The following is a 226174-nucleotide window of genomic DNA, read 5'->3' as shown; positions in this document are numbered from 1 at the left end:
GGCGGTCCTGGTGGGGGTGGCGTTGTTCTAGAAAGGTGGGGTGCGGGTTTATCCGCGCCCTGGGCTTTGCAAATTTCTTGCATTCCATTAATCGCGGGTATATACACGCACCATGCTTCCTTCTCAATGTTTGTGCATCAACCTGCGTCGCGCCGCCCGTGGCGTCAGCAGGTTCTACGACGGCGCTCTCGACGGCTTCGGGATTAACGTTGCCCAGTATTCCTTGCTGAGCAACCTGCAGCGCCTGGACCAGCCGAGCATTTCCAGCCTGGCCGAGGCCATGGGCCTGGATCGCAGCACCCTGGGCCGCAACCTGCGGGTGCTGGAAGGCGAGGGGCTGGTTCGATTGTCCGAGGGTGAGGATCAACGCAATCGCATCGTCCAGCTGACCGAGGAGGGCCAGCAGCGACTGCTGGCGGCCTTGCCGGCCTGGGAAGCGGCGCAACAGCGCTTGATCGATCGTCTGGGTGCAGAAAAACGCGAAACCTTGCTGGCCTTGCTGAACGAACTGTCGTGAGCGCTGTTCGTTCGATGATAAGCGGGTATATACCCGAAAATGGAGAATAAAATGACTTCGATGTGGCGTACCAGCGGTTGGGTTCTTCTCGGGAGTGCGCTGATCCTGGCCTTGTCCCTGGGGGTAAGGCACGGCTTCGGGTTGTTTCTGCCGCCCATGAGCGCCGAGTTCGGCTGGGGGCGCGAGGTGTTTGCCTTTGCCATTGCCTTGCAGAACCTGATCTGGGGCCTGGCCCAGCCCTTCACTGGGGCCCTGGCGGACCGCTTCGGCGCGGCCAGGGTGGTGGTGATCGGCGGCGTGCTGTACGCCGTGGGCCTGCTGTTCATGGGGTTGGCCGACTCGCCACTGTCGCTGTCGTTGAGCGCCGGGTTGCTGATCGGCATCGGCCTTTCGGGGACCTCGTTCTCGGTGATTCTCGGTGTGGTGGGGCGCGCACTGCCGGTGGAAAAACGCAGCATGGGCATGGGGATCGCCAGCGCGGCCGGTTCGTTCGGTCAGTTCGCCATGCTGCCGGGCACCCTGGGCTTGATCGGCTGGCTCGGCTGGTCGTCAGCGCTGTTGGTGCTGGGGTTGCTGGTGGCCTTGATCGTGCCGCTGGTGAGCATGCTCAAGGACAAGCCGCTGCCCAGCCTGGGCCATGAACAGAGCCTCTCCGAGGCCTTGCGTGAAGCCTGCTCACACTCCGGGTTCTGGCTGCTGGCGTTCGGCTTTTTCGTCTGTGGTTTCCAGGTGGTATTCATCGGTGTGCATTTGCCGGCTTACCTGGTGGACCAGCACTTGCCGGCCACGGTGGGCACCACGGTGCTGGCGCTGATCGGCCTGTTCAATATCTTCGGGACCTACACCGCCGGCTGGCTGGGTGGACGCATGTCCAAACCGCGCTTGTTGACTGGCCTGTACCTGTTGCGCGCGGTGGTCATCGGCCTGTTCCTCTGGCTGCCGGTGACGCAAGCCAGCGCGTATCTGTTCGGCATGGCCATGGGCTTCCTGTGGCTGTCGACGGTGCCGCTGACCAATGGCACGGTGGCGACCTTGTTCGGGGTGCGCAACCTGTCCATGCTGGGCGGCATCGTGTTTCTGTTTCACCAGTTGGGCTCGTTCCTCGGGGGCTGGCTCGGCGGGGTGGTCTACGATCGAACCGGGAGTTATGACTTGATCTGGCAGGTGGCGATTCTCCTCAGTCTGCTGGCTGCGGCCCTGAACTGGCCGGTGCGCGAGCGTCCGGTCGCCCGTTTGCAGGCAAGCGCGGCATGAGCCGGACAGGCCTGTGCTGGATTGGCCTGACGGCTGTTATCGCCTTGCTGGTATTGGCCTGGTGGGGCTGGCACCAGGGTGGGCTGGCGCTGATGCAGTTGGGCATGGGCGTCTGCTAGGAAGCGCTTGCTAGGGCATCCGCCAGGCGAGTAGCTTCACCCTCTGACGGTACTTTCAAGGAGCTGAATATGTTGGCGCGCTGGCTTGCTGTTCCAGCTGTACTCATGGCGTTTGTCGGTTCGACCTGGGCGGACGAATGTCCGTCGCTGCTGCAGGGCTCGCTGCCCAAGCTGCGGGCCAAGGAATCCATCGACCTGTGCCAACGCTTTGCCGGCAAGCCGCTGGTGGTGGTCAATACCGCGAGCTTTTGCGGTTTCGCCCCACAGTTCAAGGGGCTCGAGGCGTTGTACCAGCGTTACAAGGACCAGGGGCTGGAAGTGGTAGGCGTGCCGTCCAATGACTTCAAGCAGGAGTCCAAGGATGGCGCGGAAACGGCCAAGGTCTGCTATGTGAACTATGGCGTCACCTTCACCATGACCGAGCCGCAGCAGGTCCGGGGCCCGGACGCGGTGCACCTGTTCAAGGTGCTGGCCGAGCAGAGCAGTGCGCCGAAGTGGAACTTCTACAAGTATGTGGTCGATCGCCAGGGCAAGGTGATCGCCAATTTCTCCAGTTTGACCAAACCGGACAGTCCGGAACTGATCGAGGCAGTGGAACAGGCGCTGGCATCCAGGCCTTGAGTGTTATCCGCAACCAATAAAAAAGCCCGCGCATCCCTGGATGCGCGGGCTTTTTCGTTCGTGCCGTCAGGCTTTAGAAGCGGTAGGTTGCACCCACGCCGAAGCCGTTTGCGCTGTTTTCGTACTCGGAGCTGTAAGACTGGCCGAGCGTATTGTGATTGTTGATCTTGACTTTCTCTTCCTTGAGGTAGGAATAGGCCACGTCGATGGTCAGGTCTTCGGTTGGGCTCCAGCCGGCGCCGAGGCTGAAGATGGTCCGGTCTCCGGTAGGAATGCGCGGCGAACGGTTGGTGTTGTTGGCCGGCGACTGGTCGAAGCTCAGGCCGGTACGCAATACCCACTGCTTGTTCAACTGGTAGGAAGTACCGATGGCGTAGGCCCAGGTGTCGTGCCAGTTCTGCTCTTCCTTGACGGTGCTGAGCGCACCCGGGGCCAGCAGACCGCCAGCGCTGGCTGTTACGCCTTCGTTTTGCACGGTGATGTCTTTCAGGCGGCTCCAGCGGGTCCAGGTCGCACCGGCGTAGAGTTTCCAGGCATCGTTGAGGTCCTGGGTCACCGACAGGTCGGCCGATTCAGGGGTGGTGATGTCCAGCGAGGCATCGTAGCGAGCGCCACGCAGCAGAGCGCTTGGAGTGCCGGCGCCTGGGCTGACTTCGGTGTGGCCTTCCAGCTTGTACTTGACCTTCGAGTGGTAGGTCAGGCCCACGCGGGTGGTGTCGGTCGCCTGGACCAGCACGCCGATGTTGTAGCCGTAGCCAACGTCGTCGCCCTTGATCTGGACATTGCCATCGTTAGGCGACAGTGGCGTGGTCAGTGCCGATTCCAGGGTGCCGGAAATACGGTTGATGGTCGGGCCGAAACCGATCGACACCTTGTCATTGAAGGCGTAGCTGACGGTTGGCTGGAAGGTGATGACTTTAACTTCGCTTTTGCTGCCGAAGTTACGGCCCTGGAAGCCGCTTTCGTAGTCGGTGATCAGGCCGAACGGGGCGTAGACACCCAGGCCGAAGGCCCACTGATCGTCGATAGGCTTGACGTAGAAGCCCATTGGCACGGCGGTTAAGGGCACCATGTCGCCTTTGTTGGTGCCGCTACGGCTGCCGCTGGCGTCGTTGATGTCGGTGGATGCATCAATGGCCGCGACGCCGCCAGTGATTTGCTGGCGTTTCAGGCGCGACATACCGGCAGGGTTGCCAAAAACTGTGCTTGCATCGTCCGCAGCAGAGGATCGACCGGCAAAACCAGTACCCATGCCGCTGATGCTTTGTTCGTTCAGGGCAAAGCCACTTGCGAAAAGTTGGGTAGATGCCATGGCAACGGCAAGGCTAAGACTGGTTTTGAGTATTACTTTTTTCATTATTAGAACTCCTGGTGATCACCGGAGCGGAAATTACCAACATTTCCTCCTTAGCGCTATAGGCTGTATGGCTTGAGATAGAGCGGTTTTGTAGGACAATCAGACCAAAATCGCCGTAGTTTGCGCAATCTTGAAAAGGTCCGATCAGCAGGCGATCTGATTCAGGGGGGCAACACAGGTTTGCCAGGCATCGGCGAAATCCCGCAAACGTCCTTGTGGCTGGAAGATCTGCTTCCAGATGCGAGCCATGCCAACCAGGTCGTCGGCCTCGGGGAGCGGGGTATTCTGCTCTTCCACCAGTAGCCAGGCGATGGCGGTGGCGTAGCGCAGGTTGACGGTCAATTCCAGGTGCGGGCCGCTGAGGAAGGCGTGCTGGCTGGCCAGGCCGCGAACCAGGCTGGCACGCTCCGGGTCCAGCGCCAGGTAGTGGTCCCAGAGTGCCTGGTGGCGGGGTTCGGCGATGCGATAGAGGCCGTGGCCCCTGCGGTCGTGCAGGGCGGAGCCAAGGGCGGATTGACTGGCGGCGATGCCTAGCAGCAGTGATTCTGCGGTGCGACTGTGGTTGCCCAGATAGATCAGGGTCGGGCGAATCACGTAGCGGCACAGTTCGCTGGCGGCAATACCCATAGAGCCCTCGAAGCGTGAAAGTGGCCGGCGAGGCCTGATGGGGGAGCTTGGCAGCGGTGGATCGGTCAGACTCGCCGGAAGCGGATCATGCCGCTTGAGTTGAAGTGTAGTGTCATATCGTTGCCGTAAAGGACTGTTTTTAAAATATTTCCAGCTTCGAGTTATAACCGTTATATCGGATGGTGCTTTAGCCGAAGGCGGAAAAACCGAAATAACAGGCAATAAAAAGCCCCGCTATTCAGGCGGGGCTTTGGGTTTTCAGCGCTCTGGCGTCTTAGGCAGTCAGGGCCTGACGAGTGCGCTCGATCACCGCTTGCAGCGGCTCGGCGCTGGAATACTGGTCGGGGTACAGGCGTTCGCTGTGACGAGCGATACCGTGTTCGTTGACCAGGGTGAAGCTGAAGCAGCCTTTGCGAGCGGCCATGATCAGGCAGTTCATTGGAGCAAAAGCATTGGTGAGGGTGCGAATGGCATCCTGAGTCTGGATTTGAGTAGACATCGTTATTGGGTGTTCCTACAAATGACACGGTTAAGAACCGTGCAACGTTAAAACGTTCCAGTAACGCCGACCACCATTGGTCGAACGAAGAACCCGACTGGAACAAAGCAGCCAGTTGGAAGCGCTTTATCAAGTGCGCGCTAGGGCTGGCAGGTAGGTACTTAGGAGGGCAGGCAATCACAGCGGGGGTTAAGGTTCTGGGCCCCAGGTGAAGATCCTGATCAATTTGCAGGTTGGTTCGGTCAGAGTAAAAGGGCTTCGTGACATCCTTTGCAATGTGTTCAAAGGCGGTGTCGGCGAAAGCTTTACCTGGAAACCAGCGAGGTGGTCGATCCCGTGTAGTCGGTAGAAGCTTCTCTTCAGGGAAGCTGAACCGGGGGACTTGTTCGACCAGAATTGACTTTCAGCTTGGTACTAACGCTGTTGATGATAACGGATTGATGTGGCCGGTGCAAGTGTGTTAGGCAAAATGGTTATGAGCGTTACAGGGGTGAGGCCATGAACGAGGCAGGCTGGGCTTTCCACCGCCGTTGGGCAGAAGCTGTTACTGAAATCTTTCGTCTTCGATGCTGTTCTTCCATGAACGAGCGAAAAAGGTGCATCGATATAACTGGATCGAGGGTACTTGTGCACAATAGTTGCGCGGGCTGTCACCGCTCTGTCACCTCACCTGCCGGGCCCTCCAATGCCTGCGATGAAAATTTAAGTCAATGAAAAACATCGGTTTTTTTTGCTGGTGAAAAAATCGTCAGTTTGACTGCGGGCCCCGTCCCATGCGGCTTTCGGAGACTTGTAGGGCGGTTGTCCACTGAGTTATCCACAGCTTCTGTGGATTGTCCCAAGCGCTTGCTCTAGCACGGGCGTGCCGAGTTTTTTCGACTTTACGCGTGCGAAAAAAGGAGTAGAGTGGCGCGCCTTCAGATCTGCCCTACAGTGCTTTATGAAGTTTCGCTCAGTGTCACCTTCTGTTACCTCTGCCTCTTCCAGTGTTACCGAACCCAAGCGTTTTTCGTTGCGCGTGGCCATGTGGCTGCTCGACAGCCCGCGGCTGGGAGAACACCGGAACGTCAAGCACTTTGCCGGTCATTTGCTCAAGCAGCCTGCCCGGGAAGGGGTCGTGGTGGCGCAGAGTCGTCTTGGCCAGCTGATGTGCCGCGAGTGCGGCAACGCCCGTGATCGGCGGATTGGCCATGACCTGCTGCGCCAGGCGGCGCGGGCTGGCGATCGTCGTGCCCAACTGGAGCTTGGTCAGATCGAAGACTGAGCTGTCCAACCCTCGGTCCCTTGGTTAACCTTCAAGCTTTATTTCACTGTCTGGAGTGGCTATGGCTATGGCTATGGACTTGACCAGCGTACTGTTCGGTCTGGCAGGCGCGGCATTGCCCTTGGTGGCGCTCGCCTGGCAACTGCAACGCCGTCTGAGCTCCCGCCAAACCGAACTGTCCCTGCTGGAGGAGCGCCTGGCCACTGCGTTGCTGGCGCAGGATGGCTTGAATGCCCAACTGGATGCCTGCCGCGACGAGATCAGCGACCTGGGCCAGGCCAATGCCGTGAAGCAGGCCGACCTGGCGGCGGTGCGCCGGGAAGTCGAGTTATTGCAGATCGAACGCGACAATGCCCGTGACGCGGCCCACGCCTGGAACCTTGAACGGGCCAACAAGGAAGCCGAGCTGCGGCGCCTGGACGCCCAGGCCGCGTCATTGAATGCCGAGCTGCGCGAGCAGCAGGAAAGCCACCAGCAACGCCTGAGCGACCTGCAAGGCTCGCGAGATGAGCTGCGGGTGCAGTTCGCCGAGCTGGCGGGCAAGATCTTCGACGAGCGTGAACAGCGGTTTGCCGAGAACAGCCAGCAGCGCCTCGGACAATTGCTCGACCCGCTCAAGGAGCGCATCCAATCCTTCGAGAAGCGGGTCGAAGAGAGTTATCAGGCCGAAGCGCGCGAGCGTTTTTCCCTCGGCAAGGAACTCGAGCGTCTGCAGCAGTTGAACCTGCGCTTGAGCGACGAGGCGACCAACCTGACACGTGCGCTCAAGGGCCAGAAGACCCAGGGCAATTGGGGCGAACTGATTTTGGAACGGGTGCTTGAGCATGCCGGCCTGGAGAAGGGCCGCGAGTACCAGACCCAGGTCAGCCTCAAGGGGCCCGACGGCGAGCGCTTCCAGCCCGACGTGCTGATCATGCTGCCCGGCGACAAGCAGGTGGTCGTGGACTCCAAGGTCAGCCTGACCGCCTACCAACAGTTTGTCGCGGCGGACGATGACGTGATCGGCCAGGCGGCACTGAAACAGCACGTGCTGTCCTTGCGCAATCACGTCAAAGGCCTGGCCGGCAAGGACTACAAACGCCTGGAAGGCTTGCACAGCCTGGATTTCGTCTTGCTCTTCGTACCTATCGAGGCGGCCTTTTCCGCCGCCTTGCAGGCCGAGCCCAATCTGTTCCAGGAAGCCTTCGACCGCAACATCGTGATCGTCAGCCCGACCACCCTGCTGGCCACACTGCGAGTGATCGACAGCCTGTGGAAGCAGGAGCGACAGAGTCAGAACGCCCGGGAAATCGCTGAACGCGCCGGTTGGCTGTACGACAAGTTCGTGTTGTTCATTCAGGATCTGGATGAGGTCGGCAATCGTCTGCAGCAATTGGACAAGGCCTACAGCGCCGCGCGCAACAAGCTGACCGAGGGGCGTGGCAACCTGGTCAGCCGCAGCGAGCAACTGCGCTTGCTCGGCGCGCGTGCCAGCAAGAGCCTGCCGGCGGACCTGCTGGAGCGAGCGATGACCGATGCCGACGGCGCGTTGCTCGAATTGCCGGATTGAGCTGTAGCCGCTGCCGCAGGCTGCGATCGGCCCCGGAGGGGGCGCGGCGTGTTCAATATCGCTGAAGGCCTGCGGCCTTATCGCAGCCTGCGGCATCGGCTACAGGACTCTCAGAGCGGCAGATGCCGACTCAGCAGCGCCCGCAGTGCCGCTGGCTTCACCGGCTTGGCCAGGTAGTCCAGCCCCGCGGCGTGTACCTCGGCGACCATCTCGGGGCGCCCGTCGGCGCTGATTACCACGCCAGGTACCGGATCACCCAGCTGGGTGCGCAGCCAGGCCATGACCTCGGTGCCGGTTTCGCCATCGTCCAGGTGATAGTCCACCAGCGCCAGTTGCGGGCGCACGCCATCACTGAGCAGCGCGGCGCATTCTTCCCGGTTGCGCGCGGTCCAGACCTGGCAGCCCCAGCGACTGAGCAGGCTGTTCATGCCGATCAGGATGCTGTCTTCATTGTCGACACAGAGTACCTGGGCGCCAGACAGCAGATGGCCGTTGAGTTCGGCCACTTGTCCCGGTGCGCTGGCGGCCGCCTTGGCCAAAGGCACGCTGACGCTGAATACACTGCCCTTGCCCGGCCAGGAGCGTACCTGCAGGCCATGGCCAAGGACGCGGCACAAGCCATCGGCGATCGCCAGCCCGAGGCCCAGGCCTTTCTCGGCGCGGGTCTGGTGGCTGTCGAGGCGCTTGAACTCTTCGAAGATCACCTGCTGTTTGTCCAGCGGAATCCCCGGCCCGCGGTCCCAGACCTCCAGGCACAGTTGATTGCCACGGCGGCGCGCGCCCAAGAGCACAGGTCCCTTGGCGTAACGGAAGGCATTGGTCAGGAAGTTCTGCAGGACCCGGCGCAGAAGCTTGATGTCGCTGTCGACCCTGAGGTGGCTGCCGCGCAGGCGGAACTTCAAGCCTTGCTCCTGGGCCAGGACCTTGAATTCGGCCCCCAGGGTATCGAACAGCTCGTTGAGCACGAACGGCTTGCGCTCCGGATTGATCTTGCCGTTTTCCAGGCGGGAGATATCCAGCAAGTCGCTGATCAGGTCTTCGGCAGAGCGCAGGGAGCTGTCCAGGTGCTGGACCAATTGCTGGGCTTCGGCGGACAAACCGTCGTCCTGATGGGAGAGGGCGGCGGAGAACAGCCGTGCGGCGTTCAGCGGTTGCATCAGGTCGTGACTGACCGCCGCCAGGAAGCGTGTCTTGGACTGGTTGGCGGCCTCGGCGGTGCCCTTGGCCTCGGTCAGTGCGGCGTTCAACTGCGACAGTTCTTGGGTCCGTTCGGCAACCCGTTGTTCCAGGCCTTCATTGGCTTCGGTGAGGGCCTGTTCGGCTTCGCGGAACGGGGTGATGTCGGTGAAGCTCATGACAAAGCCGCCGCCGGGCATCGGGTTGCCGATCAACTCGATCACCCGGCCATTGGGGAACAGCCGCTCGGAAGTGTGGGCGCGGCCCTGGCGCATCCAGTGCAGGCGGCGGGCGACATGCACTTCGGCCTCGCCCGGCCCGCACAGGCCGCGCTCGGCATTGTGGCGGATGATGTCGGCGATCGGCCGGCCGACGCTGATCAGTCCGTCCGGGTAGTTGAACAGTTCCAGGTAGCGACGGTTCCAGGCCACCAGCCTGAGGGACTGGTCGACCACGCTGATGCCCTGGCTGATGTTCTCGATCGCCCCTTGCAGCAGGGCGCGGTTGAACTGCAGCACCTCGGAGGCTTCGTCGGCGATGCGCACCACATCTTCGAGCTGCATCTCCCGCCCTTCGATGGCGGCCTTGACCACCGCGCGGGTGGACGACGCGCCGAGTACGCCGGCCAGCAGGCGTTCGGTGTGGGCGATCCATTCGCCGTCGGCGTTCTGGTTGGGGTTGAAACCTTTGCCCTGGCGGTAGGCAAAGCGGATGAAGCTCTGGCGGGCCCGTTCTTCCCCGACAAAACGCGCGGCGAGCTTGAGCAGGTCGTCGATCTGCACCGATAGCATCGAGCGGGAGCTGGGGCGGCCGCTGATTTCCTGGCCGATGAAGCGTCCGGCCTGCCAGTGCTCCGAAACCCGGGTCCTCGACAGCACCGAGACCCAGGCGAACAGGATGAAGTTACCGGCCAGCGACAGCACCACCCCCTGGGTCAAGGGCGTGATCGGCAGGTTCAGTGGGTTGCCGTGCAGCCAGGCCAGGCCTGGAAAGCTGCTCAGCGACCAGCCCAGGCTGTGGGCGGCGATGGGCAGGACCAGGGTGTAGAACCACAGGAAGGTGCCGGCCGCCAGACCGGCGAACACGCCGCGGCGGTTGGCCTGTTTCCAGTACAGCGCCCCGAGCATGGCCGGGGCCAGCTGGGTCACGGCGGCGAAGGCGATCTGGCCGATGGTCGCCAGGCTCGCGGTGGAGCCCAGCAGGCGGTAGCTGACATAGGCCAGCAGCAGGATGACCACGATGCTGACCCGGCGCACCGAGAGCATCCAGTGGCGGAACACTTCGAAGGGCCGCTCGGCACTCTGCCGGCGTAGCAGCCAGGGCAGCAGCATGTCGTTGGAGACCATGGTCGACAGCGCCACGCTGGCGACGATCACCATGCCGGTGGCGGCCGACGCACCGCCGATGAAGGCCAGCACGGCCAGGGCCGGATGGGCCTGGGCCAGGGGCAGGCTGATGACGAACGAATCCGGTAGCACCGAGCTGGGCAGCAGCATCTGCCCGGCCAGGGCGATCGGCACCACGAACAGCGCGGCCAGGGCCAGGTAGGCGGGAAACACCCACTTGGCCAAGCGCAGGTCCTGGGGCTCGATGTTCTCCACCACTGTGACGTGGAACTGCCGCGGCAGGCAGATGATCGCCATCATGGCGACGCCGGTCTGCACCACCATCGACGGCCAGTTGATGGTCTCTTCCCAGTACTGTTCCAGGCGCGGGGCGAGCATGGCCTGGCTGAACAGGTCGTCGAAACCATCGTACAGGCCATAGGTGACAAAGGCGCCGACCGCGAGAAAGGCCAGCAGCTTGACCAGGGATTCGAAGGCAATCGCTAGCACCATGCCGCGGTGGTGCTCGGTGGCGTCGAGGTTGCGGGTACCGAAGACGATGGTGAACAGCGCCAGGATCAGCGACACGATCAGCGCCGTGTCCTGGGCGCGGGTGCCCATGGTGTCGGCGCCGGCGCCGATCAGCAGGTCCACGCCGAGCACGATGCCCTTGAGCTGCAGGGCGATATAGGGAAGCACGCCGACCAGGCAGATCAGCGCCACCACCACCGCCAGCGACTGGGACTTGCCGTAGCGCGCGGCGATGAAGTCGGCGATGGAGGTGATGTTTTCCTGCTTGCTGATCATCACCATCTTTTGCAGGACCCAGGGCGCCAGCACCAGCAGCAGGATCGGCCCCAGGTAGATCGGCAAGAACGACCAGAGTTGCTCGGCGGCCTGGCCGACGGCGCCGAAGAAGGTCCAGCTGGTGCAATACACCGCCAGCGACAGGCTGTACACCCAGGCTCGCACCCGCGGCGGCAAGGGGGCGCTGCGACGGTCACCGTAAAAGGCGATGGCAAACATGATGGCCATATAGGCCAGGGCGACGATGGCGATCAGCCCGCTGGACAGCGACATGGAAACTCCGAACATAAAGGCACACCGGGCGCTTCAGCCCGGTCAGACAGTCTCGCACGATGTTCGGGGTTCGTCAGTGTCGACCAAGGTATTGGCGCGGCCAGGCGTCGCAGGGGGAAGAGGGCTGCCTGTCAGGTTTTATCGCGAGTCGGCACGAGCCTATGCAAGGCAGCACGGAGCAAGTGGGCGCGAGAGCGGCCTCAAGGCCGCAGCGCAATGTCGATCAGTTCATGCAGTTCCTGCACCTCAAGCGGTTCCGCGGCGAACAGGATGCGGAACACCGTTGGCGCCACCAGCATGTTCAACAGCCGATCGACGCTCGGCAGGGCTGCTTCACTGTGCCGGTGGCGGTCGAGGATGATCTGCAATTGCCCGCTGAGAATGCTCACGCAATAGCCGGGCGTGCTGCTGCATTGCACGTCGCGCATCATGGTGCGCCCGGGTTCGGAACTCATTTCGTCGAGGTACTGCTCGGCCCAGGCCCGCAGGTCGCCGCGCAGGCTGCCGGTGGCGGCCGGTTCGCCGTCCGGACGCAGGCGTTCCAGGGCGACATCCGCCAGCAGCGCCGACAGGTCGCCCCAGCGCCGATAGATGGTCGAAGGCGTGACGCCGGCGCGGACGGCGATTTGCGGCACGGTCAGGGTCGAGCGCTCCTGCTCTTCGAGGAGTTCACGGACTGCCGAGTGGATGGATTCCTGTACCCGGGCGCTGCGTCCGCCTGGGCGTAAACCTTCTTTAATAGCCATGGGTCGAACCTTAACACAAAGAATTTGCTTTAAGAGCGAGGCGGTAGCACACTCCGCAAAAGCAAAAAATTAGCTTTAATGGAGCGTGCCCATGTCCAGTATTGTCGACTCTTCACTGTCAAACCGTTCCAGACTGCTGTTTCTGGCGATCACCTTACTCAGTTTTCTCGCCGCTTCCAGTGTGCCGACACCGATGTATCACCTGTATCAGGAGGCGCTGCAATTCTCCCCAGCGACCTTGACCCTGATCTTCGGCGTCTACGCCTTGAGCCTGTTGGCGGCGCTGCTGACCGTGGGTTCGCTTTCGGATTATCTGGGGCGCAAGCCGGTGATCTTCGTGGCGCTGCTGCTGGACATACTGGCGATGCTGCTATTCATCCAGGCCGACAGCGTGGCCTGGTTGATTGCTGCCCGGGTGATGCAGGGCTTCGCTACCGGCATGGCCACCAGCGTGTTGGGTGCGGCGCTGCTGGATACCGACCGGCAGCAGGGGCCGCTGGTCAACAGCGTGGCGCCCTTGCTGGGCATGGCGTGCGGGGCGATGGGCAGCGGCCTGCTGGTGGAATATGCGCCGTTGCCGTTGCAACTGGCCTACTGGTTGCTGCTGGTGCTGTTTGTCGCCCAGGCGCTGTACGTCTGGCGCCTGCCGGAGACCGTCAGTGTCCAGCCCGGTGTCTGGGCCTCCCTGCGGCCCACCCTGCATGTACCGCCCCAGGCGCGGCGAGCGCTGTGGCTGGCGTTGCCGGTGGATGTGGCGGTGTGGGCCGTGGGCGGGTTTTTTCTGTCGTTGGCGCCATCGCTGGTGCGCACCGCGACGGGCTCGACCTCGAACCTGATCGGTGGTGGCCTGGTGGCGGTGCTGACCCTGAGCGGCGCCCTGATGATTGTTTCCCTGCGCCATCGTCCGGCGGACAAGGTGCTACGGCTGGGCGCGAGCCTGCTGGCGGTCGGCATCGGCCTGGTCCTCATTGCCGTGCACACCGCCAGCCTGCCGCTGTTCTTTCTCGGCACCCTGGTCACGGGCGGTGGTTTTGGCTCCGGGTTCCTCGGCGCCCTGCGCAGTGTGGTGCCCCTGGCTTTGCCCCATGAGCGAGCGGGGTTGATGTCGGCGTTTTATGTCCTGAGTTATCTGGCGTTCTGCCTGCCGTCCCTGCTGGCGGGAAACCTGACGCGCAGCCTTGGCCTGGTCGCGACCACCGATGGTTATGGCGCGGTATTGATCCTGCTGTCCCTGGCCGCCTTGCTGGGGCTGCTGCGTCAGCGAAGCGCCAAGGCTTGCGTCGCACAGGAAGGTTGAGCGCGTTGGTGGCTGATCCAGGCGCCGGCTTGGGTTAGCCTGCTCACTGGCTGCGCGCAGGGTGCGTGCACCAACCCTGGGAGAGGCAGGCATCGATGAAGATCATTCGCAGTAAAACCTTCACCGGGGAGCGGGCCTGGGCGGCGCTGGACATCGCCAGCATGAATGGCATCACCACGCGCCTGCATTGGACCGATCAGCCTTATAAGTGGCACACCAACGACGGGCAGGAAGTGTTTGTCGTGCTCGATGGCCAAGTGCGCATGCACTATCGGGAAAACGGCCTGGAGCAGTCGGTGCTGCTGGAGGTGGGCGATATCTTCTACGCCGATGTCGGCACCGAGCATGTGGCCCACCCGCAAGGCACGGCGCGGGTGCTGGTGGTGGAAACCGCAGGCAGTGTCTGACTCGTATATTTATGAAATAGATAATAGATAGAGAAATTACCCGTTATATAGATATTCGATCCGGTTCTACCATGGGCTCCACCTCATCGGAGGACAGGAGATCGCACCATGACATGCCCCAACACCCTCAGAACCGGACGGCCCTTGAGCCAGCTGCAGCATCCTCGCGAAGCCATCCGCCAATTCACTCCCAACTGGTTCGCCGCGACCATGGGCACCGGCGTACTGGCCCTGGCGCTGGCCCAGTTGCCGCTGCGGATCCCGGGCTTGCACCTGCTGGCCGAGGGGCTGTGGCTGTTCACCATCGTGCTGTTCGTGGTGTTCAGTGCGGTCTATGCGGCACGCTGGGTAATGTTCTTCGACGAAGCCCGGCGGATTTTCGGGCATTCCACGGTCTCTATGTTCTTCGGCACCATCCCCATGGGCCTGGCCACCATCATCAACGGTTTCCTGCTGTTCGGCGTACCGCGCTGGGGCGAGGGCGTGGTGCAGTTGGCCGAGCTGCTGTGGTGGCTGGACGTGGCGCTGTCGCTGGCTTGCGGGGTGCTGATTCCCTACATGATGTTCACCCGCCAGGAGCACCGTATCGACCAGATGACCGCGGTCTGGCTGCTGCCAGTGGTCGCAGCCGAAGTCGCCGCCGCCAGTGGCGGACTGCTGGCGCCGCACCTGGTGGACGCGCATTCGCAACTGGTGATGCTGGTGACCAGCTACGTGCTCTGGGCGTTCTCGCTGCCGGTGGCTTTCAGCATCCTGACCATTCTCCTGCTGCGCATGGCCCTGCATAAGTTGCCTCATGAAAGCATGGCTGCCTCGAGCTGGCTGGCCCTGGGGCCGATCGGCACGGGGGCCTTGGGCATGTTGCTGCTGGGCGCGGACGCTCCGGCGATCTTTGCCGCCAACGGCATGGCTGGAGTGGGCGAAATCGCCGAGGGCCTGGGGCTGGTGGCCGGTATCACCCTGTGGGGTTTCGGCCTGTGGTGGATGCTGATGGCGCTGCTGATCACCCTGCGTTACCTGCGCGACGGCATTCCGTTCAACCTCGGCTGGTGGGGGTTCACCTTCCCGCTGGGGGTCTATGCCCTGGCCACCTTGAAACTGGCCAGCACCCTGAACCTGACGTTTTTCGCGGTGTTCGGCAGCCTGTTGGTCCTGGCGCTGGCACTGATGTGGCTGCTGGTCGGCAAGCGCACGCTACAGGGCGCCTATCGGGGTGAGTTGTTCGTTTCGCCTTGCATCGCAGGATTAGCGAAATAATCCGCGAACTTTAGGTAAGGTTGTGGCCTGGAGCGAAAATCGATAATCCAATAACAGCATCCAAGCCACTCAGGGACATGGAAGATGAGTCACCCCTCACAGTTCACCTTGCTTCGTACGCGGCGCTTCCTGCCGTTCTTCATCACTCAGTCCCTCGGTGCGTTCAACGACAACATCTTCAAGCAGTCGCTGATCCTCGCCATTCTCTACAAGCTGGTCATCGAGGGTGACCGCTCGATCTGGGTCAACCTCTGTGCCTTGCTGTTTATCCTGCCGTTCTTCCTGTTCTCGGCGCTGGCCGGGCAATTCGGCGAGAAGTTCGCCAAGGACGCGCTGATCCGCCTGATCAAGCTCGGCGAGATCGTGATCATGGCGGTGGGGGCGGTGGGTTTTGTCTTCGATCACCTGTCGCTGATGCTGCTGGCGCTGTTCGCCATGGGCACTCACTCGGCGCTGTTCGGCCCGGTGAAATATTCGATCCTGCCCCAGGCGTTGCGGGAGGAAGAACTGGTCGGCGGCAACGGCCTGGTGGAAATGGGCACCTTCCTGGCGATTCTTGCCGGGACCATTGGCGCCGGGATCATGATGTCCTCGGTCCATTACGCATCCATCGTCTCGACGGCGATCATTGCCGTCGCCGTACTCGGTTACCTCGCCAGTCGGGGCATTCCCCGGGCCGCGGCGGCCACCCCGGAGCTGCGCCTGAACTGGAATATCTTCAGCCAGTCCTGGGCCACCCTGCGCCTGGGCCTGGGGCAGACGCCGGCGGTGTCGCGCTCGATCGTCGGCAACTCGTGGTTCTGGTTCGTCGGGGCGATCTACCTGACGCAGATTCCGGCCTACGCCAAGGAGTGGATGCACGGGGACGAGACGGTGGTCACGCTGATCCTCACCGTGTTCTCGGTGGGGATCGCTGTCGGTTCCATGCTGTGCGAGAAGCTCTCGGGACGTAAGGTCGAGATCGGCCTGGTGCCCTTTGGCTCGTTCGGCCTGACGGTGTTCGGCCTGCTGTTGTGGTGGCATTCCGGCGGGATTGCGCCAAGCGAGGCGGGTTACGGCTGGATCGAGGTGCTCGGTTATGGCCATGCCTGGTGGGTGCTGATCGATATTCTCGGCCTGGGCATCTTCGGCGGTTTCTACATCGTGCCGCTGTACGCCCTGATTCAGTCGCGGACCCCGGAGCACGAGCGGGCGCGGGTGATTGCCGCGAACAACATTCTCAACGCGCTGTTCATGGTGGTGTCGGCGATCGTCTCGATCGTGTTGCTGAGCCTGGCCAAGTTGTCGATCCCGCAGCTGTTCCTGGTGGTGTCGCTGCTGAATGTCGCGGTCAACGCCTATATCTTCAAGATCGTTCCCGAGTTCAGCATGCGTTTCATGATCTGGCTGCTCAGCCATTCCATGTACCGGGTCGAGCATCGCAACCTGGAGGCGATCCCGGACGAAGGCGCGGCGTTGCTGGTGTGCAATCACGTGTCCTTCGTCGATGCCTTGCTGATTGGCGGCGCGGTACGGCGGCCGATTCGTTTCGTGATGTATTACAAGATCTACAACCTGCCGGTGCTCAACTTCATCTTCCGTACCGCCGGGACTATTCCGATTGCCGGGCGCAACGAGGACATCCAGATTTACGAAAGGGCATTCAACCAAATTGCCCGCTACCTCAAGGACGGCGAGCTGGTGTGCATCTTCCCGGAAGGCAAGCTGACCGCCGATGGCGAGATCGATGAGTTCAAGGGTGGGCTGACGCGGATTCTCGAAGAGACGCCGGTACCGGTGATTCCGCTGGCGTTGCAGGGGCTGTGGGGCAGCTTTTTCAGCCGCGATCCAAGCAAGGGGTTGTTCCGCCGCCTGTGGTCGCGAGTGACCCTGGTGGCTGGCTCGGCCGTGGCAGCCGACAGTGCCGAACCGGCCCGTTTGCAAACCCTGGTCGGTGAGCTGCGCGGCTCCGTGCGCTGATACCTGTAGCCGCTGCCGAGCCTGCGAGGCTGCGATAAGGCCCGCAGGGTCTTGGTTCCCGATCTGCCGCCAGACCTCTGGTGATCTTCAGAGCGCTGCGACCGTGCCGGTCGGTCGCAGCCTGCGGCAGCGGCTACAGAGGGATCAGGCCGCGCTGACCTTCAAGCCGACCAGCCCGGTAATGATCAGTGCCACGCTGGCCAGGCGGAACAACGCCATGGACTCACCGAACAGAACGATCCCGGCGATCACCGTGCCGACTGCGCCGACCCCGGTCCAGATGGCATAGGCAGTGCCCAGCGGCAGATCCTTCATGGCCAGCCCCAGCAGGCCGAGGCTGATCGCCATGGCGGCGATGGTCAGGGCAGTGGGGAGAGGGCGGCTGAAGCCGTCGGTGTACTTGAGGCCGACGGCCCAGCCCACTTCGAACAGGCCGGCGAAAAACAGAATGATCCAGGACATGATGACCTCCATCGATTGACGGGGTCGTCCCCAGATTGATGACTCGATCGAGCCGCGGGGTCGTCCCCGCGTTGCGCAGTATAGTGCCCATCATTAATCCGGGGATCAAGGTTTCGCCTCAATCGCTCGCCTGCTGGGCAGCCAGTGCGCGGTCGTCCTTTTCGCTCATGCGGCGGAACCCGGTGGAAAGCAGTGCCCCGGAAATGTTGTGCCAGACGCTGAACAGTGCGCTCGGCACCGCCGCCAGCGGCGAGAAGTGGGCGCTGGCCAGGGCGGCGCCGAGGCCGGAGTTCTGCATGCCGACTTCCAGGGCCAGGGATTTGCGTTGCGCCAACGGCAGCTTGAACAGGCGGCCGGTGAAATAACCCAGCAGGTAGCCGAAGCTGTTATGCAGCATCACCACGGCCATGATCAGCAGCCCGGACTCGGCGATTTTCGCCTGGCTGGCGGCTACCACCGCAGTGACGATGATCACGATGCTGACCACCGACACCAGCGGCAATACCTCCACCGCATGCCGCACCCGGTCGCCGAGCACGCGCTGGGCAATCACCCCGAGCACGATCGGCAGCAGCACCACTTGCAGGATCGACCAGAACAGCTCCATGAACGAAACCGGCAGCCAGGCCGAGGCCAGCAGCCAGATCAGGGCTGGGGTCAGCAACGGCGCCAGCAGGGTGGTGACGGCGGCGATCGCCACCGACAGCGCCAGGTCGCCGCGGGCCAGCCAGGTCATGACGTTGGACGACGTGCCGCTCGGGCAGCAGCCGACCAGGATCACACCGACGGCGATCTCCGGCGGCAGGTGGAAGACCTGGCACAGCAACCAGGCCACGCCCGGCATGATCACGAAATGCGCGACTACACCCAGGGCCACGCGCCATGGATGGCGGGCAACTTCGGCGAAGTCTTCGAGCTTCAGGGTCAGGCCCATGCCGAACATCACCAGGCCCAGCAGCGGCACGATGGCACCCTTGAGGCCGATGAACCAGTCCGGCTGCAAGAACGCCACTACCGCGAAAATCAGTACCCAGTACGCAAAGGTATTACCGACAAAACGACTTAATGCTGCCAGTGCACGCATGGCCTGTTCCTTCTTATATGAAAACGCCACCGAAAGCGGTGGCGTCTGTGATGCTCCCGCAGGAGCGAGCGGGCTGGCAATAAGGCCGGAGGCGGCCGGTCGCCAGCCTGCTGGCTGCTACAAGGTCAGATGCCTTGTGGAATCTCTTCGCCACCCAGGGCTTCGAACAGCGCCGGGAGGAAATCGCCGAAGGTCAGCATCATCAGGGTGAAGCTGGCGTCCAATTGGCCGAGGGCTTCGTCGCCGCCGTCCTGTTCCGCCTGATCCTGCAGCAGGTCTTCGAACTTCAGGCGCTTGACCGTCATCTTGTCGTCGAGCATGAAGGACAGTTTGTCCTGCCAGGCCAGGGACAATTGGGTGACCACCTTGCCGGTGCTCAGGTGCAGCTGGATTTCTTCGCTGGTCAGGTCCTGGCGCTTGCAACGGACGATGCCGCCGTCTTCGTGGGTGTCGCGCAGTTCGCACTCGTCGAGGACGAAGAAGTCGTCGGCGGCTTGTTGGGTTTTTACCCAGTCGGTCATGATCGCGGTCGGCGCGGTCTTCACGGTCAACGGACGCACTGGCAAGGTACCGAGCACTTCGCGCAGGGTGGAGAGCAGGTCTTCGGCGCGTTTCGGGCTGGCCGAGTTGACCAGGATCAGGCCCTGTTTCGGCGCGATGGCGGCGAAAGTCGAGGAACGACGGATAAAGGCGCGGGGCAGGAAGGCCTGGATGATTTCATCCTTGATCTGGTCGCGTTCCTTTTTATAGACCTTGCGCATTTGCTCGGCTTCGATCTCTTCGACCTTTTCCTTGACCGCGTCGCGCACCACGCTGCCAGGCAGAATACGTTCTTCCTTGCGCGCGGCGACCAGCAGGAAGTCCTGGCTGACGTGTACCAGCGGCGCATCTTCGCCTTTGCCGAATGGCGCGACGAAACCGTAAGTGGTCAACTCCTGGCTTGCACATGGACGCGCCAGTTTGGTGGCCAGTGCGGTTTCCAGCGCCTCAGCATCAAAGGGCAGATCTTGGGTCAGGCGATAGATAAGCAGGTTCTTGAACCACATGGGGTGAATCTCTCCTTTATACAAAGGGGGGCATTATTCTCCGCGCAGCTCCATAGGCCAACCCTCCGCTAAGCCTTTGGAAGGCCTGAAAAAATTATTTTAAAAAGTGCTTGCCAGAGCTGGGGACGCTCCGTAGAATGCGCGCCACACCGAACGTGAAGGGTGATTAGCTCAGCCGGGAGAGCATCTGCCTTACAAGCAGAGGGTCGGCGGTTCGATCCCGTCATCACCCACCATTCGCTTTCAGTGTTACGCGCAGCGGTAGTTCAGTCGGTTAGAATACCGGCCTGTCACGCCGGGGGTCGCGGGTTCGAGTCCCGTCCGCTGCGCCATATTCGATGATCTGGAACACTGAACGCCAGGTCATCACAGAAAGCCCGCTAACGCGGGCTTTTTTGTGCCTGTGTTTCATGTGCGGCGCCCGATACATCGAAATTCAGCTTTTTTTGATAATTTTGTTATTTAAATCAGCACGTTATGAATTTCTGTGTAATAATGCGCCCCGCAACGAAGGTAAAGGGTGATTAGCTCAGCTGGGAGAGCATCTGCCTTACAAGCAGAGGGTCGGCGGTTCGATCCCGTCATCACCCACCACTTGCTTTCAACGCTACGCGCAGCGGTAGTTCAGTCGGTTAGAATACCGGCCTGTCACGCCGGGGGTCGCGGGTTCGAGTCCCGTCCGCTGCGCCATATTCGATGAGCTGGAATACTGAACGCCAGCTCATTACAGAAAGCCCGCTAACGCGGGCTTTTTGCTGTCTGGGGTATTAAATACCCTCAACAAAGCGGCCTGCGGGCCAATGCCGATCAGTTAAGCGATTGGCTCGACTGTAGGAGCGAGCTTGCTCGCGAAAAACGTCAACGATAACGCGTACTGCCTGGTTTGACGCGCTGTGCTGGAGTTCTTCGCGAGCAATCGAGCGTCGACCGGCCGCTCCTACAAAAAGCCTTAACTGATCGGCATTAGCCTGCGGGCCGCTTTTTTCGTTTGTGGCTCACTGCTCGGCATTGCGACTGTGCCGATAGTCGCTGACCGCTTCGTACACCGCCTTGCGCAGACGGTTGATACCGCCGATGGGGCGGTGCGCCTCCAGGCCGAACCAGGGGTTGAAGGACAGGTTGTCGCATTGCAGGTTCTGCTGCGGGGTATCGAAGTCCTGGGCGGGAATCCTGATTCGCGCCACGGTTTCGAAGGGCGCATCGCTTTCTCGCCATTCGATGCTGGTGTCTTCGATGGGCATGTAGTGGCTTGGGTCCTGGCGCTGCACCTGCAATACCAAGCAGGCCGGCACGCGATCGGTCGATAGCTGCTGGTTCAGGGCGTTGCGCAGAAAGTTGGGCTGGGCCTGGTTCTGTGGGGGCAGGTCGTACGCCGGGCAGCTGTCCGGATCCGGTGCGACGCGGAACTTGGCGTTGGCACTGCCGAACTTGTAGGGCGAGACCGAAAAATAGCGGGTTTGCGTCGGGCTGGCCGGGGGCGGCGACAGGGTGGCCAGGGCGATGAACAGATGCCGAACCTGCCAGGTACGTGGATCCCAGCCGGGGAAAAAGGCCCCGACCTTTTTTCCGTCTGCCTGCGCGGCGACATTCTGCTTGTACTCGGCGACATCGCTGACGAAGAAACTCGGATGGTTGAACATCACGAAATCCTGCTCGCCACGGCCCTGCTGCTCCTTCAATAACTGGGGGCCGGGCACATTCAGCAACTTGATCGCCATCCCGCGTGCGTCACGAATGCTGTCGAACTGCGGATAAGCATTGCCGTTGGACAGCCGCACCATGGCTTGCCAGGTCTTGCCGGGTTCGGCGAACACGCCCTGGCGCAACGACGGCGCCAGTTGCTCGAGCACCTGGACCTCGGCTTTTACGCAGCCATGGGCCTTGGCGTGGGCGTCGCGCAGGTAACGGGTGTTATCCCGGTGCTGATCGACGATGCGCACGGCGGTCTGGATGATGTCCCGGGTCATGGCGGCTTCGCCGGGCGGGACCTGCTCTTCGGTCGAGACCGGTCCCTGGTAGCGCCAGATGGACCAGGCGCTGCTCAGCGCCCAGCCGAGCAACGCGATCAGCACCAGCAGCACAAGCGTCTTGAGCAGCAGCGCACCCATGCGCAGCCATAAGGTGATCAGCATGAGCCCGTCCTTTGAATGAGGGTGTGGGTCATGGCAGTTGCGCCTCCAGCGGCCCGCCCAGCACTTTCAGGTATTCCAGCAGCGCCCAGCGTTCCTCGGGTTGCAGCAGGCGACCGATTACCCCGTCGCCACGCTTGCCCGAGCGGAACTCATGCCCACCGTTGTGATTGCCGCTGATCCGCGTATCGAACAGGAAGCCGTTCTTGAACGACTCGGTGCGGTAGCCCAGGTGCTTTGGATCGTATTCGAAGGTGCCTTTATAGAAGGTGCTGGCGCGTTCGGCCTGAGGCGAGAGCAACTGGTACAGGCTGGGCACCGAACCGTTATGCAGGAAGGGCGGGGTAGCCCATACCCCAGCCAGCGGCCGGGCCTTGTAGGCACGCAGTTCGCGAACGCCGATCGGCAGGCCGTAGCCGTCGAGCCGTGGCCGCTCGGCCGGGGTCACCTGGGTGTCCCGGTAAGCACGCTCCTCGACGAAGGCCGTGACATAGGCCAGGCCCTTGGCCACGGACAGCTGGTGCATGTCCAGCGGCTCGCCAGGTGTTGGGTGCAGCTCGACATTCGATTGTGCCAGTTCGGCGGCATCCCATTGCAGCGCGCTCAGGTCATAACGCTGGTCGGCAATATTGTTGGCAGTATTGGGGTCGGTGCCGATTACCGCGACCGGCAGCATCTTCAGTTGCTGCACCGGACGTCCGTTGACCTCGGTGACCGGCGGGACATGGCAGCCCGCACAGTTTTCCGCGAACAGCGCTCGGCCCTTGGCGGCCAGTGGCTTGTCGATGCTGCCGAACAGGCCTTCCGGCCAGGTCGGAGGTTTCAGTCGTTGCAGGGTTTCTTCGATGCGATTGAGATCGCGCACCCGAACGCTCGACGGGTACCGGGCATCGCCTTTGAGCGGCTGGCCCTGGGGATCGAAGAAGTTCAGGGTGGCGCCGACACCCAGCGCCTCGCCGATATTGCGGGCCATGGGTTGCTGGGCCGAGCCGTTCCACTGCACCCAGTCGAAGGTCCAGATGTCCCACAGTTGGGGATAATCCACCGGCGCGTTGGCCACCCGGTAGTTGTCGGGGGAGATGGCGTCGCCGAAGCTGGCGTTGGCGATCCGGCCAAAGGCATCGGTGCGCCCGGGGCCCTCTTCGGTAGGGTAGAGGCCACGGTGGGTGTCGTTCCAGGCGACGCGCAGGAAGGTGTCCAGCGACGCCTTGAAGTCCTTGCGCAGCTGTTCATGCTCGGCGTCGTAGTCCTGGCCCAGCACGTTGCGGGCGAACCGCTCGAATTTCCACGGGTTGTAATAGGTCGACGCCAGGCTGGCGACCAGTGCCTGGCCGAAGCTGCCGCCGCGCAGGGTGGGCACGCTGGAGGGCAGTACATGCTGTGCCGAGCCACCGTCGATCCGCAGGGCCTGCTGGTTGTAGCGCAGCTCACCGGTATGGCAGGCGGCGCAGGTGATGTCCAGGTACTGCTGTGGACTGCCAGGGTTCCGGTGGCGGGTGAAACCGACCGGCAGGTTCGCCGGGTTATCGGCGCTGGCCTGCTGCGCCGGGTCCACCAGGAAGCCGAAGCGGGCCAGGTACTGCGGCGCGGCGAAGCGCTGCGTGGAGAAGGGCAGTTCCAGGGCGGCGAACCACTCATAGCGCAGGCCCTTCACCTGGGTACCCTGGGGCGTGAAGTAATAGGTCTGGCGGTCGGCGGCGCTCCACTGATCCTGATAGTGCACCTGCCGGGCGGGCACATAGTCGGGCAATTTCGGATTGGCCACGTAATACAGGACCGCGGCCAGGGCGACGCCGATCAGGGCGAGGATCAGGAGCAGAGCACGGGATAAGAGGCGCAAGATAAACATCCTTGTCGAGTTGTGGCTCTCTTATGCCTCAGGGCAAACTGCCGGGCAAGTGGCCATTACGTCCGGTTGTCATTACTTTGCGTTCGAAGTGTTCTTTTCCATGTTCGTTGTAATGGCTGGCGAAATGCTTTTAAACACGTGAACTTATCGGACTAATCCGGCTCTCATGCCGGTAGCCATTGGTCGTGGCCGCCTGATAAGCTCGCGGCTTTACTCGAATGCCCTTTAGGCGCATGAACAAGGAAATAGCATGAAACAGCATCGGTTAGCGGCGGCGGTAGCCCTGGTTAGCCTGGTACTCGCGGGTTGTGACTCGCAGACCAGCGTGGAGCTGAAAACCCCGGCGCAGAAAGCTTCCTATGGTATCGGCCTGAACATGGGCAAAAGCCTTGCCCAGGAAGGTATGGATGACCTGGATTCCAAAGCGGTAGCCCAGGGCATCGAAGATGCCATCGGCAAGAAAGAACAGAAGCTGAAAGACGACGAACTGGTCGAAGCCTTCGCCGCGCTGCAAAAGCGTGCTGAAGAGCGCATGGCCAAGATCAGCGAAGAGTCGGCAGCAGCCGGCAAGAAATTCCTCGAAGAAAACGGCAAGAAGGCTGGCGTGACCACTACCGCCTCGGGCCTGCAGTACGAAGTGCTGAAGAAGGCCGATGGCGCCCAGCCTAAGCCGACCGACGTGGTGACCGTTCACTACACCGGCACCCTGACTAACGGTACTGTGTTCGACAGCTCGGTCGAGCGCGGCAGCCCGATCGATCTGCCGGTCAGCGGCGTGATTCCGGGCTGGGTCGAAGGCTTGCAACTGATGCACGTCGGCGAGAAGTACAAACTGTACATCCCGAGCGATCTGGCCTACGGCGCACAGAGCCCGAGCCCGGCCATTCCGGCCAACTCGGTGCTGGTGTTCGAGCTGGAACTGCTGGGTATCAAGGATCCAGCGAAACAAGACGACGCCAAGTAATCTTCGTCTGGTTCAATGACAACGCCCCGTCCTTACGGGGCGTTGTCGTATCTGGTCGTTGGTCCGGGAAAAAATGCGAACCCACGACATAAGGCATAGTCTTAACAGGACGTGCTGCGGCTAGCCGCATGAGGCTGCCAAGTCAATGAAATTATGGGTTTTTTTATGTGAGTAAAAAACGCCCGATCTGAGCCGAGCCCTTGTAAAACGGGGCTTTCAGCTGTGAAAAGCGGCTCTGTTCACAAGGTTATCCACAATTTGTGTGGATAACATTTCAGTGGGAGTGACGATGAAAGCACCCTGGAATTTTGCCCGCTTCCTGCCCCTGGCCGGCCGTTTGCTCAGCCGTGGCCGGCTGCCGACCCTGTTGTTCGCCGTGGCCAGCAAAGGCGCCTTGCAAGGCGGTCGTCTCGGCAAGCTCAAGGACGATCTGCGCCTGCTGCAGGCCCTGTGCCTGGCTTACTGGCGTGGCGAGTACCGCGCCATCAGCCCCAAGGCGCTGCTATCGGTGGTCGCGGGCCTGATGTACTTTCTCAGTCCGCTGGACGCCATTCCGGACTTCCTGCCCATGTTCGGCATGCTCGACGACATCGCCGTGCTGGCCTGGATCATGAAAACCCTGGATGGCGAACTCAGCGCCTTTCGCGCCTGGCGCAATCGCCAGCAACCGGAGAAGCTGGCGGTGGTGGAGCGTTTGCCCGACACCCCGGAACAGCTGCAATTGGAAGGTCCGAAGAAAAACTGAGGTGAATTCGGATCCATACAACGATGCCCCCGCGACCTTAGTGACTGTTAGGATTACACTTCATAAGGAAAAGTCCGACTCGTTATGTGTCGTCCTACGGGGTAGTAATGGATATTCAGATAATTGCACGCGATGGCGAGCCCGAGTATGCGGTTTTGCCATGGGCTCAGTATCAGGCTTTGCTAAAGGCCACAGGTATCACCGATCAATCTCCGCGAGAGGCCAGGGGACCTGTCGCGACCGCAGCCGACCAGGCGCTTCCGGGTCTGGATCAACTCCGCAGTTTGCGTGAAACCAAGGGCATCGCCATCGAGGCGCTTGCCCGTACGGTAGGTATCAGTCCGTCATATCTGGCCATGATTGAAAGCGGTGAGCGTCAACCGGACGCCGCTATACGCCGTAGCCTGGCCTGGGAATTGACGGTTCCGGGTTGGAGGGATGAATCGTGAGCGTAAGGATCAGTCGTCAACATTGGGATGGCCTGTTGGGGGAACTCGACCAGGCCCGTCGGCAACGCCATCTTTTGACCTATCGCGCTCTGCTTGAGCGCTTGCAGCTACCCAGCCCCGCCATGCAGACCCTGACAGCGGCCCTTGAGCATCTGGCCGCGCTGGATGCGCGTGCGGAGCAGCCGCTGCGCAGTTCGCTGGTGATCAGCCAGGGGGCGAGCCGTTTGCCCCGCACCGGTTTTTTCGAGTGTGTGGAGCGCCTCGGGCGTTTTTCCGGGCCTTCCGACGGGGTCGCGGCCGCTTCATGGCATGCCTCGGAAGTGGTGCGTGTATTCGAGTACGAATACCCTGAGTCGGCGGAAGCCTGAGTGTACTGGCGCCTCAAGGCGCGGGCTGGCTACTGGCTGGCCCGCCGATTGTTTCATTGGTCCTGGTTTGTACGTCAGCCCCGGGGCTGGCGCTGGCTTGAGGGGCAACTGGCGCGCATGGCGAACCTGGGGGACGTCGGGGCGCAGAGCTTTTATGGCCATATCCTGACCTTTCGTGGCCAGGGCCTGGGGGCTCGCGAAGAAGGCATACGCCTGTTGCGTCTTGCCGGGTTGGCCGGGGACGCCAAGGCGGCCTATCAGATGGGCGTCATCAGCCTGGCCGGTTCGCCCAGCAAGGCCGCGGATGCGGCGCAAGCCGCCCGTTGGTGGACGCTGGCGGCGGAAGCCGGGCACCCCTTGGCCGAGGTCAAGCTGGCGCAGTTGAATCAGTCGAGTACAGCGGATCCGCAGGCCGGTCCGCGTCAGCCGTAAAGCCGCCGGCCACCTGGCGGCTGTCGATCACATGAATGCTGTAGCCCGGCACATTCTTGGCATGGTGCTTGGCTTGTGAGGCCAGCTCGGCCAGTTGGCTGGCATCGAGTTGTCCACAGGCCTGTGGATACAGATGCACCACGCCAATGGACAGTGACAGCAAGGCAAACTCTTGGCGAATGCCCTGGCGGTTGGGGGCGATGAAGCAGCCGGCTTCCAGGTGTTCGCTACGATAAAAGCGCCGACACTGGCTGTGGAAGTCGTCCAGCACCTGGTTCAGGCGCCTTTGCCAGTCCTCGGGGCCCAATACCAGGAGAAAATCGTCGCCGCCGATATGGCCGACGAAATCGCGGCTGGGGTCCACCCGGTCATTCAGGCACTGCGCCAGACACAGCAGCACTTCATCGCCACGGCCGTAGCCATAGATATCGTTGAAGGGCTTGAAGCTGTCGATATCCACGTAACAGATCAGCGATTCCCGCCCTTGTTGCAGCAGGTGGGTCAAGCACTGCTGGATCGGCACGTTGCCAGGCAGCAGGGTCAACGGGTTGGCATAGCGCGCCTGTTGGATTTTCAGCTCGGTAATCAGCTTGAGCACATCGATCACCCGCCCCAGGCCCAGGTAGCTGCCGTTGAGGGTGATGATGAAGTCCTCTTCGATTCGTTGCCGGGCGCGGCTGGTGATCAGGCGGCTGACCTGTTGCAGCGACTGGCTGAGCTCCACCGCCAGGAAGTCGTCGTTCATCAGGCGGCTGATGGGCTTGCGGGCAAACAGGTCGGTGGCAAAGGGCTTGAGCAGGGCGTCGGACAGCGAATGGCGGTGCACGATGCCGCAGGGCTGGCCCTGTTCATCGAGCACTGCCAGCGAGTTGAGGTTGGCCTGGCGACGGAAGGCTTCCAGCACCGTGGCCGTCGGTAGGTTGCGCGCTACCGCCGGTTGTTCGTTGAGCAGGGCATTGAGGTCGCTGCCTTCGTCGTTGAGCGTCGCGGGGGGGCTTTCGCGCTTGGGCAGCAGATTGCGGCCATCGCGGGGCGGATGCTCCTGGGGGCGGCAGAGCAGGTAACCCTGCAGCAGGTCCACGCCCATTTCCGTGAGCACCTCCAGCTCTTGCGCCACTTCGATGCCTTCGGCGATCACCTGGGCGCGGGAGGCCTTGGCAATTTGCAGGATCGAACCGACAAACTCGCGCTTGAGGGCATCCTGATGAATGCCGTCGATAAAGTGCCGGTCGATCTTCACGTAGTCCGGGCGCAGTTCGGACCACAGGCGCAGGCTCGAATAACCGGCGCCGAGGTCGTCCAGGGCAATCGAGAACCCCATGTCCCGATAGTGATGCAGCGCATCGTGCAGCAGCTGGAAGTCATCGATCGGCGTCTGTTCGGTGAGTTCGATCACCACCTGGCCTGGCGGGATACCGAAGTCCTGCAGTAATTGCAGGGTGCGGCCGGGCTGGTGGGCAGCCTCCAGCAGCGATTCCGGAGAAACGTTGAGAAACAGCTTGCCGGGCAACCGCTGCTCGCTGAAGCCCTTGCAGGCGCTCTGGCGGCAGGCGATTTCCAGCTCGCTGAGGCGCCCGACCTGGCGGGCCACGGCAAACAGGGCGACAGGGGAGTGCAGCGGGTTGTTGGACGGGCCGCGGGTCAAGGCTTCATAGCCGAGAATGCGCCGTTCGGAGAGACAGATGATTGGCTGGAACAGACTGTGCAAACCGCTTTGAGCCAGGATTGAGCTCAAGGCACTCAGCTGTTCGGTCGTGGTCATGGCGATCTCTGTCGATAAAAAAAGGACCGGGCGTGCCCTTGATTCAAGAGCAGCGCCCAGTCCTTTATTTCACGACAGAATGATGACTGTTTGATGACGCTCCGAGGGGCGCCAGTATTAAATTGCCATCATCTCAGTGCTTGGCTACCGCAGTGTTGAGCTTCAGGTAATCGAGGAGAATTCGCCCGGTTTCGCTCAGGTAAGCGTCGTCTTCCGGCTTGGTCTTGTCCGGATCGGCGGCTGCGATGGTGTCTTCGTCTTCTTTCTTCAGCTCCTTGAGCGGCTCTTCACCCTTGGCCTTGCGGCGGATGTTTTCCAGCGTCAGTTGCTTGGCTTCGATGTCGGCGTGTTGTGCCCGACGTTCGGCTTCGTTGAGGCTGACGGTTTTCTCCGCCATCAGCTTCTTGGCCAGGGCCAGTTTGTCGCGGATGAAGACGAACTCGGCGTCCTTGGCCGAGCGCACGTCATGCTCGGATTTCAGTTGCGTGAGGAATGGCTTAAACGGATCCACCGCTGGCTTGATGGCCGGACGAATGGTGTCCCACGGCATGGCCTCGGGCAGGGCGCTTTCGCCGATTTCCTTGGTGTCGATGATCGACGGGTAATCGATGTCCGGCAGCACGCCCTGATGCTGGGTGCTCTGCCCGGAAACCCGGTAGAACTTGGCCAGGGTCAGTTTCAACTCGCCGTGGTTGAGCGGCTGGATGGTCTGCACGGTGCCTTTGCCGAAGGTCTGGCCACCGATGATCAACGCGCGGTGATAATCCTGCATCGCACCGGCGAAAATCTCCGAGGCCGAGGCCGAGAGACGGTTGACCAGCAACGCCATCGGCCCTTTGTAGAAGGCGCCAGGGTTTTCATCTTCGAGCACGTCGACCCGGCCGTCGGCGTTACGCACCAGCACGGTAGGGCCCTTGTCGATGAACAGGCTGGTCAGCTCGGTGGCCTCCTGCAGGGAGCCACCACCGTTGTTGCGCAGGTCGATGACCACGCCGTCGACCTTGTCTTTCTGCAACTCGGTCAGCAGCTTCTTCACATCACGGGTGGTGCTCTTGTAGTCCGGATCGCCGGCACGGAAGGCCTTGAAGTCCAGGTAGAAGGCCGGGATCTCGATCACCCCGAGTTTGTAGTCCTTGCCGTCCTGCTTGAGGTTGAGGATCGACTTCTTCGCCGCCTGCTCCTCCAGCTTCACCGCTTCGCGGGTGATGGAGACGATCTTGCTGGTCTGGTCGTTCGGCGCGTTGCTCGCCGGGATGATTTCCAGGCGCACCACCGAACCTTTCGGACCGCGGATCAGCTTGACCACTTCGTCCAGGCGCCAGCCGACCACGTCGACCATTTCCTTGTCGCCCTGGGCCACGCCGATGATCTTGTCCGCCGGGGCCACCTGCTTGGTCTTGTCCGCCGGGCCGGCCGGCACCAGGCGTACGACCTTGACCTGGTCGTTGTCGCTCTGCAGCACGGCGCCGATGCCTTCCAGCGACAGGCTCATGTTGATGTCGAAGTTCTCCGCGTTATCCGGCGACAGATAGTTGGTATGCGGGTCGTAGGACATGGCGAAGGTGTTGATGTACGCCTGGAAGATATCTTCGGCGCGGGTCTGGTCCAGGCGAGCGAGCTGATTCTTGTAGCGCTTGGTCAGCGTTTCCTGAATCTGCTTGGGTTCCTTGCCAGCGATCTTCATGCGCAGGACTTCGTCCTTGACGCGCTTGCGCCACAGGTCGTCGAGTTCCGCGGTGGTCTTGAGCCAAGGCGCATCCTTGCGATCGATCAGCAAGGATTCCTTGGTGGTGAAGTCGAATTTGTCGACGCCTTTGCCCAGCTCGGCCAGGGCAAAGTCCAGGCGCGCCTTGACGCGGTCCAGGTAGCGCTTGTAGATGATGAAGCCGGCGTTCAGGTCACCGCTTTTCAGGAAGTCGTCGAACTGGGTTTTCCATTTGTCGAATTCCGCGATGTCGCTGGCCATGAAGTAGCTGCGCGACGGGTCCAGCAGCTTCAGGTAGCTGTCATAGATGATCGCCGAGCGTGCGTCGTCCAGCGGTGGCTTGCTGTAGTGATGACGCTTGAGCAGCTCGACGACATTGAGGCTGGCAATTACCTCGTCGCGATCCGGCTGAAGTTTGTCCCAGCTATTGGCTGCGAACGTATTGGTCGACATCGGCAGCAGACCGAGACCAATGAAAAGAGCGAGGGCGGTGCTGGGGAACAAATGCTTCATGCTGATTCGACGCGGGGGCAATTGATAACGCATATTAGGCCGTCTTTGAAGTCGCCGGTTCCACAAGGGCCGGTCGCATAATGCAAAAAGCCCGGTGCTACAGCTCCGGGCTCAGTCCAGACTCACTATGGAGGCACTGTGAAAGCATTGCAAGGCGTTGAAGGTCATGTGGAGTGGGTTGAAGAGCCAAGTCCGACGTGCGACGTAGGACAAGTGCGAATCCGCGTGGCGGCCGCGGGGCTGAACCGGGCCGACCTGTTGCAACGGGCCGGACTCTATCCGCCGCCAGCGGGCGCCAGCAAGGTGTTGGGCCTGGAATGCTCGGGCGTGATCAGCGAGGTCGGCCCGGGCTCTGCGTGGCAGGTCGGCGATCGGGTCTGCGCGCTGCTGGCTGGGGGCGGCATGGCCGAGGAAGTGGTGGTCGATGCCCGTCATGTCCTGCCGGTGCCGGAAGGGCTGTCCCTGGCGGAAGCGGCGGCGCTGCCCGAGGTATACAGCACCGCCTGGCTGAACCTGTTCCAGCTGGCGGCCCTCAAGCCAGGGGAAAAGGTCTTGCTGCACGCTGGCGCCAGTGGTGTCGGTTCGGCCGCGATCCAGTTGTGCAAGGCGTTTGGCAACCCGTGCTGGGTCAGCGTCGGTTCCGCCGATCGCCTGGCCTACTGTGAAGCGCTGGGTGCCCAGGGCGGCGTGGTGCGCACCGATGGCCTGGAAGGGCTGCGGGATTTCGGGCCGTACGATGTGATCCTGGATCCGGTCGGCGCCAACTATGCGGCGCACAACGTCAAGCTGCTGGCCCTGGACGGGCGCTGGGTGCTGATTGGGCTGATGGGCGGGCGCGAAGCCCAGCTGGACCTGGCGCAGATCCTCGGCAAGCGCATCCAGTTGCTGGGTTCGACCCTGCGCAGCCGCGACGAGCAGTTCAAGGCCGATCTGTTCAGCGACCTCAGCCAGCATGTCTGGCCGCTGTTCGCCGAAGGGCGCTTGAGCCCGCAACTGGCCATGACCTTCCCGATCAAGGACGCCGAGGCGGCCTTTGCCGAGCTGGCGACCAACCAGGTGTCGGGCAAGCTGGTGCTGGTGATCGACGAGACGTTGGTGTGATGTTTTAGATCGCTATCGCGAGCAAGCTCGCTTGTATGTCCTAAGGTAGGCCTGTCGGGGTGGAGGGACTTAACTCGCTTCTGCAAGCCAGACGGTAGGAGATTTCCCCCACTCTCGCGTTCACCACAAGCGCCGATAAGGAATCCATCGGCTTGAGCACCACCTCAAGACCGACCATATCTACAAGCCTGCGCCAAACGTGAGTCCCCGACAGGTCGTTTTATCTTGTCTGCAGGAGCGTCTCATGACAATACAAACCCCCATCATCGGCATCGATGTCGCCAAGGAAAACCTGAGCCTGTATCGCCTCGATACGCAGCAAAGCGCTACGTTGGCCAACGATCGACGCGCGATCGTGACCTGGTTGAAAACATTGCCCGCAGACTGTGCCGTGGCCATCGAGGCCACCAGCACTTACCACGTCCTGCTGGCGGATCTGGCTTACCAATGTGGGCACAGGATCTATGTCATCGATGGCTACCGCCTGAGCAACTACCGCAAGGGGATCGGTGGCCGCGCCAAAACCGACCAGAGCGATGCCCGCTTGCTGGCGCGTTACCTGGCCCATGAGCAGAACCAGTTGCATCCCTGGAACCCCGCCTGCAAGGCTTATCGGCGCCTGCAACTGCTGCTGCGCCGGCGCGCCACGCTGGTCCGCAGCGCCACCGCCTTGCGCCTGAGTTTTGCTCAAGACCGGCAGATGGCCCGGGAGCTGAAACCGGTACTGGAGCGCATCAAACGCCTGGAACGGCGGCTTAACGAGCAAGTGCACAAGGCGTTGCAGGAGGCGGGCCTGGCTGAGCAGGCCAAGCGTTGCCAGGCGATCGAAGGCATCGGCCCGCTCACCGCTGCGGCCCTCAACCTGGCGTTCCTGCGAGGATCTTTCCGCAACAGCGATGCGTTCATCGCCTTCCTGGGCCTGGATGTGCGGGTCAAGGAATCCGGGCGCTACAGCGGTCGGCGCAAACTGAGCAAGCAAGGCGACTCGGAGATCCGTCGCCTGCTCCACAACGCCGCCATGGCGGCAAGCAGGACCGCCGCCTGGCAACAGCGTTACCAGCAATACCTGCAACGCGGCCTGAAACGAACAGAAGCGCTGGTCATCCTCGCCCGCAAGTTGGCCCGTATCGCTTTCGCCCTGATGAAGACCCAACAACCGTATCGACCGGCGGTTGATACGGTTGGGTAGACATAGAATCTCCTACAGGGAGCGAGCCTGCTTACGATCAGATCCTCCAGCCAGTGTTTACTTCCACTGGTGAATCGGCCAGCCGGCCTTTTCCGCGTGTTCGCGCAGTACCGGGTCGGGGTTGACCGCGTGCGGGTAGTCGACCTTCAGCAGCAACGGCAAATCGTTACGCGAATCGGAATAAAAGCTCGCGCCTTCGAGGTTTTCCTCTTCGGCATCCAACCATTCCAGCAGGCGGGTGACCTTGCCTTCGCGGTAGGTCAGGGTGCCCAGGGTATTGCCGCTGTAGACGCCGTGCAGCACCTCCAGCTCGATCCCCAGGACTTCATCGATGCCCAGGCGTTCGGCAATGGGCTGGACCAGATGGGTGCCCGAGGCCGAGATCACCAGGATCCGGTCGCCGGCCTTGCGGTGTGCGGCGATGGCCTTGCAGGCGTCGCTGAAAATGATCGGCTCGATCACGTCCTCGACCCAGGGGCCGACCAGGTGCCTGACTTCTTCCGGGGTACGGCCGGCCATCGGCTCCAGGCTGAAGGCCATGAACTCTTCCATGGCCAGCTTGCCATGGCTGTAGGCGTCCATCAGTTCATTGTTGCGGCGCATGAAAGACTCACTGTCGACCCAGCCCAGGCGCCCCATCTGTTCGCTCCAGAGGGTGGCGCAGTCGCCGTGGATCAGGGTCTCGTCCAGATCAAAAATTGCCAGGGCCATTAGTACCGCTCTCTCTTAATCGTCTGCGTCAAAGTCATCAGGCTACCTCACAGAGGGCCGTGGGATCGATGGAAAGTGCCAGGCGTTGCCCGTCGGGGTGCAGGTCCTCCGGCGAGCGGTTCAATACATCCACCACCAGCTCCACGCCACGGGCCTCGACCCGGTAGCGGATCACGTTGCCCAGCAGGCTGTGGCTGCGGATCTGCGCGTCGGGTTCGCCGTCCTTGCGCAGTTCGATGGCTTCGGGGCGTATCGCGATACGTCCGTTGATCGGCCGCTGCAGCAGCTTGCTGGCGCTTTCGGCGTCCAGCAGGTTGTAGTTGCCGATGAAGCCTGCGGCGAACACATCCACTGGTGCGGTGTAGAGCGTCTCGGCGTCACCGCTCTGGACGATCCTGCCCTGGTTCATCAGGAAGATGCGGTCGGACATGGTCAGGGCTTCTTCCTGGTCGTGAGTGACGAAAATCGTGGTCAGCCCCAGTTCACGCTGGATCTGCCGGATCTGCTCGCGCAGGTGCTTGCGGATCCGTGCGTCCAGCGCCGACAGCGGCTCGTCCAGCAACAGCAGGCGCGGACGGGGCACCAACGAGCGGGCCAGGGCCACACGCTGGCATTGGCCTCCGGACAGTTGGTGGGGATAACGGCTGGCGAAGTCGTGCAACTCCACCAGGCGCAGGACTTCGAGCACGCGCCTGTGGCTCTCGTCGGCGTTGACCTTCTGCATGCGCAGGCCGAAGGCCACGTTCTGTTCCACGGTCATGTTGGGGAACAGCGCATAGCTCTGGAACACCATGCCGATCCCGCGTTTCTGTGGGCTCAGGGGCACGATGTCGCGGCCGTCGAGGAGGATCTTGCCGGCGTCCACCGGGGTCAGGCCGGCGATACAGCGCAGCAGGGTGGACTTGCCGCAGCCGGAGGGGCCGAGCAGGGTGACGAATTCGCCCTTGTGGATTTCGCAGTTGATGTCGCTGAACACCGGGGTGCCACTGTAATTTTTCTGCAGGTGTTGGACGCTGACGAAGCTCATTGGCTGTTGTCCTTGTTCAAGATGTTGGCGGCCCAGGTCAGAACCAGCACAAAGAAGAAGTAGGAAATCACCAGCGCGCTGGTGAAGTGGCCGCTGCTGTTGCGCATGTTGTTCAGGTAGACCTGCAGGGTTTCATAGCGGGTACCCACCAGGATGTTGGCGAACACGAACTCGCCGAACAGGAACGAGAACGACAGCAACAGGGCTACCATCAGGCCCTTGCGCAGGTTCGGCAGCACCACCAGGAAGGCCGCCTGCCAGGTGCTGGCGCCCAGCAACTGGGCGGCGTCCATCAGGTCGCGCAGGTTGATCGCCTGCAGGTTGTTGGTGATCGCCCGGTACATGAAGGGCAGGGCCACGGTGAAGTAGCAGCCGACGAGAATCCACGGCGTGCCGACCATGGCGAACGGCCCTGAACCGTAGAGTTGCAGCAGGCCCACCGAGGACACCACCGGCGGCACCGCAAATGGCAGCAGGATCAGGATGTTCATCAGCGCATCGAGCCGTGGGAAGTGGTAGTGCACCACGAACAGCAGCGGCAGGATCAGCACCACCGACAGGATCAGGGCCCCGACGCAGACCAGCAGCGACTGGCCGAAGGCGTGCAGGAAGCGTGGGTCGCTCCACAGCTGGATGTACCACTTGAAGGTAAAGCCGCTGGGCAGGATGGTCGCCGACCAGCTGCTGGCGATGGAGTAGATCAGGGTCCCGGCCAGCGGCAGCAGGAGGATGGCGAACAGCAGGTACACCACGACCCGGTGATAGAGGGCGGCGGAGCCGGGTTCAGCGCGAGACATGGTAGCTCCTCTTCAACAGCAGCTGATGGACGATGGTCACCAGGGTCATCAGCGTCACCAGGACCACGGCCAGGGCGCTGGCCATGTTCGGGTCCAGGGAGATGTCGCCGGAAACCATGGCGGCGATGCGGATCGGTAGCACGTTGAAGTTGCCGGTGGTCAGCGCATAGACCGTGGCATAGGCGCCCAGGGCGTTGGCCAGCAGGATGACGAAGGTCCCCAGCAGCGCCGGGGTCAGCACCGGCAGGCCGATATGGCGCCAGAACTGCCAGCCACTGGCACCGAGCAATGCCGCGGACTCGCGCCAGTCTTCGCGCAGGGCGTCGAAGGCCGGGTAGAGCAGCAGCACGCCCAGGGGGATCTGGAAGTAGGTGTAGAGGATGATCAGGCCGGTCTTGGAGTACAGGTTGAAGTCCTGAATGATCCCCGCCTGCTTGAGCATGATGGTGATGCTGCCGTTGAAGCCGAGCAGGATGATGAAGGCGAACGCCAGGGGCACGCCGGCGAAGTTGCTGGTCATGTTGGCGAAGGCGTTGACGAAGTTGCGCAGCTTCGAGTCGACCCGGCGCAGCGAGTAGCTGCCGAGGATCGCGATGACGATGCCGAATACGCTCGACCAGAAGCTGATCTCCAGGCTGTACTGGATGGCCTGCAGATAGAACTTCGAGCTGAAGATCTTGTTGAAGTTGGCCAGGCCCCAGCCGAATTCTTCCGATTGCAGGCTGTTGACCAGCACCCAGAGCAACGGGGCGATCTGGAACACGATGAAGAACAGGGCAAAAGGCAGCAGGCACAGGATCGCCAGCCATTGGCCACGGGTGAATGCATTCACTTCAGCAACTCCCGGCATACAGGTTTGTCGTGGGGCGCGCCGAGCAATTCGCAGATGGTGCCGCACAGCTCGGTCTGATCCGGCGTGGCGACGGGACTGAAGCTGAACGCATCGCCGAGGACGAACAGCGGCACTTCCCGCTCCTCGGGCAACAGGCCGTTGTGGGAGCGGTCGTTGTTCATGCCGTGGTCGGCCGTCACCAGCACCTGGTAGCCGGCGTCGAGCCAGCCCTGCAGGTAGTCGGCGAGGAGGATGTCGGCCGCGCGTGCGCTGTTGCGGTATTGCGGGCTGTCGAGGCCGTGCTTGTGCCCGGAGTCGTCGATGTTCATCGGGTGCACCAGCAGAAAGTTCGGCGCATGGCGCAGCCGCAGGTGCTCGGCATCGGCGAACAGGTGGGAATCGGGGTAGTGGTCGTTCCAGTAGAAATGCCCGTGCTGGATCGGCAGCTTCTTGTTGTCGGTATGCCGGTCCCGGGCCGGGTTGAACGGTGAGCGGTTGTACAGCTCGCTGATCCAGTGATAGGCCGCGGCGGCGGTGCTGAGCCCGGCGGCGCTGGCATAGTGGAAAATGCTGCGCTGGTTGGACAGGCGCGAGACGTTGTTGTGCACGATGCCGCTGTCCAGCGGTGGCACCCCGGTCAGGATGCATTCGTAGAGCGGTCGGGACAGGGCCGGCAGTTCACATTCCAGCTTGTACAGCGCGGCGCGTCCTGCGCCGACGTAGGCCTGAAGGTGTCCCATGGCATGGCGGGCGACCTCGTGGTTGAGGCCGTCGAGCACGACAAGGATGACGTTGTGTGACATGGGGGAGGACTCCGCAAGGCAACCAGGTGCCTGTAGGAGCGAGCTTGCTCGCGAGTGCCCCTGCGTTCCGGGACAGACCGCGGCGCCTGGATCGCGAGCAAGCTTGCTCCTACAGATGCAGCATTACTGCATGTTGATGATCACTTCTTCCTGCCATTTCTGTGGCAGGCCCTTGGAGGTCTTCTCCCAGGCATCGGCGTCCTTGATCGGCGTGACTTTCTTGTACTGCTCGTTGGGCAGCAGGTTGGCCTGGACTTCGGCGGGCAGGGTCAGGTGCTCGGCGCGGATCGGGCGGGCATTGCCACGCGCCAGGTTGATCTGTCCGGCATCGCTGAAGATGTATTCACGGGTCAGCTTGGCCGCGTTCGGGTGCTTGGCGTACTTGTTGATGATGGTGGTGTAGCCGGAGATCACCGAGCCGTCCGACGGGATCAGCACGATGTAGTCGTCCTTGTTGACCATCTTGTTGCGGTAGCTCAGGCCGTTGAAGTCCCAGACCACACCGACTTCCACTTCACCCTTTTCCATGGTGGCGATGGTCGGGTTGGCCAGCGACAGGCGTCCTTGCTTGGCGATCTCGGCGAACATCAGCAGCGCCGGCTGGATGTTCTTTTCATCGCCGCCCTTGGCGATGGCCGCGGCCAGCACGCCGTTGGCGGCCTGGGCGGCGGTGCTCACGTCACCGATGGAGACCTTGTATTTGCCTTTCTCCAGGTCGGCCCAGCTTTTCGGCGCTTCGGAACCGTGCAGCAGCTTCTTGTTGATGATGAAGGCGATGGTGCCGGTATAGGCCAGCGCCCAGTTGCCGTCCTTGTCCTTGGCCCAGTCCGGGACCTGGTCCCAGGTGCTTGGCTTGTAAGGCTGGACCACGCCCTGCTTGACCGCGATCGGGCCGAAGGCCGCGCCCACGTCGCCGATGTCGGCGCTGGCGTTGTCTTTCTCGGCGGCGAATTTGGCGATTTCCTGGGCCGAACTCATGTCGGTGTCGATGTGCTTGAGGCCGTAGTGCTTGGCCAGGTCTTCCCAGGTCCCTTTCCAGTTGGCCCAGTCGTCGGGCATGCCGACGCTATTGACGGCGCCTTCGGCTTTCGCCGCGGCTTCCAGGGTCTTCAAGTCGGTATCAGCGGCCATGGCGGTGGTGCACAGGGCGATGGTCGAGCCTAACAGTGATGCCAGGAAAAGCTGTTTCATCCGAAGCTCCTTTGGGCGTGTTCAACGCTGGGTTTGTCTAACGTTGTTGGTCTAGGTCAGCAATACCTGAGCCAATTTAAGCCGGCTGGATGACACTTTAATGTCGGCATCAGTCCTGCAAGGCATTCGCGGGCGGCAGGTGCGGGGCTGCGAGATAAGCGTAGACCAAGGCTAAACGGCTGATATGAAAGGACTTGGCCAGCCAATTGCAGGCGTCTGGCACAGCCATTGGGCGGCTTTGTCATCTGTCAGTCATATGCATTGCCTAGGCTCTCGGTGAAGGCTGAGTGCCTTTTTTCCAGGCACGTTTTGCCCTGAAACAGTGCTGGTCTAGTCCAGATAGGTAACGTTGATGCGCGAAGAGGCAGTCAAGGCGGTGACAGCCATTGGGCAGGTCCTGCAGGAACAGATCGATCACGGGTTGTTGGCGCCCGGTAGCAAGCTGCCGGCCGAGCGCAAGCTCAGCGAGTTGTTCGGTACGACCCGGATTACCGTGCGCGAAGCCTTGTTGCAGCTGGAGGCCCAGGGCCAGATCTATCGCGAGGAGCGACGCGGCTGGTTCGTCTCGCCACCGCGGCTGGCCTACAACTTGATGCAGCGCAGCCACTTTCACGCGATGGTCAGCGCCCAGGGGCGGGTGCCGTCGACCGAGATGATCTCGGCGCGCCTGCAACCGGCTTCAGCGGCGGTCTGTGCCTGGTTGCAACTGCCGGCGCTGTCCAGCGTGATCCAGATCCGTCGGGTACGGCGTATCGACGAGCGCCTGGTGCTGTATGTGGAGCACTACCTCAATCCACAGTACTTTCCGGGCATCCTTGACTTCGACCTGAACCAGTCGATCACCGAGCTGTACGCGCGGCACTACGACCTGCATTACGGCCGGGTGCGCTTCGAGATCGTGCCGACTTCCTTGCCGGTGGACGCCGCGGCGGCGCTGAAGGTGTCGGCGGGCAGTCCGGGGCTGCGGATCGCCCGGGTCAATTACGACCAGCACCAGCGCCTGATCGACTGCGACCTGGAGTTCTGGCGCCACGATGCGATCCATGTCGGCGTCGACGTCGTTTGAGTGCCTGCGCCCCTTGTAGGAGATTCTATGTCTACCCAACCGTATCAACCGCCGGTCGATACGGTTGTTGGGTCTTCATCAGGGCGAAAGCGATACGGGCCAACTTGCGGGCGAGGATGACCAGCGCTTCTGTTCGTTTCAGGCCGCGTTGCAGGTATTGCTGGTAACGCTGTTGCCAGGCGGCGGTCCTGCTTGCCGCCATGGCGGCGTTGTGGAGCAGGCGACGGATCTCCGAGTCGCCTTGCTTGCTCAGTTTGCGCCGACCGCTGTAGCGCCCGGATTCCTTGACCCGCACATCCAGGCCCAGGAAGGCGATGAACGCATCGCTGTTGCGGAAAGATCCTCGCAGGAACGCCAGGTTGAGGGCCGCAGCGGTGAGCGGGCCGATGCCTTCGATCGCCTGGCAACGCTTGGCCTGCTCAGCCAGGCCCGCCTCCTGCAACGCCTTGTGCACTTGCTCGTTAAGCCGCCGTTCCAGGCGTTTGATGCGCTCCAGTACCGGTTTCAGCTCCCGGGCCATCTGCCGGTCTTGAGCAAAACTCAGGCGCAAGGCGGTGGCGCTGCGGACCAGCGTGGCGCGCCGGCGCAGCAGCAGTTGCAGGCGCCGATAAGCCTTGCAGGCGGGGTTCCAGGGATGCAACTGGTTCTGCTCATGGGCCAGGTAACGCGCCAGCAAGCGGGCATCGCTCTGGTCGGTTTTGGCGCGGCCACCGATCCCCTTGCGGTAGTTGCTCAGGCGGTAGCCATCGATGACATAGATCCTGTGCCCACATTGGTAAGCCAGATCCGCCAGCAGGACGTGGTAAGTGCTGGTGGCCTCGATGGCCACGGCACAGTCTGCGGGCAATGTTTTCAACCAGGTCACGATCGCGCGTCGATCGTTGGCCAACGTAGCGCTTTGCTGCGTATCGAGGCGATACAGGCTCAGGTTTTCCTTGGCGACATCGATGCCGATGATGGGGGTTTGTATTGTCATGAGACGCTCCTGCAGACAAGATAAAACGACCTGTCGGGGACTCACGTTTGGCGCAGGCTTGTAGATATGGTCGGTCTTGAGGTGGTGCTCAAGCCGATGGATTCCTTATCGGCGCTTGTGGTGAACGCGAGAGTGGGGGAAATCTCCTACCGTCTGGCTTGCAGAAGCGAGTTAAGTCCCTCCACCCCGACAGGCCTACCTTAGGACATACAAGCGAGCTTGCTCGCGATAGCGTCTGAAAGGGCGCCTCAATCCTGCCGATCGGCCCCGGCAAACAGATAATCGGTGGTCAATGACGCCAGGGTGCGCACGCCCACCAGCAGCGCCGACTCATCGACAAAGAACCCCGGGTTGTGGTTCGGCGCGGCCTTGGCCATGTCCTGGTCCCGCGGCGTCACGCCGAGAAACACGAACAACCCCGGCACCTCCTTGGCATAGAAGGAGAAGTCTTCCGCGCCCCCCACCAACGGGCCCTGCACCACATCGTCCTTGGCCGCCCAGCGCAGGCTCGGTAGCATTTTCTCGGTCAGGGCCGGGTCGTTGATGGTCGGGTCGTATTTCTCGATGATGCTCACCTCGGCCTTGGCGCCACCGCTTTCGGCGATCTTTTCCACGGTCTGGCGCACATCGCTGTGCAGCTTCTGGCGGATGCCATAGTCGTAGGAGCGGATGGTGCCGGTCATGTCCAGCGACTCGGGGATGATGTTGTAGCGCGTGCCACCGTTGATGGTGCCGATGCTGACCACCGAGGGGAACGACGAGATATCGGTGCGGCGGCTGACCACGGTTTGCAGCCCGACGACAGTCTGGGCGCCGATCGTGATCGGGTCGATGCCGTCCCAGGGGCGGCCGGCGTGGGTCTGCTTGCCGAGGATCCTGATGCGCAGGTCGTCGGAGCTGGCCAGGGTCGGGCCGGGACGATAGGCGATGCGCCCGGCCGCAATCCCGGCCCAGACATGCAGGCCGAACACCGCGTCCGGCTTGGGCGATTGCATCACACCTTCCTGCACCATCATCTTCGCGCCCCAGGTGTTCTTGCCGTCGGGGACGAAATCGCTCGGGCCTTCTTCGGCGGGCTGGAAATAGAACACCACGGTGCCGGGCAGGCGCTCACGCATGTCGCTGAGGATTTTCGCCGTGCTCAGCAGGATGGCAGTGTGGGCGTCATGGCCGCAGGCGTGCATGACGTCCACTTCCTTGTCCAGGTAGCGACCCTTGGCCTTGGAGGCGAACGGCAGGTCCGCGATTTCCTTGACCGGCAGCGCGTCCATGTCGGCGCGCAGGGCCACGGTCGGACCGGGCAGGGCGCCCTTGAGCACCGCCACCACGCCGGTGCGGGCGACGCCGGTCTTGACCTCCAGGCCCAGGGCGCGCAGTTGCGTGGCCACCAGTTCGGCGGTGCGGTGTTCGGTGTTGCCGAGTTCCGGGTGGGCGTGGATATCGCGCCGGGTTTCCAGCAGCGCCGGCTCCAGGGCCTTGGCCTGTTCGGCAATGTGCTGGCGGGCCTGTTCCATGGCGCTGGCGTCGACAGCGTTGGCGGCCTGGCTGGACAAGGCCAGGACGCCGATCAGGCAGGCTTGGGCGATCGCGGATAGCTGCATAGGGACTCTCTCCATGATTATTGTCGTGCTGCTCAGGTGGCCAAACCGGTGATCGCCCCAGCCGTGGAGAGTGCGGCCGCGCCCTTGCCGATACGCGGCCGGATGCCTTACTCCTCTTGCTGGGGCCCGCCGCCGGCGGTGATCACTTGCACGCTCATGCGTGGCGTGGCCAGGTCCATTCCGGCTTCGTCGAGGTGACGCTTGAGGGACAGGTTGAAGGCTCGCGACACCTCCCATTGCTTGATCGGCGCGGTCTTGAAACGGGCGCGCAGAATCGCGTTGCCGGACTCGAAGCTTTCCACCCCCTGGAACTCCAGCGGCGACCAGATGTTGCGCCGTTGCAGCGGGTCGGTGCGCATCTTCTGGCCGACATCGCGCATCAGCTTGATGGCCTCGTCTATGTCCATGTTGTACGGAATGGCCACCCGGAAGATCGCGTAGCCGAACTCCCGGGAGTAGTTCTTGATGCTCTTGATTTCGCTGAACGGGATGGTGTGCACGATGCCGTCGATGTCCCGCAGGCGCACGGTGCGGATAGTCAGGCCTTCGACGGTACCCAGGTGGCCGCCGACGTCGACGTAGTCGTCGATGGCCAGGGAGTCTTCGATGATGATGAACAGGCCGGTGATCAGGTCGGCCACCAGCGACTGGGCGCCAAAACCGATGGCCAGGCCGATCACGCCGGCACCGGCCAGCAGCGGCGTGACGTTCATGCCCATGTTCGCCAGGGCGACGATCAGGGCGATGATGAAGATGGCCACGAACAGCACGTTGCGGATCAGCGGCATCATGGTCTGCGCCCGGGCATTGGCCAGGCCTTTGCGCGAACGGGTCAGGGCGTGATGCACCGCGGTGTCGCTGAGGATCCAGATCAGCCAGGCGAACAGCAGGGTGCCGCCGAGGCTGAACAGCTTGACGCTGATTTCATGGCCGTCGCCTTCGGTGAAGCGGATCAGCGACATGCCCCAGACCCGCAGGCCGAGTTCGATGAACACCAGCCATACCATCAGGTGGGCAAGGGTGTAGAAGAAGCCTTTCAGGCGTTCGGAGTACAGGGCGTGGCGCTTGTGCCCACGCTGGGGCTTGAGGGAATGGCGGCGCACCAGGCCGTTGATCACCATGCACAGCACCAGCAGCACGGTGCAGATCAGCGACTGGCGCAGGGCGGTGCTGGTGTCGCCGGCGGAAATGAAGGTGGCGAACAGGGAAATGGCTACCAGTACCAGCGCTGGCAGGTACCAGAAGGTGCCGATGATCTCGATGGTGTCGCTCAGGGCGCGGCGGGTCAGGCGCCGGGACAGCGGCTGGTTGCGGATCAGGTGCGCGATCGGCCGGCGAAAGCGCAGGATGAACACGCCGGTGGACAGGGCCGCCATGACATTGGCGAAGGTGGCCGCGGTGTGCGCCAGGTGGCTGCCCAGGCTGGCGATCAACCGTGGGTCGCTCAAGGCCTCGCCGAAGGCGGCGAAACTGCCGATCAGCCACAACGGCCGGAACGCCTGGCGCCGCAGAATGTACAGCGCGCGGTGACGGTTCGGACCGTCCAGCACGGAAAAGGCGATCACGCAGATCGCCGAGAAGCAGGTGCCGACCACCAGCGCGTAAGCCAGGACCATGGCCAGGTCCTTGCCCAGGGACGACGGCAGTTTGTAGGTCATGTACACGGTCATGATCAGCGCGATCAGCCAGGGCCCCAGTTTGCGCAGGGCGAAGCGCAGCAGGTCCCAGGTCTTGGGGTGTTGCGGCAGTTCTTCGGTGAGGCCGAAACGCTCCCGCAGGCGGTGACTGAGCCAGATCAGCGCCGCCGCCAGCAGGCTCCAGACCATCAGGATCAGGGCGAAGGCGAAGATGATCGGCAGCCATTCGCTGGCCGGCAGCATCAGGGCCGCCAGTTCATCCTGGGCCTGATCGAACTCGTTCGACCAGCGGGTAATCGGGCTGTCGGCGCCGGAGAACTGTTTTTCGAAGCTGGACAGGGTGCCGCCGATCAGGCCGAGCACGCCTTCTTCGGCGGGTGTCTGGGCCTTTTTCGTGGCGTCGCGGAGCTTTTTCAGGTCGGTCAGCAACTGGCTGCGTTGCTGGTCGTTTTCCAGGGATTTGATCACCTCATCCAGCGACTGCCCCAGGGGCTGCTCGGCTTGTGGCTGGGTTTTGCCACTGTTGAGCAGGCCCGGCAAACCCACTGCCTGGGCCGATGACAGCGGCAATAGCGTCAGGAGGCAGAGAAGCAGGCAGTAGGGCAGAACGGAAAGACGAGCAAACACTGGGCGGTCAACCTCAGAAAAAGCGGATCGACCGAGTGTACGAGGCAGCTAATACCAATGCGAGCCTGGACAGCGCATTTTATTCGGTGAGTTTGGCGAGGATCTTGTAGATCACGGTGCCGAGGATCAGCAGCATACCGGCCCACATGCTGAAGATGCCGGCATTCTTGTCGCGGAAGTTGTAGCCGATGGCCAGCAGGATCATCCCCGAGAGAATGGGAATGAGCATAGCGTGGAACGAAGACATCGAGATCATGGCGACAGCCTTGTCGGAAAAGATACCCATCAGTCTAGGTGGCTTTGGCCGAATTCGGGTTGATGTGCATCAGAAATGCCTCGACGCCTGGATTTTCGCGTCTTGTAGGAGCGAAGCTTGCTCGCGATGGCGGCGATGCGGAGGTACTGGACAACCGCGTCATCGTTCATCGCGAGCAAGCTTCGCTCCTGCAGAAGAGGGCTTACGGCAGGTCGCGGCTGGCGTAGAACGCGCTCAGTACCTTCACCAGATGCGCCAGGTCGTGGCTGCCGCACAGTTCGCGGATCGAGTGCATGGCGAAGGTCGGCAGGCCGATATCCACGGTGCGCACGCCCAGGTGGCTGGCGGTGATCGGGCCGATGGTCGAGCCGCAGCCCATGTCGCTGCGCACCACGAAGCTTTGCACCGGCACTTCCTCGGCCATGCACAGGTGGCGGAAGAAACCGGCGGTTTCGCTGTTGGTGGCGTAGCGCTGGTTGCTGTTGACCTTGATCACCGGGCCTGCGTTGAGTTTCGGACCGTGGTTGGCATCGTGCTTGTCGGCGTAGTTGGGGTGCACGCCGTGGGCGTTGTCGGCCGAGACCAGCAGCGACTTCTGGATGGTGCGTACGAATTCGTCGCCTTCGGGCAGCAGGCGGCGCAGGGTCTGCTCGAGCATCGGGCCGTCGGCGCCGCAGGCCGAGCAGGAGCCGACTTCTTCGTGGTCGTTGCAGACCAGCACGCAGGTTTCCTCGGTGTCGGCGTTGAGCAAGGCTTGCAGGCCGGCGTAGCAGGACAGCAGGTTGTCCAGGCGCGCGCCGGCGATGAAGTCGCCGTGCAGGCCGATCACCGCGGCGCTTTGGGTGTCGTAGAAGCTCAGCTCGTAATCGAGCACCACATCGGCGTTCAGGCCATGTTCGCGGGCCAGTTGGTCGGTCAGTACCGCGCGGAAGTCGACCCGCTCGTCGCCGGCGAATTGCGCGAGGATTGGCGGCAACTCGGTCTGGGCGTTGATGGCCCAGCCCTGGTTGGCTTCTCGATTGAGGTGAATGGCCAGGTTGGGGATGGTCGCGATGGGCACCTTGAAGTCGATCAGTTGGCTTTCGACCTTGCCGTCGCGACGGAAGGTGACGCGGCCAGCCAGCGACAAGTCGCGGTCGAACCAGGGCGCCAGCAAGGCGCCGCCGTAGACTTCCACGCCCAGTTGCCAGAAGCCCTGGCGTTGCAGCTCCGGTTGCGGCTTGACCCGCAGGCACGGGCTGTCGGTGTGCGCGCCGACCATGCGGACCCCGCCTTGCAGGGGCGAATGCCGGCCCAGCTTGACGGCCACGATGGAGGAGTCATTGCGGGTGATGTAGTAGCGACCGTTGGCTTCGGTGGTCCACGCCTCGCGCTCGTCGAGACGCTGGTAGCCTGCGGCCTCCAGGCGTTGAACGAGGCTGGCGGTTGCATGGAAAGGGGTAGGAGAGGCCTTGAGGAAGTCGATCAGGCCCTGGTTCAACTCTTTGCGCATAAGTAACTCCAGACAGCAGTGGCGCGAGTTTACCGTATCGGCTCGCGGCATTGCAGGCGCAATGCCGTTGAGGGCGACAACATTCATCGCGGCAGGGAAAACGACTCAACCGGTGATCAGGTTGCCTTTGAGGAACACTTCGCGGCGTTGCTTGCGGCCCACATATTCATGCTTGCTGGCCTGGTAAACCTGGTCGAATTTCTCTGCGCAAATACCTGGCAGTTGATCGAGGTATTCCTCCACCAGCGCGTCGTACCGTACTTCGGTGATCAGTTTGTAGACTTCGCGACGGTAGAAGAACCCCAACTGAAAACCCAGGGTTTCACTGGGATGGGGCGTGATGGTCGCGAAGCAGTTCTCGAAGTCGATGGCCTTGAGCGGAGCCTGGGGGCTGATCATGATGTTGCCGGCCCAGAAGTCCATGTGGGTGATGTTCTTTTGCGCGAGGGAGTGCAGCAGTCCGAATGCATCGCGGATAAAGGGTTCGATCTTGTCCGGGTTGTTGCGTAACCACTGTACGCCGTCGACGTAGTCGTCCAGCAGGCGGGTAATGATGAAGTATTCCTGTACCAGCCCCAGGCGATCCCGGGTATAGCCGAATCCTTCAAGGTCGGACATCTGTACGCCGCGGCGCTGGGCTTCGACGGTGTTGATCAGCTCTTCCAGCGGCCAGTCGAAGCGGCCGTTGCGCTGGGGCTTGCCCAGGGTGACGCGAACTTTCGCCTTGAGTGTATCCAGAGGCTGCACCTTGGCGAACAGCGGTGTCTCGCCGGTCGCCAAAGGGGCGCTGGCGCGGGTCTGTTTGTGTGCGTGACGTTGGCGGATAAGTTGTTCGAGGGCTGTGCAGGCGTTTACCGAAGGTTTTTCGCGAAGGTGCAGGGTGGTATTCAGAAAGCAGAAGGTGAAAGGGTAATCGCGTTGAAATGGCTGACTGCTGAGCACGAGGGGCTTCCTGCCTTAATGTCGAATAGCCACTATTTTAATATTTTTTTCACAAATCCATAACAAGTTATTCAGATTAATCTTTATTTTGGGTCGGATTTTTCTGTAGATGTATGCCCCTCAATCGAGGGGCGTCCCGCTACGGTGGCCGTTCTCGATCAGAACGGTGCCGGGCACTCGAAGCGCAGGCGTTCGCCACTCTGCGGATGGGTGAAGCTGAGCATGCTGGCGTGCAGGCACAGGCGCGGCCAGGCGGCCAGCGCTTGCGGATGTGCGTACAGGCCGTCGCCCAGCAGTGGGTGGCCGATGGACAGCATGTGTACCCGCAGTTGGTGCGAGCGCCCGGTGATCGGGGTCAACTCGACGCGGCACCAGTCGCCGCAGCGTTCCAGCACTCGCCAGAAAGTCAGGGCGTTCTTGCCGAACTCGTGGTCCACCACGTGCCGCGGTTTGGTTGGCGGGTCGTAGCGCAGTGGCAGGTCGATGCTGCCGCTGTCCAGTTCCGGCTGGCCCCAGCACAGCGCGGTGTAGGCTTTCTCGGTCTCGCGGTCGTGAAATTGCCGGGACAGTTCGCGATGGGTATCGGGGTCGCGGGCCAGCAGGATGATGCCGGAGGTTTCCCAGTCCAGCCGGTGGACGATGCGGGCTTCCGGGTAGCCGTTTTCCTGCAGGCGGGTGATCAGGCAATCCTTGTTGTCATCGGCCCGGCCAGGCACGGAGAGCAGCAGGGTGGGTTTGTCCACCACCAGGACGGCAGCGTCCTGGTGAATGATGCGGATATTCGACAGCGGCATTAAAACAGCCTCGTAACAAACGCCAACGGCGGCTCGATCAACCCGGTCTCTACAGGAACAAGCTTGCTCCTGTAGAAAAACCGAGGGATCGAGCCGCCGTGGCTCCAGCCGAATCGATCAGCGATCAGGCAGGGTGATATTGAGTTCCAGGATCGAGCAGCTGCCCTGGTTTTCCAGGGCGACATGCACGTCATCGGACCCGATATTGACGTACTTGCGGATTACTTCCACCAGTTCCTTCTGCAAGGCAGGCAAGTAATCAGGGGCAGTGCGTTGGCCGCGTTCATGCGCCACGATGATCTGTAGACGCTCTTTCGCTACCGACGCGGTGTTTACTTTTTTGCTGGCACGAAAGAAGTCAAAAAGGTTCATTACCTACCTCCAAACAGGCGCTCGAAGAATCCCTTCTTCTCGACATTGAGGAACCGGTGTTCCTTTTCCTTGCCCAGCAAGCGATCAACGGTATCGCTGTAGGCCTGACCGGCATCGCTCTGGTCGTCGAGAATCACCGGCACGCCCTGGTTGGAGGCCTTGAGCACTGCCTGGGATTCCGGGATCACGCCGAGAAGGCGCACAGCGAGGATTTCCTTGACGTCTTCGACACCGAGCATTTCCCCTTTTTCGACGCGCTCCGGGTGGTAGCGGGTGATCAGCAGGTGTTCCTGGATCGGCTCTTCGCCTCTTTCGGCACGACGGGACTTGCTGGCCAGAAGGCCGAGCATGCGGTCGGAGTCGCGCACCGAGGAAACTTCAGGGTTGGTCACGACAATCGCTTCGTCGGCGAAGTACATGGCCAGGTGGGCACCTTTCTCGATACCGGCCGGGGAGTCGCAGACCACGAAATCGAAGGTCTCCTTGAGCTCCATCAGCACTTTTTCCACGCCTTCCTGGGTCAGCGCGTCTTTGTCGCGGGTCTGACTGGCGGCCAGTACGTAGAGGTTTTCCAGGCGCTTGTCTTTGATCAGGGCTTGCTGCAGGTTGGCTTCGCCGTTGACCACGTTGACGAAGTCATACACCACGCGACGTTCGCAACCCATGATCAGGTCGAGGTTACGCAAGCCGACGTCGAAGTCGACGATGACAGTTTTGTGGCCGCGCAGAGCGAGGCCGGTACCGATAGCGGCGCTGGTGGTGGTCTTACCCACACCACCCTTGCCGGATGTAACCACGAGAATCTTGGCCAAGGTGTTTCACCCCTAAGGAAAAAGGACTTTTAGCCCCTGAAAAACATCTCTTGAAAACTACTGCAGTCGGACAGCCTTGGCTGGAGGTCGGTTAACACCTGCTCCTACTTCGTTTGAGCCGTTTTCGCTACGTTTTAGAGATGCTTGGAAAATGCGGCAGTATCCGTTAAAGACGTGTGATGTTCAACACGTCACCCGACAGGCTGACCTGGACCCCGGCCCCCCACAACGGATCGCGCCGCAGGTCCTCGGAAACCTTGTACTGGCCAGCGATGGACACCAGTTCAGCGCTCAATTGCTGACAGAAAATCCGTGCCTTGGTGTCGCCCTTGACCCCGGCCAGCGCTCGACCGCGCATCGGGCCGTATACATGGATGTTGCCATCGGCCAGAAGTTCCGCACCCGGACTGACCGAAGAGGTCACTACCAGATCGCCACCCTGGGCATAGATCTGCTGTCCGCCGCGTACTGGCGAAGTGATGATGCGGGTGGGCTTGATGGTCGGTTCAGGCGGCTTTTCAGGCTTTTTCCGGGCTTCGTTTTCCTGCGGTTCCAGCGGTCGTTCCCGGGCGCCGGAGGGCGGCAGGACCGGCAGATCGACGGCGATCGCCGCGGCGATGTCTTCGATGCGGCTGGCGCGGATCGCCAGGGTGCGCAGACCATGGTGACGGCAGACGCGCATCAGGCCGGGCAGATCGACGGCGCCTTCGCTGGCTGGCAGTTTGTCCAGCGCCAGCACCAGCGGGGCGTTACTGAAGAAATTCGGGGCTTGCGCGACCTTCGCCGCCAGTTGGCGATCGAGGCCTTCGAGGTCGTTGCGGGCCAGTTCCAGCACGGTGATGGCCAGCATGCTGCCCTTCAACTGGAACACAGGATCCAGGTCTTGCGATTCGGTTTGGCTCATGGTCGGCATAAAGCGGCTTGTCACTAAAAGTGCCGAGACTTATAACGAGAACGCCCGCGGGCCGCAAGCCGGGTCGAACCGATGTAGAATGCGCGACCTTGTTGTCTGTCCGGAATCTGTAATGGATCGCCCGCGTTTTCGAGCTGCATTTCTTTATCCCCGTTTTTGGCCGCTGTGGCTGGGCCTGGGCCTGCTATGGCTGGTGGTCCAGTTGCCTTATCCGCTGCTGCTGTGGATCGGCCGTGCCCTGGGCGCGCTGATGTACCGGGTGGCCGGCGAGCGTCGGCGGATCGCCAAGCGCAACCTGGAACTGTGTTTCCCCGAGAAGTCCGCGGCCGAGCGCAAGCGCCTGCTCAAGGACAACTTCGCCTCCACCGGCATCGCCTTTTTCGAAATGGCCATGAGCTGGTGGTGGTCCAAGCCGCGCCTGGCGCGCCTGGCCCATGTCGAAGGGCTGGAGCACCTCAAGCAGGCGCAGCTGGAAGGCAAGGGCGTGATCCTCATGGCCCTGCATTTCACCACCCTGGAAGTCGGCGCGGCGTTGCTGGGCCAGCAGCACACCATCGACGGCATGTACCGCGAGCACAAGAACCCGCTGTTCGATTTCATCCAGCGCCGTGGTCGCGAGCGGCACAACCTGGATTCCCTGGCGGTGGAGCGTGAAGACGTGCGCGGCATGCTCAAGCTGCTGCGCGCCGGGCGCGCCATCTGGTACGCACCGGACCAGGATTACGGCGCCAAGCAGAGCGTGTTCGTGCCACTGTTCGGTATCCAGGCAGCGACGGTTACCGCCACCAGCAAGTTCGCCCGGCTGGGCAAGGCCCTGGTGGTGCCTTTCACTCAGCAGCGGCTGGCCGATGGCAGTGGTTATCGGCTGGTGATTCACCCGCCGTTGCAGGATTTCCCGGGAGAGACCGAAGAGGCCGATTGCCTGCGCATCAACCAATGGATCGAAGGCGTGCTGCGCGAGTGCCCGGAGCAGTACCTGTGGGCGCACCGCCGCTTCAAGAGCCGCCCGCCGGGCGAGCCGAAGCTGTATAAGAAGCGCGGTTGAAATTATCGCGTTAGATTGAAAGCCCTTTATCAGCGCCATGGAGTGTTGCGATGAGCCCAGCGGAACCGGTCACAGGATTGATTCTTTCCGGCGGCGGGGCTCGTGCGGCATATCAGGTGGGGGTATTGGCGGCGATTGCCGAGTTGCTGCCAGCAGGGGCGAGCAATCCGTTTCCGGTGATTGTCGGGACCTCGGCTGGGGCGATCAACGCGGTCAGCGTGGCCAGTGGCGCGCTGGATTTCACCGCGGCCATCGAGCGTCTCACGGCGTTCTGGCAGGGCTTTCGCAGCCATCAGGTGATCCGCAGCGACTGGCCCGGGGTGATCCGCCAGGCCGCCCGGTTCGTCGGCCACAGCTTGCTCGGCCTGGGCGCGCAGGTGCCGGTGGCGCTGGTCAACAGCTCGCCGCTGCGGCAGTTGTTGAACGATCAACTGCAGTTGTCCGGTATTCGTCAGGCTATCGCGCAAAAGCACTTGCAGGCAGTGGCGGTCACGGCCTTCGGTTATGAATCGGGCCAAGCGGTGACCTTCTACCAGGGCGCAGGCACCATCGATGCCTGGCTGCGCCATCGGCGTATCGGCCTGCCCACCGAACTCACGGTCGAACACTTGCTGGCCAGTTCGGCGATTCCGTTGCTGTTCGCGCCGGTGAAAATCGACCAGGAGTTTTTCGGCGACGGCGCGGTGCGGCAATCGGCGCCCATCAGTCCGGCCTTGCACTTGGGGGCCAGCCGAGTGCTGGTGGTCGGGGTCAGCGGCAACCCCCGTGGCATCGATCCGCAGGCGCCCCAGCAGCGCAGCTACACCGGGCAGCAGCCGACGCTGGCGCAGATCGGCGGCCACATGCTCAACAGTACTTTCATTGACAGCCTGGAGAGCGACATCGAGCTCCTGCAGCGGCTCAACCAGTTCAGTCATCTGCTGCCGTCGGGCACGCCCGTGCGCACTTTGGGTGTGGCGCCGATCGAGGTGCTGGTGATTGCGCCCAGCCAGCCGATCGATGAAATCGCTGCCCGTCATCGGCATGAGCTGCCAGCGGCATTGCGCCTGTTTCTGCGCGGGCCGGGGGCAACCAAGACCAGCGGTGCCGGGGTCCTGAGTTACCTGCTGTTCGAGGCGGGGTATTGCAGCGAGCTGATCGAGCTGGGGCGCAGCGATGCCCTGGCCAAGCGCGACGAGCTGCGGCGGTTCCTGGGGTTGGCGGCAGAGGTCGCGACCGCCTGAAAAAGTATCGCGAGCAAGCTCGCTCCTACAGGGTGTTCATCGTTTCTGTAGGAGCGAGCTTGCTCGCGATAGCGTTTCTAAGGGCAATGCTCAGGCCGTCAGTTTGTCGTCGCGAAAATCCCGCAACGCCTGTTCGATTTCTTCCCGGGTGTTCATCACGAACGGGCCGTACTGCACGATCGGCTCGCCCAGGGGCTTGCCGGCAATCAGCAGCACACGGGCCCCGGCGGCACTGCTCAGCTGGATTTCACCCTGGTCGGACAGGCGCACCAGCTTGCTGCTGGCGACCGGTTGCGGATGCCCGGCCAGCTCGATCTGGCCTTCATAGACATACAGCAGGGCCCGGTGCCCCTCGGGCAGGCGCGGGCTGATGCTGGCGCCAGCAGGCAGGCGCAGGTCGAAGTAGTGGGGCTCGGTGTCTGGTCGTTCCACGGCGCCAGTCTGTTGCACCTGGCCGTCATCGAAGCGGCCGGCGATCACCACCACGTCCACGTCATTGGCGGTGGTCAGGCGCGGAATCTCCTGGGGTTGAATGTCCCGGTAGCCGGCCTTGTCCAGCTTGTGCTTGGCCGGCAGGTTCAGCCATAGCTGGAAGCCGCGCATCACGCCTTCTTCCTGTTCCGGCATCTCGCTGTGGATGATGCCCTTGGCGGCGGTCATCCACTGCACGCCACCGCCTTCCAGCAGGCCGACGTTGCCCAGGTGATCTTCGTGGCGCATGCGGCCTTCGAGCATGTAGGTGACGGTTTCGAAACCGCGATGGGGATGGGGCGGGAAGCCGGCGATGTAATCGTCGGGGTTTTCCGAGCCGAACTCGTCGAGCATCAGGAACGGGTCGAAACGCTCGACACCCTGGCCACCAAAGACCCGGGTCAGCCTGACGCCGGCGCCGTCCGAGGCGGGCTGGCCGGTATGGACGCTGAGTACTTTGCGAAATTGAGTCATCGATAGCAACTCCTGATCAGGTTGGAATGAGCGACATGCTATGCCAACTCAATTGATCAATGGTTGCGAATATCGAAGTATTACTATCGATTTATTCGATTAAATCCGTTCCCGCGACCAGCACGGGAACGGCATTCACTGCATCAGAAGTGGTACTTGAGCAGCAGGCTGGCGGTGTTCTGGTCGGTGTCGAAGTAGGGGGTGTCCTTGACCCCGTACTTGTTCTTCCAATAGTCGTATTCGATACCGACATACAACTGTTTGTCGCCCAGTTTCAGCGCCTTGCCCAGGTCGTACTTGATCTGCGGGTTGATGTGCAGGTTGGCGTGGTACTCGCCTTTGGCGTTCTTGTCGTTGTCCACCACCCAGTCGATGAAGCCGTCGATCAGGATGTCCGAACGGCCCACGGGAATGGTGTAGGACCAGACCGGGGTGATCTGCCAGACATTGTCGCCGGCACGGCTGCCTTCGGTCTGACGGTTGTAGAAGTTCAACTGGAAGTAATCGAACCCGGGGATCGCCAGGTCAAAACCCGGACCGATCAGGTAGGACTCGTTATCGCCTTCGCCGAACTCGTAAGTCATGGCCAGCAATACATCCTTGATCGGGCCGAACTCCAACTTCTGGTCAAAGATCTTGCCGAATGAAAGACGCGGGCTGAACTCGCCGTAATAAGTGTTCGGGCCGACGTTGCCGTCCTTTTTACCGTTGTAGAAGATCTTGTCGATAAACAGGAAGTTGTCGCCGTACTTCCAGGCATCGGCATGTTCGAAAGTAACGGTTTGCTGGATCTGCGGATTGATCGTGAAGTCTTTGCCGTAGAGGTAGGTCAGGCTGTTGTTCTGCCATTGCAGCAGATCGCCGGCGGTGGCCTGGGCCCCAGCCAGCAAGGATCCGGCAAGCATCAGGCCTTTACAGATGCGGTTCATTCGGTTGCTCCCAAAAAGTAAGTGGTTCCACGTTTTTTCTTTAAAAGCCGGTGCTCTGGTGCGGCACCTTTCATGGGCTGAAAAATCATCCGATCGGTCAGCTTTGTTGCTGATAGCAAGAGCTGAGCCAAGGCGAAAAAAAAGCGCAAAAACTCCCGCACGGCTGTACGAATACAGTCGATCGAGAGTGAATTCGGTTTTAAATCGGTACGCCTTGGTACTTTCCAGAGGCCAGGATAAGTTGGCTTTCTGGTCAGGTTTTAAATCCGGGCTTTTTTTTTCACCGGATTCAGGTGGCCGCGGAGAATACTGACTCCCACGGCCTTGCTCAAGTGCTCTGCAATAGCGCACTCGAAACAACTTTGGGGCATGTTTACCGGCCATCCTAGAAATGCACCTTTACCAGCAGGCTGGCGGTGTTCTGGTTGGTGTCCAGGTTCGGGCTGTCCTGGATGCCGTACTTATCCTTCCAGTAGCTGTATTCGAGGCCGACATACAACTGCTTCTCGCCCAGGCGCAGGGCCTTGCCCAGGTCGTATTTGATCTGCGGGTTGATATGCAGGTTGGCGTGGTAGGTGCCGCGCTCGTTCTGGTCGTTGTCCACCACCCAGTCCAGGTAGCCGTCGATCAACAGGTTCGAGCGACCCAGCGCAATGCTGTAGGACCAGGAGGGGGTGATCTGCCAGACACCGTCGCCGGGGCGCGGGCCTTCGGTCTGGCGGCGGTAGACGTTCAGGGTGAAGTAGTTGAAGCCCGGGACGGCGAGGTCGAAACCGGGGCCGATCAGATAGGCCTCGCTGTCGCCTTCGCCATACTCGTAGGTCATGGCCAGCAACACGTCCTTGACCGGACCGAAGGCCAATGAGCGGTCGAGGATCTTGCCGAACGACAACCTGGGGCTGAACTCGCCGTAAAAGGTGTGGCGGCCTTTGTTACGGTCTTCCTGGCCGTTGTAGAAAATCTTGTCGACGAACAGGAAGGTGTCGCCGTATTTCCATCGGTCGGCGTGTTCGAAGGTCACCGTCTGCTGGATCGACGGATTGATCGCGAAGTTCTTGCCGTACAGGTACGTCAGGCTGTTGGTCTGCCACAGCAGCAGATCACCGGCCATGGCCTGGGTTGTCGCCAGCAGCGTGCCGCTGAGCAGCAGGCGTACGTGTGCATGTCTCATCGTGTTGCTCCCTGTTTGTTTTTATTGTCAAGGCGCAGGCAGCCGCCGACTGCGACCAGGCGCGGTGCCGGGTCTGGCTGTCGTGCGTGTATTTCGGGTATCGACGGTCAAGCAGGGGCGACTGCCAGGCCGCCCCGTTCAGGCTTCAATGCTGGTGGGCGTGTCGAGCGTTGCTGGCGGCCCGTTCGGTGCCGCCCAGGATGTTGAACAGCAGGTTCAGGGTTAGGGCACTGAGGGTCGCCATGGCGATTCCGCTGTGGGTGATCGGGCTCATCCACAGGGGCAGGTGGGCGAAGAACTCCGGCCGGACCACCGGAATCAGGCCCATGCCGATGCTCACCGCCACCAGCAGTTGATTGCGGCGGTCGGCGATGTCGGCTTCCTGGAGGATCTTGATCCCGGTCGCCGCCACCATGCCGAACATGGCGATGGCCGCGCCGCCCAGTACCGCCGGTGGAATCGAGGCCACCAGGAAGGCTGCCTTGGGCAGCAGGCTCAACACTATCAGCAGGCCGCCGGCGACTAGGGTTACCGAGCGGCAACGCACGCCGGTCATCTGCACCAGGCCGATGTTCTGGGCGAACGAAGAGTGGGTGAAGGTGTTGAGGAAACCGGCGAAAAACGAGGCGCCGGCATCACACAGCAGGCCGCGACGCAGCATGCGCGGGCTGACTTCCTGGCCGGTGATTTTCCCCAGCGCCAGGAACATCCCGGTGGACTCGACAAAGATGATCACCACCACCAGGCACATCGAAAGGATCGGCGCCAGATGGAACTGCGGCATGCCGAAATGCAGCGGGGTGACTACCTGCACCCAGGGCGCCTGGGCCATGCCGCTGAGGTCGACCATGCCAATCAGGCCACAGAGTACATAGCCCAGGCCCATGCCGATCAGCACTGAAATGTTCACCCAGAAACCGCGCATGAAACGGTGCACCAGCAGGATGGTGCCCAGTACCAGCGCGGCGATGCTCAGGTAGATCGGGGAGCCGAATTCGGCATTGTGGCTGCCGCCGCCCGCCCAGTTCACCGCGACTGGGAATAGCGACAAACCGATGGAGGTGATGACGGTGCCGGTGACCAGGGGCGGGAAGAAGCGCACCACCTTGGACATGAAGGGCGCGATGAGCATGCCGAAGAAACCGGCGGCGATGGTTGCACCAAAAATCCCCGGCAGGCCGATGCCGGGCATGCCGGCCATGGCCACCATGCTGCCCACCGCGGCAAAGCTGGCGCCCATCATCACCGGCATGCGGATGCCCATGGGGCCGATGCCGAGGGATTGCACGATGGTGGCGATGCCGGCGACCAGCAGGTCGGCATTGATCAGGAAGGCGATTTCTTCACGATTCAGACCCGCGGCCTGCCCGATGATCAGCGGCACCGCGATGGCGCCTCCGTACATCAGCAGGACATGCTGCAACCCGACCAGGATCAGTTGCAAAAGGGGCAGTCGCGCAATGGCGGGTGCGTCGGGGATGCGCGGTTCGTTTAACGCGGACATGCAACACCTCGGATCTTTTTATTCTTGTGATTAGAAAGCTGTGTGGTTGCGAACAGCTTTTTTGCAGCAGGCCAACCGCGTGGCGGTTGATCGCGAGCGCCGCCCGCTCCTGTAGGAACGAGCTTGCTCGCGATAACGGCCGTCAAGGCACCGCGGTACTAGTTGGTGCGCGCCCCCTGGTTGATCCAGGCGCCGATCAGGTCACGTTCCTGTTGGGTCATCTGGGTGATGTTGCCCAGCGGCATGATCTGGCTGGCGACGGCCTGGGCCTGGATTCGTGGGGCCTGGAGCTTGATCTGCTCCGGGGTGTCGAACATCACGCCGGCTGGCGCGGCACTGAACAGCGGGCTGGTGGGCTTGGCCGAGTGGCAGACGGTGCAACGTTCCTGGATCACGTTGTGCACCTTGTCGAAGGTCGGGCCCTGGGATGGGGTGGACGCTTGCGTCGGAGCAACTTCGGGAGCTGCCGGGGCTGCCGGAGTCGCGGCGGTTTCAGGTTTGGCGCCGCCGCCGATGGCGGTTTCCGGCAGTGGCTGGTACTCGATCTTCGCCGGCGCCTTGGCTACTTCCGGGCCCTTGGCCATTTGCGCGGGGCCGGTGACGTAGGCCAGGCAGATCATGCCCAGGGCCGCGACCGGCAGGGTCCAGGCGAACTTGTGGCTGTCGTGGCGGGTGTTGAAGTAGTGACGCACCAGCACCGCCAGCACGGCGATCCCGGCCAGGATCAACCAGTTGTACTGGCTGCCGTAGGTGCTCGGGAAGTGGTTGCTGATCATGATGAACAGCACGGGCAGGGTGAAGTAGTTGTTGTGGCGCGAGCGCAGCAGGCCCTTGGCCGGCAGGGTCGGGTCCGGCGTGCGGTTTTCGGCGATGGCGGCCACCAGCGCACGCTGGGCCGGCATGATGATGCGGAACACGTTGCCGACCATGATGGTGCCGATGATGGCGCCGACATGCAGGTAGGCGCCGCGACCGCTGAACACCTTGCTGAAGCCATAGGCCGCGGCGATCAACAGCGCGAACAGGATGAAGCCGAGCAGGGCGGGTTTCTTGCCCAGGGGCGAGTCGCAGAGGAAGTCGTAGACGAACCAGCCGGCGATCAGCGAACCGATGCCGATGGCCACGCCTTCAGGGCCGGTCAGGCCGCTGCCCGGCGCTACCAGGTAGAGCATCGGGTTGTAGTAGAACACCAGGCACAGCAGGGCGATCCCCGACATCCAGGTGAAGTAGGCTTCCCACTTGAACCAGTGCAGGTTCTCCGGCATGGACGGTGGGGCCAGCTTGTATTTTTCCAGGTGATAGATGCCGCCACCGTGGATCGCCCAGAGGTCGCCCGACAGGCCGTCCTTGGGGTTGACGCGATTGAGGTTGTTTTCCAGCCAGACGAAGTAGAACGACGCGCCGATCCAGGCCACGCCAGTGATCATGTGAACCCAACGCACGCTCAGGTTGAGCCATTCCAACAGATGTGCTTCCACAGTCTTTACCTCTCGCCTGTCACCCTTGTTGTCGAGTGATCAGACCTTCTCTTATTGGTGGGGGGCGAGGATCAAACACTCATCCTCTTCAAAGAAATGCTCATCGCAGTTATTGCCTGTGCCACTGCGATCAACCACCAGGAAGTCATCCCGCTTTTCGATCGTCAGCACCGGGTGGTGCCAGACGCCGCGATGGTAATTAATGCCCTGCCTGCCATTGCTGACGAAGGCGCGGACCAAGCCCGATACAGGTGCATCGCCAAGTGGCGCGACCACGATCAGAAAGGGGTTGCCGAGCAGCGGAATGAACGCCTGGCTGCCCAGCGGATGGCGCTCCAGCATGCGTACGGTCAAGGGCATGTCCAGCGCGTCGGCGCGGAAGATGCTGATGATCGCCTTGTCGTCCGGCGTGGCGGTTTCCACGGTGGCCAGACGATGGAAGCGCATGGTCGAACCGTTGTTGATCATGAAGTGATCGCTGCCGTCGGTTTCGATCACGTCACCGAAGGGGGCGAAGGCTTCTTTGGTCAGCGGTTCGATCATCAATGTGCGCATGCTGTTCTTCTTATCCGAATTCTGTGTTGTTCGTGCTGAAGCCATCGCGAGCAAGCTCGCTCCTACAGTGGACTGTGGCGTTCACAAAACCTGTGGGAGCTGGCTTGCCAGCGATCGGTTTCCTACTTATTTAGCGACCTTGCCCAGGATCCGCAGGCGGCTGACGCCACCGTCCGGGAACACGTTCAGGCGGATATGGGTGATCGGGCCCAGGGCCTTGATCTGCTCGGCGAAGGTGTGTTCGGCGTGCATTTCCAGCTTCTGGCTCGGCAGCAATTCGCGCCAGAACAGCGATTGGGTTTCGATCTGGCTGTCGGTACCGCCCTTGACGAAGGCGCCCTGGATCGAGCAGCTGTCCGGGTAGTTGCCCTTGAAGTGCAGGGTGTCGACGATGATCTTCTCGATCTCGCCCGGATGGCCCAGGGCGACGATCACCCAGTCATTGCCCGGCGTGCGGCGGCGTGCGGTTTCCCAGCCGTCGCCCATGTTGATGCCGCGGCCCGGGTTGAGGATGTTGCCCATGCGGCCGAAGTGTTCGTCGGAGCAGGCGAGGGCGCGGCCACCGTTGAGCGCGGCTGCCAGGTCGACCTGCTCGTTGTCGCCGACCGCCGACCAGTCGCGGTACGGGATGCCATGCACGCGCAGACGGGCCACGCCGCCATCCGGGTAGATATTGAAGCGCAGGTGGCTGAACGCCTGGTCGTTGCTGATCTCGTGGTAGTGGTGGCTGTTGCCTTGCAGCTCGACGGCCGGCAACACTTCCACCCACTGGGTGTTTTCGTTCGGCTCGCCTTCGGCCAGGAAGCAGGCTTCCAGGGAGGCCGATGGCGGGAAGTTGCCGGTGAAGAATGAGGTGTCGATGTCCACGCCCTTGATCTGGCCGGGCACGCCCAGGCGGATCACCGCGCTGTCGTAGCCTTCAAAGCGCTTGCGGCGCGACTCCCAGCCGTCCATCCACTTGCCGTTGTCATCGAAAACGCCCTCCTTCCATACGGCCGGGGTCGGCTGGAACAGACGGTTGGCGTCAGCGAACCAGTCATCGGTCACCGAGATGATCTTGGTGCCCAGGCGGGCGTCGGCCAGGTTGACGAACTTCTCGAAAGGTACGGCGTAAGCTTTCATTCTTCTTGTCTGCCTTTAATAAAGTGGCTTGGGATGCTTGCAGGGCCCTGGGTACGTTGGGCGTTCACTCGTGCTCGGGGCTTCTCACAAGGGCTGCTTGCTAGAGAGTCAGTAATCGGAACAGGGCGATCTTGTTGATCTGCGCCAGCGCGCACCTGAATTCGGTGTCCACCGAGTTGTGGATGCGTGCTTCGAACGCCGCGAGGATCTGATGCCGGTTGCTGCCTTTTACCGCCATGATGAAGGGAAACTTGAACTTGGCCTTGTAGGCGTCGTTCAGCTCGGTGAAGCGCTGGAACTCTTCGGCCGTGCATTGGTGAATCCCCGCGCCAGACTGTTCTTCAGTACTGGCCGCGGTAAGCTGCCCCTGGACGGCGGCTTTGCCGGCCAGGTCCGGGTGAGCGTTGATCAGGGCCAATTGGCTCTGGTGATCGGCGCTCAACAGGATGTCGCTCATGCGCTGGTGCAGGACGTCGATCCGGTCGATCGACGGATCCTGGCCCAGGTCGAAGGCCTTTTCGGCGACCCATGGCGAATGTTCATAGATATCGGCGAAGGCTTTGACGAAGGCGTCGCGGCTCAGGGTCGAGGGTTTCAGGGTTTGGAAGGTGCTCATTTCGCAGCCCCCGGGAACGGGTGGGTTTGCTGCCAGTGACGGGCAATGTCCACGCGGCGGGTGAACCAGACCTGATCGTGACCCTTGACGTACTCGATAAAACGCTTCAGAGCGGCCAGACGCGCCGGGCGGCCGATCAGGCGGCAGTGCAATCCGATGGACAGCATCTTCGGTGCCTCGGCGCCTTCGGCGTACAACACGTCGAACGCATCCTTGAGGTACTGGTAGAAGTCGTCGCCCTGGTTGAAGCCCTGGACCTGGGTGAAGCGCATGTCGTTGGTGTCCAGGGTGTAGGGGATCACCAGGTGCGCCTTGCCGGTCGGGTTGTTGGTTTCCCAGTAGGGCAGGTCGTCGTCGTAGGTGTCGCAGTCGTAGAGGAAACCGCCTTCCTCCATCACCAGGCGCCGGGTGTTCGGGCCGGTGCGGCCGGTATACCAGCCCAGCGGGCGTTCACCGGTGATTTCGGTGAGGATACGGATCGCTTCGAGCATGTGCTCGCGTTCCTGGGCTTCGTCCATGTACTGGTAGTCGATCCAGCGGTAGCCGTGGCTGCAGATCTCGTGGCCGGCTTCGACCATGGCGCGGATCACGTCCGGATGGCGCTGGGCGGCCATGGCGACGGCGAAGATGGTCAGCGGAATGTCGAATTCCTTGAACAGCTTGAGGATCCGCCAGACGCCGGCGCGGCTGCCATACTCGTACAGCGATTCCATGCTCATGTTGCGTTCGCCCTGCAGGGGCTGGGCGGCGACCATTTCCGAAAGGAAGGCTTCCGACTCCTTGTCGCCGTGCAGGATATTGCGCTCGCCGCCTTCTTCGTAATTGAGCACGAACGACAGGGCGATGCGGGCATTGCCCGGCCAGTGAGGGTGAGGAGGGTTGGAGCCATAACCGATCAGGTCGCGTGGGTAGTCAGCGCTCACTGCAGTCTTCCTTCTTATCGTGATAACGGTGGCGTGGCGGGGCCTGAGGGGGAAGGCAGGCTGGCGTCACAGCGATGGACTGATTGTATACAACTTTTCAATCGGTTTGTAAGCCCGATTTTTTGCATTTTTCATCGATTGTGCTCATGCCCGGGTACTGCAAGAAACCTGCCTGGTTGGTCAGCTAATGGGTGAAAAGTCTTCTGCTCTCATGGTCTAGCCGCTGATCAAGGGAATACGGGAGCTTGCTCGAAGTGCTCGGAAATGGATGATTTTTATTGTGTACAATTTTTTTTAAAAGTGTCTTAATAAATTCCTTGCCGTACCCTTTCGTGCTCCGAAACGGTGCGGTCTCCTTATCAACTGACTTCAGGAGGCGCGAGGTCTGGACGTGTGAGCGCGCACAGACACGCAGAATCAATGGGACGTTTGACTACACACGTGTTGGATGCCGCGCATGGCTGCCCAGGCAGCGCCATCAAGGTCGAGTTGTACCGGGTCGAAGGTACGCAACTGGAACTGGTCGCCAGTGCCCTGACCAACAGCGATGGCCGTTGCGATGCGCCGTTGCTGCAAGGCGATGACTACCGCACCGGGGTTTACCAACTGCAATTCCATGCCGGCGATTACTACCGTGCTCGCGGCGTACAACTGCCTGAGCCTGCGTTTCTCGATGTGGTGGTGCTGCGTTTCGGTATCTCGGCCGAGCAGGAGCATTACCATGTGCCGCTGTTGATCTCGCCTTACAGCTATTCGACCTACAGAGGAAGCTAGGACATTCCCCCATTGCTGTTTCCTTGGAGGCAGCTGCGCAAAGCTTCTTTGATCTTTCGCCCGCTCACACTGCGGGCTTTTTTTCGTCCGCCGAAAAATGGGGATGCCATCGCGAGCAAGCTCGCTCCTTATCTGTAGGGGCGAGCTTGCCCGCGATGCTTTCAGCGGCTCAACAGCGACGCAGCACCCGCACCACTGAACAACCCGGCGCTGACCCGGTTGAACCAACTCTGGCCCTTGCCGCTGCGCAGGTAACGCGCCGCGCCATGGGCGCCCAGGCCGTAGGCCAGCTTGCACAGCAGATCGAGCAGGGTCCAGGTGACGATCATGATCAGCAACTGCGGCAGGAAAGGTTGTTCGGCGCTGAGAAACTGCGGCAGAAACGCGGCGAAGAACAGAATGTCTTTCGGGTTGCTGGCGCCCAGCACAAAAGCGCGCCCGAACAGTGCGCGAAAGCGCGGTTTCGGTGCGGCCTCGGGCACGTCGGCACCGAGGGAGGGCTGCCGCGATTGCTGCCAGCTTTGCCAGGCGAGATAGAACAGGTACAGCGCGCCGACGATTTTCAGGGCGCTGAACAGCTGTTCCGAAGCCAGCAGCAGGGCGCCCAGGCCCAGGGCCGAGGCGCTCAGCAGGCAGATCGAGGCAAACACGCCGCCGAGAAATGCCGGGTAGGACCGACGCAAACCGTAATTCAGGCTGTTGCTGATCATCAGCAGGGACAGTGGGCCCGGGATCAGGATCACCACCAGTGCCGCGCCGCTGAACAGCAGCCAGGTTTCCACGCTCATTGCCTTTCTCCTTATGTGCAAAAGCCTCACCCGACGGGGTGAGGCCGTTTGAAACCGATGTGCCTACAAGAAAATGAACTTGGCGATAAAGATCGCGCACAGCACCCACAGGCTGATGGAGATTTCCTTGTACTTGCCCGTCCCGGCCTTCAAGGCCACGTAGGTGATGAAGCCCAGGGCGATACCGTCGGCGACCGAGAAGGTCAGCGGCATCATGATTGCGGTGACGATCGCCGGGATGCTGTCGGTGGCCTCTTCCCAATCGATGTGGGCCATGCCGCCCATCATCAGCATCGCCACATAAATCAGCGCACCGGCGGTGGCATAAGCGGGGATCATGCCAGCCAGCGGTGCGAAAAACATGGCTGCGATAAATAGCACACCTACGGTCACTGCGGTAAGACCAGTCCGACCGCCCGCGGCGACCCCCGCGGCACTTTCCACGTAGCTGGTCACGGGCGGAACGCCGACCACTGCGCCGAAGACGCTGGAGGCGCTGTCCGCCTTCAGGGCACGGGAGAGGTTCTCGATCTTGCCGTCGGGGTTGACCAGGCCGGCGCGCTGGGCCACGCCCATCAGGGTGCCAGCGGTATCGAACATGTGCACGAAGAGGAAGGCCAGCACCACGCTGATCATGCTGACGTTGAATACCCCGGCGACGTCCATGGCCATCCAGGTCGGTGCCAGGCTCGGTGGGGCCGACATGATGCCCTCGTAGTGCACCAGGCCCAGGCCCCAGCCGGCCAGGGTCACGGTGATGATGCTGATGAGGATCGCGCCGAACACCCGGTGATAGCTGAGCACGGCAATCATCAGGAAGCAGATCGCCGCCAGCAGCGGGCCGGGTTCGCGCAGGGAGCCGAGCTTGATCAGGGTGGCCGGGCTATCGACCACGATGCCCGCGGTCTTCAAGCCGATCAGCCCGAGGAACAGGCCCACGCCGGCGCCCATGGCGAAGCGCAGGCTGGCCGGAATGCTGTTGAGCAGCCATTCGCGGATCCGCGAGAAGGTCAGGAACATGAACAACACGCCGGACACGAACACCGCACCGAGGGCGGTTTCCCAGTTATAGCCCATGGTTCCGACCACGGTGTAGGTAAAAAAGGCGTTCAACCCCATGCCGGGCGCCAGGCCTACCGGCCAGTTGGCGTACAACCCCATCAACAGGCAACCCAGGGCGGCGGCGATGCAGGTGGCGACGAAGGCCGCGCCATGGTCGATGCCGGCGTCGGCCATGATGTTGGGGTTGACGAAGATGATGTAGGCCATGGTGATGAAGGTTGTCAGACCGGCGATCAGCTCGGTCTTCACCGTGGTGCCATGCAACCTGAGTTTGAAGAGGCGCTCCAGCCAGCCACTGTTCAGCGGCGGCGAGAGTTCCAGCGTAGGGGCTTCGGATTTGCGGCTTTCCACAGCGAGTACTCCTCAAGAGTTTTATTATTTTTTCCAGAGCCGGACACGCGAGGGTGGACAGCGGCTCTTTGAGGCATGTAAGGCTTGCGGGCTTTTATTGACCTATAGGTCAGGAACTCGCACGTGGCAAATTATGCTTTTGTATACAAAGAAAGCAAATAATGTTTTTTGGGTTGTGTGCGAAAAGTTCGCCAGAAAGGCTATATGCCTGTAGCCGCTGGCGCAGCCTGCGATCGAGCGCGCAGCGGTCGCACGGGGCTCAAGTGCTCTTGCAGGCAGGTTGAAGGGCACTGCGCCGCAGGCTGTGGTGTCAGCGGTTTTCGCCCAGGGCCTTGTTCACCGCCAGCCAGCCATCCACCGCCGCCTCGCCGGCCTCGGCGAACACCCGTTGCAGCAGCTTCACCTGCTCGCGCCGCAGCGCTTGCTCAAAGCGCGCGCCGTCCTCGGTCAGCTCCAGCAGGCGTTTGCGCTTGTCGCTCTCTGGGGCAACGCTGTTGACCAGGTGCATCTCCATCAATTGGCGCAGCGGAATGTTCAGCGCCTGCTTGCTCACGCCCAGTGCCGTGAGCAGTTCCTTCACGCTCAGCCCCGGGTAGCGGGCGATGAAAAACACGATGCGCTGGTGCACGCGACTCAGGCCGCGGCGCTCGAGCATTTCGTCGGCCTTGGCGGTGAACGCCTGGTAACCAAAGAAGAAGGCTTCCATGGCGGCTTGTTGCGTGGTCTGGTTTTTAAGGTCAAGCATATTGACGTATCTGCGAAAGTCGGCGTAATTTCGGTCAAGCAGTTTGACGTATTTTCCTCCACCTCCGCTACGGGTGACCCTCATGGCCTTCTCCGAACGAGTTTCGCGTCTTAAAAGCTCACTGATCCGTGAAATCCTTGCCGCCGCGCAGCGTCCGGAGGTGATGTCGTTCGCCGGAGGCCTGCCCGCCGAAGCGATGCTGCCGAAGATCGATTGGCAGGCGATGCCGGTGTCCATGGGCCAATACGGCATGAGCGAAGGCGAGCCACAGCTACGCGAGGCTCTGGCGGCGCAGGCCCGGATGCTGGGCGTACCGTGCGAGGCGAGCCAGGTGCTGGTGGTCAGCGGTTCCCAGCAGACCCTCGATCTGGCGGCCAAGCTGTACATCGACAAGGGCGCCGAGATCATGCTGGAAGCGCCGACCTACCTGGCGGCGCTGCAGATCTTCCAGCTGTTCGGCGCCGATTGCCTGACCGTACCACTGGAGGCCGATGGGCCGGACCTGGCGCAATTGCGCGCCCGCCTGGAGCAGCATCGCCCCGCGTTCATCTACTTGATCCCGACCTTCCAGAATCCTTCGGCGGTGCGCTACAGCGAGGCCAAGCGCGATGCCGTGGCGGCGTTGCTCGACGAGTTCGGGGTGACCCTGATCGAGGACGAGCCTTACCGCGAGCTGACTTTCGATGGCGGCAACGCCACGCCCATTGTCGGGCGCCTGCGCAAGGCCAGCTGGATCTACACCGGTACTGTGTCGAAGACGCTGCTGCCAGGGCTGCGGGTCGGTTACCTGATCGCCAGCCCGGACCTGTTTCCCCACCTGCTGCGGTTGAAGCAGTCGGCGGACCTGCACACCAACCGAGTCGGCCAATGGCAGGCGCTGCAATGGATAGGTACCGGGCAGTATCAGCAACATCTGAGCGAGTTGCGCGATTTCTACCGGGTGCGCCGCGACGGTTTTCAGGCTGCCCTGCAACGTCATTTCGGCGATCTGGCCGATTGGCAAGTGCCCCAGGGCGGGCTGTTTTTCTGGTTGACCTTGAAACAGCCGCTGGACACCCGCACTTTGCTGAAGGCGGCGCTGGAGCGGGATGTGGCATTCATGCCGGGCGAACCCTTCTTCTCCGAGCCGGACCGCAATCCAGGTCACCTGCGGTTGAATTTCAGTCATATCGATCCGGCGCGTCTGGACGAAGGTCTCAAGCGGCTGGCCACCGTGGTACGTCAAGCACAGGCTGCACAGGCAGCCTAAGAGGAGAGGGCCATGTACAAGGTTTATGGGGATTACCGGTCCGGCAACTGCTACAAGGTCAAGTTGATGCTCAACCTGCTGGGCCAGCCTTACGAGTGGCACGCCGTGGACATCTTGAACGGGGATACGCAGACCGAGGCGTTTCTGGCGAAGAACCCCAACGGCAAGATCCCGGTGCTGGAACTGGAAGACGGCACCTGCCTGTGGGAATCGAACGCGATTCTCAACTTCCTTGCCGACGGCAGCGAATTCCTGCCGAGCGAGCCGCGTTTACGTACGCAAGTGCTGCAATGGCAGTTTTTCGAGCAATACAGCCATGAGCCGTACATTGCCGTGGCGCGTTTCATCCAGCTTTACCTGGGCCTGCCGCAAGAGCGCCTTCACGAATACGAGAAGCTGCAAAAGCGCGGCTACAAGGCCCTGGACGTGATGGAGCACCAGTTGGCGCGTACGCCGTATCTGGTGGGCGAGCAGTATTCGATTGCCGATATCGCGCTCTATGCCTACACCCATGTCGCCCATGAAGGTGGCTTCGACCTGGCGCGTTACCCGGGGATCCAGGCTTGGATGCAACGGATGGAAAGCCATCCGTGGCATGTCGGGATGCTCGATTGAATGTCTGCGGAAAATAAAAAAGCCGACCTTGGGTCGGCTTTTTTGTGCCTTGGGCTTGTGGTGCCTGCTCTGGCCCTATCGCGAGCAAGCTCGCCCCTACAGGTTTACAGCAGTCCCTTTGTAGGAGCGAGCTTGCTCGCGATGAGGTCCTTCAGAGCGCCACCAGTCATTCAGGCTGTCGCAAAACGTTTGTCCAGATAATCGATGATCACCTTGGACTCGTACATCCAGGTGGTCTGGCCGTTTTCTTCGATGCGCAGGCACGGCACCTTGATCTTGCCGCCTTGCTCCAGCAGGGTCTGGCGGTCCTGCTGGTTGTTTTTCGCGTCACGCAGGGCCACCGGAACGTTCAGGCGGTGCAGGGTGCGGCGGGTTTTCACGCAGAAGGGGCAGGCGTGGAACTGGTACAGGGTCAGGCCCTTGGCGGCCTGTTCGACCTGGGCTTGAGCCGCGGCGGGGCGCTGCTGCTTGCGTGGGCGGGTGATGAAGTCGATGAAGATGATGAGCTGGCCCAGGCCGACTCGAAGCGCTTTGACGATCACGATATTGCCTCTTGCCCATGAAAGAAGGGGCGGCAGCTTACCTGATTTTTGCCAGGCGAAAAAAAACCGGCGATGAACGCCGGTTCTTTCGGGCAGCCGTTTACTTGATCAGGCTGAGAAACTCGCTGCGGGTCGCCGCGTTTTCGCGGAATTCGCCCAGCATCACCGAGGTGATCATCGACGAGTTCTGCTTCTCCACGCCGCGCATCATCATGCACATGTGCTTGGCCTCGATCACCACCGCGACGCCCAGGGCGCCGGTCACTTGCTGGACCGCGTCGGCGATCTGGCGGCTGAGGTTTTCCTGGATCTGCAGGCGGCGCGCGTACATGTCGACGATGCGCGCGACTTTCGACAGGCCCAGCACTTTGCCGCTCGGAATGTAGGCGACGTGAGCCTTGCCGATGAAAGGCAGCAAGTGATGCTCGCACAGCGAGTAGAGCTCGATGTCCTTGACCAGCACCATTTCGCTGTTATCGGAGCTGAACAAGGCACCGTTGGTGACTTCTTCCAGCGTTTGTTCATAACCGCGGCAGAGGTACTGCATGGCTTTGGCGGCACGTTTTGGCGTGTCGAGCAGGCCCTCGCGGGAGACGTCTTCGCCCAATTGGCCGAGGATCGCCGTGTAATTCTGTTCCAGGGACATGAAACTACCTGTGGGATTTTACGCAAAGGGCAAGGGTACGGTGGCGGACTCGACGCTGCAAGCGCGACGAAGCGGCTTTACTCGTCGCGGCCTTCCATCATGGTGCGTTTGAGCATCACGTAGACTGCGCCGGCACCGCCGTGCCTGGCCTGGCACGAGGTGAAGCCGAGCACCTGGGGATGCTGGCGCAGCCAGGTGTTGACGTGGCTCTTGATCATCGGCCGCTTGCCGTCCAGGCGCACAGCCTTGCCGTGGGTGACGCGCACGCAGCGGATCTCGAACCTGGTGGCTTCGGCGAGGAACGCCCAGAGGGTTTCCCGGGCCTTTTCCACGTTCATGCCGTGCAGGTCGAGGCTGCCTTCGAAAGGGATCTGGCCGGCCTTGAGCTTGCGCATCTGGCTTTCCTGAACCCCGTCGCGGGCCCACATCAGCTCGTCTTCCGGGGCGACGTCGATCACGAACTGATCGGACAGCCCGTCGACGGTCGTGGTTTCGGTGCGCACGCTGGCAGCCTGGCGCAGCTTGGCGATCTGCGCCCGGTCAGCCTTGGGTTTGCCGGTTTCGGCGCGATCGTGCTTGATCGGCTTGACGCCTTGGATCGCACTTTTGAACAGGGAAAAATCGTCGTCTTGCATGTCAGCCTCCGCGAAGACCGAGCAGTTTACCCAACTCGACGGGAGAGGGGCGGGACAAAACGTGTTGCCGTCGATTCAGTCATGTTTCTTCATCAGGTGTGGCGCCATGTTCAGGGTTTGCGGCTGGCGCATGCGGCGCCGGCAGCGACGCCACAGCCAGACGCCGACATACAGCAGCAACAGACCGACCGCTAGAATCACCGCCGAACCTGCCGGACTTGCATTCAATTCGCCCAGCGCCGGAGGGCGCCCCAACAGGCTGGCGGCCCCGGCCATCGCCAGCAGCACACCGAAGGTCGCCAGCAACGCGGAGAATCCCGCGCCCAGGCGCAAACGCCAGTTCCGCGGGCCTTTGGGCCGCAGACGACGTGCGTCAAAACCATCGGATATCTTCATTCCGACCTTCCTCAATGGGTATCGGCCCTTCGACCGAAAGATGACCGGGTGGTTCCTGAGGCTAAGGCAATTACGGCAAATGAGAGGCTTTTACGGATGAGCGGCCCGTGGACCGCTCATTGCAGGTCGATCAGATCAGATCTTTGGTCAAGGCGAGGGTGGCGAAGTTGTCCGCCATGATGGCCATTTCGGTCTGCTGCACGTGCTCGGCGCTGAGGATGCCACCCTTGCAGGGCAGGTCACGAGTGGCGCAGGCGTCTTCCACCAGGGTGCAGCGAAAGCCCAGGTTCTTCGCTGCGCGCACGGTGGTGCTGACACTGGAATGGCTCATGAAGCCGCAGACGATCAGGTCCAGGGAGCCCAGGTCCTGCAGGCGCTTTTCCAGTTCGGTGCCATGGAAGGCGCTCGGCAGCAGCTTGCCGATGATGGTCTCGTCGCCCTGGGGTTCGAGGCCGGGGATGAACTCGCCGCGCTCGCCCTGGGGGTCGAACAGACCGCCGACGGTGCCGAGGTGACGCACATGCACAACCGGGCGGCCGGCGGAGCGGGCGGCAGCGACCAGTTGCTTGATGTTGGCGACCGCGGCGTCCATGCCGGACAGGGCCAGCGGACCGCTGAGGTACTCTTTCTGGGCGTCGATGATCACAAGGGTCGCGTGGCTCAAATTAGCCGCTGCATAACCACGACCGCTGAGTTGAAACATCGTCTTTGGAACGGACATTCTGGGGCTCCTGTGAGTGGGGCTTTTGCGACATTGTCCTCTGGCGGAGCGCTTCTGTGAATCGCTACTAACGTAAGGTGCGTGGTTGCTGGCCTACAGCCGTGTCAAGGGCTATGGAGAATCGGCTCGAATGTGGGGAAAACCGCCTGGACGCCCTGCAGGCTCAGTTTTTTCATGCGTCGTCCTCGGACGTTTTGGCTGTTAGAATCGCCAGTCGTTTTTTCAGGAGTCTGTCCCGTGATCACTTCCCGCCTGCGCACCCTGCGCGACCACATCCGTTGGGCTGTCAGCCGCTTTCATGGGGAGGATCTGTTTTTCGGCCATGGGACCGACAATGCCTGGGACGAAGCCCGTCAATTGGTACTGGGCGCGTTGCACTTGCCGTGGGAAATTGCTGACAGCTATCTGGACTGCGCGCTGGAAGACGACGAACTGGTCAACCTGCAGCGCCTGCTCAAGCGGCGCATCGAAGAGCGCGTGCCGACCGCCTACCTGCTGGGCGAAGCCTGGTTCTGTGGTCTGTCGTTCATTGTCGACGAGCGCGTGCTGATCCCGCGTTCGCCGATCGGCGAGTTGATCGAAAAACGTTTCGAACCCTGGCTGGGCGCCGAGCCTGCGCGGATTCTCGACCTGTGCACCGGTTCCGGCTGCATCGGCATTGCCTGCGCCTACGAGTTCCGCCATGCGGAAGTGGTGCTGGCCGACCTGTCGTTCGAAGCCCTCGAGGTGGCGAACCAGAACATCGAGCGCCATGGCGTCGATGAGCGGGTGTTCACGGTGCAGGGTGACGGCTTCGACGGTTTGCCGGGCCAGCGTTTCGACCTGATCGTGTCGAACCCGCCGTATGTGGATGCCGAGGACTTCGCCGATATGCCCGAGGAGTACCAGCATGAACCGGAGCTGGGCCTGGCTTGTGGCGACGATGGCCTGAACCTGGTGCGGCGCATGCTGGCCGAGGCGGCCGATCATCTGACCGAGAAGGGCCTGTTGATCGTCGAGGTCGGCAACAGCCAGGTCCACGTCGAAGCCCTGTATCCGGAAGTCGACTTCGCCTGGCTGGACTTCGAGCGCGGCGGCCATGGTGTGTTCATGCTCACCGCCGAGCAGTGCCGGCAACATCAGGCGTTGTTCAGTTCCCGGGTCTGAGCCGTGAGCGAAGCGCTACAAAAAAGCCCGCCAATCGGCGTAATGCCGATCAGTTAAGGCTTTTTGTAGGAGCGACCGGTCGACGCTCGATTGCTCGCGAAGAACTCCAGCACAGCGCGTTAAACCAGGCAGTACGCGTTATCGTTGACGTTTTTCGCGAGCAAGCTCGCTCCTACAGTCGAGCCAATCGCTTAACTGATCGGCATTAGCCAATCGGCGGGCTTTTTGTTGTCAGCGGTGGGTCGCGATCCAGATCAGCAACCCGGCCTGGAACACCGCAAAGGCCACCAGGCAGGTGATGGTAAAGCGCAGTCCGGTGTCCTCGCGCTTGTACTTGGCGACCTTTTCTTCGTGCTTGCGCAGTTTGACTTCCTGTTCTTCGAGGTTCTGCTCGGCTTGCTGCAGCATCTGCGCGGCTTCGAGGATCTCGACGAATTGCAGCTTTTCGGTGTTCCAGGTGGCCAGCAGTTCGCCGACCTGCACGTCCTTGACGCTGCCCTTGAGATGTTGGGCATCGGCATAAACCACATCGAAGCCCTGGACCCGCAGGAAATGGTCGCGACGCAGGCGCGTGGCCTCGTTCAGCGCATCCTTGTTCGCCAGTTCGAAACCGTCCACGCGGTAGTGCGGCCATTTTTTCTGCGCCCAGCCTGCCCCCTGCGCCAGCAGAAAGCGGCCGATACCGCGGTTCGCCGGCTCGATCTGCAGGTTGTCCGGCTCGAAGCGTACCCGCCGAGTCGCATGGTCGACCCAGACATCCAGGTGATTCTGCTCCTTGCGCACCCGTTGGCCCGGCAACTGGAGGGTCATGCGCAACAGGCTGCGCTCCTTGTTGCTGCGCTCGGCGTAACCGAACTCGATAAAGCGCAGGGGCCGTCCGCCGGTGGCGCGATCGGTTTGCAGCGGGGCCAGGCGAAGCATCCGGTGATGCTCGGCATGGACATCCGCCCATGGCAACGCCACGGCTTCGGGAGTGGGGTTTTCAACCTCGGTTTCGGGAGGGTTCTGGGTATCGGTCATAACGGCGAGATCCTGTCCAAGCGCTGCTTGCCGACGGCAAGTGAACGGCCGGCAAAGGCTTATCGGCCGTTTTTTTCAGGACTGGAGGGGAAAACGCGTCAACGGGCGTGAAGTCCGTCAATAAACCCGATGATGCGGCTGCCGAGCTCCGAGGCCAGGGGCAACTGCGGGTCCTTATAGGAGGCCAGTTGCCGCTTGACGTCATTGGGCACGATGCGCAGTACATGGTTCATGCCCTCGATCAGCGCCAACTGGGCGTCCGGCTTGGCGGCCTTGAGCATCCGCGCATCGTCGACGCCGACCTGGATATCGTTGCTGCCCTGGACGATCAGCGCCGGCATTTTCAGGCGGGCGAACGCGGCGGCCGGGTCTTGCTTGAACAGGGTGATCAGGTACGGCTGCACGCTGGGGCGGAAGATCACTTCCAGCGGCGGCGGCACGTCGGTGTCGACCCGGCCGGCCTTGAGGCTGTCGAGCAGTTCGTTGCTGCGCAGCATCAGCGGTGCCGGCAGGCGATAGCTCAATTGCTGGCGCAGCACCTGGTCCACCGGGCGGGCGGTGCCGGAGATGGAAATCACCGCCGCCGCATCGACCTGGGGCGCCGCCAGGGTGGCGATCAGCGCGCCTTCGCTGTGGCCGAGCATGATCAACGGGCCCAGGCGCGGGTCGGTCTTGAGTTGTTTGCCCCAGGCCACGGCGTCGGCGACGTAGGCGTCGAGGGTCAGGTTGCGTTCGTCCGGGGTGGCGGCGAGGCTGGCGGCCACACCGCGCTTGTCGTAGCGCACGCTGGCGATGTTGTGCTTGGCCAGCACCCAGGCCAGGCGCTTGAGGCTGTCGTTGCGCCCACCGTCGGGGTTGTTGCCATCGCGGTCGGTGGGGCCGGAGCCGGAGACGATCAGCACCACCGGCACCGGAGTGTCTGACTTGGGCAACAGCAGCGAGCCGTATAACTCGCCATTGCCGGTGTCCAGGCTGATGGGGCGTTGCAGCACGGCCGCCTGGACCAGGCCGGTGAACAGGGTAAGGCTCAAGAGGATAACTCGCAGCATCATCACGCCATCATGGAGAAGGTGCCGGTTGGACTTCCGGGCACGGATAAGGTTCGAGGATGAACTAGTTGGGTAGGCTGCGTATACTGGCGCGCTATTAGGTCTGTTCCCCTTTGGTGACGAGCCGCGTTGCTGGGCCAAACTGTGCGAGGCAAGGCGCGGGATGCCGCCAATGGTTGTTCCCTTGGCAAATCCCGCAACGCAGCCTCGCGCAGTTTGGCACGCAACCCGAAGGGACGGGGCCCACTTGGCGCAGGGCGGTGTTGCTCGGAGCTTATTTGGAACAACCAAATCACGCTCCTCGCGCCTTGCCCTGCGCCAAGCGGGCCGCCGTCGCGGCCTGTCACCAAAGGGGAACAGACCCTAAATCCAGATTGAGTTATTTCGGCTGATTTCACGGAGCGTCCCGCATGTCTGGCAATACCTACGGCAAGCTGTTCACTGTCACCACCGCCGGCGAAAGCCATGGTCCGGCGTTGGTCGCCATTGTCGACGGCTGCCCACCGGGTCTTGAGCTGTCGCTGGACGATCTGCAGCGCGACCTGGACCGGCGCAAGCCCGGCACCAGCCGCCACACCACCCAGCGCCAGGAAGCCGACGAAGTCGAAATCCTCTCCGGCGTGTTCGAAGGCAAGACCACCGGCTGCTCCATCGGCCTGCTGATCCGCAACACCGACCAGAAGTCCAAGGACTACTCGGCGATCAAGGATCTGTTCCGCCCGGCCCACGCCGATTACACCTACCACCACAAATACGGCATCCGCGACTACCGCGGCGGCGGTCGCAGCTCGGCGCGGGAGACCGCCATGCGCGTGGCGGCCGGGGCCATCGCCAAGAAGTACCTGGCCAGCCAGGGCATCGTGGTGCGGGGCTACATGAGCCAGCTGGGCCCGATCGAAATCCCGTTCAAGACCTGGGACTCGGTGGAAGACAACGCCTTCTTCAGTCCCGACCCGGACAAGGTGCCGGAGCTGGAAGCCTACATGGACCAGCTGCGTCGCGATCAGGACTCGGTGGGGGCGAAGATCACCGTGGTCGCCGAGGGCGTGATGCCGGGCCTGGGCGAGCCGATCTTCGACCGCCTGGACGCCGAGCTGGCCCACGCGCTGATGAGCATCAACGCGGTCAAGGGCGTGGAAATCGGCGCCGGTTTCGCCAGCGTCGCCCAGCGTGGCACCGAGCATCGCGACGAGCTGACCCCGCAAGGTTTCCTCAGCAACAACGCCGGCGGCATCCTTGGCGGGATTTCCTCCGGCCAGCCGATCGTCGCGCACCTGGCGCTCAAGCCGACCTCCAGCATCACCACCCCGGGCCGCTCGATCGACATCGATGGCAACCCGGTGGACGTCATCACCAAGGGGCGTCACGACCCATGCGTCGGCATCCGCGCCACGCCGATCGCCGAAGCCATGATGGCCATCGTGCTGATGGATCACCTGTTGCGTCATCGTGGCCAGAACGCCGACGTGCGCGTCAGCACGCCGGTGCTGGGCCAGTTGTAATGGCGTCCCTGCCAGTCGCCACGGTCTGACGGCCGTGGCGGCGCTCCCGTACTGGCGGCTCTCCAGTTTCTATCTGTTCTATTTCGCCCTGCTGGGTTCGACCGCGCCATTCCTGGCGCTGTATTTCGATCACCTGGGGTTTTCCAGCGCGCGTATTGGCGAGCTGGTGGCGATTCCCATGCTCATGCGCTGTGTGGCCCCGAATATCTGGGGCTGGCTCGGCGACTACACCGGCCGGCGCCTGGCCATTGTGCGTTTTGGCGCGATCTGCACGCTGCTGAGCTTTTCGCTGATTTTCGTCAGCAAGAGTTACGCCTGGCTGGCGATGGTCATGGCCTTGCATGCGTTCTTCTGGCACGCGGTGTTGCCGCAATTCGAAGTGATCACCCTGGCGCACCTGCAAGGCCAGACCGCTCGCTACAGCCAGATCCGCCTGTGGGGTTCGATCGGCTTCATCCTCACGGTGGTGGCGCTGGGGCGGCTGTTCGAGTGGTTGAGCCTGGACATCTACCCGGCGGCGCTGGTGCTGATCATGGCCGGCATCGTGCTCAGCAGCGCCTGGGTGCCCAACGCCCAGCCAGCGGCCCAGGGCAGTCGCCTGGCGGCCGGAGGCTTTATAGGCCAGCTGCGCAGCCCCGGCGTGCTGGCCTTCTATGCCTGCGTGGCGCTGATGCAAATGAGCCACGGTCCTTACTACACCTTCCTGACCCTGCACCTGGAACACCTGGGCTACAGCCGCGGCTTGATCGGTTTGTTGTGGGCGCTGGGGGTGGTCGCCGAAGTGCTGATGTTCCTGGCGATGAGTTGGATTCTCTCGCGCTTTTCAGTGCGCCGGGTGTTGCTGGCGAGTTTCCTGCTGGCGGCCCTGCGCTGGCTGCTGCTGGGCGCCTTTGCCGAGCACCTGTGGCTGCTACTGTTTGCCCAGGTGCTGCATGCCGCGACCTTCGGCAGCTTTCATGCCGCGGCCATTCATTTCGTGCAACGCAGCTTCGGTGATCGCCAGCAGGGCCAGGGCCAGGCCCTGTACGCGGCCCTGGCCGGCACCGGCGGCGCATTGGGCGCGCTGTATTCCGGCTACAGTTGGAATGCCCTGGGCGCGACATTGACCTTTAGTATTGCAAGCCTCGCAGCGCTGGCGGCAGCCGTTATCATTGCCACACGTATGCAAGAGGAGAGGCCATGAGCCTTAGCCGCGAACAGCTGGCACAGGACATCATCGAGGTCGGGCGCTTTCTGTATGCCCGCGGCTGGTCGCCGGCCACCAGCAGCAACTATTCCACGCGCCTGTCGCCGAGCGCGGTATTGCTCACGGTTTCGGGCAAGCACAAAGGCCAGTTGGGCCTGGATGACGTGCTGGCCACCGACCTGGCGGGCAACAGCCTGGAGCCGGGTAAAAAACCGTCGGCCGAAACCCTGCTGCACACCCAGTTGTACAGTTGGAAGCCGCAGATCGGCGCCGTGCTGCATACCCATTCGGTGAATGCCACGGTGCTGTCGCGCCTGACCGCCGAGGACTTCATCGACTTCGAGGGGTACGAGCTGCAAAAAGCCTTTGCCGGCATTGCCAGCCACGAGTTGCGGGTGCGCGTGCCGATTTTCGACAACGATCAGGACATCGCCCGGCTGGCGAGCAAGGTCCAGCCCTGGCTCGAGGCCCATGCCGATTGCGTTGGCTACCTGATTCGCGGTCATGGCCTCTATACCTGGGGCGCGCGCATGAGTGACGCGCAGCGCCAGATCGAGGCCTTCGAGTTCCTGTTCGAGTGCGAGTTGAAGACTCGCGCCCTGTTAAACCGTTAAGGCTTGCTTCGACTGAAGTAGCCACCGCCTGATGACATGCACTGCCTGACCGGCCTGGAAAGCCTGCGGGCAGTGCCGATAACGAGGAATTGCCAAGATGAGCAGCCTGTCCGTTTACCACGTATCCAGCCCGGACCTGCCGAACAAGGTGCTGACCCATTTCGACGATATCGCCGCGACCCTGGCCGAGCAGGGCGTGCGTTTCGACCGTTGGCAAGCCGCCACCAGGATCCAGCCGGGCGCCAGCCAGGAAGAAGTGATAGGCGCCTACCAGCAGCAGATCGACCGCCTGATGACCGAACGCGGCTACATCACCGTCGATGTGATCAGCCTCAATAGCGATCACCCGCAGAAGGCCGAGCTGCGCGCCAAGTTCCTCGACGAACACCGCCATACCGAGGACGAGGTGCGCTTTTTTGTCGCCGGTCGCGGCTTGTTCAGCCTGCATATCGGCGACTACGTGTACGCCGTGCTCTGCGAGAAGAACGACCTGATCTCGGTGCCGGCCGGTACCGCGCACTGGTTCGACATGGGCGAGAACCCGTACCTGGTGGCGATCCGCTTGTTCAACAACCCGCAAGGCTGGGTCGCCAACTTCACCGGTTCCGATATCGCCAGCCAGTTCCCGCTTCTGGAGGATTGAGCGGATGCCGATCAAGGCCATTCTCACCGACATCGAAGGCACCACCAGCGCGGTGAGTTTTGTCTTCGAGGTGCTGTTCCCCTACGCGGTGCAGCAACTGCCAGGCTTCGTGCGCGCGCACGCCACTCGGGCCGATGTCGCCGAGCAGTTGCAGGCGGTGCGCGAGGCCAGCGGCGAACCGGCGGCGGATATCGAGCGGGTGATCGAGATCCTCCTGGGCTGGATCGCGGAAGATCGCAAGGCCACGCCACTCAAGGCCTTGCAGGGCATGGTCTGGGAGCAGGGGTACCGGGCCGGGCAACTCAAGGGGCATGTCTACCCGGACGCGGTAGAGGCGTTGCAGCGCTGGCATCAGGCTGGTTATCGGCTGTACGTCTATTCGTCGGGCTCGATCCAGGCGCAGAAGCTGATTTTCGGTCGCTCCACTGCCGGGGACCTGGCGCCGCTGTTCAGCGGTTTTTTCGACACCACTTCGGGGCCCAAGCGCGACGTTCAGTCTTACCAACGCATTACCCAGGCCATCGGTTGTGCGCCTGGGCAGATTCTCTTTCTGTCCGATGTCGTCCAGGAGCTGGATGCGGCCAAGTCAGCCGGCCTGGCCACCTGCGGCCTGGTACGCGAAGGCGGGGAACTGGCGGGGCATGTGAATGTGGCGAGCTTCGCCGATATCGATCCGCAGCGTTTCTGAAAGCATTCAGGCCGTGTCAGCGCAAGGCTGGCACGGCCTGAATGGGGCTAGCTGTTTTCAAGCTTCCTGTTATCACCGCGAATCCGCGGCAGCGCGGATTCAAACCGAGTGATACGTCGGCAGGGCAAAACGGTTCTGGCTTTGCAGCAGGGAAATCTGCGGCAATTCGCTGGCCTGCTCGGCCAGGTCTCGACGCAACGCACTGATCACCCACGACAGCTGATCGCCCGCATGCAACTGCGCATAAGAGATCGAGCGCTTGAGCTGTTTACCTTCACTGTTACGCAGCGTCAGCAGGATGCCGCCATCGGGCCGTGGCTGAGTGGTCACTTCGTAGTTGGAGAACAGGGAAGCGAACTTTTCTTGGATCAGGCTCATGTCTATCAGCTCCATGGTTCTTGAATGGCAAACCTGAAGTGATAGGTGCAGCGACTGTGCCAGTCTCAGATTTTAAAAAAATCGTTATAAATCATGTTGTTATAAATACTCGCCATTTGCGCGACCGTGCAATTTGCATGAATGGCCATCATGCATCCTGCATTTTGCGAGATCGCAGGCGTGGGCGAGGGCCGGAGCGTGACGCTGTGACTGCCGGTTCACGTAAAAGATTCAACCGGCAAGCCCGGCCCTCAAGCGCGAGGCACCTGGCGGCGCGGGGGAGATACAAAACTTTGCAAAAACTCCGTGTACAGGCCAAGAAGCGCTGACGTATTTTTTTGCCAGCGACAGGCTGTACAGGTCAATCAGACGCTTCACCGACATGGACAGTCATGCGTCGTGATCCCTTGGGTCATGGGCGCCTGATAATAAGAAAATAGGACGTCATCCATGAACGCCATGCTCCGCATTACTGCCAATAGCGCGCCCCCTGTTGCTCCCCTGTTTGCCGTGGCGGTCCGCCTTCGGCCCCCGGCTGAATAGCCCCATCGACCTTGTCTGCCTGCCGGCCTGGCCCGTGCAGGATCCTTTTGCGTCGAACAGGAGCCGTCATGAGCACTCGTCAGCACGACATGATCACCTGGGGCATGATGCTGCGCAAATTGCCCTCCATTGCCCGGGCGCTGCCGCGGGTCATCAAGGGTATGCAGATAGCCAACGTCAAGCGGGCCGATCAGCCTTGCGGGCTGGGCTGGACCTTCGAGCAGGCCACCCGGCGCAACCCCGACGGCCCGGCGTTGCTGTACGGCGACCGGGTGTTGAGTTATGCACAGGCCAACCAGTGGGCCAACCGGATCGCCCATTACCTCGCGAGCCAGGGCATCGGCAAGGGCGACGTGGTGGCGATCTTTGTCGAGAACCGTCCCGAGTTGCTGGTGAGCGTGCTAGCGGTGGCCAAGCTCGGCGGCATCTGCGCCATGCTCAATACTGCGCAAACCGGCGGTGTGCTGGTGCACAGCGTGAACCTGGTGAAGCCGGTGGCCATGATCGTCGGCGGCGAACTGCTGGACGCCTATTCGGCGATTCGCGATCAGGTGGCCATCGACGGGGCGCGCACCTGGTTCGTCGCCGATCCGGATGTGGCACCCGGGCCAACGCCCGCCGGTTGCATCGACCTGATGACTGTCAGCGCTGCCAGCGACTCGGCCAACCCCCCGAGCACCGCGCGGATCTACCTCGACGATCCATGCTTCTATATCTACACCTCGGGCACCACCGGGCTGCCCAAGGCCGGCATTTTCAAGCACGGTCGCTGGATGCGCACCTCGGCCAGCTTCGGCATGATCGCCCTCGATATGCAGCCGGCCGACATCCTCTACTGCACCTTGCCGCTGTATCACGCCACCGGGCTGTGCGTGTGCTGGGGTTCGGCCATCAGCGGGGCCTCGGGTTTCGCCATTCGCCGCAAGTTCAGCGCCAGTCGGTTCTGGGAGGATGCCCGCCGGTTCAAGGCCACCACCATTGGCTACGTGGGCGAGCTGTGTCGTTACCTGATCGACCAGCCCGCCAACGAGCACGACCGCGACAACAGCGTGGTGAAGATGGTTGGCAACGGCCTGCGTCCCGGCGTGTGGGGGGCGTTCAAGCAGCGTTTTGGCGTTGGGCATATCTGTGAGTTGTATGCCGCCAGCGACGGCAATATCGGCTTTACCAACGTGCTCAACTTCGACAATACCGTGGGCTTTTCCCTGGCGCCCTGGGCGCTGGTGGAGTACGCCCACGACACCTGCGCGCCGATCCGCAACGGTTCCGGCTTCATGCAGAAGGTCGCTCGGGGCGGGCAGGGCCTGCTATTGGCGAAGATCGATGAGAAGGCGCCGCTGGACGGCTACACCGAGCCGGAAAAGAACCTGAAGGTGATCCTCACCGATGTGTTCGAGAAGGGCGACCGTTACTTCAATACCGGCGACCTGCTGCGCGATATCGGTTTTGGCCATGCGCAGTTCATCGACCGCCTGGGCGATACCTATCGCTGGAAGGGCGAAAACGTCTCCACCACCGAGGTGGAGAACATCCTCCTGCGACATCCGCAGGTCGCCGAGGCGGTGGCCTATGGCGTGGAGGTGCACAACACCAACGGTCGCGCCGGGATGGCGGCGATCACCCCGGCCGAGTCCCTGGCGACCCTGGATTTCACCGAGCTGCTGCAGTTCGCCCGCGAGCATCTGCCGGGCTACGCGGTGCCGCTGTTCCTGCGGGTCAAGGTGAAGATGGAGACCACCGGCACCTTCAAGTACCAGAAGACCCGGCTCAAGGAAGAAGCCTTCGACCCGTCGAAGACCGGCGGCGATCCGGTATACGCCTGGCTGCCGGGATCGGCGACCTACGTCCAGGTGACGGAGGCGGTCCTGGCGGACATTTGTGCCGGCCGGCACCGTTATTGATTCTGGCTATGGTCGTTCTTGAGAAAAAAGGGATGACAGGGCAGGAGCCGCTTGGGGACACTAGCAGCTTTCCGATTGGCCGAAAGTGGAGTTCCCGATGTCAGACAAAAGCCGCCAGATGACCGCAGAAGAAGCCGCCGAGTTTACCGAGCAGGTCTTCAACGTCGCCCGTCAAGGCGACGCCCAGATGCTCGACAAGCTGGCGAGCAACGGTCTGCCGGTCAACCTGCGCAATCACAAGGGCGACACCCTGCTGATGCTGGCCAGCTACTACGGGCATGTGGACGCGGTGCAGGTTCTGCTCAAGCACAAGGCCGACCCCGAGATCCGTAACGACAATGGCCAGAGCCCGATCGCCGGCGCGGCCTTCAAGGGCGACCTGGCGGTGGTCAAGGCGTTGGTGGAAGGTGGTGCCGAGGTGGAAGGTTCGTCCTTCGACGGGCGTACCGCGTTGATGATGGCGGCGATGTTCAACCGCACGGAAATCGTCGACTACCTGATCGGCAAGGGCGCCAACCCGCGAGCCACCGACGCCAACGGCGTGAGTGCTCTGGACGCGGCCAAGACCATGGGCGCCGTCGACACCACCGCGCAGTTGCAGAAGTTGCTGGGCTGAGCTGAATGGCGCATGCCGCCGGGCCAAGGCCTTGGTCGCGGCGGTAGGTTCGCGGGGCGGGTTTAGGCTATCCTGCGCGCCCGCCATTGACCCGTAACAGGATTCGCCCATGAAAACCGTCCTCGCCGAACTCATCACTAAAATCAGCTCCGGCTGCATGGGCGAAGAAGAAATCCTGCGGATCGCCGACGAGGCCGCCCAGGCCTACGCCGATCCCCAGGCCTTCCTGGCCGCCAATCCGGACATCAACTACGACGACAGCTTCCCGATCCCGCTGGGCGAATGGGTAGTGGTCGGCAGCCTGCCGGACACCGTGCTGTTCCAGGCCGACACCTACATGGACCTGTTCGCGCAGATCGTCGCGTCTTTCGGCCCGGGCGTGGCGTTCAACATCAAGCCCAAGCAACTGGCCAAGACCGAGGCCCTGACTGCGCTCAACCGCATCCAGATCCAGATGGGCAGCATGAACCCGGAAAACGGCGGTTATGTGCTGATGAACTTCAGCCAGTTGCTGGACGACGAGCTGCAAGTGGTGCTGGTCTACGGCAACGATGTGCCGCGTGTGCTGGAGCTGTGCGCCGAAGCCGGTATCGCCGCCGCACCGTCCCTGGAAGCGCTCAAGGTTGCGGTTCACGTCTGAGCGGCCGAGCACACAGGCCTGACCGCGCAGGGAATAAAAAGGAACCCCGGCGCTGGCCGGCTATCCTAAGTGGGCAAGCCCTCACTTAGGAGCGACACCATGGGTTCCACCTTCAATACGCTGGTCGGCCTGATCATCCTCGCGCTGGACATCTGGGCGATCATCAATGTGCTTAAAAGCAGTGCCGAAACCGGGATGAAAATCCTCTGGGTGCTGCTGATCATCCTGTTGCCGGTTCTGGGCCTGATCATCTGGGCGATTGCCGGGCCGCGCGGCAACATACGGCTCTGAAGGCTGGCGCTGCGCCAGGCCCTTTTTTATGTGACCAAATATGCGCTGCACGAAATTTTCACAAAGTCTCCATGACAATTCGCCAGCGCTGTTTTTCCGCTGCACCCTGTGCGAACTCCGGTTGCGATCCCTGACTCCAGGCTATTGCCGGCCGGGTGAGGGCGCCTGCCAGTAATCAATGGCAATGCCGCTGCTGATCGTGCAACATTTGCGCACCGCGCCATCCCCCCAGCCCTGAATGGCTACAAAAGGACACAGCGCAACTGCATTTTTTCGCAACTTCAACTTCCATTGGGTCCTAAAACGATATGGCAAACCCGGACGCCCTGAGTCAGCAGCGAGCCTCGAGTCGCCTGCTGCAACCGACCGTCAAATCGCACCTGGCTTATACGCTGCTCTGCGCGCTGGCCATGATGGTCATGCTGTCCTTGCTGCGCGTGGCGCTGCTGGTCTACAACCGCGAGATGATCCTCGACACACCGGCCTCGACCTTCCTTGAAGCCTTCGCCAACGGCCTGCGCTTCGACGTGCGCCTGGTGGTCTACCTCAGCATCCCGCTGCTTTTGGCCCTGTTCAGTGCCCGGGCCATGGCGGCTCGCGGTTTCTTCCGCTTCTGGCTGACCATCGTTTCGAGCATCGCGCTGTTTCTCGGCCTGATGGAGATGGACTTCTACCGCGAGTTCCACCAGCGCCTCAATGGCCTGGTCTTCCAGTATGTGAAGGAAGACCCGAAGACCGTGATGAGCATGCTCTGGTACGGCTTCCCGGTAGTTCGCTACCTGCTGGCCTGGGCGCTCGGCACCTGGTTGCTGAGCCTGGCGTTCAAGGGCGCCGACCGCGCGACCCGGCCACGCGGCCCGTTCAGCGGCGGCAGCATCGGCACCCGGCAAGTTGCCCCGTGGTACGCCCGTATCGGCGTATTCGTGGTCTGCCTGCTGGTCTGCGTAGTCGCCGCCCGCGGCACCTTGCGCCAGGGGCCACCACTGCGCTGGGGTGACGTCTACACCACCGAATCGAACTTCGCCAACCAGCTGGGCCTCAACGGCACGCTGTCGCTGGTCGAAGCGGCCAAGAGCCGGATGGGCGAAGACCGCAGCAATATCTGGAAAGCCACCTTGCCGCAGCCCGAGGCGCAGCAAGTGGTGCGCGACCTGCTGGTGATGCCGGACGACAAACTGGTGGACGCCGATATCGCCGCCGTGCGCCGCGACTACACGCCACCGGCCGACAAGACCCTGCCGATCAAGAACGTGGTCGTGATTCTGATGGAAAGCATGGCCGGTCACTCGGTGGGTGCCCTGGGCGCTCCGGGCAACATCACCCCGTACCTGGACCAACTGTCCAAGGAAGGCCTGCTGTTCGACCGTTTCTTCTCCAACGGCACCCATACCCACCAGGGCATGTTCGCCACCATGGCCTGCTTCCCCAACCTGCCGGGTTTCGAATACCTGATGCAGACCCCGGAAGGCAGCCACAAGCTGTCCGGCCTGCCGCAGGTGCTGAGCGCCCGCAAGTATGACGACGTGTACGTCTACAACGGCGATTTCGCCTGGGACAACCAGTCGGGCTTCTTCAGCAACCAGGGCATGACCAACTTCGTCGGTCGCAACGACTTCGTTAATCCGGTGTTTTCCGATCCGACCTGGGGCGTGTCCGACCAGGACATGTTCAACCGTGGCCTGGAAGAGTTGAAGGCGCGGGAAAACGGCAAGCCGTTCTATGCCCTGCTGCAGACCCTGTCCAACCACACCCCGTACGCCTTGCCGACGCCGTTGCCGGTGGAGAAGGTGACCGACCGTGGCAGCCTGAACGAACACCTGACCGCCATGCGTTATTCCGACTGGGCCCTGGGCCAGTTCTTCGAGAAGGCGCGCAAGGAGCCCTACTTCAAGGAGACGCTGTTCGTGATCGTGGGTGACCATGGTTTCGGCAATGAGCGCCAGATCACCGAAATGGACCTGGGCCGCTTCAACGTGCCGATGCTGATGATCGCCCCGGGCATCCAGGAAAAATTCGGCCAGCGCAACCACACCGTGGGCACCCAGGTCGATATCGTGCCGACCATCATGGGCCGCCTGGGTGGCGAAGTGCGTCACCAGTGCTGGGGCCGCGACCTGCTCAACCTGCCGCAAGGCGATACCGGGTTTGGCGTGATCAAGCCGTCGGGCAGCGAGCAGACCACCGCTATCGTCACCGCCGACCAGATCCTGGTACTGCCTCGTGAGAAGGAAATGGCGCCGAAGATCTACCAGTACGAACTGGGCGCCAATCCCCATGCCGAAGTCGTGCCGGACGCACCGCGTACCGCCGAGTTGAAGCACAAGCTCGAAGCCTTCCTGCAAACCGCTACCAAGAGCTTGCTGGATAACACCGCGGGCGTGGTGCACGGCACGCCGGACTGATTCATCGCGCCGTCTCGTCCTGAAATAGGTGTAGGCCTTATTCAGGACGGGACACATTTATGAAAAAGAGGTCCTCGGGCATCCCCGGACCTCTTTTTTTTCGACGGTTGGACAGTCCCGGGCATCGAGCGACCGATGCCTATATCCGGCCCAGTAACACGAGAATCAGCAACACCACCAGGACCACGCCGATGATGCCGGATGGGCCATAACCCCAGCTTCTGGAATGCGGGAACACTGGAAGACCACCGATCAGCAGAAGAATCAGAATAATGATCAGGATTGTGTCCATGTCGTTGTCCTTATTGGAGGATCGAAGGCGCGGCTGGATGTGAAGGCAACTGATCCGCACCGCTTAATCATTCCGACTCTGGGCTTTTCAGGATGATTCCAAGTTTTTAATGTTGTTGGCGCGCAGGACTATTTCTTTTCGTACCTGCTGCCGGTGGCCATCGAGTTGAACTTGCAACACCGCGCAAAGTTGTACCGAGGCCCCGGTTTGCCTGGGGCATTCAGCAATCTGATGGTGCGTGGGCGGCACAAAATCCTTCGCTACACTCGCCTCATCTTCCTCGGAACAACAAGGCAACTCCTATGCAAAATCGCATGATGATCACTGGCGCCGGATCCGGCCTGGGTCGCGAAATCGCTCTGCGCTGGGCGCGCGAAGGCTGGCAGTTGGCCTTGTCGGATGTCAGCGAACCCGGCCTGCAGGAAACCCTCAGGCTGGTGCGCGAAGCCGGCGGCGATGGCTTCGTGCAACGTTGCGACGTGCGTGACTACAGCCAGCTGACGGCCTTCGCCCAGGCCTGCGAGGTCAAGCTCGGCGGCATCGATGCGATCGTCAATAACGCCGGCGTGGCCTCTGGTGGCTTCTTCAGCGAGTTGTCCCTGGAGGACTGGGACTGGCAGATCGCGATCAACCTGATGGGGGTGGTCAAGGGTTGCAAGGCGTTCCTGCCGCTGCTGGAAAAGAGCAAGGGCCGGATCATCAACATCGCCTCGATGGCGGCCTTGATGCAGGGCCCGGCCATGAGCAACTACAACGTGGCCAAGGCCGGCGTGGTGGCCCTCTCCGAAAGCCTGCTGATCGAGCTGGCCCAGCAGGAAATCGGCGTGCACGTGGTATGCCCGTCGTTCTTCCAGACCAACCTGCTGGATTCGTTCCGCGGCCCGACCCCGGCGATGAAGGCCCAGGTCGGCAAGCTGCTGGAAAGCTCGCCGATCAGCGCGGCGGATATCGCCGACTACATCTACACCCAGGTCGCCGCCGGCGAATTCATGATCCTGCCCCACGAACAGGGGCGCATGGCCTGGGCCCTGAAGCAGAAGAACCCACAGCTGCTGTACGACGAAATGACCCTCATGGCCGACAAGATGCGCGCCAAGGCCAAGCAAAACGCCAGCTGAGCTTGCCGCTGACCCTGTGCGTCGTTAGGGTTGCCAGCATCTGGCATCCCTGACGAGACTTTGCATGCTCAATTACCTGTGGTTCTTCCTCGCCGCGCTGTTCGAGATCGCCGGCTGCTACGCCTTCTGGATGTGGCTGCGCCAGGGCAAAAGCGCCTGGTGGATGGTCCCGGCGCTGGCGAGCCTGATGCTCTTTGCCCTGTTGCTGACCAAGATCGAAGCGAGCTACGCCGGCCGCGCCTATGCGGCGTACGGCGGGATCTACATCATCGCCTCGATCGGCTGGCTGGGCGTGGTGGAGCGAGTGCGGCCGCTGAGCTCGGACTGGCTCGGGGTGGCGCTGTGCGTGATCGGCGCGAGCATCATTCTGTTCGGGCCGCGCTTTACCAACGGTTGAGGCGCTGGCCGGGCTTTGGGCGCCGCCATGGCGCCCGATCCCGGCCAGGGATCAGTCGAACAATTGCTTGGGCACGTCGTGCTTGAGCATCAACTGGCACTGCTCGCTGTCCGGGTCGAACACGATCACCGCCTGGCCCTTGGTCAGCGCCTGGCGCACGCGCAGGACGCGGGTTTCCAGCGGGGTGTCATCGCCATTGTCGGTGCCGTCGCGGGTGACGAAGTCTTCGATCAGGCGGGTCAGGGTGTCGACTTCCAGTTGGTCATGGGGGATCAGCATAGGGGCCTCCGGCAAACAATCCCGGATCCTACTGCGCCGGGCCCCGCGCGGCTAGGCAAACCTCGCGCGGTGCCCGGCTTTTCACTTCAGTGCTTATCACCTCAGGACTTTTGCCCCACCAGGCTGTCCACCGACGGCACCCGGGTGTCGCTTTCCATTTGCGTGTCGTGCTCCAGCTGATGGCTGAAGCGGTCCAGGGATCCCTGGGCCGGCTGTGCGTCGCTGGCGAACACCGGCGGGCTGAGAATATAGGCGCCCAACAGGCGACTGAGGGCCGCCAGGCTGTCGATATGGGTGCGTTCGTAGCCGTGGGTGGCGTCGCAACCGAAGGCCAGCAGGGCGGTGCGGATGTCGTGGCCGGCGGTGACCGCCGAATGGGCATCGCTGAAGTAGTAGCGGAACAGGTCGCGGCGTACCGGCAGCTCGTGTTCCGTGGCCAGGCGCAGCAGGTGCCGCGACAGGTGATAGTCGTAAGGCCCGCCGGAGTCCTGCATCGCCACGCTTACCGCGTGCTCGCTGGAATGCTGGCCAGGGGCGACCGGGGCGATATCGATGCCGACGAATTCGCTGACATCCCAGGGCAGGGCCGCCGCTGCGCCGCTGCCGGTTTCTTCGGTGATGGTGAACAGCGGATGGCAGTCGATCATCAGCGGCTCGCCGCTGTCGACTATGGCCTTGAGCGCGGCCAGCAACGCGGCGACCCCGGCCTTGTCGTCGAGGTGGCGGGCGCTGATATGGCCGCTTTCGGTGAATTCCGGCAAGGGGTCGAACGCGACGAAATCGCCGACACCGATGCCCAGCGACTCGCAGTCGGCGCGGGTGGTGCAGTAGGCGTCCAGGCGCAATTCGATGTGGTCCCAGCTGATGGGCATCTCGTCCACCGCGGTGTTGAAGGCGTGCCCGGAGGCCATCAGCGGCAACACGCTGCCGCGCACTACGCCGTTGTCGGTGAACAGGCTGACCCGGCTGCCCTCGGCGAAACGGCTGGACCAGCAGCCCACCGGGGCCAGGGCCAGGCGGCCGTTGTCTTTCACCGCGCGCACGCTGGCGCCGATGGTGTCCAGGTGCGCCGAGACGGCGCGGTCCGGGCTGTTCTTCTGGCCCTTGAGGGTGGCGCGAATGGTCCCGCGGCGGGTCAGCTCGAAAGGAATGCCCAGTTCCTCCAGGCGCTCGGCCACGTAACGCACGATGGTGTCGGTGAAGCCGGTGGGGCTGGGAATGGCGAGCATTTCCAGGAGGACTTTCTGCAGGTAGTTGAGGTCCGGTTCGGGAATCGATCGGGTCATGGAAACTCCTGATGATGAAAAGGCCATCGATGGTTTCGATGATGGTTTCGATGAACAAGGCGTCGGGCGCTCGCGCCCACAGTGCGTTTCTGTGGGAGCGAGGCTTGCCCGCGATAAGGCCGGTACTGTCGGCCCATGACGGTCAGATCGCCGGCTGACTGTGGGGAAACAACAGGTCGACGAACCGCTCGGCTGTCGGCTGCGGCTCATGGTTGGCCAGGCCGGCGCGCTCGTTGGCTTCGATGAACACGTACTGCGGCTGGTCGGCCGCCGGCACCATCAGGTCGAGGCCGACCATGGGGATATCCAGCGCCCGCGCCGCACGGATCGCGGCGTCCACCAGATGCGGATGGAGAATCGCGGTGACATCCTCCAGGGTGCCGCCGGTATGCAGGTTGGCGGTGCGCCGCACGAACAGCCGTTCGCCGGCCGCTAGGATGCTGTCGTAGCCATGTCCGGCGGCCTGCAGGGTGCGCAGGGTCTCGTGGTCCAGGGGGATCTTGCTTTCGCCGCCGGTGGCGGCCTGGCGGCGCCGGCTTTGCGCCTCGATCAGTTGCCTGATGGAATGCTGGCCGTCACCGATGACTTCGGCCGGCCGGCGAATGGCCGCGGCGACCACCTCGAAGCCGATCACCAGGATGCGCAGGTCCAGGCCCTGGTGGAAGCTTTCGAGCAACACCCGGCTGTCGAATTGCCGGGCGTTGTCGATCGCCTGTTGCAGCTCTTCGATGGTGCGCAGATCCACGGCCACCCCCTGGCCTTGTTCCCCGTCGAGTGGCTTGGCCACCACCCGCTCATGCTCGTCGAGAAACGCCAGGTTGTCGTCGGCGTTGCCCGCGAGTTGTTGCGCCGGCAGGTTCAGCCCGGCCTGTTTCAGCACCTTGTGGGTCAGGCTCTTGTCCTGGCACAGGCTCATGCTGATGGCGCTGGTCAGGTCGCTGAGGGACTCGCGGCAGCGCACCCGACGGCCGCCATGGCTGAGGGTGAACATCCCGGCTTCGGCGTCGTCGACCTGCACGTCGATGCCGCGACGATGGGCTTCCTCGACGATGATCCGCGCATAAGGGTTGAACGCCGCCTCGGGCCCGGGACCGAGGAACAGCGGTTGGTTGATGCCGTTCTTGCGCTTGATGGCGAAGGTGGACAGGGGGCGAAAACCCAGCTTGGCGTAGAGGCTCTTGGCCTGGCGATTGTTGTGCAGCACCGACAGGTCGAGGTAGCTCAGGCCGCGGCTCATGAAGTGTTCGATCAGGTGCCGGACCAGCACTTCGCCGACCCCCGGGCGGGTGCAATGCGGGTCCACCGCCAGGCACCACAGGCTGCTGCCGTGTTCCGGATCATGGAAGGCCTTCTGGTGATCCAGGCCCATGACGCTGCCGATCACCGCGCCGCTGTCTTCGTCTTCGGCCAGCCAGTACACCGGCCCGCCGGCATGGCGCGGGGTCAGCAGGCTCGGGTCGACCGGCAGCATGTTGCGGGCCAGGTACAGCTGGTTGATGGCCTGCCAGTGCGCCGCGCTCTGTGCCCGGCGGATGCGGAAGCCGCGAAACACCCGGGTGGCCTGGCGATAGTCGCTGAACCACAGGCGCAGGGTGTCCGACGGATCGAGGAACAACTGGGTCGGTTCCAGGCCGAGAATCTGCTGCGGCGCGGCGACATACAGGGCGATGTCGCGTTCGCCGGGGTGTTCGTTGAGCAGCTCCTCGGCCAGGCTCGTCGGGTCGGGAAAGGTATGGCCGATCAGCAGCCGGCCCCAGCCGCAGTGCACGGCGATGGGGTCGGTGCCGAGGGCGCTGCGGTCTTCGGCGAAACGCGCCTGCAAGCGCTCGTAGGAGGGCGCCTGACCGCGCAGCAGGCGTTGGCTGTAAGTCGTGGTGTAGGGTTTCATGGGTCAGATTCCTTGTTCGCTGAGCCATAGGTTCAGCGCGGCCAGTTGCCACAGCTTGGAGCCGCGCAACGGCGTCAGCTGGCCTTGTGGATCGGTCAGCAGGCGGTCGAGCATCGCGGGGTTGAACAGGCCACGGTCCTGGCTCGGGTCGAGCAGCAGCTCCCGCACCCAGTCCAGGGTGTCGCCCTGCAGGTGCTTGAGGCCGGGCACCGGGAAGTAGCCTTTCTGGCGGTCGATCACTGCGCTGGGGATCACCAGGCGCGCGGCTTCCTTGAGCACCTGTTTGCCGCCATCGGGCAGCTTGAATTTGCCCGGCACTCGTGCCGATAGCTCCACCAGCCGGTAGTCGAGGAACGGCGTGCGCGCCTCCAGGCCCCAGGCCATGGTCATGTTGTCCACCCGCTTGACCGGGTCGTCGACCAGCATCACCGTGCTGTCCAGGCGCAGGGCCTTATCCACAGGCGCGGTGGCGCCGGGCTGGGCGAAGTGTTCACGGACGAAATCGCCGGCGGCGTCGTTGGCGGTCAGCCACTGCGGCTGCACGGTGGCCGCGTAGTCGTCGTAGCTGCGGTCGAAGAACGCCTCGCGGTAGGCCGTGTAAGGGTCGCTGGCACCATCCACCTGCGGGTACCAGTGGTAACCGGCGAACAGCTCGTCGGCGCCCTGGCCGCTCTGCACCACCTTGCAATGTTTGGCGACTTCCCGCGACAGCAGGTAGAAGGCGATGCAGTCGTGGCTGACCATGGGTTCGCTCATGGCGCGGAACGCCGCCGGCAGCTGTTCGATGATCTCGCGCTCGTCGATGCGCAACTGATGATGATCGGTGCCGTAGTGCCGGGCGATCAGGTCCGAATACTGGAACTCGTCGCCGCGTTCGCCCCCGGCATCCTGGAAGCCGATGGAGAAGGTCGCCAGGTTATCCACACCGACTTCGCGCAACAGGCCGACCAGCAGGCTCGAGTCGACGCCGCCGGACAGCAGCACGCCGACATCCACCGCCGCCCGTTGGCGGATCGCCACGGCTTCGCGAGTGCTGTCGAGTACGCGGTCGCGCCAGTCTTCCAGGCTCAGCCCGGTTTCATCGGCGTGCGGGCCGTAGGGCAAGGTCCACCAGGTTTGCTGCTCGGTGCGGCCGTTGGCGTCGATGCGCATCCAGGTGGCCGGCGGCAGTTTCTCGATGCCCGCCAGCAGGGTGCGCGGCGCTGGCACCACGGCATGGAAATTCAGGTAATGGTTGAGCGCCACCGGGTCGAGCAGCGGGTTGATGTCGCCGCCCTTGAGCAACGCCGGCAAGGTCGAAGCGAAACGCAGGCGCTGGGCAGTGCGCGACAGGTACAGCGGCTTGACGCCCAGCCGGTCGCGGGCGATGAACAGGCGCTTGGCGTCGCGCTCCCAGATGGCGAAGGCGAACATGCCATTGAGCCGCGGCAGCAGCTCGGCGCCCCAGGCGTGATAACCCTTGAGCAATACCTCGGTGTCGCCGCCGGAGTAAAAGGCGTAGCCCAGGCTTTCCAGCTCGGCGCGCAGTTCGGGGAAGTTGTAGATCGCGCCGTTGAAGGCCAGGGACAGGCCCAGTTGGTTGTCGATCATCGGCTGGGCCGAGCCGTCCGACAGGTCCATGATCTTCAGGCGTCGGTGGCCCAGGGTTATCGGGCCCTGGCTATGAAAGCCCCAAGCGTCGGGGCCACGCGGGGCGAGGTGGTGGGTGATTCGTTCAACCGCTGCCAGATCGGCGGGTTGATGATCAAAACGTAGTTCTCCAGCTAATCCGCACATAAGTCCTTACCGGTTTTTCCGTTGGGGAGGGGGGAATCGCGACCGGCCAGAAACGGCAGGTACCCGGAAACTGACCCAGGTGAAACCCTGGAGTTTTAGACCGATGGGTTATAAACGGCGGGACGCTAGTGCGTTGCGGGCCGAGGTAAAGGCCTTGATCTGCCTGGAGTTTTGCCGCGCGGGCAGGGCCCGTGGGCGTTTGCGCGGCGATGGCGAAGCGATGCCAGGGCGGCTGGCATCGCGGTTTGCTTTCATGGCTTGCCGCGAATCAACCGACGCAAGGCAAAACGATTGGGGTGACAGGCTTCGGCCACGCTGCGGGGCAGGGGCAGCGGTTCGTTGTCCAGCCAGGCGGCCAGCAACTCGCCCGACAGCGGCGCGGTGATCAGCCCGCGTGAGCCATGGCCGCTGTTGATGTACAGGCCGTCGAGCCAGGGGCAGGGCAGGTCCGGGACCTGGCGCGCATCCTTGCCCAGCACCGCGTAGACCTCGGCGAATGCCGCCTGGTCCGCCAGGGGACCGACGATCGGCAGGTAGTCCGGGCTGGTGCAACGGAAGGCGGCCCGTCCTTCGAGGGTTTCCGCTTGCAGCCGGTCGGCTTCCAGGCGTTCCACCAGATCCTGGGAGATCTCTTCGAGCATCTGCAGGTTGCCCGCGTGCTCGGCGGCGGTGGGCGTCAGGTCTTCGCTCTTGAAGTCGAAACTGGCGCCCAGGGTGTGTTCGCCCAGGCGCGCGGGGGCGACATAACCCTCGGCGCAGACCACCGTGGCCAGGCCCTGGCTGCGCGCGGTCTGCGGCAGGCGGGTGATCTGCCCGCGGATGCGCTTGAGCGGCAGCTCGGCGCTGGCCGGGAAGAGCTTGATCTCGGCGGCGCCGGCGAGGATCACCACCTCGGCACTGGCCAGCCGCCGCTCGCCGTCCCAGGCCTGCCACTGGCCATCGACCCGGCGCAATTCCAGCACATCATGATGGGGCAGCAGGCGAATCCGTGGATGCGCGGCTTGCCACTGGCACAGGGCCGGCGGATGCACCCAGCCGCCTTCCGGGTAGAACAGCCCGCCGTGGGCCAGGCCGATGCCGGCCAGGGCCTGGGCCTGGGGTTGCTCCAGATGATGCAGCAGGTCCGACGGGAAGGCGGCCGCCAACTGCGCCTGGCGCTCGGCTTCCTTGGCGTTGAAGGCCAGTTGCAGCACGCCGCAGCTGTCCCAGTCGAGACCCCGTTGCAACTGTTCGAGCAGGCGCCGGGTGTAGCCGAAACCACTGAGGATCATCTGCGACAGGGCGGTGCCGTGGGCCGAGAGTTTCAGGTACAGCACGCCCTGGGGATTGCCCGAGGCTTCCTGGGCCAGTTGCCCGTGGCGCTCCAGCAGGCTGACCCGCCAGCCCCGCGCGGCGAGGCTGGCGGCGCTGGCGCAACCGGCCAGGCCGGCGCCGATCACCAGGGCGTGTTTCTCCTGGATCCGTTGAGTCGGGCGGGCGAACCAGGGCTTGCTGGCGGCAGGCAGCGGCGTGTCTTCGGGCCAGCCGAGAAACTCGCCGCGCAGCACTTCCCACTTGTGGCCGATGCCCGGGGTGCGTTTCATCTTGAAGCCCGCGGCATTCAGCAAACGGCGCACCCAGCCGGTGCTGGTGAAGGTGCTGATGCTCGAGCCCGGAGCGGCCAGGCGCGCCAGTTCGGCGAACAGCTCGGCGGTCCACATCTCGGGGTTTTTCGCCGGGGCGAAACCATCGAGGAACCAGGCGTCGACCTGCCCGTCGAGTTGCGGCAACTGCGCCAGGGCATCGCCGATCAGCAGGGTCAGGGTGACGCGGCCTTCGTCCAGTACCAGGCGTTGAAAACCCTGATGCACGGCGACATAGGCGCGCAACAGGCGCTCGGCCAACGGCCCCAGCTCCGGCCACAGGGCCAGGGCGCGTTGCAGGTCGGCCGGTGTCAGCGGGTATTTTTCCACGCTGATGAAATGCAGGCGCGCGCTGGGGTCGGCCTGTTGCTCGAACAACTGCCAGGCGCAGAGGAAATTCAGGCCAGTGCCGAAGCCGGTTTCGCCGATGACGAAGCGGCCATTGGGCGGCAACGCGGCAAAACGCTCGCGCAGGCGATTCTGTTCGAGAAACACATGGCGGGTTTCATCCAGGCCCGAATCGGTGGAGAAATACACATCGTCGAAAACCCGCGAACGCGGGCGGCCTTGGTCGTCCCAGTCGAGCTGGGCATGGGACTGGGTGTGGGACAGTTCAGCGGTCATGTTCGGCTCGGTAACGGCAAGGCGACCATTCTAGCCGATCGACACAAGGGGTAATGATCCACGGCAATGGCCGGTATGTTCGATGCCGACAAATCATGTCTCGATCCGCTAGTCTTGCTCAATCTTGCCAGGGAGTCGCTCATGTTCGAATCAGCCGAAATCGGTCACGCCATCGACAAAAAAACCTTTGACGCCGAAGTCCCGGCCCTGCGCGAAGCCCTGCTGGAAGCCCAGTTCGAGCTGAAGCAGAAAGCCCGTTTTCCGGTGATCGTGCTGATCAACGGCATCGAAGGCGCCGGCAAGGGCGAGACGGTGAAACTGCTCAACGAGTGGATGGACCCTCGCCTGATCGAGGTCCGTACCTTCGACCAGCAGACCGACGAAGAGCTGGCGCGACCACCGGCCTGGCGCTACTGGCGGATGCTCCCGGCCAAGGGCCGCATGGGTGTGTTTTTCGGCAACTGGTACAGCCAGATGCTCCAGGGACGGGTGCACGAGTTGTTCAAGGATGGCCGTTTCGACCAGGCCATCGCCGGTGCCGAGCGCCTGGAGAAAATGCTGTGCGACGAAGGCGCGCTGATCTTCAAGTTCTGGTTCCACCTGTCCAAGAAACAGATGAAGGCCCGCCTCAAGTCGCTGCAGGACGACCCGCTGCACAGCTGGCGCATCAGCCCGCTGGACTGGCAGCAGTCGGAGACCTACGACAAGTTCGTCAAATATGGCGAGCGCGTGTTGCGCCGCACCAGCCGCGACTACGCGCCCTGGCATGTGATCGAAGGCGTGGACCCGCATTACCGCAGCCTGGCGGTGGGCAAGATTCTCCTCGAGGGCCTGCAGAGCGCGCTCAACCGGCCGGCGCTCGAAGTCGAGTCCCATGTGGCGCCGCTGGCCGAGGCGGTCGACAAGCTGAGCCTGCTCGACAGCCTGGACATGAGCCAGCACCTGGACAAGGACGACTACGAGGAACAACTGATTACCGAACAGGCGCGCCTGTCCGGCCTGCTGCGCGACAAGCGCATGCGCAGGCACGCGCTGGTGGCGGTTTTCGAGGGCAACGATGCGGCCGGCAAGGGCGGGGCGATCCGTCGGGTGGCGGCGGCGCTGGACCCGCGCCAGTACAGCATCGTGCCGATTGCCGCGCCGACCGAGGATGAGCGTGCCCAGCCTTATCTGTGGCGCTTCTGGCGGCATATTCCGGCACGGGGCAAGTTCACTGTGTTCGATCGTTCCTGGTACGGCAGGGTGCTGGTAGAGCGGGTCGAGGGCTTTTGCCGGCCGGCGGACTGGTTGCGCGCCTATGGCGAGATCAACGACTTCGAGGAGCAGCTCGAGGACGCCGGGGTGATAGTGGTCAAGTTCTGGCTGGCGATCGACAAGCAGACCCAGCTGGAGCGTTTCCAGGCCCGCGAAGAGATTCCGTTCAAGCGTTTCAAGATCACCGAGGACGACTGGCGCAACCGCGACAAATGGGACGCCTACCGCGCCGCCGTCGGCGACATGGTCGACCGCACCAGCACCGAGGTCGCGGCCTGGACCCTGGTGGAGGCCAACGACAAGCGCTGGGCCCGGGTCAAGGTGCTGCGTACCCTCAACCGCGCGCTGGAAGAGGCATTCGACAAGTCCGGGAAAAGGGACAAGAAAGGCAAGAAGGACAAGAAATAACCGTCGCCGGCGATGAGCGGGTCAAGGCACGCCCGGCGCCGCGATGGTTTTGCATACGCCGGATGAATGATCGTCGCGGTCGGGCAAGGGCCGGATCTATGCTCGACCCACTCACAACCGACAACAACAATGAGGTATGCCATGCGTGAAGTGGTGATCGTCGATAGCGTGCGGACCGGCCTGGCCAAGTCCTTTCGCGGCAAGTTCAACCAGACCCGTCCGGATGACATGGCCGCCCATTGCGTCAATGCGCTGCTGACCCGCAACGGTATCGACCCGGCCAGCGTCGAGGATTGCATCGTCGGCGCCGGCTCCAACGAAGGCGCCCAGGGCTACAACATAGGGCGCAATGTCGCGGTGCTGTCCCGCCTGGGCACCGGTACCGCAGGCATGACCCTCAACCGTTTCTGCTCTTCCGGCCTGCAGGCGATCGCCATCGCGGCCAACCAGATCGCTTCCGGTTGCAGCGACATCATTGTCGCCGGTGGCGTCGAGTCCATCAGCCTGACGATGAAAAGCGTCAACACCGACAATCTGATCAACCCGCTGCTCAAGGAGCAGGTGCCGGGCATCTACTTCCCCATGGGCCAGACCGCCGAGGTGGTGGCCCGGCGTTACAACGTGAGCCGCGAGGAGCAGGACCTGTACGCCCTGCAAAGCCAGCAGCGCACCGCGGCGGCCCAGGCGGCGGGGCTGTTCGACGACGAGATCGTGGCGATGGCGGTGAAGTACCGGGTCGAGGACAAGAACAGCGGCCAGGTGCAGATCCTCGACGGCGTGGTCGATCGCGACGACTGCAACCGCCCGGACACCACCCTGGAAAACCTGGCCGGCTTGAAACCGGTGTTCGCCGAAGACGGCTCGGTGACGGCGGGCAACTCCTCGCAACTGTCCGATGGCGCGTCCATGACCCTGGTCATGAGCCTGGAGCGGGCCCTGGCGCTGGGGCTCAAGCCCAAGGCGTTCTTCCGCGGTTTCACCGTGGCCGGTTGCGAGCCGGACGAAATGGGCATCGGCCCGGTGTTCTCGGTGCCCAAGCTACTCAAGGCCAAGGGCCTGCAAGTGGACGACATCGATCTCTGGGAGTTGAACGAGGCTTTCGCGTCGCAATGCCTGTACAGCCGCAACCGGCTGCAGATCGACAACGCCAGGTACAACGTCAACGGTGGCTCGATCTCCATCGGCCACCCGTTCGGCATGACCGGTTCGCGCCAGGTCGGCCACCTGGTGCGCGAACTGCAACGGCGCAACCTGCGCTACGGCATCGTCACCATGTGCGTCGGCGGCGGCATGGGCGCGACCGGGTTGTTCGAAGCGGTGCGCTAAGCCCGTTACGCGGGGGCGGATCTGTCTGCCTTACGAACCTATCGCGGGCAAGCCTCGCTCCTGCAGAAGCACGCCATCTTCTTCTGTCGGAGCGAGGCTTGCCCGCGATGCTTTTTACGACCAGCACAATCCCAATCACGCTCAGCCGGCAATTGTCCCTGTGTTCGTCACAGCCCCGGGCCTAGAATGCGGGCTCCCTCCATCAGGCTTTTGGGGTTCGCATGCACATCTCGTCCGGTCGCTGGGTCTATGGCTTGTTCCTCGCACTGCTTACGGCGCTGTTGTGGGGCATCTTGCCGATCAAGCTCAAGCAGGTGTTGCTGGTGATGGACCCGGTGACCGTGACCTGGTTTCGCCTGTTGGTGTCCGGTGGTTTCCTGCTGGTCTACCTGGCGGCGGTCAAGCGTTTGCCAAGCTGGCAGGTGCTCGGGCCGCGTGGCGGCTGGCTGGTGCTGATGGCGGTCTGCGGGCTGGTGGGCAACTACGTGCTGTACCTGATGGGGCTGAACCTGCTGAGCCCCGGCACCGCGCAACTGGTGGTGCAGATGGGGCCGATCCTGCTGCTGATCGCCAGCCTGTTTGTGTTCAAGGAGCGTTTCAGCCTGGGGCAGGGCATTGGCCTGGCGGTGCTGCTGATCGGTTTCGGGCTGTTTTTCAATCAGCGCCTGACCGAGTTGCTGACGTCCTTGAGCAACTACACCGCCGGTGTGCTGACGGTGCTCGCCGCGTCGGCGGTCTGGACCTTCTACGCCCTGGGCCAGAAACAGTTGCTGACGGTGTGGAATTCCCTGCAGGTGATGATGGTGATCTATCTGTTCTGTGCGCTGTTGCTCACGCCGTGGGCCCATCCCCTCGAAGCGTTGGAGTTGAACCCGCTGCAAGGCTGGCTGTTGCTGGCCTGCTGCCTGAATACCCTGATCGCCTATGGTGCCTTCGCCGAAGCGCTGGCCCATTGGGAGGCGTCGCGGGTCAGCGCCACCCTGGCGATCACACCCTTGGTGACCTTTGCCGCGGTGGCTGTGGCGGCCTGGTTATGGCCCGAATATGTGCAGGCCGAACAGATCAACGGCCTGGGCTATGGCGGGGCGGTGCTGGTGGTGCTGGGGTCGGCCTTGACGGCCCTGGGGCCGTCGCTGATGGCTGGGCTCAAGGCGCGGCGGGGGCGTATGCAAGTGCCGGAGAGCTAGGGCGCGTTATCGTCGATCGCGGGCAAGCCCCTATCCTGTAGGAGCGAGGCTTGCCCGCGATAGCGTCTGTTCAATCACCGCCTTGCATCAGCCCTGCTTGCCAGCCTCCAGCATGTTTTCCGGCCGCACCCAGGCATCGAACTCTTCGTCCGTCAGATACCCCAGCTCCAGGGCCGCCTCACGCAAGGTGCGGTTCTCGGCATAGGCCTTCTTGGCGATCTCGGCGGACTTGTCGTAGCCGATATGGGGGTTGAGCGCGGTGACCAGCATCAGCCCGCGCTCCAGGTGATCGGCCATCTGCACCGGGTCGGGCTCCAGCCCGGCGATGCAGTGCTGCTGGAAGTTGCTGCAGCCGTCGGCGAGCAGGCGCACCGATTGCAGCAGGTTATGGATGATCACCGGCTTGAACACGTTCAACTGCAGGTGGCCCTGGCTGGCGGCGAAGCCGATGGCGACGTCGTTGCCCATCACCTGGCACGCCAGCATCGACAGGGCTTCGCACTGGGTCGGATTGACCTTGCCCGGCATGATCGAGCTGCCCGGTTCGTTGGCCGGCAGCCTGACCTCGGCCAGCCCGGCCCGTGGCCCGGAGCCCAGCAGGCGCAGGTCGTTGGCGATTTTCATCAGGCACACCGCCAGGGTCTTGAGGGCCCCGGAGAGGGTGGTCAGGGGTTCGTGGCCAGCGAGGGCGGCGAACTTGTTCGGCGCGGTAATAAATGGCAGCCCGGACAAGGCCGCCAGCTCGGCGGCGATCGCCTCGCCGAAACCGTGGGGCGAGTTCAACCCGGTGCCGACGGCGGTACCGCCCTGGGCCAGCTCGCAAACCGCCGGCAGGGCTGCGCGAATGGCGCGTTCGGCGTAGTCCAGTTGCGCGATGAAGGCCGACAGCTCCTGGCCGAAGGTGATGGGCGTGGCATCCATCATGTGGGTACGGCCGGTCTTCACCAGCTTCATGTGGCGCGCCGAGAGTTCGGCCAGGCCGCCGGACAGTTCGGCGATCGCCGGCAACAGATGCTGCTGCACCGCCTGGGCCGCGGCGATGTGCATCGCCGTGGGGAAGCAGTCGTTGGAGCTTTGCGAGCGATTCACGTGGTCGTTGGGGTGCACCGGCGTCTTGCCGCCGCGCGGGTTGCCGGCCAGTTCGTTGGCGCGACCGGCGATCACCTCGTTGACGTTCATGTTGCTCTGGGTACCGCTGCCGGTCTGCCAGACCACCAGCGGGAACTGATCGTCATGCTGGCCGTCCAGCACTTCGTCGGCGGCCTGTTCGATCAGGCGGGCGATGTCGGCCGGCAGGTCGCCGTTGCGGTCGTTGACCCGGGCCGCGGCCTTCTTGATCAACGCCAGGGCATGCAGGACCGACAGCGGCATGCGCTCGTTGCCGATGGCGAAGTTGATCAGCGAACGCTGGGTCTGGGCGCCCCAATAGGCGTCGTCCGGGACTTCAACCTGGCCAAGGCTGTCGGTTTCGATTCGACTCATCGTGCTCACTCCTGTAGGTCTGATTGCGCAGTTTAGGCCGTGATCCATCGCCTGGGTTCCATAAAGCGCCTTTTGTGTCATTTGGTCGAGCAAATGCAGGCACCACAAGGCTTGGGGTTGAGCGACAGAGTTTTTTAGGCGCAGAATGGTCGCCCTTGGGGTTATACCTCGCCTGCTAGAAAAGGAAACTCGATGACTCGTCTTCGTGCCATCTGTACCGCGGTTGCTCTGGTTTGCGCCAGCGGCCAGGTGCTTGCCGATACCGCCAGCCACAACGCCAGTGCCGAAGCTTTCCTGACCCTGGCGCACGCTGACAAGCTGGGCACTCCGGTGTACATGCAAGTGCAGCAAATGTTCGCTCAGCGTTTTGAACAGACCAAAGCCCCAGAGTCGAAAAAAGCCGTGCTGGAAACCTACCAGGCCAAGGCCAACGCCGCCCTGGACCAGGCCATCGGCTGGAGCAAGCTGAAGCCGGACATGGTCAAGCTCTACACCAGCAATTTCAGCGAATCCGAGCTCAAGGACCTGGTGGCGTTCTACCAGTCGCCGCTGGGCAAGAAAGTCCTGGAAAAAATGCCGCAGCTGACCCAGCAATCGGCCCAGATGACCCAGGCCAAGCTGGAAAGCGCGGTACCGGTAGTCAACAAGCTGCTGGCCGACATGACCGCCGAACTCGAGCCTAAGGCCGCCCCGGCGAAGAAGAAGTAAGCGGAGCCAGGAATGACCATGCAACAACGTATCGAATCGGCACTGGGCGCATTGCAGCCTGAGCATTTGCAGGTGCTGGACGAAAGCCACATGCACAGCCGCGGCCTGGAGACCCACTTCAAGGCCGTGCTGGTCAGCGAGCAGTTTGCCGGGCTCAACAGCGTCAAGCGTCACCAGAAGGTCTACGCGACCCTGGGCGAGCTGATGGGCCAGTTCCATGCGTTGGCGCTGCATACCTACACGCCGCAAGAATGGGCGAAGATCGGCGTGGCCCCGGCCTCGCCGACCTGCGCTGGCGGCAGCAAGCATTAACCACAGGTTTTTTGCTAGAATCCGCAACGCGCCGCTCAGTCGGCGCGTTTTTTTTGCATCCGGTTCACCCTTTACGAGGGTAGCCACCTGGAGAATTACCCATGACACAACAGATTGTCGTGGCGGCACTGTATAAGTTCGTCACCCTCGAAGATTACGTCTCCCTGCGCGAACCGCTGCTCAAGGCGATGCTCGACAACGGCATCAAGGGCACCCTGCTGATCGCCGAAGAAGGCATCAACGGCACCGTTTCCGGTAGTCGCGAAGGTATCGACGGGCTGCTGGCCTGGCTCAAGAACGACCCGCGCATGGTCGACATCGATCACAAGGAGTCGTACTGCGACGAGCAGCCGTTCTACCGCACCAAGGTCAAGCTCAAGAAAGAGATCGTGACCCTGGGCGTGCCCGGCGTCGACCCGAACAAGAAGGTCGGTACCTATGTCGAGCCGCAGGACTGGAACGCGCTGATCAGCGATCCGGAAGTGTTGCTGATCGACACCCGCAACGACTACGAAGTCTCGATCGGCACCTTCGAAGGCGCCATCGACCCGAAGACCACCAGTTTTCGCGAGTTCCCCGACTACATCAAAGCCAACTTCGATCCGAGCAAGCACAAGAAGGTCGCGATGTTCTGCACCGGCGGCATTCGTTGCGAGAAAGCTTCGAGCTACATGCTCAGCGAAGGTTTCGACGAGGTCTTCCACCTCAAGGGTGGCATCCTCAAGTACCTCGAAGAGGTGCCGCAGCAGGAGAGTAAATGGCAGGGTGACTGCTTCGTCTTCGATAATCGGGTGACCGTGCGTCACGACCTCAGCGAAGGCGACTACGATCAATGTCATGCCTGTCGTACGCCGGTCAGCGTTGAAGATCGCGCCAGCGAGCACTATGTGCCGGGTATCAGTTGCCCGCATTGCTGGGACACGTTGAGCGAGAAAACCCGCCGCAGCGCCATCGACCGGCAGAAGCAGATTGAACTGGCCAAGGCTCGCAACATGCCGCACCCGATCGGTTACAACTACAAGCAATCTTCTTCCGAGGCCTGAGCCATGTCTGCCCGCCTGCTCTATGTGATGGACCCGATGTGTTCGTGGTGCTGGGGCTTCGCTCCAGTGGCCGAGGCCCTGGTCGAGCAGGCGCGGGCAGCGGGTGTCGAGTTGCATCTGGTGGTGGGCGGCCTGCGCACCGGCAGCGGTTCGGCACTGGAGCCGACCACCCGTCGCTACATCATCGAGCACTGGCAGGCGGTCACCGAGGCCACCGGCCAGCCGTTCAAGTTCGAAGGCGCCTTGCCTGACGGTTTTGTCTATGACACCGAGCCTGCGTGCCGCGCCATCGTGACGGCGCGCAGTCTGGCGCCGGATTGCGCCTGGAAACTGTTGCGGCTGATCCAGCGAGCCTTTTACGTCGAAGGCCGGGATGTCACTCGCGCCAGCGTTCTGGTGGAACTGGCCGAAGCAGCGGGCGTGCCGCGCATCGAGTTCGCCGAGGCTTTCGATCGCGCCGAGCAGCATGCCGCCACCGCCGCCGATTTCACCTGGGTCCAGGACCTGGGGATCGCCGGCTTCCCGACCTTGCTGGCCGAGCGCAATGGCCAGCTGGCCTTGTTGACCAATGGCTACCAGCCCCTGAGTGAGCTGTCTCCACTGCTCGGCCGCTGGCTGGAGCGTGCCGCCTGTGCGTGACCTGGTTCGTGATCCGCAAGCGCCGGAACCCGTCGATCGCCTGAGCTGGGCGGAAGTCCGCCGGTTGGCACTGCAGCATAAAAAAGCTTTGTGGATCGCCAATGGCGTGGCCGTCCTGGCGACGCTGTGCAGCGTGCCGATCCCGTTGCTGCTGCCGCTGCTGGTGGACGAAGTGCTGCTGGGGCACGGCGATGCCGCGCTGAAGGTGATGAACCACGCCTTGCCCGCGGGCTGGCAGAGCGCCGCCGGCTATATCGGCCTGATGTTGCTGATCACCCTGATGTTGCGTTGCTCGGCGCTGCTGTTCAACGTGCTGCAGGCCCGGTTGTTTGCCGGGTTGGCCAAGGACATCGTCTATCGCATCCGCCTGCGGCTGATCGAGCGCCTCAAGCGCATTTCCCTAGGCGAGTACGAAAGCCTGGGCAGCGGTACGGTGACGACCCACCTGGTCACCGACCTCGACACCCTGGACAAGTTTGTCGGCGAAACCCTCAGCCGTTTTCTGGTGGCCATGCTCACGCTGGTGGGCACCGCGGGCATCCTGATGTGGATGCACTGGCAACTGGCGCTGCTGATCCTGTTGTTCAACCCCCTGGTGATCTATGCCACGGTGCAGTTGGGCAAGCGGGTCAAGCATCTGAAGAAGCTTGAGAACGACAGCACCTCGCGGTTCACCCAGGCCCTGACCGAAACCCTGGATGCGATCCAGGAAGTCCGCGCCGGCAACCGCCAGGGCTTTTTCCTCGGCCGTCTCGGCCGGCGTGCCCAGGATGTGCGGGACTATGCGGTGGCTTCGCAATGGAAGAGCGATGCCTCCAATCGCGCCAGCGGGCTGCTGTTCCAGTTCGGGATCGATATCTTCCGCGCGGCGGCCATGCTTACCGTGCTGTTTTCCGACCTGTCCATCGGCCAGATGCTGGCCGTGTTCAGCTACCTGTGGTTCATGATCGGCCCGGTGGAACAACTGCTGAACCTGCAATACGCCTACTACGCCGCCGGTGGCGCGCTGTCGCGGATCAACGAGCTGCTGTCGCGGGCCGACGAGCCACAATATGCCGGCGGTATCGACCCGTTCCAGGGGCGCGAGACCGTGGGGATCGAAGTCAGCGGCCTGAGCTTCGGCTACGGTGACGAGTTGGTGCTGGAGCAGATGAACCTGTCGATCGAGCCGGGGGAGAAGGTGGCGATCGTCGGCGCCAGCGGCGGCGGCAAAAGTACCCTGGTGCAACTGTTGCTGGGGCTCTATACACCGCAGGCGGGCGTGATTCGTTTTGGCGGCAAGACCCAGCAGGAAATCGGCCTGGAAACCCTGCGCGAAAACGTGGCGGTGGTGTTGCAACATCCGGCGCTGTTCAACGACAGCATCCGCGCCAACCTGACCATGGGTCGCGAGCGCAGTGACGAAGCCTGCTGGCGGGCGCTGGAGATCGCCCAGCTGGACTCGACGGTACGCGCCCTGGCCAACGGTCTGGACAGCGTGGTCGGCCGTTCCGGCGTGCGTCTGTCCGGCGGGCAGCGCCAGCGCCTGGCGATTGCGCGGATGGTCCTGGCCGAGCCCAAGGTGGTGATCCTCGACGAAGCCACCTCCGCCCTGGACGCCGCCACCGAGTACAACCTGCACCAGGCGCTGACGCGTTTCCTCCACGGCCGGACCACGCTGATCATTGCCCACCGTCTGTCCGCGGTAAAACAGGCGGATCGGGTTCTGGTGTTCGATGGCGGGCAGATTGCCGAAGATGGCGACCATCAGCAGCTAATTGCCGACGGCGGCCTTTACGCCAAGCTTTACGGGCATTTGCAGCAAGTCCAACGACCTTGAGTTTTATCCGGTTTTCTGTGCTTAGTGCTTGAATTCTCTGGTGGAAATGACCCTCCAGGGGCACGACCCTGTCGTGTCTCGACTGGCATCGTGCTTGAACGTCACGGCCTGTGCGTTCGAAGCCGCGGAAATTAGCCTAGTCTGTGCTGTCAGGAGCGTTATTTTCTCGGGTGTTCATCTGGCAGTGCTTATGCAAGGGACCTCATGAAGCAAAAGCGGACTCTCGGAACGCCACGGTTATTGGGCATCGTCTGGCCATTTATTGCGGTGGTGTTGTTTCAAGCGCTGTTGGGTGGCCTCAGCTTATATGTCCTTTCGGCGGTACGTGGTTACGTTGCCGGGGAGAGCCTTTGGTCCAAGGGCCAGAAGGACGCCATCTACTACCTCAATCTCTATGCCGACAGCCGCGACGAATCGATCTTTCTGAAGTACCAGAACGCCATTGCCGTGCCTCAGGGCGGGCATGAACTGCGGGTCGCGCTGGATCAGCAGCCACCCGACCTGAATGCTGCGCGGGCGGGGATTCTCAAGGGCGGCAACCATCCCGACGACAGCGACAGCGTGATCTGGCTGTACCTGAACTTCCGCCATTTCAGCTACCTGGAAAAAGCCATCGACCTGTGGACCGTGGGCGACAGTTATCTGATGCAGCTCGATAGCGTGGCCCATGAAATGCACCGCAGTATTACCAGCAACCAGGCCTCCGAAGCCGATATCCAGCGCTGGAAGAACCAGATTTTCGCCATCAACGATGGCGTGACGCCCGCTGCCAAGGCCTTTAGCGACGCGCTGGGCGGGGGGTCGCGGGTCATCCTGCGGCTGTTGCTGATCACCAACCTGGCCACCGCGCTAGGGCTGATTGTCCTGGCGCTGCTGCGCACCCATAAGCTGCTGGCTCAGCGTCATGAATTTGCCAGCGCCTTGCAGCTGGAAAAGGAGCGGGCACAGATCACCCTGCAATCCATTGGCGACGGCGTCATCACCACCGACGTGGACGGCGCCATCGCTTACATGAACCCGGCCGCCGAGGACATGACCCACTGGAAGGCCGAGCAGGCCGTGGGGCTGCCGCTGGCGGCCTTGTTCAATCTGCTGGATGAGAATGCCCAGACTGACGGCTTCACCCTGATCGAGCATATTCTCAGCGGTCAGCTCAGTGGCGGCAGCGAGCACTCGAAACTGATCCAGCGCCTGGATGGCAGCACGGTGTCGGTGACCCTGGTCGGCGCGCCTATCCAGAACGCCGGTAAAGTCAGCGGCACGGTACTGGTGCTGCACGACATGACCCAGGAGCGCCAGTACATCGCCAATCTGTCCTGGCAGGCGACCCACGATGCCTTGACCGGCCTGGCGAACCGTCGCGAGTTCGAGTACCGCCTGGAGCAGGCGTTGCACAACCTGAACCGGCAACCGGGGCGGCACGCGCTGATGTTCCTCGACCTGGACCAGTTCAAGCTGGTCAACGACACCTGCGGCCATGCGGCAGGGGACGAGTTGCTCCGGCATATCTGCGCCTTGCTCCAGTCGGGCCTGCGCGAGGGCGATACCCTGGCGCGCCTGGGCGGCGACGAATTCGGCATCCTGCTGGAAAACTGCTCTCCGGAAGCGGCGGAAAAGATCGCCGAAGGCCTGCGCCAGACGGTGCAGAACCTGCATTTTGTCTGGAAGGGCCGGCCCTTCGTGACCACGGTCAGCATCGGCCTGGTGCATGTGGCGCAAACCCCGACCACCCTCGAAGCGTCGCTGCGGGCAGCGGACATGGCGTGCTACATGGCCAAGGAGAAAGGGCGCAACCGGGTCCAGGTCTATCACGCGGACGACTCGGAGCTGTCCCTGCGGTTCGGCGAAATGGCCTGGGTCCAGCGCCTGCACATGGCTTTGGAGGAAAACCGCTTCTGTCTTTATGCCCAGGAAATAGCCGCCCTGGGTCATGCGGACCGGCTCGGCGGGCATATCGAGATTCTGCTGCGCCTGCACGACGAGGCCGGGCGGATGATCCTGCCCGACAGCTTCATTCCTGCCGCCGAGCGTTACGGCCTGATGACCTCTCTGGACCGTTGGGTGGTGGAAAACGTGTTCAAGATCATCGCCGAATGCATCCGCGAGGAGCGTGAAGGCCCCCTGGCGATGTGTGCGATCAATCTGTCGGGAGCGACCATCGGTGACGAGGCTTTCCTGGACTTCCTGCGCGAGCGGTTCATCGTCCATGGCGTGCCACCGGACCTGATTTGTTTTGAAATCACCGAGACCAGTGCTATCTCCAATCTCGGTAGTGCGATTCGATTTATCAACGAGCTCAAGGGCTTGGGTTGCCATTTTTCGTTGGACGACTTTTGCGCGGGAATGTCGTCATTCGCTTATCTCAAACATTTGCCTGTAGACTTCCTGAAGATCGATGGAAGTTTCGTAAAGGATATGCTGGACGACCCGATCAATCGCGCGATGGTCGAGGTGATCAACCATATCGGTCATGTGATGGGCAAACGCACGATTGCCGAGTTTGTCGAAACACCGCAGATTGAGCAGGCATTGTTGGAGATTGGCGTGGATTACGCTCAAGGCTACCTGATCGAGCGCCCGCAACTCTTTACCTGCGACAGCCTGCAGTGTCGGCCTTCGCGACCACAGCCTCTGCTATTCAAGGCTCCTGGCACGTTCCGTTGAATCTCTCGCTGATCCGTACCATCACCCTCAAAAGGAGCCCCGACAGTGATCGACGCATTCAACAGAACCGGTCCGCTCATGGACGCTGCAAGCTATCCCGCCTGGGCCCGGCAGCTGATCCAGGATTGCAGCGAGAGCAAGCGCCGCGTGGTCGACCACGAACTGTACCAGCGCATGCGCGACAACAAGCTCAGCAACAAGACCATGCGCCAGTACCTGATCGGCGGCTGGCCGGTTGTCGAGCAATTCGCCCTGTACATGGCGCAGAACCTGACCAAGACCCGTTTTGCCCGTCACCCCGGGGAAGACATGGCGCGACGCTGGCTGATGCGCAATATCCGGGTCGAGCTCAATCATGCCGATTACTGGGTGAACTGGAGCCGCGCCCACGGTGTGAGCCTGGAGGATCTGCAGGCGCAACAGGTCCCTCCGGAGTTGCATGCCTTGAGTCATTGGTGCTGGCACACCAGCTCCGCCGACTCGCTGATCGTGGCGATCGCTGCGACCAACTACGCAATCGAGGGTGCAACGGGTGAGTGGTCGGCGCTGGTCTGCTCCACCGGCGTCTATGCGGCGGCCTTTCCCGAAGAAGAGCGCAAGCGGGCGATGAAGTGGCTGAAAATGCATGCCCAGTACGACGATGCGCATCCTTGGGAGGCGCTGGAAATCATCTGTACCCTGGCCGGCATGCAACCGAGCAAAGCCTTGCAGGGCGAACTGCGCCAGGCGATCTGCAAGAGTTATGACTACATGTACCTGTTCCTGGAGCGTTGCATGCAACAGGAAAAGACCCCGGCGGCCCGTGAGCGGATGGCGCTGGTCGAAGGTTGAGTGGCTGCCTGCGATGAAGGCGGCCCAGCCGTTCTCTCAGCCGGCCATCGCCAGGCGATTGCGGCCTTCGCGCTTGGCCACGTACAGCGCGCTGTCCGCACGGCGCAGCAGGCTCTCGGCTGATTCCCCCGGCAGCAGGGTCGAGCAACCCAGGCTGACCGTCAGCTCGATCAACTTGCCATCCGCCCAGTAATCCTTGGCCTGGGCCGCCTGGCGCAGCCGTTCTCCCACCATGGCGGCGGCATCGCGTCCGGTGTTGGACAGCAGGATCAGGAACTCCTCGCCGCCAAAACGAAACACCATGTCGACGTTGCGCAACTGCGCCTTGATGGCCGCGGCAACGGCCTTGAGCACTTCATCGCCGGCGCTGTGCCCGTGGCTGTCGTTGATTCTCTTGAAGTGATCGATGTCCAGCATCAGCAGTGACAGCGGGTGCAAGTGGCGGCGGGCCATTTCAATTTCCCGCTGCAGCGTCTGGTCCATGGCGATCCGGTTACCGGTATCGGTCAAGGGGTCGCGCAGGGCGCTACGGGTGGCGGCCCGATAGAGCAGGGCGTTGCGCATCGGGTACAGCAGGGCGGACAGCAGGGATTCCAGATGGCCCTGTTCCTGGTCGCTGAAGCGCTGGTTGCGCCGAAACACCAGTTCGCCCACGGTCTCGCCTTCATGGCTCAGGTTGTAGCTGATGGAGTGGTGGCCGCGCTGGCCGAATTCCAGGCGCAGGTCACTGGGTTTGTGTTGGTAAACCAGGGCGTCGAGGGGGACAAGGCGTTGGGTTTCGCGGAAGAACAGGCCGAGAATGCGTTGCGGTTCCAGGCTGGTCTGCAATTGCAGGCTCAGTTGCTGGCGCAGTTGGGCGAGGCTGACCGGGCGTTGCAGGAGTGGTGATTGCTGGCCAAAGCCCAGGCGTTGCAATTTGGCGCTATCGAAGTCAATTGCGTTGGTCTGGGTCGGTGTTTTCATATGGCGTGAGCCCCTGAGCACGTAATGCAGTCTTTACTGGCTGGGTGAGAGCGGCTCATGGCTGCACGTCATACTGTTCCATCAGTCCCGCAGGACAAAGTGCCCACAGTCTAATCCGCTTTACAGCCCGTTATAAGCCCCGACCCGATCGCCGCCGAGTTTCGCCAATACCCTGCCGATCTGAGGGAGATGAGAGCGAAAGGCGTGCCATTTGCTCAATTTGAGCAAAATGCTTTTGAATTCAGCGGGTTGGCTGACAGTGCCGAGTCTTGGTGTGGCCAAGGGGGCATTTGTCTGGCGATGACTCGGCAAAGGCCGGCGGGATAAGGAGTGCCGCGACGGTATTCCGCCGCGGCCAAAGAAAGGATTACTGGGCGTCGAATGCCTGGCCGTTGATCCCGGTACTGTCCGGACCCATGAGGTACAGGTAGACCGGCATGATCTCCTCGGGGGCCGGGTTGTTGCTCGGGTTTTCCCCCGGGTAGGCCTGGGCGCGCATGCTGGTGCGGGTGGCGCCCGGATTGACGCTGTTGGCGCGCACCGGGGCGACGCCCTCGACTTCGTCGGCCAGGGTCTGCATCAGGCCTTCGGTGGCGAACTTCGAAACGCCATAGGCGCCCCAGTAGGCACGGCCCTTGCGGCCAACGCTGCTGGAGGTGAACACCACCGAAGCGTCCTGGGACAGCTTGAGCAGCGGCAGCAGGGTACTGGTCAGCATGAACATGGCGTTGACGTTGACGTGCATCGCACGCATGAAGTTCTCGCCCGACAGTTGTTCCAGCGGCGTGCGCGGGCCAATGATCGAGGCGTTGTGCAGCAGGCCATCGAGGTGGCCGAACTCGGCTTCGACCATGGCGGCCAGTTCGTCGTACTGGTGCGGCAGGGCGGTTTCCAGGTTGAACGGAATCACCACCGGCTGAGGATGGCCGGCGGCTTCGATCTCGTCGTAGACCTGGGTCAGGTTGGCTTCGGTCTTGCCCAGCAGCAGTACGGTGGCGCCGTGGGCGGCGAAGGTCTTGGCGGCCGCAGCACCGATGCCGCGGCCGGCGCCGGTGACCAGAATGACCCGATCCTTGAGCAGTTCGGGGCGGGCGGAATAATCAAACATAAAAACCTCGGGAAATCAGAAGCGAAAGCCTGGGCCGATCAGCAGCTGCACAGTGCCTGATCCAGGACCTGGCGCAGTTCCAGTGGGTGATCGACCACCACGTCGGCGCCCCAATGCTTGGGATTGTCGTCCGGGTGGATGTAACCGTAGGTCACCGCGGCGGTCCTGGTGCCTGCATCGCGGCCCGATTCGATGTCGCGCAGGTCGTCGCCGACGAACAGTACGCTGGCCGGGTCGAGGTCGAGCATCTTGCACGCCAGGATCAACGGCTCCGGATCGGGTTTGCTGTTCTTCACGTGATCCGGGCAGATCAGCAGGGCGGAACGTTCCGCCAGGCCCAGCTGCCGCATGATCGGCTCGGCAAAGCGCACCGGCTTGTTGGTGACCACGCCCCAGAGCAGATTGGCCTTTTCGATATCGGCCAGCAGCTCGGCCATGCCGTCGAACAGCTTGCTGTGCACCGCGCAATGCTTGAGGTAGCGCTCGAGGAACTCCAGGCGCAGTTCCTCGAAGCCCGGGGACTCCGGGTCCATCGAGAAGGTGACGGCCACCATCGCCCGGGCGCCGCCGGAGATTTCGTCACGGATATGCTTGTCCGCGATCGGCGCCAGGCCGCGGTCGGCGCGCATGGCCTGGCAGATGGCGATGAAGTCCGGCGCGGTGTCGAGCAGGGTGCCGTCCATGTCGAAAAGAACTGCTCTGATACGCATGGGCTTATTCCTCTCGCAGGGTCTGGATCATGTAGTTGACGTCGACGTCGGCGGCCAGCTTGTAGTGCTTGGTCAGCGGGTTGTAGGTCAGGCCGACGATGTCCTTGACGGCCAGGCCGGCATCGCGGCTCCAGGCGCCCAGTTCGGAGGGACGGATGAATTTCTTGAAGTCATGGGTGCCGCGCGGTAGCAGCTTCATGATGTATTCGGCGCCGATGATGGCGAACAGGTAGGCCTTTGGATTGCGGTTGATGGTGGAGAAGAACACCTGGCCGCCGGGCTTGACCATACGGAAGCAGGCGCGGATTACCGAGGACGGGTCCGGTACGTGCTCGAGCATCTCCAGGCAGGTGACGACGTCGAACTGCTCGGGCATTTCCTCGGACAGGGCTTCGGCAGTGGTCTGCCGGTATTCGACGTTCACCCCGGACTCCAGTTGATGCAGCTGTGCCACCGCCAACGGGGCCTCGCCCATGTCGATGCCCATGACCGTGGCGCCACGCTGGGCCATGGCTTCGCTGAGGATGCCGCCGCCGCAACCGACGTCGAGGACTTTCTTGCCGGCCAGGTTGACGCGCTCGTCAATCCAGTTGACCCGCAGCGGGTTGATATCGTGCAGCGGCTTGAATTCGCTCTCGCGGTCCCACCAGCGATGGGCGAGGGCTTCGAATTTGGCGATTTCGGCGTGGTCGACGTTGCTCATGGGTAATCCTCTGAATCTGGAAAATGCTTGCTGTCGGTCTCAAGCCGGAGCTCGAGGGTTCCTGCTATTCGGTATGGCCGCTGATGCGCCGGCCCCAGGCTGTCGCCGTGGCGTGCAGCTGTTGTTCGTCCAGGCGCGTCAGGCGCCGGTCGTCGAGCAATTGCTTGCCGGCGACCCAAAGGTGTTTCACGCAATCGCGGCCGGTGGCATATATAAGCTGCGAAACCGGGTCGTAGATCGGTTGTTGCGCCAGGCCGGACAGGTCGAAGGCCACCAGGTCCGCAGCCTTGCCGAGCTCCAGCGAGCCGATCTCGCTTTCCAGGCCCAGGGCCCGCGCGCCGTTGAGGGTGGCCATGCGCAGCGCCTGGTGGGCATTCAGTGCGGTGGCCGAGCCTGCCACGGCCTTGGCCAGCAGCGCGGCGGTGCGGGTTTCGCCGAGCAGGTCCAGGTCGTTGTTGCTGGCGGCCCCGTCGGTGCCTACTGCAACATTGACGCCAGCCTGCCACAGCCGTTCCACCGGGCAGAGGCCGCTGGCCAGTTTCAGGTTCGACTCCGGGCAATGGATGACATTGCTGTTGGTTTCTACCAGCAAAGCCAGGTCGTCATCGCTGATTTGGGTCATGTGTACGGCCTGGAAGCGCGGCCCGAGCAGTCCCAGCCGCGCCAGTCGGGCCAGGGGGCGCTCACCGTGCCGGGCGATGGCCTGTTCCACCTCGAAGGCGGTTTCATGGACATGCATATGAATGGATGCATCGAGTTCTTCGGCAATGACCCGGATCTTCTCCAGGTTTTCGTCGCCGACCGTATAGGGCGCGTGGGGGCCGAAGGCGATCTTGATGCGCGAATGATGCTTGAGGTCGCTGAACAGCTCGACACCCTGCCGGATAGCCTCGTCGGCGCTGTGGGCGCCCGGAATCGGAAAGTCGAGGATCGGAATGGCGATCTGCGCCCGAATGCCGCTGTTGTGCACGCGCTCGCTGGCCACCTTCGGGAAGAAGTACATGTCGGAAAAACAGCTGATGCCGCCTTTGAGCTGTTCGGCGATGGCCAGGTCGGTACCGTCGCGGACGAAGGCTTCATCGACCCATTTGGCTTCGGCGGGCCAGATGTGGTTTTCCAGCCAGGTCATCAGCGGCAGATCGTCGGCCAGGCCGCGGAACAGGGTCATCGCCGCGTGGCCGTGGGCGTTGATCAGGCCGGGGCTGAGCAGCATGCCAGGCAGTTCGCGGACCTCGGCGGCTTGCAGCTTCAAGGCGTCGGCACGCGGGCCGATGAACACGATGCGGCCGTCGCGGATACCCAGGCCGTGTTCCTTGAGCACCACGCCGGCCGGTTCAACAGGCACCAGCCAGGTCGGCAACAGGAGTAGGTCGAGCGCAACGACAGGGTTCGGCATCGAAGATCGGTTCCAGGGCGTTTGTGGAGGATGGCGAAGTATACCCGAGCGTCTTCGCCGGGGGATCGCTATAATCGGCGGCTTTTGTTCATGAGTGCGGGGTGAAGGATGCGCGATCGACTGTTGGCTGCGGAGAAGGTGAAGGCCATCGATTGGCGGGATGACGCCCTGTATCTGCTCGATCAGCGTATTTTGCCCTTCGAGGAAAGCTGGATCGCCTACACCAGTGCGGCCGGCGTCGCAGGCGCCATTCGCGAAATGGTGGTGCGTGGTGCGCCGGCGATCGGCATCAGTGCCGCCTATGGCGTGGTCCTGGCGGCGCGCGCGCGTTTTGCCGCCGGTGGCGACTGGCAGGCGGCGATGGAAGAAGACTTCACGCTGCTTGCCGGCTCGCGTCCGACCGCGGTCAACCTGTTCTGGGCGCTGAACCGCATGCGCGAGCGCCTGGAGCGCCTCAAGGATCACGCCGACCCGCTGGCGGTGCTGGAAGCGGAAGCCCTGGCTATTCATGAAAGCGATCGCGAAGCCAACCTGACCATGGCCCAGCTGGGTGTCGACCTGATTCGCCGGCATCAGGGCAATGCCCAGGCTATCCTGACCCACTGCAACACCGGGGCCCTGGCAACCGGAGGCTTCGGCACGGCCCTGGGGGTGATTCGCGGAGCCTTTATCGAGGGTATGGTTGAGCGGGTGTATGCCGATGAAACCCGTCCCTGGCTGCAAGGCTCGCGGCTGACCGCCTGGGAACTGGCCAACGAAGGCATTCCGGTGACCTTGAACGCCGACTCCGCCGCTGCGCATATCATGAAAACCAAGGGCGTGACCTGGGTGATCGTTGGTGCCGACCGCATTACCGCCAACGGTGACGTGGCGAACAAGATCGGCACCTATCAACTGGCGGTCAATGCGATGCACCACGGTGTGCGTTTCATGGTGGTCGCGCCGAGTTCGACCATCGACATGGCCCTGGCCAGCGGCGACGACATTCCAATCGAAGAGCGTGATGGCAAGGAGCTGCTCGAGGTCGGTGGCAAGCGGGTAGGGGCGGCTGTGGAGGCCTACAACCCGGTATTCGATGTCACGCCGGCGGACCTGATCGACGCCATCGTCACCGAGAAAGGCATCGTCGAGCGGCCCGACACCGCAAAAATGACCCAATTGATGTGCCGCAAGCGCCTGCACTGAGGTCATTTTGCAGAAAGTTTCACTGGCGGCTGTCGAGGGGCGGTCGTCAGTCCGGAAAAAATCCGCATTTATGCGCGAAATCCGCCTCTGAGCTTCTCTCGTCTCTTATCAGCCTGTCACCGGTCAACTAACTATGCTCCATGCGCATCAGGGGGATAGGTGCGTGGCGGCGATTGTGATAACATCCGGCGGTTTCCAAGGTGGTCCGAAGTGACCGCCTTCACTGCGCAAATCCATGGCATAACTTGTTGATTTGTCGTAAGTCGGTGCATGGCACTAGGCCTGCAGCGGCGAGCTTCGTTCGTCCCATATGGATGTGACGAAGTTTCACCAGAAAAAGGAATCAGGCTTCTCATGGGCGAACTGGCCAAAGAAATCCTCCCGGTCAATATCGAAGACGAGCTGAAACAGTCCTATCTCGACTACGCGATGAGCGTAATCGTCGGGCGGGCACTGCCTGATGCGCGCGATGGCTTGAAGCCCGTGCACCGGCGCGTGCTGTACGCGATGAGCGAGCTCGGTAACGACTGGAACAAGCCGTACAAGAAATCTGCCCGTGTTGTCGGTGACGTGATCGGTAAGTATCACCCGCACGGTGATACCGCGGTGTACGACACCATCGTTCGTATGGCCCAGCCATTCTCCCTGCGCTACCTGCTGGTAGACGGCCAGGGTAACTTCGGTTCGGTCGACGGCGACAACGCGGCGGCCATGCGATACACCGAAGTGCGCATGACCAAGCTGGCGCACGAGTTGCTGGCCGACCTGCACAAGGAAACCGTGGACTGGGTGCCGAACTACGACGGCACCGAACTGATCCCCGCGGTCATGCCGACCAAGATCCCCAACCTGCTGGTCAATGGTTCCAGCGGTATCGCCGTGGGCATGGCGACCAACATTCCGCCGCACAACCTCGGTGAAGTCATCGATGGATGCCTGGCGCTGATCGACAACCCGGAGCTGACCGTCGATGAGCTGATGCAGCACATCCCGGGCCCGGATTTCCCGACCGCGGCGATCATCAACGGTCGCGAAGGCATCATCGAGGCCTACCGTACCGGTCGCGGACGCATTTATATGCGTGCCCGCTCGATCATCGAGGACATCGACAAGGTCGGTGGCCGCCAGCAGATCGTCATCACCGAGCTGCCTTACCAATTGAACAAGGCGCGCCTGATCGAGAAGATCGCCGAGCTGGTCAAGGAGAAGAAGCTCGAAGGCATCACCGAGCTGCGCGACGAGTCCGACAAGGACGGTATGCGCGTGGTGATCGAGTTGCGTCGTGGCGAAGTGCCGGAGGTGATCCTCAACAACCTCTACGCCCAGACCCAGCTGCAGAGCGTGTTCGGTATCAACATCGTCGCGCTGATCGACGGTCGTCCGCGGATCCTCAACCTGAAGGACCTGCTGGAAGCCTTCGTGCGTCACCGCCGTGAAGTGGTGACCCGCCGTACCGTGTTCGAACTGCGCAAGGCCCGTGAACGTGGCCACATTCTCGAAGGCCAGGCCGTTGCCCTGTCGAACATCGACCCGGTGATCGCCCTGATCAAGGCCTCGCCGACCCCGTCGGAAGCCAAGGAAGCGCTGGTCAGCACGCCTTGGGAATCCAGCGCGGTGATGACCATGGTCGAGCGTGCCGGCGCGGATTCCTGCCGTCCGGAGAACCTCGATCCGCAATACGGTCTGCGCGACGGCAAGTACTTCCTGTCGCCAGAGCAGGCACAGGCCATCCTGGAACTGCGCCTGCACCGCCTGACCGGCCTCGAGCATGAAAAACTGCTGGCCGAGTACCAGGAGATCCTCAACCAGATCGGCGAGCTGATCCGCATCCTCAACAGCGCCACGCGCCTGATGGAAGTGATCCGCGAAGAGCTGGAAGTGATTCGCGCCGAATACGGCGATGTGCGCCGCACCGAGATCCTCGATGCCCGTCTCGACCTGACCCTGGGCGACATGATTCCGGAAGAAGAGCGCGTCGTGACCATTTCCCACGGCGGTTATGCCAAGACCCAGCCGCTGGCTGCGTACCAGGCCCAGCGTCGTGGCGGTAAAGGCAAGTCGGCAACCGGCGTCAAGGATGAGGACTACATCGCTCACCTGCTGGTGGCCAACAGTCACACCACGCTGTTGCTGTTCTCCAGCAAGGGCAAGGTCTACTGGCTGAAGACCTATGAAATCCCCGAGGCTTCCCGTGCCGCCCGCGGCCGCCCGCTGGTCAACCTGCTGCCGCTGGACGATGGTGAATACATCACCACCATGCTGCCGGTCGAGGAATACACCGAAGGTCACTACATCTTCATGGCGACCGCCAACGGCACCGTGAAGAAGACCCCGCTGGAATCCTTCAGCCGTCAGCGCAGCGTCGGTCTGATTGCGCTGGAGTTGGACGAGGGCGATGTACTGATTTCCGCCGCGATCACCGATGGCGAGCGCGAAGTCATGCTGTTCTCCGATGGTGGCAAGGTGACTCGCTTCAAGGAGTCCGACGTTCGTGCCATGGGTCGTACCGCCCGCGGTGTGCGCGGCATGCGTCTGCCGGAAGGGCAGAAGCTGATCTCCATGCTGATCCCGGAAGAAGGCAGCCAGATCCTCACCGCTTCGGCGCGGGGTTATGGCAAGCGTACGGCGATCACTGAGTTCCCTGAGTACAAGCGTGGCGGTCAGGGCGTTATCGCCATGGTCAGCAACGAGCGTAACGGCCGCCTGGTCGGAGCGGTTCAGGTGCTCGACGGCGAGGAAATCATGCTGATTTCCGACCAGGGCACCCTGGTGCGCACCCGGGTCGACGAAGTATCCAGCCTGGGCCGTAACACCCAGGGCGTAACCTTGATCAAGCTGGCCAACGACGAAACGCTGGTAGGCCTGGAACGGGTTCAGGAGCCGTCCGAGGTGGAAGGCGACGAGCTGGAAGGCGAAGAGGGCGAGGTGCTCGAGGGTGCCGTGCTGGATGCGGCAACCGACTCGGATGATGCCGTCGAAGGCCAGCAGGCTGACGCCGCAAGCGAAGAAGAGTCGCAAGACTAAATAAATCGTAGCAGGGCAGAGTGTTTGCTCTGTCCGCTACCGTGAATGCATAGCGAGAGTGGATGTGAGCAAACGAGCCTATAACTTCTGCGCAGGTCCCGCTGCGCTACCTGAAGCTGTCCTGTTGCGTGCCCAGGCCGAATTGCTGGATTGGCATGGCAAGGGCCTGTCGGTCATGGAGATGAGCCATCGCAGCGATGAGTTCGTCTCCATCGCCACCAAGGCCGAGCAGGATCTGCGTGATCTGCTGAATATCCCCTCGAACTATAAAGTGCTGTTTCTGCAAGGCGGCGCCAGCCAGCAATTTGCTCAGATCCCACTGAACCTGCTGCCGGAAAATGGCACTGCCGACTATATCGATACCGGTATCTGGTCGCAGAAAGCCATTGAAGAAGCCTCGCGCTACGGCCATGTCAATGTGGCTGCCACTGCCAAGCCTTACGATTACTTCGCCATTCCTGGCCAGAACCAATGGCAGTTGTCGAAAGACGCGGCCTACGTGCACTACGCGCCGAACGAAACCATCGGTGGTCTGGAGTTCCAGTGGATCCCGGAAACCGGTGACGTTCCGCTGGTGGCCGACATGTCTTCCGACATCCTCTCGCGCCCTGTGGATATCTCCCGTTTCGGCATGATCTATGCCGGTGCGCAGAAAAACATCGGCCCGAGCGGCATCCTGGTCAATATCGTTCGCGAGGACCTGCTGGGTCGCGCTCGCTCGCTGTGCCCGACCATGCTCAACTACAAGGTCGCGGCGGACAACGGCTCGATGTACAACACTCCGCCGACCCTGGCCTGGTACCTGTCCGGCCTGGTGTTCGAGTGGCTCAAGGAGCAGGGTGGGGTGGAAGCCATCGCCAAGCTCAATGACGTCAAGCAGCGCACCCTGTACGACTTCATCGACGCCAGCGGCCTGTACAGCAACCCGATCAACAAGTCGGACCGCTCGTGGATGAACGTGCCGTTCCGCCTGGCCGATGACCGTCTGGACAAACCGTTCCTGGCCGGTGCCGACGCGCGTGGCCTGTTGAACCTCAAGGGTCACCGTTCGGTAGGCGGCATGCGCGCCTCCATCTACAACGCCGTCGACATCAATGCGGTCAACGCGCTGGTGGCGTACATGGCAGAGTTCGAAAAGGAACACGGCTAATGTCTGAGCAAGAACTCAAGGCACTGCGCTTGCGCATTGACGCTCTGGACGAGAAAGTCCTGGAGTTGATCAGTGAGCGTGCGCGCTGCGCCCAGGAAGTCGCGCGAGTAAAGATGGCCTCGCTGGCCGAAGGCGAAGTGCCGGTGTTCTATCGTCCTGAGCGTGAAGCTCAGGTGCTCAAGCGGGTGATGGAACGCAACCAGGGGCCGCTGGGCAACGAAGAGATGGCGCGGCTGTTCCGTGAAATCATGTCGTCCTGCCTGGCGCTCGAGCAGCCACTGAAAGTGGCCTACCTCGGTCCGGAAGGCACTTTCACCCAGGCCGCGGCCATGAAGCACTTCGGTCACGCAGTGATCAGCAAGCCGATGGCGGCGATCGACGAAGTGTTCCGTGAAGTGGCGGCGGGTGCGGTGAACTTTGGCGTGGTGCCCGTGGAAAACTCCACCGAGGGTGCGGTCAACCACACCCTCGACAGTTTCCTTGAGCACGACATGGTGATCTGCGGTGAGGTCGAGCTGCGTATCCACCATCATCTGCTGGTCGGTGAAAACACCAAGACCGACAGCATCAGCCGTATCTACTCCCATGCCCAATCCCTGGCGCAGTGCCGCAAGTGGCTGGATGCGCATTATCCGAATGTCGAGCGGGTTGCGGTTTCCAGCAACGCCGAAGCGGCCAAGCGGGTCAAGGGCGAGTGGAACTCGGCGGCCATTGCCGGCGACATGGCGGCGAGCCTGTATGGCTTGACCCGTCTGGCCGAGAAAATCGAGGATCGCCCGGACAACTCCACGCGCTTCCTGATGATCGGCAACCAGGAAGTGCCGCCGACCGGCGACGACAAGACTTCGATCATCGTTTCCATGAGCAACAAGCCCGGCGCTCTGCATGAGCTGCTGGTGCCTTTCCATGACAACGGCATCGATCTGACGCGTATCGAAACCCGGCCTTCGCGCAGCGGCAAGTGGACCTATGTGTTCTTCATCGACTTCGTCGGCCACCACCGCGATCCATTGATCAAGGGTGTGCTGGAAAAGATCAGCCAGGAAGCAGTGGCACTCAAGGTGCTGGGTTCCTACCCGAAAGCGGTTCTCTGAGGCATTTAACAATGAGTGGCGACTTCCTCGCTCTGGCGCAGCCGGGCGTGCAACAACTTTCGCCTTACGTTCCGGGCAAGCCCGTGGACGAACTGGCACGCGAGCTGGATATCGATCCGGCGAAAATCGTCAAGCTGGCGAGTAACGAAAACCCGCTGGGCGCCAGCCCCAAGGCGCTGGCGGCGATTCGCGAAGAGCTGGCCGAGCTGACCCGCTATCCGGATGGCAATGGTTTTGCGCTCAAGACCCTGCTGGCCGAGCGCTGTGGCGTCGAGCTGGCGCAGGTCACCCTGGGCAATGGTTCCAACGACATCCTGGAGCTGGTCGCCCGCGCTTATCTGGCGCCTGGCCTGAATGCGGTGTTCAGCGAGCACGCCTTTGCGGTCTATCCGATCGTTACCCAGGCCGTGGGTGCCGACGCCCGCGTGATTCCGGCCAGGGACTGGGGGCATGACCTGCCGGCCATGTTGCAGGCCATCGATGCCGATACCCGGGTGGTGTTTATCGCCAACCCGAACAACCCGACCGGTACCTGGTTCAGCGCCGAGGCGCTGGACGAGTTCCTCCAGGACGTACCGGCGCATGTGCTGGTAGTGCTGGACGAGGCCTACATCGAATATGCCGAAGGCAGCGACCTGCCGGATGGCCTGGATTTCCTGGCGGCCTATCCGAACCTGCTGGTTTCGCGAACCTTCTCCAAGGCCTACGGCCTGGCTGCGTTGCGCGTGGGTTATGGCTTGTCGACTCCGACCGTTGCCGACGTGCTCAATCGCGTTCGCCAACCCTTCAACGTCAACAGCCTGGCCCTGGCGGCGGCATGTGCGGCGCTGGAGGATGCCGATTACCTGGCCGAGAGCCGGCGTCTGAACGAGGCGGGCATGCAGCAGCTGGAAGCCGGCTTCCGGGAGCTGGGCCTGAGCTGGATCGCCTCCAGGGGCAACTTCATCGCGGTGGATGTCGGGCGGGTTGCCGCGCCGGTGTTCCAGGGCTTGCTGCGTGAAGGGGTGATCGTGCGTCCGGTGGCTAATTACGGCATGCCGAACCACCTGCGCGTGACCATTGGCCTGCCGGCTGAAAACACGCGTTTCCTCGAGGCTTTGGCCAAGGTTCTGGCTCGTGGTTGATGTCATTCCAGTGCAACCTGCGGTGCCTATGATCGGTCGCCTGGTGGTGGTCGGCCTGGGACTGATCGGCGGTTCCTTTGCCAAGGGGCTGCGTGAAAGTGGCGTATGTCGCGAGGTAGTCGGTGTCGATCTCGATCCGCAATCGCGCAAGCTGGCCGTTGAGTTGGGCGTGGTGGATCGCTGTGAAGAAGACCTGGCGCTGGCATGCCAGGGTGCTGACGTGATCCAGTTGGCGGTACCGATTCTGGCCATGGAAAAGCTGCTGGCGATTCTGGCCGGCATGGATCTGGGGCGGGCGATCCTGACCGATGTCGGCAGTGCCAAGGGCAATGTGGTGCGAGCGGCGACCGAGGCTTTTGGCGGCATGCCGCCGCGCTTCGTCCCGGGGCATCCAATCGCCGGTTCCGAGCAGAGCGGGGTGGAAGCCGCCAATGGCCAGTTGTTCCGTCGCCACAAGGTGATCCTGACGCCGCTGGAGCAGACCGACCCGGCAGCGCTGGCGGTGATCGACAAGCTCTGGCGGGAGCTGGGGGCCGATGTCGAGCACATGCAGGTCGAGCGCCACGATGAAGTGCTGGCGGCGACCAGTCATCTGCCACACTTGCTGGCGTTCGGTCTGGTCGATTCGTTGGCCAAGCGCAGTGAAAATCTGGACATCTTCCGCTACGCTGCGGGCGGTTTCCGTGATTTCACGAGAATCGCCGGTAGTGACCCGGTCATGTGGCACGACATCTTCCTCGCCAATCGCGAAGCTGTCCTGCGCACACTCGATACATTTCGCAACGACCTCGACGCCTTGCGCGACGCGGTCGATGCAGGGGATGGGCACCAGTTGTTGGGCGTATTCACTCGCGCCCGGGTTGCTCGCGAGCATTTCAGTAAAATCCTGGCCCGTCGGGCCTATGTGGACGCTATGAACTCCAATAACCTGATTTTCCTGGCAAATCCTGGTGGCCGCCTGACTGGGCGGATTCGTGTACCAGGCGATAAGTCGATTTCTCACCGTTCGATCATGCTCGGCTCCCTGGCTGAAGGTACTACCGAAGTCGAAGGCTTCCTCGAGGGCGAGGACGCCCTGGCGACGCTGCAGGCTTTCCGCGACATGGGCGTGGTGATCGAAGGCCCGCACCATGGTCGCGTGACCATCCATGGCGTTGGCCTGCATGGCTTGAAGCCGGCTCCGGGCCCGATCTACCTGGGCAACTCCGGCACCTCGATGCGTCTGCTGTCTGGCCTGCTGGCCGCGCAGAGTTTCGATAGCGTGCTGACGGGCGATGCCTCGCTGTCCAAGCGTCCGATGAATCGTGTAGCCAATCCGCTGCGCGAGATGGGGGCGGTCATTGAAACCGCCGCGGAAGGACGTCCGCCGATGACCATCCGTGGTGGTCACAAGCTCAAGGGCCTGACGTACACCATGCCAATGGCCAGTGCCCAGGTTAAGTCCTGCCTGCTGTTGGCTGGCCTGTACGCCGAAGGCAAGACCACGGTGACCGAGCCTGCGCCAACCCGTGATCACACCGAGCGCATGCTGCGTGGTTTCGGTTACCCGGTAGCGGTCGACGGCGCCACGGCCTCGGTCGAGTCCGGTGGCAAGCTGCAGGCGACCCATATCGAGGTGCCTGCGGATATCTCCTCGGCGGCCTTCTTCCTGGTGGCTGCATCCATCGCCGAAGGCTCCGAGCTGGTGCTCGAGCACGTTGGCATCAACCCGACTCGTACCGGGGTAATCGATATCCTGCGCCTGATGGGGGCTGATATCAGCCTGGAGAACCAGCGGGAAGTCGGCGGCGAGCCTGTGGCGGACCTGCGTGTTCGCGCGGCGAAGCTCAAGGGGATCGAGATTCCGGAAGAACTGGTCCCGCTGGCGATCGACGAGTTCCCGGTGTTGTTCGTTGCCGCGGCCTGCGCCGAAGGGCGTACCGTGCTGCGTGGCGCCGAAGAGCTACGGGTCAAGGAGTCCGACCGCATCCAGGTGATGGCCGACGGCTTGCTGGCCCTGGGCGTCAAGTGCGAACCGACTCCGGACGGTATCATCATCGATGGCAGCCAGATTGGCGGCGGCGAAGTGCACGGGCATGGCGACCACCGTATCGCCATGGCCTTCAGCGTGGCTTCATTGCGCGCCAATGCGCCAATCCGCATTCATGACTGCGCCAACGTTGCCACTTCCTTCCCGAACTTCCTCGCGCTATGCGCACAGGTCGGCATTCGTGTTGCGCAAGAGGCTCAGTCGTGAACATCAAGGCTCCAGTCATCACCATCGATGGGCCAAGCGGCTCGGGCAAGGGCACTATCGCCGGGCTTCTGGCCAAGCGCCTGGGTTGGTGCCTGCTGGATTCCGGTGCCTTGTACCGCCTGCTGGCCTTTGCCGCGCGCAATCATGGTGTCGACTTGACCAATGAGGAATCGCTGAAACTGTTGGCGGCTCATCTGGATGTGCAGTTCGTCGGAGCGAGCGAAGGCCATCCACAGCGCATCATCCTGGAGGGGGATGACGTCACCGATGATTTGCGCAACGAGCAGGTCGGTGCCTGGGCGTCCCAGGTCGCGGCGCTGCCGGCCGTGCGCGATGCGCTGTTGCAGCGTCAGCGGGCTTTTCAGGAGCCGCCGGGGTTGGTGGCCGATGGGCGTGACATGGGGACGGTGGTATTTCCCGATGCGCCCCTGAAGATATTCCTCACCGCAAGTGCCGAGGAACGTGCGCGCCGCCGCTACTTGCAGTTGAAGGGAAAAGTCGATGGTGTTAGTCTGTCGAGTCTGCTAGATGAGATTCGTGCGCGCGATGAGCGTGACACCCAGCGAGCAGTCGCCCCGCTCAAACCGGCGGTTGACGCGATACAGCTGGATTCCACGGAGTTGTCCATCGAGCAGGTGCTGGAACGCATCTTGAGTGAAATCGCCATTCGCGATATCGCCGGGTGACCAAGGAGGAGCGCAGGGGACCAGTCATAGTCCTGCGGTCCTTCTTTTATATGAACGTAACCCACATTGTCTGGGATGTGGCAGATGGGCGTATTCTTCGCCCTTATCAACAGGAATTAAAATGAGCGAAAGCTTTGCGGAACTCTTTGAAGAAAGCCTAAAAACCCTGAACCTTCAGGCAGGCTCCATCATCACCGGTGTTATCGTCGACATCGACTACCAAGCGCGTTGGGTAACCGTTCACGCTGGTCTGAAGTCTGAAGCACTTATCCCGCTTGAGCAGTTCTACAACGATGCTGGCGAACTGTCCATCAATGTTGGTGATGAAGTTCACGTTGCTCTGGATTCGGTTGAAGACGGCTTTGGTGAAACCAAGCTGTCCCGTGAAAAAGCCAAGCGCGCTGAATGCTGGATCGTTCTGGAAGCAGCCTTCGCAGCCGAAGAAGTGGTCAAGGGCGTTATCAACGGTAAGGTTAAAGGCGGCTTCACTGTCGACGTTAACGGCATCCGTGCGTTCCTGCCAGGTTCTCTGGTTGACGTCCGTCCAGTGCGCGACACCACGCACCTGGAAGGCAAAGAGCTCGAGTTTAAAGTCATCAAACTCGACCAGAAGCGCAACAACGTTGTCGTTTCCCGCCGTAGCGTCCTCGAAGCCGAGAACTCCGCTGAGCGTGAAGCTCTGCTGGAATCCCTGCAGGAAGGTCAGCAAGTCAAAGGTATCGTCAAAAACCTCACCGATTACGGCGCATTCGTCGATCTGGGTGGCGTCGATGGCCTGCTGCACATCACCGACATGGCTTGGAAGCGTATCAAGCATCCTTCCGAAATCGTCAATGTTGGCGACGAGATCGATGTCAAGGTTCTGAAGTACGATCGCGAGCGCAATCGTGTTTCCCTGGGCCTGAAGCAACTGGGCGAAGATCCATGGGTTGCTATCAAAGCCCGTTACCCAGAAAGCACTCGCGTTACCGCTCGTGTAACCAACCTGACCGACTACGGCTGCTTCGCTGAGCTGGAAGAAGGCGTTGAAGGTCTGGTGCACGTTTCGGAAATGGACTGGACCAACAAGAACATCCATCCTTCGAAAGTCGTACAAGTCGGCGACGAAGTGGAAGTTATGGTTCTGGACATCGACGAAGAGCGTCGTCGTATCTCCCTGGGCATCAAGCAGTGCAAATCTAACCCATGGGAAGATTTCTCTGGCCAGTTCAACAAGGGCGACAAAATCTCCGGCACCATCAAGTCGATCACCGATTTCGGTATCTTCATTGGCCTGGACGGTGGCATCGACGGTCTGGTTCACCTGTCCGACATCTCCTGGAACGAAGTGGGCGAAGAAGCCGTACGCCGCTTCAAGAAGGGCGACGAGCTGGACACCGTTATCCTGTCGGTTGACCCAGAGCGTGAGCGCATCTCCCTGGGTATCAAGCAACTGGAAAGCGATCCGTTCTCCGAGTACGTTCAAGAGAACGACAAGGGTGCAATCGTTAAGGGTGTTGTAAAAGAAGTTGACGCCAAAGGCGCCATCATCACCCTGGCCAACGATATCGAAGCGACTCTGAAAGCCTCCGAAATCAGCCGTGACCGCATCGAAGATGCTCGTAACGTCCTGAAAGAAGGCGAAGAAGTTGAAGCCAAGATCATCAGCGTTGACCGTAAGAGTCGTGTAATCCAGCTCTCGATCAAGTCGAAAGACGTTGAAGACGAGAAAGAAGCTATCCAGAGCCTGCGCGACAAGCCAGCTGCTTCGGATATCGCTGCTGGTCCTACCACTCTGGGCGACCTGCTGCGTGCACAGATGGAAAAGCAGAACTAAGTTCTGTCAGACCATAGAAAAAGGGCGACTTCGGTCGCCCTTTTTTGTGCCTGTGATTTGGGTTTTGGCTTTTGATTTGCGTCTATCAGGGGGAGGGAAACCAATAGAGTCATTCGAGTGTCTATTTTCTTAAGCGGATCAATAACCTATTCGGGCTAGGCTTGCTTGGGCTGAATGATGGTGGGGCAATTGCCCGGTATAAGGAAGTAGATGAAAAATCTCATTGTGTTTTTTGCAGTTCTGGTCTTGATAGGCTGTACGACCAATACCAAGGTCCATGCAGTCCGTGGTGTCAGCGGTATCGAGATCGATTGCTCTGGTCTTGGGGCTGGATGGGGCAAGTGCTACAAGCGCGCTGAGCGCGAATGCAAGGGGGATGGCTATAAGGTCATCACCAGGTCCAGTGATGCCAAGGACGAGGAGGGTGACTATCCCTTTGGCTGGAATCCTGCGGGTTACCTCACGCGGACCATGCTTGTCATATGCCGCTAGTAGGATGGCGTGGTGGGAGGTCAGATTACTGTGGGGTTTTCGTTTTAGGTGCTGCTGAATGCCTTTGTTTGTGGCGTTTTCGCAAGGGGCGAGATAAGTCAATGCTTGGGCTGTTCAAAATCCCCCGGTCGTGCTAAAACCTTTGAAGCGCTTATCTAGCTGCTTGAAAAAGAAGGGAAAAATATGACGAAGTCGGAGTTGATCGAACGAATTGTCACCCATCAAGGGCTACTCTCATCCAAGGATGTGGAGCTGGCCATCAAGACCATGCTTGAGCAAATGTCCCAGTGCCTGGCCACCGGCGATCGCATCGAGATCCGGGGGTTTGGTAGCTTTTCACTGCACTATCGTGCGCCGCGTGTGGGTCGCAACCCTAAAACCGGTCAGTCTGTCAGTCTTGACGGCAAATTCGTGCCACATTTCAAACCGGGTAAAGAGCTTCGGGATCGTGTGAATGAGGAAGAGGAGGAAGGGCTTTGACCATGTCAGTTCAAGGGGGGGGCATGCGTAATCTCAAGCGTGTACTTCTCGTCGTGTTTATTCTTTTACTTGTTCTGGCGATCCTTACTTTTGTGCTTGAGAACCAGCAACCCGTCTCTTTGTTATTTCTAGGGTGGGGTTGGCCACAGTTACCAGTGTCGCTGATCACGGTAATTGCGCTGTTGATGGGGATGCTGATAGGTCCGTGTGCCGAATGGGTTGTTAGGCGCGCTGGCAGAGCGCGGCGTAAGCGTTTGGGCTGTTGAGAGTGTTGTGAGTCTTCAATGATCTCTGTTGGTGCTCGTTAGTAGAGCCTTTTCTAGTACTAAAATGCTTGCTTTTTCCGCAGATGTTGAGGTCGACCTCTTTGAAGGGCTTGGGCTTGGGCTACAGGTGCAGTTACAGCATTGTCTTGATGCATGGCTGTGGTGAACAATAGCTGTGATGGCTTTGAATCCAATTGATATTACCGTTTATCTAGCGCCTTCTCCCTAGCCTCTGGGTTTATGTTTGAATACCAAAAAGCTATGTCACAATTTTCTCTTCACCTTCCTGATTGGCAAAGGTGGTGTAGCTCGAATGCTTGTGGGCGCCCTAAGTAATCACCAATAATCGTAAAGGCGTCATCTTCACTGGTGGTTCGGGCGCACGTTTTCACCCGTTCGGCTATATCGAAACGATGCTAGCTGTCTACGATAAACCAATAATTTTTTATCTGTCGGTGTTGATACTGGCGAGCATGCACGAAATTCTGATTATTTCTGCTCCTGAGGATTTGCCATGCTTTCGCAAGCAGCTTGGCGACGAAAATCGATATGGTATCCGACTGATCTATACCGAGCAGCCGAGTCCGGATAGCCTTGCCCAGATCTTCATCATTGGAGGGGAGGGCTTGCTGTCTGATTCTGGGTGATAACATTTTTACGATCAGCGCTTCTCCGGCAATCTTTTTTCCGGTAATGACCAAGGAGAAGCGGGGGGGGGGCAGTTTTCGGTTATCACATCTCGTAAAAGCTCTTGTTGGCTGTAGAATGGACAGGGCAAGTGTATTGGGCATCAATGGTCGGGTGGGCCGTTACGCAAGGTGCTTTGGTGTAAGCCGGCTGCTTGGTGGTTTCGTAAGATTTCGCAGCGATTTTGCATCTAAAGTGATCAGAATATAAACGAGCTCTATTTTCTGTGGTTAACCTTTCAGAGAGTGAGGATTAAGGACGTTGAGTATGGAACTGATTCCCGTAATTTTGTCTGGTGGTGTGGGTAGCCGGTTGTGGCCTGTTTCTCGAGAGGCCCACCCTAAACCGTTCATGGATTTGCCAGATGGCCAGAATCTAATCCAGAAAACTTTCCTACGTGCTTCGCGACTGGAAGGTGTCGTAGAAGTTCTTACGGTGACTAATCGTGAGCTTTTGTTCAAGACTGAAGACGAATACGGCGCTGTCAATACAGTCAAACACTCTCAGGGCTTCATTCTAGAGCCTTTCGGACGCAATACAGCTGCAGCTGTTGCAGCGGCTGCGCTGCAATTGGAGGCTGCTCATGGCCCTGATATCCATATGCTGGTACTGGCTGCTGACCATCTGATCAAGGATGAAAAGGCTTTTGCTGCTGCTGTAGCCAATGCCATGGCGTTAGCCTCCGAAGGTTGGCTGGTCACTTTCGGCATTCAGCCGACCTACCCTGAAACCGGTTTTGGCTACATTGAGGCGCAAAAAAATGCTCCTCTGAAGGGAGGCTTGAAAGTCGCGCGTTTCGTCGAGAAGCCTGATCTTGAAACCGCTCAAGGTTACGTGAATGCTGGCAACTATTATTGGAACTCCGGAATGTTCTGCTTTCGGGTCGGCACTGTCCTCGAGGAACTGCGTGAGCATGCTCCGGGCGTAGTTGAAGCAGTTATTGAGACCATTGAAAAGTCTCGCGTTACCTCGTCCGAAAAGTATCGTTGTCTGGCTCTTGATGCTGATGCATTTGCTCTGGTGCCAGATATCTCTATTGATTATGCGCTGATGGAGCGCTCTTCAAAAGTCGCGACCATTCCATGTGATATCGGTTGGAGTGATATTGGCTCCTGGAACGCTGCCAGTGAGCTTACAGAGCCTGATGATGAGGGTAACCGCTTTGAGGGGGAGGTGCTATCTCACGGCTCTCGCAACAATTATGTTAACAGCGGGGATCGTCTGATAGCGCTGGTGGGGGTGGAGGACCTATTGATCATCGATACCCCTGATGCAGTGCTTATCACCCGCAAAGACCATGCTCAGGATGTGAGAAACATTGTGAGCAAGCTTAAAAGTAGTGGTCACTCGGCGCATTTGCTTCATCGTACAGTGCATCGCCCCTGGGGTACCTATACCACTTTGGAAAATGGTGATCGCTTCAAGATCAAGCGTATTGTGGTCAAGCCCAAGGCATCGTTGTCGCTACAAATGCATCATCATCGAAGTGAGCACTGGATTGTTGTCAGTGGCATGGCAATAGTTGTCAATGATCAGCAAGAGCTGATGTTGAACACCAATGAGTCTACCTTTATCCGTGCCGGCCACCAGCACCGCTTGATGAACCCAGGTGTGATTGACTTGGTGTTGATCGAAGTGCAGAGCGGTGATTATCTGGGTGAAGACGACATCGTGCGTTTTGAAGATAATTATGGTCGTGTAACATCGGAAGGTGTTTAAGCTTGTGAAGTCTACGAAATTCAGTATTGTTGTTCCGACCTTCAATTCCGCTAAAACGATATTGTCAACTCTTGAATCGTTAAGTGCCCAAAGGTGGATGTCGCTCGAGGTTCTTATTGTAGATGGGGGATCTACTGATGATACGTTGGCCTTGATTAGTGACTATGTCGGTCTGAGTTGTGTTGTGATCAGCGAGAAAGATCGCGGTATATATGATGCCATTAACAAAGGTATCAGAATATCGAGCGGTGACCTGATTTGTATTATTGGCTCAGATGACAGCCTGGCTGATGGTGCATTGAAGGCCGTAGATGAAGCGTGGAGAAGTGATCGTGCAGATATTGTTGCTGGAAAAGCACTGCTTGTTAAGCCAGACGGTAGTTCATCGCTCCGGGTAGACGAAACTTATGGCGTGGGTGCTTTAGTCAGCGGAATTCCTTTTTGCCACAACGCAATGTTTGTAACACCTGCCGCGTACCAGCGAGTGGGGATGTATAGTCTCGACTATAAAATTTGTGCTGATGCTCACTGGGTCCACAGATCCATTGTAGCAGGATGTCGGTGCATCAGAGTTAACTCAGTAATTGTCCAATTTAGCCTTGGCGGAACATCATCAAATAATGATGAGTTAATCATGGCTGAAACATATAGTTTGGTGAGGGGGAATTTTCCAGAGCTCTCGCAAACAGATGCAGAGATTGTGTTTAAAGTAGTAAGGGGGTGGATCGGACGGGATAGCCTTTCTTCTGTACTCTCTAGATATGCAAGTAATAGTGCGTTGTCTCTTGCTATCGAGGCCGCAATGGCTGCTAAGTATGGTGCAGAGGCTTCAGGGGAAGGTACGGTTTCGAAGCGACGGGTAAAGGAAAAGTTTTCATTATTTATTGTGGCTGCGCTGGCTAAGCTGTCCCTATTTATCAAATCATAGAATACAAAAAATACATGAAAATTTCTTTTATTATTCCAGCTTATAACTCCGCTTCCACGCTGCAACGATGCTTGGATTCAATATTGAGACAGCCATTCAATGATTACGAAGTAATTATTGTTAACGATGGATCAACGGATGCTACGCAGCAGATTATAGATTTGTGTAAAACTCTCGATAGTCGGGTGTTTTCTATTACCCAGGCTAATGCAGGGCAAGGTGCGGCACGTTCGTTGGGGTTGAAACAAGCTACAGGCGATTATATCTGGTTTGTTGATAGCGATGACTGGTTACTGCCTTCCGTAATTCCTAGGATCAATCGAATACTGAGTCAGTCACGTCCCGACGTTTTTGTAGCAAACTTCGAATATGCGTTCGACAATAAGGCCGCAATGCCTTCCAGCTTGGTGCCTGGGCACTTAGTGGGAGAGATAATCAATCCGACGGTTGATGCCTATACATTTGCTACGGTTTCTTGCTGGAATACCCCTCCTTGGCGGTTGATAGCTACACGTAAGCACCTGCTTGAGCATGAAATAGAGTTTGAGCACGGTGTTTTTTATGAGGATCACCCTTTTGCAGTTCATTTAATGTTGACTGCAAGTCGAGTTTATGTGGATGGAAGTGTTTCATATTCTTACTATCAGCGTCATGACTCAACGACCAAGGTTAATGATCGTAAAGCGATGGACTTTTTAACCGTCAGAAATTCATGCCTGGAACTATTTGAAAAGTATGGTCAGCGAGACCGTCTCGGTCCAATCGTGGCCAGTTATATTGCGCCTATTAATTTTTTTAATGCGCATGTAGCAGATGCTTACAAAGTTGAGTTCTTGCACCGTTTACATGATGAGACTTCCAAAGAGGATGTGGAGTTTGCTCGTCTTCATGGAGATGAAGGAGTAAAAGCATTTGCAGATGCTCTAGAGAGCAAAAGTTATGATTTTGGGAAGAATCTGCTTCAAGGAAAAGTCCGACGTAACAGGTATACACTTGCAGGCGCTAAGCGCTTTGCAAAAAGAATTCGAGCTGGTTTGATTCGACGGCTCGTACAGAAAGCCATCAAATTCAAGAATACCCTGGTAGGTGAGTTTCAGCACAGCGGGGTGGATCTCAGCGGGCAACGTTTTTTGAGGGCGGGTACTGGTACAAGACTTGAGGCCCTGTACATCGATGTGCGTGTAAACATTGAAGATCGCCCTTACGTAAATATTGGTGAATACAGCCATGTAGGTGGCACTTTTGTTTTTGAAAGAGGTCTGGGCGAAATAACCATCGGTAATCGGAGTTCAATTGGTGGCGGATGTAAATTAATTTGTACTCAAAAGGGGGGGATACACATTGGTAACAATGTGATGCTTTCTTGGGATTGTACGGTGATGGATTCCGATTCACATTCTCTTAATCCCGAAATCCGCGCATCCGATGCGTATGATTGGAAGGCTGGTGTAGATGCGAACCGTATCGGTGCTTATAAGGATTGGTCTCAGGTAGCCTCCGCCCCTATCCGTATTGATGATAACGTGTGGGTAGGGTTTGAAACGGCTATTTTGAAGGGTGTTCATATCGGAAAGGGTGCAGTTATCGGGGCGCGTTCTATGGTAACGCGTGATGTTGCCCCTTTTTGTATTTATGCAGGTATTCCTGCTAGGTTTATAAGCTTTGTTCCGCGTGATACTTGGAGTTGGGAGGAAATAATTCATGCCTCCCAAGGAAATCCCGAGGATCAGCAGATGTTGATGGATGCGTATCTACACAAAGACTTACTTGGGTCGCTTAACAGATTCCGTGTTACAGAAGAATTTAGCTCTACGTTGCAGGAGTTACGTAAACATGCACCTGAAGCGAAGACTATTATTGATATTGGTGGCGCCGCAGGCATTATGTCTGTCGCGCTTGCTTTAGAAGGATATTCGGTGACGCTGGCTGAGCCGTCTAGTGACAATATAGTTGGCACGCAAGCGGCAGAGAAATTAGTACGTTTGGCTTGCGAGTCTCTAGATCCGACTGTCAAGGATCGTATTGTTATTAGGCAAACATCTGTTGAGAATCTGGATGGAAGCCAACTTTTTGATGTCGCTTATTGTCGGCAAGTGGTTCATCATTTTAGAGATCCAGTAAAGGCCTTGCAGAAAGTTAACGATAATCTTGCTGTGGGAGGCGTTGTGCTTCTTGTTAGGGAGCACGTCGTTTTTGATGATGAAGATAAAGTAAAGTTTTTGTTGAACCACCCTTTCCACAAATACAGTGGAGGGGAGAATGGATATCGTGCCGATGAGTATGAGTCATTCATACATCAAGCGAAATTTGAGTTGCTAGAAACGTTGGCATTTGCTGGTAGTCCTATAAACTATTTTCCTCATACAAAGGAAGTTGCTGAGTCTATTTCTGAGCAGGAAATTGCAGGACGCCCTTATACCTTTATCGCAAAAAAATCTGAGGTGCACCAATGAAACACCTGATTTTGGGCTCTACTGGTTTTATTGGGGCAGCACTTATCAGGTCTATGCGTTTTTCAGGCCTGGATGTAGTGGGCGCGGATGTTCGTGATTCAACGGAGATGCCGTTTATAGGCTTTGACGCATTGAACCCGGATTTTGAAAGTTTGCTGAGGGAAGCTAGTCCCGACGTGGTAATCAATTGTACAGGTGCCGCGAGTGTTCCAGACTCCTTTATCGCGCCTTTACATGATTACACGCTTAATACGGTCCGGATTGTCCAGATGTTAGAGGCCATTCGTCTTTGTGCACCAACTGCAAAGTTTGTGCACTTCTCGAGTGCAGCTGTCTACGGGAATCCTGATGTTAGTCCAGTGGCTGAAACGAGCAGGGTGAAACCGCTATCGCCGTATGGCTGGCACAAATTTCATGCTGAAAATATTTGTAGAGAATATTATGAGGTTTTTGGGATTGAAACTATTTCTCTGCGAGTGTTTTCGGCATTTGGGCCAGGCTTAAAAAAACAAATATTTTGGGATATATATAATAAAGCACTGAAGAGTAAAACGTTGGAGCTGTTCGGCACAGGATATGAAACCAGGGATTTTATTTATGTAGATGATGTTGCCAAGGCCGTAATGTGCCTGATTGACAAAGGCTGTTTTGATGGCCGAGCGGTGAACGTTGCAAATGGTATAGCTTCTACTATTCGTTATGCGGCGGCAAGCTTGCTTTCGTCTCTGGGGTTGCAAAAAACTATAGAGTTTAGCGGTTCTGAACGACTTGGTGATCCATTGAATTGGCAAGCAGATATACATTACTTGAGTTCTTTGGGTTACACCCCCGAATTTACGCTTGAGCAAGGCTTGGAAAAAGTGGCTGCCTGGATGCACGAGCAATAATTATTTTATATTTTTATGCATTAGGAGCAAGGCCGTGTTTAAGCGTCCAGTAATTGGTGTGCCATTTAACTATGACGAGAGCTGGATAGGCGGCACATATTACATAAAGAATCTCATTAGTTCTTTGAATGAGATTGCAGATAGTGAGAGGCCAGATGTTTGGATTATTAGTCACTCGAAAGAGTCTTTTGATTTTATTAGTGACAGTACTGGGTATCCCCGCCTGAACTGGATAAAGCCTGCCAATATAGCCAATATTGATGGCGGTATATCAAGGCGGACAAAATTGTTGTCTTGGTTGACCCCGCGGTTTTTCAAAAATCAAATGCGGTTCGATTTGGTATTCCCTTATCCAATCGATACGCGCATGCAGCAAACTGCTTGTTGGATACCCGATTTTCAAGACAAGCGCCTTCCTGATTTTTTTAATGCAGATGAGCTTGCAGCGCGGGATGCTCAGCACAGACAATACTTTCAAAACTATAAACATCTTGTTTTTAGCAGTGAAGCCGTTAAGGCGGATTTTAATGAGTTTTTTCCCGAGGCCAATGTTAATCAGTACGTGGTTAGATTCGCTACTTTTGAGGGTCGATCGGTAGAAAAGAGTAAGGCTGAGGTTTTGCAGAGATACAGATTGCCGGAAACTTTCTTTTATTGTCCCAATCAGTTCTGGATTCATAAGAATCACGAGGTCGTTATAGACGCTGTATGCTTACTTAAAAAGCGTGGAGTGAACGTAACGGTAGTATTCTCTGGTAAAGAGCATGATCACCGTGCTCCAGATCATACGTCTAGACTCAAAAGCAAGGTTGAAATGTTGGGGGTGGCTGACAACATTCGATTCTTAGGTTTCATTCCTAGGGATGATCAGATGGTTATATTTGAGGCAGCAACTTGCATTGTGCAACCTTCGTTGTTTGAAGGTTGGTCTACAGTGATTGAAGATGCAAAGTCCGTATCTCAATACGTGATTGCTTCAGCGATACCTGCCAATATTGAACAGGCTCAAAAAAACATTGATTTTTTTGAGCCCTATGATGCTGAACAGCTTTCCAAGCTGTTAGAAAAGTATTCGCAAGCTGAACCTCAGCGAGAAGAGTTGAACTACAAGGATGCCCAAGTAGAATTTGCGAACTCGTTCATGCGCCTTGTGTCGTCCGTTAAGGCTGCCAATAGCAAAAACTGAGATGTAATAATGTGCGAGAAAAAATTTTGAAGACTGGGTTGATGATAGGTGCTCGATCAATGCTCCATAATAGGAGTTTGATTTTTCAGATGACGCTGCGTGATATATCAATGCGTTATAAAAATTCTTTTTTTGGCGCGTTGTGGATTGTTGGGCAACCCCTATTGCAGTTGCTATTATATGGTTTTGTATTTCAAGTTGTTTTGAAATCAAGGTGGGGTATTCAGACTCCCTCCGGTGAAGATATTCCCTTTGGACTTTTATTGTTCTGCGGTATCTTGCTTCATGCTCTGTTAGCAGATACTTTGGTGCGGGCCCCATCTTTAATCATTAGTAATACTTCGTATGTAAAGCGCGTTATATTTCCGCTTGAGATCTTACCAGTGGTGAACGTCTTGAGTGCGGGAGTTGGTATCCTGTTTGGCCTTCTCATATTGATTGCTGGCGTCTTATATTCAACAGGGGCTGTTTCTTGGGGGATTTTGCTATTACCTATACCCATTGGCGGTTTGCTCATGTTCACCATTGGAGCTGGTTGGTTATTAGCGGCGATAGGAGTTTATTTTCGAGATCTTTCACAAATTACGACCAGTCTCGCCATGATTATGCTATTCACCGCTCCCATTTGTTATCCTGCCGAAATGGTACCTGAAGAGTTCAGATGGTTGATGAATATCAATCCATTAACAATTCCAGTGGAGACTGTTAGAGCTCTGGTGTTCGCTCATGATGCGGTCAATTGGCAAATTATGGGAGTTTATCTCGTCGTGGGTGCTTTAATGAGCGCATTTGGTTTTTTTATCTTCCACAGATTACGGGCGGGATTCGCTGATGTCCTCTGAAATCGCCATTAGTATCAACAATGTTTCTAAATTGTACGATATTTATAAAACGCCGATGCAGCGAATCAAGGGGTTGCTTTTTCCGCGCCTAAACAAGCGTAGTACGTATCAAGCGCTATATCCGCTGTCCTTTGATATTCAGCGTGGTCGTTTCTTTGGGATTATTGGTCAGAATGGCAGTGGTAAATCCACCCTTCTGCAGATTATAAGCGGCATTTTAATGCCTACCACAGGTCAGGTACAGGTCAAAGGCCGAATTGCAGCATTACTAGAGTTAGGCGCTGGGTTCAACCCGGAATTTACCGGTCGTGAAAACGCCAGGTTGAATGCTCAAATTTTAGGGGTCTCAGGAGTGAAATTTGACCAAGTATTTCCAGAGATCGAAGCTTTTGCAGATATTGGCGATTTTATAGACAGCCCGGTTAAGGCATATTCCAGTGGAATGTTTGTTCGACTGGCTTTCGCTGTGCAAGCCTGTATAGATCCGGATGTATTGATCGTCGACGAGGCCTTAGCTGTTGGGGATATTTTCTTCCGTTTGAAGTGTTATGAGCGGCTGGAAAGGCTCCGTGAGAAAGGCTGTACAGTTATACTTGTTACTCACAGTATGGATGATGTGATGCATTACTGTGATGAAGTGCTGCTTCTTCACAAGGGTGAAGCCCTCTTTATTGGTAACGCAGCGGAAGCGATCAACAAGTATTATGCACTGGGTCATGTAAGTGCAAAAAAATTGATCAACGAAGATGCTGCTCGGATGAATCAGGCGGCAAGTAACATGATAGATGATGAATCGGTTCATGATGCTAGCGCTTCTGACTTTATATGGCCTAATGGGACCACGGTTGATGTGCAAGGGCGAGAGCAAACAGGAGATGGTGCTGTTGTGTGTACTCGTATCGGATTGGCGAATGCTGAAGGTAAGGCCTGTCAAGTTTATCATCAATATAATACGATGAAGGTTCATGTTGAATTTAAGGTGCTGACCAACCTGGAGACTCCCGTCGTAGGATTTGTATTACGGACAGACAAGGGCGTCATCGTGCATGGGCGTAATACGGGGCAGTGCGGTTCTTTGGTGCCTGAGATGGTCCGGGCGGGGCAGCGGATACGAGCGACGTTTGATATTCCATTGGATTTTGCTTCTGGTGAGTACTTACTGGATGTTGGGTTTGCGACCTGGCCTAAACTCTTGCATGCTAATCTTGAGAAAGTATCAATGACAGAGATTGAGGCAGAGTCGATTAGGCACTGCGTTGTTTCGAATGTGGTCAGTTTCTCTATAGTGCCCACGGGGCATCTTGGGTTTAACGCTCAGCCATTTTACGGGCTTGCAAGTGTCAAGTCAGATGCTGTATTGATCGTTAGCGGTTAATGAGATAATAATTATGTCGCAACGTCAATCGCTGGGTGTGCTTGTGAGGCGTTTGTTTCATGTGAAGCTTGGGGTTTTGAAGCAGCATGCAGGTGAACTAATTACTCCGTCTGTATATTCTATAGATGCTGTTAAATGTCAAAGTATGCCTTTGATTTCGATAGTTGTCCCTTCGTTTAATCAGGGGCAGTATATAGGGCGAACATTGCAGAGTATTTTGAGTCAGTCGTACTCCAATATTGAAATCATTGTGCAAGATAATTGTTCGACTGACAGTACTTTGGATGTGGTCGCTTCTTTTGCGTCTGATAAAATTTCTTTTCATTCTGAAAAGGATAAAGGGCAGGCGGATGCGATAAATAGAGGATTTCAGAGAGCGTCAGGCGAGATCTTGTATTATTTGAATTCCGATGATGTGTTGCTGCCCAATTCATTGGAGTTTATTGTGCGCGAGTTTGAAGGAGACCCTTATATAGATTGTATATATGGTAATCGACTCATCATTGATGAGTGGGATCGCTTGGTCGGGCGATGGGTATTGCCCTATCATGATGAAAACTTGCTGCACGCAATAGACTACATTCCTCAGGAAACCCTATTCTGGAAGCGTTCACTTTGGACTCGCGCAGGTGGGCGTGTTGATGATACACTGTCATTTGCCTTAGATTGGGATATGTTGCTGTGTTTTGTGAAAAACAATGCACATTTTAGACATGTACCTTACTTTCTCGGTGCATTTCGTATTCACAGCGATCAAAAAACCACCAATCAGTACGAGAAAATCGGCCGTGCTGAAATGATGAAGATTAGGGCCCGATATCCGCGAGGTCTGCTGAGTCGATGGCTGATGCCTATCAGGCATCTATGCTTTTTACTAAGTCACATTCGCGCTGACAAGAAATTGATGAGCAATGTGTCTGATTGAACGTATAATATTTTGGAGAGTTATATGAAGGTTGCACTGATTACTGGTGTCACAGGTCAAGACGGCGCTTATCTGGCTGAGCTGCTTCTTGGGAAGGGATACGAAGTGCATGGTGTTAAAAGGCGGACGTCGCTTTTCAACACCGACCGTATCGATCATCTCTATCAAGATCCGCATATTAAAAATCGAAATTTCATCCTACACCACGGCGATCTAACCGATTCTACGAGTTTGATCCGCATCATCCAGCAAGTGCAGCCGGACGAAATTTATAATTTGGCAGCGCAGTCTCACGTAGCTGTCAGCTTCGAAGAGCCTGAGTATACTGCGAACTCGGACGCTTTGGGCGCTCTTCGTATTCTAGAAGCTATCCGTATTTTGGGATTGGAGAGAAAGACCAGATTCTATCAGGCTTCGACTTCCGAACTGTATGGTTTGGTCCAAGAGACTCCGCAGAAAGAAACCACTCCTTTTTACCCGCGTAGTCCTTATGCCGTCGCTAAACTTTATGCTTATTGGATTACTGTAAATTACCGTGAAGCGTATGGTATGTATGCTTGTAATGGTATTTTGTTTAACCATGAGTCACCTATTCGTGGCGAAACCTTTGTAACTCGTAAAATTACCCGTGCGCTAGCGCGTATCAAGCTCAATCTGCAGGATTGCTTGTACTTGGGCAACCTGGACGCCAAGCGGGATTGGGGGCATGCACGTGATTATGTCGAAATGCAGTGGCTTATGCTTCAGCAGGACGTTGCAGAAGATTTTGTGATTGCAACGGGTATTCAATACAGCGTCCGGGACTTTGTTGATGCTGCTGCTAAAGAGCTTGATATTGAAATCACTTGGAAGGGGCAAGGGGTCGACGAGAAGGGTTACGATGCAGCGGGCAAATGTATTGTAGAGGTGGATGCGCGTTATTTCCGCCCTGCGGAAGTTGAAACGCTGCTAGGTGATCCATCTAAGGCAAAGAATAAGCTGGGTTGGACTCCGAAAACGACTTTTGCTGAACTCGTTTCTGAAATGGTCAGAGAAGATTTGAAGGCAGCTGAGCGCGATGAGTTGGTTAAGCGTCACGGTTACAGCGCATTCAACTATCATGAGTGATTTCGATTATGCCGTATAATAGTAAAATTTATGTGGCGGGTCATCGCGGAATGGTTGGCTCAGCCATTCTGCGTGAGCTCAAGAGGCGCGGTTATAAGAATATCGTCGTTCGTGATAGGGCGGAGCTTGATTTGTGTGATCAGGTCTCTGTTCGAGATTTTTTCGCGATTGAGCGACCTGATCAGGTCTACCTTGCTGCGGCAAAAGTGGGGGGGATATATGCGAACAACACTTATCCCGCCGACTTTCTTTATCAAAATATTATGATTCAGGCCAACGTTATTCATGAGGCTTGGAGCAGCGGTGTACAGAAGTTGCTCTTTCTAGGGTCGAGCTGTATTTATCCTCGATTGGCGCAGCAGCCAATGACGGAAGATGCGCTCCTCACTAGTAAACTTGAAGAGACTAACGAAGCATACGCAATCGCGAAGATTGCCGGTATCAAGCTCTGTGAATCCTATAACCGTCAATATGGCGTAGATTATAGAAGCGTCATGCCAACAAATTTATATGGCCCGGGTGACAATTACCACTCTGAAAATAGCCATGTTATACCTGCACTTATACGCAAGTTTCATGAGGCCAAGGTTGCGGGTTCTCCTGCTGTTGTAATTTGGGGGAGCGGTACACCAAAGCGTGAGTTCCTATTCGTGGATGACATGGCGGAAGCAAGTGTCCACGTGATGGAGGCGACGTCGGATCTCTATGCCAGTGTTACAAAACCGACCCTCTCTCATATCAATGTCGGTTGCGGTACGGACATGACCATCCTTGAGTTGGCCCATCTTGTAGCCAAGGTTATTGGGTTCGATGGGCTTATTGAGCTTGATAGTAGTAAGCCCGATGGTACGCCCCGGAAGCTCATGGATATTTCGCGAATTAAAAGGCTGGGTTGGCAGCCTTCTATTGGGCTTGATCAAGGTTTGTCTATTGCTTATGCTGACTTTCTAAAAAGAGAGAAGGTAAAAGTTGACTGAAGCATTAGTTACGATTGCGGTACCTTCTTATAATCAGGGCAAGTATCTGGATGCTGCTCTGTTTTCGATTTTCTCTCAAAACTTGCCTGTCGAGGTGTTTGTCGCGGATGGTGGCTCGACAGATAACTCTGTCGAGATCATCAAGTCTTGGGAAGGAAGATTGGCTGGATGGAGGAGTTCGGCAGATGATGGCCAGGCTGCTGCTATTAACGAATGTATTAGCAAAGGCTCTGCTCCTTTTGTATGCTGGATTAATAGCGATGACTATTTTTTAGAGGGTGGCTTGGTCAGGCTAGTTAATGAACTGCTCACGAATGAAAGTACTCCTGCTGTGTACGGGCGTGCTTGGAATTTTCGTGAGAAGGACAACAAAAGAACGGCTATCTGGGTTGAAGAGTTCAGTGAGAAAAGGTTGGCAGTGCGCTGTATTATTTCGCAACCTGCTACCTTGATACGACGTCGAGCTTGGGATGCGGTTGGAGGGCTTGATATCTCTCGCCACATGGCCATGGACTATGACTTGTGGTGGAAGTTGTACCAAGTGGGAGGCCCATTGCATTTCCTTGATGAGTTTGTTGCCGTTAATCGGGATCATGGTGATACTAAAACTAACACCAGAAGGGTAGCTCATTATAGTGAGGCGATGGAGGTCGTTCGTAAGTACCATGGTAAGCTTCCGCTCAAGTGGTGGCTAATTCAACCTTACGCGGTATGGTTTAAGGCTCTTCTTAATAAAGTAGAAAGTAGAAAATGAAAGTTCTTCATGTCTTTAAAACGTATTTTCCCGATACTTTTGGTGGCATAGAGCAGTGTATCTATCAGCTTTGCAAGGGGGGGGGGGAATACGGTGTTGAGGGCCAGGTGCTCTGCGTTTCGACTCAGCGGTCTGGATCGCTTTTCTTCGAAGGGCATCGAGTTTTTTATGCCAAATCGAACTTCACTCTTCTATCAACTCCGTTTTCTCTTTCTATAATCCTTAGTTTGCGTAAGCTGGTGGCTCAGGTAGATATTGTGCATTATCATTTTCCATGGCCTTTCATGGATGTTGCTCACTTTCTTGTTCGGTGTGATAAGCCGGTTGTCATTTCATATCACTCGGATATCGTTAAACAGCGTTGGACGCTTGAGTTGTATCGCCCTTTGATGAACCGGTTCCTGTCTTCGGCATCCGCAATAGTCGCTTCATCACCTAATTATTTAGAAAGTAGCCCTGTTTTACAGAAGTATAAAGATAAGGTCTCGGTTATTCCGATCGGCTTGGATAAAAATAGTTTTCCGGTACCAACTCCAAAGAGAATGTTGTATTGGCGATCACGCCTTTCACCTCGGTTTTTTCTTTTTGTAGGTGTATTAAGATATTATAAAGGTTTACATACTTTGTTAGAAGCTGCAAAAAAATGTGGCTATCCTATCGTCATTGCGGGTTCGGGGCCAGAGGAGGAGCGCCTGAAGGAGCAGGTTATTGAGCTTGGTCTGGCTAATGTACTATTTGTTGGGCAAGTCAGTGATGAAGATAAGGTCGCACTTCTTACGCTTTGCACGGCGACTGTATTTCCGTCTCATCTTAGGTCCGAGGCATTCGGAATTTCATTGGTAGAGTCTGCAATGTATGCTAGGCCGATGATCTGTTGTGAGATTGGTACAGGGACGACGTATATAAATATCGATCAACTAACTGGATTTGTTGTGCCGCCCGAAGACTCTAATAGCTTGGCTATCGCCATGTGTAAGATGTGGGAGGACTCGGACGCTTGCTATGCGATGGGGCAGGCTGCTTTCATACGATATAAAGAAATGTTTACTTCGGAGAGTATGGCTAGGAGATATGCGGAATTGTACCGTGATTTACTGTGAGATACATGGCGTGGAACTTGCTTTTTATTATCTAGATGGTTTCGATTTTTCTTTTTTGTGAATTTTTAATGGTTTGGCTTTATACATGCAAATGAGGTATTTCAATCTTTAAGTGTAGAGCGGATTTTTGCCTGTTCCTCAGGAGTGTAAGTCAGCCCCTTTTTTAGATTAAAAAATCTGTGAAAGCGTAGGGCGTTGTTTATTAATCATGCTCATTCTGCAAGCTTCCATTTAAGATGTCCATTGAACGCTAAGTTCTCTTCTACTTGTATGTTGTTCTCTAAATAACTTTTCTACGATCTTGTCTATACGTCCTCTGCCATTCAGCGCTTGAGGGAGCGCTGACGAGTTTCCAAGAGATTGTCCTCGGCTCAGAAGAATAGGCGTACGCGATCCATTACCCTCGCATTCAAAGCCTCAAATTGAAATTCTTTTCTGGAGGCAGCCTGTAGCAATGTCGTTTTGATGCCATATTCCCAAAACCTGTGGACTTTCGAAAATCTATCGATGACCTCGTCACTTTGGTCGAGTTGGATATCAAGGTGACTGTGTTTGATGCCTTTTTTCGTCTTCCTCGACAAGGTACACAATTGAGTGAGGATATTGTATTGGGAGTGCAATAACTTCTGCCGTTGGCTCAAGCGTCTCGAATCTGAGCGCTTAAAAACGCTGCCCGATGCCATCGACGAGGCGATAGTCCTCTGTAAACGTTCCAGAATGTGAGGCCTCAGAAATGGGCGTTCTGGTCGTGAGCTCTGTCATGAAAACCAAAAGCGTCTTTATTCGGTAGTCCGTGAAGAGCTTAAAATCAACCGCTACGTAACATTTTAGTCTGTTCAAGTTACTGACGAGATAATTGACCTCGTTTACTATAACGAGGCTTTGCGCTGTGACCCGCTGGGAACGGAAAATTTCATTCGATCATAAAGTTATGATAAATTGTTTTTCAATGTCTGTTTTTGCAGGTTTGGATTTAGATGTCAAGAAAAATACTTGTAACTGGTGCAACGGGTTTTTTGGGGAAGGCCTTAATAAAGTGCTTCTATAATTTACCCAATACTTCGGTTGTCGCTCCACTCAGAAATATGGGCGATGATTTTCCGGAAGTGGTAAGTAAAATTTATATACCAAGTATTGATGATAGCACTGACTGGACGGAGTCTCTCTCAGGTGTAGATGTAGTTGTGCATGCGGCAGCTCGGGTTCATATCGCGGACGAAGATTCAGCGCAATCACTGGAAGAGTTTCGTGCTATAAATGTACAAGGGACGCTTAACTTAGCGCGTCAGGCCGTACAGGCAGGAGTAAGAAGATTTATCTTTATCAGTACAATAAAGGTAAATGGGGAAAATACACCACCTGGATGTGCATTTTTAGCCGACGATATTCCAAAGCCTGTGGGCCCCTATGCGATTTCCAAATACGAAGCAGAGCAAGGTCTGTTGAAGCTTGCTAATACAGGCGCAATGGAGATTGTGATAGTTCGCCCAGTACTTATTTATGGTGCAGGAGTGGGGGCAAATTTTCAACAAATGATGAACCTGCTGAAAAAAGGTGCTCCGCTACCATTTGGTGCAATATCTAATAGTCGAAGTTTTGTAGCATTGGAAAACGTAGTTGACCTGATAGAAACCTGCATTGATCATCCCTGTGCTGTTAACCAAATTTTCCTGGTGAGTGATGATAATGATCTTTCAACGACACAGTTGATGCGACGTCTTATCACTTACTTGGGGGTGAAAACCTGGCTCATACCTGTTCCCGTTGGATTATTAATATTTCTCGCGAGCCTGATGGGGCGTCGTTCAATAGCGCATCGTCTTTTTGGGTCTTTGCAGGTTGATATTAGCAAGAACCAACAGCTATTGGGCTGGACTCCTCCAGTCAGTCTTGATGACGCCTTGAGTCTGACGGTTCAACACTTTTTGGATGCTCGAAGATCATGAGTTATGTATGGTTCATTCCAGTCATTGGCGGCGTCTCTTTTTTACTGACCGCGGCATTGCGTAAATATGCGTTGTTCCGAAGCCTGATAGACATTCCCAATGCCCGAAGCTCTCATTCGGTTCCCACTCCACGGGGCGGTGGGGTGGCAATTGTTCTGGCTTTTCTGTTGGCATCGGGATTTTTGTTTTTTGCTGGGATCATTTCTTCGTCGGCTTTCCTAGCGATTGCCGGCGCGGGTGCTGCGATTGCGGTTATCGGCTTCATGGATGACCACGGGCATATTGCAGCCCGTTGGCGCTTGTTAGGTCACTTTGGAGCAGCAGGATGGTTGTTGTTCTGGCTAGGCGGCTTGCCTGCCATCGAGTTGTGGGGAGTCTCGTTCAATCTGGGATGGCTGGGTCACGTTCTGGCACTGTTTTATCTGGTCTGGTTACTCAATCTTTACAACTTCATGGATGGTATCGATGGTATCGCCAGCCTTGAAGCCATCTGTGTTTGCCTCGGCGCCTGTCTTCTCTACTGGATTGCCGGATTGGAGAGTTTGATCTGGGCCCCGTTGCTGCTGGCCGTTGCAGTTGTAGGCTTTCTTTGTTGGAACTTCCCACCCGCGCGGATTTTCATGGGGGATGCTGGCAGCGGGTTTCTCGGCATCGTTCTGGGCGGACTTTCTATGCAGGCGGCTTGGGCCAGTGCGCCAATGCTTTGGGCCTGGCTGATTTTGCTTGGGGTATTTATCGTCGATGCGACGTTCACGCTGTTTCGCCGATTGCTCAGGGGGGACAAGATCTATGAAGCGCATCGCAGTCATGCTTATCAGTTTGCCTTCCGCCACTTTGGCAAGCATCTGCCGGTTATCCTTGCTGTTGGCCTGATTAACCTATTCTGGTTATTGCCCATTGCTATCTGTGTAACACGTTATGGCTTGAACGGTGTCTTGGGCGTGATCTTGGCTTATGCGCCATTGCTCATGCTGGCGGTAAAATTTCGCGCCGGAACCCTGGAAGAATCGTCGCTGCAGGGCTGAGCAGCAATTCTGCCACTTAGGTTTTAAAGTAGCTGAGCCACATCTTTGAGGTTTCACTACGGTGATGAGACTATAGAAAGGGAGAAGACTGAGGTGTTTGAAGGGGTTATGGATAAAATCAGGGCGTATCTGGTAGGGCTCCCCCGTCGTCGAAAAAGATTGATACAAGTTGCCACGGACATCGTGTTGGTCTGGGTTGCCTTGTGGTTGGCCTTTATCGTGCGTCTGGGCATCGATGATATGTACAACCCTTTAAAAGCCCATTTCTGGTTGTTCGTTTGTGCTCCTGTAGTCGCCATTCCTCTGTTCATCCGATTCGGCATGTACCGAGCGGTGATGCGTTACTTCGGCAATGATGCCCTCATCGCAATCATCAAGGCGGTCAGCTTGTCTTCGCTGATCCTGGCGGTTGTTGTCTATTGGTACAGCAACCATGAAACGGTAGTGCCGCGCTCGATCATCTTCAACTACTGGTGGCTCAGCCTAGTGATCATTGGTGGCTTGCGCCTCTGCATGCGCCAATACTTCATGGGTGACTGGTTTACCGCAGCCCAACACGTGCCATTCACCAATCGCGACAACGGTCTGACCAAGGTCGCCATTTATGGGGCTGGCGTTGCAGGCAACCAGCTGGTTGCGGCACTGCGCATGGGGCGGGTAATGCGGCCCGTGGCCTTTGTCGATGATGATCCGAGCATCGCGGACCGCTCCATTTCCGGTCTTCAGGTTTACCAGCCCAAACACATCCAGCAGATGATCGACGTAACCGGCGCTCAAGAAATCCTGTTGGCATTGCCATCGTCGACTCGTGCACGGCGCCGGGAAATTCTCAATTTGCTTGAGGGCTTTCCGCTCCATGTGCGCAGTGTTCCAAACTTTACCGACCTGGCCAGCGGGCGTGTGAAGGTCGACGATATTCAGGAAGTCGATATCGCCGACTTGCTGGGACGCGACGCTGTACCTGCTCAGCCTGACCTTCTGGCCCGTTGTATCAAGGGCAAGACGGTTCTGGTGACCGGAGCGGGCGGTTCGATTGGCGCCGAACTCTGCCGGCAGATTTTTTCGTTGGGGCCGACCACACTCCTGCTATTCGATCACAGTGAGTTCAATCTCTACAACATCCTGTCGGAGCTTGAACAGCGTCTGGCTCGCGAGTCGTCGCCTGTTCGGTTGCTGCCCATTCTGGGCTCGATCCGCAATCCGCATAAACTGCAGGATGTGATGAAGACCTGGAATGTCGATACGGTCTATCACGCGGCGGCCTACAAGCATGTGCCTATGGTCGAGCACAATATTTCCGAAGGCGTCCTGAATAATGTGATGGGTACGCTCAACACTGCTCAGGCTGCATTACAGGCCGGTGTGGCCAACTTCGTGCTGATCTCGACTGACAAAGCGGTGCGCCCAACCAATGTAATGGGTAGCACCAAGCGTCTTGCCGAATTGACCCTGCAAGCCCTCAGTCGTGAAGTGGCCCCGGTCCTGTTCGGCGACAAGGCCAACGTATCTCGTGTCAACAAAACTCGTTTCACCATGGTGCGTTTTGGCAATGTGCTGGGGTCCTCTGGCTCGGTGATTCCGTTGTTCCACAGCCAGATCAAGTCGGGCGGCCCACTGACCGTTACCCATCCGAAGATCACTCGTTACTTCATGACCATTCCCGAGGCGGCGCAACTGGTGATTCAGGCCGGTTCCATGGGGCAGGGCGGCGATGTTTTCGTGCTGGACATGGGCGAGCCGGTGAGGATTGTCGAACTGGCGGAGAAGATGATTCATCTCTCCGGGTTGAGTATTCGTTCGGAGCGGAACCCCCAGGGCGACATCGCCATCGAGTTCACGGGCCTGCGTCCCGGTGAAAAGCTTTACGAAGAGTTACTGATTGGCGACAACGTTTCTGCTACTCAGCACCCGATGATCATGAGCGCCAATGAGGATCATCTGCCTTGGGACTTGCTGAAAGCCAAGCTGGCGGAATTGCTGGCGGCCGTTGAGCAGGATGACTATTCCAGGGTTCGGCAACTGCTGCGCGAGACTGTCAGCGGTTACACCCCGGATGGCGATATTGTCGACTGGATTTACCAGCAGCGTCGCCTCGAACCCTGAGTTTACATACGTTGTAACCCAGTCACTTTTGACTTGCCCGTGGCACCGCCTAGGTTTGGAGAGCAGCTTTGGAAAAGCTGCTTTCCCTAATCGATGCATGGAGTGTCACTTATGCGTATCGCTTTTTTCCCTTCTCTGGTCTTCGCTCTGATGGCCGGTCTTTCTTCCATTACCTACGCAGCACCTGCGGTCAATACCGATACCAAGGCTCCGGCAGTGACGCAGGTGGCCTCTTCGGAGCAGGCGGGCAAGATCGATCTGAACACTGCCGATGCCACGGCCTTGCAGCGTGAGCTGTCCGGCGTTGGGGCGGTCAAGGCGCAGGCGATCGTTAAATATCGTGAGAGCAACGGACCTTTTACCTCGGTGGACGAACTGCTCGAGGTCAAGGGAATCGGCAAGGCGATTCTGGAAAGCAACCGGGAAAAATTGAAGGTCAACTGACGCTTCAATTCATGCGCAAGGCCGATCACTGATCGGCCTTGCGTTTTTCAGGCCCGTAGTACACAGATCACCATAAACCAGATTGCGCCATTCAATGTCGTCTATCATCTCGATAGAATTATGATCGTAATATTTTGTTGAATTATGACTATAATCAAATCGCTTCCCAAGCTGCGTATCAATTCCTTGTCTTTCCCTTCTCAAGCACTTTTCTGGAGAGCCGTTATGAACTCGATTTCCCTCAAGGGGCTGGCACTTGTCACCGGTGCTTCATCTGGCATCGGTGCGGTTTACGCCGAGCGGCTGGCCGCTCGTGGTTACGATCTGTTGCTGGTTGCACGCGACGAGCAGCGCCTGCAAACCGCTGCTACTCGGCTGCGGGCCGAGCACAGGGTGCAGGTTGAAGTCTTGAAAGCCGATCTGACGCTCAAGGCCGATGTGCTGAAGGTCGAGCAGCGTTTGCGTTCCGACTCGAGCATCAGTCTGTTGCTGAACAATGCCGGAATCGCTGCCGACGGAAGCCTGGCCGTTGCCGACATGGATCAGTTGGAGGCAATGATTCAGTTGAATGTGGTTGCGCTCACTCGCCTGGCTGCCGCCGCTGCCGCCAGTTTTTCGGCGGCGGGAAGAGGAGCGATCATCAATATCGCTTCGGTGGTGGCGCTGATCCCCGAGCGCTTCAATGCGACCTACAGTGCGACCAAGGCCTATGTCCTGAGCCTGACTCAGTCGCTTGCTGCGGAACTGGACGGTAAAGGCGTGCAGGTCCAGGCAGTATTGCCCGGGGTGACCCGCACTGAGATCTGGGAGCGCTCGGGCATAGACGCCCAGGGGATTCCAGCCGAGATGATCATGGATGCCTCCGAGATGGTGGATGCGGCTCTGGCTGGTTTTGATCAGGGGGAGTTGATCACCATCCCCTCGTTACCTGACTCGGCTGATTGGGATGCCTTCGTGGCTGCGCGCTTTGCCCTGGGGCCCAACCTGTCGAAAAGCAGCGCGGCTGCTCGCTACAAATAACCATGCTGAGGCCGGAGGGTGGTGCGGATCACTCCGCCTGCCCATCCTGCTTTTTCAGGTGCTCGCGTGTTACCTCCAGTATCCGTTTGGCCAGCTCGGGGTTCTCGACACTGCGTGACAGCACCAGGGCCCCGACCATGGTCGACATGATCACCAGGCTCTGGTTGGCGGCATTTTCTCCCTCGAGATTGGCCTCTACCTGCGCGAGCCGGGCATTGAGCACCGCATCAGTGGTGGGGCTGGCTTGCCCGCGCAGGCCCAGTTCCGAAGACATGGTGGGCAGTGGGCAGCCTTGGCCGGGGGAGGTCTGATGCCCCTCGGACAGGTAGCTGTCGATAAAGGCCTGTAGCGGCTGTTCCTGGGCAAATAGCGTGGCGCAGTGGGCATCGAGTTCTTCCGCCGCAGCCAGCAAGGCTTTTTCGACCAGTTCGTCCTTGGATTTGAAATGCGAGTAGAAACCGCCATGGGTCAGGCCCAGGGCTTTCATCAGCGGTTGCAGGCCTGTCGCGCCGATGCCGTCGCGCCGAAAGCGCTCGGCGGCTTCCTTGATGATGCGTTGATGGGTTTGGGCTTTATGGTCTTGCGAGTAACGCATCGGGGAATTCTCCACAGCTAGGGAGTCATCTTACCCAAGGTTGGCGGGAGGGGGATTGCACTTTTAACCCCAGAAACCTCATTTTCCCCACTGAATGACTAGAAAGTCATGGTTTGCCAGTGAGTCAAATATCAGTTGGCATGAATAGTGATCATTGGATATCCATGGATTGTTCAACAATCGCAAGGCGATATTCATGAGCAACGTATTGTCCCTGGCCGATCAGATAACCCTCGAATTACGTGCCGATATTATCGGCGGTCGCCTGTTGCCGGGCATGGCTCTGGTGGAGGGCGATCTGGTGTCCGCCTATAACGCCTCGCGCAACACTATTCGCGAGGCCTTGCATCGTCTGGGGCAGGAAGGCCTGACCCGCTACGCACGCAACAAGGGCGTCACGGTGCGCAGGCTGGGGATCGATGAGGTGCGTGACCTGTTCCAGGTGCGCCGTACTCTGGAGTTACAGGCCATTGCCTCCAGTAAACCGCTACGCGACTACCAGTCCGATCGAATGCTCGAGGCCATCGAGGCCAGCGAACTCGCCCGCGAGCGCGAGGACTGGCGCTCGGTGGGCACACACAGTCTGGCCTTTCATCAACACATCGTCGGGCTGATGCGCAGCCCCTTGTTCGACGAGTTCTTCACCAACGTCGTGGCGCAGCTGCGCCTGGTGTTCTGTGCCGCCCCTGACGAGCAGCGTTTCCAGTCGCCCTGGCTGGCCCGGGACCGGCAGATCCATGACTTGCTCGCCGATGGCGACAAGCAGGCCGCTGGCGAGACCCTGGCGGTTTACCTGGACGATTCCGAACGGCTGCTGCTCGACATTCTCAGCCACTCTTCCCGCCACTGATCGAGGGTTTCAACCATGTACAAGGACTATCCCGCAGCATATCAGGTCAGCAAAGGCTCGGCCCTGCAAGTGGACACGGCTTTTTATGAGCGGGTCCGCGACAGCAAGGACCAACGCACCTTGATCGAGCAATTCGAGGTGCCGATCCGCACCGGGCGTGCCTGGCATGTACCGGCCGGGCATGTGTTCCGGGTGACCACGCCGGCCGGCCCGCAGGTCGGGGACTTCAACGTCTGGAATGCCAACGATCCGCGGGAGCGTTTGTGGGCGGCGCGTACCCGGCAGTTGCAGGGCGCGCATGTCAGTACCCATGACCGGTTGTGGTCGAACCTGCCGTTCCTGCGACCACTGGTGACCATCACCGATGACAGCCTGACCGATTACGGCATCGACGAGCATGGCGGGCGCTTGCACGACCTGCTCGGCACGCGCTGCGACCCCTACGTGAACCGCATGCTCACCGGGGAGGACTTCCATCACCATTGCCACTCCAACCTGACACGTGCAGTCCTGCCCCACGGCCTGACCGAGTTCGATGTGCACGATGTGCTGAATATCTTCCAGTGCACCGGCCTCAATCATGACGATATGTATTTCATGAAGGCCTGTCCGGCGCAGAAGGGCGATTACCTGGAGTTCTTTGCCGAAATCGATCTGTTGTGCGCGCTGTCGACCTGCCCGGGCGGCGATCTGTCGCTGCCCATGTGGGGGCCGGAGGCCCAGGATCCGCTCAGCGTCTGTCGGCCGTTGGGGGTGGAGATCTATCGGCTCGAGGAGGCATTGCTCGAAGGCTGGAGCCAGCCAGAACGGGCGGCCTACAAAGGCTTGCATGGTCTGCAGATCGCCAAGGCTGCCTGGGAGAAATAATGCCGCTGAGGAAATGAAAAGCCCCGCCATTGTGTGAGTGGCGGGGCTGTTCGATCGGGTTATCCAGTCAGCGGTCCTGCGCGTCCTTGGCGTCCGCTTCCGCGTTGCGTTCAGCAACGCGCTTGCGTTGCTCCTCGGTCAGTTCCACCTTGTTGGCGGTGTCGCGCAACATCATCAAGCCGCCAACGATCGAGCCGATTGCAACGACCAGAATCAACCAGGCATACCAGGGCATAGGGCTCTCCTTGAGGGCATACCGGCGGGCGAGGAGTTTCGCCCGTCAAGCTGCCATACCACTTCGAGTTACAGCGTTTCGCAGTGGTTCCATTGTAGGCCCGATCTGCCCCGGTGACCTCTCTTGCATCAATCTTCCGCAGCCGCGGCGAAGGCTGCGTCCGGCTATGCAAGCCAGCTACAGATGGGCCATCTGATCAGAGCCCGGTCAGCATCGCATCCGCCGGTGCATTGGCGCGCAGTTGCGCGGTCAGTTGGAAGTAGACGAAGCCGGCAGCCATGAAGCCGAGGAAGATCAGGCCGATCAGGCTATTGAACCAGGCCATGGCCACCAGGCAGACCACGGCCAGCGCCAGGGCAATGGCCGGGACCAGCGGGTAGCCCGGGGCGCGGAAGGTGCGTTCCAGGTGCGGCTCGACCTTGCGCAGTTTGAACAGGCTGAGCATGCTCATGATGTACATCACGATGGCACCGAATACGGCCATGGTGATCATCGCCGCGGTCAGGGTCATGCCGCCCAGGTTGATCAGGCCATCGCTGTAGATGGCGGCGATGCCGACCAGGCCGCCGGCGATGATGGCGCGGTGCGGCGTCTGGAAGCGCGACAGCTTGGCCAGCGACACCGGCAGATAGCCGGCGCGGGCAAGGGCGAAGAACTGCCGCGAGTAGCCAAGAATGATGCCGTGGAAGCTCGCCACCAGGCCGAACAGGCCGATCCATACCAGCATGTGCAGCCAGCCGGAGTTGTCCCCGACCACGGTTTTCATGGCCTGGGGCAGCGGGTCGTTGATGTTCGACAGGGTGCGCCAGTCACCCACGCCGCCGGCGAAGAACATCACACCCATGGCCAGCAACACCAGGGTCAGGATGCCGCTGATATAGGCCTTGGGGATGGTGCGTTTCGGGTCCTTGGCTTCCTCGGCGGCCATGGCCGCGCCTTCGATGGCGAGGAAGAACCAGATGGCGAATGGAATCGCCGCGAACATCCCGGCAATTGCCGGCGCGCCGAAGGTCTCCGAGCCCGCCCAGCCGTTGAGGGCGAAGTTGCTGAAGCTGAAGGCCGGCGCGACCACGCCCATGAACACCAGCAGTTCCGCCACCGCCAGCACGCAGACCACCAGCTCGAAGGTAGCAGCGAGTTTGACCCCGAGAATATTCAACCCCATGAACACGATATAGGCGCCGACCGCCGCATGTTTCGGGTCCAGGGCCGGGAACTGCACATTCAGGTAGGCACCGATCGCCAGGGCGATGGCCGGTGGCGCGAAGACGAATTCGATCAGGGTCGCCAGCCCGGCGATCAGCCCGCCTTTTTCACCGAAGGCCCGGCGACTGTAGGCAAAGGGCCCGCCGGCATGGGGAATGGCGGTGGTCAGCTCGGTGAAGCTGAAGATGAAACAGGTGTACATGGCCGCGACCATCAGCGAGGTCAGCAGAAAGCCCAGGGTGCCGGCTACACCCCAGCCATAACTCCAGCCGAAGTATTCCCCGGAGATCACCAGCCCGACTGCGATTCCCCATAAATGCAGCGTGCCCAGCGTTGGTTTGAGTTGTGTGTTCATGCGTGGCTCCCGAAACGGAAAGAAGTGCTCGGGGTTGCTCACTGCACCGCTCATGCCAGAGCGAAAACAGGCGTCGTAAAGCGCAAAAAGCTGTCGTATCGAGGATGTTTCCAGTTGTTTCAAGGTTGAACGCGTCTGGATTGGTGCGCAGTCGTGCAACAGAGGAGGGCGCTGCAACCTGCGGGAGTGCTATCGCGGGCAAGCCCGTTTCTATAGGCATCGCGTTTCCGGCGCAGGAGCCAACTGGCTTGCAATGGCTGCCTGCCCACTCCCCAGGCCACGCCGATTGCCGGTGTAAATCCCGTGTAAAGCCTTTCTTTACGCTTTCTTTATGCGTCGCCCACGCCCTCGACCTCGTTCCTTTACAGCCTCCCTGCGGACAATGCCCCACACGCGGCGATTGCCGTACGACGGAGAGATTCCATGAGCGTTCTGGACGGGGTGTCCCTGCTGCTGGCAGTGGGGCTGTTCATTTATCTGCTGGTTGCGCTGTTGCGCGCGGATCGGAACTAGGAGCGGCTATGCACAGTTATGACTATTGGCTGATCCTTGGCTTCTTTGCCCTGGTGCTGCTGCCCGCGCCTTTCCTGGGGCGGTTCTACTACAAGGTGATGGAAGGCCAGCGCACCTGGCTGACGCCGCTGTTGGGGCCGGTGGAGCGTGCCTGTTACCGGCTCTCGGGCGTCGATGCGCAGAGCGAGCAGAGTTGGCAGAAATACACCTTGGCCTTGCTTGCATTCAACCTGGCCGGCTTCCTGTTGCTGTTCACGATTCTGTTGTTCCAGGACCATTTGCCGCTCAACCCGCAGAACCTGCCGGGGCAGGAGTGGACGCTGGCGTTCAACACCGCGGTCAGCTTCATGACCAACACCAACTGGCAGTCCTACAGCGGTGAAGCCTCGCTGAGCTACCTGAGCCAGATGATCGGCCTGACCGTACAGAACTTTGTCAGCGCCGCCACCGGCCTGGCGGTGCTGGTTGCCCTGTGCCGCGGCATCGGCCGGCGCTCGGCGCAGACCCTGGGCAACTTCTGGGTCGACATGACCCGCGCCACCCTCTACGGCCTGCTGCCGCTGTGCCTGCTGCTGGCATTGTTCCTGGTCTGGCAGGGCGTACCGCAAACCTTCGCCCAGTATGTCCACGCCGTGACCTTGCAAGGCGTCGATCAGGTGATTCCACTGGGTCCGGCCGCCAGCCAGATCGCCATCAAGCAGCTGGGCACCAATGGCGGGGGCTTCTTTGGCGTCAACTCGGCGCATCCGTTCGAGAACCCGACGGCCTGGAGCAACCTGTCCGAGGTGGCCTCGATCATCCTGATCCCGGTCGCCCTGGTGTTCACCTTCGGCCACTACGTCAAGGACCTGCGCCAGAGCCGGGCGATCATCGCTTGCATGCTGGCGCTGTTCCTGATCGGCGGCGCCACCTCGCTGTGGGCCGAGTACCAGCCCAACCCGGCCTTGAGCAATGTCGCGGTCGAGCAGACCGCGCCGCTCGAGGGCAAGGAAACACGCTTCGGGACCACCGCCACCGTGCTCTGGTCGGTGACCACCACTGCGGCGTCCAACGGTTCGGTCAACGGCATGCATGACAGCCTCAGCCCGCTGAGCGGCATGGTCGCGCTGATCAACATGATGGTCGGCGAAGTGATCTTCGGTGGCGTCGGCGCGGGCCTCTACGGCATGTTGCTGAACGTGCTGATCGCGGTGTTCCTCGCCGGCCTGATGATCGGGCGCACCCCGGAATACCTGGGCAAGAAGCTGCAGGCCAAGGAAGTGCAGTTGCTGGTGGTGACCCTGATGGTGATGCCGGTCGGCGTGTTGGTGCTGGGCGCCATCGCCGCCAGCCTGCCGGGGCCGGTAGCCGCGGTGAGCAACCCTGGCGCCCACGGCTTCAGCCAGTTGCTGTACGCCTATACCTCGGCCAGCGCCAACAACGGTTCGGCCTTTGCCGGCCTGGGGGCCAATACCCCGTTCCACAACCTGATGCTGGGCCTGGGCATGTTGATCGGTCGCTTCGGCTACATCCTGCCGGTGCTGGCCCTGGCTGGCAGCCTGGCGCTGAAAAAGACCGCGCCGATTGGCCAGAACAGCTTCCCGACCCACGGTCCGCTGTTTGTCACGCTGCTGACCATGACCATTTTGCTGGTGGGTGGGCTGACCTTTTTGCCGACCCTGGCGCTGGGCCCGATTGCCGACCACTTGAGCTTGGCTGCCTTTGGAATGAAGGGCTGAGGACTTAATGATGAATATGCCTGTTCCTGCCTCCAAGAAGGCTGTAGCGGAAAAAATGCCCGGTGCTAAAACCGTGGCCTCGAAACACACGACCGACGAACAACAGAAAACCTCGATCGCAGCCTTGTGGCGTCCGGCGCTGGTACAGGCCTTCGTCAAGCTCGACCCGCGCCAGCTGCAACGTTCGCCGGTGATGCTGGTGGTCGAGCTGACCGCGATCCTGACCACGGTACTGTGCTTGGTGCCCAATACTGCGGTACCGACCTTCGTCGCCGCACAGATCGCCCTCTGGCTGTGGTTCACCGTGCTGTTCGCCAACTTCGCCGAGGCCCTGGCCGAAGGTCGTGGCAAGGCCCGCGCCGACAGCCTCAAGGCCGGCAGCGAAGGCCTGAGCGCACGCCTGAAGAAAGCCGATGGCAGCTTCCAGGTGATCCCTGCCGCCAATCTGCGCAAAGGCGACGTGGTGCGTGTCGAGGCCGGGGAGATGATCCCTGGGGACGGCGAGGTCATCGAAGGTATTGCCGCGGTCAACGAAGCGGCGATCACTGGCGAATCGGCACCGGTCATTCGCGAGTCCGGCGGCGATCGCTCGGCCGTGACTGGCAATACGCGCCTGGTGTCCGATTGGTTGCTGGTGCGCATTACCAGCAATCCGGGCGAATCGACCCTCGACCGCATGATCGCCCTGGTGGAGGGCGCCAAGCGCCAGAAGACCCCCAACGAAGTGGCCCTGGACATCCTGCTGATCGGCCTGACCCTGATCTTCCTGATCGTGGTCGTGACCCTGCAGCCGTTCGCTCACTTTGCCAATGGCAGCCTGCCGCTGGTGTTCCTGGTGGCGTTGCTGGTGACCCTGATTCCGACCACCATCGGTGGCCTGCTGTCGGCCATCGGTATCGCCGGGATGGACCGCCTGGTGCGCCTGAATGTGATCGCCAAATCCGGTCGCGCGGTGGAAGCCGCCGGTGACGTGCATGTGCTGATGCTGGACAAGACCGGCACCATCACCTTCGGTAACCGTCGTTGCGCGGCCATCCACTCGGCGCCCGGGGTCAACCATCAGGAAATGGCCGAGGCCACCTTGCTGGCCTCGCTGGCGGACGACACGGCGGAAGGCAAGTCCATCGTCGAATACCTGCGCGGGCTTTATCCACAGCCCGAACCGGGCGCCGATGCGCTGACCGCCGTGCCCTTCAGTGCTGAAACCCGGTTGTCCGGTGTCGACTATCAGGGGCGGGTCTATCGCAAGGGGGCGGTGGATTCGGTACTGGCTTTCGTCGGCCTGCAACGTGGCGACCTGGCCCCGGCGCTGTCCCGGGAGATCGACAAGATCGCCCAGAGTGGCGGCACGCCGCTGCTGGTGTGCGCCGAGGGTAAGCTGCTCGGCGCCATTCACCTCAAGGACGTGGTCAAGCCCGGTATCCGCGAGCGTTTCGCCGAGCTGCGCAAGCTGGGGATCCGCACCGTGATGGTGACCGGCGACAACCCGCTGACCGCCGCCGCCATTGCCGCGGAAGCCGGGGTGGATGACGTGCTGGCCGAAGCCACGCCGGAGAAAAAGCTGGCGCGCATTCGTCACGAACAGAACGACGGTCGCCTGGTCGCCATGTGTGGCGACGGCGCCAACGACGCCCCGGCGCTGGCCCAGGCCGACGTCGGCATGGCGATGAACGATGGCACCCAGGCGGCGCGCGAAGCGGCGAACATGGTCGACCTCGACAGCGATCCGACCAAGCTGCTGGACGTGGTGCAGATCGGCAAGGAACTGCTGGTGACCCGTGGCGCCCTGACCACCTTTTCCATTGCCAACGACATCGCCAAGTACTTCGCGATCCTGCCGGCGCTGTTCGCGGCGATTTATCCACAGCTCGGCGTGCTCAACGTCATGCAACTGAGCAGCCCGCAGAGCGCGATCCTCTCGGCGATCGTGTTCAACGCCCTGATCATCGTTGTGCTGATCCCGCTGGCCCTGCGCGGGGTGCGGGTGCAGGCGGCCAGCGCGGCCCATCTGCTGCGCCGCAACCTGCTGATCTATGGCCTGGGCGGGATCCTGGTGCCGTTCCTGGGCATCAAGCTGATCGACATGCTGCTGACGGCTTTGCACTTGGTGTAACCGCCCTCCTGTAGGAGCGAGCTTGCTCGCGAGGCGTCCTGCCTGATGCTCCGCGTACGCAAGTTTGCTCCTGCAGAAGATGAGGTGGATTTGTTAACCGAATCGAGGATTTGATGATGTCCACTGTATTGCGTCCGGCCTTGAGCCTGATTGTGTTGATGACCCTGATCACTGGCGTGGCCTATCCGCTGGTGGTCACCGGTGTGGCCCAGGTGGCGTTCCCGAAACAGGCCAATGGCAGCCTGGTGCTCGATGGCGTGGGCCAGGTCCGTGGCTCGGCCCTGATCGCCCAGGATTTCAGCGGCGACAGCTGGTTCCACCCGCGTCCATCGGCCGGGGCCTTTGCCACGGTGTCCAGCAGTGCGAGCAACCTGGCGCCGAGCAACCCGGCGCTGGCTACTCGCGTGATCGACGATGCCAACAAGCTGGCGGTGCCAGGGCAGGGGCCGGTACCGCTGGCGTTGCTGACGACTTCGGGCAGCGGCCTGGATCCGCACTTGCCACCGGCAGCAATTAACTATCAACTGGCGCGGGTCGCGGCGGCGCGCAACCTGCCGGTCGCCACGCTGCAGCAACTGGTGGATGCCCATGTCGAGCAGCCTCTGGTCGGCCCGCCGGTGGTGAATGTGCTGGCCTTGAACATGGCGCTGGAAAAGCTTGCCCTGTAGCCAGCTGCTACAAGTCTGTATGTCGATGATTTGAGTCCAGAGAGAAGAATGCATGAGTGATTCCGGCCGCGCCGATGCCCTGTTAGCCGATCTGTCCCATGACGGCCGCGGCCGGCTCAAGGTCTTCCTCGGCGCCGCGCCAGGCGTCGGCAAGACCTACGCCATGCTGCAGGCGGCGCATGCGCAATTGCGCCAGGGGGTGAAGGTCCTGGCCGGGGTGGTGGAAACCCATGGCCGGGCGGAAACCGAAGCCTTGCTCGGCGGCTTGCCGCAACAGCCGCTGGTGCGTTCCGAATACCGCGGGGTCATGCTCGAAGAGATGGACCTCGACGGCCTGCTCAAGGCCAAACCCAAGCTGGTATTGGTGGATGAACTGGCCCATACCAACGCCCCAGGCAGCCGGCATGCCAAGCGCTGGCAGGATGTCCAGGAGCTGCTGGCGGCTGGCATCGACGTTTTCACCACGGTCAACGTGCAGCACCTGGAAAGCCTCAACGATCAGGTCCGCGGTATCACCGGGGTGCAGGTCCGCGAGACCCTGCCCGACTGGGTGCTGCAGGAAGCCTATGAATTGCTGCTGGTGGACCTGCCGCCGCGAGAACTGCTGGAACGCCTGCGCGAAGGCAAGGTGTATGTGCCGGAGCAGGCCCGGGCGGCGATCGATGCGTTCTTCACCCAGACCAACCTTACGGCGCTGCGCGAGCTGGCGATGCAGGCCGCGGCGGCGCAGGTCGACGACGACCTGGCCCAGGGTTATCGCAAGCTCGGGCAAGCCGCGCCGGCGGTGCGCGGACGCTTGCTGGTGGGGGTCGACGGCGATGCCCAGGCCGAGCGCCTGGTGCGCCATGCCAGCCATGTCGCCCGGCGGCGGCACCTGCCCTGGAGCCTGGTGCATGTGGACGACGGTCGGGTGCCCGACGAGCAATCCCGCCAGCGCCTGCAAAGCGCCCAGCAACTGGCCGAGCGCCTGGGTGGCGAGGTGGTCCTGCTGCGGGCTGGCGAGGTGGCGAAAACCCTGATTCAGCATGCCGCGGAGCGGCGCGCCAGCCTGGTGCTGGTGGGGCAATCGCGCAAACGCTTGCGTCGCCGCTTGTTCGGCGGTGGTCTGGCGGCTCGCTTGCTGCGCAACGCCCAGGGCCTGGAAATCAACGTGCTCGACAGCGAGGAAGAACCCGGCCAGCCGCGCCTGCGGGCGGAACGTTCGCTGGTCTGGTTCGACTACGCCCTGGCGGTGTTGGCGACAGTCCTGGCTACGGGGCTGTCGTGGGCGGTGGCGAGTGTGCTGGCGCTGCCGAATATCTCCCTGGTGTTCCTCGCCGCGGTGCTGCTGGTGGCGGTGCGCAGCAGTCTCGGGCCGGCGCTGGTGTGCGCGGCCCTGTCATTCCTGACATACGATTTCCTGTTCATTCCACCGACGTTCTCCTTCGCCATCCAGCGCGAGGAAGACGTGCTGACGCTGTTGTTCTTCCTGTTGATGGCGGCCCTGACCGGCAACCTGGCGGCGCGCCAGCGCCGGCAGTTACAGGCATTGCGCGACACCCAGGAAGAAACCAGCGAGCTGCTGGACCTGTCGCGCAAACTCACCGCCGCTACCGACCGGCAGGCGGTGGTCAGTGCCGCGGCGCAGCATCTCAATGGCTGGAAGGAATTGCAGCTGTGCCTGCTCAATCGCGATGGGCAGGGCGGCTGGAAGGTCGAGACGGGCGGGCCTTTGCAGTTTTCCGAGTCCGAACGGGCTGCCGCCGACTGGGCCTGGCAACACGATCAGCCGGCGGGAATGGGTACCGGGACCCTGCCATTCGGCCGCTGGTGGTGGTGGCCGTTGTCCGTCGATGAGGGCCCGCTGGGTCTGCTCGGGGTACGCCCGAAAGAGGGCGAGGAACTCAATGCTCAGCGTCGACGCCTGTTGAGCGCACTGAGCCAGCCCCTGGCCCAGGCCCTGGCCCGGGCACAGTTGGCCGAGGATCTGGAAGCGGCACGCCTGCACGGCGAAACCGAGCAATTGCGCAGTGCGCTGCTGGCCTCGGTGTCCCATGACTTGCGCACGCCACTGACCTCGATGCGCGGCAGCATCGACAGCCTGCTGGCACTGGGGGAGGCCATCCCCCTGGAAGACCGTCGCGAACTGCTTGAAGGCACGCGCGATGAGGCCGAGCGCCTGGATCGCTACATTCAGAATCTGCTGGACATGACTCGTCTCGGGCATGGGGCATTGAAGTTGGCGCGGGACTGGGTGGCGCCGGCCGATATCGTTGGCAGCGCGTTGAATCGCCTGCGGGTGGTGCTGGCGCCGCTGCGGGTCAGCACCGACTTGCCGGCCGAACTGCCGTTGCTTTTCGTGCATGCGGCGCTGATCGAACAGGCGCTGATCAATGTCCTGGAAAACGCCGCGCGTTTTTCGCCAGCCAACGGCCGTTTGCAACTGAGTGTCGCGACCAGCGACACCGAACTGCTGTTTGCCGTGAGCGACGAAGGGCCGGGGATTCCAGTGGAGGATCGCCCGCGGATTTTCGACATGTTCTACACCGCCGCCCGGGGCGATCGCGGCGGGCAGGGCACCGGCCTGGGGCTGGCGATCTGTCAGGGCATGGTCGGTGCCCATGGCGGGCGCATCACGGTGGGCGAGGGGATCGACGGGCGTGGTACCTGCATCACCCTGTGCCTGCCATTGCAGGCGCAACCCGAGCTTGAAGGAGAGGCCTGAGTGCCGGTAAAAAGCGTCAACCCAACGAGGCCAGGAGGGCCGCACATGTTCTTTACAATCTACAGCGACGCCTGCGCTACTCTTGCGCCACTTATTTGCCTTGAACCGAAACCATGAGCCAGACCGCGACCATCCTGGTCATCGATGACGAACCGCAGATCCGCAAATTCCTGCGCATCAGCCTGGTGTCCCAGGGCTACAAGGTGCTTGAAGCCGGCACCGGCACCGAAGGCCTGGCCCAGGCGGCGCTGAACAAGCCGGACCTGCTGGTACTCGACCTCGGCCTGCCGGACATGGACGGCCAGCAGGTGCTGCGCGAGTTCCGCGAGTGGTCGGGCGTACCGGTGCTGGTGTTGTCGGTGCGGGCCAGCGAAGGGCAGAAGGTCGAAGCGCTGGACGGTGGCGCCAACGACTACGTGACCAAACCCTTTGGCATCCAGGAATTCCTGGCGCGCATTCGTGCGTTGTTGCGCCAGGCGCCCGTCGGCGAAGCCCAGGAGGCTGCCCTGAGTTTCGGTCCGCTGACCGTGGACCTGGCGTATCGCCGGGTGTCGCTCGACGGCGCCGAAGTGGCGCTGACGCGCAAGGAATACGCCGTGCTGGCGCAACTGGCGCGGCATCCGGGCCGGGTGATCACCCAGCAGCAACTGCTCAAGGATATCTGGGGGCCGACGCACACCGAGGACAGTCATTACCTGCGTATCGTGGTTGGCCATCTGCGGCAGAAGCTGGCGGACGATCCGACCCGGCCACGCTTTATCGTGACCGAGGCCGGGGTGGGGTACCGGTTGCTGGGGGCGGAGGAGTGAGCGGGATCGCGGCCCGCTTTCAGTTCAGCTCGCTCTCGTAGCGGTCCAGGGTGTCGCTGGCAATCTCCCGCCCCAGTGCGATCAGCTCCGGAGCCTTGTAGAACTCGAAGAAACGGCACACCCGCTTGGGTACGTTGATCAGGATGTCCGGTGGATAGCCGGCGATCTTGTACTGGGCAAGCGAGGTCTGCATCACCTCGAAGCTCTGGTTGATCAGGTCCAGCAGGGAGGCGGGGCCGACGTTATCGATAATGAACGAGCCAGTGGCCGATTTCGGGGCGCCGTCGGTTTCCGGAGCCGCGGCCGGTTGCTGGGCCTCGGGCTCGGCGGATTCGATCCAGGGCGTGCCGACATCGGCTGCCTCGCTGCGCAGTGCTTCCTGTTCGAGCAGCAGCAGTTGTTCGGCTTGCTTGCGGCGAAAGGGCAGGTGCGAGCCCAGGGAGTTGATCAGGCTGTCGAAGCGGATTTTGAAGGCGGCGGGGCGCTGGATCACCGGTAACTGATAACGACGCTGGTTGGTCGAGTTGAGGTTGACGGCGATGATCAGGTCGCAGTGGCTGGAGACCACCGGCACGATCGGCAGCGGGTTGAGCAAGCCACCGTCCACCAGCATGCGGTTGCCTTGCATGACCGGGGTGAACAGGCTGGGGATCGCCGCCGAAGCCCGCATGGCCTGGTGCAGGCAACCTTCCTGGAACCAGATTTCCTGCTGGTTGGTCAGGTCGGTGGCCACTGCGGTGTAAGGGATGCGCAGGTCTTCGATGTTGATTTCGCCAACGATCTTGCGGATCTGGCCGAACACCTTCTCTCCGCGTATCGCCCCCAGGCGAAAGCTGACGTCCACCAGCCGCAGCACATCCAGGTAGTCCAGGCTTTCGATCCAGCTGCGATAGTCGTCCAGTTTACCTGCGGCGTAAATGCCACCGACCACGGCCCCCATGGAACAACCTGCGACACAGGCAATGTCGTAACCACGTCTTTCGATTTCCTCAATCACCCCGATGTGGGCGTAACCCCGGGCACCACCAGAGCCCAGGACCAGTGCGACACGCTTCTTCATGACTCGACCCTTCGCCGGACAGGTTTCCACAATGCACCCATCGAGGGTTTCGGTTCAATCACCGACTGCCGCTGCGAGCCTTGGGCAAAGGGATTTTTCCAATGTCCTGCCGCATGAGGTTATGCTCGCGCGACTATATTTTCCCTTGACGGGCCAAGGCACTTTTAGCGGCGGTGATCGTCTTAGGTTCACGATTGTTTTTATTATTCGCGACTGTTTCCCCCTACGTTGAGGTGTCATTGATGAAAGCCTGGATCTGTCTACCGTTGATTGCATTGGTACTCGGTGGTTGTGCTGGCAAGACCGCCTATCGCGACAGCTGCGGTACGCAACTGGACGCTGCCTGGCATGAACTGGACCTGGCCAAGGCCGAAGGCTTCGCGGGTACCGTCAGTTATTCCAAAGCCCTGTCGCTGCTGACCGGGGCCAAGACCCAGCAGCAATTCGAAGCCTTCGAGGGCTGCACCAGAAAAGCCGAAAAAGCCCGTTTCTATATTCGTGAGTCGCGCGCCGGCCGCTGATCGCAAGGCTGCCGTTTGCCGCTAGACTGAAGAGCGCTCTTCAGTTTCCGTCTCGCGGGCGCCGTGGTTGCGCCTGCCAGTCATGCCAGGGCCCGGCCGCAGTCTTTGTGCTGCGGACCGGGTCATTCGTTTCGGGAGTCAATGATGTCTGCCTTGGTTGATCGGTTGGTGGCACAGGTGTTGGGGCTGGAGGTGCGCTTGCTGGCGTGCCAGGCACGTTTGCAGGCGGTGACCGACACCGAGGCGCTGCACGATCTGCGTACCACGGTGCGTCGCTTGCGCAGCCTGTTGCGAGCGCTGCGCGGCTTGCCAGGTGTCGAGCAACTGGAAGCGGCCGCTTCGGCGGTCGGGCAACTGACGACTCCGTTACGCGACCGCGAGGTCCTGGCTGCATACCTGCATCAGCATGACTACCACCAGGCTGCGGAACGCCGTACCGCGGGGCTGGCGGATGAATACCGGACGGTGGCGACGGGCGCCGAACTCAAGCAATTGCTGCTGGTGCTGGATGCCTTCCCGCGTTTTCTGCGGGCGGCGCAGCGTCAGGAACTGTTGTGCGGCTTGCGCAAGCGCATCGAAAAGCGCCTGGCCAAGCAATGGAAGGCACTGGACCAGGCCCTGCATGATCCGGCCCATGATCGGCACCGTTTACGCCTGCTGATCAAGCGTGTGCGCTACGCCGCCGAGGCTTACCCCGAACTTGCCGGCCTGTCGTCCAAGGCTGTCTCGCACTTGAAGGCTGCACAGGGCGCGCTGGGCGACTGGCATGATTGCTGGCAATGGCTGGCACAGGCCGAACGGCAGGCGGACCTGTTGCCTTGTGTTCCGGTCTGGCACGCCACCATGCGCAAGGCCGAGGCCAATGCCGATCGGGTACTCGACAAGTTGAGTGCTGCCTGCTTCCGTAGCTGAAAGGTGTCTGGACGGCTCATCTGTCAGTCTTTTTGGCGGGAATAAGTGCTTTACGGCTGCCCCCTGCTGGTTAAGATCCTCGAATCTTTTCTTTGACCAGAGGTGCTCATGGGCTTTTCCGATTTGCTCGATGCCGTCCGCCAACATCCGCTGGAACTGTCGATTCCAACCGAGTGGGCGCAGGGGCGGGCCAGTTTCGGCGGATTGGTTGCAGCTTTGCAGTATGAAGCCATGCGCGCAAAAGTCCCCGCCGAGCGTCCGGTGCGTTCGTTGGCGATCACCTTTGTCGGTCCGGTCACCCCCGATGTGCCGGTCAGTCTTGAAGTCGAGGTGCTGCGCGAGGGCAAGGCTGTCAGCCAGGTGCTGGGGCGTGCGGTGCAGAACGGTCAGGTAGTGACCCTGGTGCAGGGCAGTTTTGGTGCCTCTCGGCCGTCCGAGGTGACGGTCGTCGCCGAGGAAGCGCCTGCCATGAAACATTGGGACGAATGCCCGGAGCTGCCTTACGTCAAGGACGTGACGCCGGAGTTCATGCGCCATCTGGCAATGCGCTGGAGCATCGGTGGCATGCCGTTCACCGGCAACAAGTCGCGAGACATGGGCGGCTGGGTGCGCCTGCGTGGCGATGTCAAGGAAGAACCCCTGACCGAAGCGCATATCCTTGCATTGGTGGACGCCTGGCCGCCGGCCTTGTTGCCGCATCTGACCAGTGTCGTTCCCGGCAGCACCCTGACCTGGACCATTGAATTCGTGCAGCCGCTGCTGGCGTTGAGCACCCTGGACTGGTGCAAGTACCGGGTGCATATCGAGCATGCCCGTGATGGTTATGGCCATGCGGCTGCGGCGCTCTGGAGCGCGGAAGGTCAGTTGATCGCGCTCAGCCGGCAGACAGTAACCATCTTCGGCTGACACCCTCTCAATGCCGGTGGCGCTCGCGCCAGGCACGCCACCAGGCGCCGCTGAGGACGAAGCGTGGAAAGGTCACGAATTGTTCCACCAGCAGGCGCTGGACCGCATCTTTACGGTCACTGAACGGTTCGGCGGCTTGTGCCTCCAGGCTGTGGCCGTGGCGCTGCAGGCCCAAGGCCGCAATCAGGCCGACCACACCAATGGCGACGTTGGTGAAGTTCAAACCGAATACCCCTGAAACCAGCAGCAGAAAGCCGACGATGAACAGGGGGACCGCAATCAGGTGCAACACCAGGTTGGTCGGGTTGCGGTGGTTATGCGGGTAGGAGCGCCATTGCCAGGCGGGAAGATTGGGGTGACGTTTACCCATGACGATGATCCTTGATTCGTAGAAAATCCATGTATCAAGGATAGGTCTCACGCGGGTCTTCGGCGAATCAAGGCTGGCTATGGAGGCGATAGGCTGGCAAGGGTATCGCTCCGGCAGGCAGGTCGATTTCTGCCGGCGCGAAACTCGCGTTTTTATAGCTTCAACTGACCGATGGCCTTGCTCAATTCTCCGGCCAGGGTCGCCAGTTCGTTACTGGTGGTCGCCGAGTCGACGGTCTGTTGCACGGTGTTTTCGGTGACGTCGCGAATACTCACCACGGCGCGATTCATTTCTTCCGCCACCTGGCTTTGCTGCTCGGCGGCCACGGCAATCTGGGTATTGCTTTCACGCATTTGCGCCACGGCCGCAGTGATTTCCGCCAGTGCTGCGCCGGCTTCCTGTGCCTGCTGCACGCAATCATCCGCCTTGAACGAGCTTTCCTGCATGAAGTCCACTGCGTCGCGGGTCCCGGCCTGCAGGGCGGCGACCATCCGGGTGATTTCGTCGGTGGAGGTCTGCACCCGTTTGGCGAGGTTGCGTACTTCATCGGCGACCACCGCGAACCCCCGGCCCATTTCACCGGCACGCGCGGCCTCGATCGCGGCATTGAGCGCCAGCAGGTTGGTTTGCTCGGCAATGCTGTGGATCACGTTGACCACGCCATTGATCTTCTGGCTGTCTTCGGCCAGGCGCTGGATCATCTCGGCGGTCTGTTGCACGCCGGTGGAAAGCCCGGAGATGGACTTCTGCACGCGCCCTACCACTTCCTGGCCGCTGCCGGCGAGGGCGTCGGCGGCCTGGGAGCGATCCCGGGTGGCGCCGGCGTGCTGGGCGATGTGATAGACGGTGGCGGACATTTCGTTGATCGCCGTCGCGGCCTGATCGGTTTCGCTTTGCTGGCCCAGCATGCCGTGACGCACGTCGTTCATGCTTGAGGCCAGGCGCGCGGCGCCGATATCCAGTTGCCGGGCGGTATTGGCGACGGTGCTGACCACCCGCTGGTAACCGGCCTGCATCGCGTTGAAGGCACTGGCCATCTGGCCGACCTCGTCGGTGCACGACAAGGGCACGCGGGCCGACAGATCGCCGGTCTTCTCTACATGCAGCATCACATCCTTGAGGGTGTTCAGTTGGCTGAGCAGGAAACGGATCAACAGTTGCGAAGCACCGAGCATCGCCAGCATCAAAATGAACACGGCCACCGCATATTGGCTGAAGCGTTCGCTGAACACCTGGTGCAGGCTCGGCCCATGGGCAAGCACCGCAACCCGTTGGCCGTCGGCCCGGGGCAGCACCTGCGCGCCGATCAGTGGGTTTTCGCCGAACAGCGGCATTTCATCGAAGGCCACCCATCCATTGGCATTGCTCAACTGCGGCAGGGAGCGTTGGTCGAGGCTGGGGATCTGGCCGGCAGCGAAGCTCAGCAGATTCTCGGCATTGGGCAGCGCTTGCCCGGAGGGCCATGCGCCTAGCAGGCCCGCCTGGGCCCTGGCGTTGTTTTGTGAGGCCTGGCTACGCGCTTGTTGCTCCAGCTGGACGGCGTACAGGACCAGTAGCAGGGTGGTCACGAAGGCGACTGCATTGACCGCCCAGAACTTGTATTTCAATGAGATATTGCTGAGCCAGGCACCCATGGAAGGTCTTCTCTGATTAAGCGGAACAGTATTGGCAAGGTGCCATTATTGTGCCGCTATGCAGAGCGCCAAATCTTGATATGCGTCAAGCCATCTCGGGCAAGCTGAAGAAGGCACGGGCGCTGGCGGTACTGTGGGCTGCCAGCTCTTCCTGGCTCTCACCTCGATGCAGGGCCACCTCGCGCAAGACCTCAGTCAGGTAGGCCGGTTCGTTGCGACCGTTCTTCGGTTTGGGGCGCAGGCTGCGGGGTAACAGATAGGGGGCGTCGCTTTCGAGCATCAGGCGGCCGCGGGGAATCTCTCGTACCAGAGGGTGCAAGTGAGTGCCGCGGCGTTCGTCGCAGATCCACCCGGTGATGCCAATGTGCAGGTCAAGGTCCAGGTAGTTGAACAGTGTGCGCTGTTCACCGGTGAAGCAATGCACCACAGCGGCCGGCAAGCGGTCTCGGAAATCGCGGACTATTTCCAGCAGGCGCTGGCTGGCGTCGCGCTCGTGGAGGAAGACCGGCAGTTGCAGCTCGACGGCCAGGGCCAGATGTTCCTCCAGCACTTTTTCCTGTTGCGGGCGGGGGGAGAAGTCCCGGTTGAAGTCCAGGCCGCATTCGCCGACGGCCTTGACGCGGCTTTCCTTGAGCAGACTGCGCAAGCGTTGTGTGCTGTCGGCATTCCAGTCGCTGGCGCAATGCGGATGAATCCCGGCGGTGGAGAACAATTGGTGGCCACTTTCGTCCAGTTGCCGCGACAGCTCGAACGCCTGTTCGCTGCCCTCGATGCTGGTGCCGGTGAGCACCAGTTGGCAGACGCCAGCGGCATAGGCACGGTCCAATACCGCGCGATGTTTTTCGGCGAAACTCGGGTTGGTCAGGTTGACGCCGATATCGATGAGTTGCATGGTGCTATCTCCGCCTGCGGCCGGAAAGCATATCAGAGCTGTAGATTCATAAGAAAAGCCAAGAACTACAACGAGTTGAAGCTGTCTCTTGATGCCGGGAGAAAGGCAGCGGTTGGTTTGCCAGCCGGGGGTGTGCCAGTCTTTCGCATCTTGTCAGCGCTCTAGGCGCTCTGTTTCTGTCGCCCGAGTTTTCGCCAGCATTCGAAAACTTGGACAGTATTCTTCCCGGAGAGCGGATGACGCGACCCTCGGTTTTGCTAGCGTTGTGCTTGTCGTTGCTGCTGCCCCTGCCAGCGGTCGCGCGCTTGGCCGGCCCTCCGGAAGCCGCCGTAGCAGGCAAGGTCCGCGACCTGGCGGACATTCGCAGCAGCCGAGTCCTGCGGGTGCTGGTCAACCAGAGTCGCAACAGCTCCGGTGAAGTCCAGGGCCAGGCCATCGGCGTCGAATACCACCGCCTGCGCGCCTTTGAGCAGTACCTCAATGGTCATGCCCGCGACGGTCAGGAAATCAGCCTCAAGATCATTCCCAAGGCCAAGGATCAATTGCTCGGTGCGCTGCAGCGTGGCGAGGGGGATCTGGTCGCTCCGGGAGAGTTGCTGGAGGCGCTACCGGGGCAAGCGGTGATCCCCAGTGATCCGGTCGCCAGCAACGTGCCGTTGCTGCTGGTGGGAATCAAGGGCGAGCGGCGCTACACCCGGCCTGAGCAACTCTCCGGCAAGACCCTGACGCTGACCACAGGCAGCGCCGCCGGGGAGGCGGTGAGCCGGATCAATCAGAAGCTGGCGCTGCATAAGCTGGCGCCGATCAAGGTCGAGTGGGTCGATCCGAGCCTGGCAGTCGAAGATGTCCTGGAAATGGTCCAGGGTGGGATCTTTCATCTGACCATCGTCGAGAAGCCCATTGCCGAGCGCTGGGGCAAGGTCCTGCCGAAGCTGCGTTTCGATCGGCAACTGGTCATCGGCGAGCCAGGCGAGGAGCACTGGTTCGTGCGGCGCGACGCCTCGATGCTGCGGGCGAGCATCGATCGTTTCCTGAAGGTCTACAAGGCGCCGGCGGATCAGGACGTTGCCTTCCTGCGTATCTATCGGCGCCTGTATCAGGTGCATAACCCTTTGACCCGGGCCGACCGCCAGCGCCTGGAAAAGCTGCGCCCGGTATTACAAAAGCATGCCGATGCGCAGAGCATGGACTGGTTGAACCTGGCGGCCCTGGCCTTCAAGGAATCGTCGTTGCAACCCACTGCCAGGAGCGGCAGCGGCCCGACCGGCCTGATGCAGATCACCCCGTCAGCCGCCCAGCGGGTAGGGGTCAATAACATTCAGACCCTCGATAACAATGTGCTGGCCGGAGCCAAGTACCTGGCGTTGATCCGGCGCAAGTTCTTCTCCAGCCCCAAGCTCAACGAGCGCGAGCGCATGGCATTCGTCCTGGCGGCCTACAACATGGGGCCGGAGCGTGTGCAGGGAATGCGCACCGAAGCCCGGCGGCGCGGGCTGAACCCCAATCAGTGGTTTTTCCAGGTCGAGCGCATTGCCATGGAGCAGGTCGGAATGGGCGCCGTCAGCTATGTTAATAGCGTCAACAAATACTATTTGGCGTTTGACCGGGAACGCGAATCGTTGGAGCCGCAAGCGCGTAAGGTCGTCTCACGAAAATAATCGAAAAAATAGATTGTTATATTGCTATTTTTGCACTTTTAACATGAATTTTTATGATTAATATAGCGACCCAATACCCAACACCACAAAGGACTACACAGCATGAGCACACTGATCAAAACCGTACTGAGCACCCGTGCAGGCTATGGCCTGACTGTCCTGCGAGTTTTTGTCGGCATCATTTTCGCCGCACACGGCGCGCAAAAGCTTTTTGGCCTGTTTGGCGGTTACGGATTGGCAGGGACGGCACAGTGGATGGAGAGCATTGGCCTGGCACCCGGACACCTGATGGCGTTGCTGGCGGGCGGTACCGAATTCTTTGGCGGTCTGGCGCTGATTATCGGCCTGTTGGCACGTCCTGCCGCGCTGGGGTTGAGCTTCACCTTGCTGGTGGCGATTTTCTCCGTACACATCAGCAATGGCCTGTTCATGGCGAACAATGGTTATGAGTTCGCCCTGGCTCTGCTCGGCGGCACTATTGCGGTTCTGATCGAAGGCGCGGGCAAATTGTCACTCGATGCCGCGATTGCCAAGTAGCTTCTGGCAAACACTCAAAGGCCCGCTTGTAGCGGGCCTTTTTCGTTGCCGATTTCGTTATGGGGGATTCTTGACACTACCCCGTCGGCTTCTCTAGGATTGTTGCCCATGCGCCGATTTAAACAGCTACTTGCGGGGCGCCAGGTGATTCGGAATATCACCGATAGAAGCTCTACAGGCTTCGAAATACCGCTAAAGCGCTGGTTCGGTGTTGCCTCTCACCTGCCCGGCAGAAAATTGAGGCAGAGACACGACACGATGAATGCACTCCACCCTCCTGTACGTCTTGCGCCAATCACGGCGAATCTTGTTCAGCGCAATCCAAAAATTCTTCTTGGCGGCACACACCAGCCGACACTGCTGCGTTATCTCGATGGCTGGCCACGTCGCAGCACAGGCCCTTCAGCCTTTCTGATCCAGTTCATTGAAGATGGCGAGTCCTTGGCACGTTTTGCCAACGACAGTTTTGACCTTGCGGTGATACAGGCCCCCAGTGCGGAAAATGCCGCCGAAGTCATCCGACATCTGACCCGCGTGGCTCGACAGGGGCTGATCACCCGCAGGTAAGTAGCGTAGGTGATCAATCCGGCTGTCGAGGTGGGTGTTTCCTGAGGCTTCTGAATCCTGGCTGAAGGCTCCATCGATATCAGGGCTTCAAACGACGGAGTTGCGTTTGGCCAGCTCCGCCAGTGCTACCAGATTGGAAACGTTGAACCGTTTTAGCAGCCTGACCTTGTAGGTACTCACCGTCTTGTGGCTGATCAGCAGCGCATCCGCGATTTTCTGATTATTCAGGCCGCTTGCCAGCAGTTTCAGGACGGTGATTTCCCGGTCGGTCAGTTGGGCAATCAAGACACTTTCCTGGCAGGCGGCGTTTGTATTCTGTTGCAAGGTGCTGATCGTATCTTCGGGGAAGTAGCTATACCCCGATAGGATGGCTTTTACCGCATTAGCCAGTTCGTTCAGGTTATCGTTCTTGCACAGGAAGCCGGCTGCACCGGCCTGCAAACAGCGCAAGGCGAAATTCTTGGAGTTGCTGGAGGTCAGCACCAGCGTCTTGATCGGCAGTCCAGCGGACTTTATATGGGAGATAACGGAAAAGCCGTCGAGGTTGGGTATGTTCAAGTCCAGAATGAGCAAGTCTGGAAGATGCTTGCGTACCAGTTGGACGGCGTCGGCTCCGTTGTCCGCCTCCGCGATGATGTTGTGCTCGTGAGGTTCCAGGACGGTCCTTATGGCGAGTCGAATCAACGGATGGTCGTCGACGATGATGATACTTCCCATGCAAGGCATCTCGATGTTTAGGGGTGGGTGTGTTTTCTACATACTATCCGAGTGCTCTGAAAACTAAATCAGACGAATCTGATAGTTGGTATTGAATCGCTAAGTTATGGTGAGCACAGTTTTAATCTGGAAAAGACTAGCTCGCCATGCACGTTATAATCTTTAGACCGGCCCAGCTTAAAGGCTCCTGGTTATTCAATCTGCTTTTGCGTCTTGATCGTTTTATCTATTGGTTTGGCCCTTCTCTGGCTATATTGATGGGGGCAGCTGGTGTCGCGTTGTGTTTTTTAGCCTGGCAGCATCAACTGATATTGACAGCGGTAGGCGGGGCAGTCCTGGTATTAATGGCTGCAGGAGTAACCATGCTCTGGTCGAATTATGAGTGGTGGCTGTTCAAACTCAGTCCGCAGAAGGGGTTGAATATCCCTCTTAAGTAAAATCTGAGCTGTAAAATATTGACTCAATAATTTCAGCTGTCAGTGATCTTTCTATTTTTAAGATGTTTAAATGTGGGGCTCGTCGCTGTGTGATTTGGCGGTCTGTCGACGGTATCGGATAGTTCTACTTGAGGATCGGAAAGGTCTGGTTTTCGGGTAGGTGTTGTAAGGTGTATTTTTTGCTCCTTGCGACATATTTAACGGAGCCTGAGCCAGCGATGCTGCTACGAACTATTTCCATCAAAAATACAGAGCAGGAAGTGCTGAACGGCGCGGTGCTCTGTAGCTTTGCAATCCCTATGCTAAAGCATAATTTTCTGGCTTATAGCTTGAATGAGGGGGCTGAAGTTGGAGAATCGCGAGTTTATATGGCGATGCTGAATAAGGCGGGGCCGAGTTATTCACTGGGTTCGATTGAGACCGAGGAAGATTGGCGTCAGGTTATTCAAGTCTTCAAGGAAATAGTCACTCACGCGAGCCTGCCTGAGGGGCGGCAGCAAGGTGCTGGTGGTAGTACTGATATTCCTTACCATCTGATTGACCTTAAGGATTGTGTGATACCGACAGGGAGTCTATCGGATCATCGTTCACTCACTATCAAGAAAAATTTAGTGATGAAACTTATCTCGTCAGAAGCCTCGGTTGCTTGTCTGCCTGCAATTGACAGCGCTGAACTCGGCGCTCCTGTGCTTGGTGTCTCCATTTCGATGACTTCTCAAAATACTCCTGGTGCACAGGTTGCCTCGGAATGTATCGATGAGATTGCTGATTCGAATGGGCGCCGCTCGTCAGGAACCGTTGAGGGTCTTGAAGGCGATGCATTCGATGATGTTCCATCCGGATTTGCTCCGATTGGCGATCCAGAGGAACTATCTGAAGAAGCTGAGACTGATGTAGGGGAGGCTCTTGCTGATGCTTCATTATTTACCGAGAGTTTTCAACACGACGTGACCGAAATGTCGACTGCGAATACCGAAAAACATGTCGGCTCATCTGAAATCGATGCCCCCTTGTCTGGCCATTTGACACCTGAGGTTGCCGCTGACCAGTCTGCCAACTCGGAGGTCGACATTGGACGCTTGTCCCAAGGTATACAGAACACATTGGCTGGCTTGGCGGAGGTGGTTCGCGATTTGGCTTCGGAGGAAGAAATGGAATTAATCCAGAGTAATGAGTACGACCTGTCGATATCTGACAGTGTTCCAACTTTGATGGATCGGCAGGTTCAGGTCACCGCAGATGTCGATCAATCTGCTCAATTCGCAGGGGATGTAATACCAGATGAGTTGGTTGATTGCCCAATTCCCTTAGAAAACTCATTGGATGAAACGCAGTTTCTGATAGCGACGCTTCCTGAGGCTGAAGCTGCACTTCAGGGGGCGGATACCGATCATTTGCTTCTTGATGTGGAGAGCACTTTGTCGAGTCTTGCACTTATGGCGCAAGAGTTGACGCAACAAAAATTGGCTGCGGTGAAACAACAGGAAGCTTTGGAAGTTTTGAAGGAACAGTTGCAAGAGCGAGAACGTAAGCTTCATGAAAAAGATGAGCACCTGCGCCAGCTCCAAAGCCAGCTTCAACAAGAGAAGATCGCGATCGATAAGTCCGCTGAGCACAATTCCCGAGTGATTGCAGAACGCAGTGCTGCACTTCAACAGCTGGCTGAAAGTGTAGAGTCCAGAGAGCGAAGCGTTGCCCGGCGCTCTGAATTAATGCAGCTCGAGCAGCAACGTCTTGATGAGGTTTCTGCTAAGCAAAGTATCCGCGCAGCCGAACTGGAAAAGAGAGACGTCGGGATTCAGCAAAAAAATGCGGAGCTGGTGGAAAGGCTAACGCAGTTGTCCAGCACCCGTAAGAAGCTCAGCAATATTGTAAAGGGCTTCAATGAGACGGTGACCTTCAATAACAACCTGCATAGCATATCCAGTACATTGCTCAACGATGACGAGTAAAGCACTTTTGCTGGAATTTCTCTTTTAGTGTGTTGGGTATTTTAATAAAGGCAGTACTTGACCTGTATGAAAAGGCGGAGAGTGTAGTCAGGCGGGGCAAACTGGAGAGATCCGATGGGGGGCGTATCCGGTTTTAGATTATGTGCATTCTGATGCGGATTCGCGCATGGGTTTGATGCCCACTGGCCAAGCACGACCGCTGTTTCGTACAACGCCCGAGCGGTGGTGCTATCGGCCTGCTCATTCTGGATAGAGCATCCTCGGGAAGGGGTGCTGTCGGCGGGGTTATCTCGCTTAGAATTGGTTCTAAAGGTCTCGATTCAACCATAATGCTGAACTGCTCATAAGGCGATGCATTGGGGGTAACCAATTGAGTACCAAGCTCATTACGCAGGAAGGTTTCGAGGCTCTGAAAAACGAACTGGATTACCTGTGGCGGGAGAAACGTCCGGATGTGACACAGAAAGTCACTTGGGCGGCCTCCCTGGGGGACAGGAGTGAAAATGCGGATTATCAGTACAACAAGAAACTCCTGAGGGAAATTGATCGTCGGGTTCGCTACCTGCGCAAGCGACTCGAAGACATGAAGGTCGTGTCTTACTCGCCGGAACAGGAGGGGCGGGTTTTCTTCGGTGCCTGGGTTGACATCGAGAATGAAGAGGGCGAAACCAAGCGTTTCCGTATCGTCGGTTACGACGAGATATACGGGCAGAAGGATTACATCTCCATCGATTCGCCCATGGCCCGGGCGCTCTTGAAGAAAGAAGTCGGCGACGAGGCGATAGTGCAGACGCCCGGTGGAGAAATGTGCTGGTGGATCAATCAGATCGAATACGTGAAATGACCTGCCTGCGAGAGGCTTACCCCTCGCGCAGCACTGTCAGTGGGCTGGCATTCAATGCCCGGCGCGTTCCATAGACACCGGCACCACCGATCAGCAGGGCACCGATCACAGGCAGGAGCAGCAGCCAGGGATGTGGATGCCAGGGGAGGTCGAAGGCAAACCGATACAACACCAGGCTCACCAATTCGGATCCCAATGCGGCCAGTAGCCCGCTGACGGCTCCCAGCAACCCGAACTCGATACGTCGGGCCTTGACCAGTAATTGTCGTTCCGCTCCCAGCGCCCGTAGCAGGGCGCCCTGGCGAATACGCTCGTCCAGGGTGGCTTGCAATCCGGAAAACAGCACGGCCATGCCGGCGGCGAGTACAAACAACAGCACGTATTCCACGGCCAGGGTGACCTGGGCCAGGATGCTGCGCAGTTGTTCGAGCAAGGCCTCCACTTGCAGGATGGTTACTGCCGGGAAGGCCCTGGACAACTCGACCACCTGCTGGTCGTGACCCGCAGCCAGATAGAAGCTGGTCAGGTAAGTGGCAGGCAGGTCCCGCAGCGTGCCGGGCTGAAAGATCATGAAAAAGTTGGGTTGGAAATTGTCCCAGTTGATTTCCCGCAGGCTGGTCACCCTGGCCTCGCGATTGACGCCGCCGATGCTGAACGTCATCTGGTCGCCAAGTTTGAGTTTCAGGCTTTCGGCCACCTGGGCCTCGACCGAGACGCCAGGCAAGTCCCCTTCGGGCTGTTGCGCCCACCACGAGCCGCTGGTGATCTGATTGCCTGCTGGCAGATCCGCAGCCCAGGTCAGGCTCAAATCCCGCTGCACGGCGCGGTCACCACTGGAGTCCTTGCTGACGATTTCCCGGACCGGTTCGCCGTTGATGCTGATCAGCCGCCCTGGCACTACCGGATACAGCGGCGCGGAGGGGGCGGAAAGCGCCACCAGCTTGTCGGTGAAGGCCTGCTTGTCTGCTGGCAGGATATTCAGGGCGAAATAGTTCGGAGCGTTTTTGGGCAACTGGTTTTGCCAGGTGTCGAGCAGCTCTCCACGCAACAGCGCAATCAAGGCCATCGACAGCAGGATCAAGCCGAAGGCCAGGGATTGCCCGGCAGCAGCCAAGGGATGTCGCAGCAACTGGCCCAACCCCAGGCGCCATGGCAGCGACGCCTTGGCCAGCAAACGACGCAGGCTCCGCAGGGCCAGCAGCAGTAAGCCACCCAGGACCAGGGCGGCAATGACGCCGCCGCCGAGCAAGGCGAAGGTCAGCAGCAGATCCAGGCTCAGGCGCCACATGATCAGGCCCAGGGCCAGCAAGGCGGCGCCATACACCATCCATGTGCTTGGGGGGATCGGCAGCAGGTCACGACGCAACACCCGCAAGGGCGGGACACGCCCCAATGCTGCCAAGGGCGGCAGGGCGAAACCTCCAAGCGCCACCAGGCCGGTACCAATACCGGCCACGGCAGGGAGTAATCCGCCGGGAGGCACATCGGTTGGCAGCAGGTCATGCAGCAGGTAAAACAGCCCAAGCTGGGCGAGCCAGCCAAGCAGCGCGCCGACGATGCTGGCCAGGATGCCGAGCAGGGCCAGTTGCAGGGTGAACAGCAGCATGGTTTCCCGGCGGGACAGACCCAGGCAGCGCAGCAGCGCGCTGGCGTCGAAGCGGCGGGAGGCGAAGCGCGTAGCGGACAGGGCAACTGCCACGCCTGCCAGCAGCACCGCCACCAGACTGGCCATGTTCAGATAGCGTTCGGCCTTGCCCAGCGCTCCGCCGATCTGACGGTTGCCATCTCGGGCATCCTGCAGGCGCTGATTGGCCGCCAGGCCCGGCTTGATCAATTGACGATAGGTTTCCAGGGCGCTTCCCGATCCGCGCCAGAGCTCCTTGTAACTGACCCGGCTGCCCGGTTGCACCACGCCGGTGGCGTTCAGGTCTCTCAGGTTGATCAGTACCCTGGGGGTCAGGCTATAGAAGTTGCCGGCGCGATCCGGTTCGTAAGTCAGTACTCGGCTCAGGCGTAGGGTTTTCATCCCGACGTCGATGCTGTCGCCGATTTTCAGGTCCAGAGCGGTCAACAATCGGGCTTCGACCCAGGCTTCGCCTGGTTGTGGACCGCCGCCGATTTCTTCTGCTGCATAGGGGGCCGGGGCGCTTTTCAGCTGGCCGCGCAGTGGGTAGGCGTCGTCCGCGGCCTTGATACTGGAAAGCTGAATGCCATTGTCGGTGGCGATCACACTGGAGAACTCCACCACCTGCGCATGTTGCAGGCCTAGTTCCCGACCGCTTTGGATCTGTTCGGGCCTTGCTGGAGAGCTGCTTTCAAGCAGCAGGTCCGCGCCGAGAAACTCCGTGGCGCGCAACAGCATCGCGCCGTTGAGGCGTGCACCGAAATAGCCGATGGCGGTGCTGGCGGCTACCGCCACCACCAGGGCGAAGAACAATACCCGCAGTTCTCCGGCGCGGGCGTCGCGCAGAAGTTGGCGAACGGCAAGGCTGAACAGGCGCAACAGCGGCAGGCGTGCCATCAAGGCTCCAGGGGGGCGACCAACAGGCCGGCTTCAAGGCGGATCAGGCGCCGGCAACGATGGGCCAGGCGTTCATCGTGAGTGACCAGGACCAGAGTCGTGCCGCTTTCCTTGTTCAGATCGAACAGCAGGTCGCTGATGCGCTCGCCGGTGTGGCTGTCGAGGTTGCCGGTCGGCTCGTCGGCGAACAGCACGTCAGGTTCGGCGGCGAAGGCGCGGGCGATGGCCACCCGCTGTTGTTCGCCGCCGGAGAGCTGGCGAGGCGAGTGGCTCAGGCGTTGCCCGAGCCCGACGCGCTGGAGCAGTTCGGTCGCACGCTCGCGGGCATCCCGGCGGCCGTCCAGTTCCATGGGCAGCATGACGTTCTCCAGGGCATTGAGGCTGTCGAGCAGTTGGAACGACTGGAAGACGAAGCCTACATGTTCGGCGCGGATTCGGGCGCGCTGGTCTTCGTCCAAGGTGCCGAGGCTGCGACCGGCGAGGGTGACCTCACCGCTGCTGGGCAGGTCGAGCCCGGCCAGCAGGCCGAGCAGGGTGGATTTTCCGGAGCCGGAACTGCCGACGATGGCCAGGCTGTCGCCTTTGTTCAGTTCCAGGCTGAGTTCGTGCAGGATGGTCAGTTCACCTTCCGCGCTGGGAACCACTTTGCTAAGGTTCCGCGCAGTGAGAATGCTTGCGCCCATGGAGAATCCGATGCGTGTGTGGTTTTTGAGTGCTGGCCTGGCCTTGATGTGCATGGCCCAGAACGCAGCGGCGGGTACAGTCCTGATCGTTGGCGATAGTATCAGCGCGGCTTTCGGCCTGGATACCCGGCAGGGGTGGGTGGCATTGCTCGAGCAGCGGCTCAAGAGCGAAGGTTTCGACGATAAGGTGGTCAATGCTTCCATCAGCGGCGATACCAGCGCAGGTGGCCAGGCGCGGCTGCCGGCGCTGCTTGCAGAGCACAAGCCGGAGCTGGTGATTCTCGAGTTGGGCGGCAACGATGGCTTGCGCGGGCAGCTGCCCACGCAATTGCAACAAAATCTTGCTTCGATGATCGACAGCTCCAAGGCCAGTGGTGCCAGGGTGCTGTTGCTTGGCATGCAACTGCCACCCAATTACGGCGTGCGTTATACCCAGGCGTTTGCCGAGGTGTACAGCACGCTCGCGAATGAAAAAAACGTAGCGCTGGTGCCGTTTTTTCTGGAAGGGGTCGGCGGTAATCCCGAGCTGATGCAGGCCGATGGCATCCACCCCGCGGTCGCTGCTCAGGGCAAGTTGCTGGAAAATGTCTGGCCGACGCTAAAACCGCTGCTTTGACGCTTTTCTAGCGGCAGTGTTTCGGCTAATGTGGCGCCCCCGATTTGGAGCCCCCGATGCCGCGTCCCGCCTGGTCCCTGTTTGCCTACCAACTGATCGAGCCTGACGAACAGCTCGACCTGTTCGCCTGCCAGGAAGTCCGGGTGCATCTGGTGACGCGTCAGCTGGAGTTGGGGGGCTCTGCCGATCGCACGTTGTGCGGCACCTTGCTGCCCGCGCAACCGCGCTGGTCGAGTGTCGACCGGACCATTTTCCAGGACCAGCGTCTGTGTCCGTTGTGCCGGGCGATCCTAGAATCGCAAAAGCGCGGCACGCCACCGATCTGGCCAGAGTTGCGTTTTGAGCTGTAAGGCAGCAAGTTCTCGCCCGGCTCCCTTCTTGCGCTGATGCAGCTGTCGCTCCCGCAGCCAAGGGGGCGGGTGTACAATCATTTTTTTACTCGTTGATCATGCGAAGGATTTTCCGGATGTTGCCGCGCTTTCCTGTCGTCACCCGTTGCCTGACGCTTGCCGCCTTCTGTGTGGCCGGCCCTGTTGCCGCATTGGAACTGCCTCTACCTCCACCGGGCGAAGATATCGTCGGTCAGGTACAGGTGATCAAGGCCAAGTACGAAGACACCTTTGCCGACCTGGGCACGACCTACGACTTGGGCTATTACGAGATGGTCGCGGCCAACCCGGGAGTCGATCCCTGGTTGCCGGGTGCGGGCACCGAAGTGGTGTTGCCGACGCGCTTTATCCTGCCGCCGGGACCTCGTGAAGGCATCGTGATCAACCTGGCTGAGTATCGCCTGTACTACTACCCGAAAGGGCGGAATGTGGTGTACACCTTCCCCCTGGGTATCGGCCGGGAAGGCTGGGGATCGCCGATCGCCCATACCAGCATTGTCGCCAAGACCCCGAATCCGACTTGGACTCCGCCTGCCTCGATCAAGGCCGAGCACGCCGCCGACGGTGACCCGCTACCGAACGTGGTGCCGGCAGGGCCGGACAATCCGTTGGGACCATTCAAGTTCACCCTGGGCACACCGGGCTACCTGATCCACGGTTCGAACAAGAAGTTCGGTATCGGCATGCGCACCAGCCACGGCTGCTTCCGGATGTTCAACAACAACGTCCTGGAAATGGCGAGCATGGTGCCGGTGGGGACATCGGTGCGTATCCTCAACGATCCGTACAAGTTTGGTATCAGCGCCGGCAAAGTCTATCTGGAGGCTCACACGCCGCTGGATGACAAGGGCAATCCGTCGGTCGTGGACAAGCACACCGCGGTGATCAACGCCTTGCTCAAGCGTGAAGACCTGGCCAATAACTTGCGGATGAACTGGGATGTGGTGCGCGACGTGGTGGCGGCCGAAGACGGTTTACCCGTAGAGATTGCCATACCGACCAATGCACCTGTGGTATCTGCGGTGCCTATCGATATGCAGCAGTAACGGCTGGAGCAGCAACCCGTCGACGCTTCAGGGCGTCGACGGGTTTTTTATTGCCGCAAGAAAACCCGGGCAATAAAAAAGCCGACCCAATAAATGGGTCGGCTCGATAACAATCCCGAGGGATTATTACTTGCGGCTAGCTTTTTCCAGCATACGCAGAGCACGCTCGTTAGCTTCGTCAGCAGTCTGTTGTGCTTTTTGAGCAGCAGCCAGAGCTTCATCAGCTTTACGGTAGGCTTCGTCTGCACGAGCCTGGGCGCGAGCTGCTGCGTCTTCAGTTGCAGTCAGACGAGCTTCGGTTTCTTTGGATACGCTGCTGCAACCGGTAGCCAGAACTGCGGCCAGAGCCAGAGCAGAGAATTTCAGAACGTTGTTCATCGTGTTCCCCTTCAAGGACTTTCTATTAAGTAGCTATCTCATCCGAGTGATGAAATGGCCGGCGTACATACTACCCATTACTTGTAGTAAGTAAACTGACGTAGCGCAAGAAGCAAAAAAAATTCTAGGCGTTGAATCTTTTTCGAGCAACTTTTTATCGATTTGTATAAAAAATATGCAACCTTGTCACCCTGTTGGGAGGTTGCGCTTGTTAAGCGTATCTGCCCTAGAGCCCCCTTGCACGGAGTTTGCGGAGTGTAGGCTAGAGTCTATCTATATCGACTCGTCTACACTTTTGTTCAGAATCTGTGGGGCGCCTCACGCATCTTTGTCCATGTTGAGGTGACTTTAAATGGGTGGGTTCGTCTTAAATCTCAACATCCGGCGATGTTCAGGTTGTTGATCATCAGGCGGTTTGATCGAGCGCTTTGCATGTAGCTGGGAACAGGTCCGGGGAAGCACCGACATCAAACTGGCCTGATGCCAGCAGCTTGGACGCAAGCGTCCCTTGAGCATTGGTGCCAATGGTGCCTACTATTTGAAACGTGCTCAGTCATGCGAGAGCGACAAGCTCTCCTCGGTGTCCAGACAGGCACGGGGTGGCGTAGTTGTTCCTTCGCCGGAAAAACATCGGTAAGGTAGGGGTCAGAATCCAAGACCCGCGAGGAGTAGTGATGAGCGAGGCGTTGTCCATCCACCATGACCAGGCTGGTCATCAATTCGAGACCAATGTGGACGGTCATCGTGCCTACCTGACCTATATGGACCTGGGTAAGCAGACCCTGGATATTTATCGGACGTTCGTGCCTAACGCGCTGCGCGGCCGTGGTATTGCCGCGGCACTGACCGAACAGGCGTTGGAATATGCTGACCGCATGGGTTACACGGTAATTCCGTCGTGCTCATATGTGGAGCGCTATATGGAGCGCCATCAGCGCCACGCCGCGAAACTCTGAGCGGGGACACCAAGAAAAACGCCGGGCTTGGCCCGGCGTTTTTGTGTCTGCGATACGGGGTCAGGTGCGAACCCGTTTTGGCAGGACGTCCTTGAGCTTGGCGTGCATGCTGCGCAAGGTTTTCTCGGTGCTTTCCCAATCGATGCAGGCATCGGTGATCGACACGCCATATTGCAGTTCGGCCAGGTCCTTGGGAATTGCCTGGCAACCCCAGTTCAGATGGCTTTCGACCATCAGGCCGATGATCGATTGGTTGCCTTCGAGAATCTGGTTGGCCACGTTCTCCATTACCAGTGGCTGCAAGGCCGGGTCCTTGTTGGAGTTGGCGTGACTGCAGTCGACCATGATGTTCGGCTTGATCTTCGCCTTGTTCAGCGCCTGCTCGCAGAGGGCGACGCTAACCGAGTCATAGTTCGGCTTGCCATTGCCTCCACGCAGAACCACGTGACCGTAGGCATTGCCCTTGGTGGTGACGATGGATACGCCGCCTTCCTGGTTGATACCGAGGAAGCGGTGAGGGCTGGAAACCGATTGCAGGGCGTTGATGGCAACGGTCAGGCCGCCGTCGGTGCCGTTCTTGAAACCTACTGCCGAGGACAGGCCGGAAGCCATCTCGCGGTGGGTCTGGGATTCGGTGGTACGCGCACCGATCGCCGACCAGCTGATCAGGTCCTGCAGGTATTGCGGGGAGATCGGGTCCAGCGCTTCGGTGGCAGTCGGCAGGCCCATCTCGGCCAGGTCCAGTAGCAGTTGGCGACCGATGTGCAGACCGTCCTGGATCTTGAACGAGTCATCCAGGTACGGGTCGTTGATCAGGCCTTTCCAGCCAACGGTGGTCCGCGGTTTCTCGAAGTACACGCGCATCACCAGGTAAAGGGTGTCGGAGACTTCGGCGGCCAGGACTTTCAGGCGCTCGGCATACTCGTGGGCAGCCTTGATGTCGTGGATCGAGCAAGGGCCGATGACGACGAACAGGCGGTGGTCGGTGCCATCGAGAATATTGCGGATCACTTCGCGCCCCTTGGTCACGGTGCGCAGCGCGGCGTCGCTCAGCGGGATGTCACGCTTGAGCTGGTCGGGAGTGATCAGGGTTTCGTTGGAGGCGACGTTAAGGTCGTTGATCGGTAAATCAGCCATCGTGTTACTCGTCAGGTCACGGGTGCCGGCCGCCAGCGATCCCCCGCGCGGCGGTGCACAGCGGATTTAAGCGCGTCGGGGAGCCGAACCTTAGCGCGTTACACTGGGGCTCGACAATGGGCAGAGGCGGGTTTAACCCAGCGCTGGCTGCATAAAAGCCTGGTGAACCCGGTCATGGGAGAACTCGGCGGCGTGCTGTTCGACCCATTGCTGGGCCAGGGTTTCGATCTGTCGCTGCTCAGCCTGGGGCTCATGCAGATGGCAGTAGTGGGCGATCTGGCACACCTGCTCACTCATCCGGGCACGGAACAGGGTCTGTTCGTCGATGAAGGCGATCCCCACCAGATAGCCTCGCTTGCGTCGCAGGCACCAGGCCACATAGCCGTTGTAGCGGGCGTTTTCACCCAGCGTGGGGATGCAGATTTCCAGTGCAGTGCCGCGGCGCCAGGCGCGGTGATAATTGCAAGCCATGCCGCCGAGGCTGATAGTGTGCAACCGTTGACGCGAAATGCATGCGTGCTCGCGTAAGGTCAGCTCAACCGGAACATCGTCAGGATGAGGAATGAAACGTCCCATGAACGCGGACTCCGAGTGTCGGCTATGTGACATTGTTTCCCCCAGTATAGTGGTCGAATTGGAGCTGACTGATTTCGATGTCGATCAGCGGCTGTTGGCGATGAGCGGTGTCTCGCTGGTGGTATTTACCAGCGTCGGTTGCGCCAGTTGTCGCTGGGCCCGGCAGCAGTTGCCCGGCTTCGATCTGCCGATCGAGCGGTTGTGCTGGATCGATGCGGGAAACAATGGCGGCGCAGTCGAGCGTTATCAGGTGTTTCACTTGCCGGCACTGTTCGTGGTGCGCGACGGTGAGTTTTATGGGGCCTTGCAGTCGCGCCTGACACCCGGCGAGCTCAGTGAGCGACTGGCACAGGCGCTGAATCGAATTCCAGAGGAGTTGCCTTGATGGATGCAGTCCACACGCCGCGAATCGGCATTATCGGTACCGGAGCGATCGGTGGTTTCTACGGGATGCTGCTGGCGCGAGCCGGCCTGGATGTGCATTTCCTGCTGCGCAGCGAATTCGCTGCGGTCACCGAGCATGGTTTGCAACTGCATAGCGCGGTGCATGGTGAGCTGACCCTGAACCCGGTCCAGGCCTATGCCAGTGCCGAAGACATGCCACCCTGCGATTGGCTGTTGGTGGGGGCCAAGACCACCAGCAACGCCGAGCTGGCTCCGGCGATTCTTCGCGCGGCGGTTCCCGGCGCCAAGGTGCTGTTGCTGCAGAATGGCCTGGATGTGGAAGATGGCTTGCGCAGTCTGCTTCCCGATTCGCTGCACCTGTTGGGCGGCCTGTGTTTTATCTGCGTGCACCGTGCCGGGCCAGGAGTGATCGAGCATCAGGCGCTGGGCGCGGTGCACCTGGGTTATCACAGCGGCCCGGCCGCGCAGGACGAATCGCAGCGCCAGGCAATAGTGGAAGAGGGCGCCGCGCTGTTCCGCAAGGCCGGTATCGGCTCCCAGGCCATGACCAACCTGCAGCAGGCGCGCTGGCAGAAACTGGTGTGGAATGTGCCGTACAACGGTTTGTCGGTATTGCTCAACGCCAGCACCACACCGCTGATGGCCGATGCCGACAGCCGCGAGCTGATTCAGGCCTTGATGCGTGAAGTGGTGCAAGGCGCTCTGGCTTGTGGTCACAGCATGCCGGACGGCTATGCTGAGCACTTGTTCAAGGTGACCGAGAGCATGCCGGACTATTGGCCGAGCATGTACCACGACTACCAGCACAAGCGTGCGCTGGAGTTGTCGGCCATCTACGCCGCGCCATTGGCCGCGGCCAAGGCGGCGGGATGCGAGCTGCCGAAAATGGAAGCCTTGTATCAGGCGTTGAGTTTTATCGACCGGCATAACGGTTGATCGCAGCATCGGGGAGATGCGATATGGCAAAGGGCTTGGACGGTAAATTGGTGGTGGCGATTTCATCGCGGGCCCTGTTCGATCTCAGCGAAAGCCATAAGGTCTATCTGGCCGAGGGGGTCGAGGCCTACCGCAAGTATCAGATCGATCACGAGGAGGAATCCCTCGAACCGGGCGATGCTTTCCCCCTGGTGAAAAAACTCTTGAGCCTCAATGCCAGCCTCGGCCGGGCGCGGGTCGAGGTGGTGCTGGTGTCGCGTAACAGTGCCGACACGGGGCTGCGGGTTTTCAACTCGATCCAGCATTACGGCCTGGATATTTCCCGGGCCGCTTTTGTCGGTGGGCGCAGCCCTTATCCCTATCTCGCGGCCTTTGGCTGCGACCTGTTTCTTTCCACCCACCCCGAAGATGTGCGCAACGCACTGGACGCCGGGTTCGCCGCAGCGACCATTCTTTCCGGTGGCGCCCGACGCGCCGCCAGCGCCGAACTGCGGATCGCCTTCGACGGTGACGCCGTGCTGTTTTCCGATGAGTCGGAGCGGGTCTATCAGCTTGGTGGCCTGGAAGCCTTCCAGGCCAAGGAGCGTGAGTCCGCTCGCGAGCCGTTGCGTGGTGGGCCGTTCAAAGGCTTCCTCGCCGCGCTCAATCTGTTGCAGCGCGAATTTCCCGACGATGGTTGTCCGATCCGTACCGCCCTGGTGACGGCACGTTCGGCACCGGCCCATGAGCGGGTAATCCGCACCTTGCGCGAATGGGATATCCGCCTGGACGAATCGTTGTTCCTGGGCGGCCTGGAGAAGGCTGCCTTTCTCGAAGCCTTCGCCGCCGATGTGTTCTTCGACGATCAGGCGGGCCATTGTGAACTGGCTCGCGAAGTGGTCGCCACCGGCCATGTACCCCATGGCATCAGCAACGAAACCAAGGTTTAGCTCAATGTTCACGGGCTTGCGCGGGACGTCGTAGTCGCCTTGGCACTGCTAAGCTGAATCAATCTCCGCCATATTGGCAGTCGAGGAGGTCATATGATTCGTTCGATGCTGTATGCCACTGACCTCGGTCTGTATGCGCCCTACGTGATGCAACATGCCCTGGAGCTGGCTCGAACATTCAATGCCGACTTGCACGTGGTTCATGCGGTGGAGCCCATGGGGCTGTTTGCCGAATCGGTGTTGCAGAGTTATCTCGACGAACAGGCCCTGAATGAGTTTCACAGTCAGGGCCTGAGCACGGTGATGGCGAATATCGAGCAACGGGTACTCGACAGCTTTCGCGAAGAGTTGGGGGAAGGCATGCAGGATCTCGCGCTGATTCAGTCGGTCCGGGTTTTTCAAGGGGACCCCTCGCACGTCATTCTCGAACAGGCATCGAAACTCTCTGTGGATTTGTTGATCGTAGGAAGTCACAGCCATGGGGCGGGCGGTGAAACTCCATTGGGCAGGACGGCCGCGAGGGTACTGCAACTGGCCAAGGTTCCGGTTTACCTGGTGCCCTTGGTACAGCGTCGGCGGCTCGGAGATATCTGACGCGGTGATTGGAATTTTCTTAATAATAGTTCTAGATTTATTCTTCGAACCATTAATATAGTTATATACCGTCGCTGATGCCCGTGGCGTCTACCTGCTTTGAGGGATTCATATGAAGCTTCAACAATTGCGCTACATCTGGGAAGTGGCGCACCACGACCTCAACGTCTCCGCTACAGCCCAAAGCCTTTATACTTCGCAACCGGGTATCAGCAAGCAGATCCGCCTGCTCGAGGACGAGCTGGGGGTCGAGGTATTCGCTCGTAGCGGCAAGCACCTGACTCGCGTCACACCGGCTGGCGAACGCATCATCACCACCGCTGGCGAGATCCTGCGCAAGGTCGAAAGCATCAAGCAGATCGCCCAGGAATTCTCCAACGAGAAGAAGGGCACCCTGTCGATCGCCACCACCCACACCCAGGCCCGTTATGCCTTGCCGCCGGTGATCAGCAGCTTCATCAAGCAGTACCCGGATGTGGCGCTGCACATGCATCAGGGCTCGCCGATGCAGATCGCCGAAATGGCTGCCGATGGCACCGTCGACTTCGCCATCGCCACCGAAGCGCTGGAGCTGTTCGGCGATCTGGTGATGATGCCGTGCTACCGCTGGAATCGTTGCGTGGTGGTACCACAGGGCCATCCGCTGACCAAGCTGCCGAAGCTGACCCTGGAAACCCTCGCCGAATACCCGATCGTGACTTACGTGTTCGGTTTCACCGGCCGTTCCAAGCTCGACGAAGCCTTCAGCCATCGCGGCCTGACCCCTAAGGTGGTATTCACCGCCGCCGACGCCGACGTGATCAAGACCTATGTACGCCTGGGCCTGGGTGTGGGCATCGTTGCCAAGATGGCGGTCGATACCAAGCTGGACAGCGACCTGGTGGTATTGGATGCCAGCGAACTGTTCGAGTCGAGCATCACCAAGATCGGTTTCCGTCGCGGCACTTTCCTGCGTGGCTTCATGTGCGACTTCATCGAGAAGTTCGCGCCGCACCTGACACGCGAAGTGATGGCCAAGGCCATTCAGTGCCACAACAAGCAGGAGCTCGAAGAGCTGTTCGACGGCGTCGAACTGCCTGTCCACTAAGTCGGGCTTACTTGACCTCGGTGACAGCGAACTGTTGCCGAGCGCCCGCGACCACGATCTCCAGCTTATCCCCCTCGAACTTGCCCAGCAGGCCTTTGCCCAGCGGTGAACGAGGGGTGATGACGGTCACCGGTTGCCCCACCACCTCGACCTTGAGTCCCGCCCCATCCGGTGCCAGGAACAGCCATTGTTCGTGGCCGTTCTCGTCCTCGAGCCCCAACAGGGCACCGACCTGGATGCCGATCTGCTCGTCGTACGGGCGCAGGGTCAGGTTCTGGCAGAGCGTCAGCGCCTGGCGAATTTCCTCGACGCGCCTGGCCTGGCCGGCGGCGAGATAGGACGCCTCCAGCCCCAGGGTGTCGTACTTGTTTTCGGCAATATTCTCTTCGTGGGTCGCCGCCTCATAGGCGGTTTGCGCCGCACGCTGGGCGATCTCCAGATCGCCGCGGAGCTTGTCGAGAATCAGTTGGTGGACCGTAGGCTTGTGCATGGTCAGGTTCATGCTCAATCGCAGAATTGCAGGACGTTGGCCCGGCTCTTTTCGCTCGGCGCCGTCTGGTCCTGCTGCAGCCAGAACTGGCATTTCGGGTTGGACTGGTTGCGCAGGTTGCTGCGTGCATTATCCAGTGCCTGCTGCTGTTCGTTCTTGCGCAGGTTTTCCTGGTATTGCTCGAACATCCGGTTGGATGCAGCCGACTCCGTGCCGGGTGGTTTGGCCAGCTGTTGCACGGCCTGGGCGACGGGCGCCAACTGCTGGTCGAACAGAAAGCGCCAGGCCAGCCAGCAGGTCAGGGCGATTGCCAGAAAACCCAGCCACAATCCCAGGGCAATGCTGCCACTGAGCTGAAGTGCGTTTACGCTGATACGTAATGATCGACGGGGTGTCGGGCGATAGGGCATGGCGCCTCCTGGCAGGCGGTGTCGGCAAGTTGCGATTGTCGCACGAAGATTATCGGCGTTGGCTCTTCTGTCTGTAGCCATTTATGCGGACAATCGGCGCTTTTGCCAAACGGAGCCCGGAATGAAAGCCTCCTGGGATATTTTCTGCAGCGTCGTCGACAACTACGGCGATATCGGCGTGACCTGGCGGCTGGCCCGGCAACTGGTGGCCGAGCATCAGTGCAGGGTGCGGCTGTGGGTGGATGACCTGCGGGCCTTCGAGCGTTTGTGTCCGCCGATCGATGTCGCATTGCCTCAGCAGTGGCAGGAAGGCGTCGATGTGCGCCACTGGCCGGCCGAGTGGTCGCCGGTGGCGGCTGCCGACGTAGTGATCGCGGCCTTTGCCTGCCAGTTGCCACCGGTTTATATGGAGGCGATGGCCGAACGTGAACAGCCCCCTTTGTGGCTGAACCTCGATTACCTCAGCGCCGAGGCCTGGGTGACCGGTTGCCACGGTCTGCCTTCGGTGAAGTTCAAGGGCGTGCAGAAGTATTTCTTTTTCCCCGGGTTTCAAGTCGGCACCGGCGGGTTGCTGCGTGAGGCCGGATTGTTGGAGCGGCGCAGGGCGTTTCAACAGGATCCGCAGGCCCGGCAAGGCTTCCTTGAAGGGCTCGGTGTATTTGCCGCACCCGACGCCCGCCTTATTTCGCTGTTCGCTTATGAGAACGCCGGCCTGGCCAGTTGGCTGCAAGCGCTGGCCGCCGACTCGCGGGCGACCCATCTGTTGGTCCCCGAAGGTCGGATCCTGGGTGACGTGCAAAGCTGGCTGGGTGTCGAGGCGCTGGCGGCAGGTGCCGTGCAAGTGCGGGGCGCTCTGACGGTACAGGTACTGCCGTTCGTCCGGCAGGAGGAATACGACCAGCTCCTGTGGGCCTGCGATTTCAACGCGGTACGCGGCGAGGATTCATTTGTGCGTGCGCAATGGGCCGGCCGGCCGATGCTCTGGCACATTTATCAACAGGACGAAGACATCCACCTGGACAAGCTCGACGCCTTTCTCGAGCTTTATACACAGGGGCTGTCGCCAGAGGCCAAGGCGGCGCTGATCGACCTGTGGCGGGCCTGGAATGCCGGGGGCGAGATGGCCCAAGGCTGGAAAAAATTGCTGGAACACTGGCCGGAAGTGGCCGCTCACGCCGAAAAGTGGTGTCTGGAACAGGGCTCGCAGCCCGATCTTGCTGCGGCGCTGGTGCAGTTTTACCTAAATTGGATATGATACGCGGCCTAGATTTTTGTAAATCCCATCCAAATTCGGATATTCGCAATGAAAACTGGTAAAGAACTCAAACCCGGTACCGTGATCCGTATCGACAACGATCCTTGGCTGGTTCAGAAAGCTGAATTCACCAAGTCCGGTCGTAACAGCGCGATCATGAAGACCAAGCTGAAGAACCTGCTGACCGGTTACAAGACCGAAACCGTCTACGGTGCGGACGACAAGCTGGACGACGTGATCCTGGATCGCAAAGAAGCGACCCTGTCGTTCATCAGCGGTGACACCTACACGTTCATGGACACCACTGACTACACCATGTACGAGCTGAACGCCGAAGACATCGAAGCCGTTCTGCCGTTCATCGAAGAAGGCATGACCGACGTTTGCGAAGCCGTGTTCTTCGAAGACCGTCTGGTTTCCGTTGACCTGCCGACCACCATCGTGCGCCAGGTTGACTACACCGAAGGTTCCGCTCGCGGCGACACTTCGGGCAAGGTGATGAAGCCTGCCAAACTGAAAAACGGTACCGAGCTGAGCGTTGCCGATTTCGTTGAAATCGGCGACTGGATCGAGATCGACACTCGCGACGGCGGTTCCTACAAAGGCCGCGCCAAGGTTTAAGCTTCTGCTTGAATCCTTAGCCACAAAAAAGCCCGACCATCGAGTCGGGCTTTTTTGTGGCCGAAGATCAGTGACAGCCTTACTTCAGGTGTTGCTTGAGCTCTTCACTGGCCTGCAGCAGCGCCGAGCGCACCGCGGGTACCTGGCTGACCACGTTGAGCAGGCCATAGTCGTGGATCATCCCGTTGTAGCGCACCGAGGTCACGCTCACGCCGGCTTCGTCCAGCTTGCGGGCATAGGCTTCGCCTTCGTCGCGCAGCACATCGGCACCGGCCGTCTGGATCAGCGCGGGTGGCAGGCCCTTGAGCTGGGCGCTGGTGGCGCGCAGCGGCGAGGCGTAGATCTCGTTACGCTGCCGGGCATCGGTGGTGTAGTTGTCCCAGAACCACTTCATCATGTTTTTGCTGAGGAAGTGCCCCTCGGCATACTGGTTGTACGACGCTGTCTCGAAATTCGCGTCGGTCACCGGCCACAGCAGTAGCTGGAACCGGATCGCCGGCGTGCCCTTGTCCTTGGCCATCAGGCTGACCACCGCCGCCATGTTGCCGCCGACGCTGTTGCCGGCAACCGCCAGGCGCTTGCCATCGACGTTGATTTCCTGGCCATGCTCGGCCACCCATCGGGTCGCCGCGTAAGCCTGATTGATCGCCACCGGGTAATGAGCTTCCGGAGACGGCGTGTAGTTGACGAACACCGCCGCCGCCCCGGAGCCCACCACCAGGTCCCGCACCAGCCGCTCGTGGGTCGGGAAGTCGCCCAGCACCCAGCCGCCGCCGTGGAAAAACATGAACACTGGCAACGTGCCTTTCACCCCGGCCGGCCGGACGATGGTCAGGCTGATGGCCTGGCCGTCGACCTTGATGGTCTTCTGGCTGACATCCGCCTTGGGCAGCGTCAGCTTGACCCCGGCCTGGGCACCGACCAGAACGGCCCGGGCCTCTTTTGGCGTCATCTGTTCCATCGGCTTGCCGCTGCCGGCGTTCAAGGCGTCGAGGAACGCCCGGGTGTTGTGTTCGACCCCGCCTTCGGCGAAGGCCGTGTTGATGGACAGGGCGAGAAGGCTACCGGTCAAGACCTTGCTGAAAGTGTTCATGTTCGTCTCCTGGGCGGTGCGGGCGCTGGTGCGCAGCTGGGTTAGACAGTCACGTGCAGACGTACGTCGACGTTACCGCGGGTGGCGTTGGAGTAAGGGCAGACCTGGTGAGCCGCTTCGACCAGGGATTGCGCATCGCTCTGTTCAAGACCCGGCAGACTGATGTGCAGGTCGATGTCCAGGCCGAAGCCGCCAGGGATCTGGCCGATGCCGACGTGGGCGGTGATCGAGGCGTTGTCCGGGATCTTGCGTTTGCTCTGGCTGGCGACGAATTTCAGGGCGCCGATAAAGCAGGCGGAGTAGCCGGCGGCGAAGAGTTGTTCAGGATTGGTCGCCTGGCCGCCGGCACCACCGAGTTCTTTGGGGGTGGAGAGCTTGACGTCGAGGATGTTGTCGCTGGAGACGGCGCGGCCATCACGGCCACCGGTTGCGGTTGCGACTGCGGTATAGAGAGTTTGCATGGTGTGAGCCTCTTGGGTTTCGAAGTTTTGCGCTAAATGTTTGCGCACTAAGTAAGTGCGAAATAAATGTATCGCTCAAATATTTTGTGCGCAAGATAAATTTTGAAAAAAACTCGAAAACATTTACCAGTAGCCCGTTACTTTTGGCTAAGTTAATGATTTTAATGATATTTTCATCGATAATTTTTTTCATCGACACGCTGTTGGCGGTGTCGAAACAGAAGGGATCGCGAGCAAGCGCTGCAGAGGAGGGCAGGGCGTGCTCGCGAGAGCGCCGTTAAAGGCTGTCTTGCAGATGGCCGCGCAGGTTCAGCAGGTCGGCCTGCAGTTTGCGCAGTTGCTCCAGGGTCAGGCCGCTGGCGCCGAGGATGCATTGGGGAACGCCGCGCGCCCGATCATAGAGGGCCCGGCCTTGCTCGGTCAGCTCGATGATCACCACCCGTTCGTCTTCGCGGCTGCGGGTCCGGCTCAGCAGGCCCTCGGCCTCCAGGCGCTTGAGCAAGGGCGTCAATGAGCCAGGGTCGGTCAGCAGGCGGTTGCTGATTTCGCCGACGGTCAGGCCGTCCTGCTCCCAGAGCACCATCATTGCCAGGTACTGGGGATAAGTCAGGCCCAGCTCCTGCAGCAGTGGTTTATAGACTTTGGTCATCAGCAGCGAAGTCGAGTGCAGGGCGAAACACAGCTGGTTATCCAGCAGCAGATCGTCGCATTTTTCCGGGGTGGAGCCTTTGGTGTTCATGGTCGGACCTTGATCGATACTCGCCCTGAATCTAGCGGGCAAATCTTTAATGCGCCAGATAATTCTCGCCGGCTCTCAGCCCATGGCGCTCTGCAGGGCCAGATCCCAGGGCGGGATCGGACTGAAGCGAGTCTTCAGGTATTCCAGCAACAGGCGGCTGCGGGCGTTGGTGTGCTGTTCCAGGCGCAAGGCATAGATACCGGCGCTTTCCGGTTTGGGCAGGCCGGCTTCGCAGAACAACGGCAACAGTTCACCGCGCAGCAGGTATTCGCTGGCCAGCCAGGTCGGCAGGTGGGCGATGCCCAGCCCGGCCAGGGCGCCGGATAACAGGGCCTCGGCATTGTTGGCGCTCATGCGGATGCGTCGGGGGCGGTAAGTCTGCAATTGCCCGTCCAGTTCGAAGCGCCAGGCGAACAGTGGGGCCAGGCCATCCCAGTCCAGGCCGTCGTGCTGGCTCAGCTCGGCGGGATGGATCGGGGTGCCACGAAGCTTGAGGTAGGCCGGGCTGGCGCAGGCGATGCGCATGATGCTCGCCAGTGAGGTCGCCACCATGCGGGTATCGACCCTTTGCCCGGCGCGCAGCACCAGGTCGACCTTGCCCAGGTGCGAACCCTGCATGTCGACGAAGCTGTCGATCAGGTGCAATTGCACGTCCAGCCCCGGGTAGAGCATCAGGAAATCGGCGATCGCCGGCGCCAGGTGTCGCCGACCGAACGCTGCGGGAGCGTCGATGCGGATCAGGCCTTCCGGCGCATGGCTCAAGGACACCGCTTCCGCTCGGGCCAGTTGCAGTTCGGCGACGATGCGCCGGGCGCGTTCGGCAAAGGCCTGGCCAGCCGCCGTCGCCACCACCGCGTGGGTAGTGCGCATGAACAGCTTGCTGCCGACCGCGTTTTCCAGGCTGTCGATACGCCGGGCCACCGCCGAAGGGGTCAAGGGATGCCGGCGCGCGGCGGCGGAAAAACTCCCGGCTTCCAGCACATCGAGGAACAGGCCGAGCTGGTCGGTGAGGGCATTGGGGTTCATGGTGGGCATTTGCTTGTGCGAAATTGGCAAAGCCATTGTGCGTTGCTGTGCGTTTCCGCACCAGAGCCGACTGCGTAGCATGCAAGGCCTGAGGTGAGGAGAGCGGCGGTGATCGATTTAGCGATGTATGTGGTGTTGGGCGCGGCGCTGGGCACGGTGGGCGGCTTGTTCGGGATCGGTGGCGGCCTGATCGCGATCCCGGTGCTGGGCGTGCTGTTCGGGCTGGACCAGCAGATCGCCCAGGGCACGGCGTTGGTGATGGTGGTCCCCAACGTGATGCTCGCCCTGTGGCGTTATCACCAGCGCAACCGGATCGAGGCACGGCATGCGCTGCCGTTGGCCTTGATGGGCTTCTGTTTTGCCTGGCTCGGTTCGATCTGGGCGGTGGGCATCGATGCCCAGGTCATGCGGATCGGCTTCGTCGCGTTCCTGGTGGCCTTGTCGACCTATAACCTGTTGCGCATGTTCCTGGCCAATACCCCGGCTTCGGCGCAGATGCGTTATCCCTGGCCATGGCTCGGTGTGCTGGGGGCGGCCTCCGGGGCCATGGGCGGGCTGTTCGGTGTCGGTGGCGCGGTGGTTGCCACGCCGGTGCTGACCAGCGTGTTCGGCACCACCCAGGTGGTCGCCCAGGGGCTGTCGCTGGCCCTGGCCCTGCCGAGCACCGGGGTGACCCTGGTCACCTACGGGGTGCATCAGGAAGTGGACTGGATGATCGGCCTGCCGCTGGCGGCGGGTGGTCTGCTGAGCATCAGTTGGGGGGTGAAAATCGCCCACGCGCTGCCCGAGCGAATGTTGCGCGGGCTGTTCTGCGGCTTCCTGGCGGTCTGTGCGGTGATGCTCGCCTTTAAAGTTTGAAGCCCTCGACTATGTGCTCGGCCAGGCATTCGGTGATGGGCGAGGGCGTGTTGAGATTGCGCACCAGCATGATGCTGGCTTCGGGCAACAGGGGCAGGTCTTCGGCGGCACCCAGGATGCGCATGTCCGGGGTGATCAGGCTTTCCAGCTGCGCGGTGATCGCCAGGCCGGCGCTGACCACGGCCATCAGTGCCGACAGGCTGGAGCTGTTATAGGCGATGCGATAATCGCGCCCGGCGGCGTCCAGGGCATTGCAGGCCCATTGCCTGCAGAAGCAATCGCTGTTGAACATCGCCAGGGGCAGTGGCGTCTGCTCATGGGGGCAGAAACCCTGGGCCTCGGCCCAGACGAAACGCTCCTTGCGCAGCAACTGGCCGATTTCGCTGCCCGGTTCGCGGGTGACGATGGAGAGGTCCAGGTCCTGGCGCAGCAGCAGTTGCTTGGACGACTCGCAATGCACTTCGATCTGGATCAAAGGGTAAGCCTGGGCAAACCGCGACAGGATTCCCGGTAGAAAGCGCATCACGTAATCGTCCGGCGTACCGATGCGCACGGTGCCGACCATGTGCGGCTCGCGCAGGGTATTGAACACCTCGCTGTGCAGTTTCAGGATGCGCCGCGCGTAGCCCAGCAGCACCTGGCCCTCGGCGGTCAGGCGCACTTGCCGGCCCTCACGCTGGAACAGCTGGCGTTGCAGCACGTCTTCCTCGAGTCGCTTCATCTGCATGCTCACCGCGGACTGGGTGCGATTGACCTGCTCCCCGGCCTTGGTGAAACCGCCTTGATCGGCGATGGCGACGAAGGTGCGCAGGACCTCGGTATCAATGCTTGGGTAGCTGGACAATTCATCAAATTCCGAGATGTATTGCATAAGAAACATTCGTTGGATTGATCTTAGCCTTGGGTGGAGACTTGAGCCATCCCCACTGGAGGGCAAGACGATGAAAGGTCAAAAAGGTTTTGTACTGGCTCACCGATTTGCATGGCATGGCATTTCCTTGCGGCATCTGCTGCAGAGGATTGTCCGCTGGCATGAGCTGCACCGTGAACGGATCATGCTGGCCGGCATGAGTGACGAGGCGCTGAAGGATATCGGCCTCAGTCGCGCGGATGTGGAGCGGGAGACCGTGCGGCCGTTCTGGGACGATCCGATGCACAAGTGAATGTCAAAGCGCTACACAAGCCACTTCTTACTGAGGTAGCTTGCGGGCAGACAAGGAGATTGCCATGCCCGCAGAACTGTCCTTTTCCCTCAAGCAGGCTCGGCGTCTGGCGCTGGCCGCCCAAGGTTTTTCCGGGCGGCAGGCGCCTGCGACGATCAGGTCGGCACAGGTCAATCGCCTGATCGCGCGCCTGGGCATCCTGCAGATCGATTCGGTCAACGCCCTGGTGCGCTCGCACTACCTGCCGCTGTTTTCCCGCCTTGGCGACTATCCCGCGCAACTGCTGGACCAGGCCGCCTGGAGCCAGGGCCGGCAACGCACGTTATTCGAGTACTGGGGACACGAAGCCTCGTTGCTGCCCCTGTCGCTGTACCCGCTGATGCGCTGGCGCATGCGACGGGCCAGCCAGGGGCAGGGGATCTACCAGCAGTTGGCGCGTTTTGGCCAGGAGCAGCAGGCAACTATCCGCCGGGTGCTGGCCGCGGTCGAGGAACAGGGCGCCCTCGGCGCGGGCAGCCTGTCGACTCGCGAGGAACGCGCCGGCCCCTGGTGGGACTGGAGCGCGGAGAAGCATGCACTGGAATGGCTGTTCGCTGCCGGTGAGGTGACGGTCGCCGGTCGGCGTGGATTCGAGCGTTTGTACGACTTGCCGGAGCGGGTGATTCCTTCGAGCATCCTGCAACATTCGCCGCTCAGCGAGGCTGACGCCCAGCGCGGTTTGTTGTTGCATGCCGCCAGTGCCTTGGGCGTGGCCACCGAGAAGGATCTGCGCGACTACTTTCGCCTGGAACCGGCAGACAGCCGGGCGCGCCTGGCGGAATTGCTGGAAGGCGGCGAACTGCTGACCTGCGAGGTGGCGGGCTGGAAGCAAGCGGCGTATTGCCTGCCGCAGGTGAAGGTGCCGCGCAGCGTGCCGGCCAGCGCTTTGCTTTCCCCCTTCGACTCGCTGATCTGGGAGCGCAGCCGCACCGAGCGTCTGTTCGATTTCCGCTATCGGCTGGAGATCTACACGCCGCAGCACAAGCGGGTGTATGGCTATTACGTGTTGCCGTTTCTGCACCGCGAACGGATCGCCGCTCGGGTCGACCTGCGGGCAGAAAGGGCGCAGGGACGCCTGGCGGTGCATGCCGTGCACGAGGAGGAGCAGGGGCTGGACGAGCAGGGGATGCAGGCGCTGGCGAGCAATCTGCGGGATATGGCCAATTGGTTGGGGCTGGCCGACGTCCAGCTCAATTGCCCAAGGGCCAGCGCCCAGCGCTTGCGAGAGTTTCTTTGACCGCATCGCGAGCACGCTCGCTCCTACATAAAGCGCGCCACCTGCAGGAGCGGCGGGTCGACGCTCGATTGCTCGCGATGGCGCTCGATCATCCTGCAACGTCTCCTGGATGATCGAGCGCTAGGGGGTCAACGCTTGACCTGTTTCAAGGTCTCGGCAATCAGGAACGCCAGCTCCAGCGACTGATCGGCGTTCATCCGCGGGTCGCAATGGGTGTGGTAGCGATCCGACAAGGCATCTTCGGTAATCGGTCGCGCGCCACCGATGCACTCGGTGACGTTCTGCCCGGTCATCTCGATGTGGATACCGCCGGCATAACTGCCTTCGGCCTCGTGGACCTGGAAGAACTGCTTCACCTCAGCGAGGATCTGCGCGAAGTCCCGGGTCTTGTAACCGCTGCTGGCCTTGATGGTGTTGCCATGCATCGGATCGGAGCTCCACAGCACCTTCTTGCCTTCGCCTTCCACCGCGCGGATCAACTGGGGCAGATGGTCGCCGACCTTGTTCGCGCCCATGCGCACGATCAGGTTCAGGCGGCCCGGGTCGTTGTCCGGGTTGAGGATGTCGATCAGGCGGATCAGCTCCTCGGTGTTCATGCTCGGGCCCACCTTGACCCCGATCGGGTTATTCACCCCGCGCAGGAATTCGACGTGGGCGCCGTCGAGCTGGCGGGTGCGATCGCCGATCCACAGCATGTGCGCCGAGCAGTCGTAGTAGTCGTTGGTCAGGCTGTCGCGACGGACGAAGGCTTCTTCATAGTTCAGCAACAGCGCCTCGTGGGCGGTGAAGAAGCTGGTCTCGCGCAACTGCGGCGAGCTGTCCATGCCGCAGGCGCGCATGAAGGCCAGGGTTTCGTCGATGCGATCGGCCAGTTGGCTGTACTTCTCGGCCAGGGCGGAGTTGGCGATGAAGTCCAGGTTCCATTTGTGCACCTGGTGCAGGTCGGCAAAGCCGCCCTGGGCAAAGGCGCGCAGCAGGTTGAGGGTGGCGGTGGCCTGGTGGTAGGACTGCAGCAGGCGGTCCGGGTCCGGCACCCGGCTTTTTGCATCGAAACCAATGCCGTTGACGATATCGCCGCGGTAGGCCGGCAGCGTTACGCCATTGATGGTTTCGTCATTGGCCGAGCGCGGCTTGGCGAACTGGCCGGCCATGCGCCCGACCTTGACTACCGGGCAGCCGGCGGCGAAGGTCATGACGATCGCCATCTGCAGCAGGACCTTGAAGGTGTCGCGAATCTTCGCCGCGGAGAACTCGGCGAAGCTCTCGGCGCAATCGCCGCCCTGCAGCAGAAAAGCGCGGCCCTGGGTCACCTCGGCAAACTGGCGGCGCAGCTCACGGGCTTCGCCGGCAAACACCAGCGGCGGGTAGCTGGCCAGGGTCTGCTCGACCTGCAACAGGTGTGCGGCGTCGGGGTAGGTAGGTTGTTGCTGGATCGGCAGGGCGCGCCAGCTGTCAGGACTCCAGGGTTGGCTCATCATGGACTCGGGTGTTTTTTAAGGTCGGACAGGCATGTTATCAGCAATTAGTGCGTGACCTGTTCCCGCCGGTTCGCGGACAATCGCGCCTTTCCCGCTCGGCGCCGAGCGGCCGGTTTATCGCGACGGCGAGGTTGAGCCCCGTCGCGGCTAGGAGAAGAGATGACTGAGGAGCGCGTCGAGCGCCTGCTCGCCGAAGTGCACGATGAGTTCGGCATGATTCGGGTACTGGAAGTGGCGGACTACCGCTTCCTCGAATTTGGCGATGCCATCGAGCAGAGCTGTGTGTTTACCGCCGACCCGAGCTGGCTGGAGTATGACTACACCCGGGCCATGCTGATCGGTGCACTGTGCCATGAGCAGCCCGAGAGCGCGCTGTTTCTCGGCCTTGGCGCCGGCACCCTGACCCAGGCCTGCCTCAAGTTCCTGCCGCTGGAAGATGTCGAGGCCATCGAGCTGCGCCCGGACGTACCGCGCCTGGCCATCGAGTACCTGGGGCTGGATGACGATCCGCGTCTCTATATCCGGGTCGGCGATGCGCTCGAACTGCTGGACAGCGCCGAGTCGGCGGACCTGGTTTTCGTCGACCTGTATACCGACGTCGGGCCGGGTGTCGGGCACCTGGCCTGGGGGTTCCTGGAGAACTGCCAGAAACGCCTCAACCCGGGCGGCTGGCTGGTGATCAACCAGTGGGCCACCGACGATGGCAAGCCGCTCGGCGCAGCCTTGCTGCGCGGGCTTTACCACCGGCATTACTGGGAGCTGCCGGTGAAGGAAGGCAACGTGATTCTGATCGTGCCGTCCGACCTGGACCAGGATCTGGACATGGACGGCCTGCGCGCCCGGGCCGAGGCGCTGGCGCCGCGCCTGGGCTATTCGTTGCAGTCGTTGATCAAGTGCATCCGGCCGGCGACCTGATTCGGCTGGCCGAGCGCATCTGTGGGAGCGAGGCTTGCCCGCGACAAGGCCTCACATTCGTCACGGGTTCAGACCGCTCAACGCCCCTTGAACACGCCCGACCGCTTCTCGACCATCGCTCGCACACCCTCCTTGGCGTCATCGCTGTTCAATAGCTTCTTCACCAACGGCGGCAGCCCCTGTGCCGCCGCGCTTTCTCCTTCGAGCCGGGCTTGCCGGGCGGACATCAGGGTCGCCTGAACCCCCAGCGGGGCCTGGCTGGCGATCCGTTCGGCGAGGGCCAGGGCGCGGGGCAGCAGGTCTTCGCTGGCCATGACTTCCTGCACCAGCCCCAGGCGCAGGGCTTCATGGGCGTCGAATTCGTCGCCAGTGAGCAGCCAGCGCATGGCGTTGCCCCAGCCGGCGACCTGATGCAAACGCAGGGTGGCGCCACCGAAGGGGAAGATGCCGCGTTGCACTTCCAGCTGGGCGAAGCGGGTATTGCTGGCGCACAGGTTGATGTCCGCCGCCAGCATCAGCTCGATGCCTATGGTCAGGCAGTAGCCTTGCACCGCGACTATCACCGGTTTGCTGACCCGTGGCCCGGCAAAGACACCCCAGGGATCGCAACCGCCGGCCGGCGCCTGCCAGCCTTTGGCGAGCTTGGCCCCGACATTGGCCAGGTCCAGCCCCGCGGTGAAATGCTCGCCATGGCCGAATACCACGGCGACCCGGGCTTCGGCACAGGCCTCGAACTCGCCATAGGCCAGGCTGAGTTGATCGAGCAATTGCAGGTCGAAGGCGTTGCGCTTGGCGACCCGGTCCAGGCCGATGAGGAAGAGATGACCACGCTGTTCACGGCTGACGCGACTGCAACTGGGCTGACTCATGGGGCATTTCCTCGGACGGTAAAGAGTGTCTCGGACCGACGGTATCGGCCGGCAAGATGAACCGTTTAAGCGTCATCCCCCGACAGGCGTGGGCCTGTGCAAAATAGACCTTTGCCGGATTATCCGCAAAGCCTGTGACAACTAGGCATTCAGCGGGTTTTTCCGATAAAAAAAACTCCCTTTTTTGAGTAATTCCGGTATAGTGCGCGCCGGCCTTTAACCGGGCCTCGTTTAGGTGATGCAATTCCCCGAAGTCAGCTTCGGCTGCTTGTCCGCTGCGCGGACTATCCTTGACGTTCATTTCTTTCAATCGTTTTCGCAAATCCCCGCCGACAAAGCTGCCAGGGTGACTCTTGAGTCTTACACGGCATGCGCAGCTTTGGAGCATGGGTCTTTGCGGATGCACTTAGAGGCAGACCCATGACCCAGGAAATCGGCGGCTTCGCCGCTCTTGAACTTCATCCCAATATTGTCGCTGCAGTAGTCGCTACCGGCTATGAAGAGCCTTCGGCCATTCAGCAGCAGTCGATCCCGATCATCCTCGCCGGTCACGATATGATTGGCCAGGCGCAAACCGGTACCGGTAAGACCGCCGCGTTCGCCCTGCCTATCCTGCACCGCATTGATCCGTCCAAGCGCGAGCCGCAAGCTCTGATCCTGGCCCCAACCCGTGAGTTGGCGCTGCAAGTTGCAACCGCTTTCGAAACCTACGCCAAGCAAATGCCGGGCGTAACTGTTGTGGCTGTCTACGGCGGCGCGCCGATGGGCCCACAACTGAAAGCAATCCGTAATGGCGCACAGATCGTTGTCGCCACTCCGGGCCGTCTGTGCGACCACCTGCGTCGCGACGAAAAAGTCCTGGCTACCGTGAACCACCTGGTTCTCGACGAAGCCGACGAAATGCTCAAGCTGGGCTTCATGGATGACCTGGAAGTGATCTTCAAGGCCATGCCGGAAACCCGCCAGACCGTACTGTTCTCGGCCACCTTGCCGCAGTCGATCCGTGCGATCGCCGAGCGTCACCTGAAGGACCCGAAACACGTCAAGATCCAGAGCAAGACCCAGACCGTCACCGCGATCGAACAGGCTCACCTGTTGGTTCACGCTGACCAGAAGACTTCTGCCGTTCTCAGCCTGCTGGAAGTGGAAGATTTCGACGCCCTGATCATGTTCGTGCGCACCAAGCAAGCGACCCTGGACCTGGCCAGCGCCCTCGACGCCAAAGGCTACAAAGCCGCTGCGTTGAACGGCGACATTGCCCAGAACCAGCGTGAGCGCGTGATCGACTCGCTCAAAGATGGCCGCCTGGACATCGTTGTGGCGACCGACGTTGCCGCCCGTGGCCTGGACGTACCGCGCATCACCCACGTATTCAACGTGGACATGCCGTACGACCCGGAATCCTACGTGCACCGTATCGGCCGTACCGGCCGTGCCGGTCGCGAAGGTCGTGCGTTGCTGCTGGTGACTCCACGCGAGCGCCGCATGCTGCAAGTGATCGAGCGTGTAACCGGTCAGAAGGTGGCCGAGGTTCGCCTGCCGGACGCCCAAGCCGTTCTCGATGCGCGCATCAAGAAGCTGACCAACAGCCTGTCGCCGCTGGTGGCTGACGCTGAATCGACCCACGGTGATCTGCTGGATCGCCTGACCGCCGATATCGGTTGCAGTCCGCGTGCCCTGGCCGCGGCCCTGCTGCGCAAGGCCACCAACGGTCAGGCGCTGAACCTGGCAGCGATCGAGAAGGAACGCCCACTGGTGCCGAACAGCGCACCACGTGGCGACCGTCCTGAGCGTTCCGGCGACCGTCCTGATCGCGGCGAGCGTGAGCGTCGCGCGCCGATGCCTCTGGCTGAAGGTCGTGCCCGTTGCCGTACCGCGCTGGGCGCGCGTGACGGTATAGCGGCCAAGAACCTGCTGGGCGCCATCCTCAACGAAGGCGGCCTGGCCCGCGAAGCCATCGGTCGCATCCAGGTGCGTGACAGCTTCAGCCTGGTCGAGCTGCCGGAGGAAGGTCTGGAGCGTCTGCTGAGCAAACTGAAGGACACTCGCGTGGCCGGCAAGCAGCTGAAGCTGCGTCGCTATCGCGAAGACTGATCGGCGCTGAGCTGATTGGTTGAACGAAAAAATCCCCGCCTGGTGCGGGGATTAATGAGATGGTCACCCCCACACCCTGCGAGGGCTACGCTTTCGCAGGGTGTTTTGTTTTCGGAGGCCATCCTCATGAGCGAGTCAGCGCTGATCGGAATCGATCTCGGCAAGCACAGTTTCCACCTGCACGGCCAGGACACTGCGGGCCGAGAGGTGTTTCACAAGAAGCTCTCGCGTCCACAGATGATGCAGTTCTTCGGCAATCTGCCGGCTTGCACCGTGGTGATGGAGGCATGTGCCGGCGCGCATTTTGTCGCTCGTCAGCTGATCGCCATGGGGCATCAGGCCAAACTGATTTCTCCGCAGTTCGTCCGGCCCTTCGTCAAGGGCAACAAAAACGACTTCGTCGACGCCGAGGCCATTTGCGAAGCGGCCTCGCGCCCATCGATGCGCTTTGTTACGCCTAAAACCGAGGCGCAGCAGACCCTTTCCGTTCTGCACCGCCTGCGCGAATCGCTGGTGCACGACCGCACCAAAGCCGCCAATCAGATGCACGGTTTCCTGCTGGAGTTTGGTATCAGCCTGCCCAAAGGTCTGGCGATCATGAAACGTTTGGCGAGTATCTTGGCCGAGCATGAGTTGCCGGTTCGGCTCACCGGGCAGTTGCAACGCCTGCACGATCACTTCGCTTACCTGGATGAGCAGGTCAAGGAACTGGATAAAGAGCTGGCAGGCCAGCTGGCCGCCGATGATCTGGGCAGTCGCCTGCTGAGCCTGCCGTGTGTCGGGCCGATCACCGCCAGCCTGCTGGCGGTGGAAATGGGCGACGGCCAGCAGTACAAGTGCAGTCGCGACTTCGCAGCATCTGTGGGTCTGGTGCCCAGACAGTACAGCACCGGTGGCAAGGCGAATTTGCTCGGCATCAGCAAGCGCGGTGACAAGCACCTGCGGCAATTACTGGTGCAGTGTGCGCGGGTCTACCTGCAAAGGCTGGACTACCAGCGCGGCCGTTTGGCCGACTGGGTACGCTCAATGCTGACGCGACGCCACTCGAACGTGGTGGCCTGTGCTTTGGCTAACAAGCTGGCGCGGATCGCGTGGGCGCTAGCGGCCCACCATACGCAGTATGAAGCAGGGCCAGGCGCGCTGAGCGCCTGACCCTGCGGTTGTTGCAGCACCACGAAGCACCCTTCAGGTTTTGCGATAGCTGAACAACGGATGACGTGAACGGCCCACCGGCCTGACGAAGAACCTGGCACAAAAATCGGCTTCAGAAGCCGCGGCATTTTTCAGGATCGTCAGGCGCGACTCTCATCGTGGCGCGGGGCATGCCCCCAAACAGACGCCGGATAGATTTAAGCAAGCCAACCACTTCACCCATTAATCAGTATTGCAAAAACGGGGGTGACCATAGATTTTTTGCCTGGGGTTTTGAGCTGTTGGTGCTCGCCCTGCGCCAGGCCTGGCAGTGGCATCAGCCGAAGCGATAGATATCCATGCCCAGCGCGCCCATGGTGAAGCCTTGATGGGCGATGCTGAAATCGCCACCGGCGCCTCTGGCGAAGTACAGCGGTAGCAGGTGTTCGTCGCTGGGGTGGCTGCGCACCGCATTGGGTGCCTGGCGACGGTAGTCGTGCAGCGCGGCTTCGTCGTTGGCGGCGAGTTTCTCGATCATCCAGTCGCGAAAAGCCTTGGCCCAGGGCTCGACGCTTTCCGGGCCGGCATGCCAGTCCAGTTCGCGCAGGTTGTGGGTAATGCTGCCCGAGCCGATCAATAGCACCCCCTGTTGCCGCAGGCTGGACAGGGCATGGCCGACCTGAGTCTGCAAGGTCGGGCCCATTCGGCTGGGCAGGGAAACCTGGACAATCGGAACGTCCGCCTGTGGGTACATCAGCGACAGCGGCACCCAGACCCCGTGGTCGAACGGGCGCTGGTCGTCGAGCTGCGCCGTCAGGCCGTCGGCCCTGAGCAACTGCGCCACCTGTTCCGCCAGCTCAGGCTGGCCGGGAGCCGGGTATTGCACGGCGAACAGTGCCGCGGGGAAACCACCGAAGTCATGCCAGGTTTGCGGTTGGGGGTTGCTGCTGACCCGCAGGTCCTGGCTTTCCCAGTGGGCCGACACCACCACTATGGCCTTGGGGCGCGGCAGCTCGGCGGCCAGGCGGGCGAGGGCAGGGCCGCTGGCGCCGGGTTCCAGGGCAAGCATCGGCGATCCGTGGGAGATGAACAGGCTAGGGAGCATGAATAAGGTCCTGAGCGTTAAGATGCACCATCTTCAATCAGATCATTGATCTAAATCTAATATAAGTTTTTGTGGTTTTTGATCGAATTTCAGGGTGATTTATGCAGCCGGAATTTTGGCACAAGCGGTGGGAGCAGAATCAGATCGGCTTCCATTTGTCCGAGGTTAATCCATATCTGCAACGCTACTGGCCTCGGCTGGGACTGGTGCCGGGCTCGCGGGTGCTAGTGCCGCTGTGCGGCAAGAGCCTGGACCTGAGCTGGCTGGCTAGCCAGGGGCATCAGGTGCTGGGTATCGAGTTGTCGGAGAAGGCCGTCCAGGACTTTTTCAGCGAACAGCAGTTACAGCCGCGGGTCAGCCTTCGAGGTGGATTCACCGTCTATGAGTACGCTCCGATCCAGCTCTGGTGCGGTGATTTTTTTGCCCTGCAGGCCACGGATGTCGCCGACTGCCAGGCGTTGTACGACCGGGCGGCGCTGATCGCCTTGCCGCCGGAGATGCGCGAGCGGTATGCGGCACATCTGCGGTCCATCCTGCCCCAGGGCTGCCAGGGGTTGCTGATCACCCTGGATTACGACCAGGCACTGATGGCGGGGCCGCCTTTCGCCGTGCTCGATGACGAGGTCAAGGCCTTGCTCGGTAAACGCTGGCAACTGCGGGTCGAGGAGGAGCGGGACATCCTTGGCGAGAGCTGGAAGTTTCTCCAGGGTGGCGTGACCCGACTCGAGGAGCGGGTCTATCGCTTGCTGGCGCGCTGAGTTCCGCTTTTCCTCGGGCACTAAAAAGGGCGACCTGGGTCGCCCTTTTTGTGTTGCGCCAGCGTTATCCGCGACGACGACTCAGTGCGTCGATACGCTCTTCCAGCGGCGGGTGGCTCATGAACATGCGAGCCAGGCCTTGTTTGAGGCCACCGTTGATGCCGAAGGCATTCAGGGTGTCGGGCATGTGCACCGGCAGGCCCTGTTCCGAGCGCAGGCGTTGCAGGGCACCGATCATTGCCGCGGTACCGGCCAGTTGCGCACCCGCTTCGTCGGCACGGAATTCGCGCTTGCGCGAGAACCACATGACGATGGCGCTGGCCAGGATGCCCAGGACCAGTTCGGCGAAGATGGTCGCGATGTAGTAGGCGATACCCTGGCCTTCTTCGTTCTTGAAAATCACCTTGTCGACAAAGTTGCCGATGATGCGCGCGAAGAACATCACGAAGGTGTTCACCACGCCCTGGATCAGCGCCAGGGTGACCATGTCGCCGTTGGCCACGTGACCGATCTCGTGGGCCAGCACGGCTTTCACTTCATCGGGCGAGAAGCGCTCGAGCAGGCCCTGGCTGACCGCAACCAGCGCGTCGTTCTTGTTCCAGCCGGTGGCGAAGGCGTTGGCCTCGTAGGCCGGGAAAATACCGACTTCGGGCATCTTGATCCCGGCTTCGCGGGACAATTGCTCGACGGTTTGCAGCAGCCATTGCTCATGACGAGTACGAGGCTGGGTAATGATCTGGGTGCTGGTGCTCATTTTCGCCATCCACTTGGAGATGAACAGCGAGAACAGGGAACCGGCGAAACCAAAGACCGCACAGAAAACCAGCAGCTGATTGAGGTTGAGATCAACCCCATTGGCCGCCATGAACCCGTTGAAGCCAAAAAGGCTCAGGGTGATGCTGGCAATCAGCACGACCGCCAGGTTAGTGGCCAAGAACAGCAGGATGCGCATCATGGTTGTAGAAATCTCCTCATGCTAAAGATGTAGCGTTCTGCGGGGTATATAAGGTGCGGCACCGGCCTATTCAACCGGGTGACTATTTCAAACTGTGTCCTGCAGGCTGATTTTAGACGCTTGCATGAGCTTTCTGTCGCAGGTGGGGAAGGCACCGGAAGCTGACCTGCGCTTCAGAGGCGTGTTGCCCCTGGGCACAAGGTGCAAGGCAAAGATACAGAAGGGTAGGCGCAGCAGGGAGTACAGAAGTGTTGCTGAATTAATCGCCGTGCGACCGGGGGCGGTCGCACGGCGTCGCAAGGCTTACTGGCGATACGACTTGAGGAAGCTGCCGATACGGCCGATCGCCTGCTCCAGGTCATCGACCCGCGGCAGGGTCACGACACGGAAGTGGTCCGGCCATGGCCAGTTGAAGGCGGTGCCCTGAACCACCAGCAGTTTCTCCGAGAGCAGCAGGTCCAGGACGAACTTCTCGTCGTTGTGGATCGGACAGACTTTCGGATCGATTTTCGGGAAGGCGTACAGCGCGCCCATGGGCTTGACGCAGCTTACGCCAGGGATGTCGTTGAGCAGTTCCCAGGTGCGGTTGCGCTGTTCCAGCAGACGGCCCGGCGGCAGCACCAGGTCGTTGATGCTCTGATAGCCGCCCAGCGCCGTTTGGATGGCGTGCTGGCTCGGCACGTTGGCGCACAGGCGCATGTTGGCCAGCATGTCGATGCCTTCGATGTAGCTCTGGGCGTGGTGCTTGGGACCGGAAATGGCCACCCAGCCAGAGCGGAAGCCGGCCACCCGGTAGGATTTGGACAGGCCGTTGAAGGTCAGGCACAGCAGGTCCGGCGCCAGGGAGGCAGTGCAGACGTGCACGGCGTCATCGTAGAGGATCTTGTCGTAGATCTCGTCGGAGAACACCACCAGGTTGTGCTGGCGCGCCAGTTCGAGCATCTCCAGCAACACTTCCTTGGGGTACACCGCGCCGGTCGGGTTGTTCGGGTTGATGATCACCAGGGCCTTGGTGTTCGGGGTGATCTTGGCCTTGATGTCGGCGATGTCCGGCCACCAGTTGGCCTGCTCGTCGCACAGGTAGTGCACCGGGCTGCCGCCGGCCAGGCTCACGGCCGCGGTCCACAGCGGGTAGTCCGGGGCCGGTACCAGCACTTCGTCACCGTTGTTGAGCAGGGCCTGCATGGCCATGACGATCAGTTCGGAAACGCCGTTGCCCAGGTAGATGTCTTCGATGCCGACGCCTTCCACCTGCTTTTGCTGGTAGTACTGCATGACCGCCTTGCGGGCGCTGAACAGGCCCTTGGAGTCGCTGTAGCCCTGTGCGGTCGGCAGGTTGCGGATCACGTCCTGGAGGATTTCGTCCGGCGCTTCGAAACCAAAGGGCGCCGGATTGCCGATGTTCAGCTTGAGGATGCGATGGCCTTCCTCTTCCAGGCGTTTGGCGTGCTTGAGCACTGGGCCGCGAATGTCATAACAGACGTTGGCGAGCTTGTTCGATTTGCTGACCTGCATGGCGATGTGTTCCCGAAAATGAACGATCCAGACGGTGAGTGAGCTACCGTACTGGGAATCCTGCGTTTGCACACAGGCCTGAAGCCTGGGTTCGCGGCGGCAAAATCCGTTTGAACCCGTGTAACACGGCTGCCAGACTGGCGTCTAACGAGGCGCAATCATACGTGCCGCCCGATCCGTGGAAAAGATACAGATCGGGCTTTTTCAGTTGCAGAGGAAGGACCATGGAAAAGCTGGAAAAAACCCTTGAAGAATGGCGTGCCATGCTCGATCCGGAGCAGTACAACGTCTGCCGCCTCAAAGGCACCGAACGACCGTTCTCGGGCAAGTACAACGCCACCAAGACCGACGGTGTGTATCACTGCATCTGCTGCAATGCGCCACTGTTCGACTCCAAGGCCAAATTCGACTCCGGTTGCGGCTGGCCAAGCTTCTACGAGCCGATCGGCGAGAGCGCCATGGTCGAGATCCGTGACCTGAGCCACGGCATGATCCGCACCGAAGTGGTCTGCGCCAAATGCGATGCGCACCTGGGGCATGTATTTCTGGACGGCCCGCCGCCGACTGGCCTGCGCTACTGCATCAACTCGGTGTGCCTGGACCTGGTTCCACGCTGATCGTGGTGGGCACCCAAGGCGATTTTTCGAAATCGCTTTCCGGCTAATTAAATTGCATGCAATTTAATTGAGCGCTATTTTTGTCGCACCTTTCGTTTCTGGAGCCCGCGCCATGAGTGACACATTGCTGAACATTCCGTGCACCACCATCAAGGGTGAGCAAAAGACCCTGGCCGACTTCGCCGGCAAGGCCGTGCTGGTGGTCAACACCGCGAGCAAGTGCGGTTTCACCCCCCAGTACAAGGGCCTGGAAGAACTGTGGCAGACCTACAAGGACCAGGGGCTGGTAGTGCTGGGCTTTCCCTGCAACCAGTTCGGCAAGCAGGAACCGGGCAACGAAGGGGCGATTTCCGAGTTCTGCGAGCTGAACTATGGCGTCAGCTTTCCGCTGTTCAAGAAGATCGACGTCAATGGCGCCGAGGCGCACCCGCTGTTCGTGCAGTTGAAAAAGCGCGCGCCAGGGGTATTGGGTTCCCAGGGCATCAAGTGGAATTTCACCAAGTTCCTGATTGGCAAGGACGGCGCGCTGGTCAAGCGTTTCGCCCCGGCCACCAAGCCCCAGGACCTGACCCGCGAGATCGAAGCCCTGCTCAAATGACCGACCTGTCCACCGATTCGCTGAAACTCGACAGCCAGCTGTGCTTCAAGCTGTATGCCGCCTCGCGGGCCGTGGTGCGGGGCTACAAGCCGATGCTCGACCAGTTGGGACTGACCTACCCGCAGTACCTGGTGATGCTGGTGCTCTGGGAATGGCAGGCCACGCCGCCGGAGCTGCCGACGGTCAAGGCACTGGGGGAACGCCTGGCGCTGGATTCCGGGACCCTGACGCCGCTGCTCAAGCGCCTTGAACAGCTGCAACTGGTGCAGCGTCAGCGTTCGTCCCGCGACGAGCGCGAGGTGCACCTGAGCCTGACCGAGGTCGGCCTGGCCCTGCGCGATCAGGTGCCGCCGCTCAAAGCCGCGCTGTTGTGCGACAGCGGTGTCGACCTCGACAGCCTGAGCGAATTGCGCAATGGCCTGGACCGTCTGCTGGCCCAGGTCAAAGCGCTGTCGTAGTCGGCACCCAAAGGTCCAAGAGGGCGATCAGCTCTTCACGGCGGAAGGGTTTGGCCAGGTAGTCGCTCATGCCCGCGGCGCGGCAGCGTTCGCGCTCTTCGGGCATGGCGTTGGCGGTCAGGGCGACGATCGGCAGGTCCGGCCAGCGGCCGCTGCGGCGGATCTGCCGGCTGGCCTCGTAGCCATCCATCACCGGCATGTTGCAATCCATCAGCACCAGGTCGAAATGCTGGTGCTCCAGCACGTCCAGGGCTTCGGCACCCTGGGAGGCGACCGTCACTTCGCAACCGAGCTTGCTCAGCATGCCTTTGGCCACCAGTTGGTTCACCGGGTTGTCTTCCACCAAGAGGATGAAGGCCCGGCGCAGGGGCGCCAGGGTTTCCAGCTGGGTTTCATTGATCACCGCGGTTTCGGCCAGCAGGGCACGGCGCAGGGTCTGATACAGGGCGTTGCGCGCCAATGGCCGTGCCTGTTGCTGCAACGGCGCCAGGGCGCTGGCTTCTTCGCTGGGCAGGAAACTGCCGTAGGCGGTGACCAGCAGAATCGGCGCGCTGATGCTCGGGCGCAGGCCGAACAGGCATTCCGGGCAGTCGGTGATCAACAGGTCCGGCTTCTGCCCGAGCAGTGATTCATTGAGATCGCAGCGCCGATACTCCAGCCCCCAGAATGGCAACTGCACGCTCAACAGTTCGGCCAGGCCGCTGCCTTCGGAGGTAATGGCCAGCACCTGGCCGTGCAGTGGCTGTGGCGGGCTGGCAGGCGTGTGGCAGGGCAGCGGCAGGTCGGCACAGAACTGGCTGCCAAAACCCACCTCCGAGCTGATGCTCAGGCGCCCCTGCATGGCCTCGCAGAGGTTGTAGGTCAACGCCAGGCCCAGGCCGGTGCCGCCGTATTGCCGAGTGATCCCGGCACCGGCCTGGGTATAGGGCTGGAAGATCTTCACCTGGGCCTCGCGGGCGATGCCGATGCCGGTGTCGCAGACTTCGATCCTGACCCCGTCTTCGAGCGTACGCAGGCGCACATCGACACGGCCGAAGCGGGTGAACTTGAGGGCGTTGGACAGCAGGTTGCTGACGATCTGCCGCACGCGCGTGGGGTCGCCAAGGACCAGCGCCGGGAACTCCGGCTCGATCAGGCAGGCCAGCTCGACGCTCGGCGCGGCGTTCTGCGACAGCAGGTTGGCCGTGTCTTCCACCAGCACCCCGAGGTCGAAGGGGATGCGCTCCAGTTCCAGCTGGCCGGCGTCGAACTTGGACATGTCGAGAATATCGTTGAGCAGCTCCACCAGCACTTTGCCGGAGTCGTGGGCGATCGACAGTTGCTGGCGTTGCTCGGCGTTCAGCGGGCTGTCCAGCGACAAGGCGATCATGCCCAGCAGGCCGTTGAGCGGCGTGCGGATTTCATGGCTCATGTTGGCCAGGAAAGCGGCACGCGCCTGGGCCATGTCGAGGGCGGTGCTACGAGCGATTTCCAGCTCTTCGTTGGACTGGCTCAGTCGGTCGTTGATGGCCTTGAGCTCGGTGGTGCGCGCCGAGACGATGTTTTCCAGCTGCCCGAGGTAGTCGGTCAGGCGGTTTTCGGCGTTGCGCCGTTGCTGGATCTCAGTGGCCATGTTGTCGAACTGCTGGTTGGCGACCTTGACCAGTACGCCGATCTCGTCCTGTTCGTGGCTGGGCGGGAAGTCCAGCCGCGTCTGGTCGGGGTTGCGCGGATCGCGGCCGCTGAGTTCGCGAATGACGCCGACCAGGGGTTTGGTCAGCATGACGTAGAACAGCGCCAGGAGCAGCCCGGTGAGGATCAGGCTGCGCATGAAACCGTTGATCAGGGTGATTTCCGCGCGGCGCAGGAAGCGGCTGCCGAACGCATAGGTGTCGACTTCCAGGTGCAGGACGCCGAGGGATTCCGAGGGCAGGTGATCGAGGTACAGGCGGTCCTGGAATTCGCGCTTGGCGCCGAACAGGAAGTCGCTGAACATCCGGTAGGGGCTTTGCTGGGCCGGCCGGGTGACGTTGGCCAGCAAGGTGTCGTTGTTGTCGATCAGCCGGGCGCGGATGATCGCCGGCGAGCGCAGCAGGCCGAGCGTCAGCTCCTGGGCGAGCTCGGAGTCGATGTTGTAGGCGATACGCGAGGCCGGATTGTGGCTGATTTCCAGGAGCGCGTTGATTTCCCGGTTGATGGAGGCATCTTCGCTGGCATAATCGATGCCGATTTGCAGCAGACTGAGCGCCGTCCCCAGGACAAAACCGACCAGCACAGTGAGCTTGGCTTGCTTGTAAGACAGGCGGTTGGTGAACTTGATGTCCATGGGGTGTTGAACCAATTTCCGTTTCCCTTCGCTGGGCAAGCATAGCTGATCGTCAGTGTGTGCCGGCAGGGCCCGGCGCCGTTCGCCTGCGGTAGACCTGGCATGCAGAAGGTCGTTTCGCCTGCGTGCCACATCATTACTGGGAACCCGCCCGAGGAGAAGTCGTGGAATCTCGATTGAATGCTTTTCTTGAGCGCGCCGATGCGGTACTGGCGCGTATCGAGCCGCTGTTGCCCGCGCCGCGACAAGCCATCGACTGGACCCAATGCCTGGCCGCGCGCTGGCAGCGTGAAGGCCGCAGCGGTTTTCTGCTGCCGCTGGAGGTCAGCCTGGACATGCGCTTGTCCGACCTGATCGGGGTCGACAACCAGCGCGACCAGTTGGGGCGCAATACCCGGCAGTTCCTCGACGGCCTGCCGGCCAACCACGCCTTGCTGTGGGGCTCGCGCGGCACCGGCAAATCGTCGCTGGTCCGCGCGCTACTGGCCGAGCATGCCCAGCACGGCCTGCGCCTGATCGAGATCGAGCGTGATCACCTGGCTGACTTGCCGCGGGTGGTGGAGCAACTGGTCAAGCTGCCACAGCGTTTCGTGCTGTTCTGCGACGACCTGTCGTTCGAGTCGGGCGAGGGCGACTACCGGGTGCTCAAGAGCGTGCTCGACGGCTCGCTGGAGCAGGCTCCGGACAATGTGCTGCTGTATGCCACCTCCAACCGCCGGCACCTGGTTCCAGAGAAGGAAAGCGACAACGAGAACTGGAAGCGCGTCGATGGCGAGTTGCACCCGAGCGAGGCGGTGGAAGACAAGATTGCCTTGTCGGATCGCTTTGGCCTGTGGCTGTCGTTCTATCCCTTCACCCAGGAGCACTACCTGAACGTGGTCGAACACTGGATCGGCGAGTTGGGAAGCAAGGCTGGCCTGCAATGGCAGCGTGACGAAGCCCTGGATATTCTCGCCGTGCGCTGGGCCACCGGCCGTGGCAATCGCAATGGTCGCTGCGCGTATCAGTTCGCGCGCTACTGGGTAGGTTTGCAGTTGTTGGAGCAAAAAGCATGATCGATCTGCAGAACACCGGCAAAGGCCTGGACGGCTATGCCTTGCTGTGCGCCCAGCTGGAATCGTTGCTGGCCGACGAGCGCGACTTCATCGCCAACGCCGCGCAGTTCTCGGCGTTCCTGTTCAACCAGCTGGACGATTTGAACTGGGCCGGGTTCTACCTCAATCGCAACGAGGAACTGGTGCTCGGCCCGTTCCAGGGCCAGATCGCCTGTGTGCGCATTCCCTTCGGGCGTGGTGTGTGCGGTGCGGCCGCGGCGAGCCTGCAGACCCAGCGGGTCGAGGATGTGCACGCGTTCCCCGGGCATATTGCCTGCGACAGCGCTTCCAACAGTGAGCTGGTGGTGCCCCTGGTCAAGGATGGACGGTTGATCGGCGTGCTGGACCTGGACAGCCCGAAAATCGCCCGTTTCACCCTCGAGGACCAAGCCGGCATCGAGCGCCTGGCGGCGATCTTCCTGCGCCTGACCGACTGTTGAGCCCGCATCAGGCCCTGAGCCCGGCCTTGCCCAGCACGCCCTCGGGATCTACCCCATCGATCTGCTGCGGTTCCATGAAGCGGTCGGCGTACTGCTGGTAGATCCCGGCCTGGATGAACAGCTCGAACAGCTGCGGATCGATATGGGCATCGCGGCACATGGTCGCCATGATGCCCAGCGCTTCGCTCAGGGTCTTGCCCTTCTTGTAGGGGCGATCCGCCGCCGTCAACGCTTCGAAGATATCGGCGATCGCCATCATCCGCGCCGGCAGGCTCATCTGCTCCCGTTTCAACTGCTTGGGATAACCGGTGCCATCCATTTTCTCGTGATGGCCGCCGGCGATCTCGGTGACGGTGTTCAAGTGGCTGGGGAAGGGCAGGTGGCTGAGCATCAGGATGGTCTGCACCATGTGGTGATTGATCACGTAGCGCTCTTCACGGGTCAGGGTGCCTTTGCCGATTTTCAGGTTGTACAGCTCGCCACGATTGTACTTGTAGGGCGGCACATCGAGCTTGAAGCCCCAGGGATTGTTCGCTGGTATCAGTTCGGCGGGGTTGCGCTCGATCAGATGCTCGGGCTTGTCGGCCAGCAGCTGTTCGGTGACCGGCAGGGGCGCCGCCGGGGTGCGTTGCTGGCGGCGGTTTTCTTCCCAGGACACACCCAGGCGGTCGTCCAGGGTGCGGCTCCAGGTACGCCGGGCAATCCTTTCCAGGCGTTGCAGATCGGCCTCGGCCATGGCTTCGCTGCCGAGGTTGCAGCGGGCGATAAAGGCAAAGTCGTCGTCCAGCTCCGCCAGTCCTGCATCGCGGATCGCCGCCAGCGAAGCCTCATCGCCGCCCTGGGCACGAGCCTGCCAGTAGTCGATCCAGAGATCGCGCTTGAGCACCTCGAAGCGAGTGCGGATCTCGTGGATGCGGTCGTTCAGGGTTTCCAGCTTGGTGGCCTTGTCCACTACGTACTCGGGGGGCGTGACCTTGCCGCAATCGTGCAGCCAGGCCGCGATATGCAGCGCCTCCCATTCGTCCTCGGTGGGTTGGTAGGCGCTGAACGCCGGTTGCTGGCTGGCTGCGGCGGCCTGGGCCAGCATCAGGGTCAGCGTCGGCACCCGCTGGCAATGCCCGCCGGTGTACGGGCTCTTGGCATCGATCGCCCCGGCCAGTAGCTGGATAAAGGCGTCGAGCAATTGCTTTTGCCGGTTCTGCAGGCGCTGGCTGTCGATGCTGACCGCCGCGGCACCGGAGACCGCCTGCAGGAAAGCGATGCGGTCCGGGCGCAGCTTTTCCAGGTCGGCTTCCTGGCCGGTGTCGGCCAACAGCAGGATAAGCATGCCGACGGTTTCGTTGTGACGATTGCGCAGGCGGATACCGATCAGATGGACGCTGGGGCAGTTCATGGCCAGCAGCACGCTTTGCAGGTCGGCCGCCTGCTCGAACCCCAGGGTCGTGACCACGTTCTCGCTGTTCGCCAGTTGCCGCAGCCACACCGGGCTTGCGTCGTGCCGGGCGTCCTGGCTCCGTATATCGAACGCCTGCAGGTCCTGGATATTGCCGGCGATGATCAGGCCATGGGGTTCCAGGCTCATGCCTTCGTTTTCCCGCAGGTAGATCAGCCCGGCCTGGGCCTGGCCGATCTTCATGGTTTCAAACAGCACCCGTTGCAGCAGCGGGTCGAAGCGGGTTTCCGCGGAGAGGCTGGCGGTGATTTCAAAAAAGCTGGCCAGGGTGTCCTTCATGCGGGCCATCGACACGCTCAACTGGTCGACTTCCAGCACTGGCGAGCGGCGGGTCAGCGGGTAGTTGAAATCGAAGCTGCGGATGGCGTCGGCTTCCTGCACCAGGGCGCGCAACGGCCTGACCAGCACCCGCGAGGTCAGCCAGCCGAGCGGCAGGCACAGCAGCAGAATGCTCAGGGTGATCAGCGCGCCTTGCCAGCGCATGCGATAGGCGTCCGCCAGCAGCTCGTCCTCGGGCACCAGCAGCGCCAGCTGCAAGCCACGAGGCCCACCTTCCTGCAGATGACGGCTGGCAACTATCCACTGGCGATCCTGGAGTTGCAGGTGATTGCCCTGGGCCTTGCCCTGCAGCAGCGCATCGAGGGCCGGGTTCAGGTCGTTGGCGCGGATCAGCCGGGCGCTCTGTTCTTCGACGATCAGGCGACGGCTGTCCGGATAGGCCACGGCATGGCCATTGCCATCCACCAGGGCGATTTCGGTGTTGGGCGTGACCCGATGCTTGGCCAGGGTGGCCGAGAGTTGTTCCAGGGTCAGGTCGGCGCCCATCACCGCGTTATTGTCGCTGCGACGGGCGAGGGTGGTGCCGATGTTGCGGGTGGAGAAAAAGACGTATGGCTCGGTGGTGATCTGATCGGTGTCGTCCTTGGCGTTGGCAAACCAGTTGCGACTGCTCGGGTCGTAGGTTTCCTGGGTATTGTCCCGGCGGCTGACCAGGGCAAGGCTGGCGTCGTAGAACAGCGACTGCGAATGCAATTGCCCGGTGCGGCGGTCGCGCTCGATGCTCCAGACTTCATAGGCCGCGGGTTCGGGGGCCTGGCGGGCCTCCTTCAAGGCCTGGCTGCGCAAGGGCCGGACCATGAAAAAATCCCCGTCGGCATAACCCACATAGAGAGAAGCCAGCTCGGGGTTGTCCTTGAGCGATTGGCTGAAAGGCCCGAGCAGCGCCAGGCGTTGCTCCAGGTCAGTGGCCTGGACGGCCGGATTGCCCACCAGCAGGCTGAGCAGATGGCGAATCGGTTCGTAGGTTGCTTTCAGGTCCAGTTGCACGTCCTGTTCGATGCGCTGGAACAGTTTTTCACTGCTGGAAAGGATGATGCGGGTGGTCTGCTGGTAATTGAAAACGCCCAGCACCACGCCGGTCAGCAGAAGCAGGCAGGTGAACATCACGCTGATATGCACATGGAGAGGAAATCGGCGTTTATCGAACGACAGCGTGCTTGGCATTGCAGCTCTCTCCAGGGCGCGCGTGATGCGCAATTCAACGTTTCAGCATAGTTAAGGCAGGTGCATTGTGCTCAGGGGAGGCCGCTCCGGGTGGAGTTGCGAATTGCAGTCTGACGGAGGCTTGCCATGAGGCTTTTGCGGTCGACTGACAGGGTCGTGGCCTTTTGATATTTTCCTGGCAGCCAGCCGCCACACCAGGCGCTGTGCTGCTTATTTGGGGCTCAGGCCGTGGCCGGGCTGTGCTGTTGATCGATCTGCCACAGCAGGGCCCGTTCGAGCTTGAGCATCGCCTGTTCCAGGGCGGTTCTGCGCTGCATCAGGGTTTGCCTGTCCGCGTCCTCCAGGGCGGCCTGTTCAAGGGCTTCGCACTGCGCCTCAAGGTCTTTTGCCTGCACCATCAGGGCCGAGCCCTTGATCTTGTGGGCGAGCTCCGCCAGTGCCCGGGGCGGCGGCTCGCAGGGCAGGGCCATCAGTTGCTGGCGGTCCCGATAGCTGCAATGCAGCAGTTCGGTGAGGATGCGCAGGGCGAACTGCGGTTTGCCACGGGACAGGGTGCGCAGCGCCTTCAGGCTGAACACACCATTCCAGGGCCGCGGTTGCAGGCCCGCCAGTTTGTGGCTGAGGGGCGCCAGGCCGACAGGCTTGGACAGGCAGTCATCGATGCCGGCTTGTTCGCACTGCTGTCTCTCTTGCGGTCGGGGGCTGGCCGTCACCCCCAATACCCGGCAGGCTGGGCGGGATTCCAGGCGTTCATGCTCGCGGATGGCGCGGATCAGGTCGTAGCCGTGCATGCCCGGCATGTTGCAATCGACGATGAGCAGGTCGAAGAACCCCTTGCACCAGAACTCGAAGCCTTGCTCGACGTCTTCGGCGGTGCGGCAGCGGTGCCCGAGAAAGTGCAGTTGTTCGCTCAACAGCAGGCGGTCCGCCGCATGGTCATCGATCACCAGTACGTTCAGGGCCCGGGTGGCATGGGCAATGATTGGCTCGACGAGGGGCGCAGGTTTTTGCGCTGGCTGACAGGCCAGCGGCAACAGGACCCGCACTTCCGTGCCTATGCCCGGCTGGCTGGCCAGTTGCAGCGTGCCTTGCATGAGCTCGCAGAGGTGACGGCAAATGGTCAGGCCCAGCCCTGCGCTGTCAGGTCTGGACGGGGTGCGAGCCTGGGCCTGGAAGAAGGGTTCGAACAGCCTGTGCTGATCCTGCTCGTCGATGCCGATACCGCTGTCCGTCACTTGCAGCATCAGTTGCACTTGCTGCGGCTGCGTGGCCGCTTGCAGGTCGAGATGGATTTTGACCTGGCCCTGTTCGGTGAACGTGATCGCGTTGTGCAGCAGGTTGCCCAGGACCTGCTTGAAACGCAGTGGGTCGAGCAGCACATCGACCGGCTCGACGCTGGAGTGGAAGGTCGGCAGCAGCTTGAGATGTTTCTCCCGGGCCTGGCTGTCGAACTCCCTGATGACGGATTCGACAAGGAGGCGCGGCTCGAGCCATTCGGGCCTCAGGGCCAGGTTCCCTGATTCGATGCGGGCGATATCGAGGGTATCGTCGACCAGGGTCTGCATCGCCCGGGCCGAGCGATAAGCCATTTCAATGACCGGGCCATCCTGGGCCTGGCTGGCGGAGCGCTGCAGCAGCAGTTCCAGCGCACCGGTCAGTGCATTCATGGAGCGGCGCAGTTCGTGGCTGGTGCTGGCCAGGAAAGCGCTTTTCGCCAGGCTGGCCGCTTCGGCCTGTTGCCGGGCGGCCCTGAGGCTGTCGCTGAGCCGATGGCGCTCACTGATATCGATCCAGCCGCCAACGATGCCCCGGACCTCGCCGTTCGCGTCCCGATAGGGCAGGGCCCAGTGTTGGACGGTCAGTTCCTGTCCGTTCAGGCGCAGTGGCCGGTCACGCAGCAGCGGGCGATCCTGCGCCATGACCCGCTGGTAGTCGGCGTGATATTCACGGGCCTGCCCGGGATCGTCCATGGGACCCTGCAACAGGGTTTTGCCAATGACCTCTTCACGCCGGGCGGCGAAGCTTTCCAGGTAGCTGGCGTTGCAGCTTTGCAGCAGGCCCTGGCGATCGCGCACGTAAGTCGGATACGGCACGCCGTCGATCCAGGACTGCATGAATGCGAGCTGCTGCCCGAGATCATGCGCGGCCTGTTGCTGACGGGTCAGTCGCCGGTGCAGCCAGGCATTCCAGCCCAGGGACGCCAGCAGTGGCACGCCAAGCCCCAGGCCAGCGAGCAGGAGCAGCCCGCGATGGCCGTTATCGAGAGGTGGCGCGGCGACCGGTTCAAGGCAAGGCGCCGTGTCAGGGCACTGAGGGTCGGATGTTATTCCGGGTTCTTGTTGCCCGGCCTCGACCAGGCCCAAAAACAGCACCGCCGAAACGGTCGTGGCCGTCAGTGTTAAATAATAAGAAATGTGTTTGAACATCCTGTTCCTCACACCAGTTCGTGGCGTTGTGCCAACTCGATAAGTTCCGCCATGGAAGTCACGCGAAGTTTGTGCATGATTCTTTTTTTATAGGTACTGACGGTCTTGCCACTGAGAAATATGCTGTTGGCTATTTGCGTACTGGTGCTGCCCTTGGCAAAAAGTTGCAATACCATGAGTTCCCGATCACTGAGCAACATCAGGCGGTTCAGCTCGTCGTTCGAAGTTTCATCCTGTCTTGGCGTTTGCAGGGCATGACTCGGAAAGTAGTTGTAGCCGCACAGCACGGCCTTCATGGCGCTGAGCACTTCGCTCAGGTCTTCCTGCTTGCACACATAGCCACAGGCCCCGGCCTGCATGCAGCGCCCGGCGAACAGGGCTGGCGACTGCGCCGTCAGCACCAGCACCCGCAGCGACTTGTCCAGGGCGCCGAATCGCAACAGCAGCTCCAGCCCGTCGAGCTTGGGAATGCTGATATCGAGCACGATCAGGTCCGGCATGCTGTCGCGGACCATTTGCAGGGCATCGACCCCGTTATCGGTTTCGCCGACGACTTTATAACCTTCATGTTCCAGCAACATGCGGATGGCCAGTCGGATAACGGGATGGTCGTCGATGATGAAAACAGAACTCATGGTCAAACCCGTGGGAAATACATACAGGGTTGGACCTTAGCGCAGGCAGGACAGTGGATATATGCGGGTTAAGGCAGGGTTGGGGACAATAAGGCAGTTCTTACATGAAAGACGGTTTCGGATTACAGCGGTTTTTCAGTTGAAAGTAGGAATGAGTATCCAGCCATGTAAAAGGTAAGGAGATGTTGGAGGTTTAGTGCACTTTTTCGCAGGGCGATACAAGCCGGTGAGGAGGAAAGGGAACTGGGCAAGGCTGCCCCCCGTTCATGGGGGGCAGCCGATCACGGAGTGCTTGCCTCAGGGCGCTTTCTGATCGATGCCGGCCTGCAGCAGCTGGCTGTCGCTATGGCCGCCGACGCGCAGCGGCCCCAGGTTGAACGCCTGATCCTTCTGGGTGGCCTCGTCCTGCTTGCGGGTCAGCTCATCCTTGGCGCCGAGGGCCAGGTTGACCGGCGACTTCGACAGGTTCAGCCCGACATCGGCGCGGTAATCCGTCCCCGCCAGGGCGGTGGTGCTGACGGTCGAGCCGCCGAGGTCGACCTTGCCCTCGCTGGCGCCGATCCGCGCGCCGCTCAAGCGGGTCTCGCCCGACACCTGCAGGTTGACCCCGCGGCGACCGCTGATGCCTGAAGCCTCTGCCACGCTGTCCTTGCTCTGACGGCTGACATTCAGGTTCAGGGTCGGCGTGTAGGAGGTGTTGCCGCTCTTGTCGCCGAACAGCACGCCTTCCGCGGTGTTGGTCAGCTTGCTGCCAGCGCCGGTTTTCTCGCTGACGGCGTAGCTGTCGCTGGTTTTCGGCCAGACTCGTTCCTTGAGGCTGGAGAAGCGATCGCCCAAGGCTTCGGTCTTGTCGGCGAGGTAGCCCTTGGCTTTATCCACGCCACGACCGAAGGCGCCCTTGGGCTCCGGGTTGACGTCGTAGCTGCCGCTGCGGGTGAGTTTCTCGCCCAGGCGCTCCTTGGCGATTTCGGCCTTGTTCACCAGGCTGTCCTTGGCCGCCACCAGGCGCTCGGTGCCTTTGTCGACGGCGTTTTCCAGCTTCTCGCGGTGCTTGTCGAAACTGCCTTCGGCCTTGGCCTGCAGCTTGTCCTTGAGCGGGCCGCTCTGCTTGGTCAGCTTGTCGACCACGCCAGGCTGGTTCTTTTCGGCGTCCAGGCGGGCGTCGAGGTTGACTGTGGTGCTGCTGAGCTGGTCCTTTCGGCTCTCCACCTTGAGATCGCCGCCGATCCGCCCATCGACCTGGTTGGCGTCGATGCGCGCCCCCGCCAGATGGGTGTCGCCGTTGCTGGCAAGGGTCACCTGGTCGGCCTTGATCACGCTGTTGTGCTGGGTGTTGCCGTGCAGTTGCTCGACATCGACCTTGGCCCGGGCATGGATACCGCGATCGGTTTTCGGCGAGTCGTGTTCGCCAGCGTCGGCGCGGGTGGTCTTGCCGCCATTGCCGCCTGCGCCCAGGGTCAGGCCCCAGTTGTTGTGAGCCTGGGTGGATTGCGCCGACTCCTGGTAGATCCCGCCCTGGTCAGCGCTGAGGATGACGTTTTTGCCCTCGACCTGGGTGCCCTGCAAGTGCAGCGCGGTGTTGCTGTCGGAGCCACTGGCGAGTGTTACCTGGCCATTGCTGTGCAGTTGCCCACCGGTCTGGCTCTGGTCCTGCTCCGAGACCCGGCCGATGTTGAAGTTGGCGCTCAGGTTGGCGCTCTTGCCGCTGCTCTGCTCGCTGCTGGTCTTGCTGGCACCGCCCGTCAGGCCGCCACCGAGGTTGCTGCCCTGGCTGCTGTGGGTGTCCACCGCGGCTTGCAGGTCGAGTTTGCCGCCGGCGTTGAGGCTGATGTCGCCGGTCTTGGCGGTTTTGCTGCCGATGGTGGTGCCCTGGAGGATCAGGTCGGCGCCGCTGGTCAATTCGACCGGGCCCTTGCCCTGGATAGTCGCGACCCGCGCCTGGCTGTCCTGCTGGTCCAGGCGCTTGTGGTCCAGTTGCAGCCCGGCGCCGAGGTTGAGGTTATTGCCGTTGGCGCCCGGTGCGCTGCCGACGGTGAGCGAGGCATCGCCGCGCAGGCTGGAGTCGCTGCTGTTCTGGCGGTCATTGGCCTGGTTCAGCGTCAGTTCGCCGCCGCTGTGCAGCTTGACGCCGGCTTCGCCGCCATCGAACCGGCTGCCTTCGTACTGGCCATCGCCGCTCAGCACGATGCCCACGCCCTGTTTGCCGACATAGCTGCCGACCACCGCCTTGCTGCTGTCGCTGCGCTTGTCGCTGCTGCCGCCGGCACCGCTGCCACGCAGGTTCAGGTCTTCGCCAGTGGTGGTGTAGACCCGCACGCCGGCCTTGGCGTCCAGCGCTTGTTCGCGGCTGTCGTGGGTATCGCTGGCGGCCTTGGCCACCTGGCTGCCGGCGTCGATCTTCAGCGTGCCTTGGGTGGCTTCATAGCGGCTGCCTTCATCCTGCAGCCGGCCGGCCACCTTGACCTCGACCTGGCCACCCTGGAACTGGCTGACCACGGCGCTGCTAGCTTGCTCGGTGCGCTGTTTGTCCTGGTGGCCGACTTCCACATCCAGGCCGACGTTGGGTTGTTCCAGGGCGTCGAGCAGGCCCGGTTGATGGAACTTGCGCTGGGCCACGCCTTCGATGGCTTTTTCCACCGGGCGGGTCAGGCCCTTGTATTCGACGTTGGCGCCGACATCGGCGCTCCAGGTGTTTTCCTTGTGGCTGCTGGACTCGCTGTTGTGCGCCGCGCGGTTGTCGACCTGCTCGGCGTTCACCAGCAGCTTGTCGCCGGCCTTGACCTGGGCACCCTCGGTCACCAGGGTGTTGCCGGCCTTGATGGTCAGGTTGCCGCTGGCGGCGATGCCGGTGCTGTTGGCGGTGCGGGTGCCATGGGTGTCCTGGGTGCTGCTGTGGGCGAACTCCACACCGTTGCCCGCGCGGTCCAGGCCGCCGGTGTAGTAGAAGCCGCCGCCGGTGGTGCGGGTGTCGGTGCTGCTGCTCTTCTGGTCGTGATCGGCCAGCAGCTCGACCTGCTTGCCGCTGAGGCTGGCATCGCCGTGGGTGGCCTTCAGGTCGCTGCCCTTGATGCTCAGGTCACCGCCCGCAGCGACTTGCAGGCTGCCGCCGCTGAGGCTCGAACCCTGTTGTCGGGTGTCGTCGGTCTTGAGCGTTTTCTGCTGGTCTTCGTAGCGCACGCCGGCGCGGTACTGCCGGGTGCCCGGGGCATTCTCCTTGGCATAGGCGTCGAAGCCACGGGTGTGGGTGGTGCTTTCGCTCTGTGAGGTGTTTTGCGCCGAATCGATCCTGATGTCGCCGCTAGCCTCGGCCTTGAGCTCGCCGGTCGCGGCCACGTGCGCGCCGCTGATGGCGATGTCCTTGGCGCTTTGCAGCTTGAGGTTGCTGTCCGAGCGCAGGTCGCTGGTGACGGTGGTGCTGTCTTTGTGGTTCTGCCGGCTTTCGTCCTTGGTGATGCCGAAGAACTTGCTGTCCTTGCTGTAGCTGTTGGCGTGGGAGCGGTCCTGCACGCCGTCGATGGTCAGCGAGCCGTTTGCGCTGATCACGCTGGCCTGCTTGCCGCCACGGGCCTGGCTGCCGCTGATGCGGACTTCGTCGGCCTTGACGATCAGGTCGCCCTTGGCGTTGACCTTGCTGCCCTTGTTCAGGGTCTTGCCCCTGTCGCCGTCGCCGTTCTTGCCGAAGAAGCTGCCGCCGACCAGGTCGCCGGAGTAGGACTTGTCGTTGTTGCTCTGGGTGCGGCTGGCGCTGGTGATGTCCACCTGGCGCCCGGTCAGCTTGATATTGTTGCTGGCCAGTTCGGCGCCCTGCAGTTGCAACTGCTTGCTGCTGGTCAGTTGCAGGTTGTTGCCGGCCTCCAGCTGGCTGGTGATGCTGCGTTGCTCGCTGCTGGACTTGTCCCAGTCGGCTTTCCACAGGTGCTTGCGGTGGTGGCCCTGGTCGCGTTGTTCGTGGGTTTCGGTGGCGGCGGTCAGGCGCAGGTCGGCGCCGCTGTCGACCGTCAGGTTATTGCCGGCCTTGATCTGGCTGGCCTTGAGTTCGGTGTTGGCGCGGGCCTTGAGCTCGGCATCGCGGCGGGCGGTCAGCTGGTTGCCGTGCTGACGGCTGTCGCTGTCGGTCAGGGTGCGGTCGTAGGTTTCCCAGGTGATGCCGATGGTGCTGTTGCTCCACTGCTCGCGTTTTTCCTGGAGCTTGCGGCTTTCGATGGCGCTCAGGGTGAGGTTGCGCCCGGCATCGAGCTTGATGTCGCGGGCGCTGACATCGGTGGCGGCGAGGCTCAGGTCCTGGCCGCTGCGCAACTGCACGTCGCCCTGGCTGCTGTGCACGCCGGCTCGGATGGCGTCGAGGCTGTCGGGCTTGGCCTGGCCGCTGATGTGCAGGTCGCCGGCGGACGCGATATCCACCCCGTCGCGACCTTTGACCTGCACCGCGCCGACCCGCACGCCGGCGCCTTCGGCGGTGCTGACAATGTTGATGCGCCCGGCCTGCATGGCGCCGAACAGGCTGGCGTCGATGCGTTGCTCCTTGGTGTTACCGGCCGGGTCGGTGCTGAGCACCTTGCCGCTGGCCGGGTCCACGCGGTTGCGTCCGACGGTGAGGTTGAGCTGGTTGCCGGCGGTGATGTCGCCCTGGCTGTCGATGCGCGGGGCGATCAGGTTGATGCTGCCTTTGTCGTTCTTCAGGCCTCGGCCCTCGACCGTCAACTGGCCTTTGGCGTCACCGGTGCTCAGGGCTTGCAGCTTGCCGTCGTTGAACTCGGGGCGACCGACCAGCAGGCTGGCGTTCGGCGTGTTGATGAAGCTGCCGCCGTTGACCGAGATGCCGTTGGGGTTGGCCAGCACATAGTCGGCGGCGCGGCCGAAGATCTCCTGGGTACCGTTGAGCGCCGAGGCGTTGCGGCTGATCACCTCGTTGAGAATCACGCTGGCGTCCTGGCCGTGGAACTGCGGGTTGGCAGCCAGCTGCCCGGCCAGTTGCGAGGCGCCGGATTGCAGGGCGTTGTTCAGCACCACGCCCTGGCGATCGACGTTGTAGTCGAGGAACTGGTTGTGGGAGAGCCCGGCGCCGTTGGGCGCGACGATGTTGACGATCGGCACGCCGTTCTGGTTTTGCAGCTGCGGGATACCACCCGGTCCCGGGGCCACGGTGATACCGCCGGCCAGCGCCTGCGGCAGATGGGAGACCAGGAGCAGGCTGGCGATGGCCAGGCGCAGTTTGCCCCTGGGGGACAGGTGAAACACAGATGGGTTGTCGGGCATAAGAAGCTCTCTATGTGTGGGCCGAGTGGCGGTGCGCGCTGTTCGTTGCAACGCTGCTGTGGTGTTCAGGCTCGGCTGTTTTTTTCAGGCTGATGCACGGTTCGCGGGACCTCAGATCTGCACGCTCAGGCGGGTCAGCCAGGCGGGCGACTCATGGTGAAAACGCTGGGGTGTTTCCAGGCTGTGCTGGTAGTCGACATCGACTTGCACGTTCTTCCAGCTCAGGTTCAGGCCGATGCTGGCGCTGCTCAGGCGCTCGCTGCTGGCGCCTTCTTGCGCCTTGATCCGGCCGTGGTCGAAGGCCAGGCGCGGAGTCAGCTTGACGGGCGCATCGTTCTGCAACGGCAGGCGCAGGGTGTTGCGCCAGATCCCGCCGATGGCGCCCGAGGCGCTGTTCTCGCGATAGCCGCGCACGGCGGAGTCGTCGGTGCCCAGCAGTTGTTCAATGGCCGGCAGCGGGTCGGGGCTGTATTGCAGCGACAGCTGGCTCTGCCACTGCCAGGGCTGGCTGCCGAAGCGGCCATTGCGCCATTGGCTGAGGCTGGCGCGGTACTTGCGAAACTGCGCCTGCGGCAGGTTTTTCTGCACCTGTTGCGAGTCGCGGTCGGCGCCGAACCAGGTCAGGCCCTGGGCGTAATTGAGGTCGAGGTTCCACACCGCGCTGTCGAGCCAGAACAGGTTGAGCCCGGCTTCGGCCACGGTCAGGGTCGGGCTCTGGATGCCCAGGCGGACTTTCTCCAGGTAGCTGTCGACATCCTTGTGGGCCAGTTGCAGGTTGGCGCTCAGCTGGTGCCCCTGGTCGCGCCACAGCACGCGGTCGGCGCGCAGGCTGAGCAGGTCGGTGCGCCCGCTGTTGTAGAAGGTCACGCTGCTGAGCTTGAACGGCGCCCGGTACTCGGCGTGGCTGGCGAACAGGCTGTAGGTCCAGTAGCCGTAGGGGATCGAATAGAAAACGCTGGCGTTGCGGCTGTAGCGCGGGCCGTGATTGAGGGTGTCGCTGAAGTTCAGGTTGAGCGCATCGTTGAGTTGCAGCGGGCTGTCGAGGCTCAGGTTGACGGCGTTGCGGTCACGCCCGGTACTGGCACTGCCGAGGTTATCCACACCCAGCCCCAGGGCCCAGCGCGAGGCGCCGCCACTGCGCGGGCGCAGGATGATCCGCGAGGCGCCGGGCTGGCTGCCGGGGGCGATATCGGCGGTCAGGTCCAGGGAGCGCAGGCGATTGAGCTGGTCCAGGCCCTGTTCCAGGTCGCGCAGGTTCAGTGGTTCGCCGAGCATGCCGGGAAAGGCCCCGGCCAGGGAAACCGGCAGGCTCTGGTCGACCAGTTCGACGGCCTCGACATAACCTTCGTCGACCACGATATCCAGCGAATGGCCGGCGGCGGGGGCGCTGCTCAGGTAGGGGCGGCTGGCGATGTAGCCGGCCTCGACATAGATCCGGGTGATCTGCGCCAGCAGGCGGTTGATCCCGTTCACTCCCATGCAGGGCGCGATATAGGGTTCGAGCTGGCGGTTCAACCGGTCTTTCTTGAACAGCGTGACGCCGGCGATCCGCGTGCCGCTCAGGGCCCAGCACTGTTCATCCTCGCCACCCTGGGTGGTTTCGGCGGGAGTGACCGCCGGGGTCCCGAAGCTGCCGCGCTGTAACTGGCGCTGGCGCTGTTCCAGTTGCAGTTGTTGCAGGTCGCGCTGTTGCTGTTGCTGCAGGCGCAGGGCTTCCTGACCCGGTTGTGGCATATCGGCGGCGGCCACCGGCAGGGAACCGGCCAGCAGCGAGAGCAGCAACCAGCGGCGCAGGCCGGCGTGACTGCCTGGGTGACTTGAGGACGTATAGGGCACTCGACATCCTTAACAGTGAAAAACGGACGAGGAAGTGCAGGAACAACTTATCGACACGGATTCATTCCGTGTACTCACTTCCCTTTTGACGCTTGAGTCCTGGGCGCGCTCTTTGTTACAGCGAGGGGTGAAACTATTTTGCAGATGCCTGCTGAACTAACAGGTGGAGCCGAAGTTGTAGTGTGGGTAATTAGTTCGCTTGCTATTTGTTTTTGCACCGATCATTCGGGCAGGGTCATGAAAGGGGAACGATCTGTCGCGGAGTGAAATTAATCCTGGTTAAGCCATTACGGTTCGAGACTAGCGGAAACGATAAAGTTGATTTGTACGGAATTTGTAATCGTTGGTGGGCCCGTAGGGGCCTTGTGCGGCAAGGGTTTCTGCCTGAAGGGGAGGCAGATGTATCGAAAGGTAAAGGTAGGATGTTTGGTTGTATCGTTAACGATCTGTTTAATTCAGGCTAGTTGAATTGCTTATTGGGATACATCTAGCGGTCAATATCGCTAGTTATAGAGCAAGTGCTCTAGGTGCTGCAGGTTGCATGAAATATTGCCGATCTGGATGGCGCCTGGCGAACTTGCTGGACGTGAGCGGCACTCTCAATGCAGTGTGAAGTGGCAGGGTGCAAAAGTTGAAGTAACGGCAATCGCCGGTTACTGCCTGATAAGAGGCTAGGGGAATCCCTTAGTTGCCGATTCACGCAAAACCGCTCGAACGGCCACCTCGATCAGGCGAGGCAGCCGCTCAACGGCGGGTCATTGCGGGCTGGAACGCCCAGTCATTTCCCGGGCCATTTCGCTGGCGTAGCTATCGGTCATGCCGGCGATGAAGTCGATCATGCGCAGGAAGGAGGCGTGCAACGAGCCGTTCGGGTCCGGTGCGTTGTTGCCCAGCAGGTCGAGAATCCGCCGGTTCTTGAACGACGGCGTGCGCCCGCCGTGCTGTTCCAGCGCGGCGCCGCAGAACGAGTTGAGGAGGATTTCCAGGGTGGTGTAGGCGCCGATCTCGTGCAGGGTCTTGCGCTTGTCCTGGAAGATCTTCTTGCGAGCGATGTCCTTGGCATTGAGCACACAACGCTTGGCCGGGCCATGCATGTGCTCCACCAGATCGCCCGGCAGGGTGCCGCTGAGCAGGGCGTCCTGCTGTTCGACGAAGGCCCGGGCGGCGGCGTTGGTCAGGTGTTCGATGGCCTTGCCGCGCAGGATCGCCAGCTTGCGCCGGCGCGAGTCCCGCGGGCCGAGCTGGCGATAGGTTTCCGGCAGGTCGTCGCCCACCAGCCCGAGCAGCAGCGACTCGACTTCGGCATAGTCGAGCAACTCCATCTCCAGCCCGTCCTCGAGGTCGATCAGGGCGTAGCAGATGTCATCGGCGGCCTCCATCAGGTACACCAGCGGATGGCGGGCCCAGCGTTGTTCCTCGAGTTGCGGCAGGCCGAGCTTGTTGGCGATCTGTTCGAGCAACGGCAGTTCGCTCTGGTAGCAGCCGAACTTGTGTTTCTTGTAGCCCAGGGAGTCGGCGTGGCGCGCAGTCCAGGGGTACTTCAGGTAGGTGCCGAGGGTGGCGTAGGTCAGCCGCGTGCCGCCGTCGAACTGGTGGTATTCCAGTTGGGTCAGTACTCGGAAGCCCTGGGCATTGCCTTCGAAGTTGAGGAAGTCGTTGCGCTCGTTTTCGCTCATGGCGTCCAGCCAGCCGCGCCCGGCGGCTTGCTGGAACCAGTGGCGGATCGCATCTTCGCCGGAGTGGCCGAACGGCGGGTTGCCGATGTCGTGGGCCAGGCAGGCCGATTGCACCACCATCCCCAGGTCGCTCGGTTCGCACCACTCGGGCAGGGCGTCGCGAATGGTCTCGCCGACCCGCATGCCCAGGGAGCGACCGACACAGCTGACTTCCAGGGAGTGGGTCAGGCGCGTGTGGATGTGGTCGTTGCTGGACACCGGGTGCACCTGGGTCTTGCGCCCCAGGCGGCGGAAGGCACCGGAGAAGATGATGCGGTCGTGGTCCTTGTGGAAGGGGCTGCGGCCCAGTTCTTCAGAGCTGTGCAGCGGTTTTCCGAGGCGTTCGCGGGTAAGCAGGGTATGCCAATCCAAGGCGGGGTCTCTCCGTCGAATGACTGATGGGCTAGCTTCCCGGTTCGCGCCAGCGCCTGCAAGTGGAACCAGTCGAATAACAGAACGGGTCACGCACGCCCCTAAAGCCCCGCGGCATCGATATCGATCAACAGCAGGCG

210 protein-coding genes, 4 tRNA genes and 1 pseudogene (2 of these 215 cut by a window edge) are annotated in these 226174 nt (G+C 60.6%); 121 read left to right on the top strand and 94 right to left on the bottom strand.

Features of this window, described 5'->3' with window-relative positions:
- From IF690_RS21625 to IF690_RS21610, 5 genes are all read left to right on the top strand, one after another.
- Positions 1-31: the final stretch of an adenosylcobinamide-GDP ribazoletransferase gene (locus IF690_RS21625; RefSeq protein ID WP_202697313.1), read on the top strand. The gene continues 701 nt to the left of window position 1, outside the view; the window shows 31 of its 732 coding nt (coding positions 702-732); its start codon lies off the left edge, out of view; its stop codon occupies positions 29-31.
- Positions 32-112: 81 nt separating this feature from the next.
- Complete coding sequence (locus tag IF690_RS21620; protein WP_202697312.1) at positions 113-517, top strand: MarR family winged helix-turn-helix transcriptional regulator; 405 nt, start codon at positions 113-115, stop codon at positions 515-517.
- A 51-nt stretch (positions 518-568) separates the two neighbouring features.
- Positions 569-1771, top strand: a complete 1203-nt coding sequence (locus IF690_RS21615; protein WP_502710153.1) for an MFS transporter — start codon at positions 569-571, stop codon at positions 1769-1771.
- A complete protein-coding gene (locus IF690_RS29155) occupies positions 1768-1890 on the top strand; it encodes a hypothetical protein (protein WP_286673832.1) in 123 nt (40 codons plus the stop codon). Before IF690_RS21615 ends, IF690_RS29155 begins: the two co-directional genes overlap by 4 nt.
- Positions 1891-1959: 69 nt before the next feature.
- Positions 1960-2511, top strand: coding sequence for a glutathione peroxidase (locus IF690_RS21610; RefSeq protein WP_202697311.1), 552 nt, complete (start codon positions 1960-1962; stop codon positions 2509-2511).
- Between the two features lie 73 nt (positions 2512-2584).
- On the opposite strand, the gene IF690_RS21605 is transcribed toward IF690_RS21610, so the two are convergent.
- From IF690_RS21605 to IF690_RS21595, 3 genes are all read right to left on the bottom strand, one after another.
- A complete protein-coding gene (locus IF690_RS21605; protein WP_202697310.1) occupies positions 2585-3868 on the bottom strand; it encodes an OmpP1/FadL family transporter in 1284 nt (427 codons plus the stop codon).
- Positions 3869-4012: 144 nt separating this feature from the next.
- Positions 4013-4495, bottom strand: a complete 483-nt coding sequence (locus IF690_RS21600; protein WP_202697309.1) for a hypothetical protein — start codon at positions 4493-4495, stop codon at positions 4013-4015.
- Between the two features lie 274 nt (positions 4496-4769).
- Entirely contained in the window at positions 4770-4994 is a 225-nt protein-coding gene (locus tag IF690_RS21595; RefSeq protein WP_007927809.1) for a hypothetical protein, read from the bottom strand.
- A 940-nt stretch (positions 4995-5934) separates the two neighbouring features.
- Between IF690_RS21595 and IF690_RS21590 the strand changes: the two genes are divergently transcribed.
- Together IF690_RS21590 and IF690_RS21585 are read left to right on the top strand one after the other, a co-directional pair.
- The gene (locus tag IF690_RS21590; protein WP_202697308.1) at positions 5935-6258 is read left to right on the top strand and encodes an SEL1-like repeat protein; all 324 of its coding nucleotides are present in this window, start codon (positions 5935-5937) and stop codon (positions 6256-6258) included.
- A 181-nt stretch (positions 6259-6439) separates the two neighbouring features.
- Positions 6440-7807: a DNA recombination protein RmuC gene (locus IF690_RS21585; protein ID WP_202701668.1), complete on the top strand. Its 1368-nt coding sequence runs from the start codon at positions 6440-6442 to the stop codon at positions 7805-7807.
- A 110-nt stretch (positions 7808-7917) separates the two neighbouring features.
- On the opposite strand, the gene IF690_RS21580 is transcribed toward IF690_RS21585, so the two are convergent.
- Complete coding sequence (locus tag IF690_RS21580; RefSeq protein ID WP_202697307.1) at positions 7918-11388, bottom strand: hybrid sensor histidine kinase/response regulator; 3471 nt, start codon at positions 11386-11388, stop codon at positions 7918-7920.
- A gap of 200 nt (positions 11389-11588) precedes the next feature.
- Entirely contained in the window at positions 11589-12134 is a 546-nt protein-coding gene (locus tag IF690_RS21575) for a TetR/AcrR family transcriptional regulator (protein WP_202697306.1), read from the bottom strand.
- A gap of 91 nt (positions 12135-12225) precedes the next feature.
- Between IF690_RS21575 and IF690_RS21570 the strand changes: the two genes are divergently transcribed.
- The 4 genes from IF690_RS21570 to IF690_RS21555 all read left to right on the top strand — a co-directional run bounded on the left by IF690_RS21570 (position 12226) and on the right by IF690_RS21555 (position 17054).
- Positions 12226-13431, top strand: a complete 1206-nt coding sequence (locus IF690_RS21570; RefSeq protein WP_202697305.1) for an MFS transporter — start codon at positions 12226-12228, stop codon at positions 13429-13431.
- A gap of 95 nt (positions 13432-13526) precedes the next feature.
- Positions 13527-13838, top strand: coding sequence for a cupin domain-containing protein (locus IF690_RS21565; RefSeq protein WP_202697304.1), 312 nt, complete (start codon positions 13527-13529; stop codon positions 13836-13838).
- 108 nt (positions 13839-13946) lie between these two features.
- On the top strand, positions 13947-15095 hold the full coding sequence (locus IF690_RS21560; protein WP_202697303.1) for a TDT family transporter: 1149 nt from the start codon (positions 13947-13949) through the stop codon (positions 15093-15095).
- 84 nt (positions 15096-15179) lie between these two features.
- The gene (locus IF690_RS21555) at positions 15180-17054 is read left to right on the top strand and encodes an MFS transporter (RefSeq protein ID WP_202697302.1); all 1875 of its coding nucleotides are present in this window, start codon (positions 15180-15182) and stop codon (positions 17052-17054) included.
- 144 nt (positions 17055-17198) lie between these two features.
- Here IF690_RS21555 and sugE read toward each other — a convergent pair whose 3' ends face one another.
- The 3 genes from sugE to rdgC all read right to left on the bottom strand — a co-directional run bounded on the left by sugE (position 17199) and on the right by rdgC (position 19646).
- Complete coding sequence (gene sugE, locus IF690_RS21550; RefSeq protein WP_202697301.1) at positions 17199-17516, bottom strand: quaternary ammonium compound efflux SMR transporter SugE; 318 nt, start codon at positions 17514-17516, stop codon at positions 17199-17201.
- Positions 17517-17634: 118 nt separating this feature from the next.
- A complete protein-coding gene (locus tag IF690_RS21545; RefSeq protein WP_202697300.1) occupies positions 17635-18600 on the bottom strand; it encodes a bile acid:sodium symporter family protein in 966 nt (321 codons plus the stop codon).
- A gap of 125 nt (positions 18601-18725) precedes the next feature.
- A complete protein-coding gene (gene rdgC / locus IF690_RS21540; protein WP_009045083.1) occupies positions 18726-19646 on the bottom strand; it encodes a recombination-associated protein RdgC in 921 nt (306 codons plus the stop codon).
- Positions 19647-19806: 160 nt separating this feature from the next.
- Here rdgC and IF690_RS21535 point away from each other — a divergent pair.
- The 4 genes from IF690_RS21535 (at position 19807) to IF690_RS21520 (ending at position 20336) form a co-directional block, all read left to right on the top strand.
- A tRNA-Val gene (locus IF690_RS21535) sits at positions 19807-19882 on the top strand.
- A gap of 19 nt (positions 19883-19901) precedes the next feature.
- A tRNA-Asp gene (locus IF690_RS21530) sits at positions 19902-19978 on the top strand.
- A gap of 186 nt (positions 19979-20164) precedes the next feature.
- Positions 20165-20240, top strand: a tRNA-Val gene (locus IF690_RS21525).
- Between the two features lie 19 nt (positions 20241-20259).
- A tRNA-Asp gene (locus tag IF690_RS21520) sits at positions 20260-20336 on the top strand.
- Positions 20337-20641: 305 nt separating this feature from the next.
- On the opposite strand, the gene IF690_RS21515 is transcribed toward IF690_RS21520, so the two are convergent.
- Together IF690_RS21515 and IF690_RS21510 are read right to left on the bottom strand one after the other, a co-directional pair.
- Positions 20642-21778 carry a catalase family protein gene (locus IF690_RS21515; protein ID WP_202697299.1) on the bottom strand — a complete coding sequence of 379 codons (1137 nt, stop codon included), beginning with the start codon at positions 21776-21778 and terminating at the stop codon, positions 20642-20644.
- 28 nt (positions 21779-21806) lie between these two features.
- Positions 21807-23615, bottom strand: coding sequence for a di-heme-cytochrome C peroxidase (locus tag IF690_RS21510; protein ID WP_202697298.1), 1809 nt, complete (start codon positions 23613-23615; stop codon positions 21807-21809).
- Between the two features lie 259 nt (positions 23616-23874).
- Here IF690_RS21510 and bamJ point away from each other — a divergent pair, with 259 nt between their 5' ends.
- From bamJ to IF690_RS21485, 5 genes are all read left to right on the top strand, one after another.
- Positions 23875-24588, top strand: coding sequence for a BamJ family beta-barrel-assembly machinery protein (bamJ, locus tag IF690_RS21505; RefSeq protein ID WP_007927823.1), 714 nt, complete (start codon positions 23875-23877; stop codon positions 24586-24588).
- A gap of 289 nt (positions 24589-24877) precedes the next feature.
- The gene (locus IF690_RS21500; RefSeq protein WP_007927824.1) at positions 24878-25333 is read left to right on the top strand and encodes a YkvA family protein; all 456 of its coding nucleotides are present in this window, start codon (positions 24878-24880) and stop codon (positions 25331-25333) included.
- 107 nt (positions 25334-25440) lie between these two features.
- Complete coding sequence (locus IF690_RS21495) at positions 25441-25782, top strand: helix-turn-helix domain-containing protein (RefSeq protein ID WP_202697297.1); 342 nt, start codon at positions 25441-25443, stop codon at positions 25780-25782.
- Positions 25779-26150 carry a hypothetical protein gene (locus IF690_RS21490; RefSeq protein WP_003179080.1) on the top strand — a complete coding sequence of 124 codons (372 nt, stop codon included), beginning with the start codon at positions 25779-25781 and terminating at the stop codon, positions 26148-26150. Before IF690_RS21495 ends, IF690_RS21490 begins: the two co-directional genes overlap by 4 nt.
- Complete coding sequence (locus tag IF690_RS21485) at positions 26151-26582, top strand: SEL1-like repeat protein (RefSeq protein WP_202697296.1); 432 nt, start codon at positions 26151-26153, stop codon at positions 26580-26582.
- Here the strand turns inward: IF690_RS21485 and IF690_RS21480 are convergent.
- Positions 26518-28344: a bifunctional diguanylate cyclase/phosphodiesterase gene (locus IF690_RS21480; RefSeq protein ID WP_202697295.1), complete on the bottom strand. Its 1827-nt coding sequence runs from the start codon at positions 28342-28344 to the stop codon at positions 26518-26520. The genes IF690_RS21485 and IF690_RS21480 overlap by 65 nt on opposite strands.
- 133 nt (positions 28345-28477) lie before the next feature.
- The gene (locus IF690_RS21475; protein WP_202697294.1) at positions 28478-30562 is read right to left on the bottom strand and encodes a carboxy terminal-processing peptidase; all 2085 of its coding nucleotides are present in this window, start codon (positions 30560-30562) and stop codon (positions 28478-28480) included.
- 138 nt (positions 30563-30700) lie between these two features.
- On the opposite strand from IF690_RS21475, the gene IF690_RS21470 reads away from it, so the two are divergent.
- Positions 30701-31663, top strand: a complete 963-nt coding sequence (locus tag IF690_RS21470) for a zinc-binding dehydrogenase (protein WP_202697293.1) — start codon at positions 30701-30703, stop codon at positions 31661-31663.
- Positions 31664-31907: 244 nt separating this feature from the next.
- The gene (locus IF690_RS21465; protein ID WP_202697134.1) at positions 31908-32852 is read left to right on the top strand and encodes an IS110 family transposase; all 945 of its coding nucleotides are present in this window, start codon (positions 31908-31910) and stop codon (positions 32850-32852) included.
- Between the two features lie 57 nt (positions 32853-32909).
- Here IF690_RS21465 and IF690_RS21460 read toward each other — a convergent pair whose 3' ends face one another.
- The 6 genes from IF690_RS21460 to IF690_RS21435 form a co-directional block, all read right to left on the bottom strand.
- The gene (locus IF690_RS21460; RefSeq protein WP_202697292.1) at positions 32910-33563 is read right to left on the bottom strand and encodes an HAD family hydrolase; all 654 of its coding nucleotides are present in this window, start codon (positions 33561-33563) and stop codon (positions 32910-32912) included.
- Positions 33564-33600: 37 nt separating this feature from the next.
- Positions 33601-34590, bottom strand: a complete 990-nt coding sequence (locus tag IF690_RS21455) for an ABC transporter ATP-binding protein (protein ID WP_202697291.1) — start codon at positions 34588-34590, stop codon at positions 33601-33603.
- Complete coding sequence (locus IF690_RS21450; RefSeq protein ID WP_202697290.1) at positions 34587-35387, bottom strand: ABC transporter permease; 801 nt, start codon at positions 35385-35387, stop codon at positions 34587-34589. Before IF690_RS21450 ends, IF690_RS21455 begins: the two co-directional genes overlap by 4 nt.
- The gene (locus tag IF690_RS21445; protein WP_202697289.1) at positions 35374-36237 is read right to left on the bottom strand and encodes an ABC transporter permease; all 864 of its coding nucleotides are present in this window, start codon (positions 36235-36237) and stop codon (positions 35374-35376) included. The genes IF690_RS21450 and IF690_RS21445 overlap by 14 nt, the downstream gene beginning before the upstream one ends.
- Positions 36216-37022, bottom strand: a complete 807-nt coding sequence (locus tag IF690_RS21440) for an alkaline phosphatase family protein (protein WP_202697288.1) — start codon at positions 37020-37022, stop codon at positions 36216-36218. Before IF690_RS21440 ends, IF690_RS21445 begins: the two co-directional genes overlap by 22 nt.
- 123 nt (positions 37023-37145) lie before the next feature.
- Positions 37146-38213, bottom strand: coding sequence for an ABC transporter substrate-binding protein (locus IF690_RS21435; RefSeq protein WP_202697287.1), 1068 nt, complete (start codon positions 38211-38213; stop codon positions 37146-37148).
- A 352-nt stretch (positions 38214-38565) separates the two neighbouring features.
- Between IF690_RS21435 and phnR the strand changes: the two genes are divergently transcribed.
- Positions 38566-39279 carry a phosphonate utilization transcriptional regulator PhnR gene (gene phnR / locus IF690_RS21430; RefSeq protein WP_202697286.1) on the top strand — a complete coding sequence of 238 codons (714 nt, stop codon included), beginning with the start codon at positions 38566-38568 and terminating at the stop codon, positions 39277-39279.
- Between the two features lie 31 nt (positions 39280-39310).
- On the opposite strand, the gene IF690_RS21425 is transcribed toward phnR, so the two are convergent.
- The 10 genes from IF690_RS21425 to minC all read right to left on the bottom strand — a co-directional run bounded on the left by IF690_RS21425 (position 39311) and on the right by minC (position 49692).
- Entirely contained in the window at positions 39311-40255 is a 945-nt protein-coding gene (locus tag IF690_RS21425; protein WP_202697134.1) for an IS110 family transposase, read from the bottom strand.
- A 248-nt stretch (positions 40256-40503) separates the two neighbouring features.
- Entirely contained in the window at positions 40504-41856 is a 1353-nt protein-coding gene (locus IF690_RS21420; RefSeq protein ID WP_202697285.1) for an amidohydrolase, read from the bottom strand.
- 107 nt (positions 41857-41963) lie between these two features.
- Complete coding sequence (locus IF690_RS21415) at positions 41964-44120, bottom strand: mechanosensitive ion channel family protein (protein WP_202697284.1); 2157 nt, start codon at positions 44118-44120, stop codon at positions 41964-41966.
- Positions 44121-44199: 79 nt separating this feature from the next.
- Entirely contained in the window at positions 44200-44376 is a 177-nt protein-coding gene (locus IF690_RS21410; RefSeq protein WP_202697283.1) for a hypothetical protein, read from the bottom strand.
- 202 nt (positions 44377-44578) lie between these two features.
- Positions 44579-45868, bottom strand: a complete 1290-nt coding sequence (locus IF690_RS21405) for a M18 family aminopeptidase (RefSeq protein WP_202697282.1) — start codon at positions 45866-45868, stop codon at positions 44579-44581.
- Between the two features lie 105 nt (positions 45869-45973).
- A complete protein-coding gene (locus IF690_RS21400; protein ID WP_202697281.1) occupies positions 45974-46810 on the bottom strand; it encodes a hypothetical protein in 837 nt (278 codons plus the stop codon).
- 158 nt (positions 46811-46968) lie between these two features.
- On the bottom strand, positions 46969-47604 hold the full coding sequence (locus IF690_RS21395) for an RluA family pseudouridine synthase (protein WP_007928667.1): 636 nt from the start codon (positions 47602-47604) through the stop codon (positions 46969-46971).
- 117 nt (positions 47605-47721) lie between these two features.
- Positions 47722-47976 carry a cell division topological specificity factor MinE gene (gene minE / locus IF690_RS21390; RefSeq protein ID WP_023966488.1) on the bottom strand — a complete coding sequence of 85 codons (255 nt, stop codon included), beginning with the start codon at positions 47974-47976 and terminating at the stop codon, positions 47722-47724.
- A complete protein-coding gene (gene minD, locus IF690_RS21385) occupies positions 47976-48788 on the bottom strand; it encodes a septum site-determining protein MinD (RefSeq protein WP_009050222.1) in 813 nt (270 codons plus the stop codon). Before minD ends, minE begins: the two co-directional genes overlap by 1 nt.
- A gap of 166 nt (positions 48789-48954) precedes the next feature.
- Positions 48955-49692: a septum site-determining protein MinC gene (gene minC / locus IF690_RS21380; RefSeq protein ID WP_009045065.1), complete on the bottom strand. Its 738-nt coding sequence runs from the start codon at positions 49690-49692 to the stop codon at positions 48955-48957.
- 121 nt (positions 49693-49813) lie between these two features.
- Here minC and IF690_RS21375 point away from each other — a divergent pair, with 121 nt between their 5' ends.
- Both IF690_RS21375 and IF690_RS21370 read left to right on the top strand, forming a co-directional pair.
- Complete coding sequence (locus tag IF690_RS21375) at positions 49814-50746, top strand: lipid A biosynthesis lauroyl acyltransferase (protein WP_202697280.1); 933 nt, start codon at positions 49814-49816, stop codon at positions 50744-50746.
- A 50-nt stretch (positions 50747-50796) separates the two neighbouring features.
- Positions 50797-51969, top strand: coding sequence for a patatin-like phospholipase family protein (locus IF690_RS21370; RefSeq protein WP_202697279.1), 1173 nt, complete (start codon positions 50797-50799; stop codon positions 51967-51969).
- 90 nt (positions 51970-52059) lie between these two features.
- Here the strand turns inward: IF690_RS21370 and IF690_RS21365 are convergent, their stop codons facing one another.
- The 9 genes from IF690_RS21365 to puuE all read right to left on the bottom strand — a co-directional run bounded on the left by IF690_RS21365 (position 52060) and on the right by puuE (position 61212).
- On the bottom strand, positions 52060-52914 hold the full coding sequence (locus tag IF690_RS21365) for a pirin family protein (protein WP_202697278.1): 855 nt from the start codon (positions 52912-52914) through the stop codon (positions 52060-52062).
- 143 nt (positions 52915-53057) lie between these two features.
- Positions 53058-53843, bottom strand: coding sequence for an outer membrane protein OmpK (locus tag IF690_RS21360; RefSeq protein WP_202697277.1), 786 nt, complete (start codon positions 53841-53843; stop codon positions 53058-53060).
- A 385-nt stretch (positions 53844-54228) separates the two neighbouring features.
- Positions 54229-55014, bottom strand: coding sequence for an outer membrane protein OmpK (locus tag IF690_RS21355; protein WP_202697276.1), 786 nt, complete (start codon positions 55012-55014; stop codon positions 54229-54231).
- Positions 55015-55159: 145 nt separating this feature from the next.
- Positions 55160-56518, bottom strand: a complete 1359-nt coding sequence (locus IF690_RS21350) for a nucleobase:cation symporter-2 family protein (protein ID WP_202697275.1) — start codon at positions 56516-56518, stop codon at positions 55160-55162.
- Between the two features lie 158 nt (positions 56519-56676).
- Complete coding sequence (locus IF690_RS21345) at positions 56677-57996, bottom strand: urate hydroxylase PuuD (RefSeq protein ID WP_202697274.1); 1320 nt, start codon at positions 57994-57996, stop codon at positions 56677-56679.
- A 51-nt stretch (positions 57997-58047) separates the two neighbouring features.
- Positions 58048-58551: an ureidoglycolate lyase gene (locus IF690_RS21340; protein WP_009050214.1), complete on the bottom strand. Its 504-nt coding sequence runs from the start codon at positions 58549-58551 to the stop codon at positions 58048-58050.
- A gap of 126 nt (positions 58552-58677) precedes the next feature.
- Complete coding sequence (gene alc / locus IF690_RS21335) at positions 58678-59673, bottom strand: allantoicase (RefSeq protein ID WP_202697273.1); 996 nt, start codon at positions 59671-59673, stop codon at positions 58678-58680.
- A gap of 100 nt (positions 59674-59773) precedes the next feature.
- Positions 59774-60289: a 2-oxo-4-hydroxy-4-carboxy-5-ureidoimidazoline decarboxylase gene (gene uraD / locus IF690_RS21330; protein WP_202697272.1), complete on the bottom strand. Its 516-nt coding sequence runs from the start codon at positions 60287-60289 to the stop codon at positions 59774-59776.
- Positions 60286-61212, bottom strand: a complete 927-nt coding sequence (gene puuE, locus IF690_RS21325) for an allantoinase PuuE (RefSeq protein ID WP_202697271.1) — start codon at positions 61210-61212, stop codon at positions 60286-60288. Before puuE ends, uraD begins: the two co-directional genes overlap by 4 nt.
- Positions 61213-61632: 420 nt before the next feature.
- On the opposite strand from puuE, the gene uraH reads away from it, so the two are divergent.
- Positions 61633-61986, top strand: a complete 354-nt coding sequence (gene uraH, locus IF690_RS21320) for a hydroxyisourate hydrolase (RefSeq protein ID WP_023966464.1) — start codon at positions 61633-61635, stop codon at positions 61984-61986.
- 161 nt (positions 61987-62147) lie between these two features.
- On the opposite strand, the gene IF690_RS21315 is transcribed toward uraH, so the two are convergent.
- From IF690_RS21315 to IF690_RS21305, 3 genes are all read right to left on the bottom strand, one after another.
- Positions 62148-62774 carry a LysE family translocator gene (locus tag IF690_RS21315; protein ID WP_202697270.1) on the bottom strand — a complete coding sequence of 209 codons (627 nt, stop codon included), beginning with the start codon at positions 62772-62774 and terminating at the stop codon, positions 62148-62150.
- A 63-nt stretch (positions 62775-62837) separates the two neighbouring features.
- Positions 62838-64187 (bottom strand): NCS2 family permease, encoded by a 1350-nt coding sequence (locus tag IF690_RS21310; RefSeq protein ID WP_023966460.1) that lies wholly within the window; start codon positions 64185-64187, stop codon positions 62838-62840.
- A gap of 310 nt (positions 64188-64497) precedes the next feature.
- Positions 64498-64932, bottom strand: a complete 435-nt coding sequence (locus IF690_RS21305) for a MarR family transcriptional regulator (protein WP_023966458.1) — start codon at positions 64930-64932, stop codon at positions 64498-64500.
- 82 nt (positions 64933-65014) lie between these two features.
- Here IF690_RS21305 and IF690_RS21300 point away from each other — a divergent pair, with 82 nt between their 5' ends.
- The gene (locus IF690_RS21300) at positions 65015-66181 is read left to right on the top strand and encodes an aminotransferase-like domain-containing protein (RefSeq protein ID WP_202697269.1); all 1167 of its coding nucleotides are present in this window, start codon (positions 65015-65017) and stop codon (positions 66179-66181) included.
- 12 nt (positions 66182-66193) lie between these two features.
- A complete protein-coding gene (locus IF690_RS21295) occupies positions 66194-66796 on the top strand; it encodes a glutathione S-transferase family protein (protein ID WP_202697268.1) in 603 nt (200 codons plus the stop codon).
- A gap of 170 nt (positions 66797-66966) precedes the next feature.
- Here IF690_RS21295 and IF690_RS21290 read toward each other — a convergent pair whose 3' ends face one another.
- The 5 genes from IF690_RS21290 to IF690_RS21270 all read right to left on the bottom strand — a co-directional run bounded on the left by IF690_RS21290 (position 66967) and on the right by IF690_RS21270 (position 69736).
- Complete coding sequence (locus tag IF690_RS21290) at positions 66967-67338, bottom strand: glutathione S-transferase N-terminal domain-containing protein (RefSeq protein ID WP_202697267.1); 372 nt, start codon at positions 67336-67338, stop codon at positions 66967-66969.
- Positions 67339-67438: 100 nt separating this feature from the next.
- A complete protein-coding gene (folE, locus tag IF690_RS21285) occupies positions 67439-67984 on the bottom strand; it encodes a GTP cyclohydrolase I FolE (RefSeq protein WP_003204506.1) in 546 nt (181 codons plus the stop codon).
- Between the two features lie 77 nt (positions 67985-68061).
- Complete coding sequence (locus IF690_RS21280; RefSeq protein ID WP_202697266.1) at positions 68062-68619, bottom strand: Smr/MutS family protein; 558 nt, start codon at positions 68617-68619, stop codon at positions 68062-68064.
- Between the two features lie 75 nt (positions 68620-68694).
- Complete coding sequence (locus IF690_RS21275; protein ID WP_007932271.1) at positions 68695-69015, bottom strand: hypothetical protein; 321 nt, start codon at positions 69013-69015, stop codon at positions 68695-68697.
- Positions 69016-69145: 130 nt separating this feature from the next.
- Complete coding sequence (locus tag IF690_RS21270) at positions 69146-69736, bottom strand: cysteine hydrolase family protein (RefSeq protein WP_101283137.1); 591 nt, start codon at positions 69734-69736, stop codon at positions 69146-69148.
- Between the two features lie 237 nt (positions 69737-69973).
- Here IF690_RS21270 and prmB point away from each other — a divergent pair, with 237 nt between their 5' ends.
- The gene (gene prmB / locus IF690_RS21265) at positions 69974-70882 is read left to right on the top strand and encodes a 50S ribosomal protein L3 N(5)-glutamine methyltransferase (protein WP_023966445.1); all 909 of its coding nucleotides are present in this window, start codon (positions 69974-69976) and stop codon (positions 70880-70882) included.
- A gap of 231 nt (positions 70883-71113) precedes the next feature.
- On the opposite strand, the gene IF690_RS21260 is transcribed toward prmB, so the two are convergent.
- Positions 71114-71902: a hypothetical protein gene (locus IF690_RS21260; protein ID WP_202697265.1), complete on the bottom strand. Its 789-nt coding sequence runs from the start codon at positions 71900-71902 to the stop codon at positions 71114-71116.
- A gap of 98 nt (positions 71903-72000) precedes the next feature.
- Positions 72001-72954 carry an alpha/beta hydrolase gene (locus IF690_RS21255; RefSeq protein ID WP_252189504.1) on the bottom strand — a complete coding sequence of 318 codons (954 nt, stop codon included), beginning with the start codon at positions 72952-72954 and terminating at the stop codon, positions 72001-72003.
- A gap of 407 nt (positions 72955-73361) precedes the next feature.
- On the opposite strand from IF690_RS21255, the gene aroC reads away from it, so the two are divergent.
- The 5 genes from aroC (at position 73362) to mtnC (ending at position 77584) form a co-directional block, all read left to right on the top strand.
- Positions 73362-74453: a chorismate synthase gene (aroC, locus tag IF690_RS21250; protein WP_007932265.1), complete on the top strand. Its 1092-nt coding sequence runs from the start codon at positions 73362-73364 to the stop codon at positions 74451-74453.
- 34 nt (positions 74454-74487) lie between these two features.
- The gene (locus tag IF690_RS21245; protein WP_023966439.1) at positions 74488-75636 is read left to right on the top strand and encodes an MFS transporter; all 1149 of its coding nucleotides are present in this window, start codon (positions 74488-74490) and stop codon (positions 75634-75636) included.
- Positions 75633-76253, top strand: coding sequence for a methylthioribulose 1-phosphate dehydratase (locus tag IF690_RS21240; RefSeq protein ID WP_202697264.1), 621 nt, complete (start codon positions 75633-75635; stop codon positions 76251-76253). Before IF690_RS21245 ends, IF690_RS21240 begins: the two co-directional genes overlap by 4 nt.
- 97 nt (positions 76254-76350) lie before the next feature.
- The gene (locus tag IF690_RS21235) at positions 76351-76896 is read left to right on the top strand and encodes a 1,2-dihydroxy-3-keto-5-methylthiopentene dioxygenase (protein ID WP_202697263.1); all 546 of its coding nucleotides are present in this window, start codon (positions 76351-76353) and stop codon (positions 76894-76896) included.
- Between the two features lie 4 nt (positions 76897-76900).
- The gene (gene mtnC, locus IF690_RS21230; protein WP_202697262.1) at positions 76901-77584 is read left to right on the top strand and encodes an acireductone synthase; all 684 of its coding nucleotides are present in this window, start codon (positions 76901-76903) and stop codon (positions 77582-77584) included.
- Positions 77585-77683: 99 nt separating this feature from the next.
- Here mtnC and IF690_RS21225 read toward each other — a convergent pair whose 3' ends face one another.
- Positions 77684-77962 carry a DUF3509 domain-containing protein gene (locus tag IF690_RS21225; protein WP_025805576.1) on the bottom strand — a complete coding sequence of 93 codons (279 nt, stop codon included), beginning with the start codon at positions 77960-77962 and terminating at the stop codon, positions 77684-77686.
- A 611-nt stretch (positions 77963-78573) separates the two neighbouring features.
- Here IF690_RS21225 and IF690_RS21220 point away from each other — a divergent pair.
- The 5 genes from IF690_RS21220 to IF690_RS21200 all read left to right on the top strand — a co-directional run bounded on the left by IF690_RS21220 (position 78574) and on the right by IF690_RS21200 (position 84355).
- Positions 78574-80406, top strand: a complete 1833-nt coding sequence (locus IF690_RS21220; protein ID WP_202697260.1) for a long-chain-acyl-CoA synthetase — start codon at positions 78574-78576, stop codon at positions 80404-80406.
- Positions 80407-80503: 97 nt separating this feature from the next.
- Complete coding sequence (locus IF690_RS21215) at positions 80504-81022, top strand: ankyrin repeat domain-containing protein (RefSeq protein WP_202697259.1); 519 nt, start codon at positions 80504-80506, stop codon at positions 81020-81022.
- Between the two features lie 109 nt (positions 81023-81131).
- Complete coding sequence (locus IF690_RS21210) at positions 81132-81662, top strand: hypothetical protein (protein WP_009045036.1); 531 nt, start codon at positions 81132-81134, stop codon at positions 81660-81662.
- A gap of 99 nt (positions 81663-81761) precedes the next feature.
- Entirely contained in the window at positions 81762-81953 is a 192-nt protein-coding gene (locus IF690_RS21205) for a PLDc N-terminal domain-containing protein (RefSeq protein WP_202697258.1), read from the top strand.
- A gap of 308 nt (positions 81954-82261) precedes the next feature.
- Positions 82262-84355: an LTA synthase family protein gene (locus IF690_RS21200; RefSeq protein WP_202697257.1), complete on the top strand. Its 2094-nt coding sequence runs from the start codon at positions 82262-82264 to the stop codon at positions 84353-84355.
- A gap of 139 nt (positions 84356-84494) precedes the next feature.
- Here IF690_RS21200 and IF690_RS21195 read toward each other — a convergent pair whose 3' ends face one another.
- On the bottom strand, positions 84495-84647 hold the full coding sequence (locus IF690_RS21195) for a DUF3309 family protein (protein ID WP_202697256.1): 153 nt from the start codon (positions 84645-84647) through the stop codon (positions 84495-84497).
- A 302-nt stretch (positions 84648-84949) separates the two neighbouring features.
- On the opposite strand from IF690_RS21195, the gene IF690_RS21190 reads away from it, so the two are divergent.
- Together IF690_RS21190 and IF690_RS21185 are read left to right on the top strand one after the other, a co-directional pair.
- Positions 84950-85765 (top strand): SDR family oxidoreductase, encoded by an 816-nt coding sequence (locus tag IF690_RS21190; protein ID WP_202697255.1) that lies wholly within the window; start codon positions 84950-84952, stop codon positions 85763-85765.
- A gap of 64 nt (positions 85766-85829) precedes the next feature.
- A complete protein-coding gene (locus tag IF690_RS21185; protein ID WP_023966421.1) occupies positions 85830-86162 on the top strand; it encodes a YnfA family protein in 333 nt (110 codons plus the stop codon).
- Positions 86163-86213: 51 nt separating this feature from the next.
- Here the strand turns inward: IF690_RS21185 and IF690_RS21180 are convergent, their stop codons facing one another.
- Both IF690_RS21180 and IF690_RS21175 read right to left on the bottom strand, forming a co-directional pair.
- Complete coding sequence (locus IF690_RS21180) at positions 86214-86441, bottom strand: YheU family protein (protein ID WP_023966419.1); 228 nt, start codon at positions 86439-86441, stop codon at positions 86214-86216.
- 101 nt (positions 86442-86542) lie between these two features.
- Entirely contained in the window at positions 86543-87727 is a 1185-nt protein-coding gene (locus tag IF690_RS21175; RefSeq protein ID WP_202697254.1) for an osmoprotectant NAGGN system M42 family peptidase, read from the bottom strand.
- Between IF690_RS21175 and IF690_RS21170 the strand changes: the two genes are divergently transcribed.
- A complete protein-coding gene (locus IF690_RS21170; protein WP_202697253.1) occupies positions 87726-87866 on the top strand; it encodes a hypothetical protein in 141 nt (46 codons plus the stop codon). The genes IF690_RS21175 and IF690_RS21170 overlap by 2 nt on opposite strands.
- A gap of 3 nt (positions 87867-87869) precedes the next feature.
- Here the strand turns inward: IF690_RS21170 and ngg are convergent, their stop codons facing one another.
- From ngg to mnmC, 3 genes are all read right to left on the bottom strand, one after another.
- Entirely contained in the window at positions 87870-89615 is a 1746-nt protein-coding gene (ngg, locus tag IF690_RS21165; protein ID WP_202697251.1) for an N-acetylglutaminylglutamine synthetase, read from the bottom strand.
- A gap of 3 nt (positions 89616-89618) precedes the next feature.
- Complete coding sequence (locus tag IF690_RS21160; RefSeq protein ID WP_202697249.1) at positions 89619-91391, bottom strand: N-acetylglutaminylglutamine amidotransferase; 1773 nt, start codon at positions 91389-91391, stop codon at positions 89619-89621.
- Positions 91392-91642: 251 nt separating this feature from the next.
- Positions 91643-93637 carry a bifunctional tRNA (5-methylaminomethyl-2-thiouridine)(34)-methyltransferase MnmC2/FAD-dependent 5-carboxymethylaminomethyl-2-thiouridine(34) oxidoreductase MnmC1 gene (gene mnmC / locus IF690_RS21155; RefSeq protein WP_202697247.1) on the bottom strand — a complete coding sequence of 665 codons (1995 nt, stop codon included), beginning with the start codon at positions 93635-93637 and terminating at the stop codon, positions 91643-91645.
- Positions 93638-93778: 141 nt separating this feature from the next.
- On the opposite strand from mnmC, the gene pap reads away from it, so the two are divergent.
- The 3 genes from pap (at position 93779) to IF690_RS21140 (ending at position 97812) form a co-directional block, all read left to right on the top strand.
- Positions 93779-95299 carry a polyphosphate:AMP phosphotransferase gene (pap, locus tag IF690_RS21150; protein ID WP_202697246.1) on the top strand — a complete coding sequence of 507 codons (1521 nt, stop codon included), beginning with the start codon at positions 93779-93781 and terminating at the stop codon, positions 95297-95299.
- 141 nt (positions 95300-95440) lie between these two features.
- Positions 95441-96625, top strand: a complete 1185-nt coding sequence (locus tag IF690_RS21145; protein ID WP_009050181.1) for a thiolase family protein — start codon at positions 95441-95443, stop codon at positions 96623-96625.
- Positions 96626-96846: 221 nt separating this feature from the next.
- Positions 96847-97812, top strand: a complete 966-nt coding sequence (locus IF690_RS21140) for a DMT family transporter (RefSeq protein ID WP_202697244.1) — start codon at positions 96847-96849, stop codon at positions 97810-97812.
- An 87-nt stretch (positions 97813-97899) separates the two neighbouring features.
- Here the strand turns inward: IF690_RS21140 and IF690_RS21135 are convergent, their stop codons facing one another.
- Positions 97900-99294: a class II fumarate hydratase gene (locus tag IF690_RS21135; RefSeq protein ID WP_202697242.1), complete on the bottom strand. Its 1395-nt coding sequence runs from the start codon at positions 99292-99294 to the stop codon at positions 97900-97902.
- 192 nt (positions 99295-99486) lie between these two features.
- Between IF690_RS21135 and IF690_RS21130 the strand changes: the two genes are divergently transcribed.
- The 7 genes from IF690_RS21130 (at position 99487) to IF690_RS21100 (ending at position 107310) form a co-directional block, all read left to right on the top strand.
- Positions 99487-100002, top strand: a complete 516-nt coding sequence (locus IF690_RS21130) for a DUF2059 domain-containing protein (protein ID WP_202697241.1) — start codon at positions 99487-99489, stop codon at positions 100000-100002.
- A 12-nt stretch (positions 100003-100014) separates the two neighbouring features.
- Positions 100015-100314, top strand: coding sequence for a BolA family protein (locus IF690_RS21125; protein WP_009050178.1), 300 nt, complete (start codon positions 100015-100017; stop codon positions 100312-100314).
- 101 nt (positions 100315-100415) lie between these two features.
- Positions 100416-101357 (top strand): oxygen-dependent tRNA uridine(34) hydroxylase TrhO, encoded by a 942-nt coding sequence (gene trhO, locus IF690_RS21120; RefSeq protein ID WP_202697240.1) that lies wholly within the window; start codon positions 100416-100418, stop codon positions 101355-101357.
- Between the two features lie 36 nt (positions 101358-101393).
- The gene (locus tag IF690_RS21115) at positions 101394-101996 is read left to right on the top strand and encodes a DsbA family protein (protein ID WP_198920106.1); all 603 of its coding nucleotides are present in this window, start codon (positions 101394-101396) and stop codon (positions 101994-101996) included.
- A complete protein-coding gene (locus tag IF690_RS21110; protein WP_502710152.1) occupies positions 101989-103815 on the top strand; it encodes an ABC transporter ATP-binding protein in 1827 nt (608 codons plus the stop codon). Before IF690_RS21115 ends, IF690_RS21110 begins: the two co-directional genes overlap by 8 nt.
- A 204-nt stretch (positions 103816-104019) precedes the next feature.
- On the top strand, positions 104020-106479 hold the full coding sequence (locus tag IF690_RS21105) for an EAL domain-containing protein (RefSeq protein ID WP_202697239.1): 2460 nt from the start codon (positions 104020-104022) through the stop codon (positions 106477-106479).
- Between the two features lie 78 nt (positions 106480-106557).
- Positions 106558-107310: an iron-containing redox enzyme family protein gene (locus tag IF690_RS21100; protein WP_502710151.1), complete on the top strand. Its 753-nt coding sequence runs from the start codon at positions 106558-106560 to the stop codon at positions 107308-107310.
- A 36-nt stretch (positions 107311-107346) separates the two neighbouring features.
- Here the strand turns inward: IF690_RS21100 and IF690_RS21095 are convergent, their stop codons facing one another.
- From IF690_RS21095 to IF690_RS21075, 5 genes are all read right to left on the bottom strand, one after another.
- Positions 107347-108273, bottom strand: a complete 927-nt coding sequence (locus IF690_RS21095; protein WP_202697236.1) for a GGDEF domain-containing protein — start codon at positions 108271-108273, stop codon at positions 107347-107349.
- A gap of 367 nt (positions 108274-108640) precedes the next feature.
- Complete coding sequence (locus IF690_RS21090) at positions 108641-109381, bottom strand: YciK family oxidoreductase (RefSeq protein ID WP_202697235.1); 741 nt, start codon at positions 109379-109381, stop codon at positions 108641-108643.
- Between the two features lie 38 nt (positions 109382-109419).
- Positions 109420-110091, bottom strand: a complete 672-nt coding sequence (mupP, locus tag IF690_RS21085; RefSeq protein WP_202697234.1) for an N-acetylmuramic acid 6-phosphate phosphatase MupP — start codon at positions 110089-110091, stop codon at positions 109420-109422.
- Positions 110092-110095: 4 nt separating this feature from the next.
- Complete coding sequence (ubiG, locus tag IF690_RS21080) at positions 110096-110794, bottom strand: bifunctional 2-polyprenyl-6-hydroxyphenol methylase/3-demethylubiquinol 3-O-methyltransferase UbiG (RefSeq protein ID WP_202697233.1); 699 nt, start codon at positions 110792-110794, stop codon at positions 110096-110098.
- 64 nt (positions 110795-110858) lie between these two features.
- Positions 110859-112190 carry a TRZ/ATZ family hydrolase gene (locus IF690_RS21075; RefSeq protein ID WP_202697232.1) on the bottom strand — a complete coding sequence of 444 codons (1332 nt, stop codon included), beginning with the start codon at positions 112188-112190 and terminating at the stop codon, positions 110859-110861.
- A 108-nt stretch (positions 112191-112298) separates the two neighbouring features.
- Here IF690_RS21075 and mtnA point away from each other — a divergent pair, with 108 nt between their 5' ends.
- From mtnA to IF690_RS20930, 29 genes and pseudogenes are all read left to right on the top strand, one after another.
- Positions 112299-113375, top strand: a complete 1077-nt coding sequence (gene mtnA / locus IF690_RS21070; protein ID WP_202697231.1) for an S-methyl-5-thioribose-1-phosphate isomerase — start codon at positions 112299-112301, stop codon at positions 113373-113375.
- Between the two features lie 354 nt (positions 113376-113729).
- Entirely contained in the window at positions 113730-116399 is a 2670-nt protein-coding gene (gene gyrA, locus IF690_RS21065; protein WP_202697230.1) for a DNA gyrase subunit A, read from the top strand.
- Positions 116400-116463: 64 nt separating this feature from the next.
- The gene (gene serC / locus IF690_RS21060) at positions 116464-117549 is read left to right on the top strand and encodes a 3-phosphoserine/phosphohydroxythreonine transaminase (protein ID WP_202697229.1); all 1086 of its coding nucleotides are present in this window, start codon (positions 116464-116466) and stop codon (positions 117547-117549) included.
- Entirely contained in the window at positions 117549-118643 is a 1095-nt protein-coding gene (gene pheA / locus IF690_RS21055) for a prephenate dehydratase (RefSeq protein ID WP_009045010.1), read from the top strand. Before serC ends, pheA begins: the two co-directional genes overlap by 1 nt.
- 11 nt (positions 118644-118654) lie before the next feature.
- Positions 118655-119767: a histidinol-phosphate transaminase gene (gene hisC / locus IF690_RS21050; protein WP_202697228.1), complete on the top strand. Its 1113-nt coding sequence runs from the start codon at positions 118655-118657 to the stop codon at positions 119765-119767.
- A 28-nt stretch (positions 119768-119795) separates the two neighbouring features.
- Complete coding sequence (locus IF690_RS21045; RefSeq protein ID WP_202701662.1) at positions 119796-122003, top strand: bifunctional prephenate dehydrogenase/3-phosphoshikimate 1-carboxyvinyltransferase; 2208 nt, start codon at positions 119796-119798, stop codon at positions 122001-122003.
- A complete protein-coding gene (gene cmk / locus IF690_RS21040) occupies positions 122000-122689 on the top strand; it encodes a (d)CMP kinase (protein WP_202697227.1) in 690 nt (229 codons plus the stop codon). The genes IF690_RS21045 and cmk overlap by 4 nt, the downstream gene beginning before the upstream one ends.
- Before the next feature lie 121 nt (positions 122690-122810).
- The gene (gene rpsA, locus IF690_RS21035) at positions 122811-124505 is read left to right on the top strand and encodes a 30S ribosomal protein S1 (RefSeq protein ID WP_007931318.1); all 1695 of its coding nucleotides are present in this window, start codon (positions 122811-122813) and stop codon (positions 124503-124505) included.
- 210 nt (positions 124506-124715) lie between these two features.
- Complete coding sequence (locus tag IF690_RS21030) at positions 124716-124997, top strand: hypothetical protein (protein WP_202697226.1); 282 nt, start codon at positions 124716-124718, stop codon at positions 124995-124997.
- Between the two features lie 183 nt (positions 124998-125180).
- Positions 125181-125477, top strand: a complete 297-nt coding sequence (gene ihfB / locus IF690_RS21025) for an integration host factor subunit beta (protein WP_007899751.1) — start codon at positions 125181-125183, stop codon at positions 125475-125477.
- A 23-nt stretch (positions 125478-125500) separates the two neighbouring features.
- On the top strand, positions 125501-125743 hold the full coding sequence (locus tag IF690_RS21020) for a lipopolysaccharide assembly protein LapA domain-containing protein (protein ID WP_202697225.1): 243 nt from the start codon (positions 125501-125503) through the stop codon (positions 125741-125743).
- A gap of 335 nt (positions 125744-126078) precedes the next feature.
- Positions 126079-126485, top strand: a pseudogene (locus tag IF690_RS21015) (sugar phosphate nucleotidyltransferase); the annotation flags it as partial.
- 212 nt (positions 126486-126697) lie between these two features.
- Entirely contained in the window at positions 126698-128149 is a 1452-nt protein-coding gene (locus IF690_RS21010; RefSeq protein ID WP_202697224.1) for a mannose-1-phosphate guanylyltransferase/mannose-6-phosphate isomerase, read from the top strand.
- Between the two features lie 4 nt (positions 128150-128153).
- On the top strand, positions 128154-129077 hold the full coding sequence (locus IF690_RS21005; protein ID WP_202697223.1) for a glycosyltransferase family 2 protein: 924 nt from the start codon (positions 128154-128156) through the stop codon (positions 129075-129077).
- A gap of 14 nt (positions 129078-129091) precedes the next feature.
- Positions 129092-131530 carry a glycosyltransferase gene (locus tag IF690_RS21000; RefSeq protein ID WP_202697222.1) on the top strand — a complete coding sequence of 813 codons (2439 nt, stop codon included), beginning with the start codon at positions 129092-129094 and terminating at the stop codon, positions 131528-131530.
- Positions 131527-132417 carry an NAD-dependent epimerase/dehydratase family protein gene (locus IF690_RS20995; RefSeq protein WP_202697221.1) on the top strand — a complete coding sequence of 297 codons (891 nt, stop codon included), beginning with the start codon at positions 131527-131529 and terminating at the stop codon, positions 132415-132417. The genes IF690_RS21000 and IF690_RS20995 overlap by 4 nt, the downstream gene beginning before the upstream one ends.
- 34 nt (positions 132418-132451) lie before the next feature.
- Positions 132452-133603 carry a glycosyltransferase gene (locus tag IF690_RS20990; RefSeq protein ID WP_202697220.1) on the top strand — a complete coding sequence of 384 codons (1152 nt, stop codon included), beginning with the start codon at positions 132452-132454 and terminating at the stop codon, positions 133601-133603.
- An 89-nt stretch (positions 133604-133692) separates the two neighbouring features.
- Positions 133693-134445: an ABC transporter permease gene (locus tag IF690_RS20985; protein ID WP_202697219.1), complete on the top strand. Its 753-nt coding sequence runs from the start codon at positions 133693-133695 to the stop codon at positions 134443-134445.
- Positions 134435-135820, top strand: coding sequence for an ABC transporter ATP-binding protein (locus tag IF690_RS20980; protein ID WP_202697218.1), 1386 nt, complete (start codon positions 134435-134437; stop codon positions 135818-135820). The genes IF690_RS20985 and IF690_RS20980 overlap by 11 nt, the downstream gene beginning before the upstream one ends.
- Positions 135821-135833: 13 nt before the next feature.
- Entirely contained in the window at positions 135834-136745 is a 912-nt protein-coding gene (locus IF690_RS20975; RefSeq protein ID WP_202697217.1) for a glycosyltransferase family 2 protein, read from the top strand.
- A gap of 24 nt (positions 136746-136769) precedes the next feature.
- Positions 136770-137852, top strand: a complete 1083-nt coding sequence (gene gmd / locus IF690_RS20970) for a GDP-mannose 4,6-dehydratase (RefSeq protein ID WP_202697216.1) — start codon at positions 136770-136772, stop codon at positions 137850-137852.
- 8 nt (positions 137853-137860) lie between these two features.
- Positions 137861-138829, top strand: a complete 969-nt coding sequence (gene fcl, locus IF690_RS20965; RefSeq protein ID WP_202697215.1) for a GDP-L-fucose synthase — start codon at positions 137861-137863, stop codon at positions 138827-138829.
- Positions 138822-139583: a glycosyltransferase family 2 protein gene (locus IF690_RS20960; protein ID WP_202697214.1), complete on the top strand. Its 762-nt coding sequence runs from the start codon at positions 138822-138824 to the stop codon at positions 139581-139583. Before fcl ends, IF690_RS20960 begins: the two co-directional genes overlap by 8 nt.
- Positions 139580-140683 (top strand): glycosyltransferase, encoded by a 1104-nt coding sequence (locus tag IF690_RS20955; protein WP_202697213.1) that lies wholly within the window; start codon positions 139580-139582, stop codon positions 140681-140683. The genes IF690_RS20960 and IF690_RS20955 overlap by 4 nt, the downstream gene beginning before the upstream one ends.
- Positions 140684-141660: 977 nt before the next feature.
- The gene (locus tag IF690_RS20950; RefSeq protein ID WP_202697212.1) at positions 141661-142629 is read left to right on the top strand and encodes a UDP-glucose 4-epimerase family protein; all 969 of its coding nucleotides are present in this window, start codon (positions 141661-141663) and stop codon (positions 142627-142629) included.
- Positions 142626-143654: an MraY family glycosyltransferase gene (locus tag IF690_RS20945; protein ID WP_202697211.1), complete on the top strand. Its 1029-nt coding sequence runs from the start codon at positions 142626-142628 to the stop codon at positions 143652-143654. Before IF690_RS20950 ends, IF690_RS20945 begins: the two co-directional genes overlap by 4 nt.
- Positions 143655-143762: 108 nt before the next feature.
- Positions 143763-145757 (top strand): polysaccharide biosynthesis protein, encoded by a 1995-nt coding sequence (locus tag IF690_RS20940; RefSeq protein WP_202697210.1) that lies wholly within the window; start codon positions 143763-143765, stop codon positions 145755-145757.
- A gap of 111 nt (positions 145758-145868) precedes the next feature.
- Positions 145869-146201, top strand: coding sequence for a ComEA family DNA-binding protein (locus IF690_RS20935; RefSeq protein WP_202697209.1), 333 nt, complete (start codon positions 145869-145871; stop codon positions 146199-146201).
- Between the two features lie 225 nt (positions 146202-146426).
- Positions 146427-147221 carry an SDR family NAD(P)-dependent oxidoreductase gene (locus tag IF690_RS20930; protein WP_202697208.1) on the top strand — a complete coding sequence of 265 codons (795 nt, stop codon included), beginning with the start codon at positions 146427-146429 and terminating at the stop codon, positions 147219-147221.
- A 28-nt stretch (positions 147222-147249) separates the two neighbouring features.
- Here IF690_RS20930 and IF690_RS20925 read toward each other — a convergent pair whose 3' ends face one another.
- A complete protein-coding gene (locus tag IF690_RS20925) occupies positions 147250-147816 on the bottom strand; it encodes a TetR/AcrR family transcriptional regulator (RefSeq protein WP_202697207.1) in 567 nt (188 codons plus the stop codon).
- 196 nt (positions 147817-148012) lie between these two features.
- On the opposite strand from IF690_RS20925, the gene IF690_RS20920 reads away from it, so the two are divergent.
- Together IF690_RS20920 and IF690_RS20915 are read left to right on the top strand one after the other, a co-directional pair.
- Positions 148013-148666: a GntR family transcriptional regulator gene (locus IF690_RS20920; RefSeq protein WP_202697206.1), complete on the top strand. Its 654-nt coding sequence runs from the start codon at positions 148013-148015 to the stop codon at positions 148664-148666.
- A 15-nt stretch (positions 148667-148681) separates the two neighbouring features.
- Positions 148682-149533 carry an urea carboxylase-associated family protein gene (locus IF690_RS20915; RefSeq protein ID WP_202697205.1) on the top strand — a complete coding sequence of 284 codons (852 nt, stop codon included), beginning with the start codon at positions 148682-148684 and terminating at the stop codon, positions 149531-149533.
- A gap of 67 nt (positions 149534-149600) precedes the next feature.
- Here IF690_RS20915 and IF690_RS20910 read toward each other — a convergent pair whose 3' ends face one another.
- Both IF690_RS20910 and eat read right to left on the bottom strand, forming a co-directional pair.
- On the bottom strand, positions 149601-149768 hold the full coding sequence (locus tag IF690_RS20910; RefSeq protein ID WP_010461642.1) for a DUF2897 family protein: 168 nt from the start codon (positions 149766-149768) through the stop codon (positions 149601-149603).
- Between the two features lie 196 nt (positions 149769-149964).
- Entirely contained in the window at positions 149965-151329 is a 1365-nt protein-coding gene (gene eat / locus IF690_RS20905) for an ethanolamine permease (RefSeq protein ID WP_202697204.1), read from the bottom strand.
- 423 nt (positions 151330-151752) lie between these two features.
- On the opposite strand from eat, the gene kdpF reads away from it, so the two are divergent.
- From kdpF to IF690_RS20875, 6 genes are all read left to right on the top strand, one after another.
- Positions 151753-151842, top strand: a complete 90-nt coding sequence (gene kdpF / locus IF690_RS20900; RefSeq protein WP_007899818.1) for a K(+)-transporting ATPase subunit F — start codon at positions 151753-151755, stop codon at positions 151840-151842.
- Positions 151843-151850: 8 nt separating this feature from the next.
- Positions 151851-153560, top strand: a complete 1710-nt coding sequence (kdpA, locus tag IF690_RS20895; RefSeq protein ID WP_202697203.1) for a potassium-transporting ATPase subunit KdpA — start codon at positions 151851-151853, stop codon at positions 153558-153560.
- A gap of 55 nt (positions 153561-153615) precedes the next feature.
- Complete coding sequence (kdpB, locus tag IF690_RS20890; protein WP_502710188.1) at positions 153616-155673, top strand: potassium-transporting ATPase subunit KdpB; 2058 nt, start codon at positions 153616-153618, stop codon at positions 155671-155673.
- 116 nt (positions 155674-155789) lie between these two features.
- On the top strand, positions 155790-156341 hold the full coding sequence (gene kdpC, locus IF690_RS20885) for a potassium-transporting ATPase subunit KdpC (RefSeq protein ID WP_023966324.1): 552 nt from the start codon (positions 155790-155792) through the stop codon (positions 156339-156341).
- Between the two features lie 52 nt (positions 156342-156393).
- Positions 156394-159045 (top strand): DUF4118 domain-containing protein, encoded by a 2652-nt coding sequence (locus IF690_RS20880; protein WP_202697201.1) that lies wholly within the window; start codon positions 156394-156396, stop codon positions 159043-159045.
- Positions 159046-159158: 113 nt separating this feature from the next.
- Positions 159159-159854: a response regulator gene (locus tag IF690_RS20875; protein WP_202697200.1), complete on the top strand. Its 696-nt coding sequence runs from the start codon at positions 159159-159161 to the stop codon at positions 159852-159854.
- Between the two features lie 19 nt (positions 159855-159873).
- On the opposite strand, the gene IF690_RS20870 is transcribed toward IF690_RS20875, so the two are convergent.
- The gene (locus IF690_RS20870) at positions 159874-160914 is read right to left on the bottom strand and encodes a patatin-like phospholipase family protein (protein WP_023966318.1); all 1041 of its coding nucleotides are present in this window, start codon (positions 160912-160914) and stop codon (positions 159874-159876) included.
- 242 nt (positions 160915-161156) lie between these two features.
- On the opposite strand from IF690_RS20870, the gene IF690_RS20865 reads away from it, so the two are divergent.
- The 3 genes from IF690_RS20865 (at position 161157) to IF690_RS20855 (ending at position 163253) form a co-directional block, all read left to right on the top strand.
- Positions 161157-161435 (top strand): hypothetical protein, encoded by a 279-nt coding sequence (locus IF690_RS20865; protein WP_009050148.1) that lies wholly within the window; start codon positions 161157-161159, stop codon positions 161433-161435.
- A 144-nt stretch (positions 161436-161579) separates the two neighbouring features.
- A complete protein-coding gene (locus IF690_RS20860) occupies positions 161580-162347 on the top strand; it encodes a CHAD domain-containing protein (protein WP_202697199.1) in 768 nt (255 codons plus the stop codon).
- Positions 162348-162455: 108 nt separating this feature from the next.
- Positions 162456-163253, top strand: a complete 798-nt coding sequence (locus IF690_RS20855) for an acyl-CoA thioesterase (RefSeq protein ID WP_202697198.1) — start codon at positions 162456-162458, stop codon at positions 163251-163253.
- A 7-nt stretch (positions 163254-163260) separates the two neighbouring features.
- On the opposite strand, the gene IF690_RS20850 is transcribed toward IF690_RS20855, so the two are convergent.
- The 3 genes from IF690_RS20850 to IF690_RS20840 form a co-directional block, all read right to left on the bottom strand.
- Positions 163261-163623, bottom strand: a complete 363-nt coding sequence (locus tag IF690_RS20850; RefSeq protein ID WP_202697197.1) for an Mpo1-like protein — start codon at positions 163621-163623, stop codon at positions 163261-163263.
- Between the two features lie 152 nt (positions 163624-163775).
- Positions 163776-165257: a methyl-accepting chemotaxis protein gene (locus tag IF690_RS20845; protein ID WP_202697196.1), complete on the bottom strand. Its 1482-nt coding sequence runs from the start codon at positions 165255-165257 to the stop codon at positions 163776-163778.
- Between the two features lie 85 nt (positions 165258-165342).
- Positions 165343-166149 (bottom strand): TatD family hydrolase, encoded by an 807-nt coding sequence (locus tag IF690_RS20840; RefSeq protein WP_202697195.1) that lies wholly within the window; start codon positions 166147-166149, stop codon positions 165343-165345.
- Between the two features lie 236 nt (positions 166150-166385).
- On the opposite strand from IF690_RS20840, the gene IF690_RS20835 reads away from it, so the two are divergent.
- The 3 genes from IF690_RS20835 to IF690_RS20825 all read left to right on the top strand — a co-directional run bounded on the left by IF690_RS20835 (position 166386) and on the right by IF690_RS20825 (position 168911).
- Complete coding sequence (locus tag IF690_RS20835; protein ID WP_202697194.1) at positions 166386-167807, top strand: MltF family protein; 1422 nt, start codon at positions 166386-166388, stop codon at positions 167805-167807.
- Positions 167808-167909: 102 nt separating this feature from the next.
- Positions 167910-168344, top strand: coding sequence for a DoxX family protein (locus IF690_RS20830; protein WP_038577146.1), 435 nt, complete (start codon positions 167910-167912; stop codon positions 168342-168344).
- Between the two features lie 258 nt (positions 168345-168602).
- A complete protein-coding gene (locus IF690_RS20825) occupies positions 168603-168911 on the top strand; it encodes a hypothetical protein (RefSeq protein ID WP_009050140.1) in 309 nt (102 codons plus the stop codon).
- 87 nt (positions 168912-168998) lie between these two features.
- On the opposite strand, the gene IF690_RS20820 is transcribed toward IF690_RS20825, so the two are convergent.
- Positions 168999-169628, bottom strand: coding sequence for a response regulator transcription factor (locus IF690_RS20820; RefSeq protein WP_202697193.1), 630 nt, complete (start codon positions 169626-169628; stop codon positions 168999-169001).
- A gap of 146 nt (positions 169629-169774) precedes the next feature.
- Here IF690_RS20820 and IF690_RS20815 point away from each other — a divergent pair, with 146 nt between their 5' ends.
- The 3 genes from IF690_RS20815 to greB all read left to right on the top strand — a co-directional run bounded on the left by IF690_RS20815 (position 169775) and on the right by greB (position 172861).
- On the top strand, positions 169775-170065 hold the full coding sequence (locus IF690_RS20815; RefSeq protein WP_202697192.1) for a hypothetical protein: 291 nt from the start codon (positions 169775-169777) through the stop codon (positions 170063-170065).
- A gap of 218 nt (positions 170066-170283) precedes the next feature.
- Positions 170284-172017: a hypothetical protein gene (locus tag IF690_RS20810; RefSeq protein ID WP_202697191.1), complete on the top strand. Its 1734-nt coding sequence runs from the start codon at positions 170284-170286 to the stop codon at positions 172015-172017.
- 370 nt (positions 172018-172387) lie between these two features.
- Positions 172388-172861: a transcription elongation factor GreB gene (gene greB / locus IF690_RS20805; RefSeq protein WP_009044968.1), complete on the top strand. Its 474-nt coding sequence runs from the start codon at positions 172388-172390 to the stop codon at positions 172859-172861.
- A 16-nt stretch (positions 172862-172877) separates the two neighbouring features.
- Here greB and IF690_RS20800 read toward each other — a convergent pair whose 3' ends face one another.
- Positions 172878-175382, bottom strand: a complete 2505-nt coding sequence (locus IF690_RS20800) for an ABC transporter permease (protein ID WP_202697190.1) — start codon at positions 175380-175382, stop codon at positions 172878-172880.
- Positions 175382-176065: an ABC transporter ATP-binding protein gene (locus IF690_RS20795; RefSeq protein WP_007931376.1), complete on the bottom strand. Its 684-nt coding sequence runs from the start codon at positions 176063-176065 to the stop codon at positions 175382-175384. Before IF690_RS20795 ends, IF690_RS20800 begins: the two co-directional genes overlap by 1 nt.
- 10 nt (positions 176066-176075) lie before the next feature.
- On the opposite strand from IF690_RS20795, the gene IF690_RS20790 reads away from it, so the two are divergent.
- From IF690_RS20790 to IF690_RS20780, 3 genes are all read left to right on the top strand, one after another.
- The gene (locus IF690_RS20790; RefSeq protein ID WP_202701660.1) at positions 176076-176681 is read left to right on the top strand and encodes an arylesterase; all 606 of its coding nucleotides are present in this window, start codon (positions 176076-176078) and stop codon (positions 176679-176681) included.
- Positions 176682-176737: 56 nt separating this feature from the next.
- On the top strand, positions 176738-177031 hold the full coding sequence (locus tag IF690_RS20785; protein ID WP_007931378.1) for a hypothetical protein: 294 nt from the start codon (positions 176738-176740) through the stop codon (positions 177029-177031).
- 116 nt (positions 177032-177147) lie between these two features.
- Positions 177148-178116, top strand: coding sequence for a L,D-transpeptidase family protein (locus IF690_RS20780; protein ID WP_009044964.1), 969 nt, complete (start codon positions 177148-177150; stop codon positions 178114-178116).
- 126 nt (positions 178117-178242) lie between these two features.
- On the opposite strand, the gene oprI is transcribed toward IF690_RS20780, so the two are convergent.
- Positions 178243-178494: an outer membrane lipoprotei OprI gene (oprI, locus tag IF690_RS20775; RefSeq protein WP_003448337.1), complete on the bottom strand. Its 252-nt coding sequence runs from the start codon at positions 178492-178494 to the stop codon at positions 178243-178245.
- A 674-nt stretch (positions 178495-179168) separates the two neighbouring features.
- On the opposite strand from oprI, the gene IF690_RS20770 reads away from it, so the two are divergent.
- Positions 179169-179450, top strand: a complete 282-nt coding sequence (locus IF690_RS20770) for a GNAT family N-acetyltransferase (RefSeq protein ID WP_007931380.1) — start codon at positions 179169-179171, stop codon at positions 179448-179450.
- Positions 179451-179510: 60 nt separating this feature from the next.
- Here the strand turns inward: IF690_RS20770 and IF690_RS20765 are convergent, their stop codons facing one another.
- Both IF690_RS20765 and IF690_RS20760 read right to left on the bottom strand, forming a co-directional pair.
- The gene (locus tag IF690_RS20765; protein WP_009044963.1) at positions 179511-180587 is read right to left on the bottom strand and encodes a 3-deoxy-7-phosphoheptulonate synthase; all 1077 of its coding nucleotides are present in this window, start codon (positions 180585-180587) and stop codon (positions 179511-179513) included.
- A gap of 132 nt (positions 180588-180719) precedes the next feature.
- On the bottom strand, positions 180720-181163 hold the full coding sequence (locus tag IF690_RS20760) for a PilZ domain-containing protein (RefSeq protein ID WP_202697189.1): 444 nt from the start codon (positions 181161-181163) through the stop codon (positions 180720-180722).
- On the opposite strand from IF690_RS20760, the gene IF690_RS20755 reads away from it, so the two are divergent.
- The 5 genes from IF690_RS20755 (at position 181162) to cysB (ending at position 185114) form a co-directional block, all read left to right on the top strand.
- Positions 181162-181548, top strand: a complete 387-nt coding sequence (locus tag IF690_RS20755; protein ID WP_202697188.1) for a thioredoxin family protein — start codon at positions 181162-181164, stop codon at positions 181546-181548. The two genes, IF690_RS20760 and IF690_RS20755, sit on opposite strands and share 2 nt — an antisense overlap.
- Positions 181548-182504, top strand: coding sequence for a putative 2-dehydropantoate 2-reductase (locus IF690_RS20750; RefSeq protein WP_202697187.1), 957 nt, complete (start codon positions 181548-181550; stop codon positions 182502-182504). Before IF690_RS20755 ends, IF690_RS20750 begins: the two co-directional genes overlap by 1 nt.
- Positions 182505-182527: 23 nt before the next feature.
- Positions 182528-183433, top strand: a complete 906-nt coding sequence (locus IF690_RS20745; RefSeq protein ID WP_202697186.1) for a 5'-nucleotidase — start codon at positions 182528-182530, stop codon at positions 183431-183433.
- A 93-nt stretch (positions 183434-183526) separates the two neighbouring features.
- Positions 183527-184027, top strand: coding sequence for a universal stress protein (locus tag IF690_RS20740; protein WP_023966282.1), 501 nt, complete (start codon positions 183527-183529; stop codon positions 184025-184027).
- A 112-nt stretch (positions 184028-184139) separates the two neighbouring features.
- Complete coding sequence (gene cysB / locus IF690_RS20735) at positions 184140-185114, top strand: HTH-type transcriptional regulator CysB (RefSeq protein ID WP_007931387.1); 975 nt, start codon at positions 184140-184142, stop codon at positions 185112-185114.
- 7 nt (positions 185115-185121) lie between these two features.
- On the opposite strand, the gene IF690_RS20730 is transcribed toward cysB, so the two are convergent.
- Positions 185122-185604 carry a GreA/GreB family elongation factor gene (locus IF690_RS20730; RefSeq protein ID WP_202697185.1) on the bottom strand — a complete coding sequence of 161 codons (483 nt, stop codon included), beginning with the start codon at positions 185602-185604 and terminating at the stop codon, positions 185122-185124.
- 14 nt (positions 185605-185618) lie between these two features.
- Positions 185619-186014: a hypothetical protein gene (locus IF690_RS20725; RefSeq protein WP_202697184.1), complete on the bottom strand. Its 396-nt coding sequence runs from the start codon at positions 186012-186014 to the stop codon at positions 185619-185621.
- 121 nt (positions 186015-186135) lie between these two features.
- On the opposite strand from IF690_RS20725, the gene earP reads away from it, so the two are divergent.
- Positions 186136-187269, top strand: coding sequence for an elongation factor P maturation arginine rhamnosyltransferase EarP (earP, locus tag IF690_RS20720; RefSeq protein WP_202701658.1), 1134 nt, complete (start codon positions 186136-186138; stop codon positions 187267-187269).
- A 48-nt stretch (positions 187270-187317) separates the two neighbouring features.
- Complete coding sequence (locus IF690_RS20715; RefSeq protein WP_023966275.1) at positions 187318-187890, top strand: elongation factor P; 573 nt, start codon at positions 187318-187320, stop codon at positions 187888-187890.
- A gap of 79 nt (positions 187891-187969) precedes the next feature.
- Here the strand turns inward: IF690_RS20715 and IF690_RS20710 are convergent, their stop codons facing one another.
- The 4 genes from IF690_RS20710 to IF690_RS20695 all read right to left on the bottom strand — a co-directional run bounded on the left by IF690_RS20710 (position 187970) and on the right by IF690_RS20695 (position 191209).
- Positions 187970-188983: an alpha/beta hydrolase gene (locus IF690_RS20710; protein WP_202697183.1), complete on the bottom strand. Its 1014-nt coding sequence runs from the start codon at positions 188981-188983 to the stop codon at positions 187970-187972.
- A 41-nt stretch (positions 188984-189024) separates the two neighbouring features.
- Positions 189025-189444, bottom strand: a complete 420-nt coding sequence (locus tag IF690_RS20705) for an organic hydroperoxide resistance protein (protein WP_009044954.1) — start codon at positions 189442-189444, stop codon at positions 189025-189027.
- Between the two features lie 277 nt (positions 189445-189721).
- Positions 189722-190183 carry a MarR family winged helix-turn-helix transcriptional regulator gene (locus tag IF690_RS20700; protein ID WP_202697182.1) on the bottom strand — a complete coding sequence of 154 codons (462 nt, stop codon included), beginning with the start codon at positions 190181-190183 and terminating at the stop codon, positions 189722-189724.
- A 75-nt stretch (positions 190184-190258) separates the two neighbouring features.
- A complete protein-coding gene (locus tag IF690_RS20695; RefSeq protein WP_202697181.1) occupies positions 190259-191209 on the bottom strand; it encodes a LysR family transcriptional regulator in 951 nt (316 codons plus the stop codon).
- A 108-nt stretch (positions 191210-191317) separates the two neighbouring features.
- On the opposite strand from IF690_RS20695, the gene IF690_RS20690 reads away from it, so the two are divergent.
- Positions 191318-192067 (top strand): sulfite exporter TauE/SafE family protein, encoded by a 750-nt coding sequence (locus tag IF690_RS20690; protein WP_202697180.1) that lies wholly within the window; start codon positions 191318-191320, stop codon positions 192065-192067.
- Here IF690_RS20690 and IF690_RS20685 read toward each other — a convergent pair.
- A complete protein-coding gene (locus tag IF690_RS20685; protein WP_162136185.1) occupies positions 192057-192911 on the bottom strand; it encodes a LysR substrate-binding domain-containing protein in 855 nt (284 codons plus the stop codon). The genes IF690_RS20690 and IF690_RS20685 overlap by 11 nt on opposite strands.
- Positions 192912-193008: 97 nt before the next feature.
- Here IF690_RS20685 and IF690_RS20680 point away from each other — a divergent pair, with 97 nt between their 5' ends.
- Together IF690_RS20680 and IF690_RS20675 are read left to right on the top strand one after the other, a co-directional pair.
- The gene (locus IF690_RS20680; RefSeq protein ID WP_023966265.1) at positions 193009-193230 is read left to right on the top strand and encodes a DUF1127 domain-containing protein; all 222 of its coding nucleotides are present in this window, start codon (positions 193009-193011) and stop codon (positions 193228-193230) included.
- A gap of 64 nt (positions 193231-193294) precedes the next feature.
- Positions 193295-194506, top strand: coding sequence for a winged helix-turn-helix domain-containing protein (locus tag IF690_RS20675; RefSeq protein WP_202697179.1), 1212 nt, complete (start codon positions 193295-193297; stop codon positions 194504-194506).
- 128 nt (positions 194507-194634) lie between these two features.
- Here IF690_RS20675 and IF690_RS20670 read toward each other — a convergent pair whose 3' ends face one another.
- Positions 194635-195981 (bottom strand): class II 3-deoxy-7-phosphoheptulonate synthase, encoded by a 1347-nt coding sequence (locus IF690_RS20670; RefSeq protein WP_202697178.1) that lies wholly within the window; start codon positions 195979-195981, stop codon positions 194635-194637.
- Positions 195982-196143: 162 nt separating this feature from the next.
- Here IF690_RS20670 and IF690_RS20665 point away from each other — a divergent pair, with 162 nt between their 5' ends.
- The gene (locus tag IF690_RS20665) at positions 196144-196899 is read left to right on the top strand and encodes a spermidine synthase (protein ID WP_023966259.1); all 756 of its coding nucleotides are present in this window, start codon (positions 196144-196146) and stop codon (positions 196897-196899) included.
- 77 nt (positions 196900-196976) lie between these two features.
- Here IF690_RS20665 and IF690_RS20660 read toward each other — a convergent pair whose 3' ends face one another.
- Positions 196977-197768: a crotonase/enoyl-CoA hydratase family protein gene (locus IF690_RS20660; protein ID WP_202697177.1), complete on the bottom strand. Its 792-nt coding sequence runs from the start codon at positions 197766-197768 to the stop codon at positions 196977-196979.
- Complete coding sequence (locus IF690_RS20655) at positions 197734-198069, bottom strand: hypothetical protein (RefSeq protein ID WP_202697176.1); 336 nt, start codon at positions 198067-198069, stop codon at positions 197734-197736. The genes IF690_RS20660 and IF690_RS20655 overlap by 35 nt, the downstream gene beginning before the upstream one ends.
- A 119-nt stretch (positions 198070-198188) precedes the next feature.
- Here IF690_RS20655 and IF690_RS20650 point away from each other — a divergent pair, with 119 nt between their 5' ends.
- Together IF690_RS20650 and IF690_RS20645 are read left to right on the top strand one after the other, a co-directional pair.
- Positions 198189-199862, top strand: coding sequence for a DEAD/DEAH box helicase (locus IF690_RS20650; RefSeq protein WP_023966256.1), 1674 nt, complete (start codon positions 198189-198191; stop codon positions 199860-199862).
- Positions 199863-199988: 126 nt separating this feature from the next.
- Positions 199989-201014 (top strand): IS110 family RNA-guided transposase, encoded by a 1026-nt coding sequence (locus IF690_RS20645; RefSeq protein ID WP_202696683.1) that lies wholly within the window; start codon positions 199989-199991, stop codon positions 201012-201014.
- 316 nt (positions 201015-201330) lie between these two features.
- Here the strand turns inward: IF690_RS20645 and IF690_RS20640 are convergent, their stop codons facing one another.
- The gene (locus IF690_RS20640) at positions 201331-202098 is read right to left on the bottom strand and encodes a DODA-type extradiol aromatic ring-opening family dioxygenase (protein WP_202697175.1); all 768 of its coding nucleotides are present in this window, start codon (positions 202096-202098) and stop codon (positions 201331-201333) included.
- 101 nt (positions 202099-202199) lie between these two features.
- On the opposite strand from IF690_RS20640, the gene IF690_RS20635 reads away from it, so the two are divergent.
- Positions 202200-202856, top strand: coding sequence for a thiopurine S-methyltransferase (locus IF690_RS20635; RefSeq protein ID WP_202697174.1), 657 nt, complete (start codon positions 202200-202202; stop codon positions 202854-202856).
- A gap of 64 nt (positions 202857-202920) precedes the next feature.
- On the opposite strand, the gene htpX is transcribed toward IF690_RS20635, so the two are convergent.
- Positions 202921-203811: a protease HtpX gene (htpX, locus tag IF690_RS20630; protein WP_007931437.1), complete on the bottom strand. Its 891-nt coding sequence runs from the start codon at positions 203809-203811 to the stop codon at positions 202921-202923.
- Positions 203812-204114: 303 nt separating this feature from the next.
- Positions 204115-205326, bottom strand: a complete 1212-nt coding sequence (locus IF690_RS20625; RefSeq protein WP_202697173.1) for a pyridoxal phosphate-dependent aminotransferase — start codon at positions 205324-205326, stop codon at positions 204115-204117.
- Between the two features lie 224 nt (positions 205327-205550).
- Here IF690_RS20625 and msrB point away from each other — a divergent pair, with 224 nt between their 5' ends.
- The 3 genes from msrB (at position 205551) to IF690_RS20610 (ending at position 206999) form a co-directional block, all read left to right on the top strand.
- Positions 205551-205943, top strand: coding sequence for a peptide-methionine (R)-S-oxide reductase MsrB (gene msrB, locus IF690_RS20620; protein ID WP_202697172.1), 393 nt, complete (start codon positions 205551-205553; stop codon positions 205941-205943).
- Between the two features lie 112 nt (positions 205944-206055).
- Positions 206056-206541 carry a glutathione peroxidase gene (locus IF690_RS20615; protein WP_025805477.1) on the top strand — a complete coding sequence of 162 codons (486 nt, stop codon included), beginning with the start codon at positions 206056-206058 and terminating at the stop codon, positions 206539-206541.
- Entirely contained in the window at positions 206538-206999 is a 462-nt protein-coding gene (locus tag IF690_RS20610) for a MarR family winged helix-turn-helix transcriptional regulator (RefSeq protein WP_202697171.1), read from the top strand. Before IF690_RS20615 ends, IF690_RS20610 begins: the two co-directional genes overlap by 4 nt.
- Here IF690_RS20610 and IF690_RS20605 read toward each other — a convergent pair.
- Positions 206983-209304, bottom strand: coding sequence for a hybrid sensor histidine kinase/response regulator (locus IF690_RS20605; RefSeq protein ID WP_202697170.1), 2322 nt, complete (start codon positions 209302-209304; stop codon positions 206983-206985). The two genes, IF690_RS20610 and IF690_RS20605, sit on opposite strands and share 17 nt — an antisense overlap.
- A gap of 164 nt (positions 209305-209468) precedes the next feature.
- Between IF690_RS20605 and IF690_RS20600 the strand changes: the two genes are divergently transcribed.
- Both IF690_RS20600 and msrC read left to right on the top strand, forming a co-directional pair.
- Positions 209469-210359, top strand: a complete 891-nt coding sequence (locus tag IF690_RS20600; protein WP_101283057.1) for an ATP-binding protein — start codon at positions 209469-209471, stop codon at positions 210357-210359.
- Positions 210356-210838 (top strand): free L-methionine (R)-S-oxide reductase MsrC, encoded by a 483-nt coding sequence (gene msrC, locus IF690_RS20595; protein WP_007931444.1) that lies wholly within the window; start codon positions 210356-210358, stop codon positions 210836-210838. Before IF690_RS20600 ends, msrC begins: the two co-directional genes overlap by 4 nt.
- 7 nt (positions 210839-210845) lie before the next feature.
- Here the strand turns inward: msrC and IF690_RS20590 are convergent, their stop codons facing one another.
- The 7 genes from IF690_RS20590 to IF690_RS20560 all read right to left on the bottom strand — a co-directional run.
- A complete protein-coding gene (locus IF690_RS20590) occupies positions 210846-213794 on the bottom strand; it encodes an HD domain-containing phosphohydrolase (protein WP_202697169.1) in 2949 nt (982 codons plus the stop codon).
- 221 nt (positions 213795-214015) lie between these two features.
- Positions 214016-216007 (bottom strand): ATP-binding protein, encoded by a 1992-nt coding sequence (locus IF690_RS20585; RefSeq protein ID WP_252189503.1) that lies wholly within the window; start codon positions 216005-216007, stop codon positions 214016-214018.
- Between the two features lie 221 nt (positions 216008-216228).
- A complete protein-coding gene (locus IF690_RS20580; RefSeq protein WP_202697167.1) occupies positions 216229-216855 on the bottom strand; it encodes a response regulator transcription factor in 627 nt (208 codons plus the stop codon).
- A gap of 297 nt (positions 216856-217152) precedes the next feature.
- On the bottom strand, positions 217153-222111 hold the full coding sequence (locus IF690_RS20575) for a hemagglutinin repeat-containing protein (protein WP_202697166.1): 4959 nt from the start codon (positions 222109-222111) through the stop codon (positions 217153-217155).
- Between the two features lie 111 nt (positions 222112-222222).
- Entirely contained in the window at positions 222223-223845 is a 1623-nt protein-coding gene (locus tag IF690_RS20570; RefSeq protein WP_252189579.1) for a ShlB/FhaC/HecB family hemolysin secretion/activation protein, read from the bottom strand.
- 857 nt (positions 223846-224702) lie between these two features.
- Positions 224703-226034 carry a deoxyguanosinetriphosphate triphosphohydrolase gene (locus IF690_RS20565; RefSeq protein WP_180922110.1) on the bottom strand — a complete coding sequence of 444 codons (1332 nt, stop codon included), beginning with the start codon at positions 226032-226034 and terminating at the stop codon, positions 224703-224705.
- Between the two features lie 101 nt (positions 226035-226135).
- Positions 226136-226174 carry the 3' end of an EAL domain-containing protein gene (locus IF690_RS20560; protein WP_202697165.1) on the bottom strand. The gene runs 1125 nt beyond the window's last position, so the window shows 39 of its 1164 coding nt (coding positions 1126-1164); its start codon lies off the right edge, out of view — the gene reads right to left on this strand; it ends in the stop codon at positions 226136-226138.

Origin of the sequence: Pseudomonas sp. SK3(2021), assembly GCF_016772375.1 — a bacterium.
In the GTDB taxonomy this organism is placed as follows: Bacteria; Pseudomonadota; Gammaproteobacteria; order Pseudomonadales; family Pseudomonadaceae; genus Aquipseudomonas; species Aquipseudomonas chlororaphis_I.
The sequence above is the reverse complement of the archived record's forward strand: the minus strand, read 5'-3'. Positions and strand labels throughout refer to the sequence as shown.

Excerpts from the sequence above, each read along its gene's own strand:
- IF690_RS21620 (WP_202697312.1), top strand. The coding sequence starts at position 113 with ATGCTTCCTTCTCAATGTTTGTGCATCAACCTGCGTCGCGCCGCCCGT.
- IF690_RS21615 (WP_502710153.1), top strand. The coding sequence starts at position 569 with ATGACTTCGATGTGGCGTACCAGCGGTTGGGTTCTTCTCGGGAGTGCG.
- IF690_RS29155 (WP_286673832.1), top strand. The coding sequence starts at position 1,768 with ATGAGCCGGACAGGCCTGTGCTGGATTGGCCTGACGGCTGTTATCGCC.
- IF690_RS21610 (WP_202697311.1), top strand. The coding sequence starts at position 1,960 with ATGTTGGCGCGCTGGCTTGCTGTTCCAGCTGTACTCATGGCGTTTGTC.
- IF690_RS21605 (WP_202697310.1), bottom strand. The coding sequence starts at position 3,868 with ATGAAAAAAGTAATACTCAAAACCAGTCTTAGCCTTGCCGTTGCCATG.
- IF690_RS21600 (WP_202697309.1), bottom strand. The coding sequence starts at position 4,495 with ATGGGTATTGCCGCCAGCGAACTGTGCCGCTACGTGATTCGCCCGACC.
- IF690_RS21595 (WP_007927809.1), bottom strand. The coding sequence starts at position 4,994 with ATGTCTACTCAAATCCAGACTCAGGATGCCATTCGCACCCTCACCAAT.
- IF690_RS21590 (WP_202697308.1), top strand. The coding sequence starts at position 5,935 with ATGAAGTTTCGCTCAGTGTCACCTTCTGTTACCTCTGCCTCTTCCAGT.
- IF690_RS21580 (WP_202697307.1), bottom strand. The coding sequence starts at position 11,388 with ATGTCGCTGTCCAGCGGGCTGATCGCCATCGTCGCCCTGGCCTATATG.
- IF690_RS21575 (WP_202697306.1), bottom strand. The coding sequence starts at position 12,134 with ATGGCTATTAAAGAAGGTTTACGCCCAGGCGGACGCAGCGCCCGGGTA.
- IF690_RS21570 (WP_202697305.1), top strand. The coding sequence starts at position 12,226 with ATGTCCAGTATTGTCGACTCTTCACTGTCAAACCGTTCCAGACTGCTG.
- IF690_RS21565 (WP_202697304.1), top strand. The coding sequence starts at position 13,527 with ATGAAGATCATTCGCAGTAAAACCTTCACCGGGGAGCGGGCCTGGGCG.
- IF690_RS21560 (WP_202697303.1), top strand. The coding sequence starts at position 13,947 with ATGACATGCCCCAACACCCTCAGAACCGGACGGCCCTTGAGCCAGCTG.
- IF690_RS21555 (WP_202697302.1), top strand. The coding sequence starts at position 15,180 with ATGAGTCACCCCTCACAGTTCACCTTGCTTCGTACGCGGCGCTTCCTG.
- sugE (WP_202697301.1), bottom strand. The coding sequence starts at position 17,516 with ATGTCCTGGATCATTCTGTTTTTCGCCGGCCTGTTCGAAGTGGGCTGG.
- IF690_RS21545 (WP_202697300.1), bottom strand. The coding sequence starts at position 18,600 with ATGCGTGCACTGGCAGCATTAAGTCGTTTTGTCGGTAATACCTTTGCG.
- rdgC (WP_009045083.1), bottom strand. The coding sequence starts at position 19,646 with ATGTGGTTCAAGAACCTGCTTATCTATCGCCTGACCCAAGATCTGCCC.
- IF690_RS21515 (WP_202697299.1), bottom strand. The coding sequence starts at position 21,778 with ATGCTGATCACCTTATGGCTGCGCATGGGTGCGCTGCTGCTCAAGACG.
- bamJ (WP_007927823.1), top strand. The coding sequence starts at position 23,875 with ATGAAACAGCATCGGTTAGCGGCGGCGGTAGCCCTGGTTAGCCTGGTA.
- IF690_RS21500 (WP_007927824.1), top strand. The coding sequence starts at position 24,878 with ATGAAAGCACCCTGGAATTTTGCCCGCTTCCTGCCCCTGGCCGGCCGT.
- IF690_RS21495 (WP_202697297.1), top strand. The coding sequence starts at position 25,441 with ATGGATATTCAGATAATTGCACGCGATGGCGAGCCCGAGTATGCGGTT.
- IF690_RS21480 (WP_202697295.1), bottom strand. The coding sequence starts at position 28,344 with ATGACCACGACCGAACAGCTGAGTGCCTTGAGCTCAATCCTGGCTCAA.
- IF690_RS21475 (WP_202697294.1), bottom strand. The coding sequence starts at position 30,562 with ATGAAGCATTTGTTCCCCAGCACCGCCCTCGCTCTTTTCATTGGTCTC.
- IF690_RS21465 (WP_202697134.1), top strand. The coding sequence starts at position 31,908 with ATGACAATACAAACCCCCATCATCGGCATCGATGTCGCCAAGGAAAAC.
- IF690_RS21460 (WP_202697292.1), bottom strand. The coding sequence starts at position 33,563 with ATGGCCCTGGCAATTTTTGATCTGGACGAGACCCTGATCCACGGCGAC.
- IF690_RS21455 (WP_202697291.1), bottom strand. The coding sequence starts at position 34,590 with ATGAGCTTCGTCAGCGTCCAACACCTGCAGAAAAATTACAGTGGCACC.
- IF690_RS21450 (WP_202697290.1), bottom strand. The coding sequence starts at position 35,387 with ATGTCTCGCGCTGAACCCGGCTCCGCCGCCCTCTATCACCGGGTCGTG.
- IF690_RS21445 (WP_202697289.1), bottom strand. The coding sequence starts at position 36,237 with ATGCCGGGAGTTGCTGAAGTGAATGCATTCACCCGTGGCCAATGGCTG.
- IF690_RS21440 (WP_202697288.1), bottom strand. The coding sequence starts at position 37,022 with ATGTCACACAACGTCATCCTTGTCGTGCTCGACGGCCTCAACCACGAG.
- IF690_RS21435 (WP_202697287.1), bottom strand. The coding sequence starts at position 38,213 with ATGAAACAGCTTTTCCTGGCATCACTGTTAGGCTCGACCATCGCCCTG.
- phnR (WP_202697286.1), top strand. The coding sequence starts at position 38,566 with ATGCGCGAAGAGGCAGTCAAGGCGGTGACAGCCATTGGGCAGGTCCTG.
- IF690_RS21425 (WP_202697134.1), bottom strand. The coding sequence starts at position 40,255 with ATGACAATACAAACCCCCATCATCGGCATCGATGTCGCCAAGGAAAAC.
- IF690_RS21420 (WP_202697285.1), bottom strand. The coding sequence starts at position 41,856 with ATGCAGCTATCCGCGATCGCCCAAGCCTGCCTGATCGGCGTCCTGGCC.
- IF690_RS21410 (WP_202697283.1), bottom strand. The coding sequence starts at position 44,376 with ATGATCTCGATGTCTTCGTTCCACGCTATGCTCATTCCCATTCTCTCG.
- IF690_RS21405 (WP_202697282.1), bottom strand. The coding sequence starts at position 45,868 with ATGCGCAAAGAGTTGAACCAGGGCCTGATCGACTTCCTCAAGGCCTCT.
- IF690_RS21395 (WP_007928667.1), bottom strand. The coding sequence starts at position 47,604 with ATGCCGCTGTCGAATATCCGCATCATTCACCAGGACGCTGCCGTCCTG.
- minE (WP_023966488.1), bottom strand. The coding sequence starts at position 47,976 with ATGAACCTTTTTGACTTCTTTCGTGCCAGCAAAAAAGTAAACACCGCG.
- minC (WP_009045065.1), bottom strand. The coding sequence starts at position 49,692 with ATGAGCCAAACCGAATCGCAAGACCTGGATCCTGTGTTCCAGTTGAAG.
- IF690_RS21375 (WP_202697280.1), top strand. The coding sequence starts at position 49,814 with ATGGATCGCCCGCGTTTTCGAGCTGCATTTCTTTATCCCCGTTTTTGG.
- IF690_RS21370 (WP_202697279.1), top strand. The coding sequence starts at position 50,797 with ATGAGCCCAGCGGAACCGGTCACAGGATTGATTCTTTCCGGCGGCGGG.
- IF690_RS21365 (WP_202697278.1), bottom strand. The coding sequence starts at position 52,914 with ATGACTCAATTTCGCAAAGTACTCAGCGTCCATACCGGCCAGCCCGCC.
- IF690_RS21360 (WP_202697277.1), bottom strand. The coding sequence starts at position 53,843 with ATGAACCGCATCTGTAAAGGCCTGATGCTTGCCGGATCCTTGCTGGCT.
- IF690_RS21355 (WP_202697276.1), bottom strand. The coding sequence starts at position 55,014 with ATGAGACATGCACACGTACGCCTGCTGCTCAGCGGCACGCTGCTGGCG.
- IF690_RS21350 (WP_202697275.1), bottom strand. The coding sequence starts at position 56,518 with ATGTCCGCGTTAAACGAACCGCGCATCCCCGACGCACCCGCCATTGCG.
- IF690_RS21340 (WP_009050214.1), bottom strand. The coding sequence starts at position 58,551 with ATGCGCACATTGATGATCGAACCGCTGACCAAAGAAGCCTTCGCCCCC.
- alc (WP_202697273.1), bottom strand. The coding sequence starts at position 59,673 with ATGAAAGCTTACGCCGTACCTTTCGAGAAGTTCGTCAACCTGGCCGAC.
- uraD (WP_202697272.1), bottom strand. The coding sequence starts at position 60,289 with ATGAGCACCTTCCAAACCCTGAAACCCTCGACCCTGAGCCGCGACGCC.
- uraH (WP_023966464.1), top strand. The coding sequence starts at position 61,633 with ATGGGACGTTTGACTACACACGTGTTGGATGCCGCGCATGGCTGCCCA.
- IF690_RS21315 (WP_202697270.1), bottom strand. The coding sequence starts at position 62,774 with ATGAGCGTGGAAACCTGGCTGCTGTTCAGCGGCGCGGCACTGGTGGTG.
- IF690_RS21305 (WP_023966458.1), bottom strand. The coding sequence starts at position 64,932 with ATGCTTGACCTTAAAAACCAGACCACGCAACAAGCCGCCATGGAAGCC.
- IF690_RS21300 (WP_202697269.1), top strand. The coding sequence starts at position 65,015 with ATGGCCTTCTCCGAACGAGTTTCGCGTCTTAAAAGCTCACTGATCCGT.
- IF690_RS21295 (WP_202697268.1), top strand. The coding sequence starts at position 66,194 with ATGTACAAGGTTTATGGGGATTACCGGTCCGGCAACTGCTACAAGGTC.
- folE (WP_003204506.1), bottom strand. The coding sequence starts at position 67,984 with ATGTCCCTGGAACAGAATTACACGGCGATCCTCGGCCAATTGGGCGAA.
- IF690_RS21280 (WP_202697266.1), bottom strand. The coding sequence starts at position 68,619 with ATGCAAGACGACGATTTTTCCCTGTTCAAAAGTGCGATCCAAGGCGTC.
- IF690_RS21275 (WP_007932271.1), bottom strand. The coding sequence starts at position 69,015 with ATGAAGATATCCGATGGTTTTGACGCACGTCGTCTGCGGCCCAAAGGC.
- IF690_RS21270 (WP_101283137.1), bottom strand. The coding sequence starts at position 69,736 with ATGTCCGTTCCAAAGACGATGTTTCAACTCAGCGGTCGTGGTTATGCA.
- IF690_RS21260 (WP_202697265.1), bottom strand. The coding sequence starts at position 71,902 with ATGACCGATACCCAGAACCCTCCCGAAACCGAGGTTGAAAACCCCACT.
- IF690_RS21255 (WP_252189504.1), bottom strand. The coding sequence starts at position 72,954 with ATGATGCTGCGAGTTATCCTCTTGAGCCTTACCCTGTTCACCGGCCTG.
- aroC (WP_007932265.1), top strand. The coding sequence starts at position 73,362 with ATGTCTGGCAATACCTACGGCAAGCTGTTCACTGTCACCACCGCCGGC.
- IF690_RS21240 (WP_202697264.1), top strand. The coding sequence starts at position 75,633 with ATGAGCCTTAGCCGCGAACAGCTGGCACAGGACATCATCGAGGTCGGG.
- IF690_RS21235 (WP_202697263.1), top strand. The coding sequence starts at position 76,351 with ATGAGCAGCCTGTCCGTTTACCACGTATCCAGCCCGGACCTGCCGAAC.
- mtnC (WP_202697262.1), top strand. The coding sequence starts at position 76,901 with ATGCCGATCAAGGCCATTCTCACCGACATCGAAGGCACCACCAGCGCG.
- IF690_RS21225 (WP_025805576.1), bottom strand. The coding sequence starts at position 77,962 with ATGAGCCTGATCCAAGAAAAGTTCGCTTCCCTGTTCTCCAACTACGAA.
- IF690_RS21220 (WP_202697260.1), top strand. The coding sequence starts at position 78,574 with ATGAGCACTCGTCAGCACGACATGATCACCTGGGGCATGATGCTGCGC.
- IF690_RS21215 (WP_202697259.1), top strand. The coding sequence starts at position 80,504 with ATGTCAGACAAAAGCCGCCAGATGACCGCAGAAGAAGCCGCCGAGTTT.
- IF690_RS21210 (WP_009045036.1), top strand. The coding sequence starts at position 81,132 with ATGAAAACCGTCCTCGCCGAACTCATCACTAAAATCAGCTCCGGCTGC.
- IF690_RS21205 (WP_202697258.1), top strand. The coding sequence starts at position 81,762 with ATGGGTTCCACCTTCAATACGCTGGTCGGCCTGATCATCCTCGCGCTG.
- IF690_RS21200 (WP_202697257.1), top strand. The coding sequence starts at position 82,262 with ATGGCAAACCCGGACGCCCTGAGTCAGCAGCGAGCCTCGAGTCGCCTG.
- IF690_RS21195 (WP_202697256.1), bottom strand. The coding sequence starts at position 84,647 with ATGGACACAATCCTGATCATTATTCTGATTCTTCTGCTGATCGGTGGT.
- IF690_RS21190 (WP_202697255.1), top strand. The coding sequence starts at position 84,950 with ATGCAAAATCGCATGATGATCACTGGCGCCGGATCCGGCCTGGGTCGC.
- IF690_RS21185 (WP_023966421.1), top strand. The coding sequence starts at position 85,830 with ATGCTCAATTACCTGTGGTTCTTCCTCGCCGCGCTGTTCGAGATCGCC.
- IF690_RS21180 (WP_023966419.1), bottom strand. The coding sequence starts at position 86,441 with ATGCTGATCCCCCATGACCAACTGGAAGTCGACACCCTGACCCGCCTG.
- IF690_RS21170 (WP_202697253.1), top strand. The coding sequence starts at position 87,726 with ATGGAAACTCCTGATGATGAAAAGGCCATCGATGGTTTCGATGATGGT.
- IF690_RS21175 (WP_202697254.1), bottom strand. The coding sequence starts at position 87,727 with ATGACCCGATCGATTCCCGAACCGGACCTCAACTACCTGCAGAAAGTC.
- ngg (WP_202697251.1), bottom strand. The coding sequence starts at position 89,615 with ATGAAACCCTACACCACGACTTACAGCCAACGCCTGCTGCGCGGTCAG.
- IF690_RS21160 (WP_202697249.1), bottom strand. The coding sequence starts at position 91,391 with ATGTGCGGATTAGCTGGAGAACTACGTTTTGATCATCAACCCGCCGAT.
- mnmC (WP_202697247.1), bottom strand. The coding sequence starts at position 93,637 with ATGACCGCTGAACTGTCCCACACCCAGTCCCATGCCCAGCTCGACTGG.
- pap (WP_202697246.1), top strand. The coding sequence starts at position 93,779 with ATGTTCGAATCAGCCGAAATCGGTCACGCCATCGACAAAAAAACCTTT.
- IF690_RS21145 (WP_009050181.1), top strand. The coding sequence starts at position 95,441 with ATGCGTGAAGTGGTGATCGTCGATAGCGTGCGGACCGGCCTGGCCAAG.
- IF690_RS21140 (WP_202697244.1), top strand. The coding sequence starts at position 96,847 with ATGCACATCTCGTCCGGTCGCTGGGTCTATGGCTTGTTCCTCGCACTG.
- IF690_RS21135 (WP_202697242.1), bottom strand. The coding sequence starts at position 99,294 with ATGAGTCGAATCGAAACCGACAGCCTTGGCCAGGTTGAAGTCCCGGAC.
- IF690_RS21130 (WP_202697241.1), top strand. The coding sequence starts at position 99,487 with ATGACTCGTCTTCGTGCCATCTGTACCGCGGTTGCTCTGGTTTGCGCC.
- IF690_RS21125 (WP_009050178.1), top strand. The coding sequence starts at position 100,015 with ATGACCATGCAACAACGTATCGAATCGGCACTGGGCGCATTGCAGCCT.
- trhO (WP_202697240.1), top strand. The coding sequence starts at position 100,416 with ATGACACAACAGATTGTCGTGGCGGCACTGTATAAGTTCGTCACCCTC.
- IF690_RS21115 (WP_198920106.1), top strand. The coding sequence starts at position 101,394 with ATGTGTTCGTGGTGCTGGGGCTTCGCTCCAGTGGCCGAGGCCCTGGTC.
- IF690_RS21105 (WP_202697239.1), top strand. The coding sequence starts at position 104,020 with ATGAAGCAAAAGCGGACTCTCGGAACGCCACGGTTATTGGGCATCGTC.
- IF690_RS21100 (WP_502710151.1), top strand. The coding sequence starts at position 106,558 with ATGGACGCTGCAAGCTATCCCGCCTGGGCCCGGCAGCTGATCCAGGAT.
- IF690_RS21095 (WP_202697236.1), bottom strand. The coding sequence starts at position 108,273 with ATGAAAACACCGACCCAGACCAACGCAATTGACTTCGATAGCGCCAAA.
- IF690_RS21090 (WP_202697235.1), bottom strand. The coding sequence starts at position 109,381 with ATGTTTGATTATTCCGCCCGCCCCGAACTGCTCAAGGATCGGGTCATT.
- mupP (WP_202697234.1), bottom strand. The coding sequence starts at position 110,091 with ATGCGTATCAGAGCAGTTCTTTTCGACATGGACGGCACCCTGCTCGAC.
- ubiG (WP_202697233.1), bottom strand. The coding sequence starts at position 110,794 with ATGAGCAACGTCGACCACGCCGAAATCGCCAAATTCGAAGCCCTCGCC.
- IF690_RS21075 (WP_202697232.1), bottom strand. The coding sequence starts at position 112,190 with ATGCCGAACCCTGTCGTTGCGCTCGACCTACTCCTGTTGCCGACCTGG.
- mtnA (WP_202697231.1), top strand. The coding sequence starts at position 112,299 with ATGCGCGATCGACTGTTGGCTGCGGAGAAGGTGAAGGCCATCGATTGG.
- gyrA (WP_202697230.1), top strand. The coding sequence starts at position 113,730 with ATGGGCGAACTGGCCAAAGAAATCCTCCCGGTCAATATCGAAGACGAG.
- pheA (WP_009045010.1), top strand. The coding sequence starts at position 117,549 with ATGTCTGAGCAAGAACTCAAGGCACTGCGCTTGCGCATTGACGCTCTG.
- hisC (WP_202697228.1), top strand. The coding sequence starts at position 118,655 with ATGAGTGGCGACTTCCTCGCTCTGGCGCAGCCGGGCGTGCAACAACTT.
- IF690_RS21045 (WP_202701662.1), top strand. The coding sequence starts at position 119,796 with ATGATCGGTCGCCTGGTGGTGGTCGGCCTGGGACTGATCGGCGGTTCC.
- rpsA (WP_007931318.1), top strand. The coding sequence starts at position 122,811 with ATGAGCGAAAGCTTTGCGGAACTCTTTGAAGAAAGCCTAAAAACCCTG.
- IF690_RS21030 (WP_202697226.1), top strand. The coding sequence starts at position 124,716 with ATGAAAAATCTCATTGTGTTTTTTGCAGTTCTGGTCTTGATAGGCTGT.
- ihfB (WP_007899751.1), top strand. The coding sequence starts at position 125,181 with ATGACGAAGTCGGAGTTGATCGAACGAATTGTCACCCATCAAGGGCTA.
- IF690_RS21020 (WP_202697225.1), top strand. The coding sequence starts at position 125,501 with ATGCGTAATCTCAAGCGTGTACTTCTCGTCGTGTTTATTCTTTTACTT.
- IF690_RS21010 (WP_202697224.1), top strand. The coding sequence starts at position 126,698 with ATGGAACTGATTCCCGTAATTTTGTCTGGTGGTGTGGGTAGCCGGTTG.
- IF690_RS21000 (WP_202697222.1), top strand. The coding sequence starts at position 129,092 with ATGAAAATTTCTTTTATTATTCCAGCTTATAACTCCGCTTCCACGCTG.
- IF690_RS20995 (WP_202697221.1), top strand. The coding sequence starts at position 131,527 with ATGAAACACCTGATTTTGGGCTCTACTGGTTTTATTGGGGCAGCACTT.
- IF690_RS20985 (WP_202697219.1), top strand. The coding sequence starts at position 133,693 with ATGACGCTGCGTGATATATCAATGCGTTATAAAAATTCTTTTTTTGGC.
- IF690_RS20980 (WP_202697218.1), top strand. The coding sequence starts at position 134,435 with ATGTCCTCTGAAATCGCCATTAGTATCAACAATGTTTCTAAATTGTAC.
- IF690_RS20975 (WP_202697217.1), top strand. The coding sequence starts at position 135,834 with ATGTCGCAACGTCAATCGCTGGGTGTGCTTGTGAGGCGTTTGTTTCAT.
- gmd (WP_202697216.1), top strand. The coding sequence starts at position 136,770 with ATGAAGGTTGCACTGATTACTGGTGTCACAGGTCAAGACGGCGCTTAT.
- fcl (WP_202697215.1), top strand. The coding sequence starts at position 137,861 with ATGCCGTATAATAGTAAAATTTATGTGGCGGGTCATCGCGGAATGGTT.
- IF690_RS20955 (WP_202697213.1), top strand. The coding sequence starts at position 139,580 with ATGAAAGTTCTTCATGTCTTTAAAACGTATTTTCCCGATACTTTTGGT.
- IF690_RS20950 (WP_202697212.1), top strand. The coding sequence starts at position 141,661 with ATGTCAAGAAAAATACTTGTAACTGGTGCAACGGGTTTTTTGGGGAAG.
- IF690_RS20945 (WP_202697211.1), top strand. The coding sequence starts at position 142,626 with ATGAGTTATGTATGGTTCATTCCAGTCATTGGCGGCGTCTCTTTTTTA.
- IF690_RS20940 (WP_202697210.1), top strand. The coding sequence starts at position 143,763 with ATGGATAAAATCAGGGCGTATCTGGTAGGGCTCCCCCGTCGTCGAAAA.
- IF690_RS20935 (WP_202697209.1), top strand. The coding sequence starts at position 145,869 with ATGCGTATCGCTTTTTTCCCTTCTCTGGTCTTCGCTCTGATGGCCGGT.
- IF690_RS20930 (WP_202697208.1), top strand. The coding sequence starts at position 146,427 with ATGAACTCGATTTCCCTCAAGGGGCTGGCACTTGTCACCGGTGCTTCA.
- IF690_RS20925 (WP_202697207.1), bottom strand. The coding sequence starts at position 147,816 with ATGCGTTACTCGCAAGACCATAAAGCCCAAACCCATCAACGCATCATC.
- IF690_RS20920 (WP_202697206.1), top strand. The coding sequence starts at position 148,013 with ATGAGCAACGTATTGTCCCTGGCCGATCAGATAACCCTCGAATTACGT.
- IF690_RS20915 (WP_202697205.1), top strand. The coding sequence starts at position 148,682 with ATGTACAAGGACTATCCCGCAGCATATCAGGTCAGCAAAGGCTCGGCC.
- IF690_RS20910 (WP_010461642.1), bottom strand. The coding sequence starts at position 149,768 with ATGCCCTGGTATGCCTGGTTGATTCTGGTCGTTGCAATCGGCTCGATC.
- eat (WP_202697204.1), bottom strand. The coding sequence starts at position 151,329 with ATGAACACACAACTCAAACCAACGCTGGGCACGCTGCATTTATGGGGA.
- kdpF (WP_007899818.1), top strand. The coding sequence starts at position 151,753 with ATGAGCGTTCTGGACGGGGTGTCCCTGCTGCTGGCAGTGGGGCTGTTC.
- kdpA (WP_202697203.1), top strand. The coding sequence starts at position 151,851 with ATGCACAGTTATGACTATTGGCTGATCCTTGGCTTCTTTGCCCTGGTG.
- kdpB (WP_502710188.1), top strand. The coding sequence starts at position 153,616 with ATGCCCGGTGCTAAAACCGTGGCCTCGAAACACACGACCGACGAACAA.
- kdpC (WP_023966324.1), top strand. The coding sequence starts at position 155,790 with ATGTCCACTGTATTGCGTCCGGCCTTGAGCCTGATTGTGTTGATGACC.
- IF690_RS20880 (WP_202697201.1), top strand. The coding sequence starts at position 156,394 with ATGAGTGATTCCGGCCGCGCCGATGCCCTGTTAGCCGATCTGTCCCAT.
- IF690_RS20875 (WP_202697200.1), top strand. The coding sequence starts at position 159,159 with ATGAGCCAGACCGCGACCATCCTGGTCATCGATGACGAACCGCAGATC.
- IF690_RS20870 (WP_023966318.1), bottom strand. The coding sequence starts at position 160,914 with ATGAAGAAGCGTGTCGCACTGGTCCTGGGCTCTGGTGGTGCCCGGGGT.
- IF690_RS20865 (WP_009050148.1), top strand. The coding sequence starts at position 161,157 with ATGAAAGCCTGGATCTGTCTACCGTTGATTGCATTGGTACTCGGTGGT.
- IF690_RS20860 (WP_202697199.1), top strand. The coding sequence starts at position 161,580 with ATGTCTGCCTTGGTTGATCGGTTGGTGGCACAGGTGTTGGGGCTGGAG.
- IF690_RS20855 (WP_202697198.1), top strand. The coding sequence starts at position 162,456 with ATGGGCTTTTCCGATTTGCTCGATGCCGTCCGCCAACATCCGCTGGAA.
- IF690_RS20850 (WP_202697197.1), bottom strand. The coding sequence starts at position 163,623 with ATGGGTAAACGTCACCCCAATCTTCCCGCCTGGCAATGGCGCTCCTAC.
- IF690_RS20845 (WP_202697196.1), bottom strand. The coding sequence starts at position 165,257 with ATGGGTGCCTGGCTCAGCAATATCTCATTGAAATACAAGTTCTGGGCG.
- IF690_RS20840 (WP_202697195.1), bottom strand. The coding sequence starts at position 166,149 with ATGCAACTCATCGATATCGGCGTCAACCTGACCAACCCGAGTTTCGCC.
- IF690_RS20835 (WP_202697194.1), top strand. The coding sequence starts at position 166,386 with ATGACGCGACCCTCGGTTTTGCTAGCGTTGTGCTTGTCGTTGCTGCTG.
- IF690_RS20830 (WP_038577146.1), top strand. The coding sequence starts at position 167,910 with ATGAGCACACTGATCAAAACCGTACTGAGCACCCGTGCAGGCTATGGC.
- IF690_RS20825 (WP_009050140.1), top strand. The coding sequence starts at position 168,603 with ATGAATGCACTCCACCCTCCTGTACGTCTTGCGCCAATCACGGCGAAT.
- IF690_RS20820 (WP_202697193.1), bottom strand. The coding sequence starts at position 169,628 with ATGGGAAGTATCATCATCGTCGACGACCATCCGTTGATTCGACTCGCC.
- IF690_RS20815 (WP_202697192.1), top strand. The coding sequence starts at position 169,775 with ATGCACGTTATAATCTTTAGACCGGCCCAGCTTAAAGGCTCCTGGTTA.
- IF690_RS20810 (WP_202697191.1), top strand. The coding sequence starts at position 170,284 with ATGCTGCTACGAACTATTTCCATCAAAAATACAGAGCAGGAAGTGCTG.
- IF690_RS20800 (WP_202697190.1), bottom strand. The coding sequence starts at position 175,382 with ATGGCACGCCTGCCGCTGTTGCGCCTGTTCAGCCTTGCCGTTCGCCAA.
- IF690_RS20795 (WP_007931376.1), bottom strand. The coding sequence starts at position 176,065 with ATGGGCGCAAGCATTCTCACTGCGCGGAACCTTAGCAAAGTGGTTCCC.
- IF690_RS20790 (WP_202701660.1), top strand. The coding sequence starts at position 176,076 with ATGCGTGTGTGGTTTTTGAGTGCTGGCCTGGCCTTGATGTGCATGGCC.
- IF690_RS20785 (WP_007931378.1), top strand. The coding sequence starts at position 176,738 with ATGCCGCGTCCCGCCTGGTCCCTGTTTGCCTACCAACTGATCGAGCCT.
- IF690_RS20780 (WP_009044964.1), top strand. The coding sequence starts at position 177,148 with ATGTTGCCGCGCTTTCCTGTCGTCACCCGTTGCCTGACGCTTGCCGCC.
- oprI (WP_003448337.1), bottom strand. The coding sequence starts at position 178,494 with ATGAACAACGTTCTGAAATTCTCTGCTCTGGCTCTGGCCGCAGTTCTG.
- IF690_RS20770 (WP_007931380.1), top strand. The coding sequence starts at position 179,169 with ATGAGCGAGGCGTTGTCCATCCACCATGACCAGGCTGGTCATCAATTC.
- IF690_RS20765 (WP_009044963.1), bottom strand. The coding sequence starts at position 180,587 with ATGGCTGATTTACCGATCAACGACCTTAACGTCGCCTCCAACGAAACC.
- IF690_RS20755 (WP_202697188.1), top strand. The coding sequence starts at position 181,162 with ATGAACGCGGACTCCGAGTGTCGGCTATGTGACATTGTTTCCCCCAGT.
- IF690_RS20760 (WP_202697189.1), bottom strand. The coding sequence starts at position 181,163 with ATGGGACGTTTCATTCCTCATCCTGACGATGTTCCGGTTGAGCTGACC.
- IF690_RS20750 (WP_202697187.1), top strand. The coding sequence starts at position 181,548 with ATGGATGCAGTCCACACGCCGCGAATCGGCATTATCGGTACCGGAGCG.
- IF690_RS20745 (WP_202697186.1), top strand. The coding sequence starts at position 182,528 with ATGGCAAAGGGCTTGGACGGTAAATTGGTGGTGGCGATTTCATCGCGG.
- IF690_RS20740 (WP_023966282.1), top strand. The coding sequence starts at position 183,527 with ATGATTCGTTCGATGCTGTATGCCACTGACCTCGGTCTGTATGCGCCC.
- cysB (WP_007931387.1), top strand. The coding sequence starts at position 184,140 with ATGAAGCTTCAACAATTGCGCTACATCTGGGAAGTGGCGCACCACGAC.
- IF690_RS20730 (WP_202697185.1), bottom strand. The coding sequence starts at position 185,604 with ATGCACAAGCCTACGGTCCACCAACTGATTCTCGACAAGCTCCGCGGC.
- IF690_RS20725 (WP_202697184.1), bottom strand. The coding sequence starts at position 186,014 with ATGCCCTATCGCCCGACACCCCGTCGATCATTACGTATCAGCGTAAAC.
- earP (WP_202701658.1), top strand. The coding sequence starts at position 186,136 with ATGAAAGCCTCCTGGGATATTTTCTGCAGCGTCGTCGACAACTACGGC.
- IF690_RS20715 (WP_023966275.1), top strand. The coding sequence starts at position 187,318 with ATGAAAACTGGTAAAGAACTCAAACCCGGTACCGTGATCCGTATCGAC.
- IF690_RS20710 (WP_202697183.1), bottom strand. The coding sequence starts at position 188,983 with ATGAACACTTTCAGCAAGGTCTTGACCGGTAGCCTTCTCGCCCTGTCC.
- IF690_RS20705 (WP_009044954.1), bottom strand. The coding sequence starts at position 189,444 with ATGCAAACTCTCTATACCGCAGTCGCAACCGCAACCGGTGGCCGTGAT.
- IF690_RS20700 (WP_202697182.1), bottom strand. The coding sequence starts at position 190,183 with ATGAACACCAAAGGCTCCACCCCGGAAAAATGCGACGATCTGCTGCTG.
- IF690_RS20695 (WP_202697181.1), bottom strand. The coding sequence starts at position 191,209 with ATGAACCCCAATGCCCTCACCGACCAGCTCGGCCTGTTCCTCGATGTG.
- IF690_RS20680 (WP_023966265.1), top strand. The coding sequence starts at position 193,009 with ATGAAAGGTCAAAAAGGTTTTGTACTGGCTCACCGATTTGCATGGCAT.
- IF690_RS20675 (WP_202697179.1), top strand. The coding sequence starts at position 193,295 with ATGCCCGCAGAACTGTCCTTTTCCCTCAAGCAGGCTCGGCGTCTGGCG.
- IF690_RS20670 (WP_202697178.1), bottom strand. The coding sequence starts at position 195,981 with ATGAGCCAACCCTGGAGTCCTGACAGCTGGCGCGCCCTGCCGATCCAG.
- IF690_RS20665 (WP_023966259.1), top strand. The coding sequence starts at position 196,144 with ATGACTGAGGAGCGCGTCGAGCGCCTGCTCGCCGAAGTGCACGATGAG.
- IF690_RS20660 (WP_202697177.1), bottom strand. The coding sequence starts at position 197,768 with ATGAGTCAGCCCAGTTGCAGTCGCGTCAGCCGTGAACAGCGTGGTCAT.
- IF690_RS20655 (WP_202697176.1), bottom strand. The coding sequence starts at position 198,069 with ATGAACGTCAAGGATAGTCCGCGCAGCGGACAAGCAGCCGAAGCTGAC.
- IF690_RS20650 (WP_023966256.1), top strand. The coding sequence starts at position 198,189 with ATGACCCAGGAAATCGGCGGCTTCGCCGCTCTTGAACTTCATCCCAAT.
- IF690_RS20645 (WP_202696683.1), top strand. The coding sequence starts at position 199,989 with ATGAGCGAGTCAGCGCTGATCGGAATCGATCTCGGCAAGCACAGTTTC.
- IF690_RS20640 (WP_202697175.1), bottom strand. The coding sequence starts at position 202,098 with ATGCTCCCTAGCCTGTTCATCTCCCACGGATCGCCGATGCTTGCCCTG.
- IF690_RS20635 (WP_202697174.1), top strand. The coding sequence starts at position 202,200 with ATGCAGCCGGAATTTTGGCACAAGCGGTGGGAGCAGAATCAGATCGGC.
- htpX (WP_007931437.1), bottom strand. The coding sequence starts at position 203,811 with ATGATGCGCATCCTGCTGTTCTTGGCCACTAACCTGGCGGTCGTGCTG.
- IF690_RS20625 (WP_202697173.1), bottom strand. The coding sequence starts at position 205,326 with ATGCAGGTCAGCAAATCGAACAAGCTCGCCAACGTCTGTTATGACATT.
- msrB (WP_202697172.1), top strand. The coding sequence starts at position 205,551 with ATGGAAAAGCTGGAAAAAACCCTTGAAGAATGGCGTGCCATGCTCGAT.
- IF690_RS20615 (WP_025805477.1), top strand. The coding sequence starts at position 206,056 with ATGAGTGACACATTGCTGAACATTCCGTGCACCACCATCAAGGGTGAG.
- IF690_RS20610 (WP_202697171.1), top strand. The coding sequence starts at position 206,538 with ATGACCGACCTGTCCACCGATTCGCTGAAACTCGACAGCCAGCTGTGC.
- IF690_RS20605 (WP_202697170.1), bottom strand. The coding sequence starts at position 209,304 with ATGGACATCAAGTTCACCAACCGCCTGTCTTACAAGCAAGCCAAGCTC.
- msrC (WP_007931444.1), top strand. The coding sequence starts at position 210,356 with ATGATCGATCTGCAGAACACCGGCAAAGGCCTGGACGGCTATGCCTTG.
- IF690_RS20590 (WP_202697169.1), bottom strand. The coding sequence starts at position 213,794 with ATGCCAAGCACGCTGTCGTTCGATAAACGCCGATTTCCTCTCCATGTG.
- IF690_RS20580 (WP_202697167.1), bottom strand. The coding sequence starts at position 216,855 with ATGAGTTCTGTTTTCATCATCGACGACCATCCCGTTATCCGACTGGCC.
- IF690_RS20575 (WP_202697166.1), bottom strand. The coding sequence starts at position 222,111 with ATGCCCGACAACCCATCTGTGTTTCACCTGTCCCCCAGGGGCAAACTG.
- IF690_RS20570 (WP_252189579.1), bottom strand. The coding sequence starts at position 223,845 with ATGCCACAACCGGGTCAGGAAGCCCTGCGCCTGCAGCAACAGCAACAG.